This is a genomic window from Akkermansia sp. AE01SA01, from assembly GCF_036417395.1.
GTDB lineage: Bacteria > Verrucomicrobiota > Verrucomicrobiia > Verrucomicrobiales > Akkermansiaceae > Akkermansia.
In genome coordinates, this window is sequence record NZ_CP143890.1 from 921,422 (window position 1) to 1,152,107 (window position 230,686).

Sequence of the window (230,686 nt, forward strand, 5' to 3'; positions counted from 1 at the left end):
TTGCTATTCCCAGTTTCACGATGTCCAGGCTTCCGTCGCCCAGCAGCATGTCGCGGCAACAAAGCATCAGGGGAGTTTCCCCGACGGAGTTCTGGTGGTTGACGTCTGCTCCTTCGTTAATCAGCAGATTGACCAGATCCCGCATTTGGGGGAGCAGTTTTTCATCAATGACACTCAGCTGGCGGCACAGGTTCAGGAGGGCTGTGTCTCCTGCGGAATCTGGCGGCGCCGTGCCCGCGGGCATGGCGGCATTGACGTCCGCTCCGTATTGAATCAGTATTTGGGTTATCCGGAGAGCGGTGTCCGGAGTATGCAGGTTCAGGCAGAGAAGGGGAGGGCTCATTTCTCCGCGGAAATTGGGATCGTACCCCGCTTCACAGAGCTTGCGGACAACATTTGGGTAACCGGCCGCGACCGCCCAGGAAAGCAGGCTGGTTTTTTTCCCCCTGAGTTCCGGGCAAATGGAAATATCCGCTCCATGCTTGAGCAGGAGAAGCGCCGTTTCCTCATAAGGGGCTCCCCCGATGCCTGCTACGCAGGACATGACGAGGGGCGGCCATCCTGCGGGGCCGATTTTGTCCACGCTGGCTCCGTTCCGGATCAGCAGGGAAAGGCACGTCAGCCTGTTGCTTACGGGAAGGGGAGAGTCGTCACCCAGGCCCGGATAGCAGGCGTATGTCATGGGTGTGTCTCCCAGTTCCGAACCGTTCAGGAGCTGTGCCTTCTGCGGAGACATGATGATCTGGAGGTTCGGGTCTGCGTTCATCTGAAGCAGGCGGTTCAGAAGCTGGACATGCCCCAGACCGGCAGCCAGGTGCAGCAGGGATTCTTGATGGGAAGAGCGGCAGCGGCCATCTCCGCTTTCCGCGGTTTTCCGTATCATCTGGAGCCGTTCACGGATTTCATCCTTCATGTACTGGCTCATGGAAAATTCGGAAAACAGGTGCCAGTCAATATGACGGGAATTGGGGGACAGGGACCGGAGCAGGAAACGTTCCGGACCGTGGCGCTCCATATAGTCCGCCACCATCAGGATTTGTTCTTTTTCCGTTTCCGACCACAGGGGACTGAATTTCCATTCGCGGGGGGATGGTTCATCCCGCAGGAACCAAAAAATGGATGATCCGGCGACGAGGGCCGCAAAAACACTCAGAGCACCAAGAAACCAGAGAGCCTTTTTTCCAAATGTCATGTGTATCATAAGCAGGGAACTGCAAGGCATGATGATGCAGCAATCTGGAACCGGGAGCAATGAAAAAATAGAACGGTTTTCATCTGCCTCCGGGCAGAGAGAAAAAATCCCGAAGAATGGGTTGCGGATTAGAAATCCGAAAAGAATGAGAAACCTTGCAGGAAAAGGACGAATGCAAGGAAATACAAGCTTTCCCGGATGCAGATGGAAAGATTGTGTCATGCTGTTTTTTGCTTTCATTCCGCCGCATTCATCAGGTCCATTGTTTACATTTATTTCAAGTTCAAATATTTTCGATTATTTCGGATTTCTAATCCGGCATGCCGTCTTATCCATTGAGCATGTGGATAAAAAATTAAAAAATCGGTTTTTCAACGTTTCTGGCAAGAGAGAATATCCAGGGTTCCCGCATCCGGCTTTGCAGCGGATTTTTCAATGTGAAAGGCGCATTAAGGGAGAGCATGCGGTTGGCGAATGGTTTTTAGAGCAGACCTTTGAGGTTTTTCCGGTTTTCTGCCTCTGGACTGGCGCAGCACACGCTTGCCTTGAAGGAAGAGGCGCCTGATGATGGTTGCAGCTATGGATTCCGTCAGACTCATTGCATCCGACATGGATGGTACTCTGCTCAACGGACGGGGAGAACTGGACCCTGACTTTTTCATTGTCTTTGAACAACTGCAAAGGCACGGAATCCGTTTTGCGGCTGCCAGCGGACGGCAATATGACGGGTTGAGGAAAACTTTTTCTCCTGTGGCGGACAGGATGCTGTTCATCGCGGAAAACGGGGCTTATGTGGCTGACGGCCGGAATGAATGGCTGGTGGAGGACATGGACAGGAAAACCGCAGCGCGGCTGATTGTGCAGATACGGGATGTTGAAGGGGCCTGCATCGTGCTGGCGGGCCGGGATTCCGCCTATATAGAGGATTCTCTTCCCGAGTTTGTCCGGGAAGCCCGCAGGTACTACACGCGCTGCGAACAGGTGGATGACCTGCTTTCCGTCAAAGGCGACAGGCTGTTGAAGATAGCCATTTACGATTTCAAGGGAGCCGTAAATAACAGCTATCCATATTTGAAGCATTTGGCGGACCGTTTCCAGGTGGCCGTTTCCGGTGAACGGTGGATGGATATCAGCCGGAAGGGAGCCAACAAGGGAAATGCCCTGGAGCTGATTCAGCGGAGATTGGGGATTTCTGCGGAGGAGACCATGGTCTTCGGCGATCAGATGAATGACGCCGAGATGATGCGGCAGGCCGGATTCAGCTATGCGGTAGCCAATGCCGTTCCGGAAATCCGGAAAATAGCTGCGTTTACGGCTCCGTCCAATGAGGACAACGGAGTGATTCAGGTGCTCAGGAAGGTGCTGGCTGGCCGGAATTAGGAGAGTGGGGCCGTTTTTGTAGAAATGGCCACGGTTTATTCTTACCGTAGAGGTAGCCAGTCGGTGTACTGCCTGCAGGAGTCATGTTGGCGTTTATGTACGATTTCTTTTCCATGCTCGCCGGCCTGGTTGTGGCCTGTGCAGCCGGGTTAGCCTTGGCCGGAGGCGTTGTGCTGCTGAAATTGCTGGGGCTTCTTGTTTTCGTGCTGATGGGAGGATGGTATTTATGCTCCTGGTTATGGAGCTGGGCGGCCGGTTGGCTGGGAGCGTGAATTCGCCGTATGCCGGAACCGTGACCGGATGAAGCAGGGAAGTAGAGGGAGAGGTTCCGTAAATGGCGCTCTTTCCTCCTTTTCAGGGAAATGGGCGTCCATGTCAGCATGGGAACCGCGGGCCCTTTTTAGTTTTGCTTTTCCGGGATGGGTGTGGTACACCCGTGCCAGACGTCATGAATCAGGAATTCTTTTCAGTGCTTGTGCAGGTGGTGGCAGCCCTGGGGCTGGCCGGCATTATTTTGTTGCTCAGTATCTTGATGGGCAAGCGTTCTTCCGTTCGCAAGCCTGCGGACATTCCTTACGAATGCGGCATGATTCCCGTGGGTGAAGGGGCTCCCATGTTTTCCGTTAAGTTCTACATGGTGGCCATGCTTTTCGTGATTTTTGACCTGGAAGTGGTTTTCCTCTATCCCTGGGCCGTCAACTTCCGGGATTACGTGATGCTGAATCCGGAATCGTTCACGGCCATGTGTATTTTCATCGGCATTCTGCTGGTAGCCTACCTCTATGCCTTGGGCAAGGGCGCCCTGAACTGGCACCGCGATCCGCGCTGAAAAAATTACCGTTTTGTTTGAAGAAACGCCGTCCTCACAGACAGGACGGCGTTTTTTGTTTGCAGAGAGGAGTTTTTACGATAAAGGGTGAGAATCATGAAGGGCCTCCTGGAAATGGCAGATCCTTGCTCCTTTGTCGGTTCTGGATGGTCAAATCTTCTTGTATAAGATATGATTTCTCTTGCCAGGGGCGGCAAATGAAGATAGCTTTTTGCGCGATCCGGAAAATCCAGAATGAATCTCTCTCTTCCCAGAACGCCTCAGGGCGTTTACCGGTTGTCGGTCAGCACCTTCTATTTTCTCCAGGGCCTGGTGTTCGCCAGCTGGGCATGCCGCATTCCCGACATCAAGAGCGCCCTGGGGATGAACGATGCCGATCTGGGGTCCGTTCTCTTTGCAGTGCCCGTCGGGCAAATGTCAGCCATGGCCTTGTCCGGCTACCTAGTAGGACGTTTTGGCAGCCGGAGGATACTTATGGCGTCTTCCGTTTTTTACCCGGCCGTACTTGTGTGCCTGGGGCTGGTTTCCTCCTTCTGGGAACTGGCCGGAGGGCTGTTTTTGTTTGGTGTGGCCGCCAATCTGACGAATATTTCCGTTAATACGCAGGGGGTGGGCGTGGAGCGGCTGTACCAGTGCAGCATCATGGCCCGCTTTCACGGCCTGTGGAGTCTGGCAGGTTTCTTTGGTGCGCTGCTGGGGGCTTTCATGGTGGACTGGAACGTGTCCACGAAAACGCACTTCCTCGCCATTTTCCTGATTTGCATGGCCATTCTGGCCGTGTTTTCCCGTTTCCTCCTGCCGCGGGACGCCCGGCGTTCCAGTTCCCAGAGCGGGGGCATGTTCCGGAGCATGGACGCCTATGTGCTGCTCATCGGGTTGATTGCGTTCGGAAGCATGGTCAGCGAGGGGACCATGTTTGACTGGAGCGGCGTGTATTTTGAAAGCGTGGTTCAGCCCGGCCCGGGCCTGGTGCAGACGGGGTATGTGGCGTTTATGAGCACGATGGCGCTGGGGCGCTTTACGGCGGACCGCATGGTGATGCGCTTCGGAGCCGTGCGCGTGCTGCGTGCCAGCGGCATCCTGATTGCCGCCGGGCTTCTGGTTGCCGTTCTGTTCCCGGTGCTGTGGTCCGCCACGCTGGGCTTCCTTCTGGTGGGGCTGGGCACCTCTTCCATTGTCCCTCTCTGCTACAGCATGGCCGGAAAGTCCAAAAAGATGATTCCCAGCGTGGCTCTGGCCTCCGTTTCCACGATCGGCTTTCTGGGCTTTCTGCTGGGACCTCCGGTCATCGGGCATATTGCCCATGCGTCTTCTCTCAGATGGTCGTTCTCCCTCATTGCCCTGGTCGGTCTGGGAACGGCGTTGATCGCCCCGTTCCTGAAGAAGTTCAGATGACGGAGGGAATGCCCGCTTTTCCGGGGGTACGGCATGCCGGAAGATTTCGTTCATCCCCGTTTTTCCGGAGGTTTGCCGGGGGAGGTTCTTTCCCCGCAAGGAGAGGTGGCCGTTGCCTGTGAAATGTTTTTCTGCCGCTGCAGCCGTATGATCTGATTGAGGGGGAATTGCCCTCGTTGTTTGGGGAAGGCGGAAAATTTTGGGGCGGCGTGTCCTTGAGTCCTTATTCAGATGGCGGAGCCGGGACAATTCCTCCGGCTCCGAATTTCAGATTCAGCGGTACCCGTACCGTGCGGGGATTGATGTAAATGATCAGCTCCGCCGTAATTTTCCGGTCCGCAGGTTCCCAATAAGGCTGGTAAGTGCGTGTTACTCCCTGGGGGGGATGGTCATGAACGACCGGTTCCGCCGGGGAATAGTGGCGGTTGTCGGCGTCAATGAGAGTCAGGGAACCAAAACTGGCGGAAGGCAGGGTGCTGCGGACGTGCAGGAGCAGGGAGCCGTGGGAGGATTCCGATTGCATGTCGGCGACGGTAAGCGTCGCCTTTGCATTCTCCGGCAGTTTGACTCCGGGAATATCCTGAAGGGGAAGAGTAACGGTGCTTCCCCTGACGGTAGGAAGCGGGCAGGATATGCGGCAGGAGCGGCTGGCCATGATCATGTTTGCCGTTCCGGAGAGAGTCCAGCAGGAAGAAGTTTCCGGCAACAGATCCGGGATGTTCAGGCTCAGGATGGGGACAGGGTCTTCTTTTTTCCAGGGAGAGGTGTGCATATGGCTGGAAGCGGCGACGGAAACCGGGGGTAACGTTTCATTTCCCTTCAGGGTCAGTGGATTTTCAGGCGATATACTGATTGCCACCGGTCCGTTTTCTGGCGTCTCGGGCCGGAAATCTATTCTGGTCGAAGGCCCGTCGTTGATCAGGGTAGGTCCGTTGGACACGGGGTTTTGGCATTGATGGAAGTAATGCAGCTCAAAATGTACTTTTTCCTCCGGCAGATGCCGTTCATGGACGAAAGGAGCAGGGGGCGGGTCAGGCAATACGGTGGGCCCCTGGTGAGAATGGCGGACAGCGGGGCCTTTGCGCGCAAGGTCCATTTCCATATCCACCGGAACCACGATGGGCTGCGTTTCTTCCGGCTTGACGTAGGAAAGTTTTACCTGGAGAAGGTTCCAGTCCTGTTTGGAGTAATATTGCCGTTTAAAGACATATTCCTGATGTTCTTGATTGTTGAAATCAAAGGAGAACCGGGCCGGTTGCGCCTCTGCCGGCTTCCCTTTCTTGTCCACAAGCAGGAATTGTGCAAACTGAAACCGTGACGGATTGTACCTCAAAGTCATGGTCGTACAGTCCGAAGACGGAGTGGAGGAAGTAAACGCAACGGTGTCCGGCGTACCGGAGAAGGCCAGGTCACCTTCACCTTGTTCCGAGGATGGGAGGGAAATATCCTGCGTCCATCCTTTTCCTTCCCGCAGAAGGTTGAAAGAGGGCAGCGTATGGATTTGTTTGGCAATGTAGAAGACGAGATGTCCCTTGATTCTGAATTTCGTTGTTGATGGAGGCAGGTGGAATGGGGAGGAGGTGAGCCGTACAGACCAGTTTTTGATTCCTTTTTCGGGATTAAAGGGAGGAAGAGGCATTTGCGTCAATTTGGCGGCAAGCGGTTCATGCTGGTCAGTTTTCATTTCCGTATCAAGCGGAACGCTCCATGCCCCTTCCGGATCCGATAGAGTCAGTTGGTGAGGACCTTCCTGTTCCGTGAATGTTCCGCTGCCTTTCAGGGAGGAATGCAGAAACAGGGTAATATTGCGTTTTCCCTGTTTTGCATGATTTTCCGAGATGTAAAAGTAGTCTGGACGGACCTTTATCTCAGGCTGCTCCGACGGTTTGTCTTTTGTTTGTTGTGCCGGACATGGAAGTGCACAGAGGAGAGAGAGGGCAGGGAGGATTGCTTTCATGGGCAGATGGGGGCTTATCTGCCATCATCCCTCCGGCTAAAGGAATGATCAAGCTGAAAGAAGATGAGCCGGAAAGGAAAAATGGTGCGCCTGGCAGGACTCGAACCTGTACGCCTTTCGGCACCAGATCCTAAGTCTGGCGCGTCTACCAATTTCGCCACAGGCGCGACGAATGCGTGGGCGTACTCTGCCATGTCCCGTTCCGGCGTTCAAGGCTAAACAGGCGGCTTTTTCTTTGACATTGATTGGAAGCTTCTTATAGTGAAAGCCGATGAAAAAGTTAATTACCCTGTTGACCGTCTGCTCCCTGTCTGTCCTGTCCCAGGCATGGGCGGACGTGAAACTGCCAAAAGGTTCCTTTACCACGGATCGGCTGGAGGAAGCGCTGAAGACTGCCCGCGAGCAGAAGAAGCCTGTGGCGTACCTTTACACGAATACGGCCACCACCTGTCCCCTGGCTTCAGGCGCGTCCGAGGGGTTTCTTGAGGCCGTGGGGCGCCGCTGCGTGCTGGTTTACCTGCCGGTGAAGGACGGAAAAAAGTCCGGCATAAGCGATGCCGTGAAGACTGCCCTGAAGCAAGGGAAGTATTATCCCAAGCTGGTGCTGACCGACACGGACGGAGGCCGGGCGCAGTGCTTCACTTATGAGGCATACAAGGCCGATTCCAAGAAAACAAGCCGCGAGATTAAAAAACAGATTATCGCCCTGTCCAAAAAGGAGGGATAAAGACGGAGGCTGTTTTTCCGGCTCAGGAAGGTCAATTGAGGATTCCCGCCGGGAACGGAAAGAGCTTCACCAAGAGGAAGTCCAGCATTCCCAGGCAGAGCGCCGCACAGATCGCCTGCTTGGGCGCCAGGCGCGGCGTCATTTTCAGCCAGGCGATGATGCCGCCATGAACGGCCGCGGAGATGCCTACGGCCCACCAGAAGAAGGAGACGCCCATCATGGCGAAGAGGGCGGCCAGAGGATAGGAGAACGCCAGGAAGATTTTCATGATGGCCTCCCATTCGTGGCCGCGCACCATGTTCAGTTGTTCGGAGAGGAGGGAGAGGTACAGGCAGGAGGGGACCACGACGCACAGAATGAGGGACAGGAGTCCTTTTTTCGCGTACCGTTCTTCCTGCGTGGGGATGTACATGCCGCATATACTGGGTCAGCCGGGGGGAATTGTCAAACATTGTCCTAGCCCGGAGCAGGGGGGGCATTATACTGGAGGCATCACGTATGTCGTCTTTTGAATTGAATTCCTCCTTCAAGCCGTCCGGGGACCAGGAGCAGGCTATCGGCAAGCTTCTCAAGTCTCTGGAGGCCGGCAACAAGCATCAGGCCCTGCTGGGCGTGACGGGGAGCGGCAAGACGTTTACGATGGCGAATCTGATCGCCCGGATGAACAGGCCCACGCTGGTGATTTCCCACAATAAGACGCTCGCGGCCCAGCTTCATTCGGAATTGAAGAGTTTTTTCCCGAATAACGCGGTGGATTATTACGTCTCCTACTTCGATTATTACCAGCCAGAGGCGTATATCGCCAGCACGGATACTTATATTGAGAAGGATTCCGCCATTAACGACGAGCTGGACCGCCTGAGTCTGAACGCGATGAATTCCCTGATGACCCGCAGGGACGTGATCGTGGTGGCGTCCGTCTCCTGCATTTACGGCTTGTCCACTCCGGAGGATTACCGAAACCTGACCCTTCGCATCCGGGAGGGGGATATCATGGACCGGGACGTGTTCCTGCGCCAGTTGGTGGAACGCCTGTTCGAACGGCAGGATTTCGATTTCCTCCGCGGCACGTTCCGCGTGCGCGGCGAGGTGGTGGAGGTTTTTCCCGCCTATTCCGAGGGGGAGGCTATCCGCGTGGAGTTTTTCGGCGACGAGGTGGAACGGGTTTCCCTGATAGATTCCGTGTCCGGCCGCGTGCGTGAACGGCTGGGGAGCTATACGTTTTTCCCGGCCAAGCAGTATGTGGCCGCTCCGGAGAAGCGGGCCGCGGCGTTGAAGGCCATCCGCCAGGAGCTGGCCGACCGCGTTGCCTGGTTTGAGAAGGAGGGGCGCCTGCTGGAGGCGCAGCGGCTGAAGCTGCGCACGGATTACGATTTGGAATTGATCGAGGAGCTGGGGTTCTGCAAGGGGATTGAGAATTATTCCCGCCATTTGTCCGGACGCCTGCCGGGCAGCGCTCCTTCCACGCTGCTTGATTTCTTTCCCAAGGATTCCCTGACCCTGATTGACGAGAGCCACGCGGCCGTGCCCCAGATAGGCGGCATGTACGAGGGAGACCGCAGCCGCAAGAATATTCTGGTGGATCACGGTTTCCGCCTGCCCAGCGCCCTGGACAACAGGCCGTTGAAGTTCCATGAGTTCATGGAGAGGCAGAACCAGATCGTGTATGCTTCCGCCACGCCAGGACCGTTTGAGTTGATCAACTGCCGTGCGGATAACAAGACTTACATTCCCGTCAAGCGCGCCGCCCGCTCCGGGGAGAAGGCTCCGGAAGGCTTCAAGGGGATTTTGTTTTCCTCCCCCAAGGAGATACGCGTCAGTCCCAGCCCTTCCTCCCAGCCCGTGGAGCAGTTTGATCCCACCAAGCGCTCCACGCCGCTTATTGTGGAGCAGATTATCCGTCCCACGGGGCTGGTGGAACCGAAGATTACCATACGCCCGCTGAAAGGGCAGATCGACGAGACGATCGCTCTGTGCAACGAACGCGTTTCCAAGCATGAGCGCGTTCTGGTGACGACGCTGACCAAGAAGACGGCGGAGGATTTGACGGATTACCTGAGGGGCGTGGGCCTGAAGGTTTCCTATATTCATGCGGATGTGGACGCCATTGAGCGTGTGGAAATCCTGCGCGCCCTGCGTGCCCAGAAGATAGACGTGCTGGTGGGCATCAACCTGCTCCGGGAAGGCCTGGACCTGCCGGAAGTGTCCCTCGTGTGCATTCTGGATGCGGACAAGGAAGGGTTCCTGCGCAATGAAACGTCCCTGGTGCAGACGGCGGGCCGCGCGGCGCGCCATGTGCATGGGGAATGCGTGCTGTTTGCGGACGTGATGACGGATTCCATCAAGCGCCTGATTGAACTGACCGATTACCGCCGGGGAATTCAGGAAGAGTACAATCGCGAACACGGTATTGTTCCCCAGACCGTGAGCCGGTCGGAACAGGGCCAGTTGAAGCTGTATTCGGAAGAGGATGAAGAGTCTTTCCGCGTGGCGGAAAACGAGGCTCCTTATGGCCTGGAAGACCGTGTTGCCAAGCTGGAGGCGGAGATGAAAGAGGCCGCCTCCCATCTGGAGTTCGAACGCGCGGCCTTGATCCGGGATGAAATACGGCAGTTGAGGGAAGGCCGCTGAGGAAAGTGATTTTCAGGCCGCATTCCGGACGGTTTTCCCTTCCGTTGAGCGCGGATGAAGGGAAAACAGGTGAATGAATTCCTGTCCAGAGGACGTATAGTCTTTTATGCGTGTCTCCCTTGTTTACGTCAATTTTTCCTGTCTGCTCGCGTTTGTGGCGGCGGGGACGATAGCTACGGCTCCCTTTTCCACGGCAGCTCCCCATGCGGATACGGTCGCGACGGCGTGGAGGGAGGAGATTCCTCTTCCCGTTTATCCGGATGCCGAATTGGTTGATTTGTATAAAAAAACGTGGGAGATAGCCGCAGAAAGGGTCAGAAGGGGCCCGGAGGGGCTGCCTGCCTCCCCCTATCTGGACGAGAATTGCTACGAAACGGATGTCTGGATTTGGGACACCTGTTTCATGGCCCTGTTTTCCAAGTATGCGCCCAAGTCCTTCCCCGGCAAGGAGAGCCTGGATAATTTTTATTTTCCCATGTACCGGGGCGTTTCTACGCCTCTGCGCATTCACATGAGGGACAATCCTCCCCTTTTTGCATGGCTGGAATGGGAGAATTACCGGTTTTCAGGAGACAAGGCCAGGGTGGAAGGAGTTCTTCTCCGGGAGCAGTTTCTCCAGCGGCATTTCCGCTGGTTCAATACGGCGCCCAAAGGGGAACGGGCGCCTTACAGCAGCAATCCCGTTTACCTCGGAGCGGTAGGGAAGGACGGGTTTACCTGGACGGGAAGAGCCAGCGGAATGGATAATACGCCGCGCGGGCGGGATTCCGGCGGCTACGACAGGATTCTTTGGGTGGACGCCATTTCCCAGCAAGCGCTGGCCGCCCGCTGTATCAGCAGTTTGTATTCCTCCCTGGGGAAGAAGGAGGAAGCCCGGGAATGGGAAGGGGAGTATAAGGCCCTGGTCCGGAAGATTAACGAGTTGTATTGGGATGAGGAGGACGGGTTTTATTATGATGTGGACGTCGTTACGAAGAAGCCGTGCCGCGTGAAGACGATCGCCTCCTTCTGGCCTCTGTTTGCTGGAGCCGCTTCCCCGGAACAGGCCGCCCGCATGGTGGAGCATGTGAGGAAGGCCGACGGGTTCGGAGGAGAGTTCCCATGGCCCTCTTTGGCCCGGAGCGACAGGGATTTTGATGAAGAGACCGGCAATTACTGGCGCGGGGCCGTCTGGCTTCCTACGGCGTATATGGCGACCAAGGCCCTGGAAGACTACGGGTATGCCGACTTGGCGGATGATCTGGCGGAAAAGGTTCTGATGCAACAGCTTAGGACTTATCATGAGGTCGTTCCTCATACGATCTGGGAGTGTTACAGTCCTTCCGCCAACCGGCCTTCCGTGGAACATGGCCGGCGCGTCAGGCAGGATTTCTGCGGCTGGTCCGCCCTGGGACCCATTTCCCTGTTTATTGAGAACGTGCTCGGCTTTCATGAAATCAGTGCCGAACGGCGACAGGTGCGTTGGCGGCTGCGCCCGGAGAAGGGAAGGCATGGCATTTGCCGGCTGATTTTTGGCCCTGTTACAACGGATATTGTTTTTGACGGGAAGAAGAGCATTACGGTGCGGAGCAATGTTCCTTATACGCTTTATGTCAATGATGTTTCTTATTCTGTACCGAAAGGAGAAAGCGTTATTTCCCTGCCTTCCGCATGACCGGGAGTTGGTAGAGGAGGGAGGACATTTGCCCGGAAAAAAGAGTCTGCGTCATTTTCCACTTGCCAAGGACGGATTGGCGCCTATACTCCTTCCACCATGACCCGCAAAGGTGGTATCAACAAAACCCGCAAGGCAGTCGCCAAGCGTTTCAAGGTTACCGGCACGGGCAAGGTACTGCGCCGCAAACAGGGCAAGCGCCACATCCTCCAGAAGAAGTCCAGCAAGCGCAAGCGTCAGCTTGGCAAGGTGGCTCTGGTGGATGAAACGCAAGTCTGGGCAGTCAAGCAGAACCTGCCTTTCGCCTGAACCGCGAAAACGCTCGACCAACGCCGAGCTTTCCTCCCGCTGAACGGGGGGCCTTCATGCAGCCTTCTTCCGAAGAGGAAGATAAAGAACAGGCGAGACTGCAGGGAGGTGAGGAAGAACAGTCTGTTCAAGATAGAAATAGAAATAAGCTATGCCACGTGCCACTAATGGACCGGCCTCCCGCAAGCGCCGTAAGCGCATTCTTTTGCGTGCCAAGGGTTTCCGCGGTTTCCGCAGCAAACTCTTCCGCTACGCCAAGGATGCTGTTTATAAAGCTTGGCAGTATGAATACCGTGACCGCAAGAGAAGGAAGGGGCAGTTCCGCCGTCTCTGGATCGCCCGTATTTCCGCTGCCGTGCGTGACCGCGGTCTGACCTATTCCCGCTTTATGGAAGGCCTGAAAGCCGCCGACATCGACCTGGACCGCAAGGTTCTTGCCGATTTGGCCGTCTCCGACGAAAAGGCTTTCGACGCCATCTTCGCGCAAGCCAAGAAGGCCATTGAAGCCAAGGACGGCGCCGCTCTCCGCGCTTAAGACGCAGCAGAGCCCGCAGTTCAACGAACATTAGCAGACCAGCCCCGGAGTTTATCTCCGGGGCTGGTTTTGTTTATATAACGGAGATGGCTGCGGCTGTTCATGGTGCAACCGGGCCGTGGTTCCGGATATTTGTCCGGCGGTGTCCGGTATATTCATCTTTTTCTTCAGCTTTTCACCTGCCGGGAGAAGTATTGTGTCCGTTGGTGTTTGCCTGTACCGGGAAAGGGCAGGAGTTCGGATGTCTTGTGGGCCAGGGCCCCTGTTGGATGCCTTGTGCAGTCTGACGGCCAGGGAAAAGGGCAGTCTGTTTAACGGAGATTGGCCATTTCCGGCTTGGTCCGTGCTGTACTTCATGGCGCCCGTGGACATTTCCGCATCCTTGCAGCCTGTGTTTTTTCCGGTGCATTCCCTGTTTTAGAGGCAGAGGCACAGGGTATCCTTCCCGGCTGGCGGATGATGGAGAATGAACGGTCATGTTTTTCATTTGCCGTCTGCTTCTGTTCCGCTTTCCTTCCTCTTTTCGCAATCCTCTTCCTTCCTCTGTTTTTCCTGCGTTTCTTACAGCAGGCGCATTTTCCAGTTTTCCTGAATTCAGACCGGAAGAGAGTACAAGATTTGAATCCGGCTATCGGAATGGCTGAAACGGAGAGCATGGGACAAGCCGTTCCGGGCTGTTATTGCCTCTTTTGTTATTGTCCGGAATCATCATCAATAGTTTTTCGATCAAAGTTGATTGAACAAAAGTATTATTCAATGTTATAAATGTTTCATATATAATATTTTATGATTGTTTTTCATATATTTTCCATTTGCAGCCGTTTTGATGGTGTTCCATGTCATGAGGACGTTTAATTTCATGATTGCCCTCCGTGAGCTTTTTTATTTATTGGGGTGCTGAGGGCGGAAGATTTGCGTGCATTTTTTTCTTGTATGCACGGTACCCTTCTTTATGAAAAATGTTATTTCTTCTTGTGCATCAAAGTATTTGTGTTAACACTCCAACATATCCTATGATGAAGTTTCTCTCTCTGCTGTCATTGGCTGCCGTGGCCGGTGGATTCGGCTTGTGTTCCTTGCCGCCTGGTGAAGATGATTTGGTTCCATCCCTGCAGGTAGCGTGGAAGAAGCTGGAGGTGGGCCGGGAGCATCCGGAGGATGATCCGGAACGGAATTGGAGGATGAGGCTGGGGGGTGTTGTTGCTGTTCCGTCCGGCTGGGAGATCGATTGGGTGGGGGATGAGCTGATGGGCGTGGCAGTGGAGGATTCCACAGGCCGGAAGGCTTCCAGGGCTAAATGTTATTCCAGTAGTTTTGACCGCAAGACTGCTCATTTGCTTGTGGAACCCCAGGATTGGCTGCCGTCCGCCGGGACGCAGTGGGTGGAAGTGAAGGGGGAGCTTCCGCTTGTCATTTCCTGCCGGGAGGCCGTGTCGGAGCCTGTGGCGTTAAAACTTGAGAAAGGCGCTTCCGTGCCTTTGGTCTTGAAAGGTGCAGGCATCGGGAAGGACGGAAAGGCGCGGGATGTGAGGGTAAAGCTGGTCATACGGAAATACGGGGATGCCGCGCTGGGCAGGGAATGGGAAGGGGAGAATAAGAAAATGCTGGAGGTGGAAGTGGACGCTGATGAACCGCTGGGCATCCGTGATTTTGTATTGCAGGCAGTGGATGGAACGCCGGTGGCGGCAGAGATGTGTGGATGGAGCACGCTGGGCAGAGAATGGAAGATTGATCCTGTGATGGAAGGGAAGCTTCAAGTGGCCGTCCGGTATTCGCAACACCTGCAGCGGTGCAAGGCTCTGATTGATGGCAGGGCGTCACTGGCCGGTTTCCGTGAAGGGAAGACCGGAAAGGGGCGCGGTCCTGGCAGCGGGTTTTCTGAAACGGGGTATTCAGCCATGAAATCCGGCGGGATTTCTTCTTCTGAAGGTGGGCTTCCGGTCGACGAGAGCCGCCCATCTGTTGAGGCGGAAGTGACTCGATTGATTGTGGAGAGAGTGGATGCAGAGGAGGCTGGCGAGGATGTCATGCAGATGGTTTTTGAGATTGAACTGACATCAAAGACTGCGGCGGTTTTCGGGGGAGGAGCCGATATGAGGGAACAGAGCCTGGAAGTGACCGATTCTACAGGGCGTGTGTTATCCCCGGCCATGTTTGACCTGACATGGTTGAAGTCTTGGAACCTGGAGAAGGGGCAGGCGATGATATCCCTTTGCGGCACAAGTCCGGAGCCGGCTTCACCCGGAGCGGAATGGATACGCATCAGGGGAACGCTGCACGTGCCTGTGGGCGTCAAACGGGAAAGTCCCGTCTACGAATTGCCGCTGCAGAAAGGGGCGGAACTGCAGATTCCCGTGCCGGGAATGTCCGATTCCGGAGAAGAGGGGGACGATGTAGCTGTTGCCGGAGACGTGCCCGTCTGTCGGTTGAAACTGGAAGGCGTGAGAGAACAGGGAAACGGGGATTTGCATGCGCAGGTTTCTCTGAAAGTGGAAGGCGTGCCGTTTGACCTGGAGTGTTTTGAAGTGGTGGATGACAAGGGATTGCCTTTGAAAAACGCCGTATTTGCCGGTGGCGGCGCCTCCATGGGGCCTTTGGGACAGGAGCGGTTCTGGCTCCAAAGGTTCAAGTTTAAGGGAGGCGCGGACACGGAAAGGCTGCATGTGCGGCTGAAGTACAGGGCGGATGCGGAAACGGTGGCCGTGCCCGTGGATTGCACCATCGGCCCGGGAGGTCCGTTATTATAGAAAATATCTTATTTTTATCGGCTTATAATTTTTTACAATAAACTATCGTACGCTTTTACCATCATGAAGATACCTGCTCTCCTGCTGTCTGTTGCGACCGGTTTTTCCGGTTTGGGTTCCCTTTCTCCCGGGGAGGAAATTTCACCGCCTCCATTGCGCCTGGAGTTGAAGCAGATGGTTTTGAAGGGAAAACGCCGCCCGGCGGATCGTGAGAAAGGTTGGAACGTACTGCTGGGATGGCTGGTGCCGCAGGCACCAGGTTGGGAAATTTATTGCTGCCATGATGAACCGGTCCGTGTGACCCTGAAGGATTCCGTGGGCCGGAAGGCTCCGGATGTGAAGAGCATGTTCTTAAATCTTGAGGACAGGATTTTCGGACGTATGGATGTTCCTGAATGGCTGCCGTCCGCCGGGGCGCAGTGGGTGGAAGCGAAGGGGGAGCTTCCGGTTGTCATTTCCTGCCGGGAGGCCGTGACGGAGCCCGTCAGGGTAAAGCTGGCGAAGGGGGCTTCCGTGCCTCTGGTGCTGGAAGATGCGGGAATGGGGAAGGATGGCCGGGCAGAGGATGTAAAGGCGGACATGGTGGTGGTGGATTACTATGGTGGGGAGCATTCCGGAAAGGAGAGGAAAAAAAAGAAGTTGATTCTGAAAGTAGTATCGGAGGCGCCGGTAGGCATTTGCGATATTGAGTTGCAGACAGTAGAAGGAATGCCGGTAATGACGGGAGAGAGTGACCTAAGTATGATAAAAGTGCTGGCGCTGGGAGGAATTATTGATTTTTTGCTGGACTTTGATGTTGACCGCGACGAAACATTTCCGGAACAGCCGGAACCGATGGGCTGGCGTTCCAAAACAACGGTTCGGGCATGGGATATTGATCCTGTGGAGGAGGGTGAATTACAAGTGTCAGTCAGGTATTCGCAGGGCTTGAGGAGACACAGGATTTTGATTGACCACAAGGCATCTCTGTCCGGATTGTTTGAGGGGAAGGAAATCAAGGAGTTCGACGGCAAATGCGAGTCTTCCTCTAAAAGGCCGCCAGCTTCGGATGATGCCGCCAAGCCTTTTTCCGGCGTTGTTAAAACGGAGGGAGAAAAGGTTTCGGCCTGGCTGTCCCTTTTAAGTGTTGGAAGCCGGGATGTGTCGGCGTCCGGGGCCGATTCCATATGGATGGATCTTGATCTGGCAGTAAAACAGCCTGCTGTTTTCGGAGACCGTGCCGATGTGGAGAAACAAAGTTTGGAGGTGTCTGATTCCCTGGGGCATGTAGTGGGCCAGGCCGTGTTTGACCTGACATGGCTGTCTTCCGGGGCCGGAGAGGAAGGGATGACATGGAGCAGATTTTCCGGCGAATGTTCAGGACTGGCTTCTCCAGGAGCGGAATGGCTGCGTGTCCAAGGAACCTTGCGCGTGCCTGTAGCCGTCGTGCGGGATGGTCCCGTGTATGAATTGCCGCTGCAGAAAGAGGCGGAATTGCAGATTCCCGTGCCGGGGAGGGCTGATGACGGTGAGAATGTCCATGATGTGGCGGCTGTGGGGGATACCGCTAATTGCCTGTTGAGCCTGGCAAACGTGGAGGAGAAGGAACATGGAGGCGTGCAGGTAACGGTTGCTCTGGAAGTGGAAGGCGTGCCGTTTGACCTGGAGTGTTTTGAATTGGTGGACGGCAACGGTGTTCCCCTGAAAAACATTGAGTCTGCCGGAACCGGACGTTCATTCAGTCCCAAAGATCAAAAGAGGTCTTGGAACCATAATTTTAAAATCGGGAATGCCGCCGGCATGGAAAAACTCCGGGTGCGTCTGAAGTACAAGGCCGATATGGAAACGGTGGATGTGCCCGTGGATTGTAAAATCGGACTTGGAGGTCTTCTGCCGCAGACTTTTGCCGTAAAGCAGCCGTGATGGAGAGATATCCAATTATTACGGCGCCTTCCGCTTCAAGGTTCCGGACTGCCTGAGATTCTGGAAAAAAACGCGGTCTTTTCTTTGATGGAATATGTTGTTGCTGTTTATATTACGATTTCTGAATTTTTATATTCAACCTATCCTGTGATGAAAAAATCCATTCTGCTGTTACTGTCTGCCGTGACCGGTTTTTCCGGTTTGTGTTCCCCTCCGGCTGATGAAGATGTTTCTCTGCCGTCTTTGCAATTGACATTGGAGACTTTGAGTGTGGCAAAGAATATTTGGGATAAAGATACGAAGAAAAATTGGAATATGATTCCGTGTTGGGCCGTATCCCATGCTCCCGGCTGGAAAATAGACTGGTGTGAGGACAAGTCAGTACGAGTGAGGATGGAGGATTCCAAAGGGAAGACGGCTCCGGATATGAAGGTTCCGGATATGAAGTGCCATTTTTTGACTTCTGACGACAAAAGCGTTTTGATTGTGGAGGCCCTGGGCTGGATGCCGTCTGCCGGAGCGCAATGGGTGAGGATGAAAGGAGAAGTTTCGTTTGCCGTCTCCCGGGAGGAGGCCGAGGCCGACCCGGTAATGGTAAAACTGGTGGAGGGGGCTTCCTCTCCGCTTGTATTGAAGGGAGGTGGTTTGGGGAAGGACGGCAGCGCAGAGGACGTGGAGGCAAGGATTGTGGTGAGCGAGTACCGGGATGCCCTGCCTGCCGAAGCGGAATTGAGAAGAGGTAAAAAGTTGTTGAGGCTGGAAGTGGAAGCGGATGTTCCGCTGAGCATTCGCGGCATGGAGCTGCAGACAACGGACGGAATACCGCTTGCAGTATCAGAGGATTGGGAATGTGGAAGGTTGGGAGGAAGCTGGGATATCAATCCTGTGGAGGAAGGGGAATTGCGGGTGCTGGTCAGGCATTCACAGAATTTGCGGAGGTGCAAAGCACTGATGGACAGCAGGATGTCCCTGGCGGGCCTTGTCAGGGAGGGGAATGGAAAGGATCCCGTTGAAGAGAGACCGGAAAAGCCTCCGGTGACGAATGCCGCCTGTATTCGGGCGGCAAATGGAGAAAGGCCTGCAACGGCGGAACTGGCAGGTTTCCTGCTGGGTAGTGATGAAATATTTGCCGATGCCGCTGATCAGAGACAAATGGTATTTTTTATTGAAGCGAAGACGAAGGCTCCTGCGGTTTTCGGCAGAAGGTGTGATTTGAAAGAGCAGAGTCTGGAAGTGACGGATTCCACCGGGCGTACGCTGGCTCCGGCCGTGTTTGACCTGTACCACCTAAGTCATTGGAGGGGCAGAGGGGGAAACGGGGTGATTGGAGTGGACGGCAAGTGTTTGAGCCTGGCTTCACCCGGAGCGGAATGGCTGCGTGTGAGGGGAACGCTGCGCTTGCCCGTAGCCGCCATGCAGGAAAGTCCTGTTTATGAATTACCCTTGATGGAAAGAGCGGAATTGCAGTTTCCGGTACCGGGAACGGAGAATACCGGAGAAGGGGAGCGGGATGTAGCAGGCGCGGGGGAGGCTCCTTTCTGCCGTTTGAAGCTGCAAGATGTGAAGGAGTTGAAAAAAGGGTTCATAGCGGTCTCCGTTTTCCTGGAAGTGGAAGGGGCTCCGTTTGACCTGGAGAGGTTTGAACTGGTGGACGGCAAAGGGAGGATTTGGGAAAACGCCGGACCTGAAAAGAGAGCGAATTTGATCACATGGGGGTCTCAGGAAAAGAAACAGAGCTGGTACCAGAACTTTGAGATCAGGAACGCGGAGGAGGTGAAAAGCCTGCGGATACGGATGAAGTACAGGACAGGCGTGAAGATGGTGGACGTGCCGGTGGATGACATGATCGGACTGGGAGGTCCGGTTCTGCAGAAGACCGGCAGGAAAATGCCGTGAGGCGTCATGGCTGCCGGCCTTCCGCGTTTTTCCGTATGGCATGGTTGCCGCTTGAGCGGAAGCGCGGCCTGGTATATTTTATTTTTTACTTACTATCATGGATAGCGTTCTTTCTATTCTTACGACCGCCGCCATTATTTTTGGTGTGGTGATGTTGTTCAATTTCATGATTTTCGTTCATGAACTGGGGCATTTTTTTGCCGCGCGCTGGCGCGGCCTTTATGTGGACAGGTTCCAGATCTGGTTCGGCCGTCCCATTTGGAAGAAGACCATCAACGGCGTTCAGTGGGGGCTGGGCTGGATTCCGGCGGGGGGCTTCGTGTCCCTGCCGCAGATGGCTCCCATGGAGGCCATTGAAGGGTCCGTGGAACTTCCCAAGGATTTGAAGCCCGTCAAGCCGCTGGACAAGATTATTGTGGCCGCCGCCGGACCCGTCGCTTCCTTCCTGCTGGCCGTGCTTTTTGCCGTAGCCGTCTGGCTGGTGGGCAAGCCGGATTTTGAGATGGGCGTAACCACCGTCGGATTCGTGGCGCCGGACAGTCCCGCCGCCCAGGCCGGCATTCTGCCCGGCGACAAGATCGTGAAGGTGGACGGCCGCCCTGTGACCAAGTGGGCGGGCAACATGGAAGGCGTGCGCGAGCTGATCATGCTGGGAGAAAAGGACAAGGTGACGTTCACGATTCAAAGGCCCGGAACGCCGGGCGAGCTGGATATCGCCTGCGGGTTCAGGATTCCGGAAACGGAGTGGTGGCAGCGTTCCGGCATGCGCCAGGTGGGGCTGATGCAGGCCATTCCCTGCGTGGTGGGGGAAGTTCTGCCCAATTCCCCTGCGGCCCAGGCCGGCTTGAAGGCGGGGGATTCCATCACCGCCGTCAACGGCGTGCATGTCTGGAATCCGTCCGCTCTGGATGTTCCGTTGAAGAAGGGAGAACCCCTGATGCTGGATGTAACGGGCAAGGATGGAACCGTGCGCCAGGTGACCGTGCAGGGAAGGCTGCCTGAGAATTGGCATAACAGCCAGGACGGCTCCCTGCTGAAGGGCGCCCAGCCCATCCTGGGGGTGGTCTGGGATTTAAGCGCCGTAGGCCGCGATGTGACCGTGCATCCTACGCCGTGGGCCCAGATCAGGCAGAGCCTGAAATGGATGGGGGATACCCTGGCGAAAGTTGTTGCGCCCGGCAGCAACGTGGGCGTGGAGCATCTTTCCGGTCCCGTAGGAATCGCCAACCAGTTTTACAGGATGTTTTCCCTGGATGAAGGGTGGAAGCTGGCACTGTGGTTTTCCGTGGTGCTGAACGTGAACCTGGCCATTCTGAATATCCTGCCCCTTCCCGTGGTGGACGGAGGCCACGTGGTGATGAATACGATTGAGCTGATTTTCCGGCGTCCTCTGAATGTGAAGGTGCTGGAGTTCGTCCAGTTCGGGTTCGTCTTCTTGCTGATGGGCTTTTTCCTGTTCGTGACGTTCAAGGATGTGGGAGAGTTTTTCGGCAAGAAGCCTTCCAAACTGCCTGATCCGGTGTTCAGGGCCGTAACGGATTAATTTCCCTCTGGCCGGGGGGCTGCGGTTCCCGGCTTTCTGGTATGAAGGGTTCCTTTGCTGTGCGTGTCCTGTTCCGGTGCGTGGTGCTGGCGTTCCTGGTTTATGCCATGCTCCTGACCTGGTGGACTCCGTTTACCGGGGACAGTTTCATGCATTCCGTCTTTGGGGCGCAGCACCGCCTTTCCTTCTGGCCAGTGCTGGAACGTTGCTGGTGGTCCTACTTGAACTGGAATCCCAGGCTGGGGGAGTTTTTGGCTATTTTTACCGCGACGGCCGGGAAGTGGTTGTTTTGCCTGGTTAATCCGTTTGTGGTTCTTTCCCTGGCGCTGATGATGTTTTATCTGGCGCGGGGGAGGCGGGTACGTCCTGGAGACTGGCGGGACGTGCTGCTGTTTACTGTGGGGGGGCTGCTGCTTCTGACTTCTTCTTCCAGGCCGGGTATCACGATGTTCTGGCTGTCCGGAGGGACGAATTACGCCTGGGCGGCCGCCGTATGGTTGGGATTTCTGTGCCTGTACCGTGGCTTGTGGGCGGAAAGTTCCCGGATTCAGGACAGGCCTTTTTCCTGGTTCTGGATTGGCGTGGCAGGGTTTGCCGCCGGAATGACTAATGAGAACCAGGTCCCGGCTTCCCTGGGCATGCTGTTTTTGTTCTGGCTGCATGCCCGTTGGAAGGGGCGCAGCCTGCCCCGGTGGTTTTTTGCGGGATGGGCCGCCCATGCCATAGGGGGAGCCTGCCTTCTGCTGGCGCCCGGCAATACGGCCCGCCTGCATTCGGAGACTGCAGGCGGGGCGGCCGTTCTTCAGTCCTGGGGAGAACGCTTCGGTTCCATTCCTGAATTGTTGAATGCCTTTTACGAGTTCATGCGGTTGCCGAAGGTTCTGCTTGCCGTCGCCGCACTGGCCCTGGCCTTGCTCGCGTGGCGGCAGGGGCGGCGTGTATGGAGTGGGACGGCGGGGCGCCGTGTTTCCGCCAGCCTGCTGTTCATTCTGGTGGCCCATGCCATGGCCGTCAGCTTTTTCGTGCGCGTTGTTCCGGCATGGCATGCCATGTTTTCCGCCACTGTCCTGATGATGACGGGCGTGCTCGGATTGTACGGCGTGTGGATGGACCGGGCGCCCAGGCCCTGGGTTCCCGCCTGCATCCTGGCGGCGGCCGGAGGGCTGGCCCTGTGGGTATGTGCCGGGTATCTGGACGCCTTTCCGCGCATCCACCGCCAGTGCGAGGAGAGGAAAGCCCTCATTCGTCATGAGTTGGCGGAGGGGAAAAGAAGCATTGTGGTTCCTCCGTACGAACCGGTTCCGCTGGCTCCTTACGTTTCCGTCATGTGGCGGATGTGCAGCGCAGATCCGGATGAGTTTATCAACAGCTCGGTAGCGCGTTACCTGGGGATTGAAAGCATCCGTGTGGATATATGCGGCGACCGGGAACCCTCGTCCCGGTGTTGTTTTGAAAGTTCCGGGGAGCAGGATTGAGACCCGGAGAAATGGCTGCATGACGTGTCCGGCGCATGGAGTTTTGTGTGAAACGTGGCGGATGCGTTGACACGGGGGCCACGATTTTGCCGGATGATGGGAAGTTCATGCGGCATCGCCATTTGACTGTAATACAATTGCCGTACGCGCATGGGACTCCCCTCCGGATGGAGCCCGGCATTGAAAGGATTCATCAACTATCCTTTTTAGCAGCATGAGCAAATTGATACGTTTCTGCTGGCAGGTACCCGCCGCATTGATAAGAACCGCCTGTTTCGGAAGGGAATGGAGAGACCGTGAAGATGATGGCCGGGAAGGGCAGCCCCTCTTTCTGTCGGCGGCTGTTTTTTCGTCCAGAGTACCTATGCCGAAATAACTGTTTTCAAGTGCGTTGAAACAATCACACGCCTAATGTGGCTGGTGGGGATGCCGGTTATTTTGGAAACGATGCGGGCGTAGGCTTGTAGCTGAACCCCGTGGCGTTCCCGGAGCTGTTCCGCCGTGTCCGCATGGTCCGTCTTGAAGTCCACGATGCAGGCGGAATCGCCGTCAATGACCAGCCTGTCAATAACGCCGGAAATCCAGATATTCCCGTCAATGGCTTCAATGCGTTGCTCCTTCATGACAATAGCCGTTTCCGCCGGCATGAAGAGTTCCCTGATGGCGGGTACATTCAAGCATGCCGCCACGGTGCGTTCCGCCTCCGTGGCGGGGTGAAGGGCCCAGTGTGGCCTGTCTTCCTGATTCCAACGGGTAATCCGTTCAAAGACGGCATGGACGGTCGACCCGAATGCGGCCGATTCCCGCAGAGCGGCATTCTGCATGCTCCGGAAAAAGTCGTTTTCCATGGCCAGGCCGGAAGGGGACACGCGCTGCCTGAGAAGCGGCTTGTGAACGGGCCATTCGGGAACGTTTTCCAGTCCGGTCCGGATGTCCGTTTCGGGAAGTTCCGCATACCATTCCGGTTCCCCCCGCGAGTAGAGGCATTCCGCCCCCGATTCCGGCAGCGTGTCTTCCGTACCGCATGAAACGGCCAGAGCGGCGTACCGGATGATTTTCCACATGGATTCAGTTTTGAGTTCTCCCTTGCTTTCCCGGCCGGGCAGGATGATATGGCAGGCGCGCCTGGCGCGGGTGAGCGCTACGTAGAGTTTGCAGAATCCGTCGAATTGCTGTGTCGCCTTCCATGATTCGTACAGGGCGTGAAATTGTGGGACGGCGGTGTATACCTGCTTGGAGGGGGCCATGACGATACCCTCAACGAGGCCGTTTCCGTCCCTTTTCACAAAGTGGGTCAAGTGGCGGCTGTCCGCAAAGGGGGCGTCCTTGCCTATCTGGGGCAGGATGACCATGTCGAATCCGAGCCCCTTGGATTTATGGATGGTCATGATGCGGACGATTCCTCCGGAGGGATCCTCCCGGCGCGTCAGGTCTTCCATATGGCGTATCCATTCGTCCAGGGATGCGCCGTGTTCGTCCACCTGTTCCGCCTCGTTCATCCAGACGGAGAGGCGGTCCCGGTGGAAGTCCGTCAGTTCCACCCCTGCCAGGGCCATTCTTTTTTCCAGTTCCGTCATGACGGCGGCGTATCCCTCGCGCTCCAGCACCATATGCCATTCGTTCCAGTCCATGCCCGGCCTGCGCTCCGGATTGATGAGGGGATGGAGGGGGGAGTGGGAAAGCAGCCCGGAGATAAAGGCGTCCCCCGGAGAAAGAAGCCACCGGAAGAAGGACAGCAGGGTTTTTCCCAGTGGGGAGTCCTGGCCCACGGGCACGTCGTCGCACACTTCCGCCGGCCAGCCGTGGGAAGTCAGCCATTCCCGGACGATCAGGGCCTGGTTTCTCGTGCTGACCAGAACGGCGACGTCCAGGCCGCGCCGCAGGGCGTTTGCCTGTTCCAGAATATCGGCCAGGGCCTGGCACACCAGGTCATTGGCGGAAGTTTCCTCCGTCCTGGGTGTCTGCCAGATACGGGCGCATCCCGTACGGGAGGCCAGGGCGGCTGCGCAGACGTGGGACGGGTAGTCCCCCCACTGTTCCAGCGCCGCCTGTCCGCAGTCCGCTGCCGTCCGGGCGTAGTCGCAGATGTCGTTGACCATGTCCAGCACGGGCTGCACGGAGCGGTAGGAGGTGGCCATGCCGCGCTCCTCCAGATGGAGCTGCCCGGCGACGGAGCGGAAAAGTTCCGGGTCCCCCCCCCGCCATTGGTACACGCTTTGCTTGAGGTCCCCCACCACGAAGATGCTGCCTTCCTGCTCCTCCCGGGTGTCTGTCAGGTCGTCCAGGAACGGCTTGATCACGCGCCACTGGGACTGGGAGGTGTCCTGGAATTCGTCCAGCATCCAGTGGTCGTAGCGGCAGTACATGCGGTACTGGAGGTCTCTTTTCAGTTCCGGAGTGACGGCTCCGTTCCCCAGCATGCGCGTGACGTCGTGGAACAGGAATCTGCCCTTGTTCCGGACCAGGGCGGAGTATTTGTCCTCAAAGATGCGCATCAGGCCGTGCGTGGAGCGGGTACGGTGCAGCGCCTGAAGAGTTTCCATCCGCAGCCAGCTTTGAATAAGTTCATCCAGGGGAGGAGACCAGAAGTCCCGGAATTTCTCCCGCGCCTCTTCCATGGTGAGTTTTTTTTCCGTATCGTGGAATTTCAACCGTCCCAGCTTGACGTATGTCGAGAATCCGTTCAGAAAGCGCAGGAACATTTCCTTGTTTTTTGCCCCGTTCCTGCCTTCCGGCGCAGGCATGTCCCGCGCCCGGTCCATCAGGGCGTGCAGCGCGGCGTTGAACCGTTCCAGCGGAACGGGAGGGAGAAGTTCTTCCGGCGTGAAGCCCAGTGTGGCGGGATTACCCCATTTTCCGGCGTCCGGCTCATCCAGGAAGAGTTCATGGTAGGTGTTGAGCCTGCGGGTCATGGAGTCTTCCGCGTCCGCGGCTTCAGCGTCGGAGTCCGCTCCGGAAAGGAAGGCGTCTTCAAAGCTTTGCTCCTGTTCCGGGTTCAGGGAACATTCCCGGTACAGGGTGAGCAGGGCTTCCCGGCGGGCAAGTTTTTCCGCAGTGGTGTCTATCATGCTGAATCCGCTGACTCCCAGTTCAAAGGTGCTGGTCGCGGCAATCTGAGCGAACAGGCTGTCAATGGTGCAGAGGTTGAGGCGGGAGAGCTGCTGGACGAGCAGCCGGAGCATGTGCCGGAAACGTTCCTGGCAAAGGTGTTCCTTCTTCCAGGCCTCCGCGGCCTGCGGCCAGAGCCCCGGTTCTTCCGGAGTGCCCTTGATGACGGTCCAGAGGCGGTCCCTGAGGCGGGCGGCTCCTGCGGAGTCCGTGGCTCCGGCCGCCAGGTCCGTTAGAATGCGGTCCTTGAATTCTCCGGCGGCTTTCCGGGTGAAGGTAACGGCGATGAGCCGCTCCGGATGGCTGCCGCGGTTCAGCGCCAGCAGGGCCAGGAAGCGCAGGGAGAGCTGGTAGGTTTTTCCCGTGCCGGCCGAGGCGGAAATGAGGATGTTGGTCAGGGCGGACATGTCAGAACGGCAGGTGGGGCGTGATGTTCAGTCCCAGCAGATCCTGAAGGGTTTCATGGCTGGAGGAGACAAGGTCCTTGAAGACGTCATAGGAAGGGGTATCCCAGCCCAGTTCTTCCGCCGTGATGAGGCCGCGCCCTTCGCGGATGAGGCGCATGAGTTCCAGAATCCAGGAGCGTGCGCTTTCCAGGGCGCACATGTCGCATCCAGGCTGGGGATCATGCAGCGTGTCCCATGCGGAGATGCCGATGTGCAGTGGATTGGCGGGAAGTGCGTAATAAGCGGCGGAAGGACGGCCGCGGTATTCTTCCATGGCCCAGAGGACATAGAGGGGCAGTTGCAGGTCCTTCCAGCGGAAGTGGACCGCCTTTCCGTTTTTCTGCCGTCTGGTGTAAGGGTGCAGGGCCGGGGAGAGCAGCGGCAGGGCATCCGGGCGCTTCATGGACCCCAGGTGCTTTTTTTCACAGGAGTCCGTCTTGCCGGTCTTGTAGTCAATGACCCGCAGGGAGCCGTCCGCGTGGCGGTCAATGCGGTCAATGCGGAACCTCATGCTGAAGTCCTCCAGCCGCCAGTTTTCCACCGATTGTTCAAAGGCGATGCATGTCCATCCGTTCCGGAGGTCCTCCAAATGCTGTTCCGCGTACACATTCAGCCGCTGTTCCATGGAGCGCTTCTGCAGGAGCAGGGGCATGAGAGGGCGGCTGCCATACTGGCGCGTGAATGTTTCATCCAGTATTTCCCCGATTTCCCTTTGCAGGGCGGCCGTGGTCATTCCGTCTTCCAGGGAGGGGTGAAGCCGGCAGAATTGTTCCAGCACGTCGTGAAGCATGGTTCCCAGTTCATTGGCGGCCATGTCTTCCTTGTCCGGCTGGAATTCGTCCGCATTCAGGTGCAGGGCCTCCCTCACCCAGAAGCGCATGGGGCAGGCCAGGAAGTTTTTCAGCGTGGTGGGGGAAAAGGGTTTTTCCCGTTCTTTCCACGGGTTCCGGTACCCGGGAGCCATGGAGGTGATGTCCGTGGCCGTTTTCCAGCCTTCCGCCGGCTGGATGTGCCAGCCTCCGCGGCGGTAGGGCAGCGGCGGTTCCGGCGCGGAGCATTCACGGAAGAGCAGTTCCACGCGGCGCGGCAGCTCTTCATCTGCACAGCGCATCAGCAGGGAGGAAGGCGTCAGGGGATCGTTCCTGCTGCTCGTCCGGGACAGGATGAAGAAGAGGCTTCCTTCCCGTTCCCGGGAGTGGATCAGGGCCGTGAGCAGGAAGCTGTCCCGCGCCTTTTTCCGGGAAAAGGAGTCCATGCCCAGGGATTCCCGGAGCGGTTCCGGCATGAATTGGTCCGCCATGCCTCCTTCCGGGACAATGCCCTCATTCAGTCCGGTCACGATGAGGTTTTTTTCCGGGCGGAAATGGAGTTCCATCCACCCTAGCGCATCCAGCACCGCGTGTTCCTTTCTGCCGTTCTTGACGCGGGCGGCGTGGAGACACCGCATCAGCAATTGAAGGGCCGTGGCCGGAGCGGAAAAGAGGCCGCTTTTTTTCTGGAGGCGGGCCAGGCCGGAGATGCAGGAATGGAAGACTTCCGCCGCTTCCGTATCCGCCCCATAGGCGTCCGCCAGCGCCGGATGCCACGCGAGCAGGCGTTCTCCCAGCCGTCCCGGCTCTTTCATGCAGTCCCTCCATTCCAGAATTTTGCACACGGACGGGATGGCGCCCGGATAGTCGGTACGGAGGCGCTTGACCAGGTATTCCTCCGTTTCTGGCAGGTATTTTTGCCGCACCCTGTCCAGGGAGGCGCAGCAGTATTGCTGGTCCCGAATGCCCAGGGAGGTGCAGAGCAGGGAAGAGCGCATGAGGTTGAACACGGGCCGCGCTTTTCCGTTTTCCTCCATGGCCAGCAGGAGGTGGCGCAGCAGGTCCATGATGCCTGTTCCGGCAAAGGGCCTGCCTTCCGGGTTGTACAAGCCCCAGCCGTATGATCTGAGCCGTGCATCCAGAGCTATGTTCATGTCCGGGTCGCATACGCCCAGGGCGAGGTCCGTTTTTCCGGATTCCGCCGTTTGCGCGATGATGCGGCACGTCTCTGCGGCCAGACTGCCGGGGCCCGGTGTTACGCGGATTTGTTCCTCGCGTACAGGGATGACACGTTCAGCCCAAATTTCCGGTCTGGGGCAGCCCCAATCGTCAAAGGCGTCCCGTTCCTCTTCCGGAGCGTGAACCCATATTTGCACGGGAATGCCCTGTTCTTCCGCATGGCGGAGGGCGTGTTTCAGCGGCCGGGGGATGTCCGGCACGCAGGCGACGATGATTTGACCGCCCGTTTCCAGCAGGGTGGCCGCCAGGCGGGAAGGGGCGGCTGCCTGAAGAAAGGATTCCGTCCGGTTCCGGAGCTGCCATCCGTCCAGATGTTCGCCGCACCGGGAAAAGAGGCGGGACAGGTCCGGCCAGCGTTCGTCCATGCCGGCGCAGGCGTCCGCGGCCTGCCCGCAGGTGACGCCCTGGTTCAGCATGGAATGGCTGAGGGCTTGGAGGGCCGCCGCCATGTCCAGAAGGCTGGAGAAGTCATCCGGCATGCGCTTGGGGAACAGGCGCGGATAGAGCCGGTGGGGGGCGTCTCCAAGGGATTGCATCCAGGCCGCCAGTTCCTCCAGGCGGGTGGCTTCGTTTTCCTCCTCTTCCGGCTGGATGAATTGGTCCGCCGGAAGCACGCGCGGAGGGAACACGGCTTTCCCGGGGCAGGAGGCCGTCAGGAATTCCCTGAGCTGCCTGCCAGATTCACGGGTGGGAACCAGTACCGCGTGCTTGTAGAAGTCCATTTCCACGGCAAGCAGGCGTTCCGCCACGGCGCGGCAGGCTGGTTTGTCCCAGGATAGAAAAAAGCGGTGCATGGGAGGGAGAATGGATACCGTTTCCGGAGGGGGCGGGCAGAGTGGGGAAACGGTACGGAAATATTAATGGAAAAAGCGCCCTTTTCCCATTCTTTTTTATCGTCGCCGGCATTGTTTTATTCTGCAGCATTTTTCGTCGCCCGCGGCATGTCTTTGCACACGGAATAAATGTTTATCCTTATGTTTTTCCTAATCATGCTGTTAATCAAACGGTCATGGGTTGCAAGCCTGGGAAGGACATGGGCATCTTCCTTATTACCTGTAGGATTTGTTGACTTCCGCGGCGCAGGCTCATATTCCTAGGAATGTACAAGATACTCGTAGTCAGTCTTCCAGATTCTCCAAAACGCAAAACCATGGCACAGCGTCTCTCCGTTCAGGGGCTTGCCTGGGAATGGGTGGATGGCGTGCGCATCGCCGCCATGGAAGATATTCCTCCGGAAGAACGGAATGATTGGGAAGCGTATGGCGTAGCACGGTTCAGACAGGCTCCGGAATACGTCTGCCGCGTGACCGGGTGCAAGCAGGTCATGCGCCGCGCCATTGAGCAGGCTGCCTCCTGCACGGAGGACTGGGTGCTCATCCTGCAGGATGATGCGGAGCTGACGGATTCCCTGAACTTGAAACTGAAAGAATTGCTCCGCCGGGTTCCTCATCAGGCCGTGTGCGTCATGTTTCCCCATGCAGGAAAGAAAGTGAAGGAGAGTTCATCTCGCTGCTCCACTGCACCGGCTGGACGAGGTCTCCCGTGGAAGCAACCTGTCCATAGGGAGAGTAGTCATAAGCCGCCACAACAGTTCCCTGCCCATCGAATACCTCCGTCACATTCTTGTTGAAGTCCCATCCATAGCAGTAAAGAGAGGCATCCTGCACCAGAGCCAGAGGCCGCGTGGAAATGGGTTCCAAGGGATTCCATAATAGTGTCCGAAGCACGTTCCGGTTGCCCAGCATGTCCAGGGCCGCTATTTGCAAATAACCGCGGTACAGGTAGCGCTCATGGCTGGTGACTGTTTCGTTGACGGTTACTTTCTTCATGTGAGGCAGCCCTGGTAGTCATATCAGCATTCTACCACTATATTGTCGTCCTGGCTGGTGAAACTCATCGCCCGGTTGACAGCGTTGTGCACGACTATCCAGACTCTTATTAAAGTTTTGACCAAGATCTGATTGCCAAGGGCATTATATTGTAGCACGAAATGTTATTCCGGTGCAGAGCTTTGAAAGTGGCATAGGAGATGGGAATGTACTGATTGGAATCCATTTTCATTGTTCCTTTCTATTTCAGAATTGAAACGATGTCCATGAATCGCACAATTTATTAACTCGTCAGTCCTTCCAGTCGATTCCATTACCGTAAGTCCACAAATTATAAATCATCATTTCTCTCCAATTTCCCATTTTGAACCATTGCATATCAATTCTTTCATCATTCAAATAACACGTTACGTCATCAGTGCCATATGAAGCTTCTATTTTAGAAATACGGTATCCTGCATTATTTAATTCAGCAAGCTGATTCTTTCGATCAAAAAATGTTAATACAATCTTCTGATCTTTTTTTTCATACAAGATTGAAGCAACGCCACATGGTAAGAAATATGGTTTTCTTTCTTCATCCAAAAAAAACATAACGGCCCTGTTTTGCGGAGAATCGTGTTTAATTATTACGCTGGACATTCCCCATTCATTATGGGCAGGCTTCCATGATTCATTATACCATTGGTGGCACAAATACATGGTTTGCCCTATTTTTAAAACTTGATATATGTAAATTGCAGCATCTCGACCGCCAAACATACAGAAACTCGGAACAGGTTTTCTGGTTTGCCTATCTATTCCAATAATATCATTGGACCTCCCGGCTATATTGTCTTTTTTAAATTTGATAACACCAGAGGTAACTGTCTTAGTATTCTTCCACGCTTCAAACCTATCCCGATAATATGGAATCTGCGCAAATCTTGCAATGTCGTTCAAATCCGGATTGGAATCTATAAATTTCATCACATCGCAATCTTGAAATGAATCTATAGATTGAACCATCTGTTTCAAGGTTGCTATATCATCCCGTGCCTGGGCAACATTTATAATCATAACACTGAATATAGCTATATTGATGATATGGTTCATGTTTTATCAATCTAATCCTTTGTGCATTTTATTACAACGTGTAATACAATATCTAGCAGAAATTTCAATCATTCCTTTTCCTAAATCACTTTTTAAAAATACCTTTGCATATTCTGCCATAGCCAGACATAATTCAAAACAACTTGAATATGTCTTTTTTTTCAGCGTTTGATATCGTTTCGCTGCCTCATAAAATTTTTGATAAGCAATTTTTTCATCTGTTTTTATATAAATAATAAGTAAAAAAATACGAGTATAATTCCAGACTTATTAGGGTATACAAACTACCGTTAATGTCATAAACAGAAACAATAATAATATAAAAATGCTAATAATTATACACTTTCTTACTTTTCTGTTTGATAAAAATAACAAAGATATATAAAAGAATAATATTAGAAAAATAATAAATATATGAATATTTTTCCATACGCTGTCTACAATCAAATTTTGCATTTTACAGTATACTACCATATAGTCATGTATCGCAAATAATGACAGTAAAATAAAAAAACTAAAATGTATGTTAACGGATTTTTAGATAATTTATTCATTGGATTTAAATATTGTTCCGTCCGGATTGCAACATTTCCCAATTCCTGGTTTATCCATTCCATATGCTGCAGCATTACTAGACCATATTATACAACTACTGAATATCAAGTTATATAATGGCGGATCTGCTTCATCCTCCTTCAATTTAGAAAGCATCTCGATATCTTGGCATGGAGATGAATTCATTGTAATGGGAGATTCAAGATTTAAACCTTCTGATGATACCATTTTTCCTTTTGCAATTACAATAGAAGATATGCAATTCAGAATATTCCCAACAGAACACCAAAACCCCGTTTTCTCTGTTAAAACAGCCGCAAAATCATATGTTACAATTCCATTCTTAATATATTTCCCCTCTTTTTCAATCCATTGATCTACTGCTACTCCAACATGTAGTGTTGTTGTTCCAGATCCTCCATACCCTGCTATATCAAAATGTGTAATATATCTGTTAAGCCCTACATAATCCGATAAATATGTTATACCATTTGAAAGATAGAGATTCCATCCCCCTTCTTCAGCGATGGGGTCATGATTGATCCACCTGCCATCGGCAGGATTGTAAGAACAGTAGTTGCAATAGATCAGCTCTAACTCTTCATCGTTCATCTCGCTGCTCCACTGCACGGGCTGGACAAGGTCTCCCGTGGAAGCAACCTGTCCATAGGGAGAGTAGTCGTAAGCCGCCGCAACAGTTCCCTGCCCATCGAACACCTCCGTCACATTCTTGTTGAATGTCCCATCCATAGCAGTAAAGAGAGGCATCCTGCACCAGAGCCAGAGGCCGCGTGGCCACCGATTCCAGACCACGTTCCGGCTGTTGAGCATGTCCAGGGCCGCTACTTGCAAATAATCCCGATACAGGTAGCGTTCATGGCTGGTGACTGTTTCGTTGACGGTTACTTCCTTCATATAGCGACAGCCCTGGTAGTCATAGCAGCATTCTACCACCGTATTGCCGTCCCGGCTGGCACATTGTATACGTTGCGGTCTTGATCAATGTCTGGTTGCCGTTGGAGTCATAGTGCGGTACGAAGGGCGTTTCCCTACTTTCTTCAATCCGGGTGTACTGGTTGAGTTCGTTGGCCGTGTAGGCGAGTTCCTCCACGAGTTCTTCGCCGGAATTCGGAGAGAGGACGCGCAGGGCGTCCCCTGAGATTTCCATGAGGAAGCGCTCGTTGCCGGATTGGAATAGATGTAGGGGCCAGGCGGGAGTGGTCCCCGGCATCCGCGAAGAGGGCCATGCCCCTGCGGCGGCGCAGGGACCCCATCTGGGAGGCGTTTCTGTTGACCAGGGTGGAGGCGCCGTGGTGGAAGGCGTTGAGATCGGCGCGCTGGAGGAGTTCCGGGGAGAGCTCCCCGGCGTTGGAGGAGATGCGTTCCATGCCCACAGCATGGGGGGAGCATCCGGCCTCGGGGGAGTGTTCGTGATATGAAAGGGGCACCTTGGTTTTGAATGATTCCTGATTCACTTTTTGGGCCGGGAGCAAGGTGTTCCTCTTCTGCTCTTCTTTGAGTTTCTTCAAATCGAACTTGCCTTCAGCTATTTTCCCCTTCTCGCCAGCATTGTAGTATTCAGGCAGCACGCGCCCTGGCGTAAGCCTGGGGCTGCAAGAAATCATCTAAGGAAGTTCAGAACTGATATTTGGAGAGAGTTGATAATATTCAGGATTGAAGATAAAATTGTATGAAAAAACTATTCCTACACAATTACGATGTTGAGATAGTACAGATAGATAACAGAAAACATCACCAATGGAAACGTTTTTATCAATACAAAAATTCAATCCTATTTTCTTATCTTTTAAAGAGTCTATTTTTGCTTTAAAAATCATTAAGCTGATTTTTCTTAGACAGTCATTCCTCCATGCATTTATGGGCCAATATATCAATACATATTGACCTATCGAATGATTGATGCTGTCAATATTAATTTCTTTTTTAAAATTTATTTTTGTTTTTTTATCGACAGAATACCTAACTACCTTGATGTCATCTTCAATCCCATTCGATGATATATTTATAATATCACCATTTTTGCCCATGCTGATATATTTTACACCAATTGAATTAATTTTCATTAGATATATTAATACGTTATTCCAAGAAACATTGGAATCATCAATATATAATAAAATGCTAGAAAAATTAGCTTTTTCTATATCGGACATATTAGAAATATTAACAACTACCTCTTTTTCTGAATTTTTCCCGAATAGACTATAAGAAAAAAATAAAGTTAAAAAACAAAATAAAAATATATTCATAGATGAAATCTTCACTGATTTATTGGTCCGGATAAAATGCAAACATTCTTGCATGGGCAATCTTCGCTGTTAAGCAACCTATTCACTTCCGCAGTTAATTGTTGTACAGCCACAGTATGAGGAATTTTTGTTTTATTTTCTCCTATGCAACAACCAAATCCCTTACATAGCTTCCCATCTTTATTAAGATCATTAATACAAATCGGAATTATACAGAATAATCTTGTAACGTCATTTTTTTTCTACCAACGGTATTCGAATGGCAACTACAGAAGTTTAAAGTTGTTTATCAATGATTTCAGATGAGTGAGCTAGGGAGATTAGGCAAGGCAAGATTAAAGTATTCTGTTCATTAATGCATCGATTGATTGATGATAAACATATTTTGTCTTTTTCAGGACTCGTCTTGTGACTGCGCCGTCTAATTGATAAATACTTCAGAAAAGTTACCAATAGAAAATGCTAGATAAAATATCCATCCAATCAATAAAGATATCAATAAAACTAGATAAAAGATAGAAACAATGATTTTCTTATACAAGTTGTTAAAAACTAATATTTTTATAAAAAAATATAATACACACAATAAAAAAACAGTAGATATGATAATTAAATAAGATATATTGATCGCTTCATTTGAAAAATTAGCAAATAGATGTTCAAATATATTTTTCATGTACAAAAAGAACATCGTAAATATTGCAAATATTAATAACTTACATGAAATATTTGACTTATTTATTAATGCGTTTTTTACATTTACTCTATTATTTTTTACACAAAAAATAATCAAGAATGCTGAAGTTATAGATATCAAATTTAAAACGACTAGCACTATAACTATTCTTACATTTAAATCGCTAGTATTAGCTCTTAAGATATTCAATACTACAAGTAATAGTGATATATGCAAAAATATAGAAATAATACTTGTTTTTTTCATATATAATTAAAGCTCTTCAGTTTCTTCCCATGTTCCGTCATGATTAAAATCAGACCATCCACATATTGACTGAAGCATTGCAACATCTATTGTTTTCAACTCATTCATAATTGTGCGATGCGTTGAAAACCATTCAGGATTAAAATTATATGAATTATGAATATTAACTTTTGTAGTGAATTTAACTACTGTTTTAGTGCATTGAATTTATTTGAGTTGAATCATAGTATACAGGTAAACGGGGTAATTTTGAAAAGTCTGTTACACATAGCGCACGCAAGGGAACAAGATGTGAAGGGAAACAAAAGCGGACTAGCGTTATTAACCAGTTCCTGTCTCTTGAACAGTGCTATTTATTACTTTCTTTATTCAGAAATTTCCTTCTTAAATTGTATTGGACCTATTTATTATATACAGTAAAAGTTCTTCTAATTGAATTTTTACAACATATTTTTTTCGATCCAAGCAAAGTAACGTCTAACCCTAATAGGAGATGATCTCTATATTTTTCAAGAAGAATTATTTCTATACTTAATGTATCTTTTTCAATAGTGACAAGATCAGTTATTGGGTATTCATGTTTTAATAATTCATTATATGTTTTTCTTTTATATTCTCTTAATATATATATAAAATGCTTTTTAAATTTATAATTAATTTTCATTGATTAAAAAGGGTACGTTATTATAACTCTAGACCATCTTCCCGGAGGATTACTATTTCTATTTTTGTAACAATCCCCATAGAGTCAAATTACTTAATCTGTTGTCCATAAACCTCGCTCGTGAGACCACAATAACAATCCACTGGAATAAGGCCACAAATTAGTATGAGAGGTAGTATTTTGATTCTTAAGACGATTGATTCTCAATTCCAAGTAGCCCGGAACAAATGCCTTTTTCTATTAGACAAAAAGTCGAATTTTTTATGAACTGTCAGTATCATTTGCAGTTCCTATCATCTATATGACCTATAATACTGCCTACTACCATTTTTTTGCAAAAGATATAATCAATCAAATTGGATTTTCCATAAGGATATGGCCTAGGATACTTATATGTTAAATTTCCTGTTTCCTCGATAAATTTAATAGGATAATCGTGTTTTCCTATATTCTCCCTGATGTCTTCGGGAAGGAAATTAATATTGCAAGGTTCTTTACCGTATTTTTTCAAATAACTTTCATATGCTGATCTGGCTTTTTTATATTCGGCATACCCATCAGCATTCTCCAGTTGAAGGTAATCAAACGGCCAACATAAAAAAATCCCTAATAAAACTCCTATAATATAGTATTTTGCCGCAACAATAACTTTAATCGCATTATTCATCACAGTTTATCTTCATAAGTTACAGTGCCATTATCACAACAAGAACCACATTGACCAGCAGCACTACAACCATAAGGGGCACCTTCCCAACCAATAAATTTCCAATATTTTTTGAATAATCCTTGAGTACACACCATTCTTCCCATTCTAAAACCTGTTCCTTCTTTATTAAAACATGGCAAATAATACCATTTCTGACGAGAGCATTCTTGTTCACACTCAACATTAAACAAAACAGGAGGATCTGTTACTTGATGGACTATTGTACATTCATTGTTTAATTGATTGGCCGTAATTCCAGCAACAACTCCTGCTCCTGTAACTTTAGCCAAATTTATTATAGCTTGTATCCCTGCAGGCGTATCCAAAGTAGTTACAGCCATCCCCAATAAATCATTTTTACTTATGGCGTCGTTCTTAACAAACCCGTACAAATTCCAACCCCCTTCTTCAGCGATGGGATCTCTGTTGATCCACCTGCCATCAACCGGGTTGTAATAGCGGTAATTGTAATAGACCAGGGCGAGTTCCGCGTCGTTCATCTCGCTGGACCACTGCACCGGCTGGACAAGGTCTCCCGTGGAAGCCACGTGTCCATAGAGAGAGTAATCGTAAGCCGCCGCGATTGTTCCCTGCGCGGCGAACACCTCCGTCACATTCTTGTTAAAGTCAACGCCATAGCAGTACAGGGCATTATCCTGCACCAGAGCCAGAGGCCGCGTGGCCATCGGTTCCAGGGGATCCCACAACAGTGTCCGGAGCACGTTCCGGCGGTTGAGCATGTCCAGGGCCGCTAGTTGCAGGTAGCCGCGGTACAGGTAGCGTTCATGGCTGGTGACCGTTCCGTTGACGGTTACTTTCTTCATGTAGCGGCGGCCCTGGTAGTCATAGCAGCATTCTACCACCGTATTGCCGTCCCGGCTGGCACATTGTATACGTTGCGGCCTTGATGAATACCTGGTTGCCGTTGGAGTCATATTGCGGTGCGAAGGGAGTTTCCCTCCCTTCTTCAATCCGGGTGTACTGGTTGAGTTCGTTGGCCGTGTAGGCGAGTTCCTCCACGAGTTCTTCGCCGGAATTCGGAGAGAGGACGCGCAGGACATCCCCTGAGATTTCCATGAGGAAGCGCTCGTTGCCGGAATTGGAGTAGATGTAGGGGCCAGGCGGGAGTGGTCCCCGGCCTCCGCGAAGGGGGCCATGCCCCTGCGGCGGCGCAGGGAATCCATCTGGGAGGCGTTCCTGTTGACCAGGGTGGAGGCGCCGCGGTGGAAGGCGTTGAGATCGGCGCTCTGGAAGAGTTCCGGGGAGAGCTCCCCGGCATTGAAGGAAATGCGTTTCATGCCCACAGCATGGGGGGGAGCATCCGGCCTCAGGGGAGGGTTCGTGATGTGAAGGGGGGCTCGCCTGAGGTGAGTTTTCATACACTGATTTTTCAACAGCCAAAGAAAGTGATCGTTGATCCAGTCATACAAAAGCCAACTTTTTTGAATGATTCCTGATTCACGTTTTTTTGGCCGGGGGCAAGGCTTTCCTCTTCTGTTCTTCATTGAGTTTTTCCAAATCGAACTTGCCTTCAGCTATTTTTTCCTCCTCGTCAGCATCGTAGTATTTAAGCACTACGCGTCCCGTTCCTGATCTTAAGAATGAGACTTCTTCCTTTATTGTGCGGGCAAGATCGTCATTTTCAGAATACCCGCTCATAAGATCCCTCAATTTCAATACAACTCTTTTCTTCTCTCCAGCCTTTATTGTTTCTCTGTCCCATAAGATGAACGCATCCTCTCTTTTTCCTTCCGCATCAGCCCGGGGCCAAAGCTTCACAGCTTTTTCGAATATCCACAATTCAATTCCACAGTCCATGATTTCGCCGTTCAATTTTTTTATCATTATATCTTTTTGGCTTTCATTGACTATATCTATAATGAAAAATATATCGGGATCATGTATAACTTTGGTAGGTTCAAACCGAGCGCCTACCTCAATGTTCACTTCTGAACATAAAGCATAGGAAGCAAAGAACAAAAAAAGTAAAAAAACGTTTGCGTTCATCATGATTATTATTGTGGGCAACTCATATCTATAGGTTCAGGCTCTCCAACCAGATGTGGAGATCCAATGGAGTCAAACAGTCCCCCAGCTTCTAACCATCTGCCTCCTTCTTCATTAAAATATGTTTGATTTTCATTTGTAATCTTCTGCTGCTGTTTACTCGACCAATTTAAAAACTTGCCTTTAGCAAGGGATTGTTTTCCTTCCAACCAAGTTTTTAACTTACGTTTATAAATAGTCGCCTGGGACTTGTTCAACCCTGATTTAGAACATTTACCGGTGATTTCTTTTTCAAATATTTTGAGATAGACGTCATAGGCCTTTTGATAAACATCAACCCGTCTTTGCTCGTGTGCTCGAATTTCAACCAATCCATTAGCCGTGTACACTCGCCCGGTTTGATCGTTGACTACATATGAATCAACAGTAACATTAAACTTTTTTGATTTCTTTATAGAAACTTTATATGTTTTTTTCCGTTTTCCTTCTACGCATTCCTCGGAAATCTCATTTTCACCTTCAGGTTTTGGTGTAGGCCGAGAGGTTTTTCCATACCAACCAGCGGGCATATTACCTTGAGCTAAGGAGCCTTCGGTTTGATTAGCTTTAAATTCCGATCCTAGAATGTCAATCCAACTTATGGCATTATTATTGATCATGACATAAAGATTCCATCCCCCTTCTTCAGCGATGGGATCACGATTGATCCACCTGCCATCAACCGGATTGTAATAGCGGTAATTGTAATAGACCAGCTCCAAATCTTCGTCGTTCATCTCGCTGGACCACTGCACGGGCTGGACGAGATCTCCCGTGGAAGCAACCTGTCCATAGGGAGAGTAGTCATAGGCAGCAGCAATAGCGCCTTCTCCATTGAATACCTCCGCTACATTCTTGTTGAAGTCAATGCCATAGCAGTACAGAGAGGCATCCTGCACCAGAGCCAGAGGCCGTGTGGCCATCGGTTCCAGGGGATCCCACAACAGTGTCCGGAGCACGTTCCGGCTATTGAGCATGTCTAATGCCGCTATCTGGAGATAGCCGCGATACAGGTAGCGTTCATGGCTGGTGACCGTTCCGTTGACGGTTACTTTCTTCATGTAGCGGCGTCCCTGATCATCGTACCCGCATTCCACTACTTTGTTTCCGTCCTGGCTGGTGAAGCTCACCGCCCGGTTGGCCGCGTTGTACACGGCCGTCCAAATGCCCATCGAGGTTTTGATCAGCGTCTGATTACCCGAGGCGTCGTATTGCGGCACGAAGGTTGTTCCCCCGCTTTCTTCAATGCGGGTGTATTGGTTGAGTTCGTTGGCCGCGTAGGCGAGTTCCTCGGCTATTTCCTGAGCCGTCTTGCGGTTGCCGATGTTGTCGTAGCTGTAACCGTAGGGGGCTGTTCCCAGGGTAGCTGCGGTGAGTTCATTTCTACCGTTGTAGCTGAAGCTGTCATTGCGTGCAGGTTCCGTTCCCCGCTGCTGGGTGCGGGTGACCGGGCGTCCCAATGCATCGTAGCTCTGGGTGCGGGAGACCAGCACGGTTTCTCCCAGACGGCAGTTCATCGCCGTTACCAGTTCACGGTGCTCTTCATAGGCAAGTTCCCTGACGATGCCGTTGGGCATCGCGAGGCTGGAGAGCAGGCTGCTTCCTGCCAAATAGCCGTAGGCGAATGTCTGTTCTTGTCCCCCTTGCACGATTCCGGCGCTGGCAAGCCGTCCGTCGGCCGCGTAGCCCTGGCTGACTTCCTGAAGGACGTCGGTTCCCTGCTTCAAGGTATAGCCGGAGGACCGGCCGTAGATATCGTATTTTTCCTGAAGCTGATAAGTGCTTCCCCCGATGGTGATGGCCTCGGAGTCCGGTTCGCTGTATTGGTTGTAGGAGATGGTGCGCGTACCAGAGGCGTCCGTGACCCGGGTCGGCTGGTTGAGGTAGTTGTAGGCGTACTGGATGCCGGGCGTGGTGTCGCTGTAGGAGACGGAGTTGTTGACTCCTTTTTTCAGGTTGTAGCCCCAGGTGGTGACGATCCCCCGCGCGTCCGTGAGGGTCGATTTGAGGTTCAGGGCGTTGTAGGTGGTGTCCTCATGGGTGGCGTCCGCATAGGTTTTGCGCACCAGCAATCCCGTGGCGTCATCGTAATTCCAGGTGGTGAGGTCCCCGTCCGTGCGCCCCGTGGGATCGGTGGTGATATCGCCGGCATCTTCCCGGAACGTGGTGAGGCCGGTCATTCGGTCGGCGTCATCGTAGGCAAAAAGCAGGGGCTGGACGCCCCTGCCGCACAGTAATACAAGTCGGCACATTCCCCGACTACCGGATGTGTAAAAGGATTGTCTAAAAGACAGTCTTTTTAACGATTTTTTAGGTCTGTAAAATTTCAATGCTCGTCGGAGGATAGGTAAGAATCCAAACCTTCAAAAACAACCTCAATCCATGCGCCAAGAAGACTATCTATGCACTTTAACCCTGCTGCTACTAAGTATGTATTATGACCAGTCATCATAATCAAAAGGGCAATAGATCATTTGTATGGCAATAACTCCAAAGATCAGAGCTTTTTCCATATCGTAATCAGCGTCAAAAGAAGGTGGAATGATAGGAATTTTTGGTTGTTTTAAGAGGCCGAACGATAATAAACCAATAATCATTCGTAAAAAATACAATATGGTTTGATTTCTGGAAATAGGAACTTCAAATTGACGGTTTCTATTATCGGATACTAGTGCTTTTCGTATGAATCTAAAATTTAAATCTTCTTGAAGGAAAAAATCAATATATTGATTTGCTTTATAGGAAAGTCGAATTTTTGCATTATCTGACCGATATATGCAATATTCTTGTTCTGTGGTATTAATGTAACAGGAATGTGGATCAATTTGAAGTATTTTAATTTTATTTTCTCCTATCTTGCCTTCGCCTTTACCTGCTTTCACAAAGTAATGAAGTCTACCTACCGTATCATATGTAGAATTATCAATTAAGGATAAAACTCTTTTATTTTCTTTTGTGTCTAATAAAGTCGCCCCAAATTGGAGTTTTCGCCAGTCAATATCCTTCTTATTTTGATTATTAATCATGTGGCCACTATATTATTGCAATAATTGAATCCATGGGGTGCAATACTGGTCTTGCCACTCATGGTTATAGTCTATTTTCCCAAGAGGCCAAATTTTTGCACTAGCCCAAACACGAGCACGCAATGATACACATCCTCTCCCTTTAACTTGAAACTTATCCAAATTAGTAGTCACACAAACTGAAGCTCTAAAGTTAATACCCCCTCTAGCCCCAACTTCTAAGGAACCTATTCGGCTTGCAGCTTTGGCAATTAACCCAAGTTCCGCATATCCATTAACACATCCACCGCCAGAAACAACATTGTTACATGAACTATAACTTGCTGATATTCCTCCTGTAGCTCCTAATCTTCCATACCATCCTATTCTGATTTCTGCAAGATTAAAAATGTTCAAAGCTGCAGAACCTGCTTCTCCTTCCATTTGAAATGATAATGATACCGCCTTTGAAAAACCCTTATTTCCGTTCTTTTTACAGCATCCTTCACATTTCTTATTCTGCAAAATTACACGTATTTTAAAATTATATATACCAATTTTATTTAATAATTTGTTTTGTACTTTTCCTGCTTTGAGTTCTTTGCGAATGAAATCTCTCTCGCATTTAACTGGTCCAGAAAATCCAGAAGAAATATCATCTTCAACTTCAAGACCTAAATAATCAACATATATAACAGAAGCATTCCCACACATAACATAAAGATTCCAACTGCTATCTTCAGCGATGGAATCCCTGTTAATCCACCTGCCATCAACCGGGTTGTAATAGCGGTAATTGTAGTAGACCAGGGCGAGTTCTTCGTCGTTCATCTCGCTGGACCACTGCACGGGCTGGACAAGGTCTCCTGTGGAAGCCATTTGCCCGTACGGAGAGTAGTCGTAAGCTGCTACAACAGTTCCCTGCGCGTCGAACACTTCCGTCACATTTTTGTTGAAGTCCCATCCATAGCAGTACAGAGAGGCATCCTGCACTAGAGCCAGAGGCCGTGTGGCCATCGGTTCCAGAGGATCCCACAACAGTGTCCGGAGCACGTTCCGGCTATTGAGCATGTCCAGCGCGGCTATCTGCAGGTAGCCGCGGTACAGGTAGCGTTCATGGCTGGTGACCGTTCCGTTTTCAGTCACCTTCTTCATGTAGCGGCGGCCCTGGTAGTCGTAGCCGCATTCTACCACCGTAGCGCCGTCCTGGCTGGTGAAGCCCACCGCCCGGTTGGCCGCGTTGTACACGGCCGTCCAGATACCCGTTGATGTTTTGATCAGCGTCTGATTACCCGAGGCGTCGTATTGCGGCACGAAGGGGGCTTCCAGAGTGGAGGGGGGAGGGTTAAGGGTGGAGAATTGAGAGTTGGGAGTTGAGTTGGCGATGCTGGTGTACTGATTGAGGTTGTTGGCCGCGTAGGCGAGTTCTTCGGCTATTTCCTGCGCCGTCTTGCGGTTGCCGATGTTGTCGTAGCTGTAACCGTAGCCGTCTGTCCCCAATGTGGCTCCGGTGAGTTCGTTTCTGCCGTTGTACCTGAAGCTGTCATTGCGTGCAGGTTCCGTTCCCCGCTGCTGGGTGCGGGTGACCGGACGTCCCAATGCATCATAGCTCTGGGTGCGCGAGACCGGCACGATTTCTCCCAAATGATAGCTCATTCCGGCGATCAGGTCACGCCGCTGTTCGTAAGAAAGTTCCCTGACGATGCCGTCGGGCATCGCCAGACTGGAAAGTAACCTGCTTCCTGCCAGATAGCTGTAGGCGAATGTCTGTTCTTCTCCTCCGTGCATGATTCCGGCGCCGGCAAGCCGCCCGTTGGCTTCATACCCCTGGCTGACTTCCTGAAGAACGGTGGTTCCCTGCTTTAAGGTATAACCGGAGGACCGGCCATAGGCGTCGTAGCTTTCCTGAAGCTGATAAGCGCTTCCCCCGATGGTGATGCTATCGGTGTCCGGTTCGCTGTATTGGTTGTAGGAGATGGTGCGCGTACCGGAAGCGTCCGTCACCCGCATCAGCTGGTTGAGGTAGTTGTAGGCGTACTGGATGCCGGGCGTGGAGTCGCTGTAGGAGACGGAGGTGTTGACCCCCTTTTTCAGGTTGTAGCCCCAGGTGGTGACGATCCCCCGCGCGTCCGTGAGGGTCGATTTGAGGTTCAGGGCGTTGTAGGCGGTGTCTTCATGGGTGCCGTCCGCGTAGGTTTTGCGCACCAGCAATCCCGTGGCGTCATCGTAATTCCAGGCGGTGACATCCCCGTCCGTGCGTCCCGTGGGATCGGTGGTGATGTCGCCGGCATCCTCCCGGAAGGTGGTGAGGCTGACCATTCTGTCGGCTTCGTCGTAGGCAAAGAGCAGGGGCTGGATGGCCGTGCCCCATTCGGCAGTCTTTCGGCCCCGGAGGTCGTACTTGTAACGGGTCTGCATTCCCGAGGGCGTTGGTGACCACGGAAGGCTGGTCAAAGAAGGGATCGTAGGCGGTAGAAGTCGTGTTGCCCGCCGCATCCGTCACCGAGACGGTGCGCCCCGCAAGATCGGTACGCGTTGTGGTCGTGTTGCCCCGGCCGTCGGTGCTGGCGTAGATGACGCCGGTTTCCGCATAGGTGCGGGTTTGGCTGGTAGTGATGCCCGCGTGGTCCGTCTGCGACGTGGTGAACCCGTCGATGACTGTAGCGGTGGCCGTGACATTGGAAGTGGGAATGCTGCTTTTTTGCGTCCGCAGGGCGCCTGTTCCGTATTCGCTCCACTGCGTGGATATATTTCCCCTGGGGTCGATGGAAATGACTTTGCCTTCCAGCGTGGACGAGAGGACGGAAAGAAGCGTCTTCTGCGTCTCGTCATAGGTGCCGCCCTGGCCGTTGTTCCTGGTCGCCGTGACGACACGGTACACCCCGTCTTCGGCTTGTTCCACGCCGTAGCTCCACGCGGTGATGCGCGAGTTGGACACGGTGGCCGGATCGGCAAGCTTCCAGGTTTCCTTGACCTTGTTGCCGAAGGCGTCGTATTCCCACAGGGTCGGGGCCATCGTTGTGGCCGCGGTTTCCGCATCCGTCTGTGTTTTGGTGAGCTGTCCCTTGGCGTTGTAGGTGTTTCTCGTGTACATGAACCCGCCGACGGTGTTGGGGACGCCCGTGCGCAGGGTTTCCCCGGCTCCGTTGACGATGCTGCGCTGCAGTTCGGTTTCCGTTTCACCGGACACGGCTTTCGTGAAGGTCCGAACGCCGTCATTGGCCAAGTCAATGGAATGGATGACATGACGCTGTCCCGTGCCGGATTCTTCCAGGACCGTTCCGTCCGGCGCGTTGCGCGTGACGAACGTGGCTCCGGAGGGAGTGGTTTGCGTCGTCGTCAAGCCGTCCTGGCTGTAGGCGCAGGTGGTGACCCGGCCCAGGACGTCCGTAGAGGAAGTTATCCTCCCCAGCAAGTCGTACTCCGTGCTTTCCTCGGTCGTCATGGCCCCCGTATCCCGGCGCGTGGAGAGGATGCGTCCCGCCGCATCCCGCGCGTAGGTGGTGATGGTTTCCGGCGTGACGACGGTTTCCCCGTCCGTCACGCCGGAGCGGGTTGTTTCCATCAATTGTCTTGCCGTGTCGTAGGCATAGTCCGTTCTGACGCCGTCTTCATCAATACCCCACAGCAGGCGCCCGTCGCACATCAATTCGCGCTGCGTCACCCGGCCGTTGCCAGCCGTCTTTTTCACCCACCGGTTCTGCGTGTCAAATTCGTAAGAGGCGCTGTCTGTGATGGCCCATTCCCCGCTGCTGAGCAGAACGTGGCTTTCCTCCCTGACGCGCTGCCCTTCCGCCGTGATCCAGGCAATGGTGCGCGTGCTCTGTCCCGGCACGGTTTCCCCGTTGAGGCGCGTTTCAACCGTTTCCGTGTAGAGGGCGCCGTGTTCCGTCGTGGCCGCGTAGTCGTGCCACGTTTGCACGCCGTTGAGGTCCCGGGTCATCCGGGTGCGTCCGCGGGCATGGATGTTGGCGGCGCCGGCCAGCCATTGTTCCGTGGCCGTCAGGCGCGTGCCCGTCACTCCCAGCCCCGTGACCCGCTTTTCCGTCCTTTTGACGTGGTTGGCCGTCGTGTACTTGTAGGCAATGGTGGTCAGCGTCTTGACGTGTCCTTCCAGCGGAAGCAGGTCTACCGTTTCCGTGGCGGGTTCGCCGTTGAAGTCGGCTTCTCCCGAATAGGCATAGGTGTAGCGCGTGATGCGCCTGCCGCTTTCCGCCCACGGTTCGTCGCGGGAGAGCAGCCGGCCGTAGAGGTCATACGCGTAATGAGTCTGGCTGCCGCCGGGAGCCGTTTCCGTCTTGAGCCGTCCGCACTGGTCGTAGGCGTATTGCGTGGTTTGCGCCTCCGGGCTTTCGTAGCCTTCCACCCGGGTGAGCAGCAGGTCGCCTACGTCCGTCGTTTGATAGATGGAGCAGGTGCGCGCCGCCATGATGCCCCCTTTGGAGATTTCCGTCACCAGCTGCCAGACCGAGTCTTCCGGTTCCACCTCCGTGCGCGTGCGGGTGGTTGTAATCGCCTCTTCTCCCGTCCCCCTCCGCATGTTCCACGCCAGGCCGTTTTTCCACCAGGTGACGGCATAGGGCTGCCTGGCCGGCGTCTGCTCCGTGATGGTGAATTGGCCGTCCGTGGAAAGGGAGAGGGCAAACGTTTTGAAGGGAACGCCTGTAACGCTATAAAATCCCTGTTCGTCCGTTCCGGTGATTTGCCCCGGCGTGTAGAGCGCGATGAGGTAGCCCGTAGCCGTGACATCTTCCACGTTGAGCAGGCCGTCCCACAGGTTCCAGATTTGCCTGAGGGAGCCGTCCTGGGCATGCCTGACGTCCAGATAAGTGGCGACATTGGAGATGACCTGCCTGTCGGCCGTGGTGTAGGTGAGGAGCGTTCCTGTTTCCGCCGAGAAGAGGTAGGCGCTGCCATCCATGACGGTCCATTGCAGGCAGGATTGCCCCTCCACCGTGGCCAGAGCCGCGCGCCCTCCGCCCGACGTGTCCACCCCGATGGGCAGCACGGACCCGTCCGTGTAGCAGCGCATCGCAATCACCCGGTCTCCCTGCACCAGATTGAACCGCACTCCGGGCACAATGCCCCCTTCGGGCACGTCCAGACGGCTGTTCAAGGGATGGTTGTAGGCCAGAGACACCGGGTTTTCCAGGCCGGAGATGTTTTCCTCAGCCCTCAGTTCCAACCGCCCCGCAGGAAGATTTCCCAGCCCCCTGAATGCCCCAAAGTTGCACGACCAGTACATCAGCGTAGCCGTGCTTTCCGCCGTCACGCTGCACCCTGCCGAGGAGTAGTTCCCCAGTGTGCTGCTTTTCACACCCGCCGCAGAGCCCGACCGGGCCAGCGACGGGGAGGGCGGCGTTCCGCCGCTGTTATCACACGTGTCTCCCTCGCACGGGCACTTCTCAGGTTCCTCCTTGCCGCCCGGCTCCGTCGGAACCACGTCGATGCTGTAGTTGCAGATGGAGACGTTGTCTTTTTCAGGCTTGTAGTCGATGTTGGTCTGGTTGACTTCCCAGCTGTAAGCGCCGGAAGGCAGCTGCGCCCCGCCGGTGCCCGTGTGGTATTTGTGGCCGCCCTGGTCTCCCGCCTCCTGCGAGTTTTCCTTCAGGTCCACCTGCGCCACCACCTTGCCATTGGAGTCCTTCACCTCCAGGCTGCCCCAGTCGTCCACCCCCAGGAAGAGAGAACAGGTGCCGTAGAGCTTTTTGCCGTCCGCTCCTTCCGGGATGGTGAAGGTGCCGTAGGTGCTGTACCCGTCCGCCGAGGTGCTGGGAGGACCTACTTTGTGGTTGTCTTTTTCGTGGATTGGTTCAAACGGCAGCGGATCGGGCTCCGAAGCGGTGCGCATGCCCCGCAGCATGGGTTTGGCCGTAGAGCCGAAGTACCATTTGCGATAAGCAGGAATGGAAGAAGACTTGCTGCCAGGAGTAGCAGCTGGAGTGTTCATAAGGTATTAAGGTGTTGGGATTGATGAACGAAATGAGAGGAAGGCTGTCCTCCATGATCATTTCCCCAGTAGCATATGTCCGCATCTCATGTCAATGTAATTATCCCGAATTTTCCATATTTACGTTATGAAATCATGGGAATTTATTATGGATAAACTACACTACTATTTTAACATCAATTTGTTTGTATCATAGACATTAATATTTTCTATCTGTTAGAGAAAAGTTTCTGATAGAAGACCATTTTTTCCTGCCTCCTGTCACATTCCTGTAAAAAACTACGAAGTCTACAGGAATTACGAGAAGTCTTTCTGCTTTCCAGTTCTTCCGCCAGCTATTTGTAATTCTGGCAATGACTCCTTTTCTCATGCGGTTTCCGCTACTGCAGCAAAAATGGTGGTGCTAAAGTGGTGCAACTTTTCTTGCGTTTTGGTGCGTTTTTACACGTTTTTAACGATTTTTGAGCAAGGCTACAGAATAAAAGAAAAACTATATAATCTATTAACTTAGATAGATTTACTGAAGCGGATTGGCCGGCCTATTGTTCCTGCATGGCTGCCGGCGCCTTGCCGCGCGTTACCAGGAAGACGCCCGTGAAGACCAGCAGGACGGAGAGCGTTTTCAGCCAGCCGAATTGGTCCATGCCCCACAGGACGGCCACGGAGGAAGCGATGACCGGCTGGCAGTAGTTGTACATGCTCACTGCGGTGGGCTTGAGACGCTGCTGTGCGAAGGAGAGGCAGATATAGCTGACGAAGGTGGCCAGCACGACCACATAGGCGATGCCCGTCCACGTCTGGAGGGACAGGCTGGAGTAGGGAACGGAGGAGACTTCCCGGAAAGTGAAGGGCAGGCACGCGCATACGGCGTATGTGAACATCCATTTCATCAGCGTGACAGGGGAGTATTTGCCGATCAGCCTTTTGAAGAACACGAAGTAAACGGCCACACTGCATTGGGATGCCAGGCAGAGGATGTCCCCCAGCAGGTTGTTGTCTCCTGGTGCGGCCGGAGTGTGGCTGCCCCCGGTAATCAGCAGGACGGCCCCGACGGCGCTGGCGCATACGCCCGCCGCCTTCCGCCCCGTGATCATTTCCCGGAGTACGAAGGCCGCCAGAATCATGGTCAGGATGGGGGTGATGGTCGTGATGATGGCGGCATCCGCCGGGGAGGTGAAACCCACGCCTACGGTAAAGGCCATCTGGTTGAAGATGATTCCGAACAGGGAGGCGTAAAACAACTTCAGACGGTCGCGGGGGTCGATTTTTTCCCGGGGCACGAAACAGGAAGCCAGCCAGAATAGCACGGCGGCGCCCAGCAGCCGGAATGTAGCCAGGGAGGCGGAGCTTACTTCCCCTCCCTGCATGACCAGTTTGCTGACCGGGGACATCAGACCCCAGATGACGGCGGCCGCACCCATGGCGGCGTGTCCCTTCAAGGTTCCGGATTCCATCTTGGCGTCCCGCGTTTACGCGGGGCGGCATTGTCCGCTTCCAGGAAAGGAATGCAAGAGTTTTTACCGTATTCCCTGCGGCGTGCCTGTTCCCTGAATGCAGTGCGGAAAACGCCGCATCCCCTTGCGGCGTTCCCGTTTTTCCGGAGTTACGGCTTCGGCATGGAAATGCTGATCTTGTGTTCCCGGCTGTTGCCGCGGAGTTCCGGAGCGTACATGGCTTCCAGAACGGCGGGGAGGGCGCTGAACCTGCCCGGGCGTTCGGCGCGGAGGCGGTGGCTGATCTGGTATTCGCCCATCGGCAGGGAGGAGAGGAAGACGCGTATTTCCTCGTCGCCTATTTCCTTGTAGCCGGAGACGGTGCCCATCCAGGCGTATCCGCTGACGGTGTCCCGGGATTCGCAGCCAGCCGGCTTCGGGTCACTCAGCATCAGGTATTCCACGTCGTTTTTCGTTTTTACGCTCATCACCACTTCAATGATGTCTCCGCTGGCGATGATGTCCCCGTCTTTCAGCAGCGTGCGACGGGTCTGGTCGCGGCCGCGGGAGACGAGTTCTCCGGCGTCCGTCTGCGTGTCTTTCACGGAATCTTCCTTCACCGTTTCTTTTTCCATGCGGTAGTAGGAACGTTCCACGGTGACGGCATTTCCTGCGGCGGGGATGGGGTCTTCCAGGGAGAAGTAGCTGAGCGTGGAGCCGGCATAGATGCTGCCGTTCCCCTTTTTCCTGCGGATGGTGATGCGGTGCTGGCCGTCCGTCAGGTCCCTGCCGCTCATGCTCCATTCGTTGTCGAAGGTGAAGAGGGTTTCCTTGGTACTGGAAACGGTTTTCACCGGAACGCCGTCATAGAGGATTTCCGCCTCCATGTCTTCCATGCCTTCCCGGGTCTGGAAGAGGTAGGCGGACAGGGCTTCCAGGCAGTCCGCCGTATCCTTCGTGGAATCCCAGTAGGAGCCGTTGGCGCGGTTGTTGAGCAGCCATTTGGCCAGCCGGGACGTGACGGGTTTTTTGGGATCGCTCTTGGCCATCAGTTTCAGGTAAGCCGCCTGGGTGGCTACATTGCTGCCGTACCAGCGCCACCAGTAGCCCTGGTTGGGGAGGCGGAGCCATGCGGTTTGCAGGGAGTCGTCCTGCTGAAGGAATTGGGAGATGACGGGCATTATTTCCTTGAAGTCGTCCATGCGGTGGGCGTCCAGCAGAATTTCCGCAAGCTGGATCTGGCTGATGACCGGCAGTTCCAGCCTGTCGCGGAACAGGTAGCGTTCCATTTGGAGGTTCCGGACGCCGTTTTCCGCAAGCACGGAATAAATCAGCACGTCTGACGCGGAGGCCGTCAGACGGTAGTCTCCCAGTTCCCGGATAGCCTTTTGCGTTGCCGGGCCGTCAGGCTGTTTTTCCAGTTTCCGGTAGGCGTCCCCCTTGACGAGCAGGGCCAGCTGCCTGTTCTGGTGGCCGGTCAGCCATGACACGGCGCGGAGCAGCATATTCCCCGGTAACTTGACCGTGCTTCCGGCAATCTTGAGGCCGTGGACGACGTGGGCGGTCATCACCGGGTCTCCCCGGTCCGCTCCGCCGAACCATCCCCAGGAGCCATCGGAAAGCTGTTTTTCCCGGAGGTCGCGAATGCCCTTTTCTGCCATGGCCTTCAGTTTACGTTCGCTGTATACGGGGTTGCGTTCCAGACGTTCCATGATTTTGTCGTAAAACGCCTTGTCCCGTATGGCCTGCGGGTTCAGGTTGCGGTGGCTTTCCAGCGCCTGGCCGGGGTCCAGACCAAGCTGCTTGAGCGTGTCCGTTACGATGACGGCGGGCAGGAAGCGGTTGAGCGTCTGCTCCACACAGCCGTAGGGGTATTCCGCCAGATAGGGCAGGGCTTCCACCATGCTCAGGGCGATGCTGGGGGAGACCTTGACGACGAGCCGGCTTTCCTCCCTGCGCCTTTGCTGCGGAAGGTTGATGGTGAGCTGCCGTTCCTGGTCCCCACGCAGCAGGACGGTACTGTCCGCGTGCAATTGCTTCATGCCGTGCACCAGCACAGGGAAGTCCATCTGCATGGCGTCTCCCAGGGAGCCTGCGGCCGCTTCCATGGCTACGGTGGCAGTCCCCTCCCTGATGGCCGTGGTCCACCAGTTCACGGTCACCTGCCCCTGGGCGGGAACGCTCACTTCCCTGGAAGCGGCGTTATCCGTTCCGGCGCCCAATCCGTTCAGGGCGGGAGAGTTGCCGGGCATCAGGCTCAGGCAGCCGTTTTTCAGGGTGATGGAGATGCGGGCCAGCACGTCCTTGTCCGTCCGGTTGCGGACGATGGCGCTGAGCATGACGATGTCCTTTTCCACAAAGAAGCGGGGAGCCTGCAAGCTGACCATGAAGTCCTTCGTGGTCAGGAATTCCGCGGAAGCCTGCCCTACCTGCAGAGCGGAGGTGACCACCCAGGCGGCCGCCTTCCACGTGGTCAGGTTGTCCGGCATGTCCACCGGGACGGCAACCATGCCTTCTTCGTCCGTCTTGAGCGTGCCGCACCACTTGATGCTGTCCGCAAAGTTGGTGCGCAACTGAATCGCGGGGGAGAAGTCCTGTCGTTCATCCTCTACTACTTCTTCTTCTCCTCCAAAGGTATCCGCCATTTCTGCGTTATCCATTGCCATTGAGTGCATGCCCGGCGTTGGCGGTGTTTGAGGAAATGTTGACAGCATGCCGTTTGCCGATCTTTTACTTATGGCAAAATCTCCCGTTCCGCTCCCTCCGATAACAATTTCGCCGGCGAAATCTCCGAATGGCATGGAGAGGTCCGGTTCGGCGAGATAGTCGAAATAGAGCTGGTCCGGCCCGTTTTCCGTTTCCGTCCCTTTGTCCTGCATGGCGCTGAGATTGAGGAAACAAGTTTCATTCAACCTTCCCCACGTGGTTTTGGCGATGTCGGAAACGTTGGGCCGGGCAATGTATTCCAGCGCCTTGTCATAAACTGCCAGCGTAACGATGCCGTTCTTCACTGGGCTTCCGTCTGGTCCCTTGACTTGTACGGTTATGCGGCCCTTTTCGCCCGGCTGGTACCGGGGCCTGGACGGAGAGACGGCAGGCTCTAGCATTTGGCTGGCCGGCGGCAGCAGCAGTTCCGCGGATGCCTGGTGCAGTTCCCCGTTCCGTACGGTGAAGGCGTTGACGCCCATGTTGGGCATGTCTTCCCGGGTCAGGGGACATTCCACCAGGGCCGTCTGCCTGTCCAGCGTGACCAGGCGGCGGGATTCGTTTTTCCATGAATTGCGCAGGAAGGTCCAGACATGGGCGTCCGGATAGTCGGACGCAATGAGCAGGCCGGCGGTTTCTCCGGGAGCGTACTCGTTTTTGTCCGGAGTGATGGACAGGGGATTGATTTTAAAGGAATGGCGTTCTCCCGTGCCGTAGGAGAGAAACTGGCGGGAGCCTTCCGCCTTGCTTCCCTGGCTGTCCTCCAGCGTTGTTTGCAGGAGGTACAGCCCGGAATCCCCTGTTTGGAAGGTGAGGGAAGCCGTGCCTTCCTCATTGGTTGTCACGTCCCATTCCGCCAGGGACTGACGGCCGGAATCCGCATGGACGCGGTATAGAACCGTTTTTCCCTTCGCCTTTCCTATCCTGACGCCGTCCGCCGTGGCTGCCGTGATGGTGGCCCGGACCGGAACTCCCGCAGGGGCGTATCCCCGGTTCAGGGAAGTGAAGATATTGAACGGGCGGCAGGTGGCAATCACCTGGCCGGAAGCGGAGACTTCCCTCAGGGAGGCATCCGTAACGCTGACGGAAACACGGTAGGTGATGTCCTGGGAGGGAAAGTCTCTGGCGTCCTGTTCCGTGGAGAGTTCCACGGTGGCCTTGCCTTCCTTGTCCAGGGGAATGGTTTTTTTCAGCACCGTGAGGGGAGGGTCGGGCGTGAAATAGGTATAATAGGGGCTGGATTCCCTGGAATACAGCCAGCTCCATTTCCAGTACGGGGTCCATACTTCCGCTCCCAGGGTACGGGTGATGGTGATGGTGGCTTTTCCTTCGCTCACCGGGCCGCCTGCATAATAGTCCGCCTGGACGGAAACGGGGATGGGCTGTCCCAGCCTGAGGGACTTGTCCGGGGCGTCCATCTTGACGGTGAATTCCGGCTTCTTGTATTCTTCCATCCGGAACAGGGGGGCGTACAGGGTGCGATCCGACTTTCTGAAATCCAGTGTTGCCCTGTACTGGCCCAGAGGCGCTTCGTGGGGGATGAGCAGTTCCAGGTCAAAGCCGCCGGTGGCGTCCGTAGTGACTGTTTGTTCCGGGAAAATTCCCTTGTCCCCGGTGGGGCTGAGGATAGTCAGCGTCACTTTTTTCCCGGCACAGTCTTTCGTGCCGGGATTGGCGAAATCCGGACGGAACAGGATTCCCCTGAACCGGGCCGTTTGCCCCGGACGGTAAACGGACTGGCTTGCCAGGAAAAAGCAGCCATAGGAGCTGGAAGCCTTGTTGTTCAGGGACATCCGGGAGCTTCCGGAATCCCAGTACTGACTTTCCCCCGTTACGGCGTAGCTGTCTCCATGAGTGGCGATGCCCAGGAGATTATAGTAAACGGGAGAATTGCTGTCGCTCGGAGGCAGCGGTTCTATCAGAACGCCGTTTTTATCCGTGGCGCCCTTCACTTGTTTTGTTTGAAGCGTTTTGTTTTCTCTGTAGCGCACCAGGCTGATGTTGCCGCCTTCCACGGGAGCTCCCGTTTTGGCTTGCGCCAGGAACCAGAGATTGCCTTCCGGAATGGAACGGCGGATCAGCACCAGGTCGGACAGGGAGAAGAGGCGGTGGAAACGGTAGCCGTTGTTTAGCGTGACGGTCAGGAGGTACCATCCCGGCTGGCTGACAGGTACGGATAGCTGGGCGATCCGGTTCAGATGCTGGTTTCCGGGCTCCAGGCTAATGCTTTCCCCCTTGATTTCCTTCCCCAGGTAACGGGCGGCCGATTTGTCATTCAACAGATTGGAAAGAAGGGCATCAAACCCGGAATATTTTTTTTCATAATTTTTCCCCAGTTTTTTTGAGGCAAGCACGGTGTTCATGCGCTCCTCCTGCCACAGCCTGACATTGACGGGACGTACCGTGACGGTGGCGCTGGCGGCGTTCCTGTAAATGAACGCCATGGAGACGGGCTCTCCGGAAAGCAGCGTTCTTTCGTCCTTCTCAAATGCTCCGTTGGGTTCCGTAATGGAGGCAATTTCCTCCTGAAGAGAGTCGGTAGCGTCATCCGTATGCTCCACAGTCTCTTCTGCATTTATCTTCGGCGGTTTGGCGCCGCCGCGTTCATGTTGCGCCTGAAGCATGTCCTTGTAAGTTTGCAGTGTCTTTTTCAGAACATCGACTGCCGCCGGGCGCTGGTTGCGCGCCAGAAATTCTCCACTGATGATTTTTGCGGCATCCAGATAGGGTTCCGCGGGATAGGGGGAAGGGGTCACCCGGGATGCAATCCGGATGAAGTCGTAATCCGGCGGCAGCGTGATGAGCATGAATTGGCCCTTGTCCGTCCGGTCCGTTCTGACGACGGTCTGGTCCGTTTTCAAATCCGCAGGGTTGATTCCTTCCACCGATCCCGCATTGCCGGGACCGTACACGAATTCCTGATACGGCGCCGTATTCGCATAGGAAAGAAGATTGCGGCACCAGAATGCCGTAAACAGGTTGACCTCGTTTTCCAATTCCGGGTCCGCCCGGACGGCGGCGTCCAGCAGCCAGCGTACGCGTTCGCCGTCATTCCTGGCTGCGTCCCAGGAAGAGGAAGCGTGGTAGAAGACGATTTCCGTTTTTCCCGTGGCCGGATCCACGGCAACGGGCAGCGTGGAAACGTTGCGGAATTCGGGGGCTTCCTGATTGGAAACGTAGCCCGGGAGCTTTTCAAGTTCGGTCAGGTTGTCCAGGGCCGCATAAGTCTGAAAGGCGAAGTAACGCTGGTAGTAACCATAGTTCTTCAAGAATGCCTTCGCCATCATGAACCGTGCAAGGCCGAGCAGTTTCATGTCCTTGTTCCGTTCCGCGATGTTCATTGCCTTAAAAAGGCAGCGCAGGGCTTCCACCTTGTCCCTCTTTTGTCCGGAATATTCGCTCTCCCAGGGACGGCTGACGCGGATGTACTTGCCGTTCACCAGTTTGAAGGTGTGATTGACCGTCTGATATAATTCGGCGGCGGCCATCAGGAACCACGGATTTTCTCCATGGCGTTTCATTTGTTCCTGAAGAATGGTGTCCAGATTCGTGGAATCGTTCAGGCCGTCCAAATCCTGGAGGGCGAGGTAATAGAGAGCCAGGTCCTTTCCGCTGTACTGATCGTCATATTCGTCAAGCTGTTTCAGGGCTTGTTCCGCGACCTGCTTGGACAGACTTTTATTCAGGAGATTTTCCATGTCCCTGATGGACTGCTCCCGTTGCTCCGCAGCGGGGGCAGGAACGGCTGCCGTACACGGCGCTCCGGAAAACAGAAAAGCTGCCGCCAGAAGAAGAGCGGAAAAGATTTTATTCATTCCGCCACATTACCTCACAAAGGAAATTTGGCAAGTTACAAATAGGTTGCAAAATGAGGAATGTCAATACGAGGAGGCGGCAAGTGGGAGAAAGCTTGCGAGAGACAGCCCGGTCAATATGCAGGTTTGTTTCATTTCAAATGATCAATGATTGTTTGCATGCCTTGGAAGACATATGTTCCATCTTCCCTTCTTTCAAGCAAGCCCCGGCTTTTCAATACTGCCGTCAAGACGTTCGCGATGCGGATGGGTCCACTGGCTTCCCGGCGGCGCATGACTTGATCTGCTGCCTTGTCCTGTTCATTCTGAAGCGGATACGGGGACATTTCCTTTTTTTCCAGATTGCGGAGGGCCGCGGCACAGATACCCAATTCCTTTTGAACGCGGGGAATGTCGTTTTCCGTGCGGAGGGAATACAAAATACGGTTACGCCGATTTTGCTGAATCATTTTTTCCTTCCAGTAATTCTGAAGTTTCGGAGACATGGAGACTTCTTCCGGAACAATAGCCGGCGGCGCAATTTGAAGAGATTTTCCCAATTCGGGAGTCATTAGGCCCTGGGCCGTGATGGATGAAACAAGCTCTATTCCGAACAGGACGAACCGGGATTGGAGATAGGAGGCATATGTTTCCAATAAAGGGTCTCCGGCAGGATTGTAGCCTGCCGTCATAGCCTGCTGTTTGTCCACGTAAAGCTGGAGTTCAGCATTCATCCTGGCATTCAGCATCTGCAGTTTTGGCAGTGCATTTTTCAACCGGCCGGCAGCGTTGCTGGAATTTTCCAGGCTGTCAATGGAAAGAAAGATATCCACTATTTCTTCAATGCATTGAGCCTGTTCCTGAAAAGAGGGCAGAACCTGAGGCAATTCGTTTTGTAGAATATCACGATGCCGGGCCCTTGCCTGGACTCTTGGGAAGTGTTTATTGTTTGACGACGGGAGAGAACCTTTTTCTGAGCTGGACTGCCTTTGCAATTCTTCGCTGTTCCCTTCTTTTGGGGAATGGGGAGATAAATCTCCGAGTGAAGAGCACGGAGAAACGAGAATGGCGCCTAAAATGGCTGACAGTTGACACGTTTTCATCATGAATTGTATATAAATGCAATAAGAGAACAATATCAATCGACTACCATCCTGCAAAGAATAGGGCGGTTCCATTGAAAGAAGAAGATGATTTCCCCTTTTCCTGTGTATTCGGGAATAGGGCAATCAGTTCCCGCCATTGCGGCAGGCCAGCCGGTAGATGTTGCGGACATCCTCCGCATCCAGCCTTTCCAGCCCCCCGATGGGGCCGCGTACGCTGATGGCCTGTTCCGCCATCAGCGGAAAATCTTCAGGCCGGATTCCGAGTTCCTCCATGGACGTGGGCAGCCCCAGTTCTCTGTAAAAGCTTTCCAGTCTGGCAATGCCTTCCCGGATGATGGCTTCCGGCTCCCGGCAGGAGCCTTCCACGCGCATCACGTGGAGGGAAAATTGAAGGAACATGTCCCGGTGCCGGGGGAAACGTACTTCATCCATGCGGGCGTGACGACGGCCAGGCCCGCGCCGTGGTCCACATGGTACAGGGCGCTGAGTTCATGTTCCATGGCATGGCAGGCCCAGTCCTGCTCCCGGCCCACGCCCAGCAGGTTGTTGTGGGCGATGTTGCCGGAGAAGGCTATTTCCGCCCAGGCATCGTAATCATTCAAGTTCCCGTTCAAGATGCGGGCGTTTCTCATGATGGTGCGCAGGGTGGCCTCGCACAGGCCGTCGGAAAGATCCGTATGGAGGGTCCGGGTGAAATAGCGCTCGAAAATGTGGCTCATCATGTCGCTTACGCCGTTGGCCATCTGGCGGTGGGGCAGGGTGAAGAACAGCTCCGGATTGATGATGCTGAACACAGGCCGCAGTGTGGGAGCTCCGTAGCCCAGCTTCCTCCTGGTCTCTTCATTCGTGATGACCGTATTCGGACTGCTCTCGCTGCCGGCGGCGGGAATGGTCAGCACCGTGGCGACGGGCAGCGGCTCAAAGTCCGGCTGTTTTTTGGAAAGGTACAGGTCCCAGACGTCTCCGCTGTAAGGAACGCCCAGGGCGATTGCCTTGGCGGAATCAATCACGCTGCCTCCTCCCACAGCCAGCACCAGGCCCAGGCCGTGTTCCCGGCACAGGCGGATGCCTTCATACACCAGGGGCAGCGTGGGATTGGGCTGAACGCCGCCAAGTTCCTCATATTCCACGCCTGCGCCTTTCAGGGATGCCGTAATGGCGTCGTGCAGTCCGGAGCGCCTGATGCTGCCGCCTCCGTAATGGAGCAGGATTTTTTTGCCGAACGGTTTCAGGAGCCCGCCTGCTTCATGCTGGGTTCCTTTTCCGAAAATGAGCGTCGTCTTGTTGTCGTAAATGAAATTGAGCATGGCGAAACAGGGGGATGATAAACCAACGCTACGTCTCTTCCATTCCCGGCTCAAGGCTTTTGTTCGCCCCGTGCCGTTGCGGATGTGGCATCCGTCTTTTTTGCCGGAAGATGTTTTCCCAAATACCGTTCCAGTTCCCTTCTGTCCTTCCGGAGCTGTTCCAGTTCTTCGGAACCTTCCTGAAGATAGTCCATTCTTACCCACCTCCGGAACCGGTAAACATCCGTCAGAATGCCTGATATTCCGGGTGCAAGGGAATCAGGATCATCATCCAGTCCTTGTCCGGGGCCTTCCTCCGGGTTTTCCTGAATCAGCCCCTCCTTCCCCAGATCCGTACGGAAAAGCATGTCCGGGAAGGTCTCCTGGAGTTTTTTGCCGCTCCTGGACCGGGCAAGCAGGCGGAGATAGGTTTTCAACTCCTTTTCCGCGGCAGGTTCCAGCTTTAAAAAGAAACGCTGAACCCTCATTCCTTCACCGTTCCACCACAACTCATAAGGCGACATGGACGGGGGATTGTCCATCCGGCTGAAATCGTGCATGCGGTAAAAGGGCAGTCCGAGTTCTGTGGTGGCTACATGCAAAAAGCCCTGGTGGATAAATGCGCCGCAGCATGGTCCTTCCGGATAAACGTGCATCCAGGCCGCGGTGTCCTCCGGAGTATTGGGAAACAGGTCTTTCCACACCGGATTCCTTGAGAGGGGAAGAGCCAAGCATTCTTTGATGGTATCTTCCTTCAGGCGCTTGCCATGGCGCAAAGGGGGATTTTTCCCTTCCCATAACTCGTATCCATCGTCCGGAAAGGGAGGGAAGAAATTGGTCATCAACTCTGAAACGGATATTCCATGCGGCGGTGCTTTTTTCATTTCAGCAGCAGTGCTGCGGGCATCAGCACACAGTTTCATCAGCATGCGCTGCGTACCGGGCGTGAAATCATCCATGCTTGCCGCATCAAAAAGAATGCGGAAAATGTGGAACATCTGGCGTTTCAGAGGGAGTGTGCGGCGGGAAAACTGCAATTCCGTCGCCACCAGCCCTGGAGTCGCAGAATAATAGCAGCATCCCTGGTCGCAGCTTTCAAAAACTTCCACAGGCAGGTCAAGGACGGCAGTTTCCAGGCATTCCTTCCAGGTCGTTTTAAGTTCCTGCGCCAGAGCGGGCGGCAGGGCGGCAACGCCGCGGAGGACGTAATTCCTGCTGTATTCCTGCTGGAGCCGACGTGCGATATCATCATACATGCGGGCTTCCACCAGATCGAGATATGGATGAAACCAGGATGGGAAAGTTTCATTGGGGAAACAGGCCGGAAGATGGTCTCTGAGGATAGTAACCCACCTGCCTTTCCACAAGGGAGCGCTGTTGACGTAATATGGAATGTTGGTTCCTTGCGCCGTCGCAGCCCAGTAGAGTTCATTCCCCCGGAGCGCAATGGAGGATTCCGGCTCCTGGAAGACGGAATATGTGGCGGCCAGTTCATAATCTGAAGCGGCTTCCGGCAGAAGCGTGTGCAAAAAGGGAAGGGGGATGCGTTTGCTTTCCCAATAGAGGTGGTAGGGATAGTATTTTAAATTTTCCAGTTTTGCTCCCGTCTGGTCGGGAGTGAAGGGAGGATGGTAGGTGGCGCGTATGGCGGCGCGCGCATCGGGGAAAGTGGCATAGCCACAGGCACAGCATCCCGTGAAAGAGTACAGAAGAGACAGAAAACAGGCAGCGGAGAGAAACCTCATGAAAACCAAACTAGAAAAATAACCGTTCAAAATCAAGGTTCATGGCGCAATCGTGCCGCTTTTTGCTTGAGCCCCGGAATTTTCCCGTTTATTGTCCTGCACGGACAATGTCCGGTCCCCGTAGTTCAATGGATAGAACGGGTCTCTCCTAAAGACTAGATGCAGGTTCGATTCCTGCCGGGGACGCCACTTGTAAAGCTCTATAAGTTGAAAGATTATAGGGCTTTTCTTTTGTTCTGGAACCTTGCTTGAAAATCGCTTAAAGCATGGGAAAGGTCGCCAGAACGTAAGAAAACGGCACCACTTTAGCGCTACTATTTTTGTTACAGTGGCTGGAAACACGATGAGAAGGGGATCTACTGCCGGGAATTATCACCAAGAAAGAGGTTGACCAGAGTAGGGCACGCGGTAAAGAAGCAATTTTGCGCAGAACGGCAAGCCTGCCGTTACCCGAAAGTAAGCCGTTCAATCGCCTATCGCAACAAGCAGGCAAGGAATGAGAAAAAAGTGAGGAAAGCCAACTGATGGTCAAAGTCAGTCAGGAAAAAGTCACATGAGGAATGGAAAGAAGAATATAAGGAAGAAAGACCGCATAGTGCATGCGCCGGACTTCCTCCGGCATTATACGCTAGACAAATACACCATAAACTATTACCAATCCTCAGAATTCTCTCATTTGAACCGACTCCATTTGGGGGTATAAACTAGTTTCTGATTCTTTTATTATCGTGACTGTGATCATGAAGAAGAAACATATTAGAAAGATATTCCTTTATATACTTTTATTTTTTATACTCATTTTGTCATTATTCATGTATACAGGCCAACCTGATCATGGAGGAAGCAAAGAATGTTACCGTTTGACTGGTATTTACATGGATCATTATCAAGGAACTTTTGTTCCGGAATTTTCCGTTCCTCATTTCTATTCTAGATTTAAATTTAATTTAAAAAAAACCGATTTTTTCGTATTAAAAAAGGATATAGAAAGCCGCTACAGATGTGTCTGGGGAAACAGTCCCGGAGAGATATTTTTCCCCGGAATGGAAATACAAAAAGATGGTGATCTTATTACATCGTTTGAACGAGGAGAAAATAATGCTATTGTCTGGCTTTGCTATAATCCGGAAGAAAAGTATTTATACATTGGTTGGTTTCCCCATTGACATTAAAAATTTTTTAGGTAATAACATTATTTCCTGATTTGATGGATCAGGATTAGAGATTGAATGCTCAAAACAAAATTTGAAAAATATAAAGATTTTTCTTTTTCTCATAGAGTTACGCATTCTGTCTAGAAATATCAATATAATTTCCAGAAGTTCTTAAATATATCATGAAGAAGTCCGTAAATGCTTTAGTATACAACACTGAAGTATTGAAAAATGCACTCCTGTCTTCCCATTATTTGGTATTATAAATAATATTTATTTGAATAAAACATCTTGAAAAAATGAAAGCCCTTGTAATTATATTAATGATATCCACTATGCTTGCTGTTAAAGCGAATGCAGAAATAAGTCAATTAGAAGAAACCTGTGGCAAGTGCGAAAAAGATAATAAATATGATCTTTGGATGAGGAGCTTTTGGAAAAAGAACTGCCTTCTTTTTCTATTTACCAAAGTTGATTTTCTTAACATGAATTTAATAAAAAATTCATCCATAAGAGAACAATGCTATAACGATTTAATGAAAATATTTATCGAATATGATAATATTCTTAAAAAATCTGAACAGAAAGGATTGTTTCAGTCAGTTCTTAAAAATAACTCAGATATATATGCTTACTTTTTAATAAATGAGGGATGGAATAATGTTTTGCAAGTATATATGTCTAAAATATTTAAAGGACTGAGGTTTCCAAAATTTGATATTAAAAGTAAGCCATCTTTTAATATTAACGCCGATAATCAAGATAAATACATGTTTTTTAAGAAAAATTCCTTGTCAGAATTTTATAAAATACACAGTCTCTTATCATATATTGAAAATTCTAAAGTTGCTGATTCCCATCATGCGTTACTGTTAGCAATATGTTTTACCATATGGCTGGAAAAACAGCATTTATCACATCAAGGCTTTGATGGGTGGGAGAATGAATATTTTCGTTATGTCAAAGAAAATAAAGGCCAGTGGAGAAAATCTTTCGAAAAATATTATGATTATGATTCATTTGCATTTCCTGAGTCTTATGGTAAAGAAAACGGGAATAAATCTAACGATCAAAGAGAAATGTCTAAAAAATATATTTCCTCTCAAGAATATAAAATATTGATATCCAGTTTTTTTGATTTCTGTGGTGAAATATAGAAGGTTATGATGAATAAAAGGGAATCCGGCATTTATTTTTTCCACCTTTTATACGAGAAACAATTTATATTCCTTCAGTCCTGAAAAAAATCATGAAATTTTTCATATTGTTATCCATTTTTTTCTAGTTTCTTCCCCATTTGTATTCGCTCAGGAAGAAGTTAAAAAAAATTCTTCTGATATTATCTGTGAAATTCGAGTTCCGAATTGCATGGTTGATGTTATCCAGAACATTATTACGAACAGACTGACCTTTCTGAGCTATATTGAGTTGCAGAGTCATGTGTCAGCCGAACAATCCGAACAAAAAAGCATTTTGCAATGGACCGGGAAAAACATAAAGTTGAAAACTTTATTGCCCGGAGAATCCATGATACACAATGCGAGTATTTCTATCGTTTTAGAAAATGAAAAAACATCGTGTTCCATGCTATTTCCATTTTTTGCAACAAATGAAATTCCGGAGTTGTCTTTCATTAATCAGAAACCTATTCTTATTTTAGAGAATGATATTAAAAAAATAGGTTATCAAACTATTAAAAATAAACCTGGGCAAGTCAATTTGAATATTACCTTCTCTTAATCAGGGAAGCGCAAGATGAATGAACTAAATGATAATTACAAGGAACAATTCATAAATTACATAGTGGCAATTTTATCGAGCGGTTATCAACATAAATATACCTATTACTTTAAGTGTACAGAAAGCATTTCATTTACTGTTCCTTACATGGATGCATTACTCATGCTGGCCTATTGCAAATATCCCATTCCAACTCACCGGTGTGAGCCGACTTTTTTGTTGCCTCAAAAATTTGAGTCAGGGGTCCGTCTTCGGAATCTAAGAAAAATTGATTATTATTGAACGGAATTACATGCTTTAATTTTGTTCCGGCAATCAACTTTTAAATGCGGACAATTGACTTGACTGGGATCGGTCGCCGCGATGACATCCAGTCGGAAACAGTGTGAACAGTGGCCCCGCATTGTTCATCTTGCAGGATATGGAGGTGTTTTGAACGGAATGAAAAATGAGAAGGAATAACCATCTCATACGATACAGAGAAAATTAAACTCATCATGAGGCATGCCATCTATAGGGCTAATTGGAAAAGGTTCCGGAAGTTTTACAGGATGCAATGGCTGCCGGAGGCCATTTGTCTTCCGGAAAGGATTGATCTTTTTTCTTGCCTGTTTTTAGCTGTTTGTTAGATTGCGCCTCGTTCTCTCCCATGAAGGCGCTGTGTGCATGTGTTTTTTCCTGCATGGCGGTGGAAGCCGGCTGTCCTGCTCCAGCGGCAGCGCTGCTGAGCCATCCGCGCCTGGAGTTGCGCGGCATGGATGTGCGTCCCGCCTTGCGTTTTTCCCTGCGGCCGCCCGTGATGATGCTAAAACTGCTGTGCCGTTATGAAGATCAGCTTGGAGCGCCCGTTTATTACGAACAGAATCCGGAAGATGTCACCTGTACGGATTCCAACGGAAACGTGCTGAAGATTTCCCATATTTGTTCGGAGTCGGAAAAGAGCCAGCGGCCTTTTCATGGAGATCCCGTCAGGATTTTCATGCGTTCTCCGGCTCCGGATTCCTCTGCCGAGTGGGTGCGCCTGCGGGGAAACCTGCTCTGCGCCTTTGGAGAAGAAACCGCGGAATTGGGGCCGGTGACGTTTTTTCTGGACAAAGAAGAAGCGAAAATTCGGGTCCCGCTGCCGGATTCTTCCGGAAAAGAGGTGACGCTTTCCTTGAAAAAATACCCGGAGGCCTGGGGACTGAAGGTGGAGGGGGATATGGACTTCCACTTCAGGGCGTTCCTTGTCAAGGACGATAAGGGGATGGCGCTGCCGGAATATGCATGGAGACAGGGAAACAGCTTTTTTCCTAGCTCTGGACGGGAAAGCAGCAAGAGCAGATTTTGGGAGACAGGGTACCTCGTGCCGGAGAAGATCCGTTCCTTGAAGGTGACAGTGTCCTATTGGAACAAGGTGACTTTGCGGCAGGTTCCCCTGGATTTAAGAATCGGAGCGGGAGGCATGATAGCTCCGTAACCCATGTTGGTGCTGAAATGAAATTACCAGGGATATTATTGGCCGCCTGCTGGAGTTCTGCACTCCTGGCAGCTTCCGATGCCGTGCCGCAGATGGCCCCTGCCAACGAAGATGAGGGCGATAAGATTTGCGTGGAGCTGGCTTCCCTGAGATTTCAGAAACGGAACAACGAACACGGCCATGCTTACCGGGTGTGTCAGATACTGTTGTACTGCGTGTTTCCTGGTTCCGGAATGCTTGGGCTGGAGCGGGCGGATCAGGATTTGACGGTGACCGGTTCCGACGGAATGGAGCTGGAGATCACGAGAACGGAGCTTTCCGGGTTTTCTGTCAAAGGCAAGCCGCTGGTTGGCGTGGAGGTGATGCTGGAGGTTGTCCTGCCTGCCTCCGGCATGCCGCGCTGGTTTGAACTGAAGGGGAATTTCCTTTTTCCCGTCAGTGAGAAGTTGGAGATTCTGGATTTCGGGACAGTTGAATTGAAAGAGTCCGGGAGTACTGTTTCCATGACTGATCCCGTTTCCATAAGGGAGGGTACGGGCGTTCTGGATGTCGTTGATATTTCCAAACTGGACAAGGTACTCATGAAGGTGACCAGGAATAGGGAGGACAAAGTTCCGCACTTGGATAAGGTTCCGGGCGAGAATTGGAGGTTCATGGTGTATTCGAACAGCATTTTCCACCCGAAGGGTTTTTTATTTCACGATTTGGACGGAAACAGGATAACGCCCAGGCTGACATTCCAGCACATGGACTATGGAGGTATAGGCAGGTCCTACCTGTTTGATTCTTCCGTCAAGTTTGTGAATGTGGAAGTCCTGTACCAGGGAACGGCGCGCTGGGTGACGATTCCGGCAGACTTCAGGGTGGGAATAGGAGGGGTCATGCCGGATTTACCTCCCGCTCCAGCGGACGTTGCGGAAGCGGGCAGGAGTGCCCGCTGAGGTTTTATGCCCAGAAGGAGTCGGCTCACCATTTGAGCAGGGAGTTGCCCCCTTGCGCGAAGCTGGAGAGCAGGGTACCCGCTGCCGCCGTTTTCTGGGCCCTGGCATTGGAGCGGCCCATGTATTGTTCCATGTCCGCCCTGTTGTACAGGGATTGGGCGTTTCTCATGGCTTGCGCCGCCTCATCCTGAATTTGGGTTTGGAGCCGTGTGGCAAGGGCCTGTTCCCGTACCGGCACAGACCCTTCCCTGAGCAGGGAGGATTGTGCGGCATCCAGCCGGGCTTCTCCCATTTGCCGTGTGGCGTCCTTTTGCATGCGCCTGGAGTTTTCCAGACCGGTTTGTTTCTGAAGCTGCGCTTCGTTCCTCAGCGTGGCGGCGTTCGCGTCCGCCGCTTTTTTGGTGGCGTCTGCGCTTTTTTTCTGTGCCGCGGCGGAAGCGGTCCCCGCCGCTACGGAGGTGGCTGCCATGGCTATCATTCCTAAAGATACCGGATCAAATCCCATGCCCGAATGCTGATGCGGAAAACGGTCTAGGAGCAACACGCCTGAACCGTTGACATGAATCCGGGGCTGGCACGGGAAATTTATTTTTCAATTACAATGCTTTCAATGTTAAGCACGGGGCGTTCCGGTGTGGAATGGGGGTCGATGGTTCCGGTGATGATGACCGCGTCACGTTCCTTCAGTCCGTTGACGCCCTTGGCGGATTGTTTGATCGGGTTGCCTTGCTCGTCCACGAACTGGACGGTCATGGTGTTGTCTTTCCTGATTTCCACGGGGACGCTGTCGGTAGTCCATGTTCCGTGTTCCTGCATGTTGGCCAGCAGTTGTGCAGGATCTCCAATGGTGAATGAGGCAATGTTTTCCGCAAAGACGGGTTCTTCACCCAGAACAGCCCCTTTCACGGTGACTTTTTCACCGGGGGCGGCTTTTCTGGCGTCCGAGACAACGAGCGCCCGCGGAAGGCCGACCATGTTTTCCGCAAATCTTACGGCCATTTCCTGGGTGACGTTCTGGTCGGAGGTCAGGGCCTTCACGGTTTCCTTGGGGTTGCAGGCCACTAGGGCGGCGGCGGCCAGGGACAGGGCAATCAAGTGTGTGGTATGCATGGGAACTCCTTTGTTCTGAATTATTGGATTCCTTTCCGGCTTGCGCCGTTCATGATTCCCTGCACGGGAAAAGATGTTTTTTATAGGAACAGTCCTACCGTAAACAGGGCCAGATCCCTGGCTGTGTCCCACAGCCGTTCCGCATTGTGAAGGCAGTCTGCCAGGAATTTGTTGATGCTTACTGCATTGAACAGGCGCAAGAGGCCCAGGAACAGAAGCAGGTTGGCAAAGTAAACGAGGATCAGGGAGAAGAAGGTTCCGTTGCCTGCCAGGTCCGGCTGGTCCTTGGGAATGATCCATGCCGTCCAGAACAGATGGAAGCACCACCAGAATCCCAGGCCGGAGTAGAGCAGCGCCTCGCAGGTAATGGTGGGCCAGAAGATATGGACGATTCCCCAGACTAGCCCCCACAGCATGCCCCAGAGGGGCAGGAAATAGGGGGAAAGGGAGATGAACAGGTTGTTTTTATTCGTTTGAATGTAGCCGCCATCCAGGGAGGCGTTGAATTTGCTGACGGAGCCCCGGCTGCAATAGACCGCCAGCACGTGCGTCAGTTCATGGCCCAGCACGTACAGGTAGAGCAGGGAAGTGGTGAACAGCCTGCTGCATCCCAGCACGATCCAGACAGCCGCCCCCATCAGGGCATACCAGACCGGAATGGAGAAAAGAATGTTGAGACTGCCCGACGCGTGGGCGAGCTGGTCGCACAGGGACATGGCCGTGATAAGGGCCAGCGGCAGGAGCAGGAAGGTGGCCACCGCGTGCCTGATGAACCGGGTTTTCCGGGGCAGGTCCATGAACGAGAAGTCTTCGTATTCATCCTCCCAGCAGTCGGACGTGACTTGGGCACGGTGTGTTTTGTCCCAGGCTTCCCGGTTGCATTGCCTCATCATATTGCGAAGGCTTGCCGCGGAGCGCGGCCGGCCGGCTGTTTCTGCATACCGGCGCCAGTCGCGGCGTCTCGGTGTGTATTTTGGTGCCTTGGGCATGCGGTGGAGAGGTGCAAAATCAGGATAGCCGGATTTCCGGCAGAAGGCGAACCAAATTTGGTTCTTCGCAAAAGAGGGGCAAAAAATGTTTTATGAACGTCCCTCCCTGCTGTATGATCCGCCACATGCAAGAGGCGCTTCTGGTTCTGGAAACTTCCTGTGCACGGCTTTCCGCCGCGGCATGGGCCGGAGGCGTCCTGTTGTGCCGTGTGGAATGGGAAGCGGAGCGCAACCATACCTCAGCCATTTTTCAAGCCGTACGCAAGGTCCTGGATTCCCTGGAAGGCCGCCGTCTGGCGGAAATCGTGGTGGGTTCCGGTCCCGGTTCCTACGGAGGAATCCGCGTGGCGCTGGCTGTGGCGGACGGCTTGTCCCTGGTGCATGGCTCGCGCGTCGCGGCGTTTAGTTCATGGAACGGACTCGGCATTCATGCTCCGCTGGCCTGCGTGATGTCAGACGCCCGGCGTGGAGGCTGGGCATGGGCTCGCGTGACTGCCGGAGTTCTGGAGGGTTCCCCGGAAGTGCTGCCCGGGGAGCAGACCGCAGCCCGGGTGCGGGAATGCCTGAAGACCGGAATCCCCGTGTATTCCACGGAGGCCGCCGGGGTCCTGGCCGCCAGGAGCATGGAGGGCGTCCTGCCCGTTCTTCCGCATGCGGAAGCACTGGGTTCCGCATGGATGGCCCTGGATGTTGCGCGACGGGAGGAGCTTCTGGCGGCGCCGGCGGAACCGCTGTATGTCCGGGCTCCCCATATCACTTCCTCCAAACGCCCCGCCTGGGCCGTGAAGGCGTAATTAGGGTTTGACTTTCTGGAAGATTGTTAGACTTTTAATCGGTAATCTTCATCACTAGTAGTATTTTTAGACCATGAGCAATGACACTTTTTCTGAACGACGCACATACCCCAAAGGATTAAAAGGCATCATCGCCAACGAATCCGCTTTGAGTGATGTGCGCGGTGAGGAAGGGCGCCTTTTGTATCTGGGGTACGATATTGATGATCTTGTGGAAATGTGCTGTTTTGAGGAAGTCGTTTATCTGCTTCTCAACAAGCGCCTTCCGAACCGGGATGAATTGGAAGGCATCAGGAACCGCCTCCGTTCGGACCGTGATCTCCCCCAGCCCGTTCTGGATTTTTTCAAGACCGCCACCAAGTCCGCCCGTCCCATGTCCGCCCTCCGGACGGCGGTTTCCATGCTGGGCATGTATGACGACCGCACCAAGGACCCCGGCCAGCTGAAGGAGATAGGCCTCAGCCTGATTGCCAAGGTGCCCGTGATGGTGGCGTATTATTACCGCCTGTGCCAGGGGCTGGACCTGCCGCCCGTGCGGGAAGACCTGAGCGAATCCGAACATTTTTTGTGGCTGCTGAAAGGTGAGGAGCCCAATCCGGATGAAGCCCATATTCTGGACGTGGCCTATATCCTGCATGCGGACCACGGCATGAACGCCTCCACCTTTGCCGCCCGTGTGTGCATCGCCACCCTTTCCGACATGTATTCCGCGATTACTGCGGCCATCGGCACCCTGAAAGGGCCGCTGCACGGCGGTGCCAATGAGGGGGTGATTGAGATGCTCAAGGAGATAGGCACGGAAGACGGGGTGGATTCCTATATTGAGGACAAGCTTTCCCGCAAGGAGAAGATCATGGGCATGGGCCACCGCGTGTACCGCGTTCTGGATCCGCGTGCGCCGCATCTGCGCCGCATGGCCATCCGCCTTTCCTCCAAGATAGGAGAACCCAAATGGATCCGCATGTCGGAACGCATCGCCAAACTTGTCCGTGAACGCAAGGGGCTCAATGCGAATGTGGATTTTTATTCCGCTACGGTTTATTACAGCATCGGCATTCCCACCAGGCTGTTTACGGCTATTTTCTCCATTGCCCGTTGTTCCGGGTGGGTGGCCCAGGTGCTGGAACAGATGGAAGACAACACGCTTTACAGGCCCCTGACCCTGTACACGGGGCCGAAGGACCGCATTCCCGTTCCCACGATCGACATGCGGTAGGGCATTTTTCCATGGAGAGGACGCCGGAGATTGAATTCCGGCGTCTTTTTCGTATGATGACTGCCACTCTCTCATGAAGAAGTATCCCTGTTTTCTGCTAGCCGTTTTCCTCCTGCTGTTCCTTGTGATGGGCATATCTCCGGCCTCCCGGTCCGTCTGGGTGGCGGAGGTGATTCCCGTGGTTCTCGTGGCAGCGGTTCTGACGGTGTGGTCCCGGACCTTCCGTTTCAGCAACTGGTCCTACACGCTGATGTTTTTCTGGCTGGCGTGCCACACGGTAGGCGCCCATTACACGTTTGCAGAAGTTCCTTTCGAATGGTTCCGGGAACTGGTGGGCGCGCACAGGAACCCTTTTGACCGCATAGCTCACTTCACGGTGGGCTTTTATGCTTTCCCCGTGGCAGAATACCTGGTGCGCAAGCAGTACGCGGGCAAGATTCTGGCGGGGATTTTCGGCCTTTTCTTCGTGATGGCCGTGGCGGCGGCCTATGAAATTATCGAATGGCAGTATGCAGTCATCATCGGAGGGAATGACGCCAACGATTTCCTCGGTTCCCAAGGCGATGTATGGGACGCCCAGAAAGACATGTTCTGCGATACCTGCGGCGCCATTGCGTCCCTTGCGCTTTTTTATCTGGTGCGTCCCTGGAAGGGGCAGGGGAAGGAGGAAGACGGCGGCGCGCCCAGCCTGATGGACATGTGCGGCGGCAGGAAGGCCTGAGCGGCAGGACCGGAGGATGTCAAAGGCCGTTTTGTCCGCCCGTTTGCCGTAGCCCTTCATACAGGACGACGGCTACGGCGGTAGAGAGATTCAGGCTCCGGGAGCCTTCCCCCGGCATGGGTATGGTCAGGGCGGCGTCCGTATGCTCTTTCAGCATGCTTTCCGGCAATCCCCTGGACTCCGGACCGAAGACCAGATAGTCCCCCCGGCGGAATTCCGTCTCCCAGTGCGTCCGCTTCGCCTTGGTGCTCAGGTACCAGAAGCGCGCTTCCGGACCGGCGTTCCGCTGAAGTTCCTCCAGGTTTTCCCAGACGTGCAGGTCCACTTTTGCCCAGTAGTCCAGACCGGTACGCCTCACATGTTTTTCATCCAGGCTGAATCCCAGCGGCTTGACCAGGTGCAGTCTGGAACCCGTAGCCAGCGCCAGACGTCCGGCGGCCCCGGTATTGTGGGGGATTTCCGGATGAAACATGACGATGTTGAAGCGCGGCGGCATGCGGCTGATCTCATCACAAACGGCCTTTCCTTTCAAGAGAGACTTGTTCCAGAGAAACAAATAATGTACCTTTCCCTCCGATGAGAGACATCGTGTATTTTGACTTGGAAACCCGCCACTCCGCTGCAGAGGTGGGAGGCTGGCACAACACGGCCGAGATGCGCATGTCCGTGGGCGTGACTTATTCCACCGCTTCCGGCAAATACACGATTTATTCCGAGGAAATGGTGGACGACCTCATCACGCAGCTCCGCCAGGCGGACCTGGTGGTGGGCTACAACCACGAACACTTCGACTACGGCGTGCTCCAGCGTTATACGATGTGGAACATGGCGGACATCACGAACAATCTGGACCTGTGCCGGGATATCGAGCAGCGCGGCGGAGTCCGCGTCAAGCTGGATTCCGTGGCCGCGGCTTCCATAGGCTCCTCCAAGACGGCGGTGGGCACCCAGGCCCTCAAGTGGTGGGCGGATTACGTGAAGACCGGGAATGTGGAACTGCTGATGGACATAGCGCGCTACTGCTGTTTTGACGTGAAGGTTACCCGCGATGTTCACTGGTATGGAGCGGAACACGGTTTCATCCGCTATGACGACAAGAAAGGGGGCACCGTGGAATTGCCCGTAGACTGGAAGCTGTAACCCGTCCCGTCTGCGTGGCATGAACAGGATGTGGAAATGGCTGGACCGCTATATGTGGCTGATCCCTCTGGGGCTTCCCGGCGTGGGTATTCTTGAGGGGGTAGGTTTCCATATCTTTGAACCGGCTGCGTTCAATGGCATGGTGATTGTTCTCTTCTCCGTGCTGCTGCTTTTCCACTGCCTTTTTGGGCTGCTGGCGTGCATCCTTCTGTTCCGGAAAGGTTTGTGGCTAATGGTTCCGGTATGCCTTCTGGTGTATGGAATGACTTCCCTTATTTATTTTTCCGTGCTGTGGGGACCGCTGAACGTTGTGCTGCAATAATGCTGAGAACGGTGATGCATCCCGCCTGAAAAACAGGCTGAAGAAAAAAGGCGCCCCCAATCCTTACCGCCTGTTGATGCGGGCCACTTCCCGCTGGGCTTCCCGCATTTCCACGCGGGCCTTGAGGTCGTAGCGCTGGTCGCGGTGGGTCTTGCCTTTGCCCAGCCCCAGGGCCAGCTTGACCTTGCCGTTTTTCCAGTACAGCTTGAGGGCTACGAGGGAACAGCCCTTCTGGGAGACCTGTTGTTCCAGCTTAAAGATTTCCCGCTTGTGGAGCAGCAGGCGGCGGGGGCGGCGCGCCTTGTGCTGGAAAAATTCCCCGGCCGTCTCCCACGGCTGGATGTCACAACCGTACAGGAGCATCTGGCCGTTTTCCACTCTGGCGAATGCATCGGCAATGTTCACCTTTCCGGCACGGATGGATTTGACTTCCGTGCCTTTGAGTTCCAGCCCGCATTCGCAGGTATCCAGGATTTCGTAGTCCCGGCGGGCTTTTTTATTGGAGGAGATGTCTGCGCTCATGTTCGGCGGGGATGAAAAAGCCCCGGGCCAGAAGAACCGGGGGCTTGATGAAGGGGATGGGTTCCGGATGGGAACGGGAGGGGGCAGGGGAGTTACTGGGCGGCCTCCTGCAGGGTGTCGGAGGGGACGTGATAGACAAGCTTGCCTTCAATAATCTCCGTCAGGGCGATGTTCGCGTTTCCCATATGGGGCGTGGTGGGAATCAGCGGAGCACGGCCGCTGTTGAGCTGGGCGACGCGGCGGGAAACCACGTTAATCAGCAGCTGGGGCTCGGGAATGATTTTGGAGGCTTGTTCGACAAGTTCGGCTTTCATGTAAAATAGATGTAGGATCTCCTGATGCGGGAAAACATATAAATGTTTTTTTCGGGAAAAATCAACCCCATATTACGGCATGACGGCCTGCCGTTCACTCGGCGACAGCTCCTTCCATGTGCCCGGCTCCAGGCCGTCCAGCGGCAAATTCCCTATCCTGACACGCAGGAGCCTGAGCGTAGGAAAACCCGTGGCCGCGGTCATGCGCCGCACCTGGCGGTTTTTGCCCTCCACCAGCGTGAGCTCCAGCCATGCGGTCGGAATATTGGCCCGGAAGCGGACGGGCGGTTCCCGCGGCGGGACGTCCGGTTCTCCGGGAATGAGGCGCGCGCGGCACGGCAGGGTGCGGTAGTCCCGGATGAGGATGCCGCCGCGTTCCAGCGGGAGTAAGTCCCGCGGGGAAGGTCTCCCCTCCACCTGGCTCCAGTACGTTCTGGGATGCCTGTTCCGCGGATTCAACAGGCGGTCCACCAGCTTTTTTTCATCGGAGAGCAGCAGGAGCCCTTCCGAATCCGAGTCCAGGCGGCCTACGGGATAGACGCCGGACGGAAATCCGAATTCAGCCAGAGTCCTGTGGTGGGGCGCCTCCCGTGTGAATTGGGAAAGCACTCCGTAGGGTTTGTTGAAAGCCAGAATCATGCGGTGCGGGCGCAGTTTATCATGCTCCGGAAGCTTTGGCACGAGAAATGGAAGCGGCTTGACTTGCCTCCCCTCCGGCCTGAAAGTGTGCCCATGCAAGCAAGAATCCTGGGCTGCATATTGGCCTGCTGCCTCGTCGGATGGGTGCAGGCCGCTCCCGATGCGGCGGAAGTGAAAGGGAAGATAGCGCGGAAAATTTGGCAGAACGAGTGTTCCGGAACCGTCAGGGGGCTGGTGTCCTGGAACCGCGGAGAGGCTTTTCCATCCCTGGGCATAGGGCATTTTATCTGGTTCCCGACCGGAGTCCGGGAGAAGTTTGAAGAGAGTTTCCCTCCATTTGTCGAGTTTTGCAGGAGAAGGGGCGCCCGCCTGCCTGAATGGTGTTACGGCCCCGCGCCGTGGAAGACCCGTGAGGAATTTATCAGGGCGGATGTCCGGGGAGGCCTTCCGGACCGCATGCGCCAGTGGCTGTCCAGTCCGGCGGCCCTCCAAATGCAGACGGATTTTATCATCAACCGTTCTCTGGCGGCCCTGGACCGCATCAGGAAACAGTCCCGCCGCCCCGGTGAAATGGCGGCCAGGTACAATGCCGTGGCGGCGGCGCCCAATGGCATGTATGCCTTGATCGACTACGTCAATTTCAAGGGGGAGGGCACGAATCCCTCGGAACAGTATCGCGGGCAGGGCTGGGGGCTCAGGCAGGTTCTGGAGGAAATGCGCCCGGCTTCTCCCGGCCAGCCGGCCGCGGTTGAATTTGCGGAAGCGGCCAAGAGGGTGCTTCAACGGCGGGTGGACAACAGTCCTCCCGGGCGGGGCGAGGGTCGCTGGCTGGCCGGATGGAAGAACCGCTGCGACACCTACAAGAAGGGTCTGTGACGGAATATCCCCGTTCCGATAACGTTCCGGGCGTGTAATTATCCTTGACCTGTCGCGGTTTAGGGTGTAATTCCCTCACTCATTCTAAGACTTCGCTGAATTTATGCCAAACACCAAAGAAGAAACTACGCTGATTTTATTGAAACCCGACTGCGTTCGGAAAAATCTTTCCGGCACCATCCTGAAACGCTTGTTGTCTGAAGGGTTTCGCTTGCGTGGCATAAAGATGATTCAGCTTGATGAACCCATTCTCCGGGAGCATTACGCCCATATCCTGGATCTCGTCGTCAATGGAGAGCTCCTGTTCCCCAAACTTCTTGATTTCATGACCAGTTCCCCCGTCATTGCCATTGCGCTGAAAGGGCCGGGCGTCATCGTCCGCGTGCGGGAACTGCTGGGGCCCACCAATTCCCAGAAAGCCGACAAGGGTACTATTCGCGGCGATTATGGAACGGACAGCATGATGAACGTGTGCCATGCTTCCGACAGCAGCGAATCAGCGGAAATAGAATTGAAGAGGTTTTTCCGGGAAGAGGAACTGTTCGACAGCCTCAACTAAAATTTCATCATCCGGTTATTCGGGGCCGCATCTGCTTTTGCTGGTGCGGCCCTGTTTCATGAAAACGGAAGGCATTAGAAGAGATGCCGGCCGTTTTTACGGCATCATGCGTGCCGCCGCCGGGAACAGAACGGCTATTTTTCCCAGGGGGTGGTCAGGTACAGGAACGCCTTTTTCAGGCGGTAGGCTTCGCGGAGAAAGCCGTCCATGATGTTGTTATAACTTTGTCTGGAAAAGGAATAGCCGTAAACGCGCTTGATAGCGGCGTCTTCTCCGTGCTGCTTTTGGCGTTTCAGTTCGGACTCCATGTCCAGGCACTCGATGTTCGGAGCGCTCAGGTTGTCTCCGTGCCAGCGGAAGTCCGCCAGCAATTTATTGTAATGGGCGAATTTTTTGCCGGCGCGTCCCAGCCGCGCGTAATATTCCCCGTCCATATCGTAATGGAAGCGTTCATCCAGCAGGATACCTTCGTCAATGGTCGTGGAACGGCGCAGGAACAGGGCGGTGGACGCCAGATAGGTGCCGTACCAGATATGCATGCTCAGGCTGTACGGCAGAGCTTTCATGGAACGCTGGACGCCGCCGTCCGGGCCGATGAAGTTCCAGGCGCCGTACACGACGTCCGCATCCGGGCGGGAATCGGCAAAAGCCTTGATGGCGGCCAGGGCTCCCGGAAGAAGCCTGTCGTCCGTGTTCAGCCACATGACCCATTTGCCCGTGGCCTTGAGGAAACCGCGGTTGATGCCTTCCGACATGCCGGAGTCCTTTTCCACATGCAGTTTCAGGTGGGGATATTCCCGCAGAATATCCAGCGTGCCGTCCGTGGAGCCCGCGTCCTGGATGATGTGTTCAAACGTGGCCCCTTCCTGGCCCAGGACGCTTTCAATGCATTCCCGGACATAGGTAGCGTAGTTGAAACTGGGGGTGACAATGGAGAAATCCGGTTCCGTGTCCATAGTGGAAAATGGGGATTCGGATGTTCAGGAACGCTCTCTGGCTATGTAAATAGGGCGCCTTTTCACTTCCGTATAGGTCTTGGCCAGGTATTGGCCCAAAATGCCCAGGCACAGCAGGATGATGCCGCCCATCAGGCAGAAGATGCAGACCATGGAGGTCCAGCCGTAGGCGGAATGGTGCCAGATAAGTTCCCGGACCATCAGGACAATGATGGAAAGGAAAGAGATGAGGGAGAGCATCACCCCGATGATGGACGCCAGCGCCAAAGGAACCGTGGAAAACGCGACAATGCCTTCAATGGAATACAGGAAGAGCTTGAAGAAGGACCATTTGGTTTTTCCCGCTACACGCTCCACATTTTCATATTCAAACCATTTGGTACGGAAGCCCACCCATTCGTACAGCCCTTTGGAAAAACGGTTGTATTCCTTGAGTGAGAGCAGGGCTTCCAGAACGGGGCGCGTCATCAGCTTGTAGTCCCGGGCTCCGTCCACGATGTGCGTGTCCGAAATCCTGTTGATGGTCTTGTAAAAGGCACGGGCAAAGAAGGAGCGGAGCGCGGGTTCCCCCTCCCGGGTAGTCCGGCGGGTGCCGGCGCAGTCGTATCCTTCCTCTTCAATGGCTGCGAGCATGTCCGGGAGCAGGGAGGGAGGATCCTGCAGGTCTACGTCCATCACGGCGGCATAATCGCCCGTAGCGGCTTCCAGCCCGGCGTAAATGGCCGCCTCCTTCCCGAAGTTGCGGGAAAAGGAGATGAATCTTATTTCCGGAGACTCCGCCGTCAGGTCCTTGATCGTTTGCAGGGTATGGTCCGTGGACCCGTCGTCTACGAAGATGAGTTCCCTCTCATAACCATTCAAGTGCTCGCTGAATACCCGGTCCACTTCTTTCTTGAATTCCGGGATGGCTTGTTCTTCATTCAGACAGGGAATAATCAGGGAAATACGCTTCATACCAATGAGCACAATATATGCCTGTCCCTCTACCGATTCCAGAAAATAAGTGTTTTGAACGCACAACAGCCTTTCCCCCGCCGGGAGGGAAAGGCTGCCGAAAACCGGTCAACCGGGAAAAAGGCCGGATTTTAGAATTTGGGCAGATTGCCGATGTCGTCCTGGTTTTCAGGGGCGCGCGGATCTCTCAGGTCGCTGTCTCCGTCCTTGCCGAAGCTCCAGAAGTCGTAGTCCGGGTTTTGTCCCGTTCCCATCTTCAGGTTTTTGGCACTGGCGGACTTGGTGGGAAGGGCCTGCTCGCTGCCCAGGCGGTAGCGGTAGGGAGAACCCCACGGGTCCGTCAGGATGTACAGGGTCACCTGCTGCCCGGCCTTGGTCACCTTGATCTGCCGGACAAGCGGGTTGCTCTTGGGCTGGGTGGCGGGGTTCATCTCGTCGTTGTAAATGGTGGCGTCCCTGGCGGGAACGCCTTCATTCTTGTAGTCGCCGAACAGGGCCATGTAAACAACGTTGGAACTGAATTCCTCGCCGTCCGCCACGGCTGCCCCGTGGTTGCGGAAGGGGGCTTCCGTTCCGTAGGGATAGCGGTCATGGTCGTTATGGTAGCTGGACAGCCCCATTTCAATCTTGCGGACGATGGATTCCGCGGCCTGCTCGTTCTTCCTGGTTTCAAGCCATGTGTAGATGGAGATGGTCAATGTGGCAAGCACCACGATGATAACCATGACCACCAGGATTTCCATGAGAGTGAAGCCCCTTTCCGCCCGCAGGCGGCTGTATGAGGTGCGAATCTTCATCTGCGTTTTCCGTAAGGGGGTTAACCCATCTTTTCAATGACCTGGAGAAGGGGCAGGAACATGGCGAACACGATGCCGCCGACGACCACGGCCAAGAACACGATCATGATGGGTTCCAGCATGGAGGTCATGGCGCCCACGGCGTTGTCCACTTCGTCGTCGTACACGTCGGCAACCTTGAGGAGCATGTCCGGGAGCTGGCCGGTTTCTTCACCCACGTCCACCATGGAAATCACCATGGGCGGGAAGAGTTTGGAGGAAGACATGGGCGTGACCACGGATTCCCCTTCCTTCACGGAGTCGTGAATGAGGCCGATGGCGTCGCCGACGATCATGTTGCCCGCCGTATCCTTCGTGATGGTCAGTGCCTGGAGGATGGGCACGCCGGAAGTAACCAGGGTGCCGAAGGTCCGGGCGAACCGCGCAATGGCGCTCTTGCTCTGCACGTTGCCGATAACCGGCATGGTCAGCAGGGCGGAGTCTATCTTGCGGCGGCCGTTGGGTGTCTTGCTCATGGCCACGAAAATGGAGTACAGGATGGCGACAATGGCTGCCAGAATGACGGCGTTCGGCACGAATAAGGGGGCGGCCATGAACCAGTCGCTGATACCGAACACGAATTCGGAAATGGCGGGCAATTCCTGGTTCTGTTCCGCGAACATGGTCTTGAACTTCGGCACGATGACCAGCATCAGGAAGATCACGATGCCTACTGCAATGAACAGCACGATGGAGGGATACACCATGGCGGAAATGACCTTGCTTTTCAACTTCTGGGCCTTTTCCTGATATTCCGCCAGACGGTTGAGCACGACTTCCAGCACACCACCGAGTTCCCCTGCCTTCACCATGTTGACGAAGAGGCGGTCGAAAATGCGGGGGTGTTGCGCCAGCGCTTCGGAGAACGTGGAGCCTCCCTGCACGGAGTCGCCCAGGGCTTCAATAGTTACGCGCAGGGTGGGGTTTGCTTCCTGCTTGGCCAGCACGTTTAAGCTCTGGAGCAGGGGCAGGCCCGCATCAATCAGGGTGGCGAGCTGGCGGGTGAAAATCATCAGGGCCTTGGCCTTGATTCTGCCGCCCAGCTTGCCTTTCTTGCCTTTGGCTCCCTTGGCCTTCTTCTTGGTCGCACCCGTTTCCTGGAGCTTGCCTTTTCCGGCTTCTACAATCTGGGTAGGGTACAGGCCGTGCGCCCGGATGGACTCCATGGCCTCCGCTTCCGAATTGGCCTCCAGGGTCCCCGTTTTCTGGTCGCCTTTATGGTCAAGTGCTGTATATTGATATTTAGGCATATATATTGTTTTTTAAGTGTTCGCTGCTTGATAGGTGAAATGGTAGTGTGGCTTTCCGCTGCTCCATTAAGTGTATTTCAGCACTTCTTCAATGGTGGTATTGCCGTCGTAAATGTTCCTCAGGCCGTCTTCGCGCAGGGTGGACATGCCCATTTCAATCGCTTTCTGTTTCAGCACCACGGAAGGGGCTCGGTCCGTGATCATGTCCCGCAGGGTGTCGTTGATGTCCAGGAGTTCGTAGATGCCTTTCCGGCCCTTGTAGCCCGAGTTGGAGCATTTGTCACAACCCCGGCCCGTATAGAAGTGCTTGTCCCCCAGTTCGTAGGGAGAAACGCCAAGCTGGGAGAGGATGCTGGAGGAAGGTTCGTATGGCGTGCGGCAGTCCGGGCAGATGGTGCGCACGAGGCGCTGGGCCAGTACCCCTTCCAGGGAAGCTGCCACCAGGAAGGGCTCACAGCCCATGTCCACCAGACGTGTGATGGCTCCGGCGGAGTCGTTCGTATGCAGGGTGGAAAGCACCAGGTGGCCCGTCAGGGATGCCTGGATGGCGATCTGGGCCGTGGCCATGTCTCGCATTTCCCCCACCAGGATGCGGTCCGGGTCCTGTCGCAGGAAGGCGCGGAGCACCATCGGGAAGTCCAGGCCAATGGCCTCGTTGATCGGAATCTGGATGATGCCGTCAATGTCGTATTCCACCGGGTCTTCCGCCGTCAGCACCTTGGAGTCGATCGTGTTGATTTCCCTTAGAGCCGCATACAGCGTGGTGGTTTTCCCGGCGCCGGTGGGGCCGGTGACGATGAAAATGCCGTTAGGCTTGTGAACCGTATCCAGAATGTATTCGTGGATGTGGGGGGGAAGGCCCAGGTTGTCCAGGTTCAGATTGACGGAGGAACGGTCCAGAACGCGGAGCACCACGGATTCCCCGTACTGGGTGGGAAGGGTGGAAACACGCATGTCCACGGACCGGTCACCTATCTGCTTGACGATTCGGCCGTCCTGCGGCACACGGCGTTCCGCGATGTTCATGTTGGACATGACCTTTACACGGGAGATGACCGGGACGGACAGGTGGACGGGCGGCGGCTGCATTTCATAGAGGGCGCCGTCCACGCGGTAGCGGATCTTGAACTCCTTTTCAAAGGGTTCAAAGTGAATGTCGGAGGCTTTTTCCTTGATGGCCTGGGTGATGACCAGGTCCACAAAGCGGATCACGGGAGCAGCGGCGGAGTCTTCCGTCTCATTGCTGACTTCCATGTTGTTGAGCTCCTGCATCAGGTCTTTCATGGCGGCGGATTCCCCGCCGTACAATTCGTTGATGCGGTCGGTAATCTGATAGTCCGGCGCTACAAGAACATGGATGTCCTGGCCGAGGGCGAAACGCAGGTCTTCCACCGTTTGGGGGTTCAGGGGGTCCACCAGACAGACGTACAGGCCCTCAGGCCCATAGCGGACGGGCAGCGCGCCATGCAGGCGAACGAGCGTGGCGGGCATCATGTTTTGTACGTTGGGGTCCGGGTGGAAATTGTCCAGCGTGATGAATTCCGTACCCAGGTCGCTGGCGATCATCTGCCAGATGTCGTCCTTGTTGCCGATGATGCCAAAGTCCGCGAGCACTTCCGGCAGTTCCTTGCCGGAGGTCGCCATTTCCTCCTTGATGTCCTTGGCTAGGGACTTGTCGATCATTCCCCGGCCGATGAAAAGTTCCAGTGTGAGATTGGTGTCCATAATGTTCTGAGTGGATTGCGGGGAAAAATCAGTTGGCGTCTCCCATGGTGACGTTCAGCACTTCTTCCGGAGAGGTGAGGCCGGCCAGCACCTTGCGCACGCCGTCTTCTCTCAGGGTTCTCATGCCCAGCTCCCGCGCGCGCTTGCGCAACTGGGGGGAGGTGAGGTTTTCGTTGATCATGCGGCGAACTTCATCGTCGATCTCGAAAATTTCGAACAGGCCCATTCGTCCCTTGAAGCCTCCGCCGCGGCAGAAGTCACAGCCGTGGGGCGCCTTGATCTGGCCCGGCGTGACGCGGGACATGTCGATGTTCAACGTGTGGGCCTGCTTTTCCGTCAGGTTGCCGTCCACCTTGCAGCGGTCGCACAGCTTGCGGACAAGGCGCTGCGCCATGATGGCGCGGACGGAGGAGGCGATCAGGAAACGCTTGATGCCGATGTCCGCCAGACGGGCTACGGCGCTGGGGGCGTCATTGGTGTGCAGGGTGGAGAACACCAGGTGGCCCGTCAGGGAGGCGTTGATGGCGATGCTGGCCGTTTCCATGTCTCGGATTTCCCCGATCATGATGATGTTGGGAGCCTGGCGCAGCATGGCGCGCAAAGCAGCGGCGAAGGTCATGCCGATGTCCGCCTTCACCATCACCTGGTTGATGCCGGAAAGTTCGTATTCAACGGGGTCTTCCACCGTGATGATCTTTTTGTCCGGGCGGTTGATGTGGTTAAGGCACGCGTACAGAGTCGTCGTTTTACCGGAACCGGTGGGACCGGTCACGAGGATGATGCCGTCGGGCAGGGTGATCAGGCGGTCGAACACGGCTTCGTCGTCGGAAAAGAAGCCCAGCTGCGGAAGGCCGAGCACCAGGGCGGACTTGTCCAGAATACGCATGACAATGCTTTCCCCGTGGTTGCTGGGGACGGAAGAGACACGAAGGTCGATTTGGCGGTCCCCGATGGTCATCTGGATTCGGCCGTCCTGCGGCATGCGTTTTTCAGCAATACTCATCGTGGTGCTCATCACCTTGAGGCGGGCGATGATGGGACTGAGAAGCTTCTTGGGATGGGTGGCCACCTCCACCAGCTTGCCGTCCACGCGGTAGCGGATGCGGAGCCGGTTTTCCATGGGTTCAATGTGAATATCGGATGCGCGCATCTTGAACGCATCCACTAGCATCTGCTGCACCAGGCGGATGATAGGGGCGTCTCCGTCTTCTCCGTCAGCGCCGCTGCCTGCATCCGGAAGGGTCATGTCCCGGTAGAATTCCTTCAGCCGGCTTTCCACCGCACTGCGCGTGGCTACGCTGAAAATTACGTCGCGGCCCAGCAGCTGGGGCAGGCTGTCCATGGTTTCCAGATTCAGCGGATCATCAATAGCCACATTTACGGAAAAGCCGTCGTCAGAAATCGGAATGGCCCGGAAACGCCGGGCCAGTTCCGGGCTGATGATTTCCCTGACTTCCTGGGGAATGTGCATGGACCCCAGGTCCACTACGGGAAGCAGGGAATTGGAGGCACTCACCTGCGCGATGACGTCTTCCGTGAGGTAATTGGACTGGATGAGAAAATCAATCAGGTCCTGGGTGGGAGATTTTTGGCTGCGCGCGTATTGAAGAATTTCTTCATTCAAATACCCGGCCTGCGTAAGAAGTTCGATGAGATATGATTCGTTGGCGTACACGTCGATCTCTGGATTCTATTGTTGGAAATCTGCCGGAACGAATCGGCAGGATACTCCCCTATTTCTGACAGGTTCCGGGCGCAAAGTCAACTTAGCTTCCCTCAAAAGATCATTTTTTTTCAGGGATGACGGTGACGGGGCGCAGCCTTTTCCCCGGAGGGACGCTTCGGCTGTCTGCGGAATGCCATGAAAGAAGGGCAACTTCCCGTTTCCGGAACGTTTACCGGGGGATGCCGGAAAGCAATTCCTCCAGTTCCCGCAGGCTGGAAACGCGTACCAGCCGGGAACGCATCTCCTTGGCTCCGGGAAACCCCTTCGTGTAGGCCAGAATGCGGGACCTCATATGGCGCATGGTGTGGAGTTCGTCGCCGTAATGGCCGGAATTCAGGGCCATCCGCGTATGGCGCAGGATCAGGTCCGTCTTCTCCCGGGGCTGCCTGGCCGGCGGCAGGACGCCGTGCAGCAGGAAATACTTGGCATCCGCAAAGATCCACGGATTTTCCATGGCCGCACGGCCTATCATGACGCCGCTGACGGCAGTGTTCTCTTTCACATAAGCTACGGCCTGGGCCGTGGCAATGTCTCCGTTGCCGATAACCGGGACGGACATGGCACGAGCGCATTCGTCAATAATGTCCCAGTTGGCGGCGCCGGAATACTGCTGGGAACGGGTGCGCCCGTGAATGGTGATCATGGAGATGCCCGCATCCTCCAGCAGACGGCACGCATCCATTGCGCACAGATTCTGGAAATCCCAGCCGATGCGTATTTTTGCCGTGACTGGGATACGGTCGCCCACCGCCTTCACGACTCCGGCCGCCACGGAAGCCAGCAGGGGCAGGTCCTTCAGCAGGGACGACCCTCCATTCTTGCCGACCACCTTCGGAACCGGGCATCCGAAGTTGATGTCAATGAAATCCGGTTTCTCGTGGTCCAGAATGATTCTGGCAGCTTCCCCCATGTGGGCGCCGTCCGCACCGAAAAGCTGGATGCCTATGGGGCGGTGCGATTCTTCAATTTTGGTATATCTTCTATTCCTTTCCCAAGCCTGGAGAATGCCTTCCGCGGAAACGAACTCCGTCACCATCACGTCCGCTCCCAGTTCCTTGCAGATGGTGCGGAAAATGGGGTCTGTCACCCCGGCCATGGGAGCCAGAAACAGCGGGAAATCCGTTTTGATGAACGGCAGGGGGAAGGAGGATGTGGGTTCGGGAAAAGTCATGGTTCCTTAGAATGACGCTAACATGGCTGCACAGCCTGTTCAAGCGTCTTGACTGTTCCGGCGGAAACACAAAAAAGTAACCAGTTTGTAACTTTCCGGATGCATGGAGAGAATGATACAATAACAGAATGAAACTGATGAATATTTGTTGTGTTGCCCTGTTTCCTCTTGCTGCGTGGGGAGCCGGGGCGTCTTCCGGGAACGCCGTCCAGGCCGTGCCGAACGCCGTGAAACCCGCCACCTATGAAAAGGCTTGTCAGATAGTGGAGGAATGGATTGATCAAATAGCCGGGAAAGGCGAGTTGCCCTCCAACAAACTGTCCAACCTTCAACAGGCTTTGAAAGCATTGAGCCAGGGGGCGGATATTCACGGACGGGAGGGACGCAGGACATTGATGGCCTCCGCGGCTCTGGGCAGGAAAGATATTTTTGACTTCCTGCTGGGCCGGGGAGCCGTTCCCGGAAAAGGGGAAAAATTGAATGCCCTGTTCCGGGAAGCTGTTTGCGGTAAAAATGCCGCGATTGCGGAATGGCTTTTCAAACAGGGAGCGGATGTCAACAGCGCCGGACGGATGGGAAGCACCCCCCTCATGCTGGCCGCCTGCCGGAATGACCGTGACATGGTTGATTTGCTGCTCGGATGGAAGGCCGATCCCGACGCCGTCAACGAGCAGGGGGAAACCGCCGCTGATTATGCCCTCGGCAGTGGCTGCCGGGAACTGGGCCAATATCTCAAAAGCAACATGAACAGGAAAGGGGCGGACCAATAAGCTCATCACATGGAAAAAGGCCTCTGATCCGTCTTTTTCCTCCCTCTTCTGCCGGGGCATAAAAAATGGGTTTTATATACTTAAGTTCAGACTCACGGAACTGTTTTATTCTTCTTGCTTTTGCCCCTTCTAAACGTCCCGCATGAGTGATTTTTAGATAACGAATTCCAATTTCCGCGAGCATGGCTTCCCATCCTTCTCCATTGGCAGATTCTAGGAAAGCAATAAGTTTGCCGCCTGTGTTCCGGTTCTCGTGTAAACGCGGAGAAAAGGTGATGGATTGTTAGACTAAAGTTAAGTATATAATTCCCTAAAAAATCACCACCGGGCAAGCCTTGCCCAATGGTGAAAATTAGTGAAAATGATTGTCTGAAAAGATTGATCAGTGATTGCCGCAGCCGCAGCCGCCGTCCTTGTGGTCGTGATCGTGGTCGCAAGTGCCGTCGCAGTCGCAGCTTTCCTTGTTGCAGTCGCCTCCGCAGGAGCAGGAGGACTGGGCGCTCATGGCACGCTGGCGGGCTTCTTCGATTTCTTCAGGAGTGGGGGCGCGGCCGAGGTCAATGGACATGCCCAGATAATGATTGATGGTGTTCAGGATTTCGTCAATGGTCTGGCGCGCTTCCAGGAAACCGCGGGCAGCGTCATTTTTGACCACGTTTTCACGCAGGGTATCGAACTTGGCGATTTCCTCTTCCGTCGGCGGCATGCCGGCCAGGTGCTTGTTGCGCAGTTCTTCGCCGTAGGCGTTCACTTCTTCAAAAAGCTTGGTTGCTTCCGGATTCTGGAAAAACAGGCCGATTTTAGCCTTGGAAGACACAACCTGGTCTTCCTTGGCAAGAAGGTTGCAAAGGGCTTCCGTAGCGGAACGCAGGTTGTCATTGAGAACGGGGGTATTCATATAAAATTCATTTAACCATGACTTTCAAGACAGGACAACCCGGTTGCGAGGCATCATGCGCTTTTTTATGTCAACCCGTGGGATGCTGTTTTTACTCACTTCGTTTAGGTAGACTCCGCTACAAGTAGTCAGCTTCCGCAACCCTTCCAGCGGTTCTGTGCAGCAAGGCCGGGATTTCCTTGTCTTCATATCCGGCCAGGTTAGGGTATTTTCTGACTTCCTGTGCCTTGGCCGGGAAGCAGGCCATCAATTTCCTAATGAATCCGCGTTCCTTGCTTTTGATGATGTACTGGGCGTTGTTGCTTCCCGCTCCGCGAGCGCTTGTGGTGTTGAACAGCCTGGTTTCCTGCTCGCCGGACATGTCGGAGGCGTAATCAATGAGCATGTCGGCGCAAATCTCCGTAGCTTTAAAAGTGTAGTCCACCTGGCTGTGGAATTATTTGATTACCAGCGCGGCGGCACTTAAATAAAGCCGCAGGGCTTCTTCTTTGTTCGGGAGTTTGCTGTTTTTGTCCGTCAGGGCGATGAACGGGATGCTGTTGGACATGAATTCTTTTACGGTGTGATCCAGATCAGTATGTTCGGAAACCCATTCGACATTGTTGTAGCCGCTGAGGTCAAGGAACGGTGCCTTGGCAATCATGTAACACAGAAAGAGTCCGTTCGTCAGTTCCTAGGGCGTGACGTCCTTCTTCCTGTAGCGTTTGGCTTCTTTCCGCATCTTGTCGGTCCCCTGGTAAAACAGGATAAGCTGGCCGCTGTCCAGCAGTTTCTGAAGTGGGAGGAGTTCCGGATTCTGCTTGTCCGGATTCCTGATAACGGAGGGGAGGGGGAGCCGTTCCTGGGGCGGAGAGGCTGAACAGGGAAAAGATAGCAGGAAAAGAACGTATGGCAGGAAGCAGAGGCAGGAATGGTTCATGGCGTTGTAAAAGGGGTTAGGGAAAAGTGGTAGAGTTGGCATGCAGGGCATTGGGCCTTATCAGCAGTTTACCCGGGGATATGCATGGGGGTGAATCCTTCCGGGTCTTCCGCCCGTCCCATGAGGGAAATATTGCTGAAGCTGACATTCAGGGGCAGAAAGGCGAATAACGGGAACGGTACTTATGATAGCCTGTCATGCATTCAAATGTCAATGAAGCCAAAAATATGTTGGTACTGTGTATTTAATTGCAGAGCGGCGGAATCGTATTTCCCGTTTGCAGCAAAAAGGACCGCCCCATGAAGGAGGCGGTCCTTGAAAAGTGGTAAATAGCTGGGTCAGCGCTTAGTGCGCCTTGCAGAATTCTTCAAAGCGGTCCAGCGCTTCCTTCAGGATGTCCAGCGTGGTGCAGTAGCTGATACGAATGCCCTTGTCATTGCCGAAGGCGATGCCGGGAACGGCGGCCACCTTGTAGCGTTCCAAGAGCTTGTCGCACAGGTTCAGGGAGGTGAGGCCCAGCTTGCTGGTGTCCACAAAGAAGTAGAAGGCGCCCTGGGGTTCCACGACGCTGACGTTCGGGATGGCGCTGAGGCGGGAATAGACGTACTGGCGGCGCATGTCGTATTCGTCGCGCATGTCGCTGATGAAGCTCTGGTCTCCGGTGAGGGCCTCAATGCCGCCGTACTGGGCGAAGGTGCAGACGTTGGACGTAGTGTGGTCCTGAATCATCTGGATGGCCTTGGCGATGGGAGCCGGGGCGGCGGAGTAGCCCAGGCGCCAGCCGGTCATGGCGTAGCCCTTGGAAAAGCCGTTGATGGTGATGGTCAGGTCGTACAGTTCCGGGCTGAGGGAGGCGATGCTGACGTGTTTGACATCCCCATACACGAGGTGTTCGTAGATTTCGTCCGCCAGAATGAGGATGTCCTCGCTCACGGCCACTTCGCCCAGGGCGCGCAGTTCCTCTTCGGAATAAACGGCTCCGGTCGGGTTGTTCGGCGTGGTGAGGATGACCATCTTGGTGCGGGGGGTCATGGCTTCTTCAAATTGTTCGGCCGTGAGCTTCCAGCCGTTTTCCGGCGTGGTTTCCACAATGACGGGAATACCGCCGCACATGCGGACCATTTCCGGATAACTGACCCAGTAGGGAGACGGGATGATGACTTCATCCCCTTCGGAGACAGTGGCCATGATGGCATTGAAGCAGGCGTGCTTGGCGCCCGCTCCCACTGTGATCTGGGAAGGATCGTATTCCAGGTTGTTTTCTCTCTTGAGCTTGTCGGCGATGGCCTGGCGCAGCGCAGGAAGGCCCGCGGAAGGGGTGTACTTGGTGGCGCCGTTGTTCAGGGCGGCGATGGCTGCCTGCTTGATGTTGTCGGGGGTGTCCATTTCCGGTTCACCGCCCGCCAGACCGTAAACTTCTTCACCGGCGGCTTTCATGGCCTTGGCACGGTTGGTCACCTTGAGAGTCAGGGAAGGGGTTAATGCAGCAATGCTGGGGGAAATCATGTCCATTGTGGTGAGATCGTAGATTTTTGAATGCCGGCGCGGAAAACAGGCTATTTTCCGCTTAAGCGGGAAAACTTTACTCACTGAGTGCTGCTCTGGCAAGGAGAATGCTTGCAAGGGCCATTCTTTTTCCTCTGCCGGGACGCACGGCCTTTCCGGATGGGAAATGCCGTGGTCAGCGTTTCATCAGTTTGGCCCGTACCGCATCAAGTTCCGGCGTTTTCAGCAGGAAGGCGGCCATCAGGTAAATGATGCCGGCGCTTCCGCAGACCAGGGAAATGCCCAGCACCCTTGCCGGGAAGGACCAGTCCAGGAAGCCCTGGAGGAACCATGTTTTTCCAGCCCAGCAGACCGCTCCCAGAAAGGCCGCCGCCGCCAGGATTTTCAGGAGGCCGGAAACCAGTGTCTTCCCGTCCATGCCGCCGAGCTGGCGGCGCAGGTAAAGAAAGTAGAAAAGGAAGTTGAATGTAGTGACCACGGAGGTGGTGAATGCCAGCCACGCCGCGTTTTTATGCAGCACATACACGAAGTAGTAATTGAGGCCGATGCTGATGGCCAGCGCCACGGCAGCGGCGATGAGGGGGACCCAGCGTTTTTCCAGAGCCAGGAAGACGGGCTGCACTACCTTGGTTCCGGCATAGCCCAGCAGGCCCAGGGAGTAGGCTCCCAGAACCTCTCCCGTGTAACGAACTGCATCCTGGCTGAAGCGCCCCCATTGATACACGGAGGAGACGAATTCCGTGCCCAGAATGTACAGGATCAGGAAGGCTGGAATGGCGAAGAACGCTACCAGCCGCAGCCCCCTGGCAATGTGGGCCGCCACTTCCTTCCTCCCGTTCCCCACCATCATGCGGGAGACGGCCGGGAGCACGACCATGCCTGTCGCCACGCCGAAAAGGCCGACGGGGAGTTGCCAGAGCCGGAATGCCGTGGTCAGCGCAGTGACGGACCCCTTTTGCAGGTTCAGTGCAAAACCCGTATTGATGAAAATGGTGAACTGCGTGACGCCGGAGGCCAGCACGGAGGGCAGCATCAGCCCCCAGATTTTTTTGATTTTAGGGTCATTCCACTGGAAATTGGGCTTCCAGCGGAAACCCGTTCTGCGAAGTTTGGGAAGCTGCACGGCAATCTGGGCGATGCCCCCGAGCGTCACCCCGCAGGCAAAGCCGTACAGGGCCTTGGGACCGAAGGAGGGGTCAATGAACCAGCCGATAAGCAGGCCCAGCAGGATGGATGTGACGTTGAAGGCGGCGGAGGCCAGCATGGGCAGTCCGAAAACGCCCACCATGTTCAGCGCGCCCATCACCAGGGCGGACAGGGAGGCGAAGCCGATGAAGGGCCACATGATGCGGCTCAGGTCCGTGGCGAACAATTGATCCGTCACGGAATGGTTCCCGCTGTAAAGAGCTTCCATGATAGGGCCGGCAAACAGGATGCCCAGCGTGACGATGGCGACCATCAGGGTGGAAAGCTGGGTGGCCACCTTGTTGGTCAGTTCCCAGGCCGCGGCGTCCCCCTCTGCCTCCCGCGTCTTGGAGGCCACACTGGTGTAGGATTGGGAAAGGGCCCCTTCCGCGAACAGATCCCTGAGCAGGTTGGGAATGCGGAAGGCTGTGTAAAAGGCGTCCAGCACGCCCGTGGCGCCGAACAGGGAAGTGTACACGATTTCCCTTGCCATGCCGGTCAGGCGGCACGCGAAGATGGCGCCGGAGGCAATCAGGCTGTTCCGCATCAGGGACATGGCAAAAGATTACTTGAACAGCTGGCGGCAGTACGGTTCCACGCGCTTCATGTCCGGATGGCCCTTGACGGCCTGGTCCCGGTCGTCCCGGCAGGAGAACAGGTACAGGGCATAGCCGCCGTAGCCGCCGCCCAGGTATTTCTTCGCCAGGGCATTGGGGATGTCTGGAAGGGGGATCATGCCTTCGTCAAGCTGTACGCTGTAATACAGGGCCACGCCTGCGGCCAGGGTGTGGATGTTGTGTTCCAGAGCTCCCGTGCGGGCGATCAGAGAAGACTGAGCGATGCGCACGTAATCCCGGCATTCGTCCGCCATTTTCGGCGTATCATGTTCGGAACCTGTGTAGAGAATGGCCATCCTTCCCTCCAGGAAGTCTCCGGTGCCCTTCATGTCCAGCACGGGGGAACTCCCGGAGCGCCACACACACAGGCCCGTTTCCGCAATCACGGCGGGGTCTTGCCAGCCAACGCCCAGCGCCAGTTCGGAAGCTACGGGATCGCGCCCTTCCAGCATGGCCCACGCGCCGCTGCCGCCCAGGCCGGAACGCTTTTCATAGGGCCATTCGCAGAGGGAAACCATCGGGGTGATGGCGCAGTTGACCACATAGGCGTCTTTTCTGGCGTAGCGGGGAACGTCCAGCCATCCTCCGGCAAAATCCACCCGGAGCGGTACAGAGGACGGCGCCTTGATCCGGTTAACCAGCATGGTGGTGGAAACGGGGGTGAATTTGGGCGGCGTCTTGGGAAGAACCACGTACCGGGCTCCCACGCGCGAGCACAGTTCCTTCTTGACCGCGCCGTACAGATCGTCTTCTGTCACGGCCAGGATATCCGGTTTTTCCGCTAGGAATTCCTCCTCGAAGTCCAGCCCCTTCCTCATGCCCGTACCCAGGATAACCTTGTCCACCATCCGCAGGCTTTCCAGAAGAACCTTCTTGTGTTCGTCCGGAATGGAGGGCTTGCGCTGCTTGTGGTGCCAGAGCACGGGTTCCGAGGCAAAGGAAACAATCAGGTAGTCCCCTAGGGCGCGGGCTTCTTCAAAAAACTGGATGTGTCCAGCATGGACGATGTCATAGCAGCCTGAGACGAAAACTTTTTTCATGCACAATGTGGGTGGTATTAGATAATCAGCTGACGGCAGTATGCCTTATCCCTTTTCAAGATGCAAGAGCCGGGAAACAGCATATAAAAAAACGGCACGGACCGTTAAACGTCCGTACCGTTGAAAAAATCGGGATGTATGGGCCAGGTCAGGACTCCATGGCGTCCTTGTAGCGTCCTTCCACGTCATCCCAGTTGATGAGGCGGCAGAAATCTTCAATATAGTTGGCCCTGGCGTTCTGATGCTTCAGGTAATAGGCGTGTTCCCACACGTCGCAGACCAGAATGGGCACCAGGCCGGGAATTTCCACGTTCTGGTGCTTTTCCGCTCCGCAGATCACCAGTGTCTTGCTCATGGGGTCCACGCCAAGAATGCCCCATCCGGAACCTTCCACCCCCAGCGCTGCGGCCTTGAATTCCTTCATCATGCCGTCCAGGGAGCCGAATTTTTCCTTGATGGCGTCCATCAGCGGACCCTGGGGCTCCTTCTTGGGATCGGGAGTCATGTTGGTCCAGAAAATGGTATGGAGGACATGGCCGGAAACGTTGAAGGACAGGGAGCGTACCCAGTTGGTGGTGGCGGAGGCGTCCAGCTTGCCGTCTGCAATTTCCCGGAGCTTTTCCGCGGCAGCGTTCGCGCCGGCGACATAGGCCGCATGGTGCTTGTCATGGTGGATGCGCACCGTTTTCTCATCCATGAGGGGGTCAAGGGCATCGTAGGCATACGGAAGGGGAGGTAACACGTACTTGCCGTCGGCGTAACCGACCGTGGAGGAATTTTGCTTCTTAGTCATCTTGTGCTGTTGTTGTATGAATGGCCCTGTTGCCCGGGCCTGGCTGATCGTTCCCAATGCCGCCAGTGAGGAAAGCGCGAGAAAGCGCCTTCTTTTCATGTCCGCGCCATGGGAATTCATGGAAGTTTGGACATGAGTGGATTTGGAAGCGTTCAAAAAACTTTGCTCGGAATTATTTTTCCCCATTTTCAGCGGAAGCCTGCCGGAAAAGCCGCGACGGCTATCTTCTGGCCGCAGCCGCAGGTCCCTGCGCCCCGTACGCGCTCACGCCTCGCACGGCAACGGAACCGGCATCCCCCAGGAAGGATTTGGGCAGCGTTACGCGGGTCTGGCTGCCGGGCAGCAGGATGCGGGTGGACCACTGGTTGCCGTAGCGCGCCTGAATGGCCCATTTCCGGACGGGATTGCCAGAAGGCTGCCAGGAAAGAGTTACCGTGGAGCCATTGTCCGCCACCGTGAAATTCTGCGGCTGGCCGGGTGTTCCAGTGCCGCACCACGGCATGGCCGGGGGAACGGCCATGGAGGGGTACAGTTTGTTCAGGTAGCGCTGGATGCCCCCGGTGTTCCTCATGATGGACTTGACGCTCCAGAAACACTGCCCCGGCGCGTTGCGGGCCAGGGAGCGGGAGTAGTTGACCTGAGCGGCGATTTCGGAGGCGGGGCGTCCCGGATCTTCGCTGCTCATGATGCGCGCCGTGGCGATGCCGGGCCAGACCGGGCGCCGCGTGTTCTGGGCAGCCCACCACTGCATGAGGGCCGGAAAACTCTGCTTGGCCGGACTGCATCGCCAGTAAAGCTGCGGGGCCAGATAATCCACCCATCCCCTGGAAAGCCATTTGCGGGCGTCGCAGGCCAGGTGCTCGTAGGCATCCACTCCGGCTTCAATCCCGGCAGGCACGCCCGGGCGCCAGATGCCGAAGGGGCTGATGCCCACGCGCACCCACGGCTTGGAGGATTTGACGGATTTGTACATGTCATGCACGAAGTCGTCAATATAGGCCCGCCGCTGGGAAGGCGACTTGCCGTCGCTGAAGCTGCCGGGGGTCCAGCTTCTGCCCGGCGCGGGATAGGGGTAGAAGTAGTCGTCCAGATGGACTCCGTCGATGTCGTAGCGGCGCACGACGTCCAGGATGACTTTCATGGCGTGGTCGCGGGAAGCGGAGGCGCTGGGGTTCATCAGCAGCACGGAGCCGTTGCGCTTCATCAGGTCCGGCCGCGTCAGGGAAATGTGGTTGCGGCCCACGGCGTGGTTCACGTTCGCCTTGGCGCGGAAGGGGTTGAACCATGCGTGCAGTTCAATGCCGCGGCGGTGGGCCTCCTGAATGGCGAAGGCCAGGGGATCGTAGCCCGGGTTGACGCCGGGGCCGGAAAGCCACTGACTCCAGGGCTCCAGAGAGGAACGGTACAGGGCGTCCGCATTCGGTCGCACCTGGAGGAACACGGCATTCAGTTTCAACTGGGCGCAGGTGTTCAGGATATTTAGCAGTTCCGAGCGCTGGGCTGCGCCGGAGAGGCCGGCACGGGAGGGCCAGTCGATGTTGTGGACGGTGGAAATCCATGCGGCGCGGAATTCCTGTGGAGCGGCGGGCACGGTTTCTCCGGAGGGCTGCCAAGCCAGGGCCTGGACCGTCAGCGCAAGCAGGGAACAGGCCAGGCCGTGGAAAAAGGGGGATAAGGTCATGATCTGGTGGCGGGGATGCTGTGCGTTCATTTAACGCCCATCGGGCATGCCTGTCCATGACAGATACCGGCGGTTCCGTCATGGAACACGCGGCGGCTTTTCCGGTCACCGCATTCCGGAAGCGAGGCTGTTGATAAGGTGGGCATTGAATCCGGCACCGAAGCCGTTATCTATATTGACCACGGAAACGCCGTTGGCGCAGGAATTCATCATGGCCAGCAGCGTGGTCACGCCGCGGAAGTTGGCCCCGTACCCCACGCTGGTGGGTACCGCGATCACGGGCACCTTCACCAGGCCAGCCAGCACGCTGGGAAGCGCTCCCTCCATGCCCGCCACGGCTACTAGGACGGTGGCTTCCCGGATGGAATCCAGATGGGACACCAGGCGGTGAAGTCCCGCCACGCCGCAGTCCCGATAGCGGCATACCCGGCTTCCCAGGAATTCCGCCGTCAATGCGGCTTCTTCCGCCACCGCCTGGTCGGACGTGCCCGCGCTGACGATGCCGACAAAGCCAGCCGCCTGCGGCGCAGGAGAGGCGATGATGCGCATGAGGTGTGCCTCCGGATGCATGTCCGCCTCCGGGAAGGTCCCGGAAAGATGGAGCAGGGCGTCTTCATTCAGGCGGGTGGCCAGCACGTTCTGCCCCGCGGCCAGCAGGTTTCGGGCTATTTCTTCAATCTGGACGGGCGTTTTGCCCGCCCCGTAAATTACCTCCGGACATCCCGTGCGTTTCAGGCGGTCGTAGTCGATGTCCGTGTGGGAAAGAGCGGGGGATGCCGCGGCCCTGATTTTTTCCGCCGCCTCTTCCGTGGAAAGGCGGCCTTCCTCAAGCTGGCGCAGGATGGCGGTGATGTTGTTCATGACGGTTTGTTCATGCTTCCCCGGGAATATCCTTCCAGGTCCAGGGTGATATGTCGGAAACCCAGTTCGCGGAGACGGCTCACGACGGCTTCCGACAGGCCGTCCCGGCGGAACAGGACGAGCTCCGGGCCGGGAAGCTCAATGCGGGCCAGATCTTCTCCATGCATCCGGACGCGGCAGCCTTTCAGCCCCAGTGAACGCAGGAAGGTTTCCGCCTCATCCACGCGCCGCAGCAGGCTTTCCGTAACGGGACGGCCGTGTTCCAGGCGCGTCAGCAGGCACGCATAGGCCGGTTTTTCACTGATGCTTTCCGGCAGATTCAGGGAGCGCGCCAGAAGGCGTATGTCCGCCTTTCCCATTTTCGCTTCCAGAAAGGGGCTGACGACGCCGAGTTCCTCAAGGGCCTTGCGCCCCGGCCGGTAGTCGCCCAGATCGTCCATGTTGGACCCGTCCGCCATCCGGGGAAAACGGAGCTCTGCGGCCCGTTCGGTCAGGGAGGTAAACAGGGCGCGCTTGCATAGGTAGCAGCGCAGGGGGGGATTGTCCGCAATCTCCGGAAGAATGGGAAAGGCCAGTCTTTCCTGCCTGACGCCCAGGCGGAGGCACAGGGCGGTGCTGTCCCGGAGTTCCTCCTGCATGACATAGGGCGTTTCCGCCGTCAGGGCCAGGCAGCGGTCCGCTCCCAGAATATCGGCTGAAGCGGCCAGCAGCACGCTGCTGTCCAGCCCTCCGGACAGGGCGATGGCGATGCGCTCCAAGGGAAGCAGGACAGAGCGCAGCCGTTCAAACGGAATCTTTGAGGGACTCGTCATGGTCGTCACGATCGTCGTGGGGGAAAAGTCCCATCATCTGGCATTCTTCCAGAGGCAGGCCGGTCGCTTCCGCCAGGGCCTTGCAGTCCTCGAACTCTGCTTTCCGGTGGTGGGGGCGCCCGTTCATGAAGGAGGTTTTCACGCCTACCGTGCCGTGGCGGGTCTGTACGGCGGAGCATTCCCGGCGCAGGATGTGGCGGCACGCGTTATACTGGCGGATGCCCGGCGTACTGCTGTTCCGGAAAAAGGCGTTTCTGACCCGGTCCGCATGTTCGGGCAGGCACAACGCGCATATCTTGAATGCCAGGCGTCCCTTCTTCATGCAGATGGACTCCTGCCATGCGTCCAGTGCGCCGGCTTCCATCAGCTTTTCCGCCAGGTAGGCGGTCTGCTCCGGCGTCATGTCGTCTATATTGGCGCACAGCTCCGTCAGGCGTTCCGTGGCCGTATCCTGTTCCTCCGTTTCCACCAGCATTACCCGGAGAATGTTAGGGAGGGGCAGGCCTTCCCTGTGGCCGATTCCGTAGCCGGCGGCAGCAATGCGGCCGGAAAGCGGAGAAGGCGCGGGCTGTGCCACGGCGGCGATGTAAGCGGCTCCGGTAGGCGTGGTCGCCTCATGCGGCGTGCCGTTCAGGGTAGACTGGAAGTGGCGCGCGAGCTGCGCGGTAGCGGGCGCCGGAACGGGCATCAAACCGTGCTGGCAGGTGACACGGCCACCGCCCAGCTCCACGGGACCGGTAAAAACGGCATCCGCACGGAGCAGGTCCAGGCAGATGGCCGCGCCCACGATGTCGATGATGGAATCCACAGCGCCCACTTCATGGAAATGCACCTGGTCCGGCGTGGTGCCGTGCACGCGGGCCTCCGCCTCCGCCAGCAGGGAAAAAATGGAGAGAGCCGTCTTCTGTACGGCATCCGGAAGTCCGCTTTCCGTGATGATGCGCCTGATATCCGCCATCGTGCGGTGATGGTGTTCGTGGCTGTGGCCGGAATGGCCGTGTTCCTGGGCAAGCACGTCAACCCGCGTGCCGTAAATGCCCGCCTGTCCGGCGCGCCGGCATTCCAATTTCCATTCCCCGTGAACGTTCAATCTGGACAATTCCCGTTTCAGAATATCCCGGTCCGCGCCCAAGTCGATCAGGGCGGCCAGATTCATGTCTCCGCTGATGCCTGCGCTGCAATCATAGACCAAGACTCTCATGACAAGGTAGTGTAAAAGGAAAATGCCCGTGCTCAAGGTCAAAATGAGCCTTATCGTTCATCGGTTTTCAGGGTTTCCGTGACGGCGTTTCGGAAAAATCCTGTCTGTTCATGCAAGGATATTCCGTGAAATACGTTGCTAGAGAACTCCAAATATGCAACAATTCCCCAGCGCTGACAGCGCTTTCCTCGTTCCCATATCATGTCCATTCCGTTCTTTTCGAAATTACGATCCCAGAAGCATTATCTCCAGTTGATCAAGCCGGAGTTGAAGCAGGTCTCCGAATTTGTGGAAGCTCAGGCAGCATGTTTTGATCCCGAAGTTACTGACTACATGGAAACCGTCTGCCAGTCAAAGGGCAAGATGCTTCGGCCCGCGCTGACTTTGCTGGTGGGCGGTGCCACGGGAGGAATCAAGCCGGAGCACATCCGCCTGGGCGCGCTGCTGGAAATGGTGCATCTGGCCTCCCTGGTGCATGACGACGTGATCGACGAGGCTGACAAGCGCCGGGATGAAGCCACGGCAAACGCCCTGTGGGGTAATAGTCTGGCAGTGCTGCTGGGAGATGTTCTCTTCTCCCACGCCATGGTGCTGGGCACGGAATTCGGCAGCACGGAATTCTGCCGCAAACTTGCGCAGACTGTCAGGAACGTCTGCCAGGGGGAAGTGGCGCAGTCAAGCCGGTTGTACGACCTGAGCATGACGCGCGAGGAATACTTTGAAATCATCCGCAAGAAGACCGCCTCCCTCTTCTCCGCCGCTACGGGCGGTGCGGGCTGGATCTCCGGCGTCTCTCCGGAAGTGGAGGAATCCCTTTACCAGCTTGGGGATCTTCTGGGCGTGGCGTACCAGATTTATGACGACTGCCTGGACATGGTGGGTGATGAAGATGATGCCGGCAAGACCCTTCATACGGACGCCGGAAAAGGCAAGCTCACCCTCCCCATTTTCAATCTGCTGGAATGCGGAGACAGGAACGTGGAAGCCACCCTGCGCGATGCCATTGAAAACCGGGAGGCGGTGGATTATTCCGAATTCCATGACAACCCCGTCTTTGCGGAATCCCTGGACAAGGCGATTCAGGTGGCCCTGGAGAAAAACGAGGCGGCCCGTGAAATCCTGTGGCTCCTCCCCCAGACAGAATACCGTGAGGCCCTGGCGGAGATGACCTTTTACATGGACGAATTGCTCAACGATTGCCGTATCTCCTGACCTTCGTTCCGGTATAACTGTTTCCGCAGTTTCCTGATCCGCTGCCTTTTATCACGGGAAAACGGTAGAAATACCTCGTTGCTCAGCAGGCGCAGCCTCTTCGTCCCGATGGAGCTTGTGGGGCAGCATAGTGATGATCATGTTCTGAAGAAACTGCACTTGGGAGGCGCGCTGTTCTGAGATTCCATTGGTTGCTGGGTAGGATAGTATTCTTGATTGCTGTCTCTGAGGGCGTTTATATCAAATAAACAGTTCCCCCCCAGTGCTTGGAGAGCAGTAGGGATTTTTCCTCTGTTACATATCCTGCAATAACGCACCAATGTGCATGCGGATCATCCGTATTCCGGACTCCGGTCCGGGGAAACCATAATGTTCCTTTTCATTGTTAACCTGGACCGGAACAAGGACGTACCCTCCCTGATTGATTGTGTCCCGGATGGTTTGTTCATGGAAGAGTTTGCAGGAGGATGAGCAGCTTTCCTGTGCTATCTCATTGATGAAATGGGCAAAGTCTCCAGGCTGGAAAACTTCTCCTTTGATGGTTAGTTTTTTCCCTTGAACCGTCTCCTAGAGAATATTTTTTTACCTGCGTGGAAAGGGTTTGTCTGTATATTCGGAACTCCCATTGAGGCAATTGAGCACGCAGGCCCCCGCATAAAAGCCGCACGAAGGACGGACCTGTCCTGGAATTTCTTCCTGATAGGTATTGGGAACGGTGCATGTGACGCCTCTTTCGCGAGAGGCCGGTGTAGCCTCAGTGATAAATTTGTTCTGTGTCATGTTTATTACCGGGATTTATGAAGCTGGTGAATGAAGATATACGGCTGGAGGAAAATTCCGGAAAGGATTGTTTGGGGAGAGGAAGCGTTCGGTTTTTAAAAGGCACCTAAACCATGTTGGAAAAGAACGTGGCGCTCAGTATCCGGGGTGCTATGGCTGCCTGGAAGGCTCGTTTGGAACTACACGGATGGGATCAGGTGGATAACGGATGGACAGGGGCAACGCTGTTTTGGAGGCGGCAGGGAGCATCTGGAATGTTTTTCCGCAAGGTATCAGACGGGCCTGTGTGCATGTGCGGGACGGCTTGCAGGCAGTGGACTTTCATGCTAAAAGGCAGGGAAGAAAATTTTTCTCTTGTGTTTTGTTTCCCGGGAAACGGTGATTCCGGGCCATTGAAACAAGCACGGTGCGGCAATTCCCATCAACATGATATGACTGAAGACGAGACCTTTGAGAAAGTGGATTTCCATGAAATGGAACTGGATGATGAATACTATGATTGCGTATTCATCGCGTGTGATTTTTCAAAGCTGGTCATCCGGAATACCGATTTTGAGAAGTGCGAGTTCAGGGCGTGCAATTTCACGTTGGCCAGCTTCAAGGAAGCCTTCCGGGATGTTACCTTTGCCGACTGCAAAATGACTGGCGCGGACTTCACGGACATAGACAGGTTTTCGGACGGCCTGGTCTTTGAAAACTCGCATCTTGATTATGCCAGCTTTGTAGAGGCCAGGTTGCGGAAAACCGTTTTCCGCGGCTGCAAGATGTATGAGGGTGACTTTAATGACGCGGACATGGAGGAATCCGTTTTTGACCGCTGTGACCTGGAACGGGTTTCTTTCGTCGGGACCAATTTGGAGAAAGCCGATTTTTCAACCTCCTTCAACTTTTCGATCAATCCCGCCATGTGCAAGCTGAAAAAGGCGGTCTTTTCCCGGCATGGGCTGGAGGGGCTGCTCGCCCATCTGGACATTGACATCAAGGGATAGGAGCGCGGCCACGGTTTAACTGGAATACGGAATAGGCCGTTATAGCGGGCAAAACAAGAGTGCGGGCATTCCCGTTTCAGGAATGCCCGCACCGTTTCAACGCAGGTTAGAATTTGGAATTCCGCTTCTTCACTTCCTCTACGAGCCTGGAAAGGGATTTTCCCTTGTTGCGCTTTTCATGTTCCGAAGCGGAAAAGTATTCCGCTTCCCGCCGGAGCTTCAGGTAGCTTTCATAAACCTCGCGGTCCAGCATTCCGGTGTTCACCGCTTCCAGGACGGCGCAGCCGGGTTCATGAATATGCCCGCAATCCTTGAAACGGCACGCGGCCGCGAAATCGGAAATATCCAGCGCTTCTGCAAGGGAACCGGACTGGCCGATCGCCAGGCCGAATTCCCGGACTCCCGGAGTGTCTATTAAAACGCCTGAGCCTTCCATTAACACCATTTCCCGGCGGGTGGACGTGTGCCGTCCTTTACCTGTGGAGGAGCTTATATGGGAGGTGGACAGGAGCGGTTTTCCGCACAGCGCATTCACCAGGGAACTTTTACCGACGCCTGAAGAGCCGACAAACACCACTGTTTCCCCTTCCGGGATGGACTCCCGGAGCCGGAGAATCGTCCGGGGGTCATGAATGCTTGTAAAAAATACAGGCATCCGGCGCTCCAGGTGTGTGACCTGCTCTTCAATGCCCTGCCTGTCAAACCCTAGATCGGCCTTGTTCAGCACCAGTACGGGTTTGATCCCTTCTTCCAATATCTGGACCATGAAACGCTCGGCCCTGCGGATATTGAAATTATCATCCAGGCTCTGGACAATGAATGCCTTGTCCACGTAAGAGGCGATCGCCTGCCTGTCGGAAACCGTTCCGCTTTTCCTGCGGTACAGGGTCCGTTCATGGGGCAGTACATCGACGATGATCCCTTTCGTTTCATCAAAGGGCTGGAAAATCACCCAGTCGCCCGTGCAGGGCAGTTCAAAGGCTGATTGTTCATACATCATGTTTCCCCTTAATTCGCACTGGAACACTCCGTTTTCAGAGACGATCTCATAACACGTTCTGTGCACGATGGCGATGCGGCCATGGGGCAGGGCGCTGTACGCTGATTCCCGTTTGAGCCGGCCTAATTTGTCATTCCAGCCGTAAATTGTTAAATCAATCATTGTCCCGTCTTTTTTGCGATGTAAAACACGTAGCCGTAGAATTCCTTGTACCTGCGGTACAATTCCTCTTCATGGCGCAGGGATGCGACTAATTCCGCGGCGGCTTCATTTCCGGGATATTGATGGAGGAAGGCCTCCTGCACGGGAAGCTGCGGGGCGTAATAATGCTCCGTCCAGCAGCTTTCCGGCAGAATGAAGGAAGCGACAGGCACGTACCCGGCCCTCTGTATCTGGGCTATCTTATTGGGTATGGTGTCTATCTCCGGATACATGTCCATCCAGAAGCGGTGAATCTCTTCCGGACGTTCCGCGGTAAACCACGAGCTTTCGGAAACGGCCAGGTAGCCTCCCGGTTTCAGGAACTTGCGCCATTCGTTCAGCCCCCGTTCAAAGCCGATGTTGTAAATGGCCCCTTCCGACCAGATCAGGTCCAGTTCTTCTTCTGCAAAGGGCAGCTTGTCCATGGAACCGACGATGCCTTCTACCCTGTCCTGCAAGCCTGACTGCGTTGCCTGGCGGTTGAAGATGCGGATGAAATCCGGGAACAGGTCAAGCCCCGTAACGCTTCCCTGAACATGTGCGGCCAGCATCCTGGTCTGTCCGCCCGTGCCGCAGCCGAGGTCGGCGATGCGGGATTGTCCGGTCAGATTGTCAATGAAGCTGAGGGCCTTGAGGGTGGCCTCCGGGCTGCCGGGGCCCTGCCGTTCCAGGCGGGAAAAATAATCGCAGATGAAGTTAAAATCGAATTCGTGAATTGTTTTATTTTTGTTACTCATTAATTTAATGCATGTTGTATGCCATGAGGGCACAATGGTGCCGTCATCGTGGCAGGTAGATTAACGTTGAAATTCCTATAATACGGAACTTCCTCCCGGAAGGGATCATCCGGGAGCAAACAAAAAGGGGACAACCGGTGCGGAACGTACCGGTTGTTTACAAGACCGAGGCCGATTTAAATGAAGTATTAACCATGAAGCAAAGATATATCGTCTTGTGCCGGACTGGAAATGCGCTGCCGATCAGGTTGTTTCAGAAGCGGCTTTTCCGGTAAGGCGGGGAACAGAGGCAAATGCCCGCTCGCCTCATATCTTTTCTGTAATTTGTATTTCCAATACTTTCCCGAAAGTATGCCCGCTGACAGGATGGGCGGGCCGTGTCCTGATTTCGCACAGTCCGGCTGTCTTTTTCAAGATATTATTGCGTCCGCTGTTCCCCGGAGCCGGGAAAACCCCGTCATTTCCCGCGCGGCGGGATGCTTCCCTCTATTCCGTTTTCCCGTACCTGCGGGCCCGGAAGGAGTAGGCCACCGCCACCACGGCGGCCAGTATGGCGTACAGGATGAAGCGGTCCGTGGAAATGGCGTTGGCGGATTCTCCGTTGGACAGGAAGAAGGTGATGGCGGCCACCAGCATGTTGCCTGCAAAGATGGTGAGGTTCCAGAAGCTGGTGATGACGCTTTTCAAATGCAGCGGAGCCTGCGTGTAGGCGAATTCGAGGCCGGTGGTGCTGAGCAGGATCTCGGAAATGGTGAGCACGCAGTAGGGGATCAACTGCCACGCGATGGACATGGAGGCGCCTCCCTCCAGCCTGTATTGCAGGAAAGCGACAATCAGGAACGTCACGGAGCTCAAGGCCAGCCCCGTTCCGAGACGCACCAGGGGCCGCGCCAGCGTCACCACCTTCGGATAGACAAATACGGTGATCAGTGGAATGAACACCATCACGAAAATGGGATTGGCCGCCTGGATTTGAGCCGGCCCGATAAACCAGTCTCCGCCGCCCGGGAGCGGGATGGAAAGGGGGATCATCCTGCTGCCCTGGGCCACCCAGGAGGAGGCCGTCTGTTCAAAGATGGACCAGAAGGGAATGATGAAGACAAAGATGGAGAGGATTTTCAGGATATGCCGGGCATCCTCCACGGAGGCTGGACCGCACCGTTGTTCGGCATTCTTCCAGCCCCCGTGGAACAGGACGATGAAGAGCACTTTCCAGAAGCCGGCGCGGCCGTTGTTGCGTTCAGGCGGCGTTCTGTGGTACTTCTTGCGGCCCAGCCAGAAGACGAAGGTGGCAATGCCCATGAAAATGCCCGGAACGGCAAACGCCCAGCTGTATCCGTAATGCTGTTCCATGGCCGGAATAACCAGGAAGGAGAAGAAGGAGCCCAGGTTGATGGCCCAGTAAAAGGCATTAAAGGCCTTGGTCATCAGCTGCGGGGATTTGTTCGGAATCTGGTCCCCCATGAAGGCGGAGACGCAGGGCTTGATGCCTCCCGCGCCCAGCGCAATGATGAACAGGCCCGCCATCAAGATGTAACGGCGCGCTTCAATGGTGTGGAAGAGGTCCGCCGTGGCCAGGACGCCGTGCCCTACGCAGTAAAGCAGGGAAATGTAAAGAATGGTCTTGTATCGGCCCCATACCTTGTCCGCCAGCCATGCGCCCGCCAAGGGGAGCAGGTAGACCATTCCCGCGAAGACGTGGAGGGTGGCGGTGGCCCAGTTTTCACTCATCAGCAGGTGGCCCGTCATGTACAGCATGAGGATGGATTTCATGCCGTAGAAGCTGAAACGTTCGCAGGCTTCCGTGCCGATGATGAACCTGGACTGGGAGGGAAGGGCGTTCATGGGGGAAAGGGGTGGTTGTCAGAAAGTGCCGGAAAGGGCAATAAAAATGATGGCCCCTGGAAGAGGGCCATCATGAAAACGGTGCCGGGATGCCATGCGCCGCGCGCAGGCCGAGGCTGAATGCGAAACGGCGGCAGTCATGACCGGGAAGGTTAGCGCTGCTGATTGGCAATGGGGGCTATTTCCACCTTGTACTTGGCAATGCAGGCTTTCAGCCAGTCCATCATCAGCATGGCCCTGGCTTGGGTTGAAAGGACGGGAGCATATTGCTGCGTGGCCTTAATCTGGAATTCAGGCGTATCTTCCAGTTCTCGCTTGACCAGCTGGACCAGGAGGATTCCGTCTCCAGTATCGATGGGCTGGGCCATTTTCCCGGGATTGACGAGGGCGCTGGCTCCGAAAACTTCCAGAGGAACGGGGAGTTCCTTGGGGGGAGCCAGGCGGGAGCTCATGGCCTTGTCCATGATGGCCTGGAATTCTTCCGGGCTCTTCGCGTTCTGGCTGTAGATGTTGTTGAGGAGGATATTCGGATTGATGAATGGGCCGTAAATGGCGGTTTTCGCCCCTGCCTTGGAGGCAATGGCATTGAATTGTTCAATGGCGTCCGGGGCCTTGTCCAGTTCCGCCCTGAGTTCGGAGGCCGCCTTGTTCAGGGATTCCTCGGTAATGGTGTCCAGCAGGTCCGCCCGCGCGCTGTTGCGCGCCAGTTCGTAAGGCAGGGCTTTCACGGGGGTAATGCCTTCCAGCTTCACCAGAACCACCTGTCCGTCTTCCAGAACCTGCATGGTGCTGATCTGTTCGGCTCCGGCCTTGGAGCGCGCTTCTTCAATGGCCTTGGCATCTGCATCCGCATGCAGGGGCGCTGCGCCGGTCAGGGAAAAGACCACATCCAGAAGAGTGGCGCTTCGTCCATCGGAAGCGGACTGGTTGATGGGACGGTTGATTTCTTCCGGAGCGTTCTTGCGGGTAACGGCCGCATAGGTTTTTTTCTCCATCTTGCACACGTTGGGAGTCTTGGCCAGGGCTTCTCCGATGACTTGGTCCATGTTTCTTCCGTTGGTGGCGTTCAGGGGTTCCCATATGTCGTTTTCCACCAGGTTCATGGTTTCCATGGTGGCGTTGGAAATGTCGCCGGGCTTGGGAGCCTTGGCGTCTCCTTCCGGCGTGAAGGTGTATACGGTGAAGAAGCGGGCTTCCTCATTCTTGTAATTCTCCTTGTGCTTGTCCCAGAATGTCTTGATTTCCTCTTCACCGGGATCCGTCTTGGGGCGGAAGGCGTTCTTTTCCAGGAAGGCGGTGTTTACCGTGATCTGCTGGTTTTCGGATTCCGCCACGGCCTGGGCAAAATTGGATTCCACGGCAATGCCGCCGGCCACGACGTCCTGAATGCGCACCAGGCTCATGGTGTCCCCCATCAGGCCGCGCAGGATTTCTTCCTGGAGCTTCTTGCCCTGATTGCCGCGCATGGAAATGAAATCGTCATACTTCTTGGGGTCGAACACGCCCTTGTCATTCAGAAATTCCGGGATGTTGCAGATGGCCTCGTCAATCTCCGCATTGCTGGGGGTGAGGCCCAGGCGTTCCGCCTCCCGGCGGATGATGCCGCGGTAGGCCAGAAAGGCGGCATTGGGATCACTGGTCTTCAGCAGGTAGCAGATATTCCGCAAATCCTGTTCCGTGGCAAAGTTGTTCTGAACCAGGGGGCCGAAGCTGGAGGAAAAGGAATAGGCCATGCTGAGGCCCGTGTGGCCCATATTGACGTAATCCTTCTCTCCGTAGGACTTCCCGTCCACGGTTACGAAAGTCTGCTTGAACATGCCGGACAGGGAACCGCCGCTTACGTCCCCACCGATGAACATGAGGCCCACGAACACCAGGGCCATGGCCGCCATGATGACGATTGTATGTTTGCGTAAAAAATCTAACATGGAATATGATGTTGAATATGCGTGTGTCACCGGTCCCGGACTGACGGCAGTCTGGACAGCCCGGACCTTTTACACCTTTTCATACGTGTAGGCAAGTACGAAGCTTTCCGCTTCCGGCGGCTTTTCCAAAACATTGCGGCATGCGCTTTCCTGTCATGAAGAATGTTCCCGGCGTGGGCAGAACAGTATTTGACCTAGACGGTAGTGCAAATACGCCGTATGCTCTCCGTGCACAGGCGCTGCCGGGCGGCCCAGAGCCGTCCTGCCGCTGTTTTCCGCGGAGCGCGGAGCGTGTCCGCAGCCGGACGGCCTTTTAAACGCAAGGATTTATGTTGAACCAGGTAGTAGAACTCAAAAGAGAAGTGACGGCGGTGCAAATCCCCAGCGGGGATGTGCTTACCCTGCCGGAGGGGGAGCGCGTGTACATCACCCAGATTCTGGGAGGCACCTATACCGTGGCTACAGACTACGGCCTGGCCCGCATTTCCAGGGAAGACGCGGACGCGCTGGGCGCCGAGCCCGTGGAAAATTCCCCGGAAACGACCGGTCTGGACGAGAACGCCACGCTTGAGGAACGCGTCTGGGACACGCTCAAATGCATTTACGACCCGGAAATCCCCGTGGACATTGTGGACCTGGGCCTGATTTACGATGTAACCGTGACGGAACTGGAAAACGGCCTGCATCACGTGGCCGTGAAAATGACCCTCACTGCCCCCGGCTGCGGCATGGGCCCCCATCTGGTGATGGAGGCCAAGGACCGCATTGAAGCCCTGGAAGGCGTGGAAGCCGCGGATGTGGACATGGTCTGGGATCCCCCCTGGAACCAGGAAATGGTGAGCGAGGAAGGGAAAATGAAACTCGGACTGATTTGACCCCATGCCGGTGACTCTGAAATTATCCGACGAAGAGGCGCGGCATCTGGCGGAAATGCTTTCTACCGCCGCCGCCGTAGCCGCCGCCAACCAGCAGGATGGTGCGGAGGGAAGCCTGGTGGCGTGGGGAAAGCTCATCTCCCGCCTGATGGAGAACTTGTCGGAAACACCCAGGCTGAAAGGCTGCATTGCTTACGCGGAGGATCTGGGTGCCTATGCCTTCACTCGGGAATATGAGGAAAACGCCTTTTACCAGGACTGCCTGGACGAATACCGGGACAACATTTTCTGGGCAGACCTGGTGACGCGCATGGCGGACAAGGCCATCAGCGAACACCTGGGGCCGGAATACTTTGAAAACATGTCCGAGGAAGAGCGCCGCCATACCGCGGAAGCCCTGGAAAAATCCCTGTGGCAGGAATGCGCCAGATACGGCATTGATCGCCTGGGCTTCATCCTGCCTCCTTCAGACGGGTAAAGCTGCCTTTTTTCCCGTTAGAAGAAGAGGGCGTCTCACATATGTGAAAAGCCCTCTTTTGCGAATCTCCGCGCATGGAGCGCCGAGCATTTGGAAATGATCTGTTTCTTGATTCCCGTATTGGCTGGTTTACTGGTCCGGGTCTTCCGGCAGGGGAGGGGTGGGACTGAGCAGATGTTCCGTCTCCCGGGGAGTGGAGAGCACTTTATAATAAGCCCATACAGCGGCGATCAGAACGCCGCTGATGGAAAAAATCATGGTAAGCCAGCCGGTAAGGGACATAATTATTTTGTGTGCTCCTGCACGAGCCGGGTGACGTCTTCACCGGGCGGTGCAAGTTTTATATCCTGCGGCAGGGGACGGCTTTCAAACAGTTTGAAATCCGTCATCACCGTTTCTCCGCCCGTCTGGAGAAGGACGGAACCGTTCGGCTGGATTTCCGCCATGACGTTGGTGGAGGGGGTGGGGTCGCCCGTAAAGGTAACGCCGGTGCTGGGGAACCATTTGCCGTCCTTGTACGCAAAGCCGGGACCGAAGAACGCGCCGCGCGCTTTCTTGGCGGATTCAAAATTGCGCATGAAATCCTCCACAAACCCTACGGAGTAGGAAAGTTCCTTCTTGGAGGAATGGGTTTTCCACTTGGAAATGAGGTCCCAGGAGTTGGTCTTGTTGTTGAAATAAAAGCCGCTGATTTCCTTGAACGCCCCCATTTTTTTGATGCAGACGAGAAAGCGCATGTTTTCCCCCACTTCCCAGGGATAATCTACAAAGCTCTGGCCGCCCGTCCCCTCGCCGCCGAAGCGTCCGGCCCTGGCGTTTTCTCCCAGCTTCAGCAGCTTGGTGCGTTCTTTTTCCGGGACGCTGTTGGGGTTGTCTCCGTGGGGAACCGGGTCCCAGATGGAAAAAATAATCACTTTCCTGCCGTTGGACTGTTCCTGGAAGCCAATGTAGCCGTCGTCAAAGTTCATGGCGCAGAAATAAGTGCCGGGAACGGAGGTACGGGCCTTCACCTCGTTGTACAGGGCGGCCGCCTGGGCCGGATGGCCGTCCTGCCTGATATGCACGGAGCGGCACTGCCGCTTCGCCAGGACTTCAGGAGACTGGGCGTGGACGAATGATACTGCGGCAAGCAGGGAGGCGCAGACGACGGCTGTTGCGGAAAAAAGACGCATGGGAATGATTGGTGTTGACGGTTTGCTCCGGGCACGTCCTTTCGGGCGCTACGCGGTGCATGGTTAGTACGGACTAATTACGTTTTCGTTTTATTCAATCTCTCACGTCTTTCCGTTTTTTCAGGGTTTTTCCGGCATGGTGCGCCGTCTGAAGATGGAGAAGACGCGGGTTTTTCCGGCAATGAAAATTTTATGACTGGAAAGCCGTCAAATATTTCATTCGTTTCCGCTCCATTCCTTCCAGCCATTTCAAAAGGTTGCGGCGTTCCCGGCGGAGGAAGAAAGGGAAGGCCGCCCCGCAGGATGCGGAAGCGGCCTTCACAGGATGATGAACGGAAGGAAGTTTTTTTAACGGATCGGGTTGATGAACAGGGGCATCAGGCCGCCGATCACGATGAAGACGGAGAAGGCCGCCAGCATCACGCCGGAGATGACGGGCACCTGCACGGCTTCCATGCCTTCTTCCGGCTTGTCCCAGTACATGGAGCGGATAACCTTGAAGTAATAGTAGAAACCTGCGGCGGCGCAGATGATCATGATGGGCAGCATCCAGTTCAGGTACAGGCCCGTGTTGATGACGTGGACGAAGGAGATCATTTTGGCAAAGAAGCCGGCCGTCAGCGGAACGCCTGCCAGGGAGGCGAACATGATCGTGATGGCGAGGGCCAGGCGGGGATTGGTTTTGCCCAGGCCGCGGAAGGCGGAGATTTCCTCGCTGCCGCGCTGGGTGCGGATCATGGCGAGGGCGAAGAAGGCCCCGAAGGTCATGACCAGATACACCGCCAGGTAGAAGGGCGCGTTGGGCGCCAGCTGCCCCTTCAACGTGCCGATGAAGAGGGGCAGGATGAAGCCGGCCTGCGCGATGGAGGAATACCCCATCAGGCGTTTCAGGTTGGTCTGGGGAATGGCTCCCAGGTTACCCACCAGCAGCGTGGCCGCGGCCATCAGGGCGATGACGAACTGGACGGCGGGAATGCCGGCGAAGGGCGCCAGGATGATGCTCAGCAGGGCGAAGCCCGCCACCTTGGACGCTACGGAGAGGAAGGCCGTCACCGGGGTGGGTGCGCCCTGGTACACGTCCGGAATCCACAGCTGCATGGGAACGGCGCCGATCTTGAAGGCAGTGCCGAGCAGGAGCAGGGCCAGGGCGAAGAACATGCCCGGTGCCGTCTGTCCGGAAAGGGCGGCCATGACGATGGCGTGGTTGTATTCAAAGGTGCCAGTCATGCCGAAGTACCATGCCAGGCCGAAGACGAGGAAGCCCGTGCTGACGGCTCCCAGAATCAGGTACTTGATGCCCGCTTCCGTGGAGCCGAGGTTCCGGCGGAAATAGCCCACCATGATGAAGGAGCTCAGCGTGAGCACTTCCAGGGAAACGAAGAGTTCCACCAGGTTGGCGGCCTTGCACAGGGAGGTGATCCCCACGCAGGCGAGCAGGGGCAGGATATAGAATTCCCCGGTGCCGTCCTGCGTCTTGGAGTCGTTGGAAGACAGGTTGATGACAGCGCGGAAGTCCACGGAAAGAAGCAGGGTTATCGCCGTGGCGACCAGGGCCAGGATGATGTAGGTATTGGCGTAGAGGCTTTCCATGTAGAAGGGAAGCATCGCCAGGGCGCCCGCCGCCCCGATCAGGCCGAAGACGAATTTGGGAGCCTTCTTGAAGAAGGTTTCAGCCAGGAGCAGGATCATCGCCAGGCCGGCCAGGATGAATTCCGGAATGTACGCTTGCATGGGTAAAAGAAGATCAGGTTAAGCTTGGATTGTATTCAGGGGATGATCAGGAGAAGAATTGGAGAACCAGGTCCGGCAGGAAGCCGAAGACGACCAGGGTGATGACCAGGAAGTAATTGGCCGCGCGTTCGGCGGGCAGCAGTTCCGTCGCGTAGGCGGCGGCCTTGGACAGGTCGCCCTGGAAGATGTTGCGGTAGGCCCTCAGCATGTACACGGCGCCGATGACCAGGCCCCACAGGCAGAGGATCGTGGCGAACTGCACGGGGCCGAAGCCGTTCTCGAACCCGGCGAAACCGGAGAAGAAGACCATGAACTCGCCCGGAAAGTTCGCCAGGCCGGGGAGGCCGATGGAGGCCATGCCTGCCAGGCCGAAGACGAAGGCCATGCGCGGCAGCCTGGTTCCCAGGCCGCCCAGGGAATTGATTTCCAGCGTGCCGGTCTGCTTTTCAATCTGGCCGCAGAGCATGAAGAGCAGGGCGATGGAAAGGCCGTGGGCCAGCATCAGCAGGGCCGCTCCTTTCACGGCCCAGGGGTTGGCTTCCGCGGAACCTGATACGATCAGGGCGGCGAAGGCCAGGAAGATGTAGCCCATGTGCATCACGGAGGAGTTGCCCAGCAGCAGGTCCAGCCGCTTCTGGTTCACCGTCACGTAGCCCACCCAGATCACGTTGCACACCAGCAGGACGAGCAGGATATTCGTCCAGGGCAGGAAGCCCGCTTCCATCAGGGGCTGGAACATGAACAGGCCGTACAGGCCGAATTTTTTCAGAACGCCCGCGTGCATCATCGCCACCGGGGCGGGGGCGGAGGCATAGGCGGGTGCCGCCCAGGAATGGAACGGGAACAGGGAGATCAGGGTGCCGAATCCGGCGATCAGCAGGGCGCCGATCAGTTCCGCATTTTCCAGGGGCTGTCCGTTCTGGATGAAGTCCTGGAGGCCGGAGAAGGTGAACCCGGCCTGCGTTCCGATCATCAGCAGGGCCGCGAGCAGCACCATGGAGGCCAGCCCCAGGTACAGGGTGGCGCGCCAGGCGGTGGTGCGCTTGTCCCCCCTGCCGTACAGGCCGATCATCACGAAGGTGGGGATCAGCGCCAGTTCATGGAAGGCGAAGAAGGAAATAATGTTGTTGGACAGGAAAGCGCCGGTGGCGCCCGCGGAGATCAGCAGGGCGGAGTTGTACCAGGAAGCTTCCCCTCCCTTGGGAGGATTGGTGCCCAGAACCGTGGCGAAGGTGACCAGGATGGTCAGCAGCAGCATCACCTTGGCCATGGCGGGGGCCAGGGTCAGTTGAAGATCCAGCCCCTGGAAGCGGGACCAGCAGGAAGCGCAGTCGTCAAAGCTAACCAGGGCCCAGATGCCCAGGGCCAGCGTCAGCGTTGCGCTGAGCAGGGCCGTCGGGCGCGCGGGCGCCTTGCACAGACCGATGAGGGCTGAGGCAATCAGAGGAATGAGAACAAGCCAGATAAGCATGGTGTGTGATTGGTTGGGAGGTTAGCAGGAATAGAAGACGGTGAAGTAAATGACCAGAAGCAGGCCGACTCCGAACAGAACCGTGTAGGCGGCCATGTTGCCGGACTGCAGGCGGCGGAGCAGGGAGCCGACGGCGGCGGTCAGCCGGGCCAGGCCGCCCACGATGAGGCCGGAAATGATGAACTGGTCGATGAAGTCGATGATGGAGGCCAGAATGCCCTGCACGCCTTTAACGAGCACCTTGTCGTAGAACCAGTCGATGTAGAGCCGGTTGGCGAGGGCGCGGGAGACGGCGTTGTCGGAGAGCTTGTCGGAAGCCGGAGAGCCCGCATAAAAGACGGCAGCCAGCAGAATGCCCAGGACGAGGGCGCCCATGGATACGTAGAAGGGCATTTCCATGTGGAAGTCCGCTACTGCAAAACCGTTGAAGGGAACCAGCCTGTCCGCGATGAAGCCGTAGCCGGAGATGACAGCGAGCACGGCCAGGATCAGCAGGGGAATGAGCATGACGCCGCCCACTTCCCGCGCATGTTCCGCGCTGTGGCTGCGTTCCCTGCCGAAGAAGACCACGAAGATGACTCTCATCATGTAGAAGGTGGTCAGCAGGGCCACGCCGCCGCCGATCCAGAAGAACACCGGGTTTTTGTGCAAGGCGGCTTCCAGGATGGCTTCCTTGGAGAAGAAGCCGGACGTGAACGGAATGGCGATCAGGGCCATGGTGCCGATGATGAAGGTCAGGGAGGTCAGCTTCATGCGCTTCATGATGCCGCCCATCTTCCAGATGTCCTGCTCATGGTGGCAGGCGAAGATGATGGCGCCCGCGCCGAGGAAGAGCAGCGCCTTGAACCAGGCGTGGGTGAACAGGTGGAACATGGCCGCTTCCCCGGCCAGCAGGCCCAGGGCCATGACCATGTACCCGAGCTGGGACAGGGTGGAATAGGCCAGCACGCGCTTGATGTCGTTTTGCTGGGTTGCCATGAAGGCGGCGATGATGGCCGTGATAGCGCCGATGATGGCGATCACGTCGCAGGAGAGGGAGGGGAACGCTTCCACGCCGATGGAGAGCTGGACGCGCACCATCATGTACACCCCGGCGGCGACCATTGTGGCGGCATGGATCAGGGCGGAAACGGGGGTGGGGCCTTCCATGGCGTCCGGCAGCCACACGTGCAGCGGGAACTGGGCGGACTTGCCCACCGCGCCGCAGAACAGGCACAGCACCGTGATGTTCAGCAGGGTTTCACTGATGCCGGCGGGCATTTCCATCAGGCTGAAATTGAGCGTATTGGTCAGCGCCCAGAGGGTCAGGATGCCGATCAGGAAGCCGAAGTCCCCCACGCGGTTGCAGATGAAGGCCTTCTTGGCGGCGTCCGCGGCGGCGGACCTGGTGTACCAGTGGCCGATGAGCAGGTAGGAGGAAAGGCCCACCAGCTCCCAGAAGATGAAGGTCATGGCGATGTTGCTGGCCAGGACGATGCCCGTCATGGAGAACATGAACAGACTCAGGCAGGCGAAGTAGCGGGTCTTGGCCTTGTCGTCCGCCATGTATCCGAGGGAGAAGATATGCACCAGCAGGCCGATGCCCGTGACCACCAGCATCATGCGCGTGGAGAGGGGGTCCAGCACAAAGCCGAGGTCAATGGAGAAGACGCTGGAAATGGAAAGCCAGGTGAAGGCATCCGTTCCGGTCTTGTCCAGCAGGGCCAGGGAAAGAACGAAGGTGACCAGGCAGGAGAAGGTGGAGGTGAGGGCCGCCACGTTCGCGCGCTTTGTCAGGAAAAACCAGTTGAAAGCCGCCACGACCAGGGGCAGAAAGAGCAGGAGCCAGGTATATTGGATGTCGATGTCTAACATGTTCGTGTGAGGTTCGGGTTGCTCTTAGTCTTTCAGCGTATGAAGGTCCTGGGTGCTGGCCGTGCGCCGCGCGCGGTACAGGGAAACGATCAGGGCCAGGCCGATGGCCACTTCCGCCGCGGCGATGGTCAGGACGAAGATGGACAGGGACTGGCCGTCATAGTTGGGCAGTCCCATGGAGCCCTGGGCCCGGGAGAAGGCCACCAGGGAAAGGTTGGCCGCGCTGAGCATCATTTCCAGGCACATGAAAATGACGATGATGTCGCGCCGGACGATCACCCCCACCAGGCCGATGGCAAACAGAATGCCGGAGAGGATCAGATAATGCGTAAGAGGTATCATGATGATTGGCTGTGTTGAGATGTTCGTTATTTGCCGGAGGGGCGGCGGCTCAGGACCACGACCCCGATGGAGGCCACCAGCAGGGCCAGCCCTGCGATGACCAGCGTGCGGTTGTACTTGTCAAACAGGGTGCGGCCCAGCAGGGCGGTATCCGGGAATTCCCCGTTGTTGATCTCCGCCCGGATGGTGGTGCCTTCCGGATAAAGATGCGCGGAACATTTGGGGGAAAGCGGAGGAAGGGTGATCCGGGGGGCCTGGATAGATGAACTCAACAATAAACAGTCAATGGAGTTTCCGGAAAAGGCATAGTTCCTTTGCTTCTGTCCGCAGATGGCGATTTTGTCGAGAGGAAGGCCGTTGACGCCGTGCTTGCCGGATGCGGCTGCTCCCGGAGCCTGGGCGGATTCCACGTTTCCTTGTTGCTGGCCGTTGTTGATCAGGCGGTCGATTTCAGCATTTGTAAAAGCGGAAGTCGAGGCGCGCAATCCGCAGGCCACGCCAGCGTTGCATTCCGTAGCTTCGTTAGCCTCGTTTTGTCCGATCTTCAAGTCGTTCCAGGCCTGTTCCGCGCTGGCCATCGGACAGCGGCCGCAATCCTTCGCGCCGGGCAGGGAGTAGATGATGCCGATGAGCTGGCCGAGGAACAGCCCTGCGATGATGACGCCCACGGCGACGGAAACGGGCCGCCGGAAGGGGGAGGTTTCCAGCTTTACGTTCAGCAGCATGATGATGAACGCGAAGAGAACCATGATAGCCCCGGCGTACACGAGGATTTGCAGAATGCCCAGGAAGTGGGCGCCCAGACCGATCATGACGGCGGCCGTCGCCCCGAAGGAGAGGGCCATCATCATGGCGGAGGAAACGGGGTTGCGCATGAAGACGACCATTAGGGACAGGATCACGGCCAGGGCCCCGAAGACGTAGAAGAGTATGTCACTGGCAAAAATGTTCATAACGTGCAGAATGTGGAGTGAAGAGTTCGGGGTGTGTTATTTGTATTGGTTCCACTTGTTGACCAGCCCCTTGCGGGTGCCGCCCAGTTCGTAAAGCCTGGCCTTGTTGTGGATGGACTGCGTCCGGTCCGTAGGGGTGAGCAGGTAGTCCTGGCTCATGAAGATGGCTTGTTCCGGGCAGGCTTCCTCGCACATGCCGCAGTAGATGCAGCGGAGCATGTCGATCTCGAATTCCTTGGGGGCTTTTTCCACCTTGTCCCAGTCGCCTTCCTTGACGGCGCCGGGCGTGATGGTGATGGCGCGGGCGGGGCAGATGAATTCGCAGAGCTGGCAGGAGACGCAGCGTTCGCGTCCGTCCTCGCCCTTCACCAGCACGGGATAGCCGCGGTAATAGGGAGGCAGGTGCTTGTCCCAGCGGAATTCCGGGTACTGCATGGTGACGCCGATTCCGGAGCCGGCCAGTTCCTTTTTGTTGCGGGACTTGCCCGCCAGAGCCAGGGCCAGGTGCTTGATGGTGATCCACAGACCGCCCAGGATGGATTGCAAGTAGAACCGCTCTCCGAGGGAAATCTTCGGGCGCTTGATCGTTTTGAAGGCCATAATATTTGTGTATCGGGATAAAGGGTTGGTTTACTTGACGAAGTACAGGATGGCGGCCGTGATGAAGATGTTGATGACGGCCAGTTCAAAGAAGACCATCCAGCCGAGCTTCATCACCTGGTCATAGCGGAAGCGGGGCAGCGTCCAGCGCACCCAGACGAAGAAGAAGGCGAAGAAGAGGAGCTTGAGCACGTAGGCAATCAGCTGGCAGAGCACCGCCACCCAGTTGGCGACGTGTTCGTTCAGCCAGCCGTCCAGGCCGAAGCCGATGGACCAGCCGCCCAGGAAGAGCGTGATGACCAGGGAGGAGCCCACCACCATGGCGGCGTATTCGCCCATGAAGAACTGCGCGAACTTCATGGAAGAGTATTCCGTGTGATAGCCGCCCACGAGGTCCGTCTCGCATTCGGACATGTCGAAGGGGGTGCGGTTGGCTTCCGCGAAGATGGAAGTCAGGAAGATGAGGAAGCTGATGGCCACGGGCACCAGCAGAATCCAGCGCTGCCAGCTCAGGCCCTCTCCCCACACGGGAAGCAGCAGCCAGCCGTTGGCCGCCTGGTATTCCACGATGTTGGACAGGTCCAGCGTGCTGTAAATCATCAGAACGGGGATGATGGACAGTCCCATGCTGATTTCATAGGAGATCATCTGCGCGGAGGAGCGCACGCCGCCCAGGAACGGGAACTTGGAGTTGGAGGACCAGCCCGCCAGCACCAGGCCGTACACGGAAAGGGAGGAGATGGCGAACACCCACAGCGGCCCCACGCTCAGGTTGGCCACGGCCATGTTCACATTGCCGTAGGAGGTGTGCAGGTCTCCGGCAAAGGGGATGACGGCGGCCGTCATCAGCGGCGGGGCAAGCACCAGCATCGGGGCGATCCAGAAATAGACGCGGCGCACGAAGGGCGGCGTGAAGTCCTGCTTCAGGAACAGCTTGCCGCCGTCCACCATGGGCTGGACGAGGCCGAAGATGGGAATGTCCCGGTCCAGGCGGAAGAAGCGGCACAGGTTGGCGATCTTGCCGTCGTGGGGCAGGCCGAAGTAGTCCAGCGTCTTCTTGAACGGCAGGTCGGACTTCATGCCGAAGCGGCGGAAGATGCTCAGCGGGATGCCGGCGCGGTTGGGGCCCACGCGGTCCTGGATCCAGGCGGCCACCCGGCGTTCGATGTACACGCAGATCGGAATGAACAGGATGGTGATGGCAAAGCAGATGACGATCTTGATCAGCAGGGTGATGACGTAGAACCAGATGGGGTTGCTGAGCACCTCGTCGCAGAAGGTTAGAATCGAATCAATCATGGCGGATTAACGGGTTGTATGCGTGTGAAGTGTTGTTAGCGGGGCTGGTTCCTTTCGCGTTCCACCATGGGAATGGTGACGCCCGTTTCCAGAATGGGCAGGCCGCCGTCTCCGATGGAACCCCAGGTAAGGCCGTTCAGCGCCTCGTATTCGGTGCTCATGACCGTCAGGATATCCAGGGCTGAGGAGAAGTCCTTCAGGGCGGGATTGCCGCCCAGGGCCACAGTGATGTCCCTCAGGATCTGCCAGTCGTCGCGGGAATAGCCCACGGGCCGGATGGCGCGGTTAAGGCGCTGGATGCGGCCCGCCACGTTGATCATGGTTCCGAATTTTTCGGCATAGGTGACGCCGGGGAGCACCAGGTCCGCATGGCGGCCCGTTTCATTGGCGCTGTGGGCGATCATGAAGAGGTAGTCCAGCTTCTTGAGGTCTTCCGGCGTGAATCCGGCTTCCGGAGCGGTGAGGTCTTCCCCCAGGGCGAGGACGGCCTTGACGGAGCCGTTGCGCACTCCTTCCCGGATGGCGTCCAGTCTGGAACCGGGGTCGATGCCCAGCACCAGCTTCGCGCCGTTCGTGTTTGGGTTGCGGTCTGCGGAAATCAGCATTCCGTCGCTTTCCCCCGTGCGGAGTACGATGTCCACCTTGTCCGTGCCGATCTGGGCGGCCAGGTGGCGCACCATGTAAAGTTCTTCATTGGTCATCCGTCCGGAGGCGATGATCGCGATTTTGTCCGGGGAAATGCGCTTGAAGGCTTCCGCGGCGGAAGCCAGGGCCGGTTCCCAGGTGGCCGGGCGGTGGGGAGCTCCGGCGTCCGTGCGGATCACGGGCTGCGGGATGCGCTGGGGAGAATTGATGTATTTGTAATTCAGGCGGTGGGAGTCCGGCATCCAGCAGGAGTTCACGGCGTCGTTCGGGCGCGGGGTGATGCGGTACACCCGGTCTTCCCTGGTCCACAGGGTGATGTTGGTGCCGGTGCCGCAGTCCACGTCAATGGTCTTGGTCTCCTTCAGGAACCACACGCGCATCTTGAAGCGGAAGTCCTTGGAGGTCAGGGCGCCCACCGGGCAAAGGTCTACGGTGTTCAGGGAATAGTTGCTGTCCAGTTCCCGGCCGGGATAGACCGTGATGGCGTTGTACGTGCCGCGCTGGGACATCGTGAGCACTTCGTCGTGCATGATGTCGCGCATGAAGCGCACGCAGCGGCCGCAGAGCACGCAGCGTTCCTGGTCCAGATTGACGCGCGGGCCGATGCTGAGGTTCTTGCCCTTCTTGGTTTTCTTTTCCTCGTAGCGGCCTTCAATCTGGCCGTAGTCGTTGGAGTATTCCTGAAGCTTGCATTCCCCGGCCTGGTCGCAGATGGGGCAGTCCAGCGGGTGGCTGGTGAGCAGGAATTCCAGCACGCCGCGGCGCGCCTCGGCCGCCAGCGGGCTGTCCGTGCGTACGCCCATGTTTTCCGCCACCGTGTTCGCGCAGGAGATGATGGGGCGGGGCATCCACTGGATGGGCTGGAAACCGTGTTCGTCGTAGGAGGGAGTCTGCCCCGGAGCCAGCCTGGGAGGCATGCCCTGTTCCACCAGGCACATGCGGCAGGAGCCGACGACGGCCAGCTTGGGATGGTAGCAGAAGCAGGGAATCGGCACGCCCACGGAGCGGCAGGCGTCTGCAATCCTGGTGCCGCGCGGGAAACGGTACCACGTGCCGTTGATCTGGACGTTCACCTTGCCTTCCGCGGCAGCGGCGTCTTTGGGGAGTTTGTAAGCTTCTTCGCTCATGATGACGTGATGGGAGGGAATGGAATTGAAACTGGGGACGTGGTGAGGTTACCGGATGAAATAGCGGCGCTGCTCCCTGCCTTCCGCAGAATGGGGCAGGCAGGCGTTGAAAGGATCCGTCAGGGCCACGAATTCCTCCTTGAACTTGGAGACCATGGCCTGGGTGGGCCAGGAGGCGGCTTCCCCAAAGGCGCAGACCGTCTTGCCTTCAATCTGGTTGGCTACCTGGATGAGGAGGTCCACGTCCGAGGGGGCGCCCTTGCCTTCCAGAATGCGCGTGCTGAGCTTCATCATCCACGGGCATCCTTCGCGGCACGGGGTGCACTGGCCGCAGGATTCGTGGGCGTAAAAGCGGTTGATGTTGTTCAGCGCCCAGGGCATGGAGCGGGAGTCGTCCATGACGATGACCGCGCCGGAACCGGACATGGAGCCGTACTGGGCGATGCTGTCCAGGTCCAGCGGAATGTCGAAGAAGGAGATTTTGCCCGTGGTGCCGTCCGGATTCCGGGTCTTGTACTCCACGTCCGTGCGCATGACCTTGGAGGAGGAGCCGCCGGGAATGACCGCCTTGAATTCGCGGCCTTCACGGGGACCGCCGCAGACGTCGTACAGCAGTTCGCCGAAGGTCATGGAACCGGAAACGATTTCATAATAGCCGGGGCGCTGCACGTCGCCGGAGACACCGATGATGCGCGTGCCGGGGGAGCGTTTGGCGCCTTCCTGTCCGTAGGCTTCGCCGCCCATGGCGATGACGTGCTTCACCTGGCACAGGGATTCCACGTTGTTCACGATGGTGGGGCAGCCGTACAGGCCGATGGCGGCCGGGAAATAGGGGGGCTTGATGCGGGGATAGGGGCGCACGCCTTCCAGGGAATTGAGCAGGGCCGTTTCCTCACCGCAGATGTAGGCGCCCGCGCCGCGGTGCAGGTGGATTTCCAGATCGTAGCCGGACCCCAGGATGTTCTTGCCCAGAAAGCCGCGTTCGCGCGCCTCCTGCAGGGCCTTGAGCATGGTTTCCGCGGCGATGGGGAATTCCTCGCGCATGTAGATGTACGCCAGGTGGGCGCCCACCGCGTAGCTGGAAATAACCATCCCCTCAATGAGCTGGTGGGGGTCCTGGTGGACGATGTAGCGGTCCTTGAAGGTGCCGGGTTCGGATTCGTCGCAGTTGCAGACCAGATAGACGGGCTTCGTGTTGTTCGGAGGAATGAAGGTCCACTTCACGCCGGTGGGGAAGCCCGCGCCGCCGCGGCCGCGCAGGCCGGATTTCTTCACCTCGTCAATGACGGCCTTCGGCTCCATGCCGAGCGCCTTTTTCAACTCTTCATAGCCGCTGTCGGCCAGGTAGCAGTCAATGGACGTGTTCCACCCTTCGCGGTTGATGTTTTTAAGGATGCGGCGCGTTTCCCTGGGATGGGGCTCTTTACCGGGAAGATAGGTAATGCTCATGGCGGGTGATCTGGTGCGTGGTGGGGAAAATTAGGCGTTCTGGTATTTGAGGATCACTTCCTCCAGCAGTTCCGGCGTGACTTTTTCATACAGGATGTCGTTGACCATCATGTTGGGGCCGAATCCGCAGTTGGCGAGGCATTCCACGCCTTCCACACTCCACAGGCCCGAGGGGCTGACGCCGATGGGGTGGTGGTGGTCGATGCTGCTCTTGTCGATTCCCAGGCGCGTGCAGATGGTGTTGAAGAGGCTGTCCGCCCCCGCCATGGCACAGGAAAGCGTGCGGCAGACGCGGATGTGGTTCTTGCCGGGGCAGGTCTGGCGCAGGCCGGGATAGAAAGTGACCACGCCCAGCACGTGGGCAGGGGTGAGTCCCAGTTTTTCCGCCGTCCAGGTGATGGCGTCCGCGCTGATGTAGCCGAATTTCTTTTGAATCTCATGCAGAATGGGGAGAACGGCGGATTGCTGTTTGCCCTCCGGATAATGCGTGATGTATTCGCTTGCGGCGGCATCAAGTTCCGGCGTGGCTTCAAAGGCCGGGTAGAATTGTTCGCCGGGGCTGGGATGATGGGCGATGAGCGCGTCAATGGCGTTTTCAGCGTAATCGGACATGGGAATGGAAATATGTGTTAAGGTTGGCGGAAAAGGTGCGGGTTCGTGTTAGCGGTCGCATTCGCCCATCACGAAGTCAAAGGAGCCGAGAATGGCCGGAACGTCGGAAACCAGGTGCCCCGGCAGAAGCTCCGGCAGGATGGAAAGGTTGCAGAAGGAGGGGGAGCGCATGCGCAGGCGGTTGGGAAGACCACCGCCCTTGGAATCCAGGAAGAAGCCCAGCTCTCCCTTCGGGTTTTCCGCGGCAAAGTAAACCTGGCCCGCGGGGGCGTTCACGCCCATGGTGGTGGTCATGAACTGGCGGATCAGGGATTCCATGTCCGTCAGCGCTTTTTCCTTGGGCGGAAGCGTGCCTTTCTTGTCCACCACGTTGATGGGTCCCTCCGGCATGGTGGCGACCACCTGGCGGATGATGCGCAGGGACTGGCGCATTTCCTCAATGCGGATGGTGAAACGGTCGTAGCAGTCTCCGTGTTCGCCGATCGGGATATCGAATTCGTACTGTTCGTAGCCCAGGTAGGGATTGGTCTTGCGCAGGTCGCGCTTGACGCCGCTGGCGCGCAGGTTGGCTCCGGTAAGGCCCCAGGAAAGGGCCTTTTCACGGGGAATGATGCCCACGCCCTGGAGGCGGTCGATGAAAATTTTGTTCTTGAGCAGCAGGGCTTCCGTTTCGTCAACGGTCTTTTCCGCCTGGTCGCAGAAGGCGAGCACTTCCTTCAGCATTTCCTGCGGCACGTCGCGCGTCTGACCGCCGATGCGGGTGTAGGAGGACGTGAAGCGCGCGCCCGTAAGCTGTTCGTAAAAGTTGTGGATTTTTTCACGTTCCTCATAGCAGTACAGGAACACGGTCATGGCGCCTACGTCCATGGCGTACACGCCCACTCCCAGAATGTGGGAGGAAAAACGGGAAAGCTCCAGGGCGAGCACGCGCAGGGCCTGGCCGCGGGGCGGAAGTTCCCAGCCCATCAGCTTTTCCACGGCGCAGGCGTAGGCGATGTTGTTGGACAGCGGGGCCAGGTAGTCAAAACGGTCGGTGTAGGGGACGAACTGGTTGTACTGGATCGTCTCCCCGATCTTCTCCATGCCGCGGTGCAGGTGGCCCACTACGGGATCGCAGCTGATGATTTCTTCGCCGTCAAGTTCCAGAACCAGGCGGAGCACGCCGTGGGTGGCGGGGTGGGAGGGGCCCACGTTCAGGGTCATCGTTTCTCCGAGCGGTTCGGATGTATTGGTGAGATAATCGGCGTTGGCGGCTGTATCTGCAACGGTGAAGGTTTTGGTGCTCGTGTTCATGGAATGTCCTGCCTGGCTGAACCTGATAATGGTGCCGGATGATTATGCCACTTCGCACCCTTCGGGCAAGCCAAATGTAAGATTTCTTGGTCTTTTCGTCATGTCTTTTTACCTAATATAGAATTAGTTTAAACTAACATGAGAGGGAGGCAACGGAATGCGCCGGGGAGCGAAAGAGTAATGGCGCGACAGGGAGGGGGGATTGGAAATCCGGAATGTCCTTGCGGCATGGAGCGGTTCCTTTCCGGCGGGAAAGGGAGCAAGCATTCGATGAATCGGCAAAGCCATCCCGTTTTTTACAAGAGTTTTTTACAAGACCGTTGCGAGGTCGCCGTTTTCCGGAAGGGAAGGGGTATTTCTTCCTTTGCAAGAGTTTGAGCGGCAAAGGGAGAAAGGTGAATTTGCTCTTTGCCTGTCCTTGCCAGTTTTGGGACCGGAAAAAGAGATGTCTTCCGTTTCCGGAAAGCCGGGATTTTTCCGGCAGGGCAGACCAAAAGCCGTGCGGGGGGGAGGCCTTGCCGGCGGTCGGGAACGGCTTTTCTTTTCCAGACTCTATCCGTTGGCGTAAATCCGGAACGTTAATCGGCAAAGGAGGCGGCCTTCAACCTTTTCTCCGGCGGGGTTGCGTTGCCTTTCCGGCGGACACGCCGTGCGCGGAGTCTGTCATTTGACGAGGTTTCCGGGAATGAAGTGCATTTCCTGCTCCGCAATCCCGAATTGCCAGGTGGCCGTCTGCCAGATGTTGCCGCCGGGAACCTTCCACCGTACCTGGACGGTGACCGGGCTGACGCGCAGGGGACGGGAGGGTGTCCATTTCAGGACTTTTTCCCTGGCGTCATATTTGGCATTTACCAAGCCGAAGCCGGAGACGCGCATCTCCATGTCCTTGGGATTGAGCTGCGGTTCCCGTGCAAGGGAAATGGAAATGTCCGGATTCTGGCTGCGGACCACGGTGTTGGCCGCCGGGAAGACGGGCTGGGAGGGCGCCGGATAGGACCCCAGCCCCTGTTCATGGCCTGCGGGGGCGGGGGAGGGCGTCTCCGGCGCGCTGGGAGTATTGAAATTCACGGCTCTGGTGAACGTCTTGGGATCCTTGCCGAACACCATGTAACGGTGAATTCTCCAGCGGTCCGTGTCCTTGGTCACTTTTCTGGGAATGACGGTAAACGCCGCCCGGAAGCCGGCTTCCTCCGCCTTGGTGATCATCTCCGGCAGAACGAAACCGCCCGGGTAGCAATAGGCTTCCACGTCGGAACCGGGGAATCTCTCCTGGAGAATTTTCCTGGATTCCCCTATTTCCCTGGCGGCCAGGTCCAAGACGGCCTGCGTGCCCTTTCTCTGGGCTGCGCGCCAGGACCTGGGGTACAGGTGGCTGACGGAATGGCTGCCCAGAGTGGCTCCGTTGTTCAGCATTTCCTGAATCTGTTCCCGGCTCATGGCGGACCCGCGGCCTGTGATGAACTTGGTGTAGGGGAAAACGGTGAAGGGGATTTTCATTTCCCGGAGAATCGGGTAGGCGTCCGTGTAAACGCTCTTCCATCCATCGTCAATGGTGATCAGGACGCACTTGGCGGGCAGTTGCTTGTCGCCCAGTTTCCAGTCCAGGAAATCCTTCATGGTAATGATGGGCACGCCTGCGGTTTTCAGCGCCTGCATCTGGGCTCGGAACGTGTCCGTATTCATGCGCATCTCCGTGGCGGGCAGCGTGCGGCTGAAATCATGGTAGCCCAGGATGGCCACCCGTGTTTCATGCTGAGGGACGGGAACGGGAGAAAAGGCGGAGGGCGGAATGGAAGGGGAGCCCTGGGGCGGGAGCTGGAGGTGCGTCTCCCCGGGAATGGGTTCCGCATTCGGGATGGATTCGTCCGGCGCGGACGGAGTCGCCGTTTCTCCGGGGATGGGCTCGGCCATGGGAATATCTTCATCCCTGCGGTTGGCTTCGATCAGTTCCCGGACGGGCACGATGCCTGCTGCGGGGTCCCCCTTGATGGTGCCGCCCGTCACTGGTCCGGGTGCGAGCGGCAGGGGTGTCATGGGAGGCAGTTCGGGCGGAAGCTCCGCACAGGCGACACCGGCTGAGATCATGAGAACGGAAAGAAAACCAAGGGCGGAGCGCATATCTGCAACTACTATTTTTGAGAGTCCTGTTCAATCTTAAACTCCGGCAGGCATGACAGCCGTTCCTTTTCGTTTCACTGCCCGTTCTCTCTCTGCGGATTTTTCCGTTTTCCGGGCATGCTCTCCTTAAAAAGCGTGCAGACTCATTTTCCGCTCGCTCAAAAAAGTGGACATGTTTAGTCTGTGCGCAGACATGAGCAGCATTTGTCATTTTACCAAAGCTCTGACACTCCGTTTTGGTCGGCTTGCCGCAGTGGCGGCAGCCGTCTTTTTCATGGCCGCCGGAGCGGGAGAGGCTGCCGTGCGTGCGGCGGAGCCCGCCTATCCCGCCACGGAAATTGGAGGAGAATCCCAATACAGCCATTTCCCGATTCCGCTCAGCCAGTACAAGCAGATGCCCCCGGACGCCAGCCTGTCCCAGGTATTGAGCGAACGCAACGAACAGTCCGGCGGCTTCAACCTGGCCGTGACGCTGGTATTCCTGGGCGCCATCATACATACGTTCCTGGCGGGGCGCTTTGAACGCTACTCCCACAAGCTGGCCCTGCGCTACAAGGAAAAGCTGAAGGAATCCAACTTCCGCGTGATGCATCCGGAAGAACGGCTGCCGGTCTCCTTTGCCTCCGCCATCTTTCATTTCCTGGGGGAAGTGGAAGCCGTGTTCGGCATCTGGATTATCCCCTTCATGTTCGTGTGCTGGAAATACTATTCCTTTGAAGACTTTTCAGCTTATCTGAATTACGACTGTTCGTTCACGGAGCCCATGTTCGTGATGATCATCATGATCATCGCTTCCTCCCGCCCCATCTTCAAGCTGGCGGAATCCGTAGTCAACTGTGGCGCCAGACTGGGGAAGGCCACTCCCGGGGCCTGGTGGATTTCCGTCATGTGCCTGGCCCCCCTGCTGGGTTCCCTGATCACGGAGCCGGCCGCCATGACGATCGGCGCGCTGATCCTGAGCAAAAAATTCTATGACCTCAAGCCGAAGCGCTCCCTGATGTATGCCACGCTGGGCCTGCTGTTCGTGAACATCTCCATCGGCGGAACCCTGACTCACTTTGCCGCCCCTCCCGTCGTGATGGTTGCGGAAAAATGGGACTGGGGCCTGGCGCACATGATCCAGCATTTCGGCTGGAAAGCCGTGTGTGCCATCATCATATCCAACCTGATCTATTTCCTGATGTTCCGCAAGGAATTCGCCCGTCTGGCCACCCAGCAGCGCGAATTCAGCGAGTTTGACGACGCCATCCCCCAGTCCTGGGAAGACCGCAATGACCGGATTCCCGTGTGGGTGACGCTGGCGCATGTCTGCTTCCTGACCTGGACGGTGCTCTTCTCCCATGAACCGGTGATGTTCATCGGCAGTTTCCTTTTCTTCATCGGCTTTACGGTTGCCACGCCGCAGTACCAGAACCAGATGTCCCTGCGCGTTCCGATGATGGTGGGCTTCTTCCTGGCCGGCCTGGTGATCCTGGGCGGGGTGCAGGCCTGGTGGCTGGAACCGGTGCTGACGCGCCTGGGGGACTACGCCATGATCGGCGCCACCCTGCTGACGGCGTTCAACGACAATGCCGCCGTCACCTTCCTGGCTTCCACCGTTCCCAACCTGCCGGAGGCCGTCAAATATTCCGTGGTGGCCGGCGCCGTGACGGGCGGCGGCCTGACGGTGATTGCCAACGCCCCCAATCCGGCGGGGCAGGCCATTCTGGGCAAATACTTCAAGGGAATCAATCCCCTGTGGCTGTTCACGTGGGCGGCCCTTCCCACGGCGATCGTGTTCATCTTCTTCACCTGTTTCGGCCATTGAACGCCGAATCCTGATTGACTCTTATGTTTACCGGACTTGTTGAAACAACTGGAACCGTGGTGGGGTTCACCCCCATTGACGGCGGAGCCAGGCTGACGCTGGACATCCCTTTCGGCAGTGAACTCTCCCTGGGGGATTCCGTGGCCGTGAACGGGTGCTGCCTGACAGTGGATGCCCTGGATGGGAACCGCGTCTCCTTCGACCTGCTTTCCCAGACCATCCGGGTGACCAGCTTAGGGAATCTGAAACCCGGCAGCCTGGTAAATCTGGAACGCGCCATGTCCGCCATGGACCGTTTCGGCGGCCACTTTGTGATGGGGCACGTGGACAACACCGGAACGATCACGGCGCTGGAACCCGTGGGGCAGGATCACAGGCTGGAAGTGCGCATCCCCGATGAACTGGCCCGCTACTGCATTGACAAGGGCTCCATCACCATTGACGGCATTTCCCTGACCATTGCCAATCTCAACGGAACCTTGCTGGAATTCTGGATTACCCCTCATACCTTCGGCCGCACCAACCTTCAGGACGCCGTGATCGGACAGCCCGTAAACCTGGAAGTGGACATGCTGGCCAAATACGTGGAAAAGCTGTTCACGGCCCGTGAAAGCGCAGGCATTTGATGTCCCGAAATGATGAACTGTTCCCTGTTTATACAAGCCAGCAGGTGATCATGGACAGAATAATACTGGCGGCGATCAGCATATTGACGATGAGCAGCAGCAGGTAAAAGACGCCTATGGTCTTATTCATCTTCCCGTTCCAGTAACTCCGGAAATGGTACAGGGCATGGAAATACAGCAGGAAATTGATGGCCATGTAGGAATATTCCGCGATTAGGCTCATGAAGCCGGCCAGATACAGTCCTATGATCAGGCCCGCCAGCGGATAGCTCAAAAGGCTTAATACCCACGCTCCCGTGAGCAGGTTTTTCCAGTCGCCGCTGTTTTTTCTCCCGTCGTTTTCTTTTATGGCCGTGTCCGCGGGATTATACGCGGGCCGTTGATGCACTCAGCCCTCCTTTGGCCGTCACCCATTTCCCCCGTTTGATTACTTTGTCAAACGTGAGTCCGCGGCGTTCCGCGGCCGCCTTCGTTTCCTCCCACTGGGAGGCCAGAATACCGGAAATGACCAGCACGGCATTTTGCTTCATGGCCGTGATGATGCGCGGAAAAGCCTTCTGCAGAATGGTGGAAAACAGGTTGGCGACAACCAGGTCACCCTTCTGCCCAGCCGTGGGAGTCCATTCAAACACGTCCCCCACAAACAAATCCAGCCGGGCATCGGTAATGCCGTTGCGTTCCATGTTGTGCCGGGCCACTTCAATGGCCATCGGGTCGAAGTCAAAGGCGGCGGCGCGGGCCGCCCCCAGTTCCAGCGCGGCCATGGCCAGTACGGCGGTACCGCAGCCGATGTCCGTCATGCTCCAGTCCGCCCCCTTGCGGGACTTGGCAAAGTCGCAGATGAAGCGCAGGCAGGCGGATGTGGTGGCATGGTCTCCGGTGCCGAAGGCCATTTCCGCCGGGACGCTCAGGATGCGGCGTTTGGGAAACTGCTGTTGCAGGGCTTTCAGCTTTTCGGCATCCGTTTGTTCCGTGATGAGCAGGGAATCCCTGATTTTCAGGGGAGGGCGCGGCTCCCTGTTTTGCGCTGCTACCCAGTCCTGTGTCTTGACTTCCCGGACGGACCCTCCGAAATGTTCTTTCAATATAAGGGCATCTTGTTCCGTATCGCAGTAAACGACAATTCTGATGGTTTTGCCCCCCTTGATTTGCGTAATGACGGCATTCGGATTTCCGGCAATGCGTTCGCTCCAGGCGTCTTCCCATTTGGCGGCGGACAATTTGTTCCAGCTCCAGCTCATGGTGTGAGTATGAAGACTTTTTTCTTTGGAGGCAAGAATGGATGCGGAAAGGGAAGCTGCTTGGAATTATTTTGATGAAGGCTTTCCGCATTCGGACAGGAAAGTATGATGAAGAGTCCGGTATTTTTCCTGGATTTCCTACAGAAGAAACTGCAGTTCAAAACATGATTTCTATTATGGAGCTTCATTGGCGGATTTGGAATCCGGAGTCAAGCTACGATTCTGAAGAAAAATCATTTGGACAAATTCCTCCTTGTTTTCCTCCATGCCGAATGCCCGGAAATGGCGGCATTCCGGCTTTGGCAGTGGAAACATTTCGAAGCACAGGGAAGGGAAAATGCTCCTTCGTTTTTTGCTGTCCGGGACTTTGCAAGGAGCTGATTTATTTGGTCTCATGAATTTATGGCGCTTCTGCAGGGACGGGAAGTGTATGCCGGGTCATGGAAGCCTGAAACTCTGATTCACCGGTACACGTACCTGTTTCTCCCCTTGAGAAATGCATTTCGGATTCCAAATCCGTTAAAGATCGCCCGTACGGTATTGATGTACTTTTGTTTATTCTAACGAGATCCAAAATAATGATAAAAATATTATTGATAGGCGCCCGCAGATGGATGTTCGGTTCCGCGTCCTCAGCCTCTCTTGCCTGGAATGGCGGGAAATCCGGTGTTTGGGTGCGCCGGAAACCTGATTAATACAGGGACGGGCGACGTCCTGCCTTCCTGCTTTCCGGAATCTGGCACAGCCTCTCCTAGCCTGCCGGGGCAGGCTTTCCTGGCGTTCCGGCTCAGAAGAGGACGAGCCCGCATCCTTTTTGCGTGCCGGGCGGAGCATATTTTCCGGGGTTTTTCCCGGCGTCCCGTTAAAGCGATTTGCCGTTGGGCCACATCAGCATCCGTTTCAGGAAGCGTTCGTTGTTCACGGTCACCTTCGGAAAAATGCGCTTGCTGGATGCCTTGAGTGCGTTGATGGCGTCTTCCCCCTGGAGCGGCGTGCGGTCGGAGTCGTCAATGATGGAGCGCAGCCATGCGGTCTGCGGCATGGAACAGGCTTCCACGGCCTTGAAGGGCATGCGTTCCCTCCAGTTGGTGCCTCCGGTGGTGCCGGGAATGTTCAGGCGCTTGTTGATATCGAACAGGGCGGGCCAGAGAATGGCGGAATAACGGGATTTGGAGCGGAACAGGGCGCGGTACATGGCCGTCTTGATCTCCAGGTTCCAGTAGGACATCCAGGTTTCCGGCTGCATGCCGCAGTAGTCGGCAAACCATTTCAGCAGGCGTGCGCCGTCTTCCGCTTCCTTGATGATGTGTTCCTGTTCCGGATTGGCGGGAGTTTTAGGAACGCCCCCCACCCACAGATTCAGCTTGCGGGCGCGTTCGATCTTGGCATAGCTGTCGTTCCACGTCTGCATGAGCGTTTCAAAATCATGCGTGCCGAATGCGGCGAAAGAGCATTCGTGATATTCCTTGCCCAGGATGATGGAGCCGTCCGGCTTGATCTCCCAGTGGGGAATCTTGAAGCCGGGAATATCGAGCTGGCGCATGTTCGGGCGTACGTAATCCGGCACGCAGCCCAGGTCTTCCCCCACCACGCTGACGCCGGGGGCGGCGGACAGCACAAGGCGCAGGTACAAGTCCCCGTCCGCCAGATTCATGTTGCGTTCCCACGCCTGGTCGTCGCCGCGCGGCTTGAAGGCGGGCAGGCGGCCTCCGGTTCTTTCGGCGGCCTGCTCCCGTGTCAGGGGCAGGAAAACGTCGTTCTCCGTGGGTTTCCACGGGAAGGCGTAAATGCGGTAAAAGCCCAGGATGTGGTCGATCCTGTACATGCTGAAAATCTTGGTGCAGTACTTCACCCTGCGGCGCCACCAGGCGAAATTGTCCTGGGCCATCACGTCCCACTTGTACAGGGGAATGCCCCAGTTCTGGCCCCATTTGGCCGTAAACGGGTCCGCGGCATAATTGCCTTCCGCCGGAGCGCCGCCGCACCAGTCCGTGTTGAACAGATGGCGCTCAAAGAAAACGTCGGAACTGGACAGGGAAACGCCGATGGGAATATCCCCCATCAGCTTCACGTTGCGTTCATCCGCATAAATCCGGATGAATTCCCACTGCTTCTCGCAGAGCCATTGAAGCCAGCGGGAGAAATCCTTCTCTTCCTCGTAGTCGGCGGCAATGGCCTTGGCGCGCGCCGGGTCCTGTTCCGGCCAGTGCCACCAGATCGCCGTGCCGAACAGGTCGCAGAGCACCTGGAAGCACACGAAGTCTTCCAGCCAGCTTCCCTGTTCCTTCACCCATTCCCGGAACTTGGGCATGATGCCCGCATATTCCGGCTTGGTCCGGAAATTGTGCCATGCGCCGCGCAGAATCCACATCTTCCAGGAGCGGACCTTGGGGTAGTCCACCAGGTCCGGGCCGGAAGGCTGTTCCCAGGGCGGCGTGTCTCCCGTCTCGTTAAAGACGCGTTCTTCCAGGCCGGGTACGGTCCAGGGTTCCAGGGAAAGGTACAGGGGTTCCAGCGCAATGGAACTGATGGCGGAATAGGGGGAGGGGCATTCGTCCCGTCCCAAGGCATTGACGGGCAGCAACTGAAGAAATCCCACATGAGCGTCCGCCGCCCAGTCTATCCACTGGCGCAGGGCCGTCAGATCCCCGATGCCGTGGTCATTATTGCGGCGCAGGGAAAACAAAGGCAGAACGACGCCGGCTAGTCTCTTTTCATCCATAGCAGATTTTCTGGTGCGAGCCCTCATCCGCCGTGGAACATGGTTCGGAGACAGGCTGGAAAAGAAAGTAGCATTCCAAAGGGGAAAGCGGCAAGTCTAATGCGCATGCATACGCCCTGATGTGTGGCAGTGCCATGAGCGGCTTATGAAGGAGGGTGGAACATGAAATTTCTGCTTTTCTAGGACGGGGACTGTGATTATGATGCAGGACAATGAAACTTGCATTGCTTCCTTCCGCCCTGTTGCTGGTGCTGGCATCCTGCAGTACGAACAAGCACGTGAATCCGTGGGAACGCCAGAGTTCCGCCCTTGACCCGGTAGGCATTACATCCAAGAAAATGGCGGCGAAGGCCAATGCGGAACAGGCCGTTTACAAGCCGGGGGATTCCATCACCTTCAAGAAAGAAAAGCTGGTGGTTTTTGAACAGAATCCTGAAAGCAGCTTCTCCACCAGTGGAAAGGTCATGAACGGGGCGGCTTCCGCGAAAGTTCTTGTTTGCGGTGAACTGTTCGCCAAGGTGGAATTTGAGGACGGGCGGCAGGGCTATGTAAGTCTTTCGGAAATCGTCAATCCGCAGGAAGCCGTGGGATTCTTCCCCGTTTCCGGTACCGATATGTTCGGCCAGGACGGCGGACTGCTGCCGCTGCCTGCCAATACGGGCGCCGTTAGTCCGGAAGCCGCGGCCGCTTCCCGGGAACTGGATTTGAATACTTCCCTTGTCCCCGTCCAGCCGGGAGCTCCCGGTTCCCTGGCACCCGCCGTCATTCCCCAGCCGTCGCCTGCTCCTGTGGAAAACGTGCCGCTGCCCGAATCCAGCGTGAAGCAGTGACGCTTCTTTGGGCAGAGATGGAACATTCAGAGACTGACTGCTGAAGATTGCGGGAAGCCGCAGTATTTGGAAAAAGCGGCTTTCAGCCTTTAGTATTTAGTCTTCAATATTTGAATCCAGCCGCCTTGTACGGTTATTCCGCCGTCAGCTCATAGGCCACGGCGTCCGTCACCGTGACCGTTGCAAATTCGCCCACGGGCAGTGTGAGGGGGACGGAAACGGTTCCGTCAATGTCCGGGGCGTCCCACTCTGTTCTGGCCGTGCCGGGAGCATCTACCAAAACCCGGATTTGCCGGCCGATCTGCTTTTGCCCGATCTCCGAGGCAATGCGCGTGAGAAGCATGGTTGCCTCATTGTAGCGGCGCGCTTTCGTGCGGTGATGGACTTGGTCGGGCATGTTGTAGGCCCTGGTTCCCTCTTCCCTTGAAAAGGTGAAAATGCCGGCGCGTTCAAAGCGGAATTCCTCGATGAACTCCATCAGTTCCTGATGGTCGTCTTCCGTCTCTCCAGGGAAGCCGGTGATGAAAGTGGTGCGGATGGCGATGCCCGGCACGGCCTTCCGGATGTCCCTGAGAAGGTTGCGGATGTAGTCCCCGTCCGTCACGCGCTGCATGGCGCTGAGCATGTTGTCGGAAATATGCTGGAGGGGAATGTCCACGTACCGGGCCACCTTCGGGCTTTCCGCGATGGCGGCTGTCAGCTCGTCGCTCCAGTGGGCGGGGTGGGTGTAAAGCAGGCGGATCCAGAATTCCCCTTCAATCGCATTCAGGGCGCGGATCAGGGAGGCCAGGGATTCCCCGCGGGAGGAATCCACCGCGCTGCGGCGGTTCGGGCGCGCGTCCGTCCACTTGTCCATGCCGTAGTACGTGATATCCTGGGCAATAAGGTTGATTTCTTTCACGCCGGCCCTGACCAGGGCTTCCGCCTCACGCACCACGTCCTCCTGGGAGCGGCTGCGGTGGCGTCCGCGGATCATCGGAATAATGCAGTAGGCGCATCCGTGGTTGCAGCCTTCCGCTATCTTGATATAGGCGCTGTGGGGAGGCGTCAGGCGGTAGCGCGGCGTTTCCCAGTCCGGAACGTACTTGCATTTGCCTTCCACGAAATTCTTGTTCCGCACGGTCCGGTTCATCACTTCCGTGATAATCTCCGGCAGGCGGGTGATCTGGTCCGGGCCGATGAACGCGTCCACCTCCGGCAGCAGGGCGGGAAGTTCCTTGTGGAAACGCTGGGACAGGCATCCCGCCACAATCAGCTTCTGGTTTTCCGGATAGGTTCCGCTTTCCCTGGCGCGCACCACGTCCAGAATGGCGTCTATGGCTTCCTGCTTGGCCTGGTCGATGAACGCGCAGGTATTGACCACCATCACGTCCGCCAGTTCCGCGTCCGGCGTCATCGTCATGCCCGCCTTCTGCAGGTGGCCGATCATGATTTCGGAATCGATCAAATTCTTGGGACAACCCAGGGAAATGAGTCCAACGGTGAGAGACATGGCAGTAGTGGAAAAGAGTGATGCGGATTATTCCCCGGCGGGGGATTCGTCCCTGACGACGACGAGGTCGAACGGACGTATGTCCACGACGCGCACAGGGGTACCCTTAATCAGTATGCCTTGTCGAGAGAAAACCTCGCATATTTCGCCATTGATCATGGCCTTGCCGTTGGGCTTCAGTTCCGTGACGGCGTTCCCCCGGTCTCCGACCTGGACGCGCGTAATGCTCACGGCCTCCCCGGCGGGGCCGCCGCTTACGGTGGCGTTGGTCACGCGGCGCATCAGCACGGAATCAGGCAGGTACTTCATCAAGATGGTGATGACAATGGCGCCGCCCGTCAAGCCCAGCACCAGCTTCAGCAGGGGAACGCCCAGGACCAGGGCGACGGTGTTGAAGTCTTCCCACTGGCCTCCGCGGATGACGTTGTCCCATTCCCAGGAACTGATCATGCCGCCGAACAGCGCCAGGAAGATGCAGATGCCGCCCGCAATGGCGGCGATGAACGTGCCGGGAATGACGAAAAATTCCACGCACAGCAGAATGACCCCCAGCACGAGCAGGGCGGCCGTTTCGTATCCGGCCAGGTTTCCGGCGATGTTGTTGCCGAAAAAGAACAGGGCGAACGCGGCAATGGCCACGATGCCCCCGATGCCGAATCCCGGCGTCTTGAACTCCATGTAAATGCCGCCGATGCCCAGCAGAATCAGGAGGGGGGAGGCCCACGCAATCCACAGGCCGATCTTTTCAAAGGCGGTAGGCACTGCCGTGACCACGGGGGCGTCCACTTTCTCCTGCGCCAGCAGGTCCGCCACGGAGGTGGCCGTTCCCTGCGCCAGCAGGGGCTTTCCGTCATCCAGCCGGGTGGCGGCCTCCTTGCCCGTCAGGGTCAGCAGGGCTCCCTTCTCCAGCTTGACGGGGCCGAACTCCTGCACCTCTTCGGACGGAATCATCATGGCTTTGATCACTTCCGGGCGGTATCCCTTCTCCGTCACTACGGAACGCGTGAAGGCCCAGAAGGCGCTCTCCGCCTTCTTGCGCATCACGGGGTCCATCTCCTCCCCGGAGGAAGTGATGATGCCCGCCGCCCCGATGGAGGAAACGGGAGCCATGTAAATCTTGTCGCACGCCGCGGAAATGAGGGCCCCCGCGGACATTGCCTTGGGGTTCACGTAGGCATAAGTGGGGATGGTCAGCGGCTGGATGCTCTTCATCATCATCTCGCTGGTTTCCCAGGCCAGGCCGCCGGGCGTGTTCATCTCAAACACCACGGCGCGGGCCTGTTCCTTCTGCGCCCGTTCCAGAATGCGGGTCATGAAGCCGAAGCTCTGCTTGCTGGTCAGGGCGTCCTCCCCCACGGGAATGAGGACAACCTTGTCGCGGAAAGATTCTTCCGCGGCCGCCCGGAACGGAGCGCCCGCAAACAAAGCCAGAAAAGCCAGCAACAGGAGGTGGATGTGCTTCATGGTAAAATGCTATCACGGCGGGTCTTTTTTCTCAATGGGGAAATGCATCCTCCCTGCCATGATGGCTGCGTTGGAAATGGCGGCTTCCGGAAACCGGGTGAGGGTCCGGTTTTAAAGGGACGCAGTCTGAAGCTTGGGATGATTCAAGCGCCTGATGGAAGGAGCTTCTCTTCTGTCTCCTTGTATCAAGCCGGTTCTTGTGATAGTCTGGGCGGGCCGTATGGGAAGGATTGATGAAGACAGCATCAGGCGCGTTCTGGAAGCCACTGACATTGTGGATGTGGTAGGCTCCTATCTGTCCCTGAAGCGCGCCGGGTCCCGCTGGAAGGCGTGCTGTCCGTTCCATAATGAAAAAACGCCGTCCTTCATCGTGGACCAGACCAGGCAGAACTTCAAATGCTTCGGCTGTGGGGAAGGGGGGTCCGCGATCACCTTCGTGATGAAGATGGAAAACCTGGGCTTTGCGGACACTGTCCGGCGTCTGGCGGAAAAGGCTGGCATTACCCTGGTGGAGGAGGTGTATGACGCCGCTGAGGAAAAACGCCGCAAGGCGCGCACGGCTTTGCTGGTAGCCCACAAAAAGGCGGCGGATTTTTTTCACAAGCTGCTCCTGCGCTCCCCAAAAGCGGCGGAAGCCAGGGCCTACCTGAATTCCCGCGGCTACGGCGCGGAGATGGCCAAACGCTGGCAGGTGGGCTGGGCCCCGGATTCCTCCCGCGAGTTCCTGGCATGGGCGAGGAAGGAAGGAATTGCGGACCAGGTGCTGATTGACTCCGGCCTTGCCAACCGGGGGGAACGCGGGGATATCTACGCCCGTTTCCGGGACAGGCTCATGTTCCCCATCAACAACGTGTACGGAGAGTGCGTGGCCTTTTCCGGCCGCCTTCTGAGGCCCCAGGAGAATGCAGGCAAATATGTCAACTCCCCTGAAACGGCCATCTTTAAGAAAGGGGACGTCGTGTTCGCTCTGGACAAGGCCCGCGGTCCGATGGGCAAAAGCGGAAAGGCCCTCCTGTGCGAAGGGCAGATCGACGTCATCGCCTGCCATGAAGCCGGGCTGTCTTTTGCCGTCGCTCCGCTGGGAACGGCATTTACGCCGGAGCATGCCCGGACGCTTTCCCGTTATGCGTCCCAAATTGTGCTGTGTTTTGACGCGGACAAGGCGGGAATGGCCGCGGCGGACCGCGCCTTCCGGGAACTGGCCCCTCTGGGCAAGGATGTTTATCTGGTGAACCTGCCGCCGGGAGACGACCCGGATTCCTTCATGAAGAGGGAAGGGCGGGAATCTTTCACGGCGATGGTGGAACAAGCCAGGCCCTTCTTCGAGGTGCGCGTGGAGCGTGCCAAAAGCCAGGGCCTGCTGGAAGACGCAGGAGCCAGCGCCTCCTTTGCACGGGACATGACAGCCCTGCTGGCCTGCATGAGCGATCCGGTGGCCCGTGACCTGGCCACGACGGACCTCGCCACGCGGATGCGCATGACCATCGGCAATTTGCGCAGCGCCGTGAAGACGGCCGGACGCCGCAAGGAGCGCGAACAAGTGCGTGCCGCGGACCGGGCCGGGGAAGCTGCCGGAAATGTGCCGGAAGAATTGCCGCCCGTAAAGATGAACCGCGCCGTGGCCGTTTTATGCGAACTGGCCCTGCAGAATGCGCAGGCGCAGGAGCTGATCGTGGACCGCATTGAAGAATTGCTGGAGCCGATGCGCCTGCTGCCGGGCGGGGGCATCCTGAAAAAAATCCTGGCCCGCATGCCGAAACCGGACAATCCGGCCTCCATCCACGCGTTTCTGGAATCCCTGCCTCAGCCGGAGAAGGACGCCCTGGCCATGCTCAGTCTGGACCCCATCCCCATTGCGGACGTAAGCCGGTGCGTGCAGGAGGCCTGTTCCGGCATCGCAAAGGCGGCACTGGAAAAGCACATTGCCTCCCTGATGGCGGAAATTGCGGACCCCTCCACGGATGCTGCAAGAAGGGTGGAATTATCGAAACTTAGTGTTGACTTGAAACGTCTTTTGGGTACAATGTAACGCCTCGATACCTGCGGGTATTGATATAATGGTGAATTGTGCCCTCTTCCTTTCAAGATATGTCCAAATCCGGTGACCCATCCTCCTCTTCTCCCAAGAAGACCTCTGCCAGCAAAAAAGCTTCCGAAACCAGGGAAAAAGTAGCGGCCAAACCTGCCGCCAAAGCTTCCAAACCCGCCCCGAAGGCGGCTCCCGCCAAAAAAACTGCTGCCAAGCCATCCGCTCCTGCGGCTGCTAAAAAGGCGGCGCCAGCGGCTAAATCCACGGCCAAGGCTCCCAAGGCGGTGCCTGCTGCTTCCGCCGCCAAACCCGTGGAAAAGAAGGCCCCGGCCAAAAAGGCCGCTCCCGTTCCTGCCAAGAAGGCCCACGCAAAGGCGGCAGAAAAGAAGCCGGCGAAACCTGCCAAACCCGCGTCCAAGCCTTCCAAGAATGAAACTCCCAAAAAATTGAGTGAAATTCTGGAAGAGGAACGCAAGAAGGCTGCCAGCCGCAAGATCACGAACCCGATTGACGCCCCGGAAATTCAGGAGAAAATCCGTGAACTCATCAAGCTTGCCAAGGAACAGGGATACCTGACTTTTGACGACATCAACGATTCTCTTCCGAACGACATCGTAGACCAGCAGGATTACGAGGCCATCATGGACCGCCTGCGCAGCATGGCATTCGACATCATCGACGCTTCCGACGTGGACAGCTACACGGACCGCACCCGCATCAACACGGAGGAAGAGGATGAAGAGGAAAAGCTGGAAGCCAAGATGGACATTCTGGACGACCCCGTCCGCATGTACCTCAAGCAGATGGGGCAGGTCTCCCTGCTCACCCGTGAAGAGGAAGTGGCCATCTCCAAGAGGATTGAGGACGCGGAACAGAACGTCCAGCGCTCCGTCCACCGCTTCGGTTTCATTGCCAACGCCTATCTAGATGTGGCCTACCGCCTGCTTGACAATGAGGAACGCTTTGACCGCGTGATTCTGGACAAGAAGATCGACTCGCGGGAACGCTACATGAAGGGCCTGGCCCAGCTTTGCGCCCAGATCCAGCAGACGCACCAGGACGCCTCAAGCGCCTTCCGCAAGCTGTACCGCAGCAAGGAAGCGGCCAAGGCCGTCAAGGCCCGCCAGGCTGAATTCGACAAAATCACCGGCGTTCTGGTGAAGCTGTTCGGCCGCCTGTACTTCAAGCACAAGGTGATTGAAGACTTCTGCTCCGTGATTGACGAAGCCCGCGACCGCGTGCTGCGCCTGCAGAAAAAGATTGAAAAAGACCCCGGCAACAAGGAACTCAAGGAGCACCTTGCGGAACTGGAACTGCGCATGTGGATGACGGCGGATGAAATGGGCGAAGCCTACCAGGAACTCAGGAAATGGCTCCGCGAGGCCCGCAAGGCCAAGGATGAAATGGTAGAAGCCAACTTGCGCCTGGTCATCTCCATTGCCAAAAAATACACCAACCGCGGCCTCTCCTTCCTGGACCTGATTCAGGAGGGCAACATGGGCCTCATGAAGGCGGTGGAAAAATTCGAATACCGCCGCGGCTATAAATTCTCCACATACGCCACCTGGTGGATCCGCCAGGCCATTACCCGTTCCATTGCTGACCAGGCCCGCACCATCCGCATTCCCGTGCACATGATTGAAACCATCAACAAATTGATGCGCGTTCAAAAGCAGCTGGTGCAGGAATACGGGCGCGAACCTACGCCGGAGGAAATCGCGGAGGAAATCCACCTTCCCGTGGAGCGCGTGCGCTCCGTGCTGAAAATGGCCCAGCAGCCCATTTCCCTCCAGGCTCCGGTGGGCGATTCCGATGACACCTCCTTCGGTGACTTCATTGAAGACAAGGCGGCGGAAAATCCCATGGAGGAAGCCTCCTTCTCCTTCCTGAAAGAAAAAATCAAGGATGTGCTGGACACCCTCACGGATCGCGAACGAGAAGTCATCGAACAGCGTTTCGGCCTCCGGGACGGCAGTCCCCGCACGCTGGAGGAAGTAGGACGCCAGTTCAGCGTCACCCGCGAACGCATCCGCCAGATTGAAGCCAAGGCCTTGCGGAAGCTGCGCCACCCCACGCGCATCAGCAAGATCAAGGGCTTCCTGGAAATGACGGAATCCTGACCGGATTTGCGCCACATGCCGTGCTAGGCTCACGGGTCATGAAGACCCGCCTGGCCGCGGCATGCGGCATTTTTATTTTATTGGCTTCCTGCTCAGGGAGCAAGGAATTCAAGCCTGAATTCAACCAGCCTTTGCAGCCCGTGATGCAGCCGGGCTTTGTTTATGTGGACCAGGTGGCCCCCCTTGTGAGGAGCAACCTCAAATACGCCGGATATGACAACTTTGTGGGGCGTCCGCTGGACGGCTACCACGGCAAGCGGGCCATTCTGCGCACCCAAGCGGCCCAGGCATTGAAAAAAGTATCGGAAGACTTGTACAAACAGGGGTATCTGCTGGAAATCTACGACGCCTACCGCCCCCATACCGCCGTGCTGGACATTTGCAAATGGGGCAGGGATGCCGAGGACCAGAAGATGAAGGCGCGCTATTACCCGAACATTGACAAGTCCAGAGTCTTCGGCGACCACTACGTGCGCGACTTCTCGGAACATTCCCGCGGTGTGGCCGTGGATGCCACCCTGCTGTATGCTAAAACAGGAAAGCCCGTGGACATGGGCGGCCATCATGACCTGCTGGACCCCAGCTCCGCCACGGAAAGCCCCCTGGTGACCCCGTTCCAGCACCGGAACCGGATGATTCTGAAAAAGGCATTTGAGAAACAGGGCTTTGCCAACTATTCCCCGGAATGGTGGCACTACCGTCTGCTGAATGAACCTGCGCCCTCCCTGCATTATTACTTCCCGGTATGGGACGGCATGGCCGCGCGGTAGGCACGGACACTTCCGCTGTCACGGACGCGCATTTTATCCTTTGATTTTTTTCCGGTGGAAATAGGATAACGAAATACTGTAAAATTTGACCAGATGAAAGAAGAACGTTTCCATGATTCCTCCCTCCGGCCTGAGGCCTACCGCTGGGCCGCGGTGATAGCCCTTCCTCTTCGCCTGGTGGTGGGCTGGACGTATTTCTCCGCTTTCTGGCGCCGCCTGGTTCTGGAAAACAAGTTGATTCCGGATGATCCGGGATACATTGGCGTTAAATTCAACCATTTTCTTCCCAATGCGCTGGGCATCAAGCCGGTCATTGAATATCTGGTGACGCATCCGTCCGAACTCTGGTGGTTTATGGCGGCGTTTACCATCATTGAATGCCTGGTAGGGCTGATGCTCATGCTGGGGCTGCTGACGCGTCTGGCGGCCGTAGGAGTTTTCTCCCTGGCGCTGGGGATTCTGCTGGGTTCCGGGTGGCTGGGAACCACCTGCCTGGATGAATGGCAGATAGGCATTCTGGGGATGTGCGCCGGACTTCTCCTCTTCCTGACGGGGGGCGGTTCCTGTTCTCTGGACGGCAGGCTTTCCAAGCTTCCGTGCTGCTCGCGCCGTTCCTCCCTGTTTGCCTGGGTAGCTTCCGGTCCGTTGCCGCTGGAGTACGGAAAGCTGGCGAAGATTTCCATTTGGTCCGCCGTGTTCATGATGTTCGTCACTCTGGGAACCAACCAGTTTTTCCATGGCGGGGTCTGGGGGCCGCTCCATAACAAATCCGTGAAGCCCCTGCTGGAAGTCAGCGGGGCCTCCCTCTCCGGGGATGGCCTGCGCTTCAACATATACCGCACGGAGGGCGTGGACACCTACGGTTCCTTCCTGGTCCGCATCCGGCTGACAGACGGCCAGGGAAACACCCTGTGGAGGATGGAGGCGGACGAGCTTTCCGCCATCCCTCCTTCCGCTATTGAAAATAGTTATATCGCGCGGATCAAGCCGGGAGCTTTCGGTTTGGTTATACCGCTGGGGGCGAAGGCCGGCGTAACGCTTCCCGTCACGTTGCCCGTGGTTCCGGCAGGTCCGGTCTCCATCGTGCTGACGGATGTGAGCGGCAAGGAGTGGTCCGCTCAGGTCCGAAAGGCCGGTGGTGCATGAGGCCGCCCCGGAAGAAGGAGAAAGGCACAATAAGGATAAGAACCCCCGTGGGGAAAATTTTTCCGGACGATAAGCGTGTATGATTTCTTCAAGAACAAGCAATACAGTTTCTTCGCCAAGCCCGAAGGATGGAATGACATGCCCATTCATCCGAAAGTCCCTTGAATAAGCAATAAATTATCCTTGGGGTAAATTCGACAGGACGGACTGTTTAAGTCCGGCCTGTTTTTATTAACGGTTTTCTTGAGAATCCATTGATAAGACATCCTCCCAATGAACCGGAAATATCCGTTAATCCCATTTTTCCGTAAATTCTTTCCATTCCTTTTCCAGATCCTCATTCTTCACGCCGTTCAGGTGCTCGTTTCCTTTTTGTGTGAAAGATATTTGTGCCTGGGGAATCGTAAACGGAAAATAATGGCTGATCGTCGTCGTTCCTACCTTTTGCCACTTGGTACTTTCCAGCACGACGGTTAGCCCTTTTTCGTCCAGCAGGATTCCTTTTTTGGGAAAATCTGTCCAGACTGCATACTTGGCAATGGGAACCATCCTTCCCTGTGCGTTTCTTTTTACGCACCAGAACGTATAGCAAAGCACGCCCGATGCCGTCTCGTCGTAAATAACAGCCAAGGAGCGGTCATCATTCCAGACAATGGGTTTTGATGAAATATCTTGAAATACCATGGAACAAAAATCCATGTCCGGTAGGAAATCATCTTTAGGGTCTTTTACAGGCGGAGGCGTGGACGGGGCGCTTTCTTCGCTGCTTCCGTTCATGGGGCACAGCATGGCTGTTCCCGCAAGCAAGTATATTACCAGGCTTTTCATCGTATCTTATATAAAATTGTTTTTCTGGATAAACCATTATCCCGTATTAGATACGATAAATGATTGGGAAGCAAGGTTATTTCCCGCTTCACGGAAATTCGTCGGAAGAAGCCTCATCCCCTTTAGCAGGAATCGCTGCCTGCTAATAATCAATAGGGGATCCAATTTCAACAGCTACGAATTCAAGGCCTTTCGACGTTAGAAGAGACTCTGGCCGTTCCGTGATGAATCGAATGTTCCGGTCGCTGGAAGCTGTTTAGCTGTCCGTATGGAATTTTCATGATTCAGACCCTAAAAAAGCCGTTCCGCCGGAGAGGCGGAACGGCTGGAAAGCATGTTGGGACACAGGGGGTTAGTGGGACAGGCGGAAGTTGCGGTTGAAGGCGGAAACTTCCTTCTTGAGCTGGTTAAAGCCTTCCGGGTTGGGGCAAACCTGTTCGCCCACGTGCAGGGCCAGCGCCCGCGCGATGAATTCCGCCACTTGTTCCACGTCTTTTTCCTTCATGCCGCGGGTGGTTACGGCGGGAGTGCCGATGCGGATGCCGGAGGGCTTCATGGGGGAGCCCGTGTCAAACGGGATGGCGTTCTTGTTCACGGTGATGCCCACGCGGTCCAGGGCTTCCTGAGCGTCTGCGCCGTTGATTCCCTTATTGCGGAGGTCCACCATGAATACGTGGTTGTCCGTACCGTTGGAAACGACGCGGAAGCCCAGTTCCATCATTTTTTTGGACATGGCCCGGGCGTTTTTCACGACTTGGGCGGCGTAGTCCTTGAATTCCGGTTTCAGGGCTTCGCCAAAGCAGGCGGCCTTGGCGGCAATGACATGCATGAGCGGTCCGCCCTGCATGCCGGGGAAGACGGCGGCGTCAATCTTTTTGGCGTATTCCTCCTTGCAGATGATGAAGCCGCCGCGGGGGCCGCGCAGGGACTTGTGCGTGGTGGATGCCACAAAGTCCGCATGGGGAACCGGGTTGGGGTGTTGTCCCCCCGCCACAAGACCGGCTATGTGGGCCATGTCAACAAAGAGATAGGCCCCGCAGGCTCTGGCGATTTTCGCCATGCGTTCAAAATCGATCGTGCGGGAATAGGCGCTGGCGCCGGCCGTGATCATGTTGGGCTTCACTTCCATGGCCAGTTTTTCCAAGGCATCATAATCAATGGCTTCCGATTCCTGGGAGACCCCGTAATGCACGACGTTGTACAGCTTGCCGGAGAAGTTGGCGCGGTGGCCGTGGGTAAGGTGGCCGCCGTGGGAAAGATCCATGGTCAGGATAGTGTCCCCGGGCTTCAGGACGGAAAAGTAAACGGCCATGTTTGCCTGGGAGCCGGAATGGGGCTGCACGTTGGCGTGCTCTCCGCCGAAGAGCTTCAGCACGCGGTCAATGGCGAGCTGTTCCACCTTGTCCACCACTTCGCAGCCGCCGTACCAGCGCTTGCCGGGATAGCCTTCCGCGTATTTGTTGGTCAGCAGGGAACCCTGGGCTTCCCGCACGGAGGGGGAGGCGAAGTTTTCCGAGGCGATCAGTTCAATGTTGTTGCTCTGGCGGCGGCCTTCTTCTTCAATGAAGGCGGCCAGTTCCGGATCGCTCCATTGCAGGGGACTGCCGGAGGATTTGATGACGCGGCGTTCGTGGCGGCCGCCTTCGAAGTCGGCGTGCAGCCAGGCATCCAGTACGTCTTCCACGCTTTCATTGTCCACGTAGGCGGAAGCCAGGCAGAGCAGGTTGGAATTGTTGTGCTGGCGGGAAAGGGCCGCGGCGGGAGCCGTGCGGCAAAGGGCGGCCCGCACGCCTACCCAGCGGTTGGCGGCAATGCTCATGCCGATGCCGGAGCGGCAGATCAGGATGCCGCGTTCATTGGTACCGTCAGCAATGCTGCTTGCGACCGCATTGGCATAGTCGGAATAATCGCAGGAATTCTTGGTTTCCGTACCCATGTCGGTCACTTCATGACCCCATGCCTTGAGGAGTTCTACTATGGTTTCCTTGAGGTCGACTCCGGCGTGGTCGGAGCCGATGGCAATTTTAAATGTCGTATTCATGATGGTGCATATTGCTGGCGGGAAAATATTCTGCCTCATTTCTTTCCGGCTGGCAAGTCCGGGATGAAGAATTGAATCATTCCAATTTGAAGCTTCCGGAATCGCCGTTTAAATAACAAAAGGCGCCCCGGCTTCTGGCGGAAACCGGGGCGCTTTTCAAAGAGCAGGGAGTCTCTCCCTTATTTTGCAGGAGTTTGCTGTTTCAGCATGTCCTGGACAATGTTGATGCCTTCCCGGAGTTCGGGATCAAGGCCGGAGGGATATTCCGGGGAGTCGTCCAGTTCCGCCGTGGGGTCTTCCGCCACGTGCATGAACTGTTCATTGTCCTTTTCAGGATTGGCCAGGGGCAGTTCCGGCGCGTTGATGTCGTCCAGTGTGAGGCGGTAGATTTTGTACTTTGCGGCGTCGTCCTTGGCCATCTGCGCAAAGCGGGTTTTCCGCTCTTGGTTGATGGATTTGCGGCGTTCTTCCAGGGAGGCGTTTTCCTGTTCGCGGACCTTTTTGTTCAGGGATAGCTTGTTGTCCTTGATGCGCTGCTTCATCATGGCTATGTCTTCCTTGGCGATCTGGAGGTCGCGGTCCTTTGCTACGCGTTCGGCACTGGCTGCTTTCAGGGCGGGGAGGATGCCGGCGATGGCGGAGTCCTTCTTGTAATTGTGGCAGGGGGGGATCTGGTCGTAGGGCATGGCGTAGTCCAGGATTTCCTCTCCCAGTTCAAAGGCAGCCGTGGCGGTGGGCAGTTGAATGTCGCTTTCCACGCCCTTCAGCTGCGTGGAACCGCCCGGCACCCGGTAGAACTTTTGCGTAGTGACTTTCAGCAGGCCGGCCCGGTCCCTGGCGGAGAAGTAGGGCAGGTACTGTCCGATGTCCACTGGCTGCTGCACGGTTCCCTTGCCGAAGGTGGAGGTGTCCCCCACAATGACGGCGCGGCCGTAGTCCTGAAGGGCGGCGGCGAGAATTTCCGAGGCGGAGGCGCTGAGCTTGTTGATCAGCACTACAATGGGGCCCTTGAAGAGTTTTTCACGATTGTTGGCGGTTTTCACATCCACGTTGCCGCGGGTGTCCTTGATCTGTACCACGGGGCCGCGCCCGGTGAAAAATCCGGTCATCAGGCGCACTTCTTCCAGAGAGCCGCCGCCGTTGTTGCGGAGGTCGATCACGAGGCCGTCCACTTTTTCCTTGTTCATCCGTTCCAGGAGTTTTTTGACGTCTGCGGCGCAGCGGCGGTCGCCGCCGTCCATATCCGCGTAAAAGGAGGGAAGGCTCAGCACGCCGATGCGGTTCTGGCCGTCCGGGGCACCGTTCAGTTCAATGATTTCCGCTTTGGCCAGTTCATCTTTCAACGGCACCTTGGAGCGGGTCAGCGTGATGATCTTGGCCTGGCCGGGAGCGTCCGCCGGTTCCACCTTCAGGCGGATCTGGGAGTTTTCCGAGCCGCGGATCATATCCACCACCTTGTCCAGCTTCATGAACAGGATATCCACCATCTCTCCGGTGTTGTTGGAGTCAATGGCCACGATGCGGTCGTTGAGCTTGAGTTCTCCGGACTTGTCCGCCGGACCTCCCACAACGATTCCGTTGATTTTCGTGGAGCCGTCATCCTCGCCGCCCAGCAGGGCTCCGATGCCGGTGAGCTCCGGACTCATGGAGATCTTGAAGCGGTCCACTTGGCGGGCTCCCATGTAGTCCGTGTGTGGGTCATAGGTCAGGGCTACCGCGCTCAGCAGGGTTTCCGCCACGTCTTCCAGATCCGTTTCCTGAATGTTGCGCTGAATGCGCTCATAGCGCATGAGTAGCTTTTCTTCCACAGGCTTTTCATTGGCCAGCGGATCAGGCTTGTTCTGTTCCTTGGCCAGGCGCGCCACGGTTTCTCGGCGCAGGGTCTCGGACAGGAGCTGTTCCTCCACCAAGTCCTTCCAGACCTGCTGCATTTCCGCTTCATCCTTGGGCCAGGAGTCGATCTTGCGGCGGGAGCGTTCAATGGTCTTGTCCTGCGTGAACGTAAAGCCGCCCTGTTTCAGCAGGTCGCGCGCATAGGCAATGCGCTGCATGGCGCGCTGGCGGTACAGGGCGTGCATGGCCTTGGCCGCGTCCATCATCTGTCCGGACATCAGGTAGTCGTCCAGTTCCTTTCCGTATTTCTTCTTCAGGGCGTCCACATCCTGCTGGGTGAAGAAAATCTTGCTGGGGTCGACCTTGCGCAGATAGGTTTCCAGAAACTTGTTGGAAAGATCGTCGCTGAATTCCTTGCGGGAAAAGTGGAAGTTTTGGAGCAGAAGGGACATCTGCTTGCCAACCTGGTTGAAATCGGTGGCCGCTGAGGCGCAGGAAGTTATGGCTGCCGCGGCAAGGGCCGAAAACGCTGTAAGTCTGATCCAACGGAATGAGTGCGTGTTCATGGGGGAAAAATGGTGCGTAATCCCTCCATTCCCGGAGGGATGTATTGCTGGGTTGTAAGTGTTACTGATTTGCGTGTGAATGTCTATCTCATAAAACGTCCACATGACGCTATTTTTGACGGCATTCCCGGAAGCCTTTTAAAATTGGGAAAATGGGACTCTTTCTTACATGCGGAAAAATATAGGGGGGGGAAAACTGCGTTTTCCGCCTGCGGCGGCCCCTCCGTGCGGCAGCTTTCCGGAAGAAGCCTCTACGCTGAGCCAATTCAGTATTGAGGTCAGAGGCGTTTTCTGTACACTTTGCGCGAGTATGACCACACCACCCCGGGAAAATGCCCCTGCCGGAAGCAAAATGCGCGTGCTGTTCCAGCGTTTGTTCAGCACCTTTGTCCTGCTGGGCCTGCTGGCCGGCGCCCTGGTCTGGAACCGTGAAGCCGGCTATTACGGGCTGGTGTGCATCTTCTGCATCCTGACCGCGTGGGAATGGCGCCACATGCTCATCCGGTCCGGCAAGGCGGGACAGGCTCGCTTGAGTTTCCTTTTCGGGACGGCTTATCCGGTGCTGTTGTCCGTGGCGTGTTTTTTCAACAAATTCCGTCTCACGATGCGGGATGAATTCAGAATGATGCCGGACCCCCTGCTGCTGGTTGTGGCGGCTCCGGTGATTCTGGTTGTGGTGGCGTTCATCCGGGAGATGAACCGCCCCATCGTCGGGAGCCGCGCGCTCCGCTCCGTCGCTACAACGCTGCTGTCTTTCATTTACCCCGGCTGGCTGTTCGCCTTCGCTATTCCCGCCATCCATCTGGGCTATCTGGAGGCGGGGGCTGAGTCTCCGCGCATTGTGATGATGGTGCTGTGGGTGATCCTGGTGACGAAAATGACCGACATTTTCGCCTACGTCAGCGGGTTGCTGCTGGGGGGTAAATTCTTCACCAAAAAATTAATTCCCCATATCAGTCCCAAAAAAACTTGGGAGGGTATCATCGGCTCCTGGCTGCTGACGAATGCCGCGGGGATAGTCCTGGTATTCCCAATGTTCGGCGCGACGTCGCTTTCTCCGGCATCCGTCCTGATGCTGGTTCTGGGCATTACCCTCATTTTTATTCTGGCCGTTTATGGCGATTTGGCGGGTTCCCTGGTCAAGCGCAGCCTGTCCGTGAAGGATTCTGGCTCCCTGCTTCCGGGCATAGGCGGCCTCTTCGATCTCATTGACAGTCCGTCTTTCACCGTTCCGTTCCTGTGTATTCTGATGATGACGGTAGTGTATTGAGCGGAAGAGCCGGACAAGAAAAAACGTCAAGCCGCATGCCTGGTACGTCTCTTCCTATTGAGGAAATCCGCGGGGAATTTCTAAAAGCCCTTAAAGGAGCGTCTCCCCGCATTTTGCTGAAGGCGCCTACGGGTTCTGGAAAGTCCACCGGAATTCCTCCGATGATGGATGATGCGGGGCTAGGGGGAAACGGCCTCATCGTCGTCGTCCAGCCGCGCCGGATGGCGGCACGCCTGCTGGCCCGGCACGTCGCCAGGCTGCGCGGCGTGGAACTGGGACGGGAAGTAGGGTACATGGTCCGTTTTGAGCGGCACATATCCTCCCGTACCCGTATTGCGTACGTGACGGACGGCGTGCTGGAACGCTGGCTGACGGACCGCCCCGGCCTGGAAGGGGTGAGCGCGGTGGTTTTTGACGAATTCCATGAACGGAGCCTTTCCGGGGACTTGTCCCTGGGGCGTGTGCTGGACCTGCAGGAAGGGCCGCGGCCGGACCTTGCCGTGGTGGTGATGTCCGCCACGCTGGAAATGTCCGGCCTGAGAGAATACATGGGGGAATCCTGCCGGGAGCTGGAAGCCTGCGGACGGCAGTACCCGGTGGAAATCACGTACCGTCCTGCCCGTCCAGTCAGCGACGGCCGGGGGAGGGTGGCGCCACCGTCCGTCTGGGACCAGGCCGCGGAAGCTGTCCGTGAGGCGGTGAAGGATGCCGCTTGCGGAGACATTCTCCTGTTCATGCCGGGCGTTTACGAAATCCGGCGCACAGTGGAACTGCTGGAGGGAAAACCGTGGCTGGGGGGCCGGGACATTTTCCCCCTGTACGGGGCATTGAGTCCGGAACAGCAGAACCGCGCGGTGGAAAAGGGAGGGCGGCCGCGCGTCATCGTCTCTACGAATGTGGCGGAAACTTCCCTGACGATCGAGGGGGTGAGGACCGTCATTGACACCGGATGGGTGCGCCAGTCCGGATGGGACCCGTACCGGGGCATGGACACCCTGCACCTGGTCAGGATTTCAAAGGCGTCCGCCGCCCAGCGCGCGGGCCGTGCGGGCCGCGTGGCGGAAGGCCGCTGCTTCCGGCTCTGGAGTGAGGCCGAACAGGCGAAGAAGGCGGAATTCGACCCTCCGGAGTGTTTCCGGGTGGACTTGTCCGGAGCCGTTTTGAACCTGTGTTCCTGGGGTGTGGCGGACCCGGAGGAATTCCGCTGGCTGGACAGGCCGGACCCTCTGGTTCTTCAGCGGGCGCGCCATCTCCTTGCCTCCTTGGGAGCCGTGGACGGGGAGGGACGCCTGACGGAGACGGGCAGGAGGATGACGGCGTTTCCGCTGCCGCCACGGCTGGGCCGCCTGATCGTGGCCGGGCAGGATGAACGGTGCGCGGTGGAACTGGCCGCCATTGCGGCGTTGATGCAGGGGGAAGGCGTGGAAGCGAAGGGCGGCCTGAACGATGATCTGCGGGATTCCGGCGACTATACGGACTTTCAGGCGGAATGGCGCGCCGTGGGGAAGGCCCTGGATTCCCATTTTGATGCAGGAGCATGCGGCCGCCTGGGCATTTCCGCCCGCGGTGCGCGGGAAGTGTGGATGGCTTACCGGCAGTTGCTGTCCATCGGCAGCCGCGGGTATTCACGGGAGGTGCCGGAGCCGGATTTCCTGGCGGCGCGTTCTTCCGTCGTCCGGGCATTAATGGAAGGGTTTGCGGATCATGTAGGCGTCCGGAACGGCGTGGCGGCCAGCACGTGCCGCATGGCGGGCGGCGCGGGCGGCAGGCTGTCCGAAGGCAGCGTGGCCTTACGCGGCCTGCACTTTGTGGCCGCGGAAATGGCAGAACTGTCCGGAAAGGCGGTGGAAACCCGCATAGGCCGCTGCACGCTCATCACCCCGGAAGAATTGCGCGCCGTATGGCCGGAACGTTTTTCCGGCGGGGAGGCGGCCGTTTTTGACTCTGGCCTGCGCCGCGTTCGCTTGCACCAGCGCCTGATGTATGAAGACCTGGTGCTGGAAGACCGCGACCGCGGGGATGCCCCTGCGGAACTGGCCGCTCCCATTCTGGCGGAAAAAGTGGTGGACGGCACCTTGAAGCTGGTAAAGTGGGACCACGCCGTGGAGCAGTGGATACGCCGTCTGAACGGCCTGAGCCGCTGGATGCCGGAGCTGGAACTGCCCCTGTTCGGGGAAGAAGACAAGCTGGTGGCCATCGCCATGGTCTGTGAAGGCGCCGTGGGATACAAGGATATCAAGGAGCGGGAGATCATGCCCGTCCTCCGGGACTGGCTTTCCGGCTGGCAGGCGAAGGCACTGGACGACTACGCCCCGGTTAGCCTCAAGCTCCCCAACGGGCAGCATGCCAAGGTCCGGTATGAGGAGGATTCCACGCCGGTAATCGGCCTGACGGTGCAGAGATTGTTTGGCGTGGCGGAATCCCCCCGCATTGCCCGCGGAGCCGTAACCGTGAAAGTGGAAGTTCTGGCCCCCAGCCAGAGGCCGTGGCAGGTGACCGGCTCCCTGGAAAGTTTCTGGCGCAACGGCTACGGCCAGATGAAAAAGGATCTGGCCGGACGTTATCCCCGGCACTGCTGGCCGGACCCCTCCGAATTGGACTTTCTGCGTCCCTCCCGCTGACGGGACGGGAAGGGTGAATTTTCTGTAACAAAACAGTGGCAAAATCTCCCTTTTCCGTGTAAAGAGGCGGTGGTGCAGCTCGCGGACGCCCTCCGCCCACCATACACAAGAGACAGTTATGGACTCAATTTACTGGATTATTATCGTAGCCCTGCTGCTTCTGGCGGCATTTGACTTGATCAATGGCGTCGCGAATGACGCCGTCAACTTCCTCAACTCCGCCATCGGCTCCAAGGCCGCCCCCGTCAGGGCAATCCTGGCCGTGGCCTCCATTGGCGTCCTGGTGGGCGCGTGCTTTTCCGGAGGCATGATGGAAGTGGCCCGCAACGGCATCTTCCATCCCAACATGTTCAGCTACCATGAAGTGATGCTGCTGTTCCTGGGGGTGATGATCAGCGAGGTGATTCTTCTGGACACGTTCAACACGTTCGGCCTGCCCACCTCCACCACGGTTTCCCTGGTATTCGGCATTCTCGGCTCCGCCGTAGCTACGGCCCTTTTCAAAATTTCCAAACTCCACATGACGGAAACGGTGTGGGACTTCATCAATACGGACAAGGCGTTTGAAATCGTCACCGGCATCCTTCTTTCTGTAGCCATCGCCTTTACGGTGGGTACCATCGTCATGTGGATTTCCCGCCTGGCGTTCACCTTCAAGTACCAGTCCCGTTTCAAGTGGTTCGGCTGCTTCTGGTGCGGCATTGCCATGACGGCTATCGCGTACTTTGCCATCTTTAAGGGGTTGAAGGAATCCACCCTGCTGGACCGCGGCATGATTGCCTACATTGACCAGAACCTGGGGCTGGCGGTTCTGGTCGCCTTCGCAGGCTTCTCCCTGCTCATGTTCCTGCTTCAGCACCTGTTCATGACCAATATTCTGCGTCTGACCGTCCTGGCGGGGACCTTTTCCCTGGCCCTGGCGTTTGCGGGCAATGACCTGGTGAACTTCATCGGTGTTTTCATGGGGGGGCTGGATTCCTTCCAGTACGCCCGGGGCGTCGTGGCGGACGGCGGAAGCACGGCCTCCATCACCGCCATGGAATGCCTGATGCCCGGCAAGGGCGGTCCCGTGAACCATTACATCCTTTTTGCGGCGGGCTGCATGATGATTTTTGCGCTGTGGTTTTCCAAAAAGGCCAAAACGGTTATTGCCACCGGCGTGGAGCTTTCCCGGCAGGGGGAGGGCGGCATTGAGCGCTTCGGTTCCGTGCCTCCGGCCCGCGCCATTGTGCGCAGTGCCATCGCCTTGGGGCGCGGCGTGAAAAAACTCATTCCCGCCCGCATGCTGGTGCGCATGAACCACCAGTGGGACCCGGCTCCCCAGCCACTGAATCCCAAGGACCGCGTGGCGTTTGACTTGATACGCGCCACCGTGAACCTGACCGTGGCTTCCCTGCTGATCGCCTGGGCTACCGGCAAGCAGCTTCCACTCTCCACCACGTATGTGACGTTCATGGTAGCCATGGGGTCCTCCCTGGCGGACAAGGCATGGGGAAGGGAGAGCGCCGTTTACCGGGTTACCGGCGTGCTTACGGTCATTTCCGGCTGGTTCATGACGGGACTGGCCGCCTTCACTCTGGCTGCCATCATGGCTACGGTGCTGCATTACGGGCAGATATATGCCATCTTCGGCCTGCTGGCGCTGGTGGCCGTTATCTTGGTGAAATCCACCGTCATGCACCGCAAGCGGGAAAACAAGCTTTCCACCGAACGGTTTGACCAGATCACGGAGGAAAACATTCTGGACGTGTGCAGCCACCAGATCGTGGACAGTACACTCAAGCTCCGGGAAATATACAACGACACCGTGGAAAATTTTTTCCAGGGGGACCGCAAGGCCCTCAAGGAACTGGCAGAAGCCGCGGAACGTCTGGCGCTCACCAGCAGCGAGCACCACAAGTACGACATTCTTCCCATTCTCTACAAGATGCAGTCCCGCTCCCTGGACATGGGTTATCACTTTGTCCAGGCCTTGGAGCATTTGAATGAAGCCACGCAGAGCCTGGCCCAGTTCTCCGAATCCATCTTCACTTATGTGGACAATAACCATACGCCCTTCACCATTGACCAGGTGAGCGACTTGAAGGAAGTCCACACGGCCCTGATGAAACTTCTGGACGAATATTGCAAAATGCTCCAGACGGGAACCTACATTCAGTTCGACTACACGATGGTGGCGCAGGAGCAACTGCTCCAGCTTGTGGCCAAAGCCACCAAGCGACAGATCAAGAGAACCCAGCGCAATCAGACGCGAACGCGTTCTTCCCTGCTGTATCTGAATATGCTCAATGAAATGAGATTCATGGCGGTTCAGGTGCGCGCCCTGACAAATGACGAGAGGAATTTCGTGGCGGCGTAAACGGAATATTCGGGATGGGAACGGGTCTTCCTTATTTTCTTCAGGAAAGGGGTGGAGAGTCTTGAACCCTTCTTTCCCGGTTATTTCTACAGGAAAGGATCGTTCAGTGGCAGGGATCGCGGAAACTCCCTCCTATTTTAAACAGCATTGATTTTACAGGTAGTTGGACGAAGCGGCTGCGGAAAAAATCCGTAGCCGCTTTTCCGTTCAGGGCGTCGTTCCAGGCTTGTGTCATACAAAAAACGAAATGTTTGAACATATTCGCGTCCCGGCTGTCTCACCCATAACGGTTATGATCCGGATGCAGTGAAAGAGAGAGCACTTCATCCACCAAGGATCTCTCCGTCTTCATAGGTAGTTAGTTGAACAGCAGCCCCGGCGAAGTGATTCGCCGGGGTTTGTTCGTTTTTATGGATGGAATTTCACTGAAGCTGGATGTGAATTGCCGTCAAACGTTCACTCCGGTCGTGACCAGGTGTAAAAGAACTGCACGTTGACGTTTACCGTCTCTAATAAACAGGCCGCAACGTTTTTCCTGAAATAAGTCAGTATCCGGGATTATCCGGTTGTGGTCCAAAACTACCGGGTTATTGGGGAGGTCATGCTCCCGGAGGGGAAAAGGCGTTTCCTTCCCCATTTGATGTGGGAAAACGTCATTTGATATGGATGCATGAATTGGCGTCCGTCTGGGACTTTTTGCGGTGGAAGGGAGTATGGACGGCAGGGCTGACCCCAGGAGGCATGCGCGGGGCGCTTTCCCGGAAAACTGGAAAGGGAATTTGAACCAGCCGGAGATTTCCGGATTGGGGGAAATGGCATGTGCGCTTTTGACTAAACGGTTTCATCATGAATTGTCGTTACGTTTGATTGACGCGGAGTGTCCGTCAGGGCATAGTGGCGTGGTATGAAGAGAATGCTTTGCGTGATCGCCGGTACATGCGGTTTGTTCGGATGGGCTTCTGCGGACGAGATTGGCATGAAAAATGTCCTGTCCGTCTGGAACAGCAGGCAGGCGGACTGGGAATCTGCGTTCAAGATAGCTGAGACAGATGAAAAAAGGGCGGAACTGCTGAAAAGCCAGCCGGATGCCGTGACCGCAGCCAGGGATTTGTGGGGGCAGGTGGGGCGTGATCTCTCGAAACCTTATACCCTTCCTGCCATTGTCTGGTTTCTGGATCATCCGCAGGCGCTTGAGGAAGCCTTCCCGGGCGGGAATGTTGCCAGGAAAATCCTCCTGAACTGCCTGAATGCCCTGGAGAACAATATGGTGATGGAAAAGGGCGCCGGACAGGCGGCCCATGCACTGAGCAACTCGCGCGATTTGCGCTGCCGTACCATTCTGGAAAAGATCAAGGATTTGAACCAGTTTCCGGAAGACCAGGGACTGGCTTCCCTGGGGCTGGCGATGGTCATGAAGGAAAGTTCCGGGATGCAGCAGGATGACGGCCGCCTTGTTGCTGCCAGGGGCAAACTTCTGAAGGACGCTATTATCAAGTGTTATGATTCCAAATTCGGCCCCATTCCCGTCAAGGACCTGGTCAAGGAGGAGCTGTATGAAATCCGCAATCTTAATATCGGCCAGACGGGGCCGAAAATCAAGCTGCCTTCCTCCGCTACGGGAACCTGGGTGGAAATTCCCTCCGGCGACAAGCCCGTTCTGCTGGTTTTCTGGGATCCGCGAGATGCCATGTCCGTCAAGTTTTTGGAAAAGGCGGCTTCTCTGCGCAAGGAATTTCCCGGAATGACGGTGATGCCCGTAGCTCCGGTTTCTGAAGAAGGGGTGAAAAAAGCCCTGCTGAATTTGAGCCTGGATATTCCTTCCCTGGTGGATGCCCAGGCGGTTGCATTCAAGGATTACCGCGTGGCCCATACTCCACGGGTATATTTGCTCGATCCCAAGGGGAAGATTCTGATGCGCGGCACACCGGATCTTCTGTTTGACGCCAATCTTTATGCCGCCATGAACAAATTCAAGGGGAAGGAGGCTGAAAAGGCTCCACAGGCTCCGTCGGCCGCACCTTCCGTCCTGATTCCGGAAAGAGTCAATTCCCCGGACACACGCGTTCCTGCGGGCCGTCCGGCCCCGGCTTCACGGCAGCCCGTTCGTCCGGCGGCTCCAGTGGCGCCTCCCGTATCCGCGCCCCCTCTGCGTCCCATTCCGGAATAGCCGTTTCATGGAAAGAACTCCGATGAGAGAGGCGGCGGAAGCCGTGGCGCGGTTGCTGGCCCGGGCCGGGCACCTGGTGTATTTTGCCGGGGGATGTGTCCGGGACCGGCTGATGGGGTATCCCGTGAAGGATATAGATATTGCCACCTCTGCCCGGCCTGATGAAGTCTTGCGCCTTTTTCCCGGTTCATGGGAGGTGGGCGCCGCCTTCGGCGTAGTGCTGGTTCTTCACAAGGGCTTCTGTTTTGAGGTAGCCACGTTCAGGAGGGACGGAAATTACAGCGACGGCCGCCGTCCGGATGCCGTCTATTTCACGGATGCGCGTGAAGACGCCCGGCGCCGTGACTTCACGATGAACGGCCTGTTTGAGGAACCTTTTTCCGACCCTCCCGGAGGCATCGTGGATTATGTGGATGGCATGCCGGACATTGAGGCGGGGATTCTGCGGGCGATCGGGAATCCGGACTGCCGCTTTGAGGAAGATTCCCTGCGCTTGATGCGGGCGGTGCGCTTTGCCATCACCAGGGAAGTTATCATGGAAGAGGAAACGTACGCTTCGGTTTGCAGGAACTCCGGTCTGCTGGCCCGGATAGCCCCGGAGCGCATCCGGGAGGAGCTGGACAGGATACTGCTGGCTCCACGCAGGAGGGCAGGGGTGGAAATGCTGGTGGAAACGGGACTCATGAAGCACATCATCCCGGAAGTATACGGAATGGTCGGCTGCGGACAGCCCCCCCAGTGGCATCCGGAAGGGGATGTGTACACACATACCCTGATGATGCTGGAAGCCCTGGGAACGGACGGAGGCCCCGTTTCCCTGGAGCTGGCCCTGGCCGTGCTTCTGCATGACATCGGCAAACCTGCCTGCCGGGAGGTGGATGAAACGGGAAGAATCCGTTTTTCCGGTCATGACAAGGAAGGTGCTGTTCTGGCCCGTGTCATTTTGCGGAGATTGAAATACTCCAATGCCGTAGTGGATGCCGTGGCGGACATGGTGGAGCGCCACATGCGCTTCATGCATGTGCGGCAGATGAAGAAATCCACCCTGAGAATGTTCATGAATTCCCCCTTCTTCCAGGATGAACTGGAGCTGCACCGGCTGGATTGTCTTTCCTCCAATGGATTGATGGATAATTGGCAATTCATCCGGGACGCTAGGGAATCCTACCAGCAGGAGCCTCTGGTGCCGCCTCCTCTGGTGACCGGGCGCGACCTGAAGGCTCTGGGGTTTTCTCCGGGTCCGGATTTCAAAAAATGGCTTTCCCATATCCAGGAACTCCAGCTGGAAGGCGCGCTGCTAGACAGGAGGGAGGCCTTGCTGCGGCTGGGTCAAATTGCCCCGGTGGATCAGAATACACTTGCAGAGTACCTGGAAAAACTAGCATTATAAACGAACTCCATTCCTGCGGAAGAAGGAGGGCATCCCCTGTCCCCCTTCTTTTCCGGGGAAGGGTTGCATCAAGTCATATCAATTCATGCGTCCGGTCATCTATCAACTGTTTGTCCGCCACTTCTCCAACATGGAAATGCACGGAGTAGATTGGGGAAGTCGGGAGGAAAACGGCTGCGGCACATTTAATGGGGTGACGGACAAGGCTCTGCGGGAAATCGCCAGGATGGGCTTTACCCACATCTGGCTGACGGGCGTGCTGAGGCATGCCACACAGACAGCCCATCCCGGACTGCCCGCACAGCCGGAATCCATCGTTAAAGGGCTGGCCGGCAGCCCTTATGCGGTTCTGGATTATTTTGACGTGGACCCGGACCTGGGATCCGCTCCGGAATTGAGGATGGAGGAATTCAAGGCCTTGGTCAAGCGGTGCCGGTCCGTTGGACTGGTGCCTCTCATGGACTTTGTCCCCAACCATGTATCCCGCGCCTACCTGGCGGACTGGGACGGCCATGACGACTTTGGAGAGGGGGACGACCACCATACGTTTTTTTCACCGGAGCAGGGATATTTCTACCTCACTTCCAACAGTCCCGGCGACGGCCCCCCCCTGCGCCTCCCGGACGGGCTGTTCGAAGGGGAGATGACTTTCGGCAGGGTGACGGGAAATAATGCGGTGACGTGGGAGCCGGACCGGTGCGACTGGTATGAAACGGTCAAGCTCAATTACGGCTATAACTTTCTGGCAGGGCTTCCGGCCCTCCGCCTGCTACCCGACTGGACAAGCCCCAAGCAGAAGGTCCCCAAGACATGGAGAATCATGGACGATATTCTTTCATTCTGGCAGGGACTGGGCATTGGAGGGTTCCGGTGCGACATGGCCCAAATGATTCCCATGGCGTTCTGGAAATGGGCCATTGCCCGCTCCCGGGTGCGTCTGCCCGACGTGTTTTTTATGGCGGAAGCCTACAATGACCATCTGAAAACCACTCCGGGCGATCCCTGTACCGCCCTGCTGGAATCAGGGTTCAATGCCGTTTATGACGCCGATTGCTACCATCTGGCGGAACATGTGTATACGCGGGGAAACTGGGCCAACGATTTTGACCGTCTTTTCCGTAGTGAGCCCCAGTATTTGACCCACGGCGTCCGTTATGTGGAAAACCACGATGAAAAGCGCGTCTGCTCGCCCATAGCGTGGGGCGGGACGGGACGCACCATTCTGCCGGCGATCATGACACTCGTGTATGCCTCCGGCAAGGGACCCGTGCTGGTGTACAACGGGCAGGAGGTAGGGGAACGCGCAGAAGCGCCGGGCGGTTATGGCGGCCATAACGGCCGGACCAGCATCTTTGACTATACCTGCCTGCCGCAGTTGCAGACCTGGGTGGCAGGCGGCAGGTTTGACGCCTCCCTGCTGGACGAGGACTCCGCGGAATTGAGGGATTTCCATGCGCGTCTGCTTCCCCTTCTCCAGCATCCTGCTCTGGACCGCGGGGATTTTTATGGGTTGAACTGGGCCAATATGAAAAACACCACCTTCGGCAGGGAACCGGCGGAAGACACTTCCGGACACTGGGTGTATGCCATGCTCAGACATCATGCCCATTCCACGGTGCTGGTGGTGGGAAATCTTTCTCCAACCATCAATTTCTATAACCTCTGCATCTCCATCCCCCAACATGCGTTCAACTGGTGCGGCATTCAGACAGAGAAAGTGCGCGCCAGGAACCTGATGTGGAAAGAGGGGAAAGACAGGCTTTTTGACAGAAGTGAACTGATGGACAGGGGAATGGCCTATCCTCTGAAACCGGGGGAAGTAGGCGTTTTGGAACTGTCAGAAGCATAGGAGAAGCCGGGGCGCGGAGCCCGCTTTTCCGTGTTCGATATTTTTTGCTCCTTTGGGCGTTTTTATAATGACGGACGGAATTTAATTCGCTATAGTCCCGGAAATTCCTATGACTAGACGTTTTCCTTACTCCATGTCTACCATTCAGCAGATTGCTCTGGCGCTTGCCGTTGCCGGAGCCTGTCCTGCCCTGGCGCAGGACGGCGCAGGCGCCGCCCGCCGTGCTGCTGCCCGGATGGAAGAACAGGCGCAGGCTTCCATGCTGCTTCTGAACCAGGCGCGTCAGCAATATTCCGAGGGCAAGTATCAGGAGGCTCTGGAACTTTACCGTAAAAGCCTGAATACCTTGCCCAAGGCTCCCAATATGGAGACCCGGCGCCGCTTCCTGGAAACCAGCATTGCGGATGCCAGCGTGGCCGTGAGTCAGGAATACATCAAGGTGGGGCGTCGTGACGAAGCCTCGGAATTATTGAAATCTGCGTTGAAAACGACTCCGAACCATGCTTTGGCCAAGCGTACTCTGGAACTGCTCAAGGACCCGATCCGGACGAATCCGTCCCTGACCCCGCAGCATGTCGTGGACGTGGAAAAGGTCAACGGCCTTCTTCGCCTGGCATTCGGGTATTATGAGCTGGGACAGTACGATGAGGCCCTGAAGGAATTTAACTCCGTTCTCCTCATTGATCCCTACAACACGGCGGCGCGGCGCGGCATGGAACAGGTGAACCGTGCACGTACCAACTATTTTTCCTCTGCGCGGGATGAAACCCGCGGGAACGCCCTTGCGGAGGTAAGCAACCTTTGGGAACGTCTTCCTTCCGTCACAGAAGTTCCCGAGGAACCGGAATCCTTCTCACAGCCCCTGGAAAATCCCGTGGTGAGCGTGAACCAGAAGCTGGGCATGATCCGTCTGCCCAGGGTCCAGCTGGAACAGGCTACGGTGGAGGAAGCCGTGGACTACCTCCGCAACCAGTCCAGAGTGCATGATGAAACGGCCCAGACCGAAGCCGAGAGGGGGATTAACATTTCCCTGGATCCCGGTCCTCCGGACAGCGTTACCGCCAAGGACATCGCCGCCAAGAAAATTACCCTGAACCTTCAAAACGTTCCGTTGCGCGAAGCCTTGCAGTACGTGGCCCGCGCCTCCGGATTGATTTTCCGCACGAACGCCTATGGAGCGGAACTCGTCACCCCTTCCGCCGGAACATCCTACATGGTTTCCAAGACTATTCCGGTTCCTCCCGGTTTCTTCTCCGGGGCGGATTCCTCATCAGGTTCGGACGACCTGGACCCTTTTGCTTCCGGTGACTCCGGTTCCTCCGGAATGACGCTGAAGCGGGTAGACCCGCAAAAGATGCTTGCCGCCATGGGATTGAAATTGCCGGCCGGCAGCTCCGTTAAATATAACGCAGGCAACTCCACACTCTTTTTTCATGGAACTCCCAGGGACTTGAACTTCCTGGAAGAACTGGTGGCGGCCAAGTCGGCGGCTCAGCCCCTGCAGGTGATTGTGAGCGCCACGTTTCTGGAAGTCAACCAGGCGGATCTGGAAGAACTGGGATTCAACTGGATTGTGAACCTCAACCTTGACCCCAACAAATGGTTCATGGGCGGGGCAGGGACGGACAAGAACGATTATAACAATACCGTACTGGACAGCGTCGCCAGGGTAGCTGGGGCAGCGTCCCCTGTGGGAGTAGTGGGCGGGCTGAGGTCAGGCAACCAGGTATTTACGGAAGACAGCATTGACGGCATGATCGAACGCGGCACTTCCGCCAGAAGTTCGGATGCCGTTTATACCCCCGGAGGAGCGCCTAGCATCATGACCATGCGCGGCATATGGAGCCAGGCAGACATCACCATGATCATGCGGGGTCTGAGCCAGAAGAAGGGCACGGATATCATGCAGCATCCTTCCGTGGTGGTGCGCCCCGGAGAAAAGGCAACTTTCTTCAGCGGCAGGGAACTGATTTACCCCACGGAATACGATCCGCCCGAAATCCCCAATAGCACGGGCAGGGATTATAACAATGACGACTATTGGGGTGACGATGACGACGTAGGGGAACGCATTCCCATCATGCCGATGACGCCCGCCCATCCTACGGCATTTGAAACCAGGCAGCTGGGCACCGTATTCAATGTGGAGGTGACCGGTATCAGCGAAGACAAGTCCATGGTGGATCTTACCCTTGCACCGGAACTCGTGGATTTTGACGGGTTCATCAACTACGGCACTCCCATTTTCCTGCCCTTGGTATCCCAGCAAGACGGGAAGGATGAAGTAACCATGACCAAGGCGTCGGACAACTTCATTCTCCAGCCCGTGTTTTCCAAGCGCAGCATGACCTCTTCCGTCCGCGTCCTCACGGGCAACACCCTGGTGATCGGAGCCTTGAAAAAAGCTACCTCCATCCAGTATGAGGACAAAATCCCTGTTTTGGGGGATATCCCCTGGGTAGGGCGACTTTTCCGTTCCCAGGGTTCCAAGGAACAGCGCAAGGCCATTATCATCATGGTGAAGGCGGAAGTGGTGGATCCGGGAGGCAAGGAACTGTACACGCCGAATACTCCCGTTCCGGAAACTCCGGAAGGCGGTCCGGATCTTCCCGCTCTTAGTGCCGTTGAGTAAACCTCTAAAAAACAAGCCTGTGAAAAACAGCGATTCTGATCCTGAATTCTCCCAGGGTGCGGGGAATATCATGCGCCAGTTACATGACTCCGATTCCCGCGGCGTGGAGCGGAGAAGGGAAGTGGTGGTGCGCCCGGACGGCTCCAAGGTCATCCGTGTGGAAAAGCGCCGCCGCTCTTACAGTGATGAACACCAGGGCGACAAAAAGGCCGCTTTGAAAAACAAGCGTTTCTTGATAGGCCTCTGTATTCTGATTTTGCTTGTCGCCGGAGGACTGGTGGGAACGTACATGTATCGGCTGACTTCATTCAATACGGTGGAATTTTCCAGCCGCATGCAAGAAGAACTGTCCGCTGCGTGGGGGGGAGATGTGGAAGTTTCCGGAATGGCCATGGATGGCCGTTCCCTGAAAGCTTCCCGCATCAGGATCACCTTTCCGGAAGACTCCTGCCTTTCCTTCATCACACTGAACGGAATTTCCGGGGAAATTTCCGCGACTTCCCTGTTTCTGGGCAGGGTGAAGGGGGAAAGCCTCAATGTGTCACAAGCTACCATCGGCCTGCGCCCGGGATACACCAAATTCTCTCTGCCTCGGACGGGGAAGGAACTGCCGTTCGCTTTTCAGCGCTATACAGTTCCGCGCCTGGAAGTGGGTTATGTCCATGAGCTGGAGCCTTTCACCCTGGAGAGGAACGAAGGGCCTTTTTACCTGACGGCGGAAGCCTACATCCGTACTGCCAGGAATGGCGGGACGTCCACGGAATATGTACTGGACCTTTCTCAGCAAAAATTGAAAATCAAGGGGTGGCCCCTGTTGGCCGTGGATGCGGGCTCCATTATTCTGGACAGTTTCGGCATCAAGCGGCTCACCTTCTCCGGCTTTGTGGACAAGGGGGCCATGTTCAACAAGCCTACGGACTTGAGTCCCTTCATGATTACGGGCAGCATGCGCCTGGACAACGACTTCCGTCACCGCCACTGGACACTGACCGGCAGAAACTTTGACTTGTCCCAGCTCGTCGGGGAATGTTTCTCTTCACTGATCAAGGTGCGCATGGGTGAACAACCCGTGGAGGAAAAGCGCGAATTGAGCGTGACTTTCTCCCTTCCCGTAGGACCGGAACAGAAAAGGCCGTCACTGCAGGGTATCAGCGGGTCCGTCATCAAGGCTTCCATGATGCGCCTTCCCGTGTTCCAGCTTTTGAAGGCCATGACGGAACGCAGGATGGAAACGGGCCTGCCGTATTCCTCTCCCGTATTCTCGTCCGGTTCCTTTATGATGGAAAGCGATGGTACGGACCAGTCCGTTTCCTTGAAAGATATATCCCTGTTTGAACAAAGCTTCCTGGGCGTTACGGGCAACTTGCATTGCAGCGGTCCCAATGTATCCGGGGAACTTGTATTCAAACTGCCCTCCTACATGGCAAATGGCCGCCGCATTCCCAAAGGAGTCACACAGGATGGACATGACTTCGTCATCACCGTGAAGGTTTCCGGGACGGCGGCATCACCCTCGGACAACTCCGGCGCCATGCTTCAGGAATTGAAATCCGCCGCGGAATCCGGCATTCTTCCTCCAGCTTATCCGTCCGGCGGGGCGGGCGGCTCCTCTCCGGCTTCTCCCGTTCCGTCTCCCGGCCGCATCACCGTGGACGGATTCATGTAATACTGTCGCCGTTTCATGCTTCCTCCCCTTCCCAATTTACGGAAAACGACTGAAAAGCGGACCCGCTGGTGGACGCAGATGGCCGGGCTGGGTCTGTGGTCGCTCTTGCAGCCTTTGTGCATGAGTCTGAATATCCGCTCCATCAAGGAGGAACACGACGATGTGTACACGACGCCTTTCCTCGTAGCCCTCTGGCACAACCGCACCGTCGTGCCGGGATACGCCTGGCACCTGGCGCACAAGCCGCTTAACATGTGCGTGCTCACAAGCGCCAGCAAGGATGGTGCTCTGGTGGAGGCCGTTTGCAAATACTTCGGCCTGGAAGCCGTCAGAGGTTCCTCCGGGCGCAGGGGCGCTATAGCCTACATGGAAATGCTCCGGAAAATCCGGGAGGGAAACGTCTGCTTTTGTTTCACTCCGGACGGACCGCGTGGGCCCATGTACCAAGTGCAGCCGGGCATCATCAGGCTGGCCTCGCAAACGGGTTTGCCTATTATCCCCGTCTGCATAGAATATGAAAGCTACTGGCGCCTGAACAAGGCATGGGACCATTACGCCATCCCGAAGCCGGGTTCCAACGTAAACATTCTCTGGAAAAAAAGGCTGTTCATCCCTCCGGGCATCACGGATGAACAAGTGGCGGAATATGGCCGGCTGCTGGCCGGCATGATGCAGGAAGGTGTCCCGGACTTCCCTCCACTTACTCAATCAAAATTATGCAAATCATCGACGGAAAGCTAGTGGCCTCCCAGGTTCTGGAAGAGGTTAAGGGAGACATTGACCGGCTCAAGGCGGCCGGGATTACGCCGGGCCTGGCCGTAGTCCTGGTGGGGGATGACCCCGCTTCCCAGGTATATGTCAATTCCAAGGTGAAGAAATGCGGAGAACTGGGCATGCATTCCCGGAAAATCGTCCTCCCTGCGGATGCCTCCCAGGAGGAACTGTTTGAGGTCATCAGGGGATTGAATGCGGATGCCTCTATCCATGGCATTCTCGTGCAGAGCCCCCCGCCTCCCCATATTGACGAGGCTGCCGTTGTGCTGGAAATAGACCCGGCCAAGGACGTGGATGGCTTCCATCCGGAAAACGTCGCCAAACTGGTGATGGAGGACGAATCCGGCTTTGTACCCTGCACGCCGCTGGGCTGCATCAGGCTGCTGAAGGCTGCGGGCATTGAAACCGCGGGTGCCAATGCGGTGGTGATCGGCCGCAGCATGATCGTGGGCAAGCCGATGGCCCATCTTTTGATGTCCAAGCAAGCCAACGCCACGGTGACCGTAGCTCATTCCCGCACGAAAAACCTTCCGGAGCTCTGCCGTTCCGCAGATATCATTGTCGCGGCTATCGGTCGCCCCTCCTTTGTAACGGCGGAATTCGTGAAAGACGGCGCCGTCGTGATCGACGTGGGCATCAACCGCGTGGAAGACGCGTCAGCCAAGCGCGGATACCGCATCGTGGGTGACGTAGCCTATGATGAAGTGGCGCCCAGGTGCCGGGCCATCACGCCCGTTCCCGGAGGCGTGGGACCGATGACCATCGCCATGCTGATGGCCAACACGGTCAAGGCCTGCCGCCAGCAGACGGGGGCGTAGCCTATTTCCGGTGACGCCCGTTTTTCTTGTCAAAAGAGGGAAAGTAGGGCAGTATTCACCTACCATTATGTCAAGTAAATTACTCGAAGGCAAAGTTGGTGTCGTAGTCGGCGTGGCGAACAAGCGCAGTATCGCTTTCGCGATTGCCAAGGCATGGCATGAAGCGGGCGCAAAGCTCATCTTCAACTATCAGGGCGAACGCCTCAAGGACGGCGTGATCAAATTGATTCATGAAAACTTCGGTGAAGACGCTCCCGTTTATGATCTGGACGTGAGCAGTGACGAATCCATCAATGCTTTCTTTGAAAATGTCCGCAAACACACGGACAAGGTGGATTGCATGCTACATTCCGTAGCCTTTGCACCCAAGGAAGCCCTTGGCGGCGGCAGTTTCCTGGAAACGGGACGGGACGCCTTCAAGATTTCCCTCGATATCTCCGCTTATTCCCTGGTGGCGCTTTCCCGCGCTGTGGAGCCGATGATGTCCGACAACGGCAGCATTCTGGCCATGTCCTACCTGGGGTCTGAAAAGGTGGTGCCCAACTACAACCTGATGGGGGTTTCCAAGGCCGCCCTGGAAGCCTGCACCCGGTACCTGGCGTACGACCTGGGCCGCTCCCGCGGCATCCGCGTCAACTGCATCAGCGCCGGTCCCATGCAGACGCTTGCAGCCCGTGGAGTTTCCGGCTTTTCCACCATGTTCAAGGTTTATGAGGAACACGCCCCTCTGGGCCGTTCCTGTACGGGCGAGGAACTGGGCGCTACCGGCGTATTCCTGGCCAGCGACGGCGCAGCCGCCATCACCGGCCAGGTGATTTACGTGGACGGAGGCTACCAGATCATGGGCATGTAACGCTCTGTGATTTATTTTCTTTTGGGCCGTGCCGCTTGCCGGCACGGCTTTTTTCAGGCCAAACGGGATGAAAGGGCCTGGGTTCCTGTATTCAGGACAAAAAAATCTTGCACGCCGCTTTCCGGTTGATTAGAGTCCACGAGTGACAGTCCCCTATCGTTATTCATATAACGGGGAGGCATGCGGCAGCCTGGAGGAAATGCTGAACCAATACCGTATGGCTACTCATGACTCCCGTATTTCCCTGCTCAACGGGGAGGGCGCCTATATGGAAGCTTCTCTGGCCGGAAGCGGCCTGCATTGTTGCGGTGTGGGAATCGAAGCCAAGAATTACATTTGCCCCCGCGAAATGACCTTTGAGGAACTGTCTGAGGAATTCCGCCTTTTTGATTCCGGCGCGGACTATTCATTCGTGATGCAGGAATGGATCATGCTGCATGATTCTTTCTCTCTGCTGCCTGTCTTCATTAAATGGATTGCCGTCGCGGCCGTTCTGGATGCCGTCATCATTCTGATATTCTTCGGCGTGCCGGAAAACCATGTTCTTCACTATTCCCATATTCTGGATACGTTCTCGCGCTTCCTGCCCTGGTAGGGCGGCATGAAACGCATTTTCCCGGTACGGATGAATGGGCCGGAGCGGATTTTTCCGCCCGGTGGGAGTCTTTACGGAGCGAAAACTTTGAGCTTGCCGGCACGCGTGATTTGCACGGGGGCGTCTCCCGCATAATCTCCATCCAGTTCACAAGCCGCATGGCCGATGGCGGCAACTTGTCCTTCCGTCATCCGCACATATTCAAAACCGCCGTAGCGCAGGGAATGAAACCCTCCGTGAACGAGTGCCAGCAGGCTTTCTCTGATGATGGAAGGAGCCGCATGCTTGAACACCACGGCATCCAAAAGGCCGTCTTCATTATTTGCCTCTGCAAACAGTTTCATGGGGCCGCCGTACCTCCGGCCGTTGCCGAAGATGATGGAGCGTCCCTCCAGCACCCTGCCGTCATCCGTCGTCAGGGTCAGGAACGGCTGCCGTTCCGTGAAAGCCCTGGCTCCAGCGATTACGTAAGCGAAGGCCTTCCACTTCTTCTTCATCTCCCATGTCGTCAGCTCCACGGAGCGTCCGTCCGCTCCGATGCCCGCCATTTGAAGAAAGGGCTGACCATTGAAGGCAAACAGGTCGACCTTCCTGGTCCGTCCCGTTTTCAGCACATGCAGAGCGTGGTCGAAATTCTGCCGGAATCCCATTTCACGGGAAAAAACGTTGGCCGTTCCCGCAGGGAAGAGGGCCAGGGCCGTATCCGTATTGCAGAGGGCGCGGGCCGCCAGCCTCAGCGTGCCGTCGCCGCCCGCCACGGCTACGGCGGGTGCCCCGGAACGCGCCTGGGCAGCCAGGCGGTTCAGCATGTCCTCGCTGCTTTCCGGCTCCATGACGTCGAAAACGGTACCATATCTCTCCAGCCACCGGCGGAAGCGTCCCGCCCTGGCGCTCCGCGCCGTGTTGTTGAAGAACAGGGGAATCTTCATCGGAGACTTGCGGAAAGATTCAGAATCTGCACCGGAGCCTCCGTATGCGTGATGGCCTCCCTGCGCACGGTCCCGTCAGGAAGGAGGAATTCCAGCATGCCCCGGCTCACTTTCTCCGGCAGCGTAATTTCCAGAAACTTCCGCATGTCGTCGGACGGACCGGGTGTGACGCCTTCCGCCAGAACTACCCCTTCTTCCGTCTTGAGGGAGACATGGAGGGGCAGTCTCCGGCGTTTGCCTCCCTCATCCTCCGTGATGTCCAGCATCAGCTTGCTGCCGGGAACGTATTCCGGCTGGGAAGCCGCCCAGGAGGAAGCCAGCTTCATGTAGCGTTTGGTGATGTTGACGGCGGGGACAATCCGGCTTTCAGGGGGAAACTCCAGCGCGTTCCTTTTCCTGTCGTAGCGGGCCTCCCAGACCAGGGGGAAAAACATTCCTTCCGCCTTCTTCTTCCAGGATGTGGCGTAAATGGCGTTCTCCGGTTTCCGGGGGTCCAGCATGCTGATGGCGGACATGACCCAAGGCGTGTTGAAATCCTTTTCATTGTACTCCAGCATCCGCCATTCTCCGTCGCACCAGGCTTCCACCCAGTTGTGGTTGCCCCGGACGTGGTTCCAGGTGACCACGCCCGCCATGCGGGCCGGAATGCCGATGGAGCGCAGGGCGCAAATGAGCAAAATGCTCTGCCCGGTGCAGGAAACCTTGCCGGACTCCAGAGACTCCTTCACACCTTGGTGGGGGACTCTCCTCTCCGTGGAATATTTCACGTGCAGCGTCTTCTGGATGCAGGCGGCTACGGTGAGGGCTGCTTCCCGCCCAGTTTTGCAGGAGGAGACGAGCGGAGCGAAAAGGTTGCGGAACTGCTCCCTCCATTCGTCGCGCGGTTCGTTGACCACGGCGTAAGGCAGCACGTCGTTCTCGTAAACTTCCCAAGGAACCTTGCCCGCCCAAGGGAAGCGGCTGCGGACGTCCAGGGCCAGCCTGACCTCTCTCTTCAGTCGCTCTTCCGTAATCACCGGCTTGTCCTGTTCCGGCATGTAGGCGCGTAAAAACTCCATGCCCTGGGTGACGGAATCATGAGCGGAGCAAAGGGCGGCAGTCACGCCCAGCAGAAAGACATGCGGCAGCGGATTCATGAACGTCGCCATTCATAGCTGAATTCCGGCAGGGAGACAAGCCTTCTCTTGAGTGAGAAGGGCGTTGAAATGGGCGAACAGGTGGGTATCTTCCGGAGGGGTGGGCGGGAAGGGGGTATCATTGTCCAGAATCTCCTCGCAGATGTGCATGAAATCGCGCGAGGTTTTGGCCCGTTTCATGTGGTGGTCAAACTCTTCCGGAAGGCCCCGGGCAGTATAGACCAGATACTTTTTCATCCGGTGGATGTGTTTTTCCTCCACGTAATGGTCCTGCATTTCCAGCGTGCGTTTGTACAGGCTGCGGATGTAGCGGAGGAGGTCCCGGAACGTGGGGGCAGTTGCGGCTTCCCCCCGGAAGTGGGCGCGTAGCTGGGAGAAAATCCACGGATTGCGCAGGGCGGCCCTGCCTGCCATCAGGCCGGCCGGAGCCGCCAGCCTCACCCATGCCTCCGCCGTTTGCATGTCCACGATATTCCCGTTGGCGATGACCGGGCATTTCAGCGTTTCCGCCGCCCATTTGACCCACTCCGGATGCACGGGGGAACGGTAGCCCTCCCGCACGGTGCGGGCATGAATGCATACCCGGTCCGGTGCGTGCCGGGCGATGACGGGGAGAATGCGTTCAAACTCGTCCGGGGTCTCGTAGCCCAGGCGGCATTTGACGGAAAAGCCTCCGGCGGGCAGGGCGTCCCGGAGCGCTCCCAGGGCGGAATCCATGGCCCGGAGGGAGCGCAGCATGCCGCCTCCGGCACCCCGCCTGCACACGATGGGGGCGGGGCAGCCCATGTTCAGGTCCACCCCGGCGCAGGCGTGGTTCATCAGATTCAGGGCATCCCGGACCAGGTGCTCCGGCTCCTGGCCCACCAGCTGGCCGTAAATGGGGCGCCCGGTCGGGTTTTCGTCTATGGAGCGCATGATGTACGGGTCCATCTTTTTGTGATGGGCCACCGTTCTGAAATACTCCGTAATGAAATAATCCGGCAGGGAATTCAAGTCGTTCAACGTCTTGATAAAAGCCAGGTCCGTGACGTCTTTCATCGGGGCTAGGGCCAGCAGCATGGGCTTGTGCATACCGTGAAAAGCCCGGCTTGGCAAGCTGTGATTGTCTTGACGAAAGAAGGAAAGTGTGGAAGCTGTGAGCATGAATCAGGACTCAACCCGCAAAGCCAGAGTGAACGTGAGACGCGCCGAGGTGATGGAACTGGTGGAGAAGGAAATCCAGCAGCATTACCAGAGCGAACTGATTTCCCACATCCGCGCCGCGGGCAATGTGTACAACCTGGGCCATACGGAATTCTTCCTGGCCAGGGAATTCGGATTCTGCAACGGCGTCCGCCGCGCCATCGACATCGCCTATGCGGCGCGCAAGGTCTTCCCGGACCGGCAGATTTACCTGATCGGCGACATCATCCACAATCCGGAGGTAAACCGCCAGCTGGAGGGGAAGGGCATTAAAAAACTTCCCTGGAAGCATCTGGACGCCTCTTATGATCAAATTGTCGCGGACGACGTGGTGATCGTTCCCGCCTTCGGCGTTCCCACCTCCTTCATGGACGCGCTGGAGGAAAAGGGAGTCCAGATCGTGGATACGACCTGCGGGGACGTCATGAAAGTGTGGAAAAGGGTGAAAAACTACGCCTCCATGGGCATCACCTCCATCATTCACGGCAAAGCCACCCATGAGGAAACCAGCGCGACGGCTTCCCGCGCCCTGGGTGAAAAGGGCAGGGGAAAATACCTGGTGGTTTATGACCTGGAGGATGCCGCCGCCGTATGCGACTACATCCTCGGCAAAGGCAGCCGGGAAGCCTTCATGAAACGGTTTGAAGGCTGCTGTTCCCCCGGATTTGACCCGGACCGCGATCTGGAGGAAGTGGGCATCGCCAACCAGACGACCATGCTCAAGACGGAAACCCAGACGCTCCAGAAAATGATCAGGGACGCCATCGTCCAGCGCGACGGCGACGACGACAACTTCTATGTGTTCGACACCATTTGCGGCGCTACCCAGGACCGTCAGGACGCGCTGTACGATCTCTTGAAAAACCCCTTGGACGTGATGTTTGTGGTGGGCGGCTACAACAGCTCCAATACCACGCATCTGGTGGACATCGCCAGGAAACACGTCCCCACCTACTTCATTGAGTCCGCTGAAAGCATCAAATCCATCCAGTATGTGGACGCCTTTGATACGGAAACGCGGGAAGTCCGGAGAATGACCACGGAGCCCGTAGTGCAGAATCTGGGCAAATCCCTGAAAGTGGGCATTACGGCGGGAGCCTCGTGCCCGGCCAACCTGATTGAGGCGACTATCCTGCGCATTGCAGACCTCCGCAAATAGAAACGGTCTGTCGTTCCTGCACGGAGAGATGAAAAAGGAGCCTGCCCCGGAAGGGGAGGCTCCTGAAAAAACTGCTGAGGCGGAATGGCGGCCCGGAAGGAAGGCCGGGCGGCGAAAGTCCTACTTTTCCAGATCTTCCGGCGTGACGGAACGCTGCTCGCGGGAGGCAAGCAGCACGGCCTGTTCCACGACGTAATCCGGATTGGCGTCAAAGCGGTAGGCGTTGCAGTTGGGGCATGCCGCAGTGGTTTCGGATACGATGGAGCCGCAGGCTTCGCAGACCTTGAAATCCGCGGGGCGGTCGATGATCAGTTTGGCTTTATCCAGGCGGGATTGCTGCATGGGAGTCATAATAAAAACAAGCCGCTCAGATAAACAGAGCGGCTTGCCATAAGATCGACAGAAAACCGAAGTGAAAACTTAGGCGATTTTTGCGATGGCCTTGGCGGCCTTGCTCTTGTAGTTGGCGGCGCGGTTGGCGGGGATGGTGCCTACCTTGGCGGCCTTGTCAACTGCGGAGGAAAACGTGTTGTAAGCGGTGGCGGCGGCTTCCTTGTCAGCCGTTTCAACAGCGGTGGAAATCTTCTTGCGTAGAGTTTTCAGCTTGGAAGTCGTGGCGCGGTTGCGGGCGGTGCGGGTTGCGGTCTGACGGATGCGCTTGAGTGCGGATTTGGTATTGGCCATGTTCGAAAAAAGGTTCGGTTTTCGTTTCGAGGTGGCAGAAACATTAGAATAACAGGATAAAATGTCAAGCTCAGGATGTATTTTTTAAGCCATTCCGGCCGCATGCGGTCAGACTGCGGGCTTTACCGGAAAACGGAGGCGTGGCATCATAAGCGCCGTCATGAACAAGCGCGTGGATTTGCCTGAGAAAAAATATGAAGGATATATTTTTGACCTGGACGGCACTCTTGTGGACAGCATGCCCCTCCACTACAAGGCATGGCGCAAGGCCCTGGCCCGCGCAGGAGCTCCCGCATCCGTCTTCCGGGAGGATGAATTCTACTCCTGCGGCGGAAAATCCGCCAATGACGTGGTGTACTTCCTGAATGAACGCTACGGGCTGGTGATGGATGCGGAATCCACCGCGGCGGACAAGCGCCGCATTTATCTGGAAATGCTGGAGCAGGAAGGCATGCAGCCCATCGGGGAAGTGCTGGAATTCGTGCACTCCCTGGGGGATGCCCCCAAGGCTATTGCCACGGGCAGCGCCATTCCCGGCGCGCGCCGCACCCTGGCCGCCGCCGGATTGACGGGACTGTTCGACGTGATTTTAACCCCTGAGGACGTGGAACACGGCAAACCGGCTCCGGACATGTTCCTGCTGGCCGCGGAACGGCTGGGGGCCGCCCCCTCCCGCTGCGTGGTGTTTGAAGACGCCGTTCCGGGCATTGCCGCGGCTGCCGCCGCAGGCATGGACTGCGTGCGGGTGCGCAGGCCGTCCCTCTCCTGATACTATCCGCCGCGCCTGTGCCGCGGCGTCTTTTCCCGGCGTATTCCCGCAGGCGGCACGCCTCTGACTTTTGGATGAAAAGGCTTCACATTGCGCGCGGAATGCGCTAGAACCTCTTTTCCTACGCAACAAATAAAAATATTATTTGCACATGAGTACAAACGACAAAACATCATCCGCCCCGACGAAAACCCGCATGACAGGAGCCGAAGTGCTCGTGGAATGCCTCGTGCGTGAAGGTGTAGACGTCGTCTTTGCCTATCCCGGCGGCGCCAGCATGCCGATTCACCAGGCCCTGAGCCATCAGCCCAAAATCCGGACCATCCTCCCCCGCCACGAACAGGGCGGCGCGTTTGGAGCGGAAGGCTACGGCCGTGTTACGGGCAAGGTGGGCGTCTGTATCTCCACTTCCGGCCCCGGCGCCACCAACATGATCACCTCCATTGCGGACGCCTATCTGGACTCCACGCCCCTGGTGGCTATCACCGCGCAGGTCATGCGCTCCCTGATTGGCCGCGGCGCTTTCCAGGAAACGGACGTGTTCGGCATGACCGCCCCCATCGTGAAGCACAGTTATCTGGTCACGGAACCGGAAGAACTGCCCCGCATCATGAAGGAAGCCTTTTACATCGCTTCCACGGGCCGTCCCGGCCCTGTGGTGATTGACATGCCCAAGGACGTGCAGGAAGCCGTCTTCACTCCGGACTTCGACATGGAAATGGACCTCCCCGGCTACAATCCGGTGCTGCCCGTTCCCGTGGAAGAGCTGGAAGCCCTCATCCCCCTGATTGAAAACGCCAGCCGTCCCGTCATCTATGCCGGCGGCGGCATCATCACCGCGGAAGCCTCCGCGGACCTGCTGGAATTCGCGGAACGCACCCAGATTCCCGTGGCAACCACCCTGATGGGCATCGGGGCCATGCCGGAAACTCACCCGCTCTCCCTCCGATGGCTGGGCATGCACGGAGCCGTGTTTGCCAACAATGCCGTGAATGAAGCGGACCTGGTCATCGCCCTGGCCGCACGCTTTGACGACCGTGTGACGGGAGCCGTCAGCATGTTCTGTCCGGACTCCACTATCGTCCACATTGACATTGACGCGTCCGAGATTAACAAAAACAAAAAAGTCGCCCATCCCATCCGCGCCAACGTGAAGGACGCCCTCGGCGTTCTCAACGCGGCCCTGGCAGGGAAGGGGTGGGAACGCAAATCCTCCGGCTTCACCCGTACGCCGGAATGGTTCAAGACGATCGAAGGCTGGAAGGAACAGTACCCCTTCTCCTATGAAGACCGCAAGGGCTACATCGCTCCGCAGTCCGTGATTGAGGAACTCTACCGCCAGACGGCGGACAAGGACCCCATCATCTGCACCGGCGTGGGCCAGCACCAGATGTTCGCCGCCCAGTTCTTCAAATTTGACAAGCCCCGCCGCCTGGCCACGTCCGGCGGCCTGGGCACCATGGGCTACGGCCTCCCCGCCGCCATGGGCGCCTGCCTGGCCTATCCGGACAAGCTGGTCGTCAACATAGACGGAGACGGCTCCATGCTCATGAACATTCAGGAGCTGGCGACCATCCACGTGGAGCGCATGCCCGTCAAATGCATCATCCTGAACAACCAGCATCTGGGCATGGTAGTACAGTGGGAAGACCTGAAGTACGACTCCAACCGCGCGCAGACCTTCCTGGCGGACCCGCACGACGACTACGACCCCACCCACAAGACGGAAGATATCATCTACCCGAATTATCCGCTCATCTGCGCCGGGTTCGGCGTCAAATGCGAGCGTGTGCTCCGCATTGAGGAACTTCCCGCAGCAATCACCCGCATGATTGAATCCCCGGAGGCATACGTTCTGGACGTGATGGTTCCCCATGACGTGCATGTTCTGCCGATGATTCTGGGCGGCATGAGTTACAAGGACGTGATCCTGGAACGCATCGCCGGCGACGGTACTGCCAAAAAGGCGTCCGAACTCGGCAAGGAAATCCCGACCGCCCTGTAGGGCGAAAAACATTTCCCGTTCACCATCATTCAAGACGGGGCCGCCCTTGAGGGCGGCCCCGTTTCATGTTGGCGGAAAAGAAACTAACAAATGGGCGGGAATGAAAATGGAGGCCGGAAAAAAAGCGGAACTCACCCTTGAAAACTCTGTGGACAAATGCCGGGACTGTCCTGGAAAAATGAACCGGGAATACGGATGAAAGACAAGCCGGGAATGACGGTGGTGTTCGAAGAAGCTTCTGGACGTTCCCCCAGGGAATGGCTAGCATGTCGGCATACCACCTGACTGTGCACAAAGCGGTCATGGCAGGAACATGAAACAATTCGTGCATGTCCTTTCTGCTGCGGCCCCCTTGCGCCAACCCCAAGCTCACAGAAAATCGCCGGGAAACTGGCGCACTCTGTACGTCATTGAGGCTTGAAGATTGACAAACGAACCACTCATCATTACGACCTGCAAAGCGCAGGATGATTGAACAGGTTGGCGCAAAACGCCATTTGGACCTCTGACCTTCAATCCCTGCGCTTCAGGCCGTCGCACCCTCATGGGTGCGTGGATTGAAACTTTTGAATGAAAATGTTTGTGTTGGAATAAGCAGTCGCACCCTCATGGGTGCGTGGATTGAAACCTGTCCTTCCCGACGAAGACCACCGAGCCCATGCGTCGCACCCTCATGGGTGCGTGGATTGAAACCATGCAATCATTTATCACTCCCCGGCAATACCGGTCGCACCCTCATGGGTGCGTGGATTGAAACAGGATTTCAACGAAATCATTGGCGGCAGTTAGAGTCGCACCCTCATGGGTGCGTGGATTGAAACCTTGGCAATGGTGACATGGAGGAACTTGCCGGAGTCGCACCCTCATGGGTGCGTGGATTGAAACTCTTGGAGAAGGTTGGTCATCGTAGTCAGACGCAGTCGCACCCTCATGGGTGCGTGGATTGAAACCACGCCAGCAGGGCACGCTTCACCAGCATCCAGTGTCGCACCCTCATGGGTGCGTGGATTGAAACCTTTTAGGCTGAACCTCGGGGAATCTAGAATAGAGTCGCACCCTCATGGGTGCGTGGATTGAAACCCCTTCAATTTTTGGATAGGGTCTCTACCTACAAGTCGCACCCTCATGGGTGCGTGGATTGAAACTTCTTTCCGCATCCCATTCATTTTTAATGCGTAATGTCGCACCCTCATGGGTGCGTGGATTGAAACTTGCGCTGCTCGGTGTCGGTGGAGGCGCCTCTGGTCGCACCCTCATGGGTGCGTGGATTGAAACGTCGCTCATCCAGTCCTGGACGCGTGCAATAACTGTCGCACCCTCATGGGTGCGTGGATTGAAACAAGCTCCCGGCCGACTGCAGCGACGAGCTGCGCGTCGCACCCTCATGGGTGCGTGGATTGAAACAACTCGCTTGTGCTAATCGACAAGTACATTCCGAGTCGCACCCTCATGGGTGCGTGGATTGAAACCGACACTGTAAAATTATTCAGGCCCATGAGATAAGTCGCACCCTCATGGGTGCGTGGATTGAAACTCCGCGCACCTTGAGATTCTACGCAAACAACTTAGTCGCACCCTCATGGGTGCGTGGATTGAAACATCTCCGACCAAGTCCGGTCCTTGATAGGTGCCTGTCGCACCCTCATGGGTGCGTGGATTGAAACTCCGATTGGGGAAGACGGGTGCGTGGATTGAAACCGCGGGGAGGTTGGCAAATTCGGCGTCGGTCATAAGTCGCACCCTCACGGGTGCGTGGATTGAAACTATGCTTGCTATCTTTCCCCCTAATTCCCTGTAAGTCGCACCCTCACGGGTGCGTGGATTGAAACAGGCTTGGCAAACTTCCGCAGCTGCTCATAGACAGTCGCACCCTCACGGGTGCGTGGATTGAAACGCGTTGCCCCTATTCGTTGCGTATGAACCAATGCGTCGCACCCTCACGGGTGCGTGGATTGAAACACGCGCCAGCTGCACAACAATCAGGGCGGCCGGGTCGCACCCTCACGGGTGCGTGGATTGAAACGGTCAATGGAGTTGAGGGTACCCGTGATGGTTTCCGTCGCACCCTCACGGGTGCGTGGATTGAAACTATGTCAGGGCGCCACGTTTGATATTGCTACTACGTCGCACCCTCACGAGTGTGTGGATTGCAACGCGGGGACGCTGTTATATGTTGCATACTTGCAGTTTGTGATGGACAGGAAGGAGGAAAAAGAGTGATATGAGTACGGTATGCAAAAGGATTGGTTGAAAGATCTTTTGGAGTGGAGTCCCCTCTTTCTGGTACTTCTGGCAGGGGGAGCGCTGTGGCTGTATTCCAAGTGGCAGCTCAGGAAGGTGGACAGATCGTTGAAGGAGTTATGGGGGAGCATTATCCGGAAGGCGGAGTCGGGCGATGCGTATTCCCAGTTTCAGGCGGGACGCATGTATCAGAAGGGAAATGGCGTTTCCAGAGATGCCGTATTGGCGGATGAGTGGTTTCACAAGGCGCTTCCCGGATTGAATCGGGAGGCCAATGCCGGAGACAGGGACGCCGCCTTTTGCCTGTACGAGTGTTTCAGAGAAGGACTGGCTGTACAGAAAGATGACGCCAAGGCTCTGTTCTGGCTTCAGCGCGCCGCGGAGCAGGAGGAGCCGGAGGCCATGTTTGCGCTGGCTCTGGAGTACCGGGAAGGGGGGCTGGTGAAGAAGAATGACGCTTTATTCATGCATTGGCTGAGAAAAGCGGCGGAGGAAGGGGACGAGGCAGATGCCCAGTACCTGCTGGGCGCCTGTTATGAACACGGCAACGGAGTGCCGCAGGACTTGAACCTTGCACGGGAATGGTATGAACGTGCGGCAGGCAGTCTGGCATTCGGCGCCGAGGATGCCTTGGAACGGCTGAAGGGTTCCTAGTCCGTCAGGAGGCTGTCTTTCGACTGGACAAAAAGGGCAGGGAACGACACTCTATGCCTTTCATGGAGGGCATAAGCTATTATAACCGTTATACGGGCCGAGTGGAGCAGGAACAGGTGCTGGGGGAGAAGTACCTCCAGTGGATTTACGGCACCGCTTCCGGGAGGCTTGCCCTGCATGCTCTGGTCAAGCGCGGCATGTTTTCCGCCCTGATGGGGTGGTGGAAGAACCGGCCTTCCAGCGCCAAAGGCATTCCCGCCTTTGTGGAGGAGTACGGCATTAACATGGAGGAGTCCCTCAAAGGGCTGGGAGAGTTTAAACATTTCAACGATTTTTTCTACCGTCGCCTGAAAGCCGGGGCGCGTCCGTTGTCCGGAGGGGAGGAGACGGCTGTTTTCCCGGCGGACGCCCGCCACATGGGCTGGGAGCGGGCAGACCGCATCAGCGGCGTTTTTGTGAAAGGCCAGCGTTTCGATCTTCCCGCGCTGCTTGGGGATGCCTCCCTGGCGGAGCGGTATGCGGAGGGCGCCGTGGTTCTTTCCCGCCTGTGTCCTACGGATTATCACCGCTTTCATTTTCCCGTTTCCGGCATTCCCGGCATGTGGAGGAGAATGGGCGGCCCCCTGGCCAGCGTGTCTCCGTATTGCCTGAGCCGGAGCCTGTCATGGCTGTGGACGAACAAGCGGAATTTGACGCTCATCCAGTCGGAGTCCTGGGGTCAAGTGGCCATGCTGGAGGTGGGCGCCACCGGCGTAGGGCTTATTGAAGAGACTTACGTTCCGGAAGAGTTTGCTGCCAGAGGGGCGGAGAAGGGATATTTTGCATTTGGCGGCTCCACAGTGATGTGTTTTTTTGAACCGGGCAGAATCAGGCTGGCTCCCGATCTTCTGAAAAAAACGGGAGAAGGAATAGAAGTGTTTGCCCGTCAGGGAGATATGATGGGTAAATCTGTTTAATGACAGATATCTGGAAAGGGAGGATGAGACGGTATTCCCCGGATCCCTATCCGTTAACAACGTGAATTATTAATAATGAATGCCTTGTTTTTTCATAAAACATTGAAAATGATCATTCTAATTTAGCTCTGGTCTTTTTTGACCATTTCTCTTTACCCATGACCTTCTAGAAGTTATACGGGGGACAAACGGCAAAATAAATGTACGGATTAAGAATCCGTTATTTTCTTTTTGTTGCGGTATTTTTCCCGTGTTTCACTCCCCTCATAGATAAAGGTTATGAAATGTTTATGCATTCTCGGCATGGTGGCATCCCTGGCAACTGCGCAGGCTGCCACCATTCTAAGCACCACGACCCAGGATGATCCTTCCACCCTGACTTCGGGGGATATGGAGCCTACTACGGTTTTTCCTTTGATCTGGACCATATGCTTGTTTCCTCCGGGTCCGGCATTGCCCAGAATTCAACAGTGTATCTCCAGTCCCTGGATATTGCCGAGGCCACCAACAGGACGGATGCCAATAACGGCTTGTACGTCACGATTTTTTCCTCCGCCACCACCAAGGACGGTTCTACGTTTGTCGGGCAGTCCACTACAACGATTGACATGGCAGGGGAGGGCGCGGCGGATGGCTCCGCCTCATGGCAGAGTGCCTCTTTTAATAATCTGGAGCTCAATAGCGGAGTGACTTATTACGTGGCTTTCACCACGGTGCAAATTACGGATGATACCGTATGGGATGGCGTGAATTTTGTCAGCGCCCGGCTGAGGATTGGGAAGGAAGCCGACGGAGTGGACATTGGCGATGTTTATACGAACCCAGGGTTTACCAGTGTACAGTCGGGAGGCTGGGGGCCGTCCTTCAAGGCGGAAGCGACCGTGGCGCCCATTCCGGAACCCGCAACCGCTTCTCTGGGAATTCTGGGGCTGGCAGCTCTGCTGATGCGCAGACGCAGGGCCTGACGGCCATTCCGCAATTGTCTTACCAAGTCCGGCATTCCTCGTGGAGGGATGCCGGTTTTTTGTTGGGTACCCGGCAGGAAAGGAAAGAAACGGGAAATGAGGGGGCAAAAGAGAGAAAATGCCGGCTTCTCCGGCAGTTATTTCATTTCTGCAATAGCCTGGGCCATGTCCGCGGCCTTGAAGGTGGAGGACCCCGCCACCAGAACGTCCGCTCCCGCCAATGCGCACTGGTCGGCATTGTTTTTGCCGATGCCGCCGTCCATCTGAATCAGGAAGGATGCCTGGTGGTCTGCTCTCCATTCCGCGGCTTTCACCACCTTGTCCAGGACGGAGGGCATGAAGGATTGTCCGCCGAACCCGGGCACCACGGACATGACCAGCAGCAGGTCTATTTCTCCCAGGAACGGAAGCAGGGTTTCAAAGGGAGTAGCCGGATTGACGGCCAGCCCGTTTTTCACGCCCGCCCTGCGGATGCGTTTGAGAGTGTTGTGGATGTAGTATTCATCCCCCAGTTCCACATGGAAGCAGATAAGGTTGACGCCCGCTTTGACAAAACGGCCAAAGTAGTGGTCCGGCCGTTCGATCATCAGATGGGCATCCAGAAAACGGTCCGGTCCCACCGCCTTTCTGACGGCGGCGCAGATTTCAGGACCAAAGGAGATGTTGTCCACAAAGTGGCCGTCCATGATGTCCAGGTGCAGCCAGTCGGCTCCTGCTTCAAAGGCGCGGCGCGCCTCTTCCCCTATTCTGGAGAAGTCGGCGGCCAGCAATGACGGGGCGATCATGGTCATGGTCGGGGCATCCTTTCCTGTAAGGTTAATTGGCTACGATATTGACGAGGCGGCCGGGCACGACGATGATTTTTCGTACCGTTACGCCGTCCAGGAAGACTTTTACCTTGGAAGATGCCAGGGCAAGCTTTTCCAGTTCTTCCCGGGAGATGTCCCTGGGCACTTCCAGCTTGTCCCGCAGCTTGCCGTTGACCTGGATGACCATCGGCACCGTGTTTTCCACCAGCAGGGCTTCATCGCAGGCGGGCCAGTTTTTCTGGCAGAGCTGTGTTTCCGGCACGTCGGGGAATGCCGCCTGAAGGCGTGCATGGATTTCTTCCGTAATATGCGGGGCAAACGGGTTGAGCAACGTCAGGAACGCCACGTAGTCCTGCACATCCACCACGTCCGCGGAGGTCATGGCGTTGGTGCATTCCATCATTTTGGCGATGGCGGTGTTGAAGGACATGCTTTCAATGTCGTCCGTCACCTTTTTGATTGTTTTGTGCAGTTCCTTGCGGACCGGCAGCACGGCGGCTTCCGGCGCACCGGAGACGAGCTTGGGATTGATTTCCCATTCCCCTTCCTGGTTTTCCTGGAAGGCCACGCGCCAGACGCGGGCCAGGAAGCGGGAGATGCCTTCCACACCCTTGGTGGCCCAGGGTTTTACGTCTTTCAGCGGGCCCATGAACATTTCATACAGGCGCAGGGCGTCCGCACCGTATTCGCGCACGATGTCGTCCGGATTGACGACGTTGCCGCGGGACTTGGACATTTTCTGCCCGTCTTCGCCCAGGATCAGGCCCTGGTTGACGAGTTTCTGGAATGGCTCGTTGGTGCTGAGGTAGCCCAGGTCAAAGAGGACCTTGTGCCAGAAGCGGGCATAGAGCAGGTGGAGCACGGCGTGTTCCGTGCCGCCCACGTACAGGTCCACGCCGCCGGGCGTGCCTGCGGAGCCCATCCAGTATTGTTCCGCTTCGCGGCTGACGAAGCGTTCGCTGTTTTTCGGGTCCAGGTAGCGCAGGTAATACCAGCAGGAGCCGGCCCACTGCGGCATGGTGTTGGTTTCCCGGTGCGCCGTGGGCGTGTAGGCGATCCATTCAGTGGCCTTGACCAGCGGTCCGCGGGGGTCTCCTGTGGGGGCGAAGTCGTCCAGGGCGGGCTGGAGCAGGGGGAGTTCGTTTTCCGGAATGGCGCGGTGGCGGCCGTCCTCCCAGACGATGGGGAAGGGCTCCCCCCAGTAGCGCTGGCGGGAGAAGAGCCAGTCGCGCAGCTTGTAGTTCACCTTGCGGCGTCCCTTTCCGCGCTCTTCCAGCCACAGGATCATTTTTTCCTTGGCTTCCGGCGTGGGCAGCCCGGTCAGGAAGCCGGAGTTCACGCTGGTGCCCTCATACCCGCAGTAGCCGCGCCAGTCGGTATCTTCGTTGGGCGGCTGCACCACCTGGAGGACCGGAAGGCCGAATACTCCGGCAAATTCGAAGTCGCGTTCGTCGTGGGCGGGAACGGCCATGATGGCCCCGGTTCCGTAGCCCATCAGCACATAGTCCGCAATCCAGACGGGAATCTGCTCTCCGTTGACCGGGTTCACGGCATGCGCGCCGGTGAAGACGCCCGTTTTTTCCTTGGAAAGGTCTGTGCGTTCCAGATCGCTCTTGGAGGCGCACTGGGCGCGGTACTGCTCCACGGCTTCTTTCCGTTCCGGCGTGGTGACGGCGTCCACCAGCGGGTGTTCCGGGGAAAGGACCATGTAGGTGGCGCCGAAGAGGGTGTCCGGCCTCGTGGTGTAAACGGTGATGGTTTCCCCGCCCAGCTCAAAGTCCACTTCCGCCCCTTCCGACTTGCCTATCCAGTTGCGCTGGAGCAGCTTGATGGATTCCGGCCAGTCCAGGGGCTCCAGTTCGTCAATCAGGCGTTCGGCATAGTCCGTGATGCGCAGCATCCACTGGCGCAGCGGGCGGCGTTCCACGTGGTGGCCCTTGGCTTTCCATTCCTCCACTTCCTCATTGGCGAGCACGGTGCCCAGGTCCGGGGACCAGTTCACGGCCACTTCCGCCACGTAGGCCAGGCGCCGCTGGTCGATTTCCTCGCGGGTGAGACCTTGGGCCTCCAGTTCGGAGACGGGGCGCGCCTTTTTCAGTTCCCTGTTGTAGTAGGAGTTGTAAAGACGGAGAAAGATCCACTGGGTCCAGCGCACGTATTCGTGGTCCGTCGTGGCGATTTCCCGGTCCCAGTCATAGGAAAAGCCCAGCATCTTGAGCTGGCGGCGGAAGTTGTCAATGTTCCGGAAGGTGGTGATGGCCGGATGCTGCCCGGTCTTGATGGCGTATTGCTCCGCAGGAAGGCCGAAGGAGTCCCAGCCCATGGGGTGAAGCACGTTGAAGCCGTTCATGCGCTTGAAGCGCGCCACAATGTCCGTGGCGGTGTACCCTTCCGGATGGCCCACATGGAGGCCCGCGCCGCTGGGATAGGGGAACATGTCCAGCACGTAGCACTTGGGCCGGGAAGCGTCAAATCCCTCATCCCCGGGGTTGCCTGTCTTGAAAGTCTTTCGTTCGTCCCAGATCTGCTGCCATTTGGGCTCAAAGACGTCAAAAGGATATGGTTTCTTGCGCTCGGACATGATGCGGAGGAATGTATACTCCGGCGGGGGGGCGATCAAGTCTAAACCCCGGCGACGTCAGGCGTTTCCGGACCTTTCAGAGAATCAATCCCTTTTTCCGGAAAAAAAAGAAAGACCAGAGACGCAGGATGCGTATTTTAACGTTGAAAGGTTTGTCCTGACGTTATTAACTAAAAAATCATGAAGTTCACAGTCTGTTTCCTCTCCGCCGCCTGCGGCGTACTCTCCCTGCTTGCAGGGGCGTCGGCCCAGAATTCCTCCCATGCCGTTTCCGGAAAAAAGCCCAATATCATTGTTTTCCTGGTGGATGACATGGGATGGCAGGATACGTCCGTGCCGTTCTGGACGGATGAAAAGGGCCAGCCGGTCAAGACTTTCCTGAATAAACGCTACCGGACGCCGAACATGGAGAAACTGGCCGCCCAGGGCATGACGTTTACGGATGCGTATGCGCACCCCCTCTGCACGCCGTCGCGCGTGAGCCTGATGTCCGGCATGAATCCGAGCCGCCACCGGGTGACCAACTGGGTCAGGCAGCAAAACCAGACGACAGACCAGAATAGCAAGAATCTCCAGCCGCCGGATTGGGCCCTCAACGGTCTTCAGCCAGTCGGAACGCCCGCCAAGGGAGTGACGAAGCGCCCCATTTCCGGAGAGGACATGCACTACAACATGACCCGTCCCTTCGCCACGGCAATCACGCTGCCCCAGCTGCTGAAAAAGTGCGGCTATGTGACCGTGCACTGCGGGAAGGCTCATTTCGGCACGCAGGGAACGCCAGGCTCCAACCCGCTGAACATGGGGTTTGACTATAATATTGCCGGTACGGAAATCGGACATCCGGCGGATTATCGCGGCTCCAAGCATTACGGAAAGGGTTTCAACCATGTGCGCGGACTGGATGAAAATAATTATTACCAGGACGACGTGTTCCTGACGGAGGCGCTGACCCAGGAGGCCATCAAGAGGCTGGAGGCCATCAGGAACAATCCCAAGGAAGCGGGAAAGCCCTTCTATCTGTACCTGGCCCAGTATGCCCTTCATTCCCCGCTGGATGAACGCGCGTATGACAAGAGGTTTGCGGATGCCTATAAAGACCCGCAGGACGGTCACGCGTGGTCGCCGAGGGAAAAACATTACTCCGGCCTGATCGAAGGGATGGACAAGAGCCTGGGGGACATCATGAAATACTTGAAGGACAACAATCTGGATAAAAATACGGTGCTGGTGTTCATGTCTGACAACGGGGGGCTGGCCATCTCCGGAAGGCTTGGCAACGTGGATTCCAATTATCCGCTTTCCTTCGGCAAAGGAGGGTGCATGGAGGGCGGCATCCGTGAGCCGATGATTATTTCCTGGCCGGGAGTCACCAAGGGAGGTGCCCGGTGCTCCGTGCCGGTCATTATTGACGATTTTCTGCCAACGCTGCTCGATATGGCCGGATGCAGGAATTTGAAAACACCGCAGAAGCTGGACGGCCTCAGCCTGGTGCCCCTGCTGAAAGGGGCGCAATTCCCCGCCGACCGTCCCCTTTTGTTCCACCAGCCCAACAACTGGGGGGAAGGCAGCCGCCAGGCAACGCAGTACGGCGCTTCCACCGCACTGCGGCGCGGTGACTGGAAGTTGATTTACCGTCACGGGGACCAGAGTTTTGAATTGTACAATCTGCGGAAGGATATTAGCGAAAAGAATAACCTGGCTTCCGCGGAACCGAAGAAAGTGAAGGAGATGGCTTCCGTGATGGGCAGGCTGCTCCGGGAGAGGAAGGCTCTGATGCCCACTTACAAGAAGGGAAATTCCCTGGGAGTTGCCGAGGGCACGTCAGTGCCGTGGCCTGACCAGGTGAAGTAATCCTGGTCTTGGTGCTTCTCCGGCGTTGTTGCATAGAGAGAGCCATATCCGCTTTATACTATACGCGGCATGTTTTCCGATCTCCGGCAGCGGGTTGGGAAGGCATGCCGTTTTTCATGCGGATGGAATGGCGGTTTTTCCCCGGATGTTGCACCTCCGCTTCCGGATTTCATACGTGAAGAGCCGTACTTCGCCATTGTTTTGTCAAGCCGTTTTCCTTGCGGGACTCCGGGACGCCATGAAAGGCGTGCGTCTGAAGGAGGTGCAAAGTTCCCGCCCGGTTTCATCCGGAGGCTCGTCTCCGTGCCGTTTTTCATCCCCGTTCGGGGGGATAGGAAACAGCCCCGCTCCGGAAGACCGGGCGGGGCTGTTGATGCAAAGTGCCTGTTCAGGGATGCTTCCCCGGCGGGCCGGCTGTCTTAAAAGTCGTCGGCGGGAGCGTCCGCAGCGGGGGCGTCTCCTTCGGCGGCATTGTCCGCAGCCGGGGCATCCGTGGCGGGAGTTTCTTCCGTGTCGGTTGCCGTGGCGTCGTCGGGCGTTTCAACCGCGTTGCCGGCATCTTCCGCGTCTGCGTCCGCATTGGCATTAGCGGCCGGTGCGGCGGCAGGTTTGCCGGCGGGGGCGGCCGGAGCGGCTTCCTTGGGCGGAACGACTACTTTTACAGCGGGAGGCGCCGGGATGGGAGTGGTCAGTCCGTCAGCCTTGCGGGTGCTGACGCGCAGTCCGTCGGCATAGGCCAGGTTTTTCAGGATGGCGTAGCCCAGGGCCGGAGCCTTGTCCGTGGTGTTGACCAGCATGTTGAAGTGATTGTTGACGGAAATCTTGCGGGCGTCCTTGCCGTTACGGAAGGGAACGATGCCCGCGAGGTTGCCGTCGTTGTCCATGCAGATGACCCAGAAGGAGCGGTCCACCTGGATGAAGTACTGAGGCCGGATGTAGTCGGCCTTTTTCCATTCGGCCCCCTTGATGTATTCCGTCATGGCCCGGCGCGCGTTGTCCGGCATGCCGCCCCAGTCCGCATATACTCTGCTGGTCAGCGTTTCGCGGCCGTTGTATCCGTGCACGGATACGTTCTGCGCGGTGGCGAACTGGCGGGCGTAGCTCTCGGGAGAGGTTGGTTGGCAAGAGCTGGTGAAGAGCGCTGTCCCTGCGGTCAGGATGCAGGCTGCTGCTGTGGTGAAGGGATGAATGTTAGTCATGGCAATCGCAATGGTTGTGTTATAAAAGAGGAAAATCCACGCCATTTCAAGGAAAAGAATGCGGGTTGTGCCGTTTTATGGCGTTTTTTTACGGTTCCGCTTCCCGGGGAAGCGGGCCGCCGGGGCCGGAAGTCTTTGGTATATCTTAAATTGAAGGTATGATGGGAAATTACTAAAATTTTTCTCGCAAATAGTTGCAGATCGCTTAGGTTGTCGTTGCTTCATGTCCGCCTTTATCGTCAGCCAGCCAGCATTGGAACGCAACGCCCGCATCCTCAGGGAGGTAGCGGATGCCGCGGGGTGCCGGGTCGTGCTGGCTCTGAAGGGGTTTTCCACCTGGCCCTGTTTTGAGGGCCTGAGCCCCCTGCTGGACGGCTGCTGCGCTTCCGGATTGTGGGAGGCTCTTCTGGCCCGGCGCAGATTCGGCAAGCATGTATTGACTTATTCCCCCGCATACGCTCCGGAGGAGATTGCGGAACTGGCGGAGATTTCCGACCACCTTGATTTCAACAGCCTGACCCAGTGGAACTTCTTCCGGGAGGAGGTGACGGGGCATCCTCGCTTCCTGTCCGGGGAATTGAAGTGCGGCCTGCGCATCAATCCCAAATTTTCCACGGGCCATACGCCTCTTTACGATCCCTGTGCGCCCGGTTCCCGCCTGGGCGTGACGCCGGAGCTGGTGCAGGGGGCGGACTTGTCCGGCATTTCCGGGCTGCATTTCCATACCCTGTGCGAGCAGAGCGCGGAGGATTTGGCGGATACTTTGAAAGCCGTGGAACAGTACTTCGGCTCCATTCTGTCCCGGCCGGAGATCTCCTGGCTGAACATGGGCGGCGGCCACTGGATCACCAAGCCCGGCTACAACCGGGAACTGCTGGCGGAGCTGGTGCGCGGCATCCGCTTCCGCTACGGCGTGGATGTATGGCTGGAGCCGGGGGAGGCGGTCGCCATTCATTCCGGCGTGCTGCGCTGCCGGGTGCTGGATGTTTTTTCTTCCGAGGGGGTGGAACACGCCATTCTGGACGTTTCCGCTTCTGCCCACATGCCGGACACGCTGGAAATGCCCTACAGGCCGGATGTGTTCCAGATTTTGGAGAATCCCTCCCTGCGGTCCGGGCAGCAGCCCGCCGTAGTGATGGAGGGGGAAAGCTATGCCGTGGCCGGAGAACCGGGTGAAAAGCCCTTTACTTACCGCCTGGGGGCGCCTACGTGCCTGGCCGGGGACCGGCTGGGAGATTATTCCTTTGCGGAACCCCTTTCTCCGGGAGACGAGCTTGTGTTTGACGACATGGCCCATTACACGATGGTGAAAACCACCTTTTTCAATGGCGTGCCCCATCCGGACATAGCCGTGCAGAAGCACGACGGTTCCGTGGAGACGGTGCGCCGTTTTTCCTATGAGGATTTTGAAGCCCGCCTGGGCTGAAACATTTGACCAGATTTATTGACATGGCAGCAGCTAAAGAAGGCATTAAACAGAAAGTCCGGGGGTGGAGCCATCATGATTCCGCAGATTTGTACGGCATTGACGACTGGGGCAACGGCTATTTCCGGATCAGCAAGAAAGGGGAGGTGACCGTACGCCTGAATGATGAAGACGGCGGAAAGAAGGACATCAGCCTGTGCGACCTGCTGGAAGGACTGAACGAACGCGGCACGACCGTTCCCGTCCTGTTCCGCTTCCGTGACCTGCTGCGCAGCCGCATTGCGGAACTGAACGAGAGTTTCCGCAAGGCAATCAAGGAGGCGGACTACCAGGGCCATTACCAGGGCGTCTACCCCATCAAGGTGAACCAGCAGCGCCAGGTGGTGGAGGAGATCGCGGAATACGGCACCAAGTACGACTACGGGCTGGAAGCCGGCTCCAAGCCGGAACTGATCGCGGCCATGGCGCACATGCACAACCCGAACGCCTACCTGATCTGCAACGGTTACAAGGACGACGAGTTCATCGACCTGGCCCTGACCGCCCAGAAGATGGGGCTGAACATTTTCATCGTGCTGGAGATGCCTTCCGAGCTGGACGCCATCTTCGCCCGCGCCAAAAAGATGGACATCCGCCCCAATCTGGGCCTTCGCGTGAAGCTGGCGGCCAAGGGATCCGGCCTGTGGCATGAATCCGCCGGGGACAAATCCGTCTTCGGCCTGAACGCGGCCCAGGTGCTGGACGTGGTGGACAAGCTCAAGCAGATGGAAGCACTGGACTGCCTGAAGCTGCTCCATTACCACCAGGGGTCCCAGATTCCGAATATTTCCGTGGTGCGAGAGGGGCTGACGGAAGCCGCCCGCATTTACGTGGACCTGGTCAGGGAGGGGGCTCCGCTGGGGACGCTGGACATGGGCGGCGGCCTGGCCGTGGATTATGACGGTTCCAAGACAAATTTCCATTCCTCCTGCAACTATTCCATTGCGGAGTTCGCCCGTGACGTGGTGGAAGTGGTGGGGGACATGTGCACCAAGTACGAGGTTCCGCACCCCACGCTGGTGACGGAATCCGGCCGCGCCGTGGTGGCTTATTATTCCGTACTGGTGTTCAACGTGCTGGACGTGACCAGCGCCCCAGGGGAGGAACCGCCCCCGGAGCTGCCGGAAAACGCGCCCGAATTGCTCAAGGCCTTTGCGGACACGGACAGGACCCTGGCCCGGAAAAACATGCAGGAATGCTATAATGACGCCTGCTATTACCGCGACCAGCTCCGCGCCCAGTTTTTTTATGGAAATGCCACCCTGCGGGAACGCGGGCTGGGAGAGGCGTATTACTGGCACATCCTCAGCCGCATTTCCCGGATGCTGGCGGAGATGGAGACCATTCCGGAAGACCTCAGGGAGCTTTCCTGTTCCATGGTGGATTTTTATTACGGCAATTTTTCCCTGTTCCAGTCCCTGCCGGATTCCTGGGCCATACGCCAGCTTTTCCCGGTCATGCCGCTCCACCGGCTGAACGAGCGGCCCACGAACAAGGCCGTGCTGGCGGACATCACGTGCGACTGCGACGGGAAGATCGACCATTTCATCGACCGCGAAGACGTAGCCACGGCTCTTCCCCTGCACGCCATCAAGCCCGGCGAGGAAGATTACTACATCGGCGTGTTCCTGGTAGGCGCCTATCAGGAAACCCTGGGGGACCTGCACAACCTGCTGGGGGACACGAATGTCGTCGGCGTGCATCTGGAAGGCGGCCGCCCCGTCTACACGCATGAGGTGGAGGGAGATACGGTGGCGGACGTGCTCTCCTACGTGGAATATGATCCCAAGGAGCTCGTCAACAGGTTCCGCATTTTTGCGGAACAGGCGGTAGCTTCCGGAAAAATCACGCCGTCCGAACGCCGCCGGGCCCTGGAAATATTCCGTTCCGGGCTGAATGGCTATACCTATTACGAACTGTAGGGAAAAGTGTTGCTCCGGAGCGGCGGATTTTTCCGTACCTGCCGGAACGGCGGTTACTGGGACATTTCCGCCGGGGCCTCCATTTCCTCAATCACCTTTGCCGGGGTCAGGGCCCAGAAGCGGTTGGCCGTCTGGACGGAAATCCCCTTCATGTTCAGGTACCGCGTGCGGAGCAGGGAGGAGGAGCGGTGCCCCATTTCCATTTGCAGCAGGTTGTAGTCCTTGAAATGCTTGGCATGATAGCTGGCGTAGGTATGCCGCAGGCAGTCCGGCATCCATGATCTCTTCCTGCTGCCCCATCCGGCTCTTCTGCGGATTTTGCGCCACTTGATCGTCCATCCCTTCGGGCAAATGGGCGTGAGAGGGCCCGGCTTTGTCCTGTCGCGGCAGAATTTGAGCCATTTGGCCAGCACGGGCAGAATGGTGACGTGGCGCGCTCCGCCTGTTTTAGTATGTTTGGAATTCAGGATTACGCAACCGTCCCGGATGGCGATGTTTTCCCAGAGCAGGCGCTCCACTTCCTGCGGACGGATGCCCGCAAAAATCATCAGGGCCGCACCGGCAACGCAGCTTCCGTTGAATTCGTCCATGCATGTCTTGAGCAGGAGCGTCACCTCCTTCAATGTCAGGGCGGGGATCTCCTGTTCCTTCAGGAACGGCATGTCCACTCTCAGAATCGGATTTTCATCGCACCAGCCGCGCTTGACGGAGAAGGAAAAAATGCCGCTCAGGATCAGTCTTGCCTTGTGCCTCTGGCGGGAGGTGGTGAAGGTATTCATCAGGATGCTCTGGCAGTCTTCCACGCTGATGTTCCGCAGAGGCGTCTGTTCCAGTTCCGGATTGCTTTTCTTGAGCTTCTGGATGATGCTCCTGATGTCCGTCAGCGTGCGGGGCCTGCGGTGGCTTTTGGAACGCAGGCATTCCACCGCCGCCGTCCCGAAGCTGACCGTATGGTGCTTGTTTTTGATGGCGTTCAGCCCCAGGGAAACGACTTCCCGGCATCTGTTGATGGTGCAAATTTCGTCACCCAGGGCTTCCTTGATTTCCAGTACCAGCCTCGCTGCCTGAATCAGAGTAACGGATTCTCCCTCCAGGAGCGCGGCTCCAACATATCGCAATTTATTCGTTTTCGGTGTTTTTCTCATATTGGTTCACGTGTTGTCACAAACACGGGTTTAACGAAAAAGGCATTCCTTATAGTAAAGAAAAATTATGTTTTCTATCGGAAAACGCGTAACCAACAAGGTTATGTTGTTACTTCCGGTTTCTTTGATCCGATCGGAAAATCCAAGGTTCCAGGGAAGCAGTGGGAAAAATGTTGGAAGCCGCCGTCCTTCCTTCATTCCGTGCCGAAAGCCGCCGGAACGCTTATTCCGGTAAAAAACATCCCTGGCGGAATGCCAGTCCGGCATCATGAAAGATATTGACGGCAGGGAACGTATGCAGTAGACTTATTATCCTTACCATGGTTATCAGAATTCATTCTCTCAATGTATCATGCGCTGGCCTGTGCTGCGCTCTGGGTTCTCTCCTGGCAATGGCGGATGCGCGTGAAGTGTATCCTCTGACCGGTTCCTGGGATTACCGCTTTGACGGAGGCCCTTCTGAAAAAGTAACCGTGCCGCATACCTGGAATGCGTCGGATGCCGCCGACGGCGTGAAAGGGAAAAATGGAGACGCCAAATCCGTTGACAGCGGAGTTTACAAGCGCGGTCCTGCTGTTTACACCCGCACCCTGCCCGTGGCTCCCAAGCCGGGCAAAAGGTATTTCATTCGGGGAGAGGGGGCCAGCATCGTTTCCGAGGTATCCGTCAATGGAAAGCCAGCCGGCAGGCATGAAGGGGCGTTTACCGCATTCTGCCATGAAATCACGTCCCTGCTGAAAAAGGGGAGCAATACCGTTTCCGTTATGGTGGACAATACGCAGCGGGATCATATCGCGCCCCAGCGGGGAGATTTTTCCATGTTCGGCGGACTGTACCGCCCCATCGAATTGATTGAGACGGACCAGGTCTGCATTGACCCCCTCTTTTACGCTTCTCCCGGAGTGTTCATCACCACCCGATCCCTGGACAAGTCCAAGGCGGAAGTGGAAGTGAAAACCCTGCTGAATTCTGCCGAAGCCAAGGGCGATGTGACCGTTGCCGTGGAAATTCTGAACAAGCAGGGGAAGAAAGTGGCCGGGAAGACGGTGAAGGCCTCTGCAGAGGAAAAGAAAAGCCTGGAGGTCCCCGTCATGCTGGCCATTTCCAATCCCGTGCCGTGGAACGCCACTAAAAACCCGTATCTGTACCAGGTGAAGGTTTCCATCCGGACGGAGGACGGACAGACGGATGAGATGGTGCAGCCGCTGGGGCTTAGAACCGTTTCCGTTGATCCGGGGCGGGGTTTTGTTCTGAATGGCAAAACCATGCAGATCAAGGGCGTCAGCCGCCACCAGGACCGAAAGGGCAAGGGCTGGGCCCTGTCTCCGGAAGATGAAGAGCAGGATATCAGGCTGATTGCGGACATGGGGGCGGACGGCCTGAGAACCGGGCATTATCCTGCTTCCACAAACATTTATAATTTGTGCGACAGGACGGGACTGATCGTCTGGTCTGAGGTTTCCAACGTCAACCTGGTGCGGGACACTCCCGAATTCCGGGAAAACAACCGTTTCCAGGCCAGGGAAATGATTTACCAGCACTGGAACCATCCTTCCATCTGCATGTGGGGTATTTTCAATGAAATCGGCCACCAGCCGGAGGCTTCCACCAAGGGGGTGGACATGGAGGCGGAGTTGATTGAACTGAACAAGTTCGTGAAAGAAACGGATCCTACCCGCATGACGGTGGGAGCCACCAACCAGCCGGGCCGCAAAAAGCTGAACAATATTCCGGACCACATCGCCTTTAACTCCTACCCCGGCTGGTACGGAGGCGGCCCGGAAACCATGAAAGGGAACCTGAACGGATTCATCCGCGACCATGCCTCCAGGGGGATCGCCATCAGCGAGTACGGCCATGGCGCCAGCATCGGCATGCATGAAAATCCCCCCAAGCGTCCATCTCCCACGGGATTCTGGCATCCGGAGGAATGGCAGGCCCATGCGCATGAAATCAACTACAAGTGCATCAAGGAACGCCCGGAAGTATGGGGCTCTTTTGTCTGGAACATGTTCGACTTCGGGTCCGCCGCGCGTTTCGAGGGGGAAAATCCCGGCATCAACGACAAGGGGCTGGTGACTTACGACCGCAAGACTCCCAAGGACGCCTACTTCTTCTACAAGGCCAACTGGAGTCCCAAACCCACGGTTTACATCACATCCCGCAGGTTTGCGGAGCGTACGGAAAAAACGGTGCCCGTAAAGGTGTACAGCAATGCTTCCTCCGTGAAGCTGAGCGTCAACGGCAAGGCTGTGGGCAGCGCCAGGCCGGATGAACTCAAGCGCGCCGTCTGGCCCGAGGTGGCCCTCAAGCCTGGCGTCAATACCATTACGGCCACGGCCACGATCGGGGGCAAGACTTATACGGATTCCTGCAAGTGGACGCTGAAACCCGGCAAGGAGGGGGAAAAAGGCTCTGAACGCTATCAGGACCCGTCCATTAAAAAATATAAATAAGCATCCAGCTTGCAAGACTGCATCCATATGAAATCTGCACGGGCTTTTTTGTTCTCCATGCTGTGCCTGGGGCCGGCCCTTCCCCTGCTGGGAGAGGCCCCGGATTGGGAAAATGAAGAGGTAACGGGAATCAACAAGGAGGCGCCCCGCGCCGCCGTTCTCCCGGCGGCAGACAAAACCATGAGTTTGAACGGAGACTGGAAATTCAAGTTTTCCATGAAACCGGACGAGCGTCCTGCCGATTTTTACAAGCCTACCTATTCCGTCTCCTCCTGGGACACGATCAAGGTGCCTTCCAATTGGCAGCTTTACGGTTATGGAACCGCCATCTACACAAATGTTCCCTATCCCTTCAAGCCGAATCCTCCCAAAGTGACGGGAGAACCGCCCAAGAACTGGCCGGCATACAAGGAGCGCAATTCCGTGGGTTCCTACCGCCGGGATTTCAATCTGCCCCCCTCCTGGAAGGGTGAGCAGGTGATGATCCGGTTTGACGGGGTGGAATCCGCCTTTTATGTCTGGCTGAACGGCCGGAAGGTGGGATATTCCCAGGATTCCTATACGGGCGGGGAGTTTGACTTGACGCCGTATGTGAAGCCCGGCAGGAACACCATCGCCGTGGAAGTGTACCGCTGGAGCGACGGCTCCTATCTGGAGGACCAGGATTTCCTCCGCCTTTCCGGCATTTTCCGGGACGTGACCCTGTTCTCCCAGCCGCAGGCGCACGTGCGCGACCTGTTCCTGAAAGCCGGGCTGGACAGGAAGAATTACACCACGGGCATCCTGGATGGCACCTTCACCATCCGCAATTCCGGGAAAAAGGACATTCCCGCCGGGATGAAGCTGGAATATTCCATCGACGGGGTTTCCACCAATCTGAACTGGGAAGGCAAAAGCGGTTCCGGCAGCGTGAAGACGGATAACAGGGGCAGGCTGGATTCCGGCACGCTCACGGTGCCTGCCATTCCCGCCGGAGGGGAAGTGCAGGTCTCCCTGAAAAAGGAATATCCCGGCGTGAAGCCGTGGACGGCGGAAACGCCCAATCTGTACAAGGTGGCCTATTCCCTGAACGGCAAGGATTCCCGTTCCGTCAACATCGGGTTCCGCACCGTGGAAATTGCTGACAACGGCGCCGTGCTGGTCAACGGAGAGGCCGTCAAGTTCAAGGGGGTCAACCGCCACGAATCCCATCCGGACTATGGCCGCGCCATTCCGCGGGAGGTGATGGAGAAGGATGTGCAGATCATCAAGGCGCACAACATCAACACCGTGCGCTGTTCCCACTATCCCAACCACCCCTATTTCTACGACCTGTGCGACCGCTACGGCCTGTACGTGATGGATGAAGCCAACTGCGAGGCCCACGGCATCCGCAACAGCGGCATGGACATTTCCAGGAAACCCTCCTGGAAGAAGGCGCACGTGGAGCGCAACATGAGCATGGTTCACCGCTCCAAGAACCATCCCTCCATCGTCTTCTGGTCCCTGGGCAACGAATCCGGCAACGGCCCCAACTTTGTAGCGGCCTCCGAGGCCATCAGGGCCTGCGACAATACCCGGCCCCTGCATTACTGCGAATTCCCGCACGGCCACAAGGCCGTGGACATGGATTCCGCCATGTACCCGCCCGTGGACCGGGTGGAAAACTGGGGGAAAGAGAAAACCTCCCGCCCTTTCTTTGTGTGCGAATACGCCCATTCCATGGGGAACGCCCTGGGCAATTTCAAGGAGTACATGGAGGCTTTCGAGTCCTCCCCCCGCATGGTGGGTGGAGCCATCTGGGACTTTGTGGACCAGTCTCTCCGCGCCAATCCCGTGGGAAACGGCATTTACAAGCCCGCGCCGTTCAAGGGCGTTACCCAGGCGTACGGCGGCATGTTTGGAGACAGACCCAACCAGGCCAATTTCTGCGACAACGGCATTATTCTGGGTAACCGGAACACCACGGCCAAGACGAAGGAGGTGAAGAAAGTGTACCAGTACATGGCATTTGAGCGCCAGGACGGCAAGCTGACCGTGCGCAACAAGTATTTCCACAAGCCGCTGAAGGGCTATACGCTTTACCTGGTCTCACTCACCCCCGGCAGCGGCCATGCCGTGGAGCGCGTGCCCCTGCCGGAAGTGGCTCCCGGCAAGTCCGTGACGGTCAGCCTTCCTTCGGCCGCCATGAAGTCCGGCTCCCTGATGGTCCTGGCGGACGCCCGGTACAAGCTGCCGGAAGACGTGAAGATGCTGTCGGCCAGCCAGCTGGAACACGTGGTGGATGAATGTGAAGCCTATGAATGGTTCCCGGCTCCGGCGGACAAGGTTCCCGCCGTCAAGGCTCCGGCTTCCCTCCCCGCCGTTTCCGTCAGGAAGGGGAATCCCTTGGTGGTGCAGGGGAAAGGCTTTACCGCTACTTTCAAGGACGGCATGCTTTCCGCACTCCGGTATGGCGGGCAGGACCTGATCCTGCCGGATTATCCGGTGACGCTCCAGGCCTACCGCTCCCCCGTGGACAACGATTCCTGGATCAGAAGCAAGGTGGAGGGGAAGATGAAGATGCAGAACATGAAGATGGAATGCTCCGATGTCCAGGCCTCCGTCATTTCCCCCGGCGTGGCCCGCGTGACGGCGGAGTTCAAGACGAAGGGGTCCGAACTTTCCCTGTCCGGCCGGATTACCTGGACCGTTTTCGGCAACGGCATCATCAATGCCTCCGCCAGAATTTATCCTTCCGCCAAGGGCGAGGAACTGCTCAGGCTGGGCTTCACCTTCGGCATGCCCGCGGCGTACGACCAGGTGGAATATCTGGGACTGGGGCCGTGGGACAATTACAGGGACCGCCGCACCAGCTGCTGGAAAGACCTGTTCCGGACTTCCGTGGACGACATGTTCTTTGCCTATTCCCGCCCGCAGGACATGGGCAACCGCATGGAAACGGACTGGGTAGCCCTGTCCAAGGACAAGTCCGCCCCGGCTTTGTGGGTGGGGGCCGCCTCTCCCGGGGCGCCTCTGGAAGTTTCCATTCTGCGCTATACTCCCAGGGAACTGAATAATGCGAAGAGCCTGGACAAGCTGCCGGAAAAGAACAAGGTGATCGTGAATCTGGATGCCTTCCAGATGGGGCTGGGCGGTTCTTCCTGCGGGCCGCGCCCGCTGGTGAAATACCAGACATTGAGCGAGGCAACGCCCCTGGGCTTTGTGCTGGCTCCCGCGTCCGGCCTGCTGAATCTGGCCCGCTCCGGCCTGCTGGTGCCCCATTCCCCCGTAATCGAGCGTGACGGGGACGGCATGGTCAGCCTGTCTTCTTCCACGCCCGGCGTGGAAATGAAGTATTCCGTCAATAAAGGGCCGGAAAAGGTTTACAAAAAGCCTTTCAAGCTTCCGGAGGGCAATGTCAGGGCATGGGCCGCAGCCGGAAAACCCGGCAGTGCGGCCCCCACGTCTCCCGACGAACGGCAGTTCCCCCTCATCAAGGGACAGGCCGAATGGAAGATACTCAGCGCTTCCTCGGAAGAGCCGGATACCGGGTTCGCCCACTTCGCCATTGACGGCAAGCCGGACACCTACTGGCACACTTCCTACACCAACGGCCTGCCGGGCTTCCCCCATTCCATCGCCGTGGACATGGGTACCAGGATGAAGTTCACCGGATTCATCTACACGCCCAGAATGGACAAGGACAAGGGGCTCATCAGCCAGTACGCCTTCTCCATCTCCGACGACGGGAAGAATTGGAAGGAAGTCAAGAAGGGGCAGTTCACCTACCATTATATCCGCAAGGATCCGGCCGTACAGCGTATCGACTTCGGGAAGCCCGTGGAAGCTCGCTACTTCAAGCTGGATGCCAAGTCCCCCGTCAGAAGCGGGGAACAGAGCGCCACGGTGGCAGAACTGAATATCATTACCCAGTGATGGACGAGCCGGCGTGATCTTGGATAAAGGCACTTTCCTGCCGCGCATCCCGGAAGGGGTGCGCGGCCTGCCGTTCCTGGGTATGTCTCCGTCTCCGGAACGGACCCGGAGGGAATGCTGGCGGCCGTTTTTCCCGGCAGGGCGTTTTCATGGCCATGTTAAAGGAGGCATTCCTGTCGTCAGGGAAGTTCGTGAAAGACGAATTACGGATTTGTTGAAGAACGGTGTTCATTTCTCAACGTTTTCCGTTTCCTCCGTATCTGACTTTTTGAAGAATATCCCGGAGGCGGAAATGTTTTTTCTTTGAAAGAAAAGGGAACATAAGGTAGTAACTTTTTTATGCTGAAGACTGTTGCATTCGTGCTGGGAGTGACCGCATTGTGCGTGTCGGCGGCCGGAGCGGGATATGGGGAAGAAGCCCCTCCTGTCACTAGAAGGATGGTCTGGAACCGCGGCTGGGAGTTCCGGCTGGAAGACGAACCCGGAAAGAGCGGCTGGCGGACGGCGCATCTGCCCCATACGTTCAGCCTGCCCTATTTCATGTCCGATTCCTTTTACACGGGGCGCGGTTCCTACCGCAAGAAGCTTGTGATGCCGGAGGAATGGGTGGGGCAGAAGGTTTTTCTGGATTGCGGCGCAGCCTTCCAGGTGGCGGAGGTGACTGTGAACGGAAAGCCGGCGGGAACGCATGAAGGGGGGTATACGGCGTTCCGGACGGATTTGACGCCTTTTCTGAATCCCGGAGAGAATTGGGTGGAGGTGCGCGTGGACAACCGCTGGAGTCCCCGCATCGCCCCGCGGGCCGGGGAGCATACCTTTTCCGGCGGCCTGTACCGGAACGTGCATTTGCACGTGTGTTCCCCCGTGCATATTCCGGCCCACGGCGTCTGGGTGCAGACGCCGGAAGCAACGTCTGCCCGCGGGAAGGTGCGCATCCTGACGGAGGTGAAGAATGATTCCCCGGAAATGAAGAAGTTTTCCGTGCGCCATACGGTGCGCGAGGAGAAGGGCGGCCGTGTGGTTTTGCGCGGGGAGAAGTCCGTGAAGCTGGGCGCGGGAGTGGCGGACCGCGTTCAAACGGACCTGCCTCCGCTGGCCGCTCCCAGGTTGTGGAGCCCGTCAGCTCCCAACATGTACCGGGTGACGACGGAGCTGGTGGACGAGAAGGGAAAGACGCTGGACCGGACAGAAAATCCCCTGGGTTTCCGCACCCTGGAGCTGACGGCGGACCGGGGCATGCTGATTAACGGGAAGCCCGTTTATCTGCAAGGAGCCAATGTGCACCAGGACCACGCAGGATGGGGGGACGCCGTGACGGACGCCGGGGCGCGCCGTGACGTGCTGCTGATGAAGAACGCCGGGTTCAATTTCATCCGCGGCTCCCATTATCCCCATTCCCAGGCTTTTCTGGACGCCTGCGACCGGGAGGGCATGTGCATGCTGAATGAAGGCATTTTCTGGGGAATGGGCGGGTTCAAGGAGCACAACAGGTACTGGAATTGCGACGCCTACCCCACGGAAGAGAAGGACCGCGCCGCGTTTGAGGAAAGCTGCATGCGCCAGGTGAGGGAAATGGTGCTGCAATTCCGGAACCATCCTTCCATCGTCATCTGGAGCATCAGCAATGAGCCGTTTTTCACCCAGCATGCGCAGGAGTCCAGGGAACTGTGCTCCAGACTCATCGCGCTGGTGAAGGAGCTGGACCCGACGCGCCCCGTGTGCGCGGGGGGAGGCCAGCGCGGGAATTTTGACAAACTGGGGGACTTGGCCGCTTTCAACGGGGACGGCTCACGCGTGAAGACGCCCGGAAGGCCCAGCATGGTGACGGAATACGGTTCCGTGAGCTGCAAGAGGCCGGGAGCGTACGCGCCGGGCTGGGGGGATATGAAGAAGGACAAGGAGGCGGGAGTGCGCTATCCCTGGCGCGTGGGGGAGGCGGTCTGGTGCGGGTTTGACCACGGCAGCATCTGGCCATCCGGCGGCCGCATGGGCATTGTGGATTATTTCCGCATCCCCAAGCGCGCCTGGTACTGGTACAGGAATGAGTTCAAACGCATTCCCCCGCCGGAATGGCCCGTGAAGGGAACTCCGGCACAGGTGAAGCTGTCCGCGGACAAGAAGACCATCAGCCCGGCTGACGGCACGGATGATGTACACGTCACCGTGAAGGTGGCGGATGCCTCCGGGAGGCAGATAGCAAATGCCGTTCCGGTGACGCTCACGGTGGAGTCCGGCCCCGGAGAGTTTCCCACCGGCAAGAGTATCACGTTCACGCCCGGAACGGATATCGACCTCATTGACGGCTGCGCAGCCATTGAGTTCCGGTCTTATTATGCCGGGAAAACGGTCATCAAGGCGTCTTCCCCCGGATTGAAGGGAGACAGCCTCCAAATCGTTTCCCGGAAGGCCCCGGAGTATGTGGCGGGCAGGAGCGCGGAAACGCGGGACAGGCCCTACAAGCGTTTTACTGCGCAGGAGAGGGACGCCCAGCTGGCGCGGCATGGCCGGTCCGGAACCGGAGAGAAGGCGAATCTGGCGGCATTGCGGCCCTGTTCCGCTTCCTCCAACCTTCAGGATGCGATGAAGGCGTCCGACGGAGATGGCGCTTCCTCGTGGCTGCCGTCCGCGGAAGACAAGGCGCCGTGGTGGCGGCTGGACATGGAGTTTGAATTCCGCCTGGACCGGATTGAGGTGAAGGCCGCCGGGGTCTGGAAGGGGCAGGCTCCCGTGGTGCAGATCAGCAGGGACGGCAACACCTGGAAGGACGTTAAAACCGTTATGAACAAGGACGGGACGGAGCTGACCGCAGCGTGTCCGGAGGACGCCGAAGCCAGGTATGTCCGCATCCGGCTGTCGCCGGGGCAGGGGATTGCGGAAGCGGCCGTATGGCCGGCGGATGCCTCATGATGGTTCCTGTTCCTCCGGAGCGGGGGGCTTTTTCCGGCCTCTCCGCGTGCCGGAACTGCCGGAATCCTCTTCCGCCCGCTGGCGGCGCAGTTTGTCCCAGTAGGCCAGCCGCTTGTTGATTTCCCGTTCAAATCCCCGTTCCGGCGGCTTGTAGAACTGGCGGCGGGGCATTTTGTCCGGGAAGTAGTTCTGTCCGGAAAAGGCGTCCGGCGCATCGTGGTCGTAGGCGTAGTCCTTTCCGTATCCCAGTTCCTTCATCAGCCTGGTGGGGGCGTTCAGGATGTGCGCGGGCGGCATCAGTGAGCCGTGTTCCCTGGCGGCTTTTTGAGCGGCTCCCCATGCAGTGTAGGCACTGTTGGACTTGGGGGCGCACCCCAGGTAGATGACCAGTTCCGCAATGGCCAGCTCCCCTTCCGGAGAGCCCAGCCGTTCGTACGTGTCCCACGCGGCGATCGCTATCTGGAGCGCGGCGGGGTCCGCCAGGCTGATGTCTTCCATCGCAAAGCGGGTCAGGCGGCGCAGCAGGTAGAGGGGGTCCTCCCCGCCCTGGAGCATGCGGGCGGCCCAGTACAGGGCCGCGTCCGTGTCCGAACCGCGCAGGGATTTGTGCAGAGCGCTGATCAGGTTGTAATGGCCTTCCCTGTCCTTGTCGTACACCGGGGCGCGCTGCTGGACGATTTTCAGCAGGGCCTCCGTGTCCAGGACGTCGTCCGGCCTGCACAGGTCAAAGACGCTTTCCATCAGGTTGATGAGGTAGCGGCCGTCGCCGTCCGCCAGGTCCACCAGGGTGGCGCGGGCTTCCGGTGTGAGCGGCAGCTTCCGCTGGAGAAGGGATTCCGCCCGTTCAATGATGCTGTCCAGCGCTGCGGCGTCCAGAGCGTGCATGACGAAGACCTTGCAGCGTGAGAGCAGGGCGCTGTTGAGTTCAAAGGAGGGGTTTTCCGTGGTAGCGCCTACCAGCGTGACGGTGCCGTTTTCCACATAAGGCAGGAAGCCGTCCTGCTGGGCGCGGTTGAAGCGGTGTATCTCATCCACAAACAGGAGGGTGCCTTCCCCGTATTCCCGGCGTTTGGCCGCCTCGTCAAAGGCTTTCCGGAGGTCCGCCATGCCGGAGAAGACGGCGGAAAGCGCCACGAAGTGCATGGACGTGCGCGTGGCCAGAATGCGCGCCAGCGTGGTTTTTCCGCAGCCGGGCGGCCCCCACAGGACGAAGCTGGTCAGTTTGCCGGAGTCCGCCATGCGCCGTATGGGGCCGTCTTCCCCCAGAAGATGGTCCTGCCCCACGATTTCAGCCAGTGCGGCCGGCCTCAGGCGGTCCGCCAGGGGACGGTCCGCAAAGGCGGCGAACAGGCTGGGGGCGTCGTCTTTTTTCATGGTGCCCATCGTACGCCGCCCGGAGGGGAAAGGCAAGGGAGGGATGGCGGCACGGCTGCTGTTTGCCGGTGCCGGCGTGTCATGGAGAACTGTCCGGAAAGGGTTTTTGTGCCTGGACGGAGGAAAAGAGAAAGACATGGAGGGGAAAATGTGTATCATGGCCGCCATGATGCGCTTTTTCCGCCCCTTTTTCGTGCTGATGCTTTCCGGCGCGGCCTGCATGGCCGCGCAGGGGCAGGAGCAGATCATTCCCCGGCCCGTTTCCGTGAAGTATGGAGAAACGGGGCCGGAGAGGGGCGTCATTCTGGATGCCGGAAGCCGCGTCGTCTGCCGGGAAAAGGACCCCGGATTCCAGAAGCAGGCCCATTTTCTCCAGCAGTTTTTAGCACAGGGAACCGGGCTTGCTTTGGATGGGCCGGGTGGAACTAATGCCATCCGCATTGAGAAGGATGCCTCCCTGAAGCAGTACGGGCCGGAGGCCTACAGGCTGGAAGTAAAGCCCGGACTGATTTCCATCCGCGCCGCTTCCCCCAGAGGCGTCTATTATGCCGGGCAGAGCCTGGCGCAGATGCTTCCGCCAGCCTTTTTCCAGAGCAGCGCGGACAAGTCCGCCGTGGCCTGGAAAGTGGCGGAGAAGCCGTTTTCCATGCTGGATTATCCCCGGTTTTCATGGCGGGCCTTTATGCTGGACGAGGCGCGGCATTTTTTCGGCGAGGAAGAGGTTAAGAAGCTGATCGACCAGATGGGGCTGCTGAAGATGAATATCCTGCATTGGCATTTGTCCGATGATGCGGGATGGCGCATCCAGATCAGGAAGTACCCCAAGCTGACGTCCGTGGGCAGCAAAAGGAAGGATACGGAAGTGGAAACCTGGGGGAGCGGCAAGTATGCCGGGAAACCCCATGAAGGCTTTTATACGCAGGAGCAGATCAGGCGCATTGTGCGTTATGCGGCGGAGCGCAATATCACCATCGTGCCCGAGATAGACGTGCCCGGCCATTCCGCCGCAGCCATCGTCTCCTATCCGGAGCTGAAGCTTTCGGCGCGTCCCCTGCCGGAGATTCCCGTCAGCTTCAATGACGGAGCGGCCTTTGACCCCACCAGCGAGCGCACCTACCAGTTTATCGGGGACGTGATGACGGAGCTGGCCTCCCTCTTTCCGGGGGGAATCATCCACATTGGCGGCGACGAAGTGCGCTACAAGAAGTACTGGGAGGGCGTCCCCCACATTGAGGCGTTCATGAAGAAGAAGGGCATCAGGACGTTCCCTGACCTCCAGATCATGTTTACAAACCGCATTTCCGGGATGCTCGCCAAAAAAGGAGTGAGGACGATCGGCTGGAATGAAATCCTGGGTTCCGATGTTCACAATGACGGGGGGCACGGAGCCGCTTTGGGCCGGCTGGACGCGAAGGCGATCATCCATTTCTGGTACGGGTCCGACAAGATCGCCACCAAGGCTATCGAGGACGGCCACCAGGTGGTCAATTCCACTTCCCGCATGACCTACATCAACAAGGATGAGCAGAAGCTGCCCTTGTCCAAGTCCTATTCCTTTGAGCCCGTTTTCCCCGGATTAAAACCCAGGTATCATGACCAGGTCCTGGGGCTGGGATGCCAGGTGTGGACGGAATGGATTCCGGATGCGGACAAGCTGGAACGGCGTGTGTTCCCGCGCATAGCCGCTTATGCGGAAACGGGATGGAGCCGGAAGGAAGACAAGAATTATCCGGATTTCCTGAGGCGCCTGAAGAGGTATGTGGAGATTCTGGATGCACGGGGCATCAATTACGGGGAAACCCGTTAGGGCTGCCGGAGGGGGCGGCAGAGGCATGGTTTCTCCGCTGTTCCTGCGGCGCGATGATCCGGGATTCTCTTTTTGACGGGGATTCCGGGGAGGTGTTTTTGAGCGTTTTTTCCGCTGTGGTATGACACGGACGGAAGAGCTTGCAGATCATGAGTTGCTGTTTTTCCCGGATTTGTTCCTGCGTCACCCTCTGGCATGAAATCAACAAATGTGCCAAATCCTTTCTCCAACTGGCAAGGGATGCAGTTTAAAAGACCGTTTGAATCCCGGATACAACCATAAATATAGATATAGGAGAATCATAGGATGTCATTCATGTCGTCACACTATCATCAGCTTTACACCCCGGAAGATACTGCCGTGGTATTCATTGACCATCAGCCCCAGATGACCTTTGGCGTAGCCAGCATCAACCGGGCGGACCTGATCAACAACGTTACCCTGCTGGCCAAGGCTTCCAAATTGTTCCAGGTGCCCACCATCATCACCGCCGTGGAAACGGAAAGCTTTTCCGGGTATGTCTGGCCGCAGCTGCTGGACGTGTTCCCCGGCCAGCACGTGATTGAACGCACCTCCATGAATTCCTGGGATTCCGACGAGTTCCGCAAGGCCATTAAGGCGACGGGACGCAAGAATATCCTGCTTACCGGTCTTTGGACAGAAGTGTGCGTCACCTGGCCGGCCATTGAAATGATGGGCGACGGATACAACATTTACGTGGTGGAAGACTGCTGCGGCGCCACCTCCCGTGATGCCCAGAAGGCCGCCCTTTCCCGTATTACCCAGGCGGGCGGAACCCGGCTGACGACTATTGCCGCACTTCTCGAGTTCCAGCGCGACTGGAAGAACAAGGAACATTACGATGCCCTGATGAACCTGCTCAAGCAGCAGGGCGGAGCCTACGGCGTGGGCGTGGAATACGCCTACACGATGATTCACCACGCTCCCCAGTCTGCGGTGTCCCCGCAGGTGGTGAAGCATGATAATTAATTGATCCAGGAGTTCTCCCCTGCCGGAAAGTCCGTTTCTGCGGCCTTTCCGCGGGGAAAGCCCCGGAAACACCAAGACTGCATGGAGGCCATGAACCCTTCCGATGAAGTGACTGTAGTCGTGCGCCGGCACATTTTGCCGGGCCATGAAGCCCAGTTTGAGCATGCCATGAGGGATTTTGTCAATTTTGTACTGACCTGTCCCGGCCATGTGGGCATCAGCGTTTTGAGGCCGAACGACGGGAACGGGGAATATGTGGTAGTGGACCGTTTTGCCAATGCCGCCGCCAGAAAGGCCCTGGTTTCCTCTCCTGAGTATGAACGCTGGATGAAGCTGCTGGGAGCCCACACGGAAGGCGAACCCGACATGCAGGAGATGAATGGGCTGGACGCGTGGCTGAACCAGCCGGGCAGCCCCATGAAGACGCCTCCGCGCTACAAGACGGCGGTGGCTACCTATCTGGGGGTTTGCCTCGTCATTTTTCTTTTGAATATTACTGTGGGAGACCTGATTCACGGACTGCCCGCATGGCTTTCCTTTTTCCTGTTCAATGCCTGCGTGGTGGCTCTGCTGACCTGGGTATTCATGCCTCTGATCAGCCGCATGCTTTCTTCCTGGCTTTTCAGCAGGCAGGGGGAAGCGGCTGCGGAAACAATCCCTAACCATAATGAAAACAATGAAAAATAATGACAAGGTTTACGCCGATTTGATGATCTCAAACGGCAAAATAGCGACGCTGGATGAACGCGGCACCATGGCCGAGGCCGTTGCCGTGAAGGATGGAAAAATTCTGGCTGTCGGTTCCGACGAAGACATCGCCAAATACAAGGGACCGGATACCCAGACCATAGACGCCGGAAAGAGAACGGTCATTCCCGGCCTGAACGATTCCCACCTCCACGTCATCCGCGGCGGCCTTAATTACAACATGGAACTGCGCTGGGACGGCGTTCCCTCCCTGGCGGACGCCCTCCGCATGCTCAAGGAACAGGCCAGAAGAACCCCTCCCGGCCAATGGGTGCGCGTGGTAGGCGGCTGGAGCGAGTTCCAGTTTGCCGAACGCCGCATGCCCACGCTGGAGGAGATCAATGAAGTGGCTCCAGATACGCCCGTGTTCGTCCTGCACCTGTACTGCCGCGCCATGCTCAACAAGGCCGCCCTGCGGGCCTGCGGGTACACGAAGGATACGCCCAACCCTCCCGCCGGAGAAATCCAGCACGACAGCGACGGCAACCCGACGGGCCTGCTGATTGCCCGGCCGAATGCCACCATTCTTTACGCCACGCTGGCCAAGGGACCCAAGCTGCCCGTGGAGCACCAGATCAATTCCACCCGCCATTTCATGAGGGAACTCAACCGTCTGGGATTGACCAGCATCATTGACGCCGGAGGCGGCTACCAGAATTATCCTGAGGATTACGAGGTGATTGAAGAATTGCACAAGCGCGGGGAAATGACTGTGCGCATTGCCTACAATTTGTTCACCCAGAGGCCGAAGGAAGAGAAGGAGGATTTTGCCAAGTGGATCAAGATGACGGAACCCGGGGAGGGGGACGATTATTACCGCTGCAACGGCGCGGGCGAAATGCTCGTTTTTTCCGCCGCGGATTTTGAAGACTTTCTGGAACCCAGGCCGGACCTTCCCGCAGATATGGAGTCCGAACTGAAGGGCGTAGTCAGCCTGCTGGCCGCCAATAAATGGCCGTTCCGCCTCCATGCCACCTATAATGAGAGCATTTCCCGCTTTCTGGACGTGTATGAGGAGGTGAACCGGGAGATTCCCTTTGAGGGGCTGCACTGGTTCTTCGACCACTGCGAGACCATCGACGAAAAGAACCTGGAACGCGTGAAGGCACTGGGCGGGGGCATTGCCGTGCAATGCCGCATGGCCTACCAGGGGGAATATTTCATGGACCGTTATGGCAAGGAAGCGGCGGAACATACGCCTCCCGTCCGGAAGATGCTGGAAATGGGCATTCCCGTGGGAGCCGGCACTGATGCCACCCGCGTGGCCAGCTACAATCCCTGGGTGTCCCTGTACTGGCTGACCACCGGGAAGACCGTGGGCGGAGCGCGCATGTACCGTGAGGAAGATTGCCTTTCCCGCGAGGAGGCCCTGCGCCTGTACACTCAGGGCAGTACCTGGTTTTCCTCGGAAACGGGCAAGAAGGGAGCTATCGCCCCCGGGCAGCTTGCGGACATGGTCGTTCTAAGCGAGGATTATTTCACCGTTCCGGAGGAAGATATCAAGAAGATCGAGTCCGTGCTGACCATCATGGACGGCAGGATCGTTTATGCCACGGGTCCGTTCAAGGATCTGGATCCGGAACCCATTCCGGTGCTGCCGGAGTGGTCGCCGATTGCGGTATTTGGCGGTTACGGAGCGCCCCTGGATCCGAAAAAGGCGGCCAGGGCCGGCGTACCCTTCCAGCAGGAGCACAAGCATTCCTGCCATTGCCATGAACATGGCTGCATGCATTCCGCTTTCATGCTGATGGAGGGGATGGCCAATGCCTCCCGTCCCAAATATTCCGATTTCTGGGGCTCCGGGTGTGGATGCTTCGCGTTCTGACGGTAAACTTATGCGAAGCTCCGGCGCTCCGTCTCCTGCAAAGGGACGGGGCGTTTCCTTTTTGCGGGAAAGAGGGAAATACAGGTAGGGGGCGTACCGTAAGGGAACGGGGACATCCCGAATAAAACAGGCAGTCCACTCCACAGGAGGCACAGACAGACGGGGCGGGAAAGGACGCGCAGGGGAAGTTTTCTAAGAAGCAGTATACCACCGCCAACCGGATAAGGAAAAGGGGCTGATCCCATGCCGGCACCAACACCGGACGCGGCGGCTGAACGCATATGTGGGAAGACGGAGCGGAGTTTGAAGAGCGCTTACAGTATCTTGCCGCAGGGACAAGCGGTAACAGCAACCCCGCAGGGCGCTGGACATGGAATACTAAACCAGGGAGGCGGGATGGGTAACATCTGTCCTGCCGCCCTGTTTCAGGTTGCTGTTTATGCACGCCTTTTCCGCCGTGGGTTATTATATGAATCAGGAAGCATCTGTAGCTCCGTCAAGCAGGGATAAAATCCATACCTGGCATAGAATCCAAAAACTTTTTCGTTACCTGCACTTACTTTGACAACCATGTTTTTAGGTTTGCGCTCCTTAAGCCAGCTCAATGCCTTGTCCATGAGATGACCGGCTATCCCCATTTTTCGATAGCCGCTGGAGACAAAAATTGAATCAATTTCGCCAGTGTTACCAACGGTGCTCGCAATGCAATAACCCACAACAGTAGCCGCGTCACAGGCCAGGATTATAGATAATTGACCTTTCCGGGCAGTTGAGAGCAGAGCCGCTTTTCTTGTTTCAAAAGTATTGCTAGCATAAAAGTCCTTGAAGCAGGGTGATTGATCAAGATGTAGCTTATTGAGTTCTTGCCACAAGGGTTTAACACAATCTAATAAGTCTTCTTTTCCAAATACGTAATGAATGTTCGTCTCCATAAGAAAATCACCTCCTGCAATTATAACTGTCCTGGTATAGCCATGATCGGTTATACGCCTTTTCCGCCAAAAGCGAATTGGATAATCATGATACGGAATTCACCCGTTTCAGACAATGGGAAGTTATATTTTCTCCATCCGTTCCACTTGTCCAGCCTGTGGATGGAGAATAATATTTTTCCGCAAAGGGAGCGAAAAAAATCCACCCTGGAATCATTGACAAGCAGGATTTTGACGTGGCATTTCGCCGCCGAAAACGGGGAACAGGATTAAGGGCAAAGCGTAACAGTCAGGTGCAGACATTCAGACTTGTTACCCAGCCTTCCAATCTGCATGGTCAGGGGCTTCGTGTCACGTTCAAAGACCTGTTCGGGACGGTAAGGTTTTTTTATACTGCCCTGCCGCGAAACCGGCTTCTAACCGTCTGCAGGCGCATTCCGCGCCTTTTTTTTGCCTATTTTCCCGTCCCTGAAAAGTTCCTCTTGAAAAAGCCCCAATGGTCCGTTTCAGTCCTTAAAGGATTTCCCGGTACAGGGAAATCTCAATGGCTTCTTCCGCCATGTCGCTGAGCAGAGGAATGATGTGCTGGAAGTGTTCGGAATCCGCATGGACGTCCACGGCCGCCTGGTCCTTCCATTCTTCAATGAAAGTCAGGATATCGGGATCGTCCATGTCCTCGTACAGGTGGTAGGAGATATTGCCGGCTTCAGCACGGCTTTTTTCCACCAGTTCCCTTGCTGTAGCGATAAATTGGTCCCTGGCTCCTGCTTTGACGATGCTTTTGGCAGTGATTTTAATCATGGCTGTCAATAATTTGACTTCCGGCAGAGTAAGGGGGCGGGGGACGAAGTGTCAATCATCCTTTTGGGACGTTCCGGTCATTATTCCACCTCCTGAAGGTTTTTCAGCAGTTTGGCCCGTGTCTCCTGGGTGTATTCCACTCCGGGTATGCAGGAGTGTCCGCGATAGAGTCCTATGATTTCCAGGCGGTTTTCAATGTCCGGGCCGTGCAGGTCCTCCGGTTCCGCAGACGGATAATTGGAGGAAGAGCCTCTCAGCATCTTGACCTGCATTGTAGCCAGATTGAGCAGGCATATCTGGATTTCATTGGTGAAGATAAGGCTGCTGTCCTTCCGGTCTCCGGCAGGCCGCAGTCTGTAGATGGTGATGGCGCTTGCTCCTCCGGGGTTGATCAGGATGGAAGGGAAAACGTGTCTGCGTCCATTCGTGTCCCGGACGACCAGATCAAAATCGCTTTCTCCAAAGAACCTGTTGGTGACGCGCGAGGAAATGCGGACTTCCGGAGCATTTTCCTCCAGCAGGGGAACGGGCGTGGATATCAGGAATGGGGAGCCCGGCGGCAGTTCCGGAACCGGGAGTGAAATCGTGAAGAAGTCGATGATAAAGATAATGACGCCGATGAGCAGAAACAGGCAGATTCCCCGGTTCCGGAGGCGGTAGGCCAGCCAGGACGCGCTTTCTCCTGGATTCAGCGTGTCTTTGATGCCGTCACGGCGCATGTAATAGTTCGTCAGCCGGGAGATAACGGCCAAGGCCCCCGCCAGCGCCAGCAGCCGTGCCAGCATGAAAACCGCTTCTTCCCAGGTTTCCCCCGTGCGAATGGCGGAGAAAAGACATGAGGCGAGAAAGGTCAGTACCGTAAGCAGGATGACGAACGCCAGGCAGCCGGATGGGGCGGCGCGTACCGGAATCCATTCCCTGCCGCGTTTGCTGTAGTGGTGGAGGATCAGCGTGGCGAGCAGGAAAGCGATGATGGCCAGAGTGGAGTAAAAATGCTGAAACAGGTAGTCAGGCATGGAGGCTGATGATGCTTGCGCATTGTATCGTTTGTAACTGGCTCCGCGCCCGGTTACTGGAAAAGGGGTACGGGGAAAGGACCGCTCCGGGGTACGGAACGACTGGATGTGTTCCGGATTCCTCCCTTATAAGGAAAAAACCGGAGGAAAAGGAAAATTGTCAGTTCCGGACCGGTTCCGCCTGGATTTTTTTGAGCTTCGCGAAGCGGGGAAGGGAATGTTCCTTCCGCATGCACGTTTCCCCCTGGATGAGCGGAAGAACATAGTCGATGAACGGCTGCTCCATTCCGTTGCCGCGGGCATTGATCCATTCGCGCGGCACCAGTTTTTCCACGTTGGCTACGTCCGTAAGGCCGATCAGTTTGGTCTTGCAGACGTACTGTCCTTTTTCCGTGTTCCGCTCGAAAGCCACCATCTTGTCCGTTTGTCCGGCCACAGCCGCTTCCACAGCGGCCTTTCCGGCCAAGTAGGCTTCCTCAATGTCCGTTTTGGAGGCGACGTGGGAGGCGCAACGCTGGAGCAGGGAGAGTTCAATGCTCCTGACCTTGGCCCCGGTCTGCCTTTTGACGGATTCCGCCAGCATGGCGCCCAGTCCGCCCAGCTGGGTGTGGCCAAAGACATCCTTATCCCCTGATTCCGCAATGAAACGGCCGTCCGCATGCCGTACCCCTTCAGAGACGGCCACCATGCAGCTTCCCTTGCGCTGGTAAATGTCATTGACGTCCTGCCAGAATTCTTCCATGTTGAACGGGACTTCCGGCAGGTAAACCAGGTCGGGGCCGGCTCCGGCATACGTGGCCAGAGCGGCGGAGCCGGCCAGCCAACCGGCATGGCGGCCCATGATTTCCACGATGGTGACGCGCCCCTTGTCGTACACGCGCAAGTCCTGGTGCACTTCCATGCAGGAAGTGGCTATGAATTTGGCGGCGGAACCGAACCCCGGGCAGTGGTCTGTGCCGTAAAGGTCATTGTCGATAGTCTTGGGGATGCCGATGACGCGGCATTCATACCCGGACTGCTGCATGAATTTGGAAATCTTGTTGCAGGTGTCCATGGAATCGTTGCCGCCGTTGTAGAAAAAATAACGCACGCCATACCTGCGGAACACTTCCAGAAGACGGCGGTAGTCCGCATCGTCCACGGAGGGATCAGCCATCCTGTAGCGGCAGGAACCCAGGGCGGATGCTGGGGTGTATTTCAGCAATTCCAGTTCTTCCGGGTCTTCCTGGACCATGTCGTACAGGCGTTCGTTCAGCACTCCTTCAATACCGTTGGCGGCTCCCAGCACGTGCGTAACATGCTCGCATTGCAGGGCTGCCTGGATGGCTCCCAAAGCGCTGGCGTTGATGACGGCGGTAGGACCGCCGGACTGCCCGATGATGCATGCTCCTTTTAATGCGTTCATGGAGGAATGTTGGATGAGAGAAGTGCCTGTTTTCGCCTCCGCCGCCGTGTTTCCGCGCCGGGAACAAAATCAAGTTTGACCCTATCCGCACCCCGGATGGATGTCAAACATTATCAGTCTCCGGGGTATGTTTCCGCAATGCCGGAAAATGCGGGATTTAGCGGGCGCCGGGACTTTTCCGCTCCTTTTTCAGAGGAGGATAAAGCATTTGGTAAAGGGAAGTGCCGCAGGAGAACGGGATGAGGAGCTCCGTGGTCTGAATCATGCCCCGTACCGGAAACGGGGCATGATGGATGTGGAGAGCCTGCCGCCGCATCCGGTAGGGAGACGGACGCTTTTTTTCTTTTTAACAGCCGGCAGGGACAGGCCGCTTAATTGCCCGGCTTTTACAGGAGCGAAAGCGGGCACAAGACGGTCAGGAGGATGCCGGCACGGGCCGCTGGATGACGGACTGCCCCGGATGGAGTTCCGGAATGACGGAGATGTTTTTGAGATGTTTGCCGGAGATCAGCGAACGGAGCATCCGGATGAGCTTGTGGACCGTTTTGGTGGAATTTTCCTCGTAATAGGTAATGGCGGGGAACAGCCGTTCCATGAAAGGCTCATATGTCAGGCTTACCAGGCTGAGCTGGCCGGGAATACTCAACTGGCGGGCCTCCACATAGGAAAGGATGGGAATGATCTGGTTGCCGCGCGTAGTCACTAGGGCGGACATGTCCGGATGCTCCTTGAAAGCCTTGGTCAGGTGTTCGAAGAAAGCGGGGGTTTCAAACGGAGTGGGAATCAGGACGGGGTTCCAGCCCTGTTCCGAAAAACCGAAGAAGCCTTTCTGCATCAGGTGATGGCCTTTCAAAGGGTCCGGCGGAAGGCACAGCCCTACGGTTCTGTGCCCCTTGTTCCATAAATGCCGTGCCGCATGATGGGTGGTAGCGGCCCAGTGACGGTCCAGATAGGGCAGGTTGCTGCTTTGATAGGAAGTGCCGCGGACAATGCAGGGAATGCCGTGCGTCTTGAACCAGAGCTGGGATTGCTCCGAGGAACGGTGGAGAATCCAACAGACGCATTCCGATTTGCCTACCAGCTTGGCAAGCCGTTTGTCCGGATTGTTGCCCAGAAGCCAGGGAGCTTCAAAGATGCGCACGCTGATTCCGTCTTCCTCCAGAATTTTCAGGATGGTGTACACTTCTACCAGGACGCTTTGCGCCAGTCTTTTAAGCGGCTGGGAGGTCAGGAAACCGATCGTGGCTTTCTTTTCCTGGGCAGGGAAGGAGCAGGCGTCCGGCCCCATGTTGTCTGTGGCGGCTTTCAGAATACGTCTCGGCACCTTGATCCGTGCAGGGGCAATCCAGTTTTCTTTTTCCAGAATGGTCAATGCCTTCCTGACCGTTTCCCGGCCCACGGATAATCTGTTGCCCAGCTCCCGCTCTCCGGGCAATACGTTGACCAGGCTTCCGCTAAGAATCATTTGCTTGATTTTATTGGCCACATTTTCTGCCAATGAAAGGGCTGGTGCTGGATTCATATATTCTTCTAGTACTTCTTGAAACACGGGAATTCGAGCCATTTGTTGAGCCGGGAAGGCAGGAAAGGCCTGTCTGCGTCGTCCGCATATTGATAAGACATTCTTTCTCTGTCAAATATTCAGATTATTATGGAGTCTGGTCTTTTTTATTCGGTAGAGAATTCCCGGGAAATTCCCTATAATGTTTTTGTTTAATGAATTACTATATCTCTTGGGAAAAAGAGAAATGAAGTGAAATTATTTTTAATGTTCTTATTTCAAGAGTGTTGTAATTATTTGTCCCTAATTTGTGTTTTACCTGCGCAGATAGTTCCGTTTTTGAACGATTTCCAGACATGGCTTTTCCAAGGGGATTTGCACGATCTGATTTTAGAGCAACTATCCCGGTGAAGTCCATTCTGCTCAAGGCCCGGGACGGCAGCTGAAGATGGAGAAGAGAACGGACATCATGATACAGCGTTTCCATGTGGTGAGGAGGCTGTCAAAAAAAGAGACGTGGCCTATCACGGCCATTAAAGATTGCACGGTATGTTTGCGCCGGGAATTGCTGAAGTCCTGGGAAATTTGAGTGGCTTCCCGCATTCGAAGTGAATTTACAGTTTTTTATTTGAATAAGTGCAGTCCTGCAGATTCATCCAGCATAAACGTTTTATGCAGGATGATATTTCCGCGGGAGAGACAGAGACTTTTAGAGAAGTGGCATTACTCCATGCCGTTTCATCCGGCGAATGGAAAGCATTCCAAGTCTGAATTTGGCTGATTCAAGATAATTTTAACACCGGAAGGGAAGAATCCCTTTCAGAAACCAGTGAACCAATTAATTCTATCAGTTAGTCGAGTCAATCGATTCAGGAAAAGGATATACTTTTCACTGATGAGGATTATTCGGAATCTGCCATGATGATGAAGCGGGCGTGGTGTTTTCCCACTACTTTATAATAATAATAGAAAATAATCATGAAGAGAATGAATACGGTAAATGGAATTCCGCTGGTAGCAGAGAGTGATTTTATCAATCATGCGAAGAGCAAAACCATTCATCTGACAGAAGAAGAACGTACCATATGGAATGCCAAGGCGGATACTTCCGAACTGGCATCCAAAGTGGATGTGGATACCTTTACGGTTCACAAGACCGATGCTACGGTTCATATCACCGATGAAGAGCGTGAAAGATGGAACTCCGCAGCGGCCAGCAGCGTTTCGCGTGCCGAGATGGAGACATATGTTGCCGAATATGTGGCTGCACATGGATCTACGGTTGATTTGGGCAATTACCAGGGGCCGATCAATTTGCGCAATGAGAAAGGCTTTCCCGTACTGGCCTCACGTGAAGGTGATATTTATTTGGGGGGAGAAGGCGAGAGTTTTGTTCGAGTAAACGGACGCGCCTTTGTGGTGGAAACGGAGGGCAATATCATTTTAAGCGACGCCTGTTCAGGTGTCACGATTTCCGGGAAGGATGGCGTAGCAGTTAACTCACAATACTTTTCTGTGCGTGTGAACACATTCTACTTGGGCCACCAAGACGGTTCCCACTGGGCTGACGGATCGCTTAGTCTCTTGACAGGTGTTATGGTATCCTCAGGCGTTATAAAATCATGACGTCCTTTTCCATATTCATGTCATATTCCATGTAGAAAGAACCGATACTTTACACGACATGAATACTATCCATACGGAAGCCAGCGGTAAATGCAGCCGTCTCTAGTCTTGTCTGCTCCGTTTTGAACATGGAGACACTTTCTTGCTGCTCTTTTCTGTTCACGCAGGGAAGGGCCTTTCATCTCCGCATATATCCCGGTTTAGTGTTGATAAAAATAGTCTCCATGTACTGCAGTGTCTGAAAGTAAAAACTACAATTGCTGATAAACAATAACTTGTGCCGGGAGAAAGTCGAGACTGCGAGAACAACTCCTATAAGGTCTGACCAGCTGTGTCATTCCTATTTCGTGGGATCTTGGCCGGGAATAATAATTTTGTTTCACTTGCTTTCAGCAATATTGTTTTCAGTCCGGATTACAGGAAATTGGATGAAGGCCTCTTTGCCGTACCTGAAGATTATGTGAAGTATGGATTGAAGCCAGGATCAGTGTATCCTCTGGCAATCAATACACCGTGTTTGTTCGGCTGACCCGATGGGATCGGGCGCCCGGTTTTATTACCCATTCCAGCCATTCCTTTTCCATTCCACAGATTTTTGGATTGAGGGAGAATGGCCGTGCCTGGTACTGCAAAGTATTCTAGGGCGTGGCCGGCGGGTTTTGACGAAGGAACCGAGTACCTCGCTTCCTACAAGATTCTTCCGGAGTTCTTTGGTTTGGTCCAGTCCGGGGAAATTTCTGATAGGAGTTTATATTTGCCAAAAGGGAATGGGAGGACGTTATTAATACGCTGCGTTACTATGGAGAGGCTATTCTGGACGAATAATACAGACTTATACAGCACAATTAACTGATTGGAAAATAGGGATAAAGAAAAATTACAGATACAGCTCCCCACGCCCGGTGTATGGGATAAGTTCATCATGCCGGCCATTTTCCCGGATGGAGACGGATTTGTCAGTCACAACGTTTCACACAGGATGATATTTCTGTGAAACAGACGGAAACTTTTTTGAAGTGGTTTCACACATTGACGTTTTATCCAGAGAATCGGAAAAAATTCAAATAGCGGTATGGCCGGACCGGATCATCAGCTCGCCTGTGGAGGAAGGAGAACTATCTCTGGAATCCAGGAATGCAGTCATGTTGACCGTGGAAGCAGTCAATGCCCAGGGGAGGACGCAGGCTTATCTCCAGTCGGGATTATTCGCAGTTCACGATCGTGGACGGGACGGCAGTGGAGTTGTTCAACTACTTTATAACAAACAATAAATAATAATGAATAGCATTAATACAGTAAACGGAGTTCTGGTGGCAGCGCAGAGTGACTTTGCCGGCCATGCAGAAGATAAGACGATACATCTTACGGAGGAAGAACGCACTGCCTGGAATGCCAAGGCGGATGCGTCCTCCCTTTCCGGCAAGGTGGATACGGGCACGTTCACGGCCCACGAAACCAACACGACGGTTCATGTCAGCCAGGAAGAAAAGGAGAAATGGAATGCGCGGAATACGAAGGGAGCCGTGGTGGCCACGCAGGATGGGCTGGACGAGCACACCGAGAACACAACCGTGCACATCACGGAGGAAGAACGTACTGCTTGGAATGCTGCAAGCAACATTCCGGGAGCGTCCAATACCTTCACGGGCGACAACACGCACGAGGGAACTGAAACGTTCAATGGGCCTATAGCAGTCAATAATGATTTGACGATAAATGGGCTATCTTTGTTGCAGCTTTTGGCTGCCGCCGAAATGGACAATGCCTATGCGCTTCTTGGCGACGTACACGATGAAGATAGTCAAGGATTTTCAAAAAAGTCCGACAATGTTGAATCTTTTTCCTTTGTAAATGGAACCGATTCAGGCAGGCGACGTATCAATTACAATCTGAGAAATAACGACTTGCCGGGTGGTTTTGCTCAGTTTAGCCCGCGCGCGGATGTTTTTTCCGCGGGAGTGAGCACTATTGGCTGCACGAGCAATCATCAGCTCGCGGGAGTTGCATGTTATTGGAATTTTGGGGATGATACCAATTTTAATTTGCACCACCATCCTTATGATGAAGTGATATCGCCAGATTTCAAGCCAGATTTTAAGGGACTCGATTTCCAAGTTTTTATGGTGACTAATCAGCATTTGCATGTATTTCGGGATAACTACCACGATATGATCCAATGGCCCGCTTATGGTGGGGAAAATTTCTCCACATATAAAAAATTCGTTTGCGTGCCGGGGAGCAGGAACGGCAGTGTGGTGATTATGGCTGACAATACCCATAATTCCAGGAAATGGATTAAAATTGCCGAGTATACGGGAATTGCATACGGTTTCAGAGCCGGAGTTTTGTTTTGGGCAAACGATACGTTGAAACATAGTGTGGTTGTTGGGCGAGCGAATATTCTTCATAGCGGATTGGAGCGTTATTCTAGCACGGGCGTTTTCGATAATTGGCCGGCAAAATGACTATGAATATCTTACAAGAATAGAAATATATGAACATCAGGGAAGAACAAAAGAAGGCCGCCCTTGAGGCGGGGAAGCAGGGCATAAAAGATGCCTACGAAAAAAGCAAAGCCAAAACCGGCCTGAAATGGTGGGAACGCCTCCTGTGGGTGGTCCTGGCGGGGGGCGGCCTATGCGGCGTCCGCGCTGCTGGGCGGCTGCGGGCACTCCGTGGACGTGACGCCGGACCGCACGGAGGTCAAGGCGGGACTCACAGCGGAAGACATGGCTCCACTGCAATCCCCCAAGGGATTTAAGCTCCTGCACGCGCTGATGAGCGCCACTGGGGAAGACTCCTTTGTGGGTGCTAAGAACGCCGCTCCTGGCCGCAGCAACGCGGAAGAAGCCCACGCCATGCTCACGGATCCCAACCACCCGGACTATGCCGCTCTGGATGACCCGCCCCATCCCCGGCACATGGAAGCCAACCGCAAGTACAACCGCCTCGTCGGCCTTGTCTGAACCGTTTCCTGCACGGAGACACTTGCCGGCCCTCTCCTGTTCACACGGGGGAGGGCTTTTGATACCCTTTCCCTGCAAGACAATGCCTTTAAAACCCGTTTTCGTGTCTTGCAATCTGTCTTGCACTTTCAAGAAAGAAAAAATCGCAAGCACTGATAAACAGTAACTTGCGATATGGAAAAGTTGGTACCGACGGTGGGACTCGAACCCACACTCTTTTGGAACTCGATTTTGAGTCGAGCGCGTCTACCATTCCGCCACGTCGGCATATGCAGTGCAGGGATTAAGCATCAACCGGCAGAGAGAGTCAAGAATTTACTGTGGAATGAATGTGGGGCCGTTTCGGAAAAACGGAGGGAATCCGCTGTGGATTCCCTCCGTGTGACTTTTCAAAATAATCAGAACGAATAGCGCACGGTGGCGGTGACGTTCTGGTTGGTCATGTTTTCCCGGCATTCCAGATGATAGAAGGCCCCGGCGCTCCAGGCGCCGGAGATGGCCCAGTTCAGCCCGGCGTTGACGAGCTGGGCGTGCCGTCCGCGTCGTTGTCCATGAGGCCATAGGTGAAGTAGCCGTCGATGCCCACGCTGTTTTCTCCGCGCAGATCGCGGTGGTAGAGTGCGGGCATCAGACCGTCCTTATCCGGTGCAGGTAATGGAGTAAAGTCCAAGGATGGAGATTATGCGGACTCTGGACATGCTTTTCACGATGATCCAGCATATTTCCACTCATCACAGTTCTGTGAATAGTATGACTTGTGCGGGCGTGTTTTTCTCAGCGGCATCTATTTCCTGCTGGGCAGGATTTGTCCGGGAGTATTGAGGTATATTGCGCTGAAGAGTTGAGCATCAGTCACTTTTTCACGGTGACGGGGAGCCCCGCCACCATGAAGTAGACTTCATCCGCGCTTTTTGCCAGAAGCTGGTTGGCGATGCCCAGACCGTCGCAGTAGTGGCGCGTTTCCGGGTCCGGCTGGACAATGCCCATGCCGGTTTCCGAAGAGACGAGCACCCACGGTACGGGAGACCGGGAAATGAGTTCCTTCAACGCTTCTATTTCCCGGATCAGGGCATCCTGGAACGGAAGGTATTCCGCAGGGTCCTTCTGGTCGTACAGGATGTTGGAGGCAAGCAGGGTGACGCATTCCAGAATGACGCCGTCCACCTGTTCCAGCAGACCGGACGCCTGCACGGTGGCGGCCACGTTGCGCGGGCATTCCAGCGTGGGCCATTCCTGCGGGCGGCGTTCACGGTGCTTGAGGATGCGGTATTCTAGGGAGCCGGAGCCGGACCAGACTTCCGCCGTGGCAACATACAGGATTTTTTTCCCGAATCCGGAGGCGATTTTTTCAGAGTACTGGCTTTTGCCGCTTCTGGTGCCCCCTACGACGAGCGTCATGCGGGGGCTGGAGGTGTCAGTGTTTGGAGACATGGCGTTGATAGGATTCCAGTATGGCCTGGTGGGAGTTCAGGAAGTCATCCAGACTGAATACTTCCAGCGTGATGAGGGGGGGGAAGCTGATGTCCCACATGGGGTGGAGCAGGGCGTCCAGCACGGGGGCGGGCATGTGGTGTAGGGATTTATGGTCCCTTTTTTCCAGTCCGTGCAGATGGCACATGCGGATGTCCGGCAGCCAGAGGGGAAGGAGTTCCTCCGGTTTCAGCCCTTCCTTCCAGACATGGCCGATGTCGAAGCAGCGGGAATGTTCCGTGGCGGCGACCAGCCCGTCCAGATAGTCTGTCGGATGGCGTTCCAGGTTTTCCAGAGCCAGGTATTCCGGTGCGGGCAGATAGGGCGTGATTTGCTCCAGGGAGCGGAGGATTCTTTCCGTTTCCTCCTCCGTCAGGTACGGACGCATGTCCGGTCCGGGGATGTGGTCTGTGACCACGTGCATGACCCAGGTATGAGGTTCCAGTTCCCGGGTGAGTTCAATGGTGCGGATGATGTTTTCCGTGTACCGGAGGGAGGATTCGGGCGTGGCGAATCCTCCGTCCGTCGGCAGGTGGATGTTCCACGTTACTCCCGCATCCCTGGCGATGCGGCCCAGTTCCCTGATTTCCGCGGGGGTGATGAGGCTTTCCCCCTTGCTTCCCGCCTCCAGCAGGAGCAGGGCAATATCGTCCGCGTAACGGACGCATTCCCTGACGGCGGGAACGTAGTAGTCCGGGATGATGAAGGAGGTGCAGCCGATGTTGAGGCCGGGAACGCTGCATTTATGCGGGGTCATAGGGCGGTGCAGAAGGTAAGCAGTACAATCCATTCCGTGCATTCCACGGTGCAGCCGAATACGTCCCCGGTGACGCCGCCCAGCCTGTGCCGGGCATACAGGAGCAGGGCCAGGGAACCGGCCAGGGCGGCTCCCAGGGCATACAGGCCGGACCAGCCTGCCAGGACGCAGGCGGCCAGGGTGACGGCGGCGGCAATCAGGGCGTGGACGGGACGCGTGCCCTGCCTGAAGGCTTCCCCCATGCCGCCGGGCCGCGCGCCGGGAAAACGCATGGCGATGAAGATCTGGCTGCGGGCCAGGAGTCCGGCCAGAATGCAGGCCGTGAGCAGGAGAAGCCATGAACCGGAGGCCGCCAGCACGGCCAGGGCGGCCGCCTTGAAGGCCAGATTGAAGAAGAGGGCCGTTCCGCCGAAGGTGCCCAGCCGGGAGTCTTTCATGATTTCCAGCCTGCGTTCCCGCGTGACTTCCACCGGGAGGCCGTCCCCGCAGTCCGCCACGCCGTCCAGATGCAGACCGCCCGTGACGGCCACCCAGCAGGCGCAGCCGATGACCCCGCAGAGGAGGGGGGAAAAGAGAAGGGAAGAAAGGAAGGTGAGTCCTCCGACCAGTCCGCCCACCACAATGCCGACCAGCGGAAGCCACGCGGAAATTCCGTTCAGGTTGTTTTGCAGGGGCCACGGCCCCACGGGCAGGCGGGTCAGGAAGCCGAAGGCGGAGCGGATGGCGGTGATGACGGTCATCTGGAGAGGTACAGTATTAGCGGGGTACGGTGATGTCCAGTTCCGGCAGGGTCTTCATTTCTGAAAGAACCCGCGTGGCGGCGTCCAGCACGGGGAAGAAGAGGGCCGCGCCCGTGCCTTCTCCCAGGCAGAGGCCCAGGTCCATGTACATGGTGACCCCGATGTGGTCCATGATGAGTTTGTGCCCAGGTTCCGCGGAGTTGTGGGAGCCGAGGAAGTACCGGGCCGCCTCCGGGCGGATTCCCTGGGCAATGGCCGCCGCGGCCCCGGCGATGAAACCGTCGATGACGATGGGAACGCGCAGGGATGCCGCCCCCAGCATCAGCCCCGCCATGGCCCCTATTTCCGGGCCGCCCACCTTGGCGAGCACATCGATGGCATCGGCGGGGTCCGGCTTGTTCAGGGCGATTCCCCGTTCAATGAGTTCTATTTTTTTGCGGATGACTTCTCCTTTGACGCCGGAGCCGCGCCCGGTCACCGTTTCCACCGGGGTTCCCGTGAGAACGGCCACAATGGCGGAGGACGGCGTTGTGTTGCCGATGCCCATTTCCCCGGCGGCCACGATGTCCAGCCCCCTGGCTTTTTCCTCCCGCGCGATGTCAATGCCCACTTGCAGGCATTCCAGCGCCTGCTCCCGGGTCATGGCCGGACCTTTGCTGAAATCATTGGCGCCGTGCATGACTTTTCTTTTGACGAGGCCCGGCAGGTCGCCGAAGTCGTAGTTCACGCCCACGTCCACCACGGTCAGGCGTGCTCCGGCATTGCGCGTAAAGGCATTGATGGTTCCCCCTCCCTGAAGGAAGTTGCGCGTCTGGATGTACGTTACGTCCGTGGAGGTCAGGCTGAGGCCGTGGTCGGCAATGTGATGGTCGGAGGCGAAGAGAACCACCGCCTTGTTTTTCAGGCGCGGAGCTGGGTTGCCGGTCATGGCGGCTATCTGGATGGCTACCGGTTCCAGCTTTCCCAGCGCAAGCGGCGGCTTGGCCAGGATTTTCTGATGTTCCAGGGCGGCCTTGGCGGCCTGTTCGTCCAGCGGGGGTATGTGCAGTTTGTTCATGATGGTTGCAAGTGGGGAAGGGCAAGGATGAGGGAGAAGAGGAGCGTGCCCATGGCCGTAGTGAGCCACATGAGCCGTATGGCGCGGTCCAGGTCGCCGGCCGTGGCTTCTTTCCGTCCGGAGCCTATCCAGGGATAGTCCGCGGGCATGCCCTTGTAGGAGACGGGGCCGCCGATGCGGAGTCCGAGCGCCCCGGCGAAGGCCGCCTCGCTCCAGGCGGAGTTGGGGCTGGCGTGGGCGCGGCGGAAGGTCCAGCCCACGGTGAGCGCGTGGCAGGAGGAGGCGCCCGGAAGGAACAGGGCCGCCAGGGAAATGCAGGACAGGATGAGACGGGCGGGAATGAAGTTGAGGGCGTCGTCCGTGCGGGCGGCGAAGGTGCCGAAGTGTCTGTATTGTTCGTTTTTCTTTCCCCACATGGCATCCAGGATGTTGAAGACGCGGTGGACGAGCGCGGCGGCGGCCGCGCCGAGAGCGCCCCCTATCAAACACCCTGCGGCGGCCCAGAACAAGGTGGAAAAGACGCCGTCCATCAAATTTTCCGCCACGCTTTCGATGGCGGCCCGCGCCACGCCGCGGGAGTCCAGCCGTTCCGTGTCGCGCCCAACGATCATGGAGACGGCTTGCCGCGCTTCTTCTCCGTTTTCTCTGCGCAGGGCGGAGGCCACCCGCGCCGCATGTTCCGCCAGTCCGCGCGGGGCCATGCAGATGTAAACGGCCAGAACGGCGGGAATCCACGGCAGCCAGGGAGATGCCGTCAGGGAGGAAAGCGTGAAGAAGGGAAGAAAGAGCAGGAATAGCCCGCATTCCGCAGCAGCGCAGACACCCAGGGCCGCCAGCATGCCGGCCTTGAAACTTCCTCCCCACAAACGCCGCGCCTCAGGTTCGAGACGGCGCGCGCACCAGCCGATGAGGCAGACGGGATGCCGACGGTTGGGCGGATCCCCGAAGAGGATGTCCAGCAGCAGGGCCGCGGGCAGCAGCAGGAGGCACGGAATCATGGGTCAGCGTTTCAGTTGCAGGAGGCGGTAGATGGCGTTCATTTCCAGATGTTTCCGGACGATGTCCGCCAGACGGTCAAGAGCGCCGTCAACATCATGGGATACGTGCAGGGAAGGCTTGGGCGGCAGGCCGGAATCCACCCGAACCCTGTTGATGAATGCCCGCCGGAATTCGTCGCCGTCCAGAAAGCCGTGCAGGTACGTGGCCCAGACGCGGCCCTTTCCGTAACCGCATGGAGAACCGTCTTCCCGGAACATGAGGGATTCGCAAGGGGTTTCATGGCTGGTGATGCCGTGGTGGATTTCATAGCCGGAGGCGTCCGGGGCCAGAGGCGTCCGGGCGCGGCGTACATTGAGCAGGGTCTTGACGGGGGAGAAAGTAGTGGTCAGTTCCAGCAGTCCCAGGCCGGGAGTGCGTTCCTCCGCCGATTCCTGATGATGCGGGTCCAGAATTTCCCTTCCCAGCATTTGCAGGCCGCCGCAGATGCCCAGGATCCATTTTCCCTTTCCGGCGTGCTCCCGTACCAGGCTGTCCAGTCCGGCCCGGCGCATTCCTTCCAGGTCCGCCGCCACGCTTTTGGTTCCGGGCAGGATGACCAGGTCCGGCTGGCCCCACTCGTCCCCGGTCCTTACCTGCCGCAGCCGCACGTCCGGTTCCGCCGCCAGCGGGGCGAAGTCCGTGAAGTTGGAGACGTGCGCGGGCATCACGACGGCTACGTCCAGCGAGTCCGGGTGTTTGGAGCTTTCATCGTATTCAAAGGGGAGGACTGCCCGGTCCTCTTCCGGAATGTTGATGTTCCGTATCATGGGAATGACTCCCAGCACGGGCTTTCCCGTGTGTTCCTGCGTGTAACGGTGCGCCGGGGCAAGCAGGGAGGAATCCCCCCGGAATTTGTTGACCACGAATCCCGCCAGCAATTCCCTTTCCCACGGGGAGAAGGTCATCCACGTGCCCAGGAAGGAGGCGTACACGCCGCCCCGGTCAATGTCCCCGGTGAGCAGGACTTTAGCGCGGGCGTAGCGGGCCATGTTCATGTTGACCACGTCCGCGGATTTCAGGTTGATTTCCCCCGGACTTCCGGCCCCTTCCAGGCAGACCAGGTCGTATTCGTCCGAGAGGGAGTCGTAGGCGGCGCGGACGTCCGGCCAGAACCGGCGCTTGGCCGTGAAGTATTCCCCGGCTTCCATGTGCCCTACCGCCTTTCCCATCACGATGACCTGGGAACCCGTGTTGGAGTGGGGTTTGAGCAGGATGGGGTTCATCCGGGCGTCCGGGTCTATCCGGCAGGCCTGGGCCTGGATCATCTGGGCGCGGCCCATTTCCTCTCCCAGCGCGGTCACGCCGGAGTTGAGGGCCATGTTCTGCGCCTTGAAGGGGGCCACGCTGAAGCCGTCCTGATGGAAGATGCGGCAGAGGGCCGCCGTCAGCACGCTTTTGCCCGCATCGGAACAGGTGCCCTGAATCATCAGCGCCGGCTTGGGGGGCCTGCGCAGGATGGCGGGAGCATGTTTGTCCAGTTCCACGCGAAGCGCCCGTTCCAGAAGTTCGTGTTCTTCCGGAGTCCGGACTCCGGCGCGGAACCAGCCGCCCGTTTCCAGGCCCGGATAATTGGAGCAGTCCCTGACGGCAATGCCGTGTTTTTTCAGCAGCAGGGGAGCCAGGCCGGAAGGAGCGCCGGAAAGGCGGAAGAGAAGGAAGTTGGCGCAGGAAGGCAGAACGGCAGCTCCCGGCAGCGCGGACAATCTGCGGAACAGGTCTTCCCGGCGCGCCCGGTTCAGAGTGCGTTCCTGTTCCGCCCAGGAAGAGGGCTGTTTCAGGATGGCCCGCACCGCCGCCGCTGCGAAGACATTCACATTCCACGCGGGAAGATTTTTCCGCAGCCGTTCCGCCAGAAGGGCGCAGCTTACGGCAAAACCGCAGCGGACGCCCGCCATGCCGTAGAATTTGGTCAGGGAGCGCAGAATAACGAGGTTGGGAAGGGTTGCCGCGTCAGGAAGGAGGGATTCTTTCCCTCCTGTATAGTCAATGAATGATTCGTCCAGAATCCAGACGGTTCCGGGGTTTTCTTTTATTGTCTGAAACAGCTCCTTTTTATCCAGCAGGCCGCCGGACGGATTGCAGGGATTGGCCAGGAAGACGGCAGTTTCCTGTTCTTCCCCTTCATGATTTGTTCCGGCGCGTTCCGCCAGAGCGGCCAGAGAGGGAGTAAAAGACGTTTTCTCTCCGGAAGGAACGGAGTCAATTTCCACTCCGTGGCACAGGCAGGCCAGCCTGTATTCGGAAAAGGCAGGTTCCGGAATGACGGCACGTTTCAGGTTCAGGGCGCGGGGAAGGGCATGAATCAGCTCGTTGGCCCCGTTTCCGAAGACGAAGCATTCCGGAAGCAGACCGTAGTGCAAGGCGGCTTTTTCTCTCAGTTCCTGCATGTCCGGAGAAGGGTAGGGCGTGACGCCGTTCATGGCGCGCCACAGGGCTGACGTGATGAATTCCGGGGGGCCTTCCGGTCTCAGGTTGACGCTGAAGTCCAGAATGTCGCGTTCGGGGCGCCGGGCATCCGCCGCCAGGGATTTCAGGTTTCCTCCGTGTGAAAAGTCGTTCATGCCGTTGTTGTTAAAGCTGTATGGCCTGCGTGTGGAACCAGCAGGGCCGCCGCCTGCTGCGGGGAAAGACGGGTGGTGTCTATCTCCAGGTCGTAAAAGAGACCTTCATGAATGGACGTGTGCTGCCGCAGGGCGTGGAAGACATCCGCTTTCCGGTCCGTGCGGGCATGTTCCCGGCGGACCAGTTCTTCCACGTCGCAGGCGACTTTCACAAGGAGCAGTTTCGCTCCCCCGCATTGGCTCCGGAGTTCCTCCGTCCAGTCCGGAGATTCTCCGATCACATGGTCCACCAGAACGAAGGGCGCGTGCAGGGAGGCCCGGAATACGGTTTCATGAAAAGACCGGACGAGTTCCGGTCCTGTCTTGCGGACGGCGTGGATCAGATGCATGCCGCCCATTCCGTTGGCATCCAAGAAATCATCCACGGAAAGGAGGACGGAGCCGGCAGGAAGCAGGGACAGCAGTGCCTTGCACAGGCTGGTTTTGCCGGAACTGGAAGCCCCGTTGAAGATAAAGATGCGCCCGGGATGTTGAAAAGGGGACGGAGGGCGGATCATGGGCACATCATGTTCCGGCGGGGAATGCAATGACAAGACAAAAATGGCGGTGCGGTTCCGGAGGCTTTCTGGGTTTGCCGGGTAAAAAGGGAATGGGAAATTGTCCGTTTGTCCATGCGCGGAACAGAGAGAAATGCTCCTCCGTGTTCCGGAAGGGATTGAGCAGCGGGACTGGAGATTTCCATTCCGGGCAGAGATGGGGCGGAAAAAATGATGGAAGATGTGGCCGCCCAAAAGATGCTCCTGTTTTTTCATCAGTGGAACGTAAAAGTTTTTTAGCCGCTGGAATTCCTTTTCTTTATGTTTGATTTGGAAAATAAGTTATTTATAATCAATTATTAATTTTTGTCTTCCGATCTTCCCTGGAAGAAACGTCTTACGGAGGAGGCAGGCTGGCCAGAAGAGGCAAGATTCCGGGAAAATCCATCCAGTGACGAAATGTTCAAAGAAAATTTTTTTTGTCTTGTCATGGTGGGGGCTTTGGTATTTCATCCATCCCATGAGCCCTTATGGGAAGGGCTACAGACCTCAGGGACGCCCGTAGCCGGGCAGGAAATAGATGGGGAATACCGGTGCAAATCCGGAGCGGTACCGCCACTGTAAGCAGGATATCCTGCAAGCCAGAAAACCAGCCTCAGGGGGTTGTCCAAACTGTCCGGCGAGTTATCGGACGTAAGGCACTATAACCATGCTTTATACGAAGAAAGCCCTTCAGATGGGCGCTATTGCCGTTGGCCTCGCCGCGTTTGCGGGCCAGTCCTCTCTTGCAGAATCCGTCAACAAGGAAGACGCCAAGCCCGTCGCCAGGACGGAAACCATGCAGGTCATGCCTGAACTGACCATGGCGTCCCACTTCGTGGGCGTGCCGTACAACCGTTCCGGCGTTTCCGTTTCCGTGATCAATCCGGAAGAATTCCAGAAAGAAGGAATTGAAACTCTGACGGGAGCTCTTTCCCAGACGCCCGGCGTGTTCACGCTGGACGGCGGCGGCACCTGGCAGCGCGGTTCCGTGAGCAACACCGTCATCCGCGGAATGAACAAGGATACCTACACCCTGACGATGGTTGACGGCATGCGCATCAGCGATGTCAACATGTCCGGCAACAAGCTGCTGGGCATCACCAATCTCTTTACGGTGGGCAATGTGGAAGTGGTGAAGGGCGCCCAGGGCGCCGTGTTCGGTTCCGGAGCCATTGGCGGCGTAGTTGCCATGGATACGCCGGAAGGGGAAGGCGACCCGGTGACGAGAATTTTTGCGGAGGCCGGTTCCTTTGGAACGTTCAACAGCTACGTGACGTCTTCCGGCAAGATCAAGAAATTGTCCTACTTTGTGGGCGTGGGTTTTGAAACCACGGAAAACGATCCCACGATTTATGATTCCATTTATGACAACAGGACGGGCATGAACGATTTCCGCCAGTGGCAGGAAGCTTTGCGCCTGGGTTATGACGTCAACGACAAGGTGAAGCTCAGCTTTACCTACCGACGCCTGGACTCCTATTTTGAATATCCCACTCCGTATGTGGATTACAATCAGTGGCCCGCCGTGCCGGACTCCCACCTGTACAATACGGAAGACAAAAACCGCAGCAACCTGATCACCGGCCGCGTGGATGCGGAACTCAGCAAGTTGTGGTCCACCAGCTTCATGGTGGGACATTACAACATGAATTATTCCACCCACACGCCGGAATACGACTTCCAGCCCAACGTGATGCGGAACCGCCGTTTCCAGACGGAATGGCGCAATGCACTCACCTGGAACAAGCAGTGGACGACGATCGCCGGGATGGCTTGGGACCGATCCGCCTACACGAGCGAAAACAATTACGTGTCCAAGGACGAATGGCAAAGCACGCTGGCGTTTTTCGCGGAACAGATGTGGGCCCCCACGGACAATTTTGACGCCAGCGTGGCATTGCGTCTGGAGCATGATTCCGTGTGGAACAACCATTTCACCTGGCGCTATTCCAATTCCTGGAAGGTGACGGGCAAGGATTCCCCCACCCGCATTTTCGGTTCCGTGGGTTCCGGCTTCCGGGCTCCCACGTATTTTGAGCAGTATGCCGCCAATTACGGCTACGTAGGCAATCCCGATCTGGACATTTCCAAGTCCCTGGGCGGCGACCTGGGCGTGGAACAGCGCCTGGCGGACAACCATTACGCTTCCGTGACGGGGTTCTGGACCCGCATCAATGATGAAATCGGCACTAGGTCCGTAGGTACCTGGCCGGATTCCTACACCACGTACGCGAATTATTCCCATGCCACCTCCTACGGTGTGGAAGTCGCCTTCAAGGGACAGTTCAAGGACGCCTGGAACAGCGGCTACTACGCCAACTATACATTCACGATGCCCAAGCGCGATTCCATCGGCAGTTACGAAACCCGCCAGATGGCCAACACCGCCCGCCACACCATCAATGCGGAAATCCACACTTCCCCGCTTGAGAAACTGACGGTAGGCTTTGGCGTGACGTCCGCAATGGGCCGCACGGACTACAACTACGCCCGCCTGGACAATTTCTTCACGGCGCGCGTGTTCGCCAGGTACCAAGTTACGGACAACGTAGCCCTGCATGTGCGCGTGGAAAACCTGTTCGATCAGAATTTCATCATCACGAACGACTACAACTTTGGTCCCCGCCAGGCCCGCGGACTGGGCGTCTTCGGCGGTGTGACGGTCGAATTCTAAACTCTCTCCAGCGTTAATTGTTGATTGCACCCCCATCTTCCGTTTTGCGGACTGTTTCAGGCGAAGGAAACTGTTCCGGGCGGAGGATGGGGATTTTCTTTTTCATTAGGACCGGATATAGGTTAAAAGAGGGCGGGTAATCGTTGATCGTGTTTCGCTGGCTGTCCATTCTGGGGGCATTGCTCCTGGCCGTGTTCATAGGGGGGGTGTTTTACTTCTCCCACCGGGAATCCGCGGTCTGGAACGAGGGGGCCGGGAATACCGATGACCGGGGGATGCCGGCTGTGTTTGACGGATTTGTAGAACGCTGGAACAGGTCCGTGGAAAGGGAACTGCTCCGGGAACTGGCGGGAGGGGAGCAACAGAAAGAACTGCTGGCCGTTTCCCGCGGGGAAGGCGACGGTCGCCGTCTGGCGGAACGTGCGCGTTCCGTGGAGCGCCTCAGGAGAAGGCTGGAGCAGGGGGATCATATTCGTATGCTTCCTCTGGAAAAGATGCCCCCCGGCCTGGAATGGCACACGGGCATGGAGGAACCGGAGATCGGGGACCCCCGCGCCGTGAAGGGCGGCCAGGTCCGGCTGTGGATCAATACGCCGTTCCCCGGCACCTTGCGGGCTTTCGGTCCCGGCAGCGAGAATTTTTTCAATTATTCCGCGATTGACAACGTGTGGATTCCTCTCGTGGGGCTGCATCCGGAAACTTCCCGTCCCATACCGGGGCTGGCGGACCGCTGGGCCGTTTCCGCGGATGGGCGCACTGTTTTTTATCATTTGGATCCTGAAGCGGCCTATTCGGACGGACGGCCCGTGCGTGTGGAGGATTTTTTGCTGAATATTTGCCTGCGCACGTCGGACGCCGCCAGGGACCCTTTCTGGACAGCCCTGTTCCGCTCCACGTTCGACCGGATCACCGTGTACGGAGATTCCGTCATTGCGCTCACCGTGCCGTCTCCGCGGCCTCTGTTGCCTTACATGGCCTGTGTGGATTTTCATCCGGCGCATCCCGGTTTTTACCATGATTTCAATGCGCTGTTTCTGGAACGCTACCAGTGGAAGGCCGCGCCGAACACGGGCGGGTACGTGGTGGTGCCCGGAAAAATCCGGCAGGGAGAGCGCATCACTCTTGCCCGGGTGAAGGATTGGTGGGCGAAGGATAGAAAGTATTACCGCTATTCCTGCAATGCGGACCAGGTGGAGCATGTTTTTGTAAACCTGGAGAACAAGGCGATTGAGATGTTCCGGCGCGGGGATCTGGACATGATGAACATCCGCAAGCCGGAAATATGGGAGGGCAAGCTGGAACTGCCGGAAGTGCACCGGGGCTATATAGACAAATACAGCCTGGAAGCGGGCTATGCCTGTCCTCCGTATGGCTTGTACCTGAATTGTTCCGACAGGATGCTGAGGAATACCGACATCCGCAAAGGGCTGGCCCACGCCGTGAACATGGGGATGGTGATTGACTCCCTGTTCCGCGGGAACATGAGGCGTCTCGGCTCCTACATGGAGGGATACGGCGACCTGACACTCCCGCTGAAAGCTCCGGAATACAGCAAGAAAAAAGCCATGGAATATTTTGCCCGCGCGGGCTTCCGGGAGATGGGAGAGGACGGTATTCTGAAAAATGAACGTGGGGAACGCCTGTGTATGGAGCTGACTTTTGCGGATTCCTCCCACATGATGACCAACGTTTGTTCCATCATCAGGCAGGAGGCCATGAAGTGCGGGGTGGACATCAAATTGGATCCCCTTACGTACGGGGTGTGTTCCCGCAAGGTATTTGAAAAAAGGTACCAGGCCGCTTTGTGGGCGTGGCCTCTGGACACGCCGTTCCCACGTCTTTATGAGACGTTCGCCTCGGAACTGGCGTATGACGGCCGGGGAAATCCCGTAGGCAACACGAACAACATTTTCGCCGTAGCGGATGCCGAACTGGATGCCGCGCTGGATGCGGAACGGGAAGCTTCCGATTACCCGGCCTTAAAGGAGGCCCTTCTCCGTGCTCAAAAGAGGATTCATGAACTCTGCGTATGGATTCCTGGGTGGAGGGAGCCTTATACCCACATTGCCTGCTGGCGCTGGATACGCTGGCCGGAATCCCCCACGCGTTTCTGTTCCCCCCGGCTCTACAATCCGCTGGAATCCCATTTGTACTGGGTGGACGGCAAGATGAAGAAGGAGACGCAGGAGGCACGGCGCCGCGGCATTCCGTTTGAGGAAAGGCATGAGGTGATACGCCTGAAGGACCAGGATGATCCGCCGCAATTTTCTTCTGGAGAGTGATTTTTGCCCAGGTGGTCTGAATTTAAAGGCCAGTCGGAAAGAAAACGGGATGCAGGGAGGGACAGACGGCGAGAGCGGTATCAAGATTCCGGAACTCTGGAGCAGAAGGAGTTTTTCCTTGGTTGAAGATACTGTCCGCCTCAAATGGATATAGCGGCCACAGAGAAATTCCCGTCTGCCATTTCCGGCCCTGCATGATAGGAAATGGGAGATTGCAGAGCAAATAATCGTTGATTGGATTTTGTCATATTTTCTATCCAGGATTAAATATTCATGACTAAATCCGTTCGGGACGGAAGTGGTCTCTTTGTGGTCTATCCTTTTTAACATTGAATACAGACGCATTTTTGCGAAAGTTATTCCGATCGCCATCCGTTTTATTCATCATGAAATTGCCCCTATTTTCCATTTTGCTGCTGGCTGCCCATTTGTGTGTGGCCGCTCCCATGCCCATGCCGGAGTCCAACGACGGCGCCAAGCATGTCTTCACCACCAATCAGGAAAATTTTCTGATGGACGGCAAGCCCGTGAAGATCATTTCCGGGGAAATGCACTATCCGCGCGTGCCGCGTTCCCATTGGCAGGACAGGTTCCAGCGCATGAAGTCCATGGGGATGAATACGGTTTGCACCTATTTGTTCTGGAATGTGCATGAACCGGAACCGGGCAAATGGGATTTTTCCGGGAACCGGGATTTTGTAGAGTTTGTCAAGGAGGCCCAGAAAGCGGGACTGTGGGTTATCGTGCGTCCCGGTCCCTATGTGTGTGCGGAATGGGAATTCGGCGGCTTCCCCGGATGGCTGCTGAAGGATGCGGACCTGAAGGTCCGCTCCCAGGACCCCCGCTTCCTGGAACCGGCCATGGCTTATCTCAAGAAAGTCTGCTCCATGCTGGAACCGCTGCAGATCACCAAGGGCGGCCCCATCATCATGGCTCAGGTGGAAAATGAATACGGCTCCTACGGCTCCGACAAGGACTACGTGAAAAAACACTTGGAAGTCATCCAAAAGGAGCTTCCGGGTGTAGTGCCCTTTACCTCGGACGGCCCGAATGACTGGATGATCAACAACGGCACGCTGCCCGGCATCGTTTCCGCCATGAACTTCGGCGGCGGAGCCAAGGGCGCCTTTGCCAACCTGGAAAAGCACAAGGGCAAGACTCCCCGCATCAACGGCGAATTCTGGGTAGGCTGGTTTGACCACTGGGGCAAGCCCAAAAACGGCGGCAGTACGGAAGGCTTCAACCGCGACTTGAAGTGGATGCTGGAAAACAACGTCTCCCCCAACCTCTTCATGGCGCACGGGGGCTCCTCCTTCGGCTTCATGAACGGGGCGAACTGGGAAGGGGCCTACACGCCGGACGTGACCAATTACGACTACGGCGCGCCCATCTCTGAAAACGGAACCCTGACGGACCGCTACCGCACGTTCCGCCAGACCATTCAGGACTATTACGGTGATACGTACAAGCTCCCCGATCCACCCGCGCAGCCGGAAATGATGGAGTTGCCGCCCATCACGTTTACGGGGAAAGCCGGCATGTTCAACCGGCTCCCGCAGCCTGTCATCCGCAAGGAGCCCGTGCACATGGAAGCCCTGGGGCAGAGCTTGGGCTTCATCTTGTACCGGACGAAGGTGAACGGCCCGGTGAAGGGCGAGTTGAAGATGAACAACATGCAGGACCGCGCCATCGTTTACGTGGACGGCAAAAGGCAGGGTGCGGCGGACCGCCGCTACAAGCAGGACGCCTGTGACGTGGTCATTCCCGCGGGTCTCCATACGGTGGACATCTTTGTGGAAAACATGGGCCGCATCAACTTCGGCGGCCAAATTCAGGGAGAACGCAAGGGAATACGCGGCCCCATCACGCTGGACGGGAAGAAGCTGGAAAACTTCCTCATCTACAACCTCCCGTGCAAGGGCGTGGAGCTTCTGTCCTTCTCCGGCAAGAAGCCGGGTGGCGACCAGCCCGTGTTCCACCGTGGATATTTCAACGTCTCCAATCCCAAGGATACCTACCTGGACATGCGGGACGGCTGGAAGAAAGGCGTCGTGTGGGTGAACGGCCACAATCTGGGCCGCTTCTGGTTCATCGGCTCCCAGCAGGCGCTTTACTGCCCCGGCGAATACCTGAAACCGGGGAAAAATGAAATCGTGGTGCTGGACGTGGATGGCGGTTCCGGTACAGTGAAAGGCGTGAAGGAAGCCATTTACGAAGTTAAGCGCGACCCCGCCATGGCGGATGTGTTCCGCGTAGGCAAGCCTGTGGCTCCCGCCGCCAGCCAGCTGGTGCACAAGGGAACCTTTGCCAAGGGGACGGATCAGCAGGAAATCAAATTCCGCGCTCCTATCCAGGCGCGCTACATCGCCCTTGTCAGCAAAAACGCTCATGACAACGGTCCTCATGCCGCCATTGCGGAACTGAACTTCCTGGATGCCTCCGGCAACCTGCTTCCCCGCGAACAGTGGTCCGTGGTTTATGCGGACTCCCATGAGACGACGGGAGAAGCCGCCCAAGCGGGTCTGGTGATGGACAACCAGCCCACCACCTACTGGCATACCAAGTGGCAGGGGGACAATCCCAAGCACCCGCACATGATCGTGCTGGACCTGGGCAAGGTGCAGAAGCTTTCCGGTTTCCGCTACCTGCCGCGCCAGAACCGGGAAAACGGACGCATCAAGGATTACGAGGTGTACGCTTCTCCCAAGCCGTTCAAGCCTGCCAAGTGAGGGACTTTTTTTGATCGGGAACCGGGGCGTAAAGCCTTGGTTCCCGGGCGATATTCATCCATGCAAGGCCCCGGTTGGGGCCTTCTTTGTTTGGACTGTATCTCCGGCCTCCGGACATGGATAGTTGGTTTTATCATCCCACCGGGGTCCTTTGTCTGGCAGACGCCGTCCGGCTTTTCCGCGTTTAGTGGATGGAATTCCTTCTTCGGATCCGAGAGGAATTTTCCTTATCGGAATTGATTTTCCCGCCTTAAAAAAGCTCAGGACGCCTCAGGCTTTTACGGCAGTTGGGCAGTTATACGTTCCTGGAAGGTGCCTTTTTGGAAAGCCGGCTTTGCCGCGTTCGCCTTGTTTTCCGGCTATCTGAAGGGAATTGTCTTGGTCAGATACAAAAAAGACGGCTCCGCACGATGCGGAGCCGCCGTAGATAGCGATGAACACAATGTACTTAAAAGTCCCACGAGAAGCCCAGCTTGATGATATGGTAGCCGGGATCGTTGTAGCCCTGGATCTGATAGTATTCGTAGCCAATCACGAAGTCCGTGCTCTTGGACACGCTGAATTTGAAGCCGGCCTGGGCCGCCCAGGAAAATTTGGTGGTGGAAATGGTGCGGGACTGGCTGCCGTTTTCCAGGCCGTGGATGGTGGTCTTCACGTCGCCGTAAGTGGCACCCGCCTTGCCGCCCAGGTAGAACATGGTGTAGTCGCCGATGGGCAGATTCAAGGTATAGCCGGCCATCATCGGAATGTACGTGGAACGGAGGCTGGCGGTGTAAGGGCCGCTAATGCCCAGGTCGTGAACGCTGGGATGGTGAGAGCCGGCCAGAATGCCGCCGTTCAGGGAAATTTGGTGAACAATGCTGCCTGTTTCAATGTAGTTGAAAATGCTCAGATTGCCGCCGGCCACATTGGGCATGGCGTCCTTGGTGGCAATGCCGTAGGCCCCTTCAAGGGACATGCCGAACTGGCCGTCATATTTTTCAACATGATACGCGTTTGCGGCGGATACGGAGGCCGCAAGGGCCAAACCTAACAGTATAGTTTTGTTCATGTGGGATAAATGGTGAATTTAACTGTCCCGCATTCTTGTCAATTTTTCCGTTTGAAGTCAAACAGAAATGTCATAATTACATGAAATCATGCCGGAGGAGGGGATGAAATTGCTAAAACCTGCTTTTTGCGCTACATTCCGCGGCATGGAAAAACAAGCGTGCGATCTGCTGGTGACCGCCTCCCGTATGCTTACGGGAACGGAACAGCCCGGCATAGGAGGCAACGCCGGAGTGGCTGTCCGGGACGGGAAAATTCTGGAAGCGGGACCTGCGGAAAAGCTGGAGGCGGCATGGATGCCCTCCGTCCGGTGTGATTTGGGGAATGCCCTGCTGATGCCCGGGCTGGTTAATGCACATACGCATGTTCCGATGACTTTCCTGCGCGGTTTTGCGGACGATCTGCCCCTCATGGAATGGCTGACCAAGCATATTTTCCCGGTGGAGGCGCATCTGACGGACAGAATAGTCTCTCTGGGCGCGCGGCTGGGCATGTATGAAATGATGCGTACGGGCACGACCGCCTTTGTGGATTCCTATCTTCTGGAAATCAACGTTCTTCAGGAAGCGGAACGCATGGGGATGCGCTGTGTGGGTGGCGAGGCTCTCTTTGCTTTTCCGTCCCCGGCCTATGACGGCTGGAATGGTGCGGAAGCCCTGTACCGCGAGCAGGCCGTCCGCTTTGGAGGACGCGGCAGGGTGCAGTTGGCGGTGATGCCTCATAGCGTGTACACTACGAGCGACGATGTTCTCAGGCGTTCCATGCGGCTGGCGGAGGAACTGGACCTGATGCTCCATATTCATCTTTCCGAGTCTGCGGGGGAAGTGGAACAGTGCCGCTCCCTGCATCAGGACAGGAGGCCGGTGGCCTATGCCCGGGACATGGGGTTACTGAATGAACGCGCCGTGCTGGCCCATATGGTGGATGTGATGGATGAGGAACTGGAAACGGTGGCGGCATCCGGTGCGGCCATTGTGCATAATCCCGTCAGCAACCTGAAGCTGGCGTCCGGATTTGCCAGGGTTCAGGACATGCTGATGGCAGGCATTCCCGTTTCCCTGGGGACGGACGGTGCATGCAGCAACAACAGCCTGGACATGTTTGAAACAATGAAGCTGACGGCTATTCTTGCCAAGGGGTGCACCGGGGACGCCACCGCCGTTCCCGCCATGAAAGCCCTGGGCATGGCAACCGTGGAAGGCGCCCGCATTTTCCGCACCCCGGGCCTGGGAACGATGGCTCCCGGAGCTCCCGCCGACATGATTGCCCTGGATCTGGACGAACCCAATCTGTGCCCGATCTTCAATGAAGTTTCCCATGCGGTTTATGCCGCTTCCGGCAAGGACTGCGTGTTCACGATGGTGGATGGCCGCATCCTGTATGACCATGGCTGCTACACGGACGGCTTGTATGCGGATACCGCCGCGGAAATGCAGGAACTGGTGGAATGGGTAAAAGCGAAAGTATAAGGTAAACAACGCGTTGGAACACAAAGATAAATAAGGGAAATTCGTCCCGTGTCCATGGGCGGATTCCCTCTTGGTTTTTTAATCTTTTGTTATTGAATCTCCCGGGAAGCCGCATGATCACATTCATTCTTTACCCGGCGGGGTGGATGCCTTTATAGTATCTTCATGCAATATGATTTGATCGTCATTGGTGGCGGCCCCGCCGGATATGTGGGAGCCATTCGCGCTGCACAAATGGGAAAGACCGTGGCGTGCGTGGAGCGCGACCGGGTGGGGGGAACCTGCCTGAACTGGGGCTGCATTCCCACCAAGGCACTCTTGAAGAATGCGGAAGCCTACCTGACTGTGACGAGCCGGGCCAAGGAATTTGGCATGACGGTGGAAGGCGTGAGCGTGGACTGGAGCGAGGTCATCGGACGTTCACGCAAGGTGAGCGACCGCCTGGCTGGCGGGGTTGGATTCCTTTTCAAGAAAAACAAGGTGGAATCCGTTACCGGGGAAGCCTCCATCACGGCTCCCGGCAAGGTGGAAGTGAAGGCCGCTGACGGCACTACGCAGGTACTGGAAGGAAAGAACATTCTCATCAGTACCGGATGCGTGACCCGCACCGTTTCCAGCCTTCCGCTGAACGGCACTACCATCATCGGTTCCAGGGAAGCCATGGTGCTGGAAAAGCGGCCTGAAAGCATGGTTATCATTGGTTCCGGGGCCATTGGCACGGAGTTTGCCTATATTTATAATTCTTTCGGTACAAAGGTGACGCTTATTGAAGCGCTGCCGCGCATCCTGCCCAATGAGGACGACGATTCCTGCCAGACGCTGGAGCGGGCCTTCAAGAAACAGGGCATCAAG

177 protein-coding genes, 3 tRNA genes, 1 pseudogene, 2 CRISPR repeat arrays and 1 riboswitch (2 of these 184 cut by a window edge) are annotated in these 230,686 nt (G+C 56.4%); of the genes and pseudogenes, 79 read left to right on the forward strand and 102 right to left on the reverse strand.

All coding sequences use genetic code 11. The features are described 5' to 3' along the window. Nucleotides 1–1,192, reverse strand: partial view of an ankyrin repeat domain-containing protein gene (locus tag V3C19_RS03770; protein ID WP_161981190.1) — the 5' portion only. The gene continues 161 nt to the left of window position 1, outside the view; 1,192 of the gene's 1,353 nt are visible here — the first part of the coding sequence; its start codon is at nt 1,190–1,192; its stop codon lies beyond the left edge, outside the window. 28 nt (nt 1,193–1,220) lie between these two features. Between V3C19_RS03770 and V3C19_RS03775 the strand changes: the two genes are divergently transcribed. The 5 genes from V3C19_RS03775 to V3C19_RS03795 all read left to right on the forward strand — a co-directional run bounded on the left by V3C19_RS03775 (nt 1,221) and on the right by V3C19_RS03795 (nt 4,796). Beyond that, nucleotides 1,221–1,757 (forward strand): hypothetical protein, encoded by a 537-nt coding sequence (locus V3C19_RS03775; protein WP_161981189.1) that lies wholly within the window; start codon nt 1,221–1,223, stop codon nt 1,755–1,757. 44 nt (nt 1,758–1,801) lie between these two features. Further along, nucleotides 1,802–2,572, forward strand: a complete 771-nt coding sequence (locus V3C19_RS03780) for a Cof-type HAD-IIB family hydrolase (RefSeq protein ID WP_202975640.1) — start codon at nt 1,802–1,804, stop codon at nt 2,570–2,572. An 83-nt stretch (nt 2,573–2,655) separates the two neighbouring features. Beyond that, nucleotides 2,656–2,844 carry a hypothetical protein gene (locus tag V3C19_RS03785; protein WP_149873324.1) on the forward strand — a complete coding sequence of 63 codons (189 nt, stop codon included), beginning with the start codon at nt 2,656–2,658 and terminating at the stop codon, nt 2,842–2,844. A 176-nt stretch (nt 2,845–3,020) separates the two neighbouring features. Further along, nucleotides 3,021–3,401 (forward strand): NADH-quinone oxidoreductase subunit A, encoded by a 381-nt coding sequence (locus V3C19_RS03790; protein WP_067571508.1) that lies wholly within the window; start codon nt 3,021–3,023, stop codon nt 3,399–3,401. Nucleotides 3,402–3,635: 234 nt separating this feature from the next. After that, nucleotides 3,636–4,796 carry an MFS transporter gene (locus tag V3C19_RS03795; protein WP_130082938.1) on the forward strand — a complete coding sequence of 387 codons (1,161 nt, stop codon included), beginning with the start codon at nt 3,636–3,638 and terminating at the stop codon, nt 4,794–4,796. Between the two features lie 223 nt (nt 4,797–5,019). Here the strand turns inward: V3C19_RS03795 and V3C19_RS03800 are convergent, their stop codons facing one another. Both V3C19_RS03800 and V3C19_RS03805 read right to left on the reverse strand, forming a co-directional pair. Continuing rightward, the gene (locus tag V3C19_RS03800; protein ID WP_295933819.1) at nt 5,020–6,480 is read right to left on the reverse strand and encodes a hypothetical protein; all 1,461 of its coding nucleotides are present in this window, start codon (nt 6,478–6,480) and stop codon (nt 5,020–5,022) included. Nucleotides 6,481–6,835: 355 nt separating this feature from the next. Then, nucleotides 6,836–6,920, reverse strand: a tRNA-Leu gene (locus V3C19_RS03805). 104 nt (nt 6,921–7,024) lie between these two features. Here V3C19_RS03805 and V3C19_RS03810 point away from each other — a divergent pair. Then, the gene (locus V3C19_RS03810; protein WP_295873926.1) at nt 7,025–7,480 is read left to right on the forward strand and encodes a hypothetical protein; all 456 of its coding nucleotides are present in this window, start codon (nt 7,025–7,027) and stop codon (nt 7,478–7,480) included. A 31-nt stretch (nt 7,481–7,511) separates the two neighbouring features. Here V3C19_RS03810 and V3C19_RS03815 read toward each other — a convergent pair whose 3' ends face one another. Next, nucleotides 7,512–7,892, reverse strand: coding sequence for a hypothetical protein (locus tag V3C19_RS03815; RefSeq protein ID WP_130082935.1), 381 nt, complete (start codon nt 7,890–7,892; stop codon nt 7,512–7,514). A gap of 86 nt (nt 7,893–7,978) precedes the next feature. Between V3C19_RS03815 and V3C19_RS03820 the strand changes: the two genes are divergently transcribed. The 10 genes from V3C19_RS03820 (at nt 7,979) to V3C19_RS03865 (ending at nt 22,172) form a co-directional block, all read left to right on the forward strand. Beyond that, complete coding sequence (locus tag V3C19_RS03820) at nt 7,979–10,111, forward strand: excinuclease ABC subunit UvrB (protein ID WP_295873924.1); 2,133 nt, start codon at nt 7,979–7,981, stop codon at nt 10,109–10,111. Between the two features lie 106 nt (nt 10,112–10,217). After that, nucleotides 10,218–11,765, forward strand: coding sequence for a trehalase family glycosidase (locus V3C19_RS03825; protein WP_295933821.1), 1,548 nt, complete (start codon nt 10,218–10,220; stop codon nt 11,763–11,765). A 99-nt stretch (nt 11,766–11,864) separates the two neighbouring features. Then, on the forward strand, nt 11,865–12,074 hold the full coding sequence (gene rpmI / locus V3C19_RS03830; RefSeq protein WP_012420592.1) for a 50S ribosomal protein L35: 210 nt from the start codon (nt 11,865–11,867) through the stop codon (nt 12,072–12,074). 151 nt (nt 12,075–12,225) lie between these two features. Then, the gene (gene rplT / locus V3C19_RS03835; protein ID WP_067571526.1) at nt 12,226–12,609 is read left to right on the forward strand and encodes a 50S ribosomal protein L20; all 384 of its coding nucleotides are present in this window, start codon (nt 12,226–12,228) and stop codon (nt 12,607–12,609) included. Between the two features lie 321 nt (nt 12,610–12,930). Next, complete coding sequence (locus V3C19_RS03840) at nt 12,931–13,374, forward strand: hypothetical protein (RefSeq protein ID WP_302387458.1); 444 nt, start codon at nt 12,931–12,933, stop codon at nt 13,372–13,374. A 248-nt stretch (nt 13,375–13,622) separates the two neighbouring features. Further along, the gene (locus tag V3C19_RS03845; RefSeq protein ID WP_295933828.1) at nt 13,623–15,356 is read left to right on the forward strand and encodes a hypothetical protein; all 1,734 of its coding nucleotides are present in this window, start codon (nt 13,623–13,625) and stop codon (nt 15,354–15,356) included. Between the two features lie 63 nt (nt 15,357–15,419). Next, nucleotides 15,420–17,258 (forward strand): hypothetical protein, encoded by a 1,839-nt coding sequence (locus V3C19_RS03850; protein WP_295933830.1) that lies wholly within the window; start codon nt 15,420–15,422, stop codon nt 17,256–17,258. Between the two features lie 315 nt (nt 17,259–17,573). Then, nucleotides 17,574–19,154, forward strand: coding sequence for a hypothetical protein (locus V3C19_RS03855; protein WP_330937156.1), 1,581 nt, complete (start codon nt 17,574–17,576; stop codon nt 19,152–19,154). 97 nt (nt 19,155–19,251) lie between these two features. Continuing rightward, the gene (gene rseP, locus V3C19_RS03860; RefSeq protein ID WP_295933834.1) at nt 19,252–20,697 is read left to right on the forward strand and encodes an RIP metalloprotease RseP; all 1,446 of its coding nucleotides are present in this window, start codon (nt 19,252–19,254) and stop codon (nt 20,695–20,697) included. Nucleotides 20,698–20,738: 41 nt separating this feature from the next. After that, nucleotides 20,739–22,172, forward strand: a complete 1,434-nt coding sequence (locus tag V3C19_RS03865; RefSeq protein WP_295933837.1) for a DUF6056 family protein — start codon at nt 20,739–20,741, stop codon at nt 22,170–22,172. 362 nt (nt 22,173–22,534) lie between these two features. Here V3C19_RS03865 and V3C19_RS03870 read toward each other — a convergent pair whose 3' ends face one another. The 6 genes from V3C19_RS03870 to V3C19_RS03895 all read right to left on the reverse strand — a co-directional run bounded on the left by V3C19_RS03870 (nt 22,535) and on the right by V3C19_RS03895 (nt 32,421). Beyond that, complete coding sequence (locus tag V3C19_RS03870; RefSeq protein WP_295933840.1) at nt 22,535–25,687, reverse strand: UvrD-helicase domain-containing protein; 3,153 nt, start codon at nt 25,685–25,687, stop codon at nt 22,535–22,537. A gap of 1 nt (nt 25,688) precedes the next feature. Then, nucleotides 25,689–28,568, reverse strand: a complete 2,880-nt coding sequence (locus tag V3C19_RS03875; protein ID WP_295933844.1) for a PD-(D/E)XK nuclease family protein — start codon at nt 28,566–28,568, stop codon at nt 25,689–25,691. Nucleotides 28,569–29,237: 669 nt separating this feature from the next. Then, entirely contained in the window at nt 29,238–29,603 is a 366-nt protein-coding gene (locus tag V3C19_RS03880; protein ID WP_295933846.1) for a hypothetical protein, read from the reverse strand. Nucleotides 29,604–29,894: 291 nt separating this feature from the next. Next, nucleotides 29,895–30,698, reverse strand: coding sequence for a hypothetical protein (locus V3C19_RS03885; protein ID WP_295933849.1), 804 nt, complete (start codon nt 30,696–30,698; stop codon nt 29,895–29,897). 546 nt (nt 30,699–31,244) lie between these two features. Further along, nucleotides 31,245–32,168: an RHS repeat-associated core domain-containing protein gene (locus tag V3C19_RS03890; protein WP_295933851.1), complete on the reverse strand. Its 924-nt coding sequence runs from the start codon at nt 32,166–32,168 to the stop codon at nt 31,245–31,247. 19 nt (nt 32,169–32,187) lie between these two features. Beyond that, nucleotides 32,188–32,421 carry a hypothetical protein gene (locus V3C19_RS03895; RefSeq protein ID WP_295933854.1) on the reverse strand — a complete coding sequence of 78 codons (234 nt, stop codon included), beginning with the start codon at nt 32,419–32,421 and terminating at the stop codon, nt 32,188–32,190. On the opposite strand from V3C19_RS03895, the gene V3C19_RS03900 reads away from it, so the two are divergent. Continuing rightward, nucleotides 32,420–32,692 (forward strand): hypothetical protein, encoded by a 273-nt coding sequence (locus tag V3C19_RS03900; RefSeq protein ID WP_295933856.1) that lies wholly within the window; start codon nt 32,420–32,422, stop codon nt 32,690–32,692. The genes V3C19_RS03895 and V3C19_RS03900 overlap by 2 nt on opposite strands. A gap of 186 nt (nt 32,693–32,878) precedes the next feature. Here V3C19_RS03900 and V3C19_RS03905 read toward each other — a convergent pair whose 3' ends face one another. The 14 genes and pseudogenes from V3C19_RS03905 to V3C19_RS03975 form a co-directional block, all read right to left on the reverse strand. Continuing rightward, on the reverse strand, nt 32,879–33,523 hold the full coding sequence (locus V3C19_RS03905; protein ID WP_295933859.1) for a hypothetical protein: 645 nt from the start codon (nt 33,521–33,523) through the stop codon (nt 32,879–32,881). Nucleotides 33,524–35,407: 1,884 nt separating this feature from the next. After that, nucleotides 35,408–35,797, reverse strand: a complete 390-nt coding sequence (locus V3C19_RS03910) for a hypothetical protein (RefSeq protein WP_130082909.1) — start codon at nt 35,795–35,797, stop codon at nt 35,408–35,410. After that, nucleotides 35,797–36,663 (reverse strand): RHS repeat-associated core domain-containing protein, encoded by an 867-nt coding sequence (locus tag V3C19_RS03915; protein WP_330937157.1) that lies wholly within the window; start codon nt 36,661–36,663, stop codon nt 35,797–35,799. The genes V3C19_RS03910 and V3C19_RS03915 overlap by 1 nt, the downstream gene beginning before the upstream one ends. 19 nt (nt 36,664–36,682) lie before the next feature. Next, nucleotides 36,683–36,916, reverse strand: coding sequence for a hypothetical protein (locus V3C19_RS03920; RefSeq protein ID WP_330937158.1), 234 nt, complete (start codon nt 36,914–36,916; stop codon nt 36,683–36,685). Between the two features lie 381 nt (nt 36,917–37,297). Then, a complete protein-coding gene (locus V3C19_RS03925) occupies nt 37,298–37,849 on the reverse strand; it encodes a hypothetical protein (RefSeq protein WP_130082905.1) in 552 nt (183 codons plus the stop codon). 5 nt (nt 37,850–37,854) lie between these two features. Then, the gene (locus V3C19_RS03930) at nt 37,855–40,065 is read right to left on the reverse strand and encodes an RHS repeat-associated core domain-containing protein (protein ID WP_330937159.1); all 2,211 of its coding nucleotides are present in this window, start codon (nt 40,063–40,065) and stop codon (nt 37,855–37,857) included. Between the two features lie 255 nt (nt 40,066–40,320). After that, entirely contained in the window at nt 40,321–40,911 is a 591-nt protein-coding gene (locus V3C19_RS03935) for a hypothetical protein (RefSeq protein ID WP_302389387.1), read from the reverse strand. 12 nt (nt 40,912–40,923) lie between these two features. Beyond that, nucleotides 40,924–43,209, reverse strand: coding sequence for an RHS repeat-associated core domain-containing protein (locus V3C19_RS03940; protein WP_330937160.1), 2,286 nt, complete (start codon nt 43,207–43,209; stop codon nt 40,924–40,926). Beyond that, complete coding sequence (locus V3C19_RS03945; protein ID WP_330937116.1) at nt 43,112–46,840, reverse strand: hypothetical protein; 3,729 nt, start codon at nt 46,838–46,840, stop codon at nt 43,112–43,114. Before V3C19_RS03945 ends, V3C19_RS03940 begins: the two co-directional genes overlap by 98 nt. Before the next feature lie 539 nt (nt 46,841–47,379). Next, nucleotides 47,380–48,294, reverse strand: a complete 915-nt coding sequence (locus V3C19_RS03950) for a DMT family transporter (RefSeq protein ID WP_295932213.1) — start codon at nt 48,292–48,294, stop codon at nt 47,380–47,382. Nucleotides 48,295–48,443: 149 nt separating this feature from the next. Continuing rightward, the gene (locus V3C19_RS03955) at nt 48,444–54,794 is read right to left on the reverse strand and encodes an MG2 domain-containing protein (RefSeq protein WP_295932211.1); all 6,351 of its coding nucleotides are present in this window, start codon (nt 54,792–54,794) and stop codon (nt 48,444–48,446) included. Nucleotides 54,795–54,925: 131 nt separating this feature from the next. Further along, nucleotides 54,926–55,951, reverse strand: coding sequence for a hypothetical protein (locus V3C19_RS03960; protein ID WP_295932208.1), 1,026 nt, complete (start codon nt 55,949–55,951; stop codon nt 54,926–54,928). Between the two features lie 51 nt (nt 55,952–56,002). Further along, nucleotides 56,003–57,186 (reverse strand): annotated as a pseudogene (locus tag V3C19_RS03970) (iron-containing alcohol dehydrogenase). 50 nt (nt 57,187–57,236) lie between these two features. Next, nucleotides 57,237–58,910 carry a hypothetical protein gene (locus V3C19_RS03975; RefSeq protein ID WP_130083357.1) on the reverse strand — a complete coding sequence of 558 codons (1,674 nt, stop codon included), beginning with the start codon at nt 58,908–58,910 and terminating at the stop codon, nt 57,237–57,239. A 114-nt stretch (nt 58,911–59,024) separates the two neighbouring features. On the opposite strand from V3C19_RS03975, the gene V3C19_RS03980 reads away from it, so the two are divergent. From V3C19_RS03980 to V3C19_RS04005, 6 genes are all read left to right on the forward strand, one after another. After that, nucleotides 59,025–59,099 (forward strand) — tRNA-Arg (locus tag V3C19_RS03980). 551 nt (nt 59,100–59,650) lie between these two features. After that, a complete protein-coding gene (locus V3C19_RS03985; RefSeq protein WP_130083358.1) occupies nt 59,651–60,076 on the forward strand; it encodes a hypothetical protein in 426 nt (141 codons plus the stop codon). Nucleotides 60,077–60,363: 287 nt separating this feature from the next. After that, nucleotides 60,364–61,221 carry a hypothetical protein gene (locus V3C19_RS03990; RefSeq protein ID WP_130083359.1) on the forward strand — a complete coding sequence of 286 codons (858 nt, stop codon included), beginning with the start codon at nt 60,364–60,366 and terminating at the stop codon, nt 61,219–61,221. A gap of 211 nt (nt 61,222–61,432) precedes the next feature. Beyond that, nucleotides 61,433–61,804, forward strand: a complete 372-nt coding sequence (locus V3C19_RS03995) for a hypothetical protein (RefSeq protein ID WP_295932200.1) — start codon at nt 61,433–61,435, stop codon at nt 61,802–61,804. 682 nt (nt 61,805–62,486) lie between these two features. Further along, a complete protein-coding gene (locus V3C19_RS04000) occupies nt 62,487–63,263 on the forward strand; it encodes a hypothetical protein (RefSeq protein ID WP_130083361.1) in 777 nt (258 codons plus the stop codon). Between the two features lie 17 nt (nt 63,264–63,280). After that, nucleotides 63,281–64,204 carry a hypothetical protein gene (locus V3C19_RS04005; RefSeq protein ID WP_130083362.1) on the forward strand — a complete coding sequence of 308 codons (924 nt, stop codon included), beginning with the start codon at nt 63,281–63,283 and terminating at the stop codon, nt 64,202–64,204. Between the two features lie 25 nt (nt 64,205–64,229). Here the strand turns inward: V3C19_RS04005 and V3C19_RS04010 are convergent, their stop codons facing one another. The 3 genes from V3C19_RS04010 to V3C19_RS04020 all read right to left on the reverse strand — a co-directional run bounded on the left by V3C19_RS04010 (nt 64,230) and on the right by V3C19_RS04020 (nt 66,207). After that, nucleotides 64,230–64,673 carry a hypothetical protein gene (locus tag V3C19_RS04010; protein ID WP_130083363.1) on the reverse strand — a complete coding sequence of 148 codons (444 nt, stop codon included), beginning with the start codon at nt 64,671–64,673 and terminating at the stop codon, nt 64,230–64,232. 116 nt (nt 64,674–64,789) lie between these two features. Next, a complete protein-coding gene (locus tag V3C19_RS04015; protein WP_130083364.1) occupies nt 64,790–65,314 on the reverse strand; it encodes a hypothetical protein in 525 nt (174 codons plus the stop codon). 80 nt (nt 65,315–65,394) lie between these two features. Continuing rightward, complete coding sequence (locus tag V3C19_RS04020; RefSeq protein ID WP_130083365.1) at nt 65,395–66,207, reverse strand: hypothetical protein; 813 nt, start codon at nt 66,205–66,207, stop codon at nt 65,395–65,397. Nucleotides 66,208–66,428: 221 nt separating this feature from the next. Between V3C19_RS04020 and tsaB the strand changes: the two genes are divergently transcribed. The 3 genes from tsaB to V3C19_RS04035 all read left to right on the forward strand — a co-directional run bounded on the left by tsaB (nt 66,429) and on the right by V3C19_RS04035 (nt 69,034). Next, entirely contained in the window at nt 66,429–67,097 is a 669-nt protein-coding gene (gene tsaB / locus V3C19_RS04025) for a tRNA (adenosine(37)-N6)-threonylcarbamoyltransferase complex dimerization subunit type 1 TsaB (RefSeq protein ID WP_161981660.1), read from the forward strand. Between the two features lie 73 nt (nt 67,098–67,170). Then, nucleotides 67,171–68,313, forward strand: coding sequence for a citrate/2-methylcitrate synthase (locus V3C19_RS04030; protein WP_130083367.1), 1,143 nt, complete (start codon nt 67,171–67,173; stop codon nt 68,311–68,313). Nucleotides 68,314–68,386: 73 nt separating this feature from the next. Continuing rightward, nucleotides 68,387–69,034 (forward strand): DUF2238 domain-containing protein, encoded by a 648-nt coding sequence (locus V3C19_RS04035; RefSeq protein ID WP_130083368.1) that lies wholly within the window; start codon nt 68,387–68,389, stop codon nt 69,032–69,034. A 19-nt stretch (nt 69,035–69,053) separates the two neighbouring features. On the opposite strand, the gene V3C19_RS04040 is transcribed toward V3C19_RS04035, so the two are convergent. Beyond that, on the reverse strand, nt 69,054–69,530 hold the full coding sequence (locus tag V3C19_RS04040; protein ID WP_343203837.1) for a tRNA (cytidine(34)-2'-O)-methyltransferase: 477 nt from the start codon (nt 69,528–69,530) through the stop codon (nt 69,054–69,056). 80 nt (nt 69,531–69,610) lie between these two features. Here V3C19_RS04040 and V3C19_RS04045 point away from each other — a divergent pair, with 80 nt between their 5' ends. Both V3C19_RS04045 and V3C19_RS04050 read left to right on the forward strand, forming a co-directional pair. Next, nucleotides 69,611–70,174, forward strand: a complete 564-nt coding sequence (locus tag V3C19_RS04045; RefSeq protein ID WP_130083370.1) for a ribonuclease H-like domain-containing protein — start codon at nt 69,611–69,613, stop codon at nt 70,172–70,174. Nucleotides 70,175–70,193: 19 nt separating this feature from the next. Beyond that, entirely contained in the window at nt 70,194–70,496 is a 303-nt protein-coding gene (locus V3C19_RS04050; RefSeq protein WP_130083371.1) for a hypothetical protein, read from the forward strand. 63 nt (nt 70,497–70,559) lie between these two features. On the opposite strand, the gene smpB is transcribed toward V3C19_RS04050, so the two are convergent. The 3 genes from smpB to V3C19_RS04065 all read right to left on the reverse strand — a co-directional run bounded on the left by smpB (nt 70,560) and on the right by V3C19_RS04065 (nt 71,971). Further along, the gene (gene smpB / locus V3C19_RS04055) at nt 70,560–71,018 is read right to left on the reverse strand and encodes an SsrA-binding protein SmpB (RefSeq protein ID WP_130083372.1); all 459 of its coding nucleotides are present in this window, start codon (nt 71,016–71,018) and stop codon (nt 70,560–70,562) included. Nucleotides 71,019–71,110: 92 nt separating this feature from the next. After that, the gene (locus tag V3C19_RS04060) at nt 71,111–71,332 is read right to left on the reverse strand and encodes a DNA-directed RNA polymerase subunit omega (protein ID WP_067571584.1); all 222 of its coding nucleotides are present in this window, start codon (nt 71,330–71,332) and stop codon (nt 71,111–71,113) included. 72 nt (nt 71,333–71,404) lie between these two features. Beyond that, nucleotides 71,405–71,971: a pseudouridine synthase gene (locus V3C19_RS04065; protein WP_295932193.1), complete on the reverse strand. Its 567-nt coding sequence runs from the start codon at nt 71,969–71,971 to the stop codon at nt 71,405–71,407. 93 nt (nt 71,972–72,064) lie between these two features. Here V3C19_RS04065 and V3C19_RS04070 point away from each other — a divergent pair, with 93 nt between their 5' ends. Both V3C19_RS04070 and V3C19_RS04075 read left to right on the forward strand, forming a co-directional pair. Continuing rightward, nucleotides 72,065–72,847: a hypothetical protein gene (locus tag V3C19_RS04070; protein ID WP_295932191.1), complete on the forward strand. Its 783-nt coding sequence runs from the start codon at nt 72,065–72,067 to the stop codon at nt 72,845–72,847. A gap of 103 nt (nt 72,848–72,950) precedes the next feature. Then, nucleotides 72,951–73,406 (forward strand): nucleoside-diphosphate kinase, encoded by a 456-nt coding sequence (locus V3C19_RS04075; RefSeq protein ID WP_130083375.1) that lies wholly within the window; start codon nt 72,951–72,953, stop codon nt 73,404–73,406. A 134-nt stretch (nt 73,407–73,540) separates the two neighbouring features. On the opposite strand, the gene V3C19_RS04080 is transcribed toward V3C19_RS04075, so the two are convergent. The 7 genes from V3C19_RS04080 to dusB all read right to left on the reverse strand — a co-directional run bounded on the left by V3C19_RS04080 (nt 73,541) and on the right by dusB (nt 82,024). Beyond that, nucleotides 73,541–74,362, reverse strand: coding sequence for a glycosyltransferase family 2 protein (locus V3C19_RS04080; protein ID WP_295932188.1), 822 nt, complete (start codon nt 74,360–74,362; stop codon nt 73,541–73,543). A 24-nt stretch (nt 74,363–74,386) separates the two neighbouring features. Beyond that, nucleotides 74,387–75,316, reverse strand: coding sequence for a glycosyltransferase family 2 protein (locus V3C19_RS04085; RefSeq protein ID WP_130083377.1), 930 nt, complete (start codon nt 75,314–75,316; stop codon nt 74,387–74,389). Between the two features lie 131 nt (nt 75,317–75,447). Beyond that, entirely contained in the window at nt 75,448–76,113 is a 666-nt protein-coding gene (locus V3C19_RS04090; protein WP_130083378.1) for a prepilin-type N-terminal cleavage/methylation domain-containing protein, read from the reverse strand. A 20-nt stretch (nt 76,114–76,133) separates the two neighbouring features. After that, entirely contained in the window at nt 76,134–77,402 is a 1,269-nt protein-coding gene (locus V3C19_RS04095; protein WP_130083379.1) for a type II secretion system F family protein, read from the reverse strand. Between the two features lie 66 nt (nt 77,403–77,468). Beyond that, nucleotides 77,469–79,127, reverse strand: coding sequence for a GspE/PulE family protein (locus V3C19_RS04100; RefSeq protein ID WP_130083380.1), 1,659 nt, complete (start codon nt 79,125–79,127; stop codon nt 77,469–77,471). A 28-nt stretch (nt 79,128–79,155) separates the two neighbouring features. After that, entirely contained in the window at nt 79,156–80,802 is a 1,647-nt protein-coding gene (locus V3C19_RS04105) for an ATPase, T2SS/T4P/T4SS family (RefSeq protein WP_130083381.1), read from the reverse strand. Nucleotides 80,803–81,022: 220 nt separating this feature from the next. Continuing rightward, the gene (gene dusB / locus V3C19_RS04110; protein WP_130083382.1) at nt 81,023–82,024 is read right to left on the reverse strand and encodes a tRNA dihydrouridine synthase DusB; all 1,002 of its coding nucleotides are present in this window, start codon (nt 82,022–82,024) and stop codon (nt 81,023–81,025) included. 128 nt (nt 82,025–82,152) lie between these two features. Here dusB and V3C19_RS04115 point away from each other — a divergent pair, with 128 nt between their 5' ends. Continuing rightward, nucleotides 82,153–82,794 (forward strand): ankyrin repeat domain-containing protein, encoded by a 642-nt coding sequence (locus V3C19_RS04115; RefSeq protein ID WP_302388949.1) that lies wholly within the window; start codon nt 82,153–82,155, stop codon nt 82,792–82,794. A 382-nt stretch (nt 82,795–83,176) separates the two neighbouring features. On the opposite strand, the gene V3C19_RS04120 is transcribed toward V3C19_RS04115, so the two are convergent. From V3C19_RS04120 to larC, 12 genes are all read right to left on the reverse strand, one after another. Further along, a complete protein-coding gene (locus V3C19_RS04120; protein ID WP_130083384.1) occupies nt 83,177–83,692 on the reverse strand; it encodes a YlbF family regulator in 516 nt (171 codons plus the stop codon). 118 nt (nt 83,693–83,810) lie between these two features. Beyond that, nucleotides 83,811–84,116, reverse strand: a complete 306-nt coding sequence (locus V3C19_RS04125; RefSeq protein WP_130083385.1) for a hypothetical protein — start codon at nt 84,114–84,116, stop codon at nt 83,811–83,813. 12 nt (nt 84,117–84,128) lie between these two features. After that, nucleotides 84,129–84,335 (reverse strand): hypothetical protein, encoded by a 207-nt coding sequence (locus V3C19_RS04130; protein ID WP_130083386.1) that lies wholly within the window; start codon nt 84,333–84,335, stop codon nt 84,129–84,131. 30 nt (nt 84,336–84,365) lie between these two features. Further along, a complete protein-coding gene (locus V3C19_RS04135; RefSeq protein ID WP_149873771.1) occupies nt 84,366–84,611 on the reverse strand; it encodes a hypothetical protein in 246 nt (81 codons plus the stop codon). A 345-nt stretch (nt 84,612–84,956) separates the two neighbouring features. Beyond that, a complete protein-coding gene (locus V3C19_RS04140) occupies nt 84,957–86,123 on the reverse strand; it encodes a pyridoxal phosphate-dependent aminotransferase (protein ID WP_130083388.1) in 1,167 nt (388 codons plus the stop codon). A gap of 169 nt (nt 86,124–86,292) precedes the next feature. Further along, the gene (gene murJ, locus V3C19_RS04145; RefSeq protein WP_130083389.1) at nt 86,293–87,858 is read right to left on the reverse strand and encodes a murein biosynthesis integral membrane protein MurJ; all 1,566 of its coding nucleotides are present in this window, start codon (nt 87,856–87,858) and stop codon (nt 86,293–86,295) included. Between the two features lie 9 nt (nt 87,859–87,867). Beyond that, on the reverse strand, nt 87,868–88,959 hold the full coding sequence (locus V3C19_RS04150; RefSeq protein ID WP_130083390.1) for an adenylyltransferase/cytidyltransferase family protein: 1,092 nt from the start codon (nt 88,957–88,959) through the stop codon (nt 87,868–87,870). A gap of 148 nt (nt 88,960–89,107) precedes the next feature. Continuing rightward, nucleotides 89,108–89,752, reverse strand: a complete 645-nt coding sequence (locus V3C19_RS04155) for a superoxide dismutase (protein WP_295934182.1) — start codon at nt 89,750–89,752, stop codon at nt 89,108–89,110. A gap of 220 nt (nt 89,753–89,972) precedes the next feature. Next, complete coding sequence (locus V3C19_RS04160; protein WP_130083530.1) at nt 89,973–91,433, reverse strand: family 10 glycosylhydrolase; 1,461 nt, start codon at nt 91,431–91,433, stop codon at nt 89,973–89,975. Between the two features lie 105 nt (nt 91,434–91,538). Then, entirely contained in the window at nt 91,539–92,294 is a 756-nt protein-coding gene (gene larB / locus V3C19_RS04165) for a nickel pincer cofactor biosynthesis protein LarB (RefSeq protein WP_130083392.1), read from the reverse strand. Beyond that, on the reverse strand, nt 92,291–93,106 hold the full coding sequence (gene larE, locus V3C19_RS04170) for an ATP-dependent sacrificial sulfur transferase LarE (protein ID WP_130083393.1): 816 nt from the start codon (nt 93,104–93,106) through the stop codon (nt 92,291–92,293). Before larE ends, larB begins: the two co-directional genes overlap by 4 nt. Then, nucleotides 93,078–94,307, reverse strand: a complete 1,230-nt coding sequence (larC, locus tag V3C19_RS04175) for a nickel pincer cofactor biosynthesis protein LarC (protein ID WP_295934179.1) — start codon at nt 94,305–94,307, stop codon at nt 93,078–93,080. The genes larE and larC overlap by 29 nt, the downstream gene beginning before the upstream one ends. A 201-nt stretch (nt 94,308–94,508) precedes the next feature. Between larC and V3C19_RS04180 the strand changes: the two genes are divergently transcribed. Both V3C19_RS04180 and V3C19_RS04185 read left to right on the forward strand, forming a co-directional pair. Next, a complete protein-coding gene (locus V3C19_RS04180; RefSeq protein ID WP_067571620.1) occupies nt 94,509–95,519 on the forward strand; it encodes a polyprenyl synthetase family protein in 1,011 nt (336 codons plus the stop codon). A gap of 1,211 nt (nt 95,520–96,730) precedes the next feature. Further along, the gene (locus tag V3C19_RS04185) at nt 96,731–97,288 is read left to right on the forward strand and encodes a pentapeptide repeat-containing protein (protein WP_295934174.1); all 558 of its coding nucleotides are present in this window, start codon (nt 96,731–96,733) and stop codon (nt 97,286–97,288) included. 106 nt (nt 97,289–97,394) lie between these two features. Here the strand turns inward: V3C19_RS04185 and rsgA are convergent, their stop codons facing one another. The 4 genes from rsgA to V3C19_RS04205 all read right to left on the reverse strand — a co-directional run bounded on the left by rsgA (nt 97,395) and on the right by V3C19_RS04205 (nt 102,999). Next, nucleotides 97,395–98,450, reverse strand: coding sequence for a ribosome small subunit-dependent GTPase A (gene rsgA, locus V3C19_RS04190; RefSeq protein ID WP_295934172.1), 1,056 nt, complete (start codon nt 98,448–98,450; stop codon nt 97,395–97,397). Further along, nucleotides 98,447–99,226: a class I SAM-dependent methyltransferase gene (locus V3C19_RS04195; protein ID WP_130083397.1), complete on the reverse strand. Its 780-nt coding sequence runs from the start codon at nt 99,224–99,226 to the stop codon at nt 98,447–98,449. The genes rsgA and V3C19_RS04195 overlap by 4 nt, the downstream gene beginning before the upstream one ends. A 486-nt stretch (nt 99,227–99,712) precedes the next feature. Continuing rightward, on the reverse strand, nt 99,713–101,071 hold the full coding sequence (locus tag V3C19_RS04200) for an MFS transporter (RefSeq protein ID WP_130083398.1): 1,359 nt from the start codon (nt 101,069–101,071) through the stop codon (nt 99,713–99,715). Nucleotides 101,072–101,223: 152 nt separating this feature from the next. Beyond that, complete coding sequence (locus V3C19_RS04205) at nt 101,224–102,999, reverse strand: SurA N-terminal domain-containing protein (protein WP_295934170.1); 1,776 nt, start codon at nt 102,997–102,999, stop codon at nt 101,224–101,226. 329 nt (nt 103,000–103,328) lie between these two features. Between V3C19_RS04205 and sufT the strand changes: the two genes are divergently transcribed. Then, nucleotides 103,329–103,874, forward strand: coding sequence for a putative Fe-S cluster assembly protein SufT (gene sufT, locus V3C19_RS04210; RefSeq protein ID WP_130083400.1), 546 nt, complete (start codon nt 103,329–103,331; stop codon nt 103,872–103,874). 4 nt (nt 103,875–103,878) lie between these two features. Continuing rightward, nucleotides 103,879–104,352, forward strand: coding sequence for a hypothetical protein (locus V3C19_RS04215; protein WP_130083401.1), 474 nt, complete (start codon nt 103,879–103,881; stop codon nt 104,350–104,352). A 129-nt stretch (nt 104,353–104,481) separates the two neighbouring features. Here the strand turns inward: V3C19_RS04215 and V3C19_RS04220 are convergent, their stop codons facing one another. From V3C19_RS04220 to V3C19_RS04285, 14 genes are all read right to left on the reverse strand, one after another. Beyond that, nucleotides 104,482–104,634 (reverse strand): hypothetical protein, encoded by a 153-nt coding sequence (locus V3C19_RS04220; protein ID WP_153812542.1) that lies wholly within the window; start codon nt 104,632–104,634, stop codon nt 104,482–104,484. A gap of 2 nt (nt 104,635–104,636) precedes the next feature. Beyond that, nucleotides 104,637–105,524: a DUF3472 domain-containing protein gene (locus V3C19_RS04225; RefSeq protein WP_130083402.1), complete on the reverse strand. Its 888-nt coding sequence runs from the start codon at nt 105,522–105,524 to the stop codon at nt 104,637–104,639. A 348-nt stretch (nt 105,525–105,872) separates the two neighbouring features. Next, the gene (locus V3C19_RS04230; RefSeq protein ID WP_295934165.1) at nt 105,873–107,255 is read right to left on the reverse strand and encodes an NADH-quinone oxidoreductase subunit N; all 1,383 of its coding nucleotides are present in this window, start codon (nt 107,253–107,255) and stop codon (nt 105,873–105,875) included. Between the two features lie 46 nt (nt 107,256–107,301). Then, nucleotides 107,302–108,726 carry an NADH-quinone oxidoreductase subunit M gene (locus tag V3C19_RS04235; RefSeq protein WP_295934162.1) on the reverse strand — a complete coding sequence of 475 codons (1,425 nt, stop codon included), beginning with the start codon at nt 108,724–108,726 and terminating at the stop codon, nt 107,302–107,304. A 21-nt stretch (nt 108,727–108,747) separates the two neighbouring features. After that, nucleotides 108,748–110,580, reverse strand: coding sequence for an NADH-quinone oxidoreductase subunit L (gene nuoL / locus V3C19_RS04240; RefSeq protein WP_295934159.1), 1,833 nt, complete (start codon nt 110,578–110,580; stop codon nt 108,748–108,750). Between the two features lie 24 nt (nt 110,581–110,604). Beyond that, complete coding sequence (nuoK, locus tag V3C19_RS04245; protein WP_067571636.1) at nt 110,605–110,922, reverse strand: NADH-quinone oxidoreductase subunit NuoK; 318 nt, start codon at nt 110,920–110,922, stop codon at nt 110,605–110,607. A gap of 26 nt (nt 110,923–110,948) precedes the next feature. Then, a complete protein-coding gene (locus tag V3C19_RS04250; RefSeq protein ID WP_130083406.1) occupies nt 110,949–111,875 on the reverse strand; it encodes an NADH-quinone oxidoreductase subunit J in 927 nt (308 codons plus the stop codon). Between the two features lie 36 nt (nt 111,876–111,911). Beyond that, the gene (locus tag V3C19_RS04255; protein ID WP_130083407.1) at nt 111,912–112,475 is read right to left on the reverse strand and encodes an NADH-quinone oxidoreductase subunit I; all 564 of its coding nucleotides are present in this window, start codon (nt 112,473–112,475) and stop codon (nt 111,912–111,914) included. A 30-nt stretch (nt 112,476–112,505) separates the two neighbouring features. Beyond that, complete coding sequence (locus tag V3C19_RS04260) at nt 112,506–113,774, reverse strand: complex I subunit 1 family protein (RefSeq protein ID WP_130083408.1); 1,269 nt, start codon at nt 113,772–113,774, stop codon at nt 112,506–112,508. Between the two features lie 35 nt (nt 113,775–113,809). Further along, nucleotides 113,810–115,546 (reverse strand): molybdopterin-dependent oxidoreductase, encoded by a 1,737-nt coding sequence (locus tag V3C19_RS04265; RefSeq protein ID WP_295934156.1) that lies wholly within the window; start codon nt 115,544–115,546, stop codon nt 113,810–113,812. A gap of 48 nt (nt 115,547–115,594) precedes the next feature. Beyond that, nucleotides 115,595–116,995, reverse strand: a complete 1,401-nt coding sequence (gene nuoF, locus V3C19_RS04270) for an NADH-quinone oxidoreductase subunit NuoF (protein WP_130083409.1) — start codon at nt 116,993–116,995, stop codon at nt 115,595–115,597. 30 nt (nt 116,996–117,025) lie between these two features. Continuing rightward, nucleotides 117,026–117,607: an NAD(P)H-dependent oxidoreductase subunit E gene (locus V3C19_RS04275; protein ID WP_130083410.1), complete on the reverse strand. Its 582-nt coding sequence runs from the start codon at nt 117,605–117,607 to the stop codon at nt 117,026–117,028. A 48-nt stretch (nt 117,608–117,655) separates the two neighbouring features. Continuing rightward, complete coding sequence (gene nuoD / locus V3C19_RS04280) at nt 117,656–118,900, reverse strand: NADH dehydrogenase (quinone) subunit D (RefSeq protein WP_130083411.1); 1,245 nt, start codon at nt 118,898–118,900, stop codon at nt 117,656–117,658. Between the two features lie 663 nt (nt 118,901–119,563). After that, nucleotides 119,564–120,985: a polysaccharide deacetylase family protein gene (locus V3C19_RS04285; RefSeq protein WP_161981341.1), complete on the reverse strand. Its 1,422-nt coding sequence runs from the start codon at nt 120,983–120,985 to the stop codon at nt 119,564–119,566. 226 nt (nt 120,986–121,211) lie between these two features. Between V3C19_RS04285 and V3C19_RS04290 the strand changes: the two genes are divergently transcribed. Continuing rightward, the gene (locus V3C19_RS04290; RefSeq protein ID WP_161981659.1) at nt 121,212–122,825 is read left to right on the forward strand and encodes a putative Na+/H+ antiporter; all 1,614 of its coding nucleotides are present in this window, start codon (nt 121,212–121,214) and stop codon (nt 122,823–122,825) included. Nucleotides 122,826–122,848: 23 nt separating this feature from the next. Beyond that, nucleotides 122,849–123,451, forward strand: coding sequence for a riboflavin synthase (locus V3C19_RS04295; protein ID WP_130083414.1), 603 nt, complete (start codon nt 122,849–122,851; stop codon nt 123,449–123,451). 28 nt (nt 123,452–123,479) lie between these two features. Here the strand turns inward: V3C19_RS04295 and V3C19_RS04300 are convergent, their stop codons facing one another. Next, nucleotides 123,480–123,839: a hypothetical protein gene (locus tag V3C19_RS04300; RefSeq protein ID WP_130083415.1), complete on the reverse strand. Its 360-nt coding sequence runs from the start codon at nt 123,837–123,839 to the stop codon at nt 123,480–123,482. After that, complete coding sequence (locus V3C19_RS04305) at nt 123,817–124,692, reverse strand: 50S ribosomal protein L11 methyltransferase (protein ID WP_295933627.1); 876 nt, start codon at nt 124,690–124,692, stop codon at nt 123,817–123,819. Before V3C19_RS04305 ends, V3C19_RS04300 begins: the two co-directional genes overlap by 23 nt. Nucleotides 124,693–124,766: 74 nt before the next feature. On the opposite strand from V3C19_RS04305, the gene V3C19_RS04310 reads away from it, so the two are divergent. Then, a complete protein-coding gene (locus tag V3C19_RS04310; RefSeq protein WP_130083417.1) occupies nt 124,767–125,090 on the forward strand; it encodes a hypothetical protein in 324 nt (107 codons plus the stop codon). A gap of 464 nt (nt 125,091–125,554) precedes the next feature. On the opposite strand, the gene V3C19_RS04315 is transcribed toward V3C19_RS04310, so the two are convergent. After that, the gene (locus V3C19_RS04315) at nt 125,555–127,414 is read right to left on the reverse strand and encodes a 4-alpha-glucanotransferase (protein WP_295933626.1); all 1,860 of its coding nucleotides are present in this window, start codon (nt 127,412–127,414) and stop codon (nt 125,555–125,557) included. Between the two features lie 212 nt (nt 127,415–127,626). Here V3C19_RS04315 and V3C19_RS04320 point away from each other — a divergent pair, with 212 nt between their 5' ends. Next, nucleotides 127,627–128,244 (forward strand): hypothetical protein, encoded by a 618-nt coding sequence (locus V3C19_RS04320; RefSeq protein WP_295933623.1) that lies wholly within the window; start codon nt 127,627–127,629, stop codon nt 128,242–128,244. A gap of 133 nt (nt 128,245–128,377) precedes the next feature. Here the strand turns inward: V3C19_RS04320 and rimO are convergent, their stop codons facing one another. Together rimO and V3C19_RS04330 are read right to left on the reverse strand one after the other, a co-directional pair. Continuing rightward, nucleotides 128,378–129,736, reverse strand: coding sequence for a 30S ribosomal protein S12 methylthiotransferase RimO (rimO, locus tag V3C19_RS04325; protein ID WP_295876526.1), 1,359 nt, complete (start codon nt 129,734–129,736; stop codon nt 128,378–128,380). 27 nt (nt 129,737–129,763) lie between these two features. Then, complete coding sequence (locus tag V3C19_RS04330; RefSeq protein WP_130083421.1) at nt 129,764–131,200, reverse strand: hypothetical protein; 1,437 nt, start codon at nt 131,198–131,200, stop codon at nt 129,764–129,766. A 220-nt stretch (nt 131,201–131,420) separates the two neighbouring features. On the opposite strand from V3C19_RS04330, the gene dnaG reads away from it, so the two are divergent. The 4 genes from dnaG (at nt 131,421) to V3C19_RS04350 (ending at nt 137,265) form a co-directional block, all read left to right on the forward strand. Then, nucleotides 131,421–133,229 carry a DNA primase gene (dnaG, locus tag V3C19_RS04335; RefSeq protein WP_295933619.1) on the forward strand — a complete coding sequence of 603 codons (1,809 nt, stop codon included), beginning with the start codon at nt 131,421–131,423 and terminating at the stop codon, nt 133,227–133,229. A 59-nt stretch (nt 133,230–133,288) separates the two neighbouring features. Beyond that, complete coding sequence (gene rpoD / locus V3C19_RS04340) at nt 133,289–135,349, forward strand: RNA polymerase sigma factor RpoD (RefSeq protein ID WP_295933616.1); 2,061 nt, start codon at nt 133,289–133,291, stop codon at nt 135,347–135,349. 38 nt (nt 135,350–135,387) lie between these two features. Beyond that, on the forward strand, nt 135,388–136,119 hold the full coding sequence (locus tag V3C19_RS04345; protein WP_130083424.1) for a M15 family metallopeptidase: 732 nt from the start codon (nt 135,388–135,390) through the stop codon (nt 136,117–136,119). 93 nt (nt 136,120–136,212) lie between these two features. Then, nucleotides 136,213–137,265: a TQO small subunit DoxD gene (locus V3C19_RS04350; RefSeq protein WP_130083425.1), complete on the forward strand. Its 1,053-nt coding sequence runs from the start codon at nt 136,213–136,215 to the stop codon at nt 137,263–137,265. A gap of 291 nt (nt 137,266–137,556) precedes the next feature. On the opposite strand, the gene V3C19_RS04355 is transcribed toward V3C19_RS04350, so the two are convergent. From V3C19_RS04355 to V3C19_RS04365, 3 genes are all read right to left on the reverse strand, one after another. Further along, the gene (locus V3C19_RS04355; protein WP_149873316.1) at nt 137,557–137,949 is read right to left on the reverse strand and encodes a hypothetical protein; all 393 of its coding nucleotides are present in this window, start codon (nt 137,947–137,949) and stop codon (nt 137,557–137,559) included. A 496-nt stretch (nt 137,950–138,445) separates the two neighbouring features. Continuing rightward, on the reverse strand, nt 138,446–140,173 hold the full coding sequence (gene rpiB, locus V3C19_RS04360; RefSeq protein WP_345786450.1) for a ribose 5-phosphate isomerase B: 1,728 nt from the start codon (nt 140,171–140,173) through the stop codon (nt 138,446–138,448). A 140-nt stretch (nt 140,174–140,313) separates the two neighbouring features. Continuing rightward, nucleotides 140,314–142,419 (reverse strand): carboxy terminal-processing peptidase, encoded by a 2,106-nt coding sequence (locus V3C19_RS04365; protein ID WP_240042235.1) that lies wholly within the window; start codon nt 142,417–142,419, stop codon nt 140,314–140,316. A 424-nt stretch (nt 142,420–142,843) separates the two neighbouring features. Here V3C19_RS04365 and V3C19_RS04370 point away from each other — a divergent pair, with 424 nt between their 5' ends. The 12 genes from V3C19_RS04370 (at nt 142,844) to V3C19_RS04425 (ending at nt 161,527) form a co-directional block, all read left to right on the forward strand. After that, nucleotides 142,844–143,803: a phosphatidate cytidylyltransferase gene (locus V3C19_RS04370; RefSeq protein WP_161981338.1), complete on the forward strand. Its 960-nt coding sequence runs from the start codon at nt 142,844–142,846 to the stop codon at nt 143,801–143,803. A gap of 35 nt (nt 143,804–143,838) precedes the next feature. Beyond that, nucleotides 143,839–146,424: an ATP-dependent helicase HrpB gene (gene hrpB, locus V3C19_RS04375; RefSeq protein WP_130083429.1), complete on the forward strand. Its 2,586-nt coding sequence runs from the start codon at nt 143,839–143,841 to the stop codon at nt 146,422–146,424. A gap of 118 nt (nt 146,425–146,542) precedes the next feature. Continuing rightward, a complete protein-coding gene (locus V3C19_RS04380; RefSeq protein ID WP_130083430.1) occupies nt 146,543–148,783 on the forward strand; it encodes an inorganic phosphate transporter in 2,241 nt (746 codons plus the stop codon). A gap of 904 nt (nt 148,784–149,687) precedes the next feature. Further along, nucleotides 149,688–150,950, forward strand: a complete 1,263-nt coding sequence (locus V3C19_RS04385) for a redoxin domain-containing protein (RefSeq protein WP_130083431.1) — start codon at nt 149,688–149,690, stop codon at nt 150,948–150,950. A 7-nt stretch (nt 150,951–150,957) separates the two neighbouring features. Beyond that, a complete protein-coding gene (locus V3C19_RS04390) occupies nt 150,958–152,340 on the forward strand; it encodes an HD domain-containing protein (RefSeq protein ID WP_295877244.1) in 1,383 nt (460 codons plus the stop codon). 85 nt (nt 152,341–152,425) lie between these two features. Then, nucleotides 152,426–154,189, forward strand: a complete 1,764-nt coding sequence (locus tag V3C19_RS04395; RefSeq protein WP_130083432.1) for an alpha-amylase family glycosyl hydrolase — start codon at nt 152,426–152,428, stop codon at nt 154,187–154,189. 133 nt (nt 154,190–154,322) lie between these two features. Beyond that, nucleotides 154,323–156,821, forward strand: a complete 2,499-nt coding sequence (locus tag V3C19_RS04400) for an Amuc_1098 family type IV pilus outer membrane protein (RefSeq protein WP_295933605.1) — start codon at nt 154,323–154,325, stop codon at nt 156,819–156,821. A gap of 70 nt (nt 156,822–156,891) precedes the next feature. Further along, entirely contained in the window at nt 156,892–158,487 is a 1,596-nt protein-coding gene (locus V3C19_RS04405; protein ID WP_130083434.1) for a hypothetical protein, read from the forward strand. A 15-nt stretch (nt 158,488–158,502) separates the two neighbouring features. After that, a complete protein-coding gene (locus V3C19_RS04410) occupies nt 158,503–159,228 on the forward strand; it encodes a lysophospholipid acyltransferase family protein (protein WP_130083435.1) in 726 nt (241 codons plus the stop codon). Further along, nucleotides 159,204–160,079, forward strand: coding sequence for a bifunctional methylenetetrahydrofolate dehydrogenase/methenyltetrahydrofolate cyclohydrolase FolD (gene folD / locus V3C19_RS04415; RefSeq protein WP_130083436.1), 876 nt, complete (start codon nt 159,204–159,206; stop codon nt 160,077–160,079). The genes V3C19_RS04410 and folD overlap by 25 nt, the downstream gene beginning before the upstream one ends. A gap of 67 nt (nt 160,080–160,146) precedes the next feature. Continuing rightward, on the forward strand, nt 160,147–160,932 hold the full coding sequence (locus V3C19_RS04420) for an enoyl-ACP reductase (protein WP_295877250.1): 786 nt from the start codon (nt 160,147–160,149) through the stop codon (nt 160,930–160,932). Nucleotides 160,933–161,149: 217 nt separating this feature from the next. Beyond that, the gene (locus V3C19_RS04425) at nt 161,150–161,527 is read left to right on the forward strand and encodes a hypothetical protein (protein ID WP_130083438.1); all 378 of its coding nucleotides are present in this window, start codon (nt 161,150–161,152) and stop codon (nt 161,525–161,527) included. A gap of 71 nt (nt 161,528–161,598) precedes the next feature. On the opposite strand, the gene V3C19_RS04430 is transcribed toward V3C19_RS04425, so the two are convergent. The 3 genes from V3C19_RS04430 to V3C19_RS04440 are packed head-to-tail and all read right to left on the reverse strand — an operon-like array spanning nt 161,599 to nt 164,663. Beyond that, nucleotides 161,599–162,456, reverse strand: a complete 858-nt coding sequence (locus V3C19_RS04430; protein WP_130083439.1) for a diacylglycerol kinase family protein — start codon at nt 162,454–162,456, stop codon at nt 161,599–161,601. Then, nucleotides 162,453–163,592, reverse strand: a complete 1,140-nt coding sequence (locus tag V3C19_RS04435) for a transglutaminase-like domain-containing protein (RefSeq protein WP_295933601.1) — start codon at nt 163,590–163,592, stop codon at nt 162,453–162,455. Before V3C19_RS04435 ends, V3C19_RS04430 begins: the two co-directional genes overlap by 4 nt. Before the next feature lie 12 nt (nt 163,593–163,604). Beyond that, nucleotides 163,605–164,663 carry a tRNA-dihydrouridine synthase family protein gene (locus V3C19_RS04440; RefSeq protein WP_295933598.1) on the reverse strand — a complete coding sequence of 353 codons (1,059 nt, stop codon included), beginning with the start codon at nt 164,661–164,663 and terminating at the stop codon, nt 163,605–163,607. Nucleotides 164,664–164,733: 70 nt separating this feature from the next. Here V3C19_RS04440 and V3C19_RS04445 point away from each other — a divergent pair, with 70 nt between their 5' ends. Next, nucleotides 164,734–165,933 carry a 4-hydroxy-3-methylbut-2-enyl diphosphate reductase gene (locus tag V3C19_RS04445; RefSeq protein ID WP_067570032.1) on the forward strand — a complete coding sequence of 400 codons (1,200 nt, stop codon included), beginning with the start codon at nt 164,734–164,736 and terminating at the stop codon, nt 165,931–165,933. A gap of 120 nt (nt 165,934–166,053) precedes the next feature. Here V3C19_RS04445 and V3C19_RS04450 read toward each other — a convergent pair whose 3' ends face one another. Together V3C19_RS04450 and rpsT are read right to left on the reverse strand one after the other, a co-directional pair. Further along, on the reverse strand, nt 166,054–166,275 hold the full coding sequence (locus V3C19_RS04450) for a hypothetical protein (protein ID WP_205068539.1): 222 nt from the start codon (nt 166,273–166,275) through the stop codon (nt 166,054–166,056). 78 nt (nt 166,276–166,353) lie between these two features. Beyond that, the gene (gene rpsT / locus V3C19_RS04455) at nt 166,354–166,617 is read right to left on the reverse strand and encodes a 30S ribosomal protein S20 (protein WP_130083442.1); all 264 of its coding nucleotides are present in this window, start codon (nt 166,615–166,617) and stop codon (nt 166,354–166,356) included. Nucleotides 166,618–166,777: 160 nt separating this feature from the next. Here rpsT and V3C19_RS04460 point away from each other — a divergent pair, with 160 nt between their 5' ends. The 4 genes from V3C19_RS04460 (at nt 166,778) to V3C19_RS04475 (ending at nt 173,242) form a co-directional block, all read left to right on the forward strand. Then, the gene (locus V3C19_RS04460; RefSeq protein WP_130083443.1) at nt 166,778–167,386 is read left to right on the forward strand and encodes a beta-phosphoglucomutase family hydrolase; all 609 of its coding nucleotides are present in this window, start codon (nt 166,778–166,780) and stop codon (nt 167,384–167,386) included. Nucleotides 167,387–167,537: 151 nt separating this feature from the next. After that, nucleotides 167,538–169,391: a biosynthetic-type acetolactate synthase large subunit gene (gene ilvB, locus V3C19_RS04465; protein WP_130083444.1), complete on the forward strand. Its 1,854-nt coding sequence runs from the start codon at nt 167,538–167,540 to the stop codon at nt 169,389–169,391. Nucleotides 169,392–169,924: 533 nt separating this feature from the next. Then, a CRISPR array of direct repeats spans nt 169,925–171,055; the repeat unit is 31 nt; unit sequence GTCGCACCCTCATGGGTGCGTGGATTGAAAC. A 3-nt stretch (nt 171,056–171,058) separates the two neighbouring features. Beyond that, nucleotides 171,059–171,545: a CRISPR direct-repeat array (repeat unit 31 nt; unit sequence GTCGCACCCTCACGGGTGCGTGGATTGAAAC). Between the two features lie 93 nt (nt 171,546–171,638). Then, a complete protein-coding gene (locus V3C19_RS04470; RefSeq protein ID WP_330937162.1) occupies nt 171,639–172,286 on the forward strand; it encodes a tetratricopeptide repeat protein in 648 nt (215 codons plus the stop codon). 62 nt (nt 172,287–172,348) lie between these two features. Next, complete coding sequence (locus V3C19_RS04475) at nt 172,349–173,242, forward strand: phosphatidylserine decarboxylase (protein ID WP_130083446.1); 894 nt, start codon at nt 172,349–172,351, stop codon at nt 173,240–173,242. A 209-nt stretch (nt 173,243–173,451) separates the two neighbouring features. Here V3C19_RS04475 and V3C19_RS04480 read toward each other — a convergent pair whose 3' ends face one another. Continuing rightward, nucleotides 173,452–173,670 carry a hypothetical protein gene (locus V3C19_RS04480; protein WP_295876913.1) on the reverse strand — a complete coding sequence of 73 codons (219 nt, stop codon included), beginning with the start codon at nt 173,668–173,670 and terminating at the stop codon, nt 173,452–173,454. Here V3C19_RS04480 and V3C19_RS04485 point away from each other — a divergent pair, their 5' ends adjacent. Further along, complete coding sequence (locus tag V3C19_RS04485) at nt 173,671–174,207, forward strand: PEP-CTERM sorting domain-containing protein (protein WP_295934432.1); 537 nt, start codon at nt 173,671–173,673, stop codon at nt 174,205–174,207. A 137-nt stretch (nt 174,208–174,344) separates the two neighbouring features. Here V3C19_RS04485 and rpe read toward each other — a convergent pair whose 3' ends face one another. Together rpe and leuS are read right to left on the reverse strand one after the other, a co-directional pair. Next, nucleotides 174,345–174,998, reverse strand: coding sequence for a ribulose-phosphate 3-epimerase (rpe, locus tag V3C19_RS04490; protein WP_295934430.1), 654 nt, complete (start codon nt 174,996–174,998; stop codon nt 174,345–174,347). A 25-nt stretch (nt 174,999–175,023) separates the two neighbouring features. Next, the gene (gene leuS, locus V3C19_RS04495) at nt 175,024–177,597 is read right to left on the reverse strand and encodes a leucine--tRNA ligase (RefSeq protein WP_295934428.1); all 2,574 of its coding nucleotides are present in this window, start codon (nt 177,595–177,597) and stop codon (nt 175,024–175,026) included. Nucleotides 177,598–177,777: 180 nt separating this feature from the next. On the opposite strand from leuS, the gene V3C19_RS04500 reads away from it, so the two are divergent. Further along, nucleotides 177,778–179,448 carry a sulfatase gene (locus V3C19_RS04500; protein WP_130083450.1) on the forward strand — a complete coding sequence of 557 codons (1,671 nt, stop codon included), beginning with the start codon at nt 177,778–177,780 and terminating at the stop codon, nt 179,446–179,448. A 419-nt stretch (nt 179,449–179,867) separates the two neighbouring features. Here the strand turns inward: V3C19_RS04500 and V3C19_RS04505 are convergent, their stop codons facing one another. Further along, on the reverse strand, nt 179,868–180,647 hold the full coding sequence (locus tag V3C19_RS04505) for a hypothetical protein (protein ID WP_290511837.1): 780 nt from the start codon (nt 180,645–180,647) through the stop codon (nt 179,868–179,870). Nucleotides 180,648–180,870: 223 nt separating this feature from the next. Between V3C19_RS04505 and nspC the strand changes: the two genes are divergently transcribed. Then, nucleotides 180,871–182,073 carry a carboxynorspermidine decarboxylase gene (gene nspC, locus V3C19_RS04510; RefSeq protein ID WP_295876922.1) on the forward strand — a complete coding sequence of 401 codons (1,203 nt, stop codon included), beginning with the start codon at nt 180,871–180,873 and terminating at the stop codon, nt 182,071–182,073. A gap of 23 nt (nt 182,074–182,096) precedes the next feature. Further along, nucleotides 182,097–184,034: a biosynthetic arginine decarboxylase gene (gene speA, locus V3C19_RS04515; RefSeq protein WP_130083453.1), complete on the forward strand. Its 1,938-nt coding sequence runs from the start codon at nt 182,097–182,099 to the stop codon at nt 184,032–184,034. A 53-nt stretch (nt 184,035–184,087) separates the two neighbouring features. Here the strand turns inward: speA and V3C19_RS04520 are convergent, their stop codons facing one another. After that, nucleotides 184,088–185,179: a site-specific integrase gene (locus V3C19_RS04520; RefSeq protein ID WP_302388946.1), complete on the reverse strand. Its 1,092-nt coding sequence runs from the start codon at nt 185,177–185,179 to the stop codon at nt 184,088–184,090. Nucleotides 185,180–185,499: 320 nt separating this feature from the next. On the opposite strand from V3C19_RS04520, the gene V3C19_RS04525 reads away from it, so the two are divergent. The 3 genes from V3C19_RS04525 to V3C19_RS04535 all read left to right on the forward strand — a co-directional run bounded on the left by V3C19_RS04525 (nt 185,500) and on the right by V3C19_RS04535 (nt 194,439). After that, nucleotides 185,500–187,635 (forward strand): glycoside hydrolase family 2 TIM barrel-domain containing protein, encoded by a 2,136-nt coding sequence (locus V3C19_RS04525; RefSeq protein WP_290511835.1) that lies wholly within the window; start codon nt 185,500–185,502, stop codon nt 187,633–187,635. Nucleotides 187,636–187,662: 27 nt separating this feature from the next. Further along, nucleotides 187,663–191,532: a glycoside hydrolase family 2 TIM barrel-domain containing protein gene (locus tag V3C19_RS04530; protein WP_130083456.1), complete on the forward strand. Its 3,870-nt coding sequence runs from the start codon at nt 187,663–187,665 to the stop codon at nt 191,530–191,532. A gap of 339 nt (nt 191,533–191,871) precedes the next feature. Further along, nucleotides 191,872–194,439 carry a glycoside hydrolase family 2 TIM barrel-domain containing protein gene (locus V3C19_RS04535; protein ID WP_130083457.1) on the forward strand — a complete coding sequence of 856 codons (2,568 nt, stop codon included), beginning with the start codon at nt 191,872–191,874 and terminating at the stop codon, nt 194,437–194,439. Here the strand turns inward: V3C19_RS04535 and V3C19_RS04540 are convergent. Next, a complete protein-coding gene (locus tag V3C19_RS04540) occupies nt 194,434–195,813 on the reverse strand; it encodes a replication-associated recombination protein A (RefSeq protein ID WP_290511834.1) in 1,380 nt (459 codons plus the stop codon). The two genes, V3C19_RS04535 and V3C19_RS04540, sit on opposite strands and share 6 nt — an antisense overlap. Here V3C19_RS04540 and V3C19_RS04545 point away from each other — a divergent pair. From V3C19_RS04545 to V3C19_RS04560, 4 genes are all read left to right on the forward strand, one after another. Further along, on the forward strand, nt 195,812–197,620 hold the full coding sequence (locus tag V3C19_RS04545; RefSeq protein ID WP_238623794.1) for a beta-N-acetylhexosaminidase: 1,809 nt from the start codon (nt 195,812–195,814) through the stop codon (nt 197,618–197,620). The two genes, V3C19_RS04540 and V3C19_RS04545, sit on opposite strands and share 2 nt — an antisense overlap. 315 nt (nt 197,621–197,935) lie before the next feature. After that, on the forward strand, nt 197,936–198,610 hold the full coding sequence (locus tag V3C19_RS04550) for a hydrolase (protein ID WP_202975647.1): 675 nt from the start codon (nt 197,936–197,938) through the stop codon (nt 198,608–198,610). 90 nt (nt 198,611–198,700) lie between these two features. After that, entirely contained in the window at nt 198,701–199,297 is a 597-nt protein-coding gene (locus V3C19_RS04555; RefSeq protein WP_161981332.1) for an antibiotic biosynthesis monooxygenase, read from the forward strand. Further along, on the forward strand, nt 199,287–201,182 hold the full coding sequence (locus V3C19_RS04560; protein WP_295934423.1) for an amidohydrolase: 1,896 nt from the start codon (nt 199,287–199,289) through the stop codon (nt 201,180–201,182). Before V3C19_RS04555 ends, V3C19_RS04560 begins: the two co-directional genes overlap by 11 nt. A gap of 437 nt (nt 201,183–201,619) precedes the next feature. Here the strand turns inward: V3C19_RS04560 and V3C19_RS04565 are convergent, their stop codons facing one another. The 5 genes from V3C19_RS04565 to V3C19_RS04585 all read right to left on the reverse strand — a co-directional run bounded on the left by V3C19_RS04565 (nt 201,620) and on the right by V3C19_RS04585 (nt 206,801). Continuing rightward, nucleotides 201,620–202,114, reverse strand: a complete 495-nt coding sequence (locus tag V3C19_RS04565; protein WP_295934421.1) for a GNAT family N-acetyltransferase — start codon at nt 202,112–202,114, stop codon at nt 201,620–201,622. A 513-nt stretch (nt 202,115–202,627) separates the two neighbouring features. After that, nucleotides 202,628–202,915, reverse strand: a complete 288-nt coding sequence (locus V3C19_RS04570; RefSeq protein WP_130083462.1) for a putative quinol monooxygenase — start codon at nt 202,913–202,915, stop codon at nt 202,628–202,630. An 80-nt stretch (nt 202,916–202,995) separates the two neighbouring features. Beyond that, entirely contained in the window at nt 202,996–203,931 is a 936-nt protein-coding gene (locus tag V3C19_RS04575) for a hypothetical protein (RefSeq protein ID WP_130083463.1), read from the reverse strand. A 160-nt stretch (nt 203,932–204,091) separates the two neighbouring features. Continuing rightward, nucleotides 204,092–205,336 carry a 6-phosphofructokinase gene (locus tag V3C19_RS04580; RefSeq protein WP_130083464.1) on the reverse strand — a complete coding sequence of 415 codons (1,245 nt, stop codon included), beginning with the start codon at nt 205,334–205,336 and terminating at the stop codon, nt 204,092–204,094. A gap of 415 nt (nt 205,337–205,751) precedes the next feature. Then, nucleotides 205,752–206,801 carry a substrate-binding domain-containing protein gene (locus V3C19_RS04585; protein ID WP_161981658.1) on the reverse strand — a complete coding sequence of 350 codons (1,050 nt, stop codon included), beginning with the start codon at nt 206,799–206,801 and terminating at the stop codon, nt 205,752–205,754. A 1,023-nt stretch (nt 206,802–207,824) separates the two neighbouring features. Between V3C19_RS04585 and V3C19_RS04590 the strand changes: the two genes are divergently transcribed. The 3 genes from V3C19_RS04590 (at nt 207,825) to V3C19_RS04600 (ending at nt 211,429) form a co-directional block, all read left to right on the forward strand. Next, complete coding sequence (locus V3C19_RS04590) at nt 207,825–208,463, forward strand: hypothetical protein (protein WP_149874364.1); 639 nt, start codon at nt 207,825–207,827, stop codon at nt 208,461–208,463. A gap of 1,277 nt (nt 208,464–209,740) precedes the next feature. Then, on the forward strand, nt 209,741–210,928 hold the full coding sequence (locus V3C19_RS04595) for a hypothetical protein (protein ID WP_130083467.1): 1,188 nt from the start codon (nt 209,741–209,743) through the stop codon (nt 210,926–210,928). 210 nt (nt 210,929–211,138) lie between these two features. Beyond that, complete coding sequence (locus V3C19_RS04600) at nt 211,139–211,429, forward strand: hypothetical protein (RefSeq protein WP_130083468.1); 291 nt, start codon at nt 211,139–211,141, stop codon at nt 211,427–211,429. Between the two features lie 184 nt (nt 211,430–211,613). Here the strand turns inward: V3C19_RS04600 and V3C19_RS04605 are convergent. The 9 genes from V3C19_RS04605 to V3C19_RS04645 form a co-directional block, all read right to left on the reverse strand. Next, a tRNA-Leu gene (locus V3C19_RS04605) sits at nt 211,614–211,696 on the reverse strand. A 238-nt stretch (nt 211,697–211,934) separates the two neighbouring features. Further along, nucleotides 211,935–212,057: a hypothetical protein gene (locus tag V3C19_RS04610; RefSeq protein ID WP_262714640.1), complete on the reverse strand. Its 123-nt coding sequence runs from the start codon at nt 212,055–212,057 to the stop codon at nt 211,935–211,937. A 224-nt stretch (nt 212,058–212,281) separates the two neighbouring features. Next, nucleotides 212,282–212,860, reverse strand: coding sequence for a bifunctional adenosylcobinamide kinase/adenosylcobinamide-phosphate guanylyltransferase (locus V3C19_RS04615; protein WP_295876931.1), 579 nt, complete (start codon nt 212,858–212,860; stop codon nt 212,282–212,284). Further along, complete coding sequence (gene cbiR / locus V3C19_RS04620) at nt 212,844–213,656, reverse strand: cobamide remodeling phosphodiesterase CbiR (protein ID WP_295934419.1); 813 nt, start codon at nt 213,654–213,656, stop codon at nt 212,844–212,846. Before cbiR ends, V3C19_RS04615 begins: the two co-directional genes overlap by 17 nt. After that, entirely contained in the window at nt 213,653–214,396 is a 744-nt protein-coding gene (cobS, locus tag V3C19_RS04625; RefSeq protein ID WP_130083471.1) for an adenosylcobinamide-GDP ribazoletransferase, read from the reverse strand. The genes cbiR and cobS overlap by 4 nt, the downstream gene beginning before the upstream one ends. Before the next feature lie 16 nt (nt 214,397–214,412). Beyond that, on the reverse strand, nt 214,413–215,453 hold the full coding sequence (gene cobT / locus V3C19_RS04630) for a nicotinate-nucleotide--dimethylbenzimidazole phosphoribosyltransferase (RefSeq protein ID WP_130083472.1): 1,041 nt from the start codon (nt 215,451–215,453) through the stop codon (nt 214,413–214,415). Continuing rightward, a complete protein-coding gene (cbiB, locus tag V3C19_RS04635) occupies nt 215,450–216,451 on the reverse strand; it encodes an adenosylcobinamide-phosphate synthase CbiB (protein ID WP_130083473.1) in 1,002 nt (333 codons plus the stop codon). The genes cobT and cbiB overlap by 4 nt, the downstream gene beginning before the upstream one ends. 3 nt (nt 216,452–216,454) lie before the next feature. Next, nucleotides 216,455–219,052, reverse strand: a complete 2,598-nt coding sequence (locus V3C19_RS04640; protein ID WP_295934413.1) for a cobyric acid synthase — start codon at nt 219,050–219,052, stop codon at nt 216,455–216,457. Next, on the reverse strand, nt 219,049–219,609 hold the full coding sequence (locus V3C19_RS04645) for a hypothetical protein (RefSeq protein WP_295934411.1): 561 nt from the start codon (nt 219,607–219,609) through the stop codon (nt 219,049–219,051). The genes V3C19_RS04640 and V3C19_RS04645 overlap by 4 nt, the downstream gene beginning before the upstream one ends. A 515-nt stretch (nt 219,610–220,124) precedes the next feature. Beyond that, nucleotides 220,125–220,261: riboswitch (cobalamin riboswitch) on the forward strand. 36 nt (nt 220,262–220,297) lie between these two features. Here V3C19_RS04645 and V3C19_RS04650 point away from each other — a divergent pair. The 3 genes from V3C19_RS04650 to V3C19_RS04660 all read left to right on the forward strand — a co-directional run bounded on the left by V3C19_RS04650 (nt 220,298) and on the right by V3C19_RS04660 (nt 227,315). Beyond that, nucleotides 220,298–222,304: a TonB-dependent receptor gene (locus tag V3C19_RS04650; protein ID WP_130083476.1), complete on the forward strand. Its 2,007-nt coding sequence runs from the start codon at nt 220,298–220,300 to the stop codon at nt 222,302–222,304. Nucleotides 222,305–222,453: 149 nt separating this feature from the next. After that, nucleotides 222,454–224,586 (forward strand): ABC transporter substrate-binding protein, encoded by a 2,133-nt coding sequence (locus tag V3C19_RS04655; protein ID WP_130083477.1) that lies wholly within the window; start codon nt 222,454–222,456, stop codon nt 224,584–224,586. A gap of 386 nt (nt 224,587–224,972) precedes the next feature. Next, complete coding sequence (locus tag V3C19_RS04660; RefSeq protein WP_295934409.1) at nt 224,973–227,315, forward strand: beta-galactosidase; 2,343 nt, start codon at nt 224,973–224,975, stop codon at nt 227,313–227,315. A gap of 448 nt (nt 227,316–227,763) precedes the next feature. Here the strand turns inward: V3C19_RS04660 and V3C19_RS04665 are convergent, their stop codons facing one another. Beyond that, on the reverse strand, nt 227,764–228,366 hold the full coding sequence (locus V3C19_RS04665) for a porin family protein (RefSeq protein ID WP_130083479.1): 603 nt from the start codon (nt 228,364–228,366) through the stop codon (nt 227,764–227,766). Between the two features lie 145 nt (nt 228,367–228,511). Here V3C19_RS04665 and V3C19_RS04670 point away from each other — a divergent pair, with 145 nt between their 5' ends. Continuing rightward, a complete protein-coding gene (locus V3C19_RS04670) occupies nt 228,512–229,834 on the forward strand; it encodes an amidohydrolase (RefSeq protein WP_295934407.1) in 1,323 nt (440 codons plus the stop codon). 165 nt (nt 229,835–229,999) lie between these two features. Continuing rightward, nucleotides 230,000–230,686, forward strand: the beginning of a protein-coding gene (gene lpdA / locus V3C19_RS04675; protein WP_295934405.1) for a dihydrolipoyl dehydrogenase. Its footprint extends 702 nt past the window's final position; 687 of the gene's 1,389 nt are visible here — the first part of the coding sequence; the start codon lies at nt 230,000–230,002; the stop codon falls past the right edge of the window.

Bases quoted from the DNA above. Each gene is read 5' to 3' on its own strand.
- V3C19_RS04150 (WP_130083390.1), bottom strand. From the start codon at position 88,959: ATGAAAAAAGTTTTCGTCTCAGGCTGCTATGACATCGTCCATGCTGGA.
- V3C19_RS03985 (WP_130083358.1), top strand. From the start codon at position 59,651: ATGAAGAAGAAACATATTAGAAAGATATTCCTTTATATACTTTTATTT.
- V3C19_RS04005 (WP_130083362.1), top strand. From the start codon at position 63,281: ATGAAATTACCAGGGATATTATTGGCCGCCTGCTGGAGTTCTGCACTC.
- V3C19_RS04480 (WP_295876913.1), bottom strand. From the start codon at position 173,670: ATGGTCCAGATCAAAGGAAAAACCGTAGTAGGCTCCATATCCCCCGAA.
- V3C19_RS03825 (WP_295933821.1), top strand. From the start codon at position 10,218: ATGCGTGTCTCCCTTGTTTACGTCAATTTTTCCTGTCTGCTCGCGTTT.
- V3C19_RS03780 (WP_202975640.1), top strand. From the start codon at position 1,802: ATGGATGGTACTCTGCTCAACGGACGGGGAGAACTGGACCCTGACTTT.
- V3C19_RS04260 (WP_130083408.1), bottom strand. From the start codon at position 113,774: ATGATTGATTCGATTCTAACCTTCTGCGACGAGGTGCTCAGCAACCCC.
- cobT (WP_130083472.1), bottom strand. From the start codon at position 215,453: ATGAACAAACTGCACATACCCCCGCTGGACGAACAGGCCGCCAAGGCC.
- V3C19_RS04570 (WP_130083462.1), bottom strand. From the start codon at position 202,915: ATGATTAAAATCACTGCCAAAAGCATCGTCAAAGCAGGAGCCAGGGAC.
- V3C19_RS04395 (WP_130083432.1), top strand. From the start codon at position 152,426: ATGCGTCCGGTCATCTATCAACTGTTTGTCCGCCACTTCTCCAACATG.
- V3C19_RS04290 (WP_161981659.1), top strand. From the start codon at position 121,212: ATGAGCAGCATTTGTCATTTTACCAAAGCTCTGACACTCCGTTTTGGT.
- murJ (WP_130083389.1), bottom strand. From the start codon at position 87,858: ATGTCCCTGATGCGGAACAGCCTGATTGCCTCCGGCGCCATCTTCGCG.
- cbiR (WP_295934419.1), bottom strand. From the start codon at position 213,656: ATGACCCCGCATAAATGCAGCGTTCCCGGCCTCAACATCGGCTGCACC.
- V3C19_RS04405 (WP_130083434.1), top strand. From the start codon at position 156,892: ATGCGCCAGTTACATGACTCCGATTCCCGCGGCGTGGAGCGGAGAAGG.
- V3C19_RS04060 (WP_067571584.1), bottom strand. From the start codon at position 71,332: ATGAAAGCCGAACTTGTCGAACAAGCCTCCAAAATCATTCCCGAGCCC.
- V3C19_RS04585 (WP_161981658.1), bottom strand. From the start codon at position 206,801: ATGATTCTTAGCGGAAGCCTGGTCAACGTATTGCCCGGAGAGCGGGAG.
- V3C19_RS04215 (WP_130083401.1), top strand. From the start codon at position 103,879: ATGCCGGTGACTCTGAAATTATCCGACGAAGAGGCGCGGCATCTGGCG.
- V3C19_RS03880 (WP_295933846.1), bottom strand. From the start codon at position 29,603: ATGAAGAAAGTAACCGTCAACGAAACAGTCACCAGCCATGAGCGCTAC.
- V3C19_RS03975 (WP_130083357.1), bottom strand. From the start codon at position 58,910: ATGAGGTTTCTCTCCGCTGCCTGTTTTCTGTCTCTTCTGTACTCTTTC.
- V3C19_RS04315 (WP_295933626.1), bottom strand. From the start codon at position 127,414: ATGGATGAAAAGAGACTAGCCGGCGTCGTTCTGCCTTTGTTTTCCCTG.
- V3C19_RS04385 (WP_130083431.1), top strand. From the start codon at position 149,688: ATGAAGAGAATGCTTTGCGTGATCGCCGGTACATGCGGTTTGTTCGGA.
- V3C19_RS04020 (WP_130083365.1), bottom strand. From the start codon at position 66,207: ATGATGAGGCAATGCAACCGGGAAGCCTGGGACAAAACACACCGTGCC.
- nuoK (WP_067571636.1), bottom strand. From the start codon at position 110,922: ATGATACCTCTTACGCATTATCTGATCCTCTCCGGCATTCTGTTTGCC.
- V3C19_RS04390 (WP_295877244.1), top strand. From the start codon at position 150,958: ATGGAAAGAACTCCGATGAGAGAGGCGGCGGAAGCCGTGGCGCGGTTG.
- V3C19_RS04185 (WP_295934174.1), top strand. From the start codon at position 96,731: ATGACTGAAGACGAGACCTTTGAGAAAGTGGATTTCCATGAAATGGAA.
- V3C19_RS04230 (WP_295934165.1), bottom strand. From the start codon at position 107,255: ATGCAAGCGTACATTCCGGAATTCATCCTGGCCGGCCTGGCGATGATC.
- V3C19_RS04200 (WP_130083398.1), bottom strand. From the start codon at position 101,071: ATGAACGCCCTTCCCTCCCAGTCCAGGTTCATCATCGGCACGGAAGCC.
- V3C19_RS03905 (WP_295933859.1), bottom strand. From the start codon at position 33,523: ATGAATATATTTTTATTTTGTTTTTTAACTTTATTTTTTTCTTATAGT.
- larC (WP_295934179.1), bottom strand. From the start codon at position 94,307: ATGAGAGTCTTGGTCTATGATTGCAGCGCAGGCATCAGCGGAGACATG.
- V3C19_RS04615 (WP_295876931.1), bottom strand. From the start codon at position 212,860: ATGTCTCCAAACACTGACACCTCCAGCCCCCGCATGACGCTCGTCGTA.
- V3C19_RS04560 (WP_295934423.1), top strand. From the start codon at position 199,287: ATGAAAAATAATGACAAGGTTTACGCCGATTTGATGATCTCAAACGGC.
- V3C19_RS03855 (WP_330937156.1), top strand. From the start codon at position 17,574: ATGATTCCGTGTTGGGCCGTATCCCATGCTCCCGGCTGGAAAATAGAC.
- V3C19_RS04155 (WP_295934182.1), bottom strand. From the start codon at position 89,752: ATGACTAAGAAGCAAAATTCCTCCACGGTCGGTTACGCCGACGGCAAG.
- V3C19_RS04195 (WP_130083397.1), bottom strand. From the start codon at position 99,226: ATGAGTAACAAAAATAAAACAATTCACGAATTCGATTTTAACTTCATC.
- V3C19_RS04550 (WP_202975647.1), top strand. From the start codon at position 197,936: ATGTCGTCACACTATCATCAGCTTTACACCCCGGAAGATACTGCCGTG.
- V3C19_RS04425 (WP_130083438.1), top strand. From the start codon at position 161,150: ATGGCTACTCATGACTCCCGTATTTCCCTGCTCAACGGGGAGGGCGCC.
- V3C19_RS04035 (WP_130083368.1), top strand. From the start codon at position 68,387: ATGAAGAAGTATCCCTGTTTTCTGCTAGCCGTTTTCCTCCTGCTGTTC.
- V3C19_RS03800 (WP_295933819.1), bottom strand. From the start codon at position 6,480: ATGAAAACTGACCAGCATGAACCGCTTGCCGCCAAATTGACGCAAATG.
- V3C19_RS04530 (WP_130083456.1), top strand. From the start codon at position 187,663: ATGAAATCTGCACGGGCTTTTTTGTTCTCCATGCTGTGCCTGGGGCCG.
- V3C19_RS04445 (WP_067570032.1), top strand. From the start codon at position 164,734: ATGAATCAGGACTCAACCCGCAAAGCCAGAGTGAACGTGAGACGCGCC.
- V3C19_RS03915 (WP_330937157.1), bottom strand. From the start codon at position 36,663: ATGAAGAAAGTAACCGTCAACGGAACGGTCACCAGCCATGAACGCTAC.
- V3C19_RS04575 (WP_130083463.1), bottom strand. From the start codon at position 203,931: ATGCCTGACTACCTGTTTCAGCATTTTTACTCCACTCTGGCCATCATC.
- V3C19_RS03995 (WP_295932200.1), top strand. From the start codon at position 61,433: ATGGTTGATGTTATCCAGAACATTATTACGAACAGACTGACCTTTCTG.
- V3C19_RS04285 (WP_161981341.1), bottom strand. From the start codon at position 120,985: ATGATCTCAGCCGGTGTCGCCTGTGCGGAGCTTCCGCCCGAACTGCCT.
- V3C19_RS04085 (WP_130083377.1), bottom strand. From the start codon at position 75,316: ATGAAGCGTATTTCCCTGATTATTCCCTGTCTGAATGAAGAACAAGCC.
- V3C19_RS04295 (WP_130083414.1), top strand. From the start codon at position 122,849: ATGTTTACCGGACTTGTTGAAACAACTGGAACCGTGGTGGGGTTCACC.
- V3C19_RS04140 (WP_130083388.1), bottom strand. From the start codon at position 86,123: ATGGACATGATTTCCCCCAGCATTGCTGCATTAACCCCTTCCCTGACT.
- V3C19_RS04505 (WP_290511837.1), bottom strand. From the start codon at position 180,647: ATGACTAACATTCATCCCTTCACCACAGCAGCAGCCTGCATCCTGACC.
- V3C19_RS04030 (WP_130083367.1), top strand. From the start codon at position 67,171: ATGAGCAATGACACTTTTTCTGAACGACGCACATACCCCAAAGGATTA.
- V3C19_RS03930 (WP_330937159.1), bottom strand. From the start codon at position 40,065: ATGACCGGCCTCACCACGTTCCGGGAAGATGCCGGCGATATCACCACC.
- V3C19_RS04370 (WP_161981338.1), top strand. From the start codon at position 142,844: ATGACCACACCACCCCGGGAAAATGCCCCTGCCGGAAGCAAAATGCGC.
- V3C19_RS03885 (WP_295933849.1), bottom strand. From the start codon at position 30,698: ATGAACCATATCATCAATATAGCTATATTCAGTGTTATGATTATAAAT.
- V3C19_RS04275 (WP_130083410.1), bottom strand. From the start codon at position 117,607: ATGTCCGATTACGCTGAAAACGCCATTGACGCGCTCATCGCCCATCAT.
- nuoD (WP_130083411.1), bottom strand. From the start codon at position 118,900: ATGAACACGAGCACCAAAACCTTCACCGTTGCAGATACAGCCGCCAAC.
- nuoL (WP_295934159.1), bottom strand. From the start codon at position 110,580: ATGTTAGACATCGACATCCAATATACCTGGCTCCTGCTCTTTCTGCCC.
- V3C19_RS03990 (WP_130083359.1), top strand. From the start codon at position 60,364: ATGAAAGCCCTTGTAATTATATTAATGATATCCACTATGCTTGCTGTT.
- nspC (WP_295876922.1), top strand. From the start codon at position 180,871: ATGTCCGCCTTTATCGTCAGCCAGCCAGCATTGGAACGCAACGCCCGC.
- V3C19_RS04460 (WP_130083443.1), top strand. From the start codon at position 166,778: ATGAACAAGCGCGTGGATTTGCCTGAGAAAAAATATGAAGGATATATT.
- V3C19_RS04485 (WP_295934432.1), top strand. From the start codon at position 173,671: ATGCTTGTTTCCTCCGGGTCCGGCATTGCCCAGAATTCAACAGTGTAT.
- V3C19_RS04410 (WP_130083435.1), top strand. From the start codon at position 158,503: ATGCTTCCTCCCCTTCCCAATTTACGGAAAACGACTGAAAAGCGGACC.
- V3C19_RS04250 (WP_130083406.1), bottom strand. From the start codon at position 111,875: ATGAACATTTTTGCCAGTGACATACTCTTCTACGTCTTCGGGGCCCTG.
- V3C19_RS04430 (WP_130083439.1), bottom strand. From the start codon at position 162,456: ATGAAGATTCCCCTGTTCTTCAACAACACGGCGCGGAGCGCCAGGGCG.
- rpe (WP_295934430.1), bottom strand. From the start codon at position 174,998: ATGACCATGATCGCCCCGTCATTGCTGGCCGCCGACTTCTCCAGAATA.
- rplT (WP_067571526.1), top strand. From the start codon at position 12,226: ATGCCACGTGCCACTAATGGACCGGCCTCCCGCAAGCGCCGTAAGCGC.
- V3C19_RS04670 (WP_295934407.1), top strand. From the start codon at position 228,512: ATGGAAAAACAAGCGTGCGATCTGCTGGTGACCGCCTCCCGTATGCTT.
- rimO (WP_295876526.1), bottom strand. From the start codon at position 129,736: ATGTCTCTCACCGTTGGACTCATTTCCCTGGGTTGTCCCAAGAATTTG.
- V3C19_RS03935 (WP_302389387.1), bottom strand. From the start codon at position 40,911: ATGATTAATAATCAAAATAAGAAGGATATTGACTGGCGAAAACTCCAA.
- V3C19_RS04475 (WP_130083446.1), top strand. From the start codon at position 172,349: ATGGAGGGCATAAGCTATTATAACCGTTATACGGGCCGAGTGGAGCAG.
- V3C19_RS04160 (WP_130083530.1), bottom strand. From the start codon at position 91,433: ATGACCTTATCCCCCTTTTTCCACGGCCTGGCCTGTTCCCTGCTTGCG.
- V3C19_RS03925 (WP_130082905.1), bottom strand. From the start codon at position 37,849: ATGATGAACGCAAACGTTTTTTTACTTTTTTTGTTCTTTGCTTCCTAT.
- V3C19_RS03785 (WP_149873324.1), top strand. From the start codon at position 2,656: ATGTTGGCGTTTATGTACGATTTCTTTTCCATGCTCGCCGGCCTGGTT.
- rpmI (WP_012420592.1), top strand. From the start codon at position 11,865: ATGACCCGCAAAGGTGGTATCAACAAAACCCGCAAGGCAGTCGCCAAG.
- rpiB (WP_345786450.1), bottom strand. From the start codon at position 140,173: ATGAGGCAGAATATTTTCCCGCCAGCAATATGCACCATCATGAATACG.
- V3C19_RS04365 (WP_240042235.1), bottom strand. From the start codon at position 142,419: ATGTCCCTTCTGCTCCAAAACTTCCACTTTTCCCGCAAGGAATTCAGC.
- V3C19_RS04040 (WP_343203837.1), bottom strand. From the start codon at position 69,530: ATGCCGCCGCGCTTCAACATCGTCATGTTTCATCCGGAAATCCCCCAC.
- V3C19_RS04305 (WP_295933627.1), bottom strand. From the start codon at position 124,692: ATGAGCTGGAGCTGGAACAAATTGTCCGCCGCCAAATGGGAAGACGCC.
- speA (WP_130083453.1), top strand. From the start codon at position 182,097: ATGGCAGCAGCTAAAGAAGGCATTAAACAGAAAGTCCGGGGGTGGAGC.
- ilvB (WP_130083444.1), top strand. From the start codon at position 167,538: ATGAGTACAAACGACAAAACATCATCCGCCCCGACGAAAACCCGCATG.
- V3C19_RS03955 (WP_295932211.1), bottom strand. From the start codon at position 54,794: ATGAATAAAATCTTTTCCGCTCTTCTTCTGGCGGCAGCTTTTCTGTTT.
- V3C19_RS04580 (WP_130083464.1), bottom strand. From the start codon at position 205,336: ATGAACGCATTAAAAGGAGCATGCATCATCGGGCAGTCCGGCGGTCCT.
- rsgA (WP_295934172.1), bottom strand. From the start codon at position 98,450: ATGATTGATTTAACAATTTACGGCTGGAATGACAAATTAGGCCGGCTC.
- V3C19_RS03790 (WP_067571508.1), top strand. From the start codon at position 3,021: ATGAATCAGGAATTCTTTTCAGTGCTTGTGCAGGTGGTGGCAGCCCTG.
- V3C19_RS04130 (WP_130083386.1), bottom strand. From the start codon at position 84,335: ATGATTGCCAAGGCACCGTTCCTTGACCTCAGCGGCTACAACAATGTC.
- hrpB (WP_130083429.1), top strand. From the start codon at position 143,839: ATGCCTGGTACGTCTCTTCCTATTGAGGAAATCCGCGGGGAATTTCTA.
- tsaB (WP_161981660.1), top strand. From the start codon at position 66,429: ATGCAAGAGGCGCTTCTGGTTCTGGAAACTTCCTGTGCACGGCTTTCC.
- V3C19_RS04650 (WP_130083476.1), top strand. From the start codon at position 220,298: ATGCTTTATACGAAGAAAGCCCTTCAGATGGGCGCTATTGCCGTTGGC.
- V3C19_RS04540 (WP_290511834.1), bottom strand. From the start codon at position 195,813: ATGAAAAAAGACGACGCCCCCAGCCTGTTCGCCGCCTTTGCGGACCGT.
- V3C19_RS03810 (WP_295873926.1), top strand. From the start codon at position 7,025: ATGAAAAAGTTAATTACCCTGTTGACCGTCTGCTCCCTGTCTGTCCTG.
- V3C19_RS04380 (WP_130083430.1), top strand. From the start codon at position 146,543: ATGGACTCAATTTACTGGATTATTATCGTAGCCCTGCTGCTTCTGGCG.
- V3C19_RS04120 (WP_130083384.1), bottom strand. From the start codon at position 83,692: ATGAATACCCCCGTTCTCAATGACAACCTGCGTTCCGCTACGGAAGCC.
- V3C19_RS04660 (WP_295934409.1), top strand. From the start codon at position 224,973: ATGAAATTGCCCCTATTTTCCATTTTGCTGCTGGCTGCCCATTTGTGT.
- V3C19_RS04435 (WP_295933601.1), bottom strand. From the start codon at position 163,592: ATGAATCCGCTGCCGCATGTCTTTCTGCTGGGCGTGACTGCCGCCCTT.
- larB (WP_130083392.1), bottom strand. From the start codon at position 92,294: ATGAACAACATCACCGCCATCCTGCGCCAGCTTGAGGAAGGCCGCCTT.
- cobS (WP_130083471.1), bottom strand. From the start codon at position 214,396: ATGACCGTCATCACCGCCATCCGCTCCGCCTTCGGCTTCCTGACCCGC.
- V3C19_RS04500 (WP_130083450.1), top strand. From the start codon at position 177,778: ATGAAGTTCACAGTCTGTTTCCTCTCCGCCGCCTGCGGCGTACTCTCC.
- V3C19_RS03815 (WP_130082935.1), bottom strand. From the start codon at position 7,892: ATGTACATCCCCACGCAGGAAGAACGGTACGCGAAAAAAGGACTCCTG.
- V3C19_RS04565 (WP_295934421.1), bottom strand. From the start codon at position 202,114: ATGGAGACGAACATTCATTACGTATTTGGAAAAGAAGACTTATTAGAT.
- V3C19_RS04220 (WP_153812542.1), bottom strand. From the start codon at position 104,634: ATGTCCCTTACCGGCTGGCTTACCATGATTTTTTCCATCAGCGGCGTT.
- V3C19_RS04440 (WP_295933598.1), bottom strand. From the start codon at position 164,663: ATGCACAAGCCCATGCTGCTGGCCCTAGCCCCGATGAAAGACGTCACG.
- V3C19_RS04080 (WP_295932188.1), bottom strand. From the start codon at position 74,362: ATGGACACGGAACCGGATTTCTCCATTGTCACCCCCAGTTTCAACTAC.
- V3C19_RS04355 (WP_149873316.1), bottom strand. From the start codon at position 137,949: ATGGTATTTCAAGATATTTCATCAAAACCCATTGTCTGGAATGATGAC.
- V3C19_RS04135 (WP_149873771.1), bottom strand. From the start codon at position 84,611: ATGAACCATTCCTGCCTCTGCTTCCTGCCATACGTTCTTTTCCTGCTA.
- rpsT (WP_130083442.1), bottom strand. From the start codon at position 166,617: ATGGCCAATACCAAATCCGCACTCAAGCGCATCCGTCAGACCGCAACC.
- sufT (WP_130083400.1), top strand. From the start codon at position 103,329: ATGTTGAACCAGGTAGTAGAACTCAAAAGAGAAGTGACGGCGGTGCAA.
- V3C19_RS04450 (WP_205068539.1), bottom strand. From the start codon at position 166,275: ATGCAGCAATCCCGCCTGGATAAAGCCAAACTGATCATCGACCGCCCC.
- V3C19_RS03945 (WP_330937116.1), bottom strand. From the start codon at position 46,840: ATGAACACTCCAGCTGCTACTCCTGGCAGCAAGTCTTCTTCCATTCCT.
- V3C19_RS03875 (WP_295933844.1), bottom strand. From the start codon at position 28,568: ATGCACCGCTTTTTTCTATCCTGGGACAAACCAGCCTGCCGCGCCGTG.
- V3C19_RS03820 (WP_295873924.1), top strand. From the start codon at position 7,979: ATGTCGTCTTTTGAATTGAATTCCTCCTTCAAGCCGTCCGGGGACCAG.
- V3C19_RS03775 (WP_161981189.1), top strand. From the start codon at position 1,221: ATGATGATGCAGCAATCTGGAACCGGGAGCAATGAAAAAATAGAACGG.
- V3C19_RS04400 (WP_295933605.1), top strand. From the start codon at position 154,323: ATGTCTACCATTCAGCAGATTGCTCTGGCGCTTGCCGTTGCCGGAGCC.
- rpoD (WP_295933616.1), top strand. From the start codon at position 133,289: ATGTCCAAATCCGGTGACCCATCCTCCTCTTCTCCCAAGAAGACCTCT.
- V3C19_RS04065 (WP_295932193.1), bottom strand. From the start codon at position 71,971: ATGATTCTGGCTTTCAACAAACCCTACGGAGTGCTTTCCCAATTCACA.
- V3C19_RS03940 (WP_330937160.1), bottom strand. From the start codon at position 43,209: ATGGTCAGCCTCACCACCTTCCGGGAGGATGCCGGCGACATCACCACC.
- V3C19_RS03950 (WP_295932213.1), bottom strand. From the start codon at position 48,294: ATGGAATCCGGAACCTTGAAGGGACACGCCGCCATGGGTGCGGCCGCC.
- V3C19_RS04545 (WP_238623794.1), top strand. From the start codon at position 195,812: ATGGTGCCCATCGTACGCCGCCCGGAGGGGAAAGGCAAGGGAGGGATG.
- V3C19_RS04345 (WP_130083424.1), top strand. From the start codon at position 135,388: ATGAAGACCCGCCTGGCCGCGGCATGCGGCATTTTTATTTTATTGGCT.
- V3C19_RS04320 (WP_295933623.1), top strand. From the start codon at position 127,627: ATGAAACTTGCATTGCTTCCTTCCGCCCTGTTGCTGGTGCTGGCATCC.
- V3C19_RS04180 (WP_067571620.1), top strand. From the start codon at position 94,509: ATGTCCATTCCGTTCTTTTCGAAATTACGATCCCAGAAGCATTATCTC.
- V3C19_RS04205 (WP_295934170.1), bottom strand. From the start codon at position 102,999: ATGTTAGATTTTTTACGCAAACATACAATCGTCATCATGGCGGCCATG.
- V3C19_RS04095 (WP_130083379.1), bottom strand. From the start codon at position 77,402: ATGCCTAAATATCAATATACAGCACTTGACCATAAAGGCGACCAGAAA.
- V3C19_RS04535 (WP_130083457.1), top strand. From the start codon at position 191,872: ATGCTGAAGACTGTTGCATTCGTGCTGGGAGTGACCGCATTGTGCGTG.
- V3C19_RS04555 (WP_161981332.1), top strand. From the start codon at position 198,701: ATGAACCCTTCCGATGAAGTGACTGTAGTCGTGCGCCGGCACATTTTG.
- larE (WP_130083393.1), bottom strand. From the start codon at position 93,106: ATGACGAGTCCCTCAAAGATTCCGTTTGAACGGCTGCGCTCTGTCCTG.
- V3C19_RS03845 (WP_295933828.1), top strand. From the start codon at position 13,623: ATGATGAAGTTTCTCTCTCTGCTGTCATTGGCTGCCGTGGCCGGTGGA.
- V3C19_RS03960 (WP_295932208.1), bottom strand. From the start codon at position 55,951: ATGGAACCGCCCTATTCTTTGCAGGATGGTAGTCGATTGATATTGTTC.
- V3C19_RS04015 (WP_130083364.1), bottom strand. From the start codon at position 65,314: ATGCATACCACACACTTGATTGCCCTGTCCCTGGCCGCCGCCGCCCTA.
- dnaG (WP_295933619.1), top strand. From the start codon at position 131,421: ATGGGAAGGATTGATGAAGACAGCATCAGGCGCGTTCTGGAAGCCACT.
- V3C19_RS04115 (WP_302388949.1), top strand. From the start codon at position 82,153: ATGAAACTGATGAATATTTGTTGTGTTGCCCTGTTTCCTCTTGCTGCG.
- rseP (WP_295933834.1), top strand. From the start codon at position 19,252: ATGGATAGCGTTCTTTCTATTCTTACGACCGCCGCCATTATTTTTGGT.
- V3C19_RS04265 (WP_295934156.1), bottom strand. From the start codon at position 115,546: ATGAGCGAAGAAGCTTACAAACTCCCCAAAGACGCCGCTGCCGCGGAA.
- cbiB (WP_130083473.1), bottom strand. From the start codon at position 216,451: ATGATTCCGTGCCTCCTGCTGCTGCCCGCGGCCCTGCTGCTGGACATC.
- V3C19_RS04075 (WP_130083375.1), top strand. From the start codon at position 72,951: ATGCCAAACACCAAAGAAGAAACTACGCTGATTTTATTGAAACCCGAC.
- V3C19_RS04640 (WP_295934413.1), bottom strand. From the start codon at position 219,052: ATGAACGACTTTTCACACGGAGGAAACCTGAAATCCCTGGCGGCGGAT.
- V3C19_RS03895 (WP_295933854.1), bottom strand. From the start codon at position 32,421: ATGGAAATCTCAGGGGACGCCCTGCGCGTCCTCTCTCCGAATTCCGGC.
- V3C19_RS04310 (WP_130083417.1), top strand. From the start codon at position 124,767: ATGAAGGCTTTCCGCATTCGGACAGGAAAGTATGATGAAGAGTCCGGT.
- V3C19_RS04525 (WP_290511835.1), top strand. From the start codon at position 185,500: ATGGTTATCAGAATTCATTCTCTCAATGTATCATGCGCTGGCCTGTGC.
- V3C19_RS03850 (WP_295933830.1), top strand. From the start codon at position 15,420: ATGAAGATACCTGCTCTCCTGCTGTCTGTTGCGACCGGTTTTTCCGGT.
- dusB (WP_130083382.1), bottom strand. From the start codon at position 82,024: ATGACTTTTCCCGAACCCACATCCTCCTTCCCCCTGCCGTTCATCAAA.
- V3C19_RS04235 (WP_295934162.1), bottom strand. From the start codon at position 108,726: ATGCTTATCTGGCTTGTTCTCATTCCTCTGATTGCCTCAGCCCTCATC.
- smpB (WP_130083372.1), bottom strand. From the start codon at position 71,018: ATGAGCGCAGACATCTCCTCCAATAAAAAAGCCCGCCGGGACTACGAA.
- V3C19_RS04330 (WP_130083421.1), bottom strand. From the start codon at position 131,200: ATGAAGCACATCCACCTCCTGTTGCTGGCTTTTCTGGCTTTGTTTGCG.
- V3C19_RS04350 (WP_130083425.1), top strand. From the start codon at position 136,213: ATGAAAGAAGAACGTTTCCATGATTCCTCCCTCCGGCCTGAGGCCTAC.
- V3C19_RS04010 (WP_130083363.1), bottom strand. From the start codon at position 64,673: ATGGCAGCCACCTCCGTAGCGGCGGGGACCGCTTCCGCCGCGGCACAG.
- leuS (WP_295934428.1), bottom strand. From the start codon at position 177,597: ATGTCCGAGCGCAAGAAACCATATCCTTTTGACGTCTTTGAGCCCAAA.
- V3C19_RS03865 (WP_295933837.1), top strand. From the start codon at position 20,739: ATGAAGGGTTCCTTTGCTGTGCGTGTCCTGTTCCGGTGCGTGGTGCTG.
- V3C19_RS04595 (WP_130083467.1), top strand. From the start codon at position 209,741: ATGAATAGCATTAATACAGTAAACGGAGTTCTGGTGGCAGCGCAGAGT.
- V3C19_RS04255 (WP_130083407.1), bottom strand. From the start codon at position 112,475: ATGGCCTTCAAAACGATCAAGCGCCCGAAGATTTCCCTCGGAGAGCGG.
- V3C19_RS04420 (WP_295877250.1), top strand. From the start codon at position 160,147: ATGTCAAGTAAATTACTCGAAGGCAAAGTTGGTGTCGTAGTCGGCGTG.
- V3C19_RS03870 (WP_295933840.1), bottom strand. From the start codon at position 25,687: ATGTCCGCCCTGACCAACATCCTCATTTCCGCCTCGGCCGGCACGGGA.
- V3C19_RS03795 (WP_130082938.1), top strand. From the start codon at position 3,636: ATGAATCTCTCTCTTCCCAGAACGCCTCAGGGCGTTTACCGGTTGTCG.
- V3C19_RS04090 (WP_130083378.1), bottom strand. From the start codon at position 76,113: ATGAAGATTCGCACCTCATACAGCCGCCTGCGGGCGGAAAGGGGCTTC.
- V3C19_RS04000 (WP_130083361.1), top strand. From the start codon at position 62,487: ATGGCGGTGGAAGCCGGCTGTCCTGCTCCAGCGGCAGCGCTGCTGAGC.
- V3C19_RS03910 (WP_130082909.1), bottom strand. From the start codon at position 35,797: ATGAATAATGCGATTAAAGTTATTGTTGCGGCAAAATACTATATTATA.
- V3C19_RS04100 (WP_130083380.1), bottom strand. From the start codon at position 79,127: ATGGACACCAATCTCACACTGGAACTTTTCATCGGCCGGGGAATGATC.
- V3C19_RS04050 (WP_130083371.1), top strand. From the start codon at position 70,194: ATGAACAGGATGTGGAAATGGCTGGACCGCTATATGTGGCTGATCCCT.
- V3C19_RS04070 (WP_295932191.1), top strand. From the start codon at position 72,065: ATGCAAGCAAGAATCCTGGGCTGCATATTGGCCTGCTGCCTCGTCGGA.
- V3C19_RS04225 (WP_130083402.1), bottom strand. From the start codon at position 105,524: ATGCGTCTTTTTTCCGCAACAGCCGTCGTCTGCGCCTCCCTGCTTGCC.
- V3C19_RS03890 (WP_295933851.1), bottom strand. From the start codon at position 32,168: ATGAAGGAAGTAACCGTCAACGAAACAGTCACCAGCCATGAACGCTAC.
- nuoF (WP_130083409.1), bottom strand. From the start codon at position 116,995: ATGAGCATTACCTATCTTCCCGGTAAAGAGCCCCATCCCAGGGAAACG.
- V3C19_RS04610 (WP_262714640.1), bottom strand. From the start codon at position 212,057: ATGCCCGCACTCTACCACCGCGATCTGCGCGGAGAAAACAGCGTGGGC.
- folD (WP_130083436.1), top strand. From the start codon at position 159,204: ATGCAAATCATCGACGGAAAGCTAGTGGCCTCCCAGGTTCTGGAAGAG.
- V3C19_RS03900 (WP_295933856.1), top strand. From the start codon at position 32,420: ATGAGGAAGCGCTCGTTGCCGGATTGGAATAGATGTAGGGGCCAGGCG.
- V3C19_RS04645 (WP_295934411.1), bottom strand. From the start codon at position 219,609: ATGATCCGCCCTCCGTCCCCTTTTCAACATCCCGGGCGCATCTTTATC.
- V3C19_RS04520 (WP_302388946.1), bottom strand. From the start codon at position 185,179: ATGAGAAAAACACCGAAAACGAATAAATTGCGATATGTTGGAGCCGCG.
- V3C19_RS04045 (WP_130083370.1), top strand. From the start codon at position 69,611: ATGAGAGACATCGTGTATTTTGACTTGGAAACCCGCCACTCCGCTGCA.
- V3C19_RS04665 (WP_130083479.1), bottom strand. From the start codon at position 228,366: ATGAACAAAACTATACTGTTAGGTTTGGCCCTTGCGGCCTCCGTATCC.
- V3C19_RS04590 (WP_149874364.1), top strand. From the start codon at position 207,825: ATGAATACGGTAAATGGAATTCCGCTGGTAGCAGAGAGTGATTTTATC.
- V3C19_RS03920 (WP_330937158.1), bottom strand. From the start codon at position 36,916: ATGGAAATCTCAGGGGATGTCCTGCGCGTCCTCTCTCCGAATTCCGGC.